Raw genomic sequence first — 161,780 nt, 5'->3', positions numbered from 1 at the left:
TACCCTTGTCCCAGACATCCGGTGCGATCCAGGTCTGCGCGCCTTCGGTCCACAAGTTCAGGTGGAAGCGGCGAAAGTTCGGCATCTTCCCCGCAATTGCCAGCGCGGATCGCAGCGTGGACTGCATGGCCTCGATCTTCTTACTCACGCCAAGGTTCGGGTTGCCCATCGCCCAGGCAACCGGGTCAGAAGGGTCGCAATCCGGGGCTGGCTCCGCCACATACCCGAAAAAACTGTCGTCGGTGACCTTGCCGCGCAGGACGCTTTCCGCATACCCCCGGATCTCGCCGCAGAGCGAATTGCGATCTTGGCCCGCAGTGGTAATCACCCAGTCAATCGGCTGATCCCGCGCAATCATACTCTCGACGATGGTGTCGGCCAGCTCGCGATCCGTCCAGCGATGCATTTCGTCCCGCGCCAGGAAGGACGGGTTGATCCCGTCCGAACTGTCGCCGTCACGGCTCAAACACGCAATAGAGCCATCCGTGCGCGGCGTTTCAATCGACGTGCGCCAAACCTTCATGAACTGGCCGAGGAAAGGTGAGCGCTTGATCATGCGCTTCATTTCCTTGAACAGCAGCCCTGCCTGATCCTTTGTCGTCGCCGCGCAATACCCCTGCGGCGCGGCCTCCCCGTCAAAGAGTTGCGTGTATAGCATCGGCACGCCGGTGTCGGTGGTCTTGCCGTTCTTCTTGCCCACCTGATGATAGGTGGACCGGAACCGCCGCAACCCGGTCTCGCGATGTTTCCAGCCGAACACCGACCCATGCCGAAACTCTTGCCACGGCTCCAGAACCAAGGGCTTGCCCCCCATCGGGCCGGTAGTGTGCTGCAGCATTCCGGCCCAGCGGATGATCCGGCTTGCGGCCTCGCAATCAAAGTACAGCCCGCGATCCGCGCCGGTTTCCAGATCCAGAAGGTGACGCTCGCACGCCATGCGGACCATATCACCGGCGACGATGTCCCCCTCTACAACCCGGACAGCATAGCGCGAGACCGGGTGGTCAATCGGTTCCATTGAGCTGCTTCATAACCTCATCGAAGAGATCGCCCTGCGATCCGGCGCCGAGGCGTGCCTCATCAACAGGAGAAAGGCCAAACAATGCCGCATCCCGCCGCATCGTGGCAGCCGACGCTTCCTGAAGTTTCAGCGCCGGATGGTGCCGTTTCTGGTTGCCGTTGCGCCCTTTACCCGTGTCATAGAACTGACCTTCCATCGCCACGGTGTTGGTCGAGGTGATGAAGTTCGCCACCGCCACGCAGTAGCTGGAGAACTGATATTTGAAGAGCAGCTCCATCCGCTCTTTCTTGACCAGTTCCGGCACCAGCTCATCCCAGACATCGCGGGCGATTTCGTCCATCCAATCCGGTGCAGCCGGAACCTCTTTCGGCATATCCCCCTTCATGGGAATGACATTTTCAAGATTTGGCTTGCGCCCCTTCATGTACCCCCCTTTCAAAGTGGGTTTTTTTCCTCAATTTCCCGCGCACGAAAACAAAGGTATCCCCGCCGGTTTCGGCATTACCGCGCTTGATTTTCAGACACCCCCCGGTCACCCTTGGAAGACCTCGCGCGCAGTCTTGCGACTGTGGCACCGGTGGCAGAGGGCCTGCCAGTTGGAGCGAACCCAGAACAGTTTCGGATCACCCTTGTGCGGGATGATGTGATCGACGTCGGTAGCGGCCTCGATCACGCCCAATTCGCCGCAGTCAACGCACAGCGGATGCTGCCGCAGGTAAGCGATACGCGCCGCCTTCCACTTGGGATCGGCATAGAGAACACGCGCGGCAATCGCCGCCTCAGAGGTCTGTGCCTTCGCACGTCGTACCTTCAGCTTTTCCTGACGATCCGCCTCATGTTGTTCGCAATGCGACAGCCCAGGCAAAGCGAACTCCTCGCAACCTGACGCCGCGCAGATCTTCAACCGCGCCACGGGATAAGCCCCTCGATTTCTGGAATGTACAACAAAAGAGCGCCCGTCGGTTTCCCGCGAGCGCTCATAGCCTAGAGGAGAAGCATGCTTTGAAACGACCTACTCTCTATGGCTTGCTTCGAGATGCCAATAGAAGCCGTCTACACTCACCTGCCTTTTTGGAGTCTACGATTCCAACGAAAACAGGGTCTCCCCAGTTTTCTTCGTCGCCAATTTCCGCCCCAACCGCTGTAATAAACGAAGACGCTCGCTTGAGATTATCATGAGTTACATCACCTTCGAAGAAACTCTTCAAACCAGATAGATAACTCGGGTCCTTTAAGCCGAAAATATTCACCTCAATGCTAGCGTTACTAGTTTGATTTTTGAAATCTACTGCGTTTGCAACACCATCCAAGGAGAGTGAAATACCCGCTTCCGCGAACCTACTTTTCACTGTGACCGTTGCCCCGATCCCGTAGATTAGATAACCCGATGAAATGTCGTCCGATGAACAAGGCATATGAATGCTTCGCATCGCTTGATAATTGAGTGTGTACTCACCTGTACTGGTACGAACACCGCCAATATTTCTCAACAACCCAAAGTTCATAGCCTGGTCACTAATCACGACTTCAGAGTGAAGATGGCTCAGCAAAGACTGCTTCCTGTCGCTGGACAGCTGGTTCCATGCTACTCTTTTCACCTCACCATCCGTAACCTCGTTCACGGCAAGCAATGCTGTGCCATTACCCTTAGTGAAAAAGTCTGGCTTCATCTCAAGCTGTTGTTGGGTCGCTGGATCAGGTCTCGGGCGGGGTTTGGGTTTAAACCAATTGAATATCCCCTTCCTCCTACGCTCTTCACTCATCAATTGAAGTTCCGGCGTATCAAGCCCCATTGATGTGTCGATATTTGAAGAATATTGCGGCGCGCTTTGTTCAACAAATTTGTAGAACCCAGATGGGACAACAAGCTGGTACGAAGGCTCGGCGAGCACTTGGGCCGGTGACAGAAACACTAACAAAGTGGAATAAAAAAAGGCCTTAAGCTTCATGTAACCTCCAACGGATTGACTAATCTCCACAATGAGTGGCGTGTGTCTTGGAATTTTGATCGAAGAATCTTTCCAATTTTAGGTTGGCACAACCACCATCACAAACCAAGTTTCGAATCATCCAGTTTACGTTTGACTGATCGCAACATGCAGTAAGTCCAAACGAAACGCGCCCGAAGCAGGATCTCTGCTTCGGGCGCACGTTGGGTGACTGCAATATGTCAATTGGGCTAGGATTTCGTCAAGCGGTTTTCTTCCATGGAGCGCTTGAAGGCATAGCGTTCGTCACCACATGAGAGGTTAAGTGGCTGATTTGAAGCGCTGATTTGATTTCCAACAAGGCCGACCACCATTGCAAATATCCTCGCCGCATCGCTGCGATCTCGCGCGCAGTTGGGCGAATGTCGATTGGACAATAAAGCACCGGCTCCATTGCGATACTCCCGTTCCGCTTGCGCCGGGCCTGATGTGGCCAGCCCATTGCCCCGAGTTGCGCGGCATCTGATGTGCGCGCCCGCGTTCCGTGCCGATTGGTCGTGGTGGCAACGGGACTCACTCTCAGTTCAGCCCGCCATTCAGGCACCCGGCCAGCGCGCGCAAGTTCTGCAATCCAGATCGCCATGCGCCGACCACCGCAGCTCTCGGGCAGGACTGCCAAGGTCGAGGCCACAATATCAGCGTCATGATGGGATGGTGATGTGCCACCACCCTGAACCCGACAGCCGAGCCGTGCCTGCTCCATTAGTATGTATTCCATACCGACACCAGGCTTTGCTCCAGTCTCGCGCTCGATCTCGTCGAAGTCTATGCCAACCTTCTCACGCTGGAACGCCCACTCGATAAGCTGACGCACCGAAACAGCGCGCTTGGTCGCGGCTTCATGGGCACTGTTGCGAATTGCGACCGTCAACGCTCACCTACCTCTGCGACCAGAGCCGCAATCCGCTGGCATTTGTCCTGCGCTTGTCGCCGTGCCTTTCGGAAATTCCATTCCGCCTCCGTCAAGGTGCCGCCACGGGCGACATGTTCATCTTGGCGGACGATCTGGCGGCGGGCATCTTCGGCCCGGGAGCGGATTTGCTTCAGATCATATTCGCGCGGCCAAATGCGGGATTTGCGCAAATGCCCCAGAAGCTCCGGGGCCCAGCCTTCCGCGAGCGCGGACTGCCCCAGGCCATCAGAGAACACGGCTCGAAACAGTGGTGATGCATCATCCGGTGGCGGCTGGATCGCAGCGGCCCACTGCAGGATTTTCGCCGCGATGGGAAACTGATCCTGATTTTTCCCGGCTGGCATGCTCGCGGCCTGTTCTGCCAACGCCTGCAAGTTGAGATCGCTCATATAGGCAAGCTTGCTGCACAGATCCGCGATCATCGCCTCAAACTGCGCGACCGTTAGCTTGGTCGGCTTGGCCAGCCCCAACCGCACCAATGGTTCGACCAGCAACCGCCTTACCCGCGCCTCACCGGCGGCCTGTTCCTTTGCATCCATTTCTGCACCTCATTTCTCAGCTAATCCGAGTTATCCACAGCCATCGACGCCAATGTGTCCGGCGACTGTCCTTCTGTTTTGTTATGTCTCTGTCTCTATCCCTGTCGTGCAGGACAGTCCGAGACTGTCCGAGACTGTCTTGAACTGTCCGCCGGACAGTCTTGGACAGTGTCAGGACAATGTTCGGTGAGTTCCGGAGCGCGCCTGCCCGAGGTCAAACATATGCGTTGACCAGGACTGCATCGCGCGTTCGATCCAGGTGGCGTTGCGGTATTCGCAGCCCTCCTGGACAAGCCATTCATCCATCCAGCGGATGGCGGCGTCATTCTTGGCGAGCTCCGCGTGGTAGCCCGCCACGGTGGAGCGCAAGCGCTGCAAGCGTTTAGCGGCATTGGCCGCCTCATGCTTGGCGCGGTTGTCCTCCTTGCGTGACAGCGCCTCGGTGAGGGTGCGCAGCACCATCGGGTGCATCAACCGCACCTCGCCTCCCTCGCAGATACAGGGTGTCCATTTGTGCAGCGGGCCATAGTCCAGCTTACACAGCGCCCGAAAGTGTCCCGGATCGACCAGCAGCAACTTGGCCAGCGTCTCCAGATCCTGCGGCACCGTGCCGACTGGCGTCTGATCGTAAGAGATATTGATCAGATCAAAATAGAGCGCCCGGCACTCCGGCGTACCCTTGAGCCGCATGTCTGAATTGAGCCAGCGCCGCCGTTCCCAGGCCATGAAGTAATGGCTGTCGAGCCGATCCTCGGACCCCAGCGGATATTCCGGCAGATCATCGGTCGAGACCACACGAATAGATCGCTCTTCCATCATGGCGTCCGCCTCCGGGCGCTCAAACCCCACGGGGCAGTATCAACGCGAGGGATCATCGTGACACCTCCTGCGGCAGATCCTCAGGATCGCAAGCAATATTGTTCAAAGGAGATTTTGATGACCGAAGAACAGATTGCAGCGCTTGAACTGCGCCTGGAACTACTCGAAGCGCAGAGTGACGAATACAAGACTGCCCTGAGCGCCCTGCGTCCAATCGTGTCCAAATGCCTCGCTCCGCAAGATCGTCAAAAACTTCTGCAGGCAGTGACGCAGTCAAAATCGCCGCCTCAAGTGCAGATTTGGCGCTTTGTTCTGGGGGAGGTAGAGTCCCTGCATCAGGGTCATCTGGATCTGCGCAAATAGTAGCCAACAGATGAGCGCCGACCCCTTGTTCGGCTTGGTATTCATGATGAAAGCGCACGCAAATTTCCGCGATCCATTCGAAGATCGGCGCGAGCTCGGCGGGTCGAGGTGGTGCACTCCTGTTCATGCCGCCACCCCGAACAGGCTGGTTAGCTCGTCATCCAGTGCTTCGATCATTTGGGGGCCGTTATCCGGTGCATCGCTACACGCGACTTTACGATAGCGCCCGCTCCAGCCGCGATACCGGCACACCTGAGAACAGGTCTGCATCGAGGCGCCAGTGAATTTGGCCATCTCCCGCAGGGTGCATTCCCCGGCGGTATCCTCAATCAGCCACCAGATCTGAAACGCAATCCGCTCGATCCGAGGCGAGAAACCCTGAGCCATCAGAACTTCTCCTTCGCACTGGTATTGTGACGAGCAGAGAAGTCCCTCAGAATTTCAGCCAATTCGGCATATGCTTTTCGAAGGATTTCATTTTGGACACGAATACTTTCAGTGATGCTATTGAGCTCGCAGGCGCGGGCCTCAAAGCAACGGACACCCTCGTCACCATCGCGGGACGGATCAAAGGACTTTTCCAATCGTCGCAACCGGGTAGCGATGAAGAGATGAAAACGCTCTTGGCCGAACTGACGCTGCAGGTAGCTGACGCGAAGCTGGCGAATGCGGAGTTGAAGATCAAACTCACGCAGATGCTGGAGGCGCACTGCATCGAGCAACAATCCCGTGCCCAGCTTGACAACTACCGTATGAAGAAAACTGGAATTGGCGGCATTGCTTACGCGCCGAAGAACCTTCCAGATGATGATCCGGAGTTTCACTTCATTTGTCCGAACTGCTACGAAGACGGGAAGAAGGCATTTCTTCAAGTCAAAAGCCGGCATCTTTTTTGCGCGCGCTGTACGACCGAAGTCCCGTACGAACCCCATCGCGGCATTTCCATCGTTTAAGGTTGCCATCACGCAGCCCTCGCCAATTGATCCTGAAAGAACGTCGCCGCGCCGGGATCGGTCAAGATCATCAGCAAGGCGGTATGGCTGGCGGGCGCAGTGACCGCGCCCCACCAGTTGAGCGCGGTCTGAAACGACACATCGCAGAACAGCGCCACCTCGCGCGGGCTGTGGAACCGCGCGTGGAAATAGGCCGACCAAAGGTCAGGCGCGCTGACCTTCAGCGCATAAGGGTCCAACTGATTTGACCAAGACGCTTGGTCAGCTGACGTGCCAGGCTGGTCGCATGGCAGATCATTGTTCACGATCAGGGTTAGACGCGGGCGGCTCATGCGGCTGCGTCCTTACCCGTATCGGGCAAACTGTTTCGCACCCAGTTTTGAGCCTTCACAGAGCCATTGGTTGCATTCTCAATCCGAACGGCCAACGCAAGTCCGGGAAGAGAGTGACCACTGGAAAGTCTCGAAATCACCCCTTGAGTGACACCGACCCTCGCGGCGAACTCTGATTGGGTAACCCCGGCTTTAGATAGGTATTCAGAGAGGTTCATCATGCGGACAATATTCCGGAGCGGAATATTCTCGTCAAGAATAATTATTCCTGAGGGTGTTTTGCCTCATCGGCTCTCTAGTGGGATATTCGCAGCATGAGTGCGACCAAAAGACTTCGACAGCTGAAGGGCTGGAACCAAAGCACCCTCGCAAAGGCTGCAGGGTTAGAGCAATCGACTATTTCCAAGATTGAAAGAGGCTGGGATGGTGCGACCATACGCAGCATGAAACTCATCGCTCAGGCGCTTGAAGTCCCGCTCTACCAACTATTCTCAGAAGAGCAGGACAGCTCAGAGCTCAAACTTATTGAGGTGTTTCGCGATCTTCCTGAGGATCGGCAACAGGGCTGGCTGGACATGGCGCAATCGGTACTAGACCGGAATCAAACAAAGCCTGAATAAACTCGCTCAATTGATCTGGGGTCATGCTACCTAGCGCGAGCCTGAATTTCTCTTCTTTCATAGTACTACCTCGACCCTCCCACCTGGGCGGCATGACTCCTCGTGTTCGATTTGCATTGTCAAACTCGCACCGTTCACAGTGTCGAGATCACACTCCAGCGCTTGCTCGCAATGCCATTTAGTCCTGTCAGGACTATTTATTCTTGACAGACATATTCTCTACAGGAATATTATCCTACATCAACCGATGGAGGATTGAATGCAAGACAAACTGGAAACCGTACTGCGGGACGCGCAGAAGATCGCAGGCTCACCCGAAGACCACCTCGACAGCCCGCATCTCTTCACAACAGCCTGGGCAACTCTGAAGGCCGCGCGCGGCCAGGGCTTTGACCCGGCGCGCCTGCGGGCAGCACATCTGGTCGAGCGCCCGGCGCCGACGCCAGAGCCGACCGAGCAGGTTCTCGACCGCGTCGGCCAGAAGGTCCGCCGTGTTATGGCAGATCGCCAGATCACCCCGCACGGCCCCCATGCGGCGTAAGGCAAGGCGCACCCGCAATGACAAACCCTATCTCGCACGCTTCCGCACCCATGGCGGACGCACCCCGAGGGCCCCGCCCCTCCGAGACCACTGAACACATGCGGCGCGTTGGAGGATTGCGCGCCGTCGACTGTCCCGAGGTTTCGCACCGCCCCTGCGGTGCGGATCAGGCGCGGGCGGATCAATCCTCCAAGTTGCCCACCGCCCGCGCATCATTCACTGAGATCAATACGCTCGCGCTCTATGCCGCGACGGAGACGCTCAAGGCGACCCCGATGCATCAGAGGTCTGAACAATTCTCAGACCTCGGCGGTCGCGTTGCTGCGCCCATGTCAGAAGCGTGGACCCACGATGAAGCGCTCTGGCTGGTCGATCTGATGGGCATTCAATGCGACGGCACATCCCGCCAAAGCGCCCTGAGCAACTGGATCAAGACCGCCACCGCGCGCTTGCCTCGCCGCGCCAGCGATAGCCGCCCGGATTGCCCCTACAATGGGCAATTGCCTGCACCGACTTTGGTGCAAGGTGGCCTCAATGGCTAAAGCACTGCGCCGCGCGGTTGCCGCATAGAGCGGCGCCTAGATCGCCGCCCAATGCAAGACACTGAAGCGAGAGAGATTTTATGCCCTTTCAGCAGCTATTCGTAAAGGAAGCTGACATAGCCAAAATGCTGGGCCATGACGTCAAATGGCTGCGCTCGAACAGTGAAACACTCGAACGTCAGTACGGCTTTCCCAAGATTGATCCCGCGATAGGCATGCGCCACCGCGAGGCCGTTGAGGAATGGGCGCGAGAACGCAACGCTAGATCTGCAAAAGCGCGCTCCGGGCGGTTGACGGAAACCAACCACACGGAGAACCACGATGCGTTTTAGAAACTCGCTCTGGGACGACAGCGAACCGGATTATGCCCCGTTCCTGAAGTACCTGAAAGACCGGGACAGCTACCTATGGCGTCCCAGCAAGAAGTATCTCGAAGCTGGATACAGCATCAAAACATATAAACTCGGCGGATCAAAAGGCGACGGGCTTGACCTGGAGCGCGCCGCTCACTGCCGCGCCCTCACTCGCGAGATGCTTGAATGGTTTGACGGCGAAGCGAAAGGCCGCAAGGCAGGCACATGGGGGTGGCTGATTGGCCGTTACCTGTCAGACGAGTTCAGTTCCTTCCATGACGTCTTGCCCCAAACACAGGACAAGTATCGGCAGATGCTGGGATATATCGAGCAGGCAATTGGCAATGTGCTGATCGAGGAGACTGACTATGAGCGGATCATGCGGTGGAAGAAAGCCATGCATGACAAGGGGCGCTCCACCCACTACGTCAAGAAATGGTTCACTCACTGGCGCTTGATCGTCTCCCACGGGATCAAGATCGGTGTAGATCACTGCGCCAAGGTGAAAGCGATCCGCGAGGAGGTGCGCATCCAGAACCCCGCCCGCCGATCACGTTACGCCACCCGCGAGCAGATCGAGGCCATTGTGGCCGAGGCCGACCGCATGGGCCGCCCCCATCTCGCGCTTGCCATTTTGATGCGGTTCGAGTTCATCCTGCGCGGTGTCGACGTGCACGGGCAATGGGTCAAGGCCGACAACAGGCAGGGCGGCATTCGCGACGGCGGGCAGATTTGGGTCGACGGCGTGACGTGGGATATGTTCGATCAGGACGTCACGTCGTTCACCAAGGTGATCAGCAAGACCCGCAAGAGCTTGACCGAACCGTACACCTTCAGCCTGAAGCACACCCCCGAGATCCGGAAGCGCCTGCTTTTGATCCCGCAGGATCAGCGTACCGGCCCGGTAATCACCATGCCAAACGGCAAGCCACCCAAGAATGGCGTCCTATCCCGCGGATTCAAGGAGGCCCTGCGCGCGGTAAATAAGGCACGTGTCGAAGCTGACCTAGATCCCTTCCCTGACGACCTGCAGATCCGTGACACCCGGTCTGGCGGCATCACCGAAGCGAAGTCTCTGGTGGACCCCACGACCCTGCAGCACGCGGCCCAGCACACTCAAGGCACCACCACCGCAATCTACACCCGTGACCGGTCTGGAGCCGCAAACAACGTGATTCAGGTACGCTCCAAAAGGGGGTGAAAACAGAACGAGTAACAACTCGAGTAACAGACGAGTAACGACCGTTTTTCGAGGCAGATCTTTAAGTGGAAAAAATCTATTATCTTCAGATTGGTACGGGCGGCGGGACTCGAACCCGCACGGCTAAAGCCTGGGGATTTTAAGTCCCCTGTGTCTACCATTCCACCACGCCCGCGCGGCTGGACCTTCGGCGTCAAGCTCTACCGTTGCGTGCGGGCGGGTTCAATCGGAATTTCAGGGGTTTGCGATCCAGTCGCAGTCCAGTCCCAGCGCTAAAGCTCGACCGCATCGTCCTCCAGCGGCCCCCCCGGGCCCAGAAGATGTCGTTCGGGAAGCCACGGGTTGAGGTCCAGCGCCTTTTGCAGCGCAACTCTGGCCTCGTCGACACGGGACAATCCCAGAAGCGACAGCGCCCGACCGCTCAGCGCCGCAACATGCTGTGGCGACAACGCCAGGGCACGGTTCAGATCCTTCAGGGCGGCGGCAAAATCGCGGCGCAGATAATGTACAAAGGCGCGTTGATTGTAGCCCTCAGCATAATCCGGACAGTACGCGATCAAGCGATCAAAATCCGACAACGCCCCGAGTAAGTCATAGGCGGAGCGCCGAGTCATGCCGCGATCCAGGATCTCTTGCGCGCGGGCGTCCGGCGCATCCGCCCAGTATTCCCACAGTTGATTGCCGATCCGTTGCGCCTCACCTTCACTCTCGGCCGCCTGCACATCCGCCAGCAACGCCGAAATCGCGGCCGCATGATCCGGTGCCTCGGGACAGCCCTGCGCGGCCACACCAGACGGAACGGCAAGACCAACAGCAGCGGAGAACACGAAACGCAAAAACATAACTATCATGGTGGCACATATTCCGCCGCGGACAAGTTCACATTTGCGCGTGCTACATCGGCCCGAGGCCCGCGTCGTCCTTCACCGCCTGCATCGACATATAGGTCGAGGTGGAGGAAACATGCGGCAAGGAGGAGATCTTTTCGCCCAGCACCGCGCGGAAATCCGACATCGAACGGCAGCGGACTTTCAGCAGATAGTCAAAATGCGAGGCCAGCATATGCACTTCTTCGATCTCTGCCACCTGCACCACCGCGGTGTTGAAAGACGCCAGCGCCGCCTCTCGCGTATCGGTCAGTTTCACCTCGACAAAGGCGACGTGGTCGAGCCCGAGGCGGATCGGATCGATCATCGCGCGATAGCCCTGGATGATGCCTTCGGCCTCCAGCCGTTTCAGCCGCGCCTGGGTGGGCGACTTCGACAGGCCGATGGCCCGGGCAAGATCGGACACGGAACTGCGGCCATTGTGGCTCAGCTCACGCAGAATCGCCTGGTCGAAGCGATCCAGACCGGGGAAGCGCGATTGCATCAAAAACCCTCCGCAAATAAGCGCATTTGTCCTGTACTATCGCGACAATCGGGACAAATGACCAGTAAGAACGCGATACAAGGGTCAAAATCTCTGACGAGGGGGATCAGACATGACACGTGACACTCTTTTGCGCGACCGGATCGATGCCGGCACCTATGCGGATCAGGCTCAGATGCGCGATGCGCTGGTGGCGCAGGCCGCGCTTTCGGAGGCGGATCGCACGGCCATCTGTGCCTCCGCCACCCAGCTGGTGACGGACATCCGCGGCCATTCCTCGCCCGGGCTGATGGAGGTCTTCCTGGCCGAATACGGCCTGTCGACTGACGAAGGCATTGCGCTGATGTGTCTGGCCGAGGCGCTGCTGCGGGTGCCGGATGCGGACACCATCGACGCTCTTATCGAAGACAAGATCGCGCCCTCCGACTGGGGCAAGCACATGGGCAAATCGACCTCCTCGCTGGTCAATGCCTCCACCTGGGCCCTGATGCTGACCGGCAAGGTATTGGACGAGGAAAAAAGCCCCGTCGGTGCCCTGCGCGGTGCCATCAAACGTCTGGGTGAGCCGGTGATCCGCACCGCCGTGGGCCGCGCAATGCGGGAAATGGGCCGCCAGTTCGTGCTGGGTGAGACCATCGAGAGCGCCATGAAACGCGCCTCCAACATGGAAGCCAAGGGCTACACCTATTCCTATGACATGCTGGGAGAGGCCGCGCGCACCGAGGCGGATGCCTCGCGCTATCACCTTGCCTATTCCCGCGCGATCTCGGCGATTGCCAGCGCCTGCACCAGCAGCGACATCCGCGAAAACCCCGGCATCTCAGTCAAGCTTTCGGCGCTGCACCCGCGCTACGAGATCGCCAAGGAAGCCTCGGTCAAGCAGCAACTGGTGCCGCGCCTCAAGGCCCTGGCATTGCTGGCCAAGGCCGCAAAAATGGGCCTCAACATCGACGCCGAAGAGGCCGACCGCCTGTCGATCTCGCTCGAGGTGATCGAGGAGGTGATCTCCGATCCCGCGCTCCATGGCTGGGACGGCTTTGGCGTGGTGGTGCAGGCCTATGGCCCGCGCACCGGGCTGGCGATCGATGCGCTCTACGAGATGGCGGAGAAATACGACCGCCGCTTTATGGTGCGTCTGGTGAAGGGTGCCTATTGGGACACCGAGATCAAGCGCGCGCAGGTCGAGGGGATGGACGGCTTTCCGGTCTTCACCTCCAAGGCGCTCACGGATGTGTCCTACATCGCCAACGCGCGCAAACTCCTGTCGCGCACGGACCGGATCTATCCACAGTTTGCCACTCACAACGCCCACACCGTCAGCGCCATTCTGCACATGGCAGAGGACGGTCAGGCCTATGAGTTCCAGCGTCTGCATGGCATGGGTGAGACCCTGCACCAGATGGTGATGGACAAGAACAACACCCGCTGCCGCATCTATGCGCCGGTTGGGGCGCACCGCGATCTGCTGGCCTATCTGGTCCGGCGTCTGCTGGAGAACGGCGCCAACTCCTCCTTCGTGAACCAGATCGTCGACGAAGACGTGCCGCCAAGCGATGTCGCCGCAGACCCTTTCCTGCAAGTGGATGATCTGTCGACCGATATTCCCACCGGCCCCAACCTGTTCCAGCCGGAGCGTATCAACTCCAAAGGGTTCGACCTGCGCCACGCGCCAACCCTTGCGGCCATCGACGCGGCGCGCGCGCCCTTCCGCGATGCCACATGGGACGCGGTGCCGCTGATCGCGGGCGAGGCGATGCCGGAAACCCGTGTGGCCGTCACCAATCCCAGCGATCTGAGCGAGATCGGCTCCGTTGCGCAATCGAGCGCCGAGGATGTGGAACTGGCCCTGGCCTCCGCCTCCACCTGGGACGCCCCGGCAGAGGTGCGCGCCGCTGCGCTCAACAAGGCCGCTGACCTCTATGAGGCCAACTATGGCGAGCTGTTTGCCCTGCTCGCGCGCGAGGCTGGCAAAACCCAGATGGACGCGGTGGCAGAGCTGCGCGAGGCGGTGGATTTCCTGCGCTACTATGCCGCCCGCATCCCCGATGCGGCCCCGGCCGGGATCTTCACCTGCATTTCGCCGTGGAACTTCCCGTTGGCGATCTTCACCGGTCAGGTCTCGGCGGCGCTGGCGACCGGCAATGCGGTCCTGGCCAAACCCGCCGATCAGACCCCGCTGGTTGCCTTCCGCGCGGTTGAACTGATGCTTGAAGCCGGCGTGCCGCGCGAGGTGCTGCAATTCCTGCCCGGACGCGGCTCCAAGGTCGGCGCCGCCATCACCGGCGATGCGCGTGTGGGGGGCGTCGCCTTCACCGGCTCCACCGCCACCGCCCTGCGCATCCGCGCCGCCATGGCCGAACACTGCGCCCCCGGCACGCCGCTGATTGCGGAAACCGGTGGCCTCAACGCGATGATCGTGGACTCGACTGCCCTGCCCGAACAGGCCGTTCAGGCGGTGATCGAAAGCGCGTTTCAGTCCGCGGGCCAGCGCTGCTCCGCCCTGCGTTGCCTCTACCTGCAGGAAGACGTGGCCGAGGATGTGCTGACCATGCTCAAAGGTGCGATGGAGGTGCTGGATCTTGGCGATCCCTGGGATCTGTCCATCGACAGCGGCCCGGTGATTGACGAAGGCTCGCGCGCCAAGATCCTGGCCCATATCGACCAGGCCCGCAGCGAAGGTCGGGTGCTGAAGGAGATGCAGGCGCCGCAGGGCGGCACCTTCGTCGGCCCGACGCTGATCCAGATCGACGGCATCAGCGACCTGCAGGAGGAAATCTTTGGCCCGGTGTTGCATGTGGCGACCTTCAAGTCGCGCCAGCTGGACGATGTGATCGACGCCATCAACGCCACCGGCTACGGGCTGACCTTCGGGTTGCAGACGCGCATCGATGACCGGGTGCAGCATGTGTGCGACCGTATCCACGCGGGCAACATCTATGTGAACCGCAACCAGATCGGCGCCATCGTTGGCAGCCAGCCCTTTGGCGGCGAGGGGCTTTCCGGCACCGGCCCCAAGGCGGGTGGTCCCCACTACCTGGCGCGGTTCTGCGCAGCGGATCGCCGCCAGAGCGATCAGAGCTGGGAGCAAACCATGGCCGAGATCCCCGATGAGAGGGGCGAAGCCCGGCATCCGGAGACCACTTCCCTGCCCGGACCCACCGGTGAATCGAACCGGCTGACGGTATCGGCGCGCCCGCCACTGTTGTGCATGGGCCCAGGCAAGGACGCGGTGGCGGAACAGGCCAAACTGGTCGCGGATCTGGGCGGGACCGCGATCAAGGCAAGCGGCCTTGTGGACCTGCACCGCCTGCAACACATTGGCGGCATCTCCGGCGTGGTGTGGTGGGGCGATGACGCCACGGGACGCGAGATCGAGCAAACCCTTGCCAAGCGTGACGGTCCCATCGTGCCGTTGATCCCCGGCGCACCGGATCGCGCCCGCGTGCTGGCAGAGCGTCATGTCTGCGTCGACACGACGGCTGCGGGGGGCAACGCTGCCCTGCTGGGCGGCAACGCCTGAACTGCCCCCTTGCCCGCCGCCCCCAACGAGTGACTGAGCAGAGGTTTTGCGCTGCGCTTTGCGCATCGCGGAGGGGCGGCGGCCGCGCCTGCGGCGCGGCCGCCGCCCGGCCCAACGCATCCGGAGGTGGCTTTGCCGCATCCGGATGGGGCGGGAGCGCCCCCGTCCTGAGTGTTTCAGTCACCCGACAGCTCCGTTTCGGCGCGTCGCGGTCACCTATCGCTTGACCTTCCCCGGCGCAAAGCCCAGCTTCGGCTCATGTTTCCCCTGCGCGACCACAATCCCTCCGGCCGAACCCCTTATGTCGTCTATCTTCTGATGGCCGCCAATATTCTCGGCTATCTCTGGTATTCCACCAGCTTTCCCGGTGATCGTGGGCTGGCGATGTTCTACGGGGCCTTTGCCGCCGTCCCGCGCGAGATCATGTCCGGCGAGGCGCCGCTGACCCTGCTGACCTCCATGTTCATCCACGGCGGAGTGATGCATCTGGCGGGCAACATGCTGTTCCTGTGGATCTTTGGCGACAATATGGAAGACGAGATGGGCCATCTGCCATTCCTGCTCTTCTACCTCGTCTCCGGCGTGGGGGCGACGCTGGCCCATGTCGTTTCGGCCCCCATGTCCCCGGTGCCACTGGTGGGCGCATCCGGCGCGATTGCCGGTGTCATGGGCGGGTATCTGCTGCTGTTCCCAAAGGCGCGGGTGGACATCCTGATCATCCTGATCGTGTTCTTCCGCATCATCCCGGTGCCCGCCTTCGTCATGCTGGGCCTCTGGCTCGGGATGCAGTTCCTTGGCGGCCTCAACGCGGATCCAAATCTCGGCGGTGTGGCCTACTGGGCCCATGCGGGTGGCTTCCTGATCGGCCTCGCGCTCACCCTGCCCCTGTGGCTCAAGCGGGGCGGTCCCCGGTTCTGGACCCGAACCGCCGGCCATCCGCCCCACCCGGAGACCCGCTACAGCGTGACCCGCGTCCCGCGCGTGCCGCGGCACCCTCCGGCGCGCAGACCCGGCCCCTGGGGCAAATGAGCGCCGCGGTTGCCGCGCCATACGACCTCCGTAGGATCCAAGATCACGGTGCGCACACAGGTCTGGCGCCTGCCCTTCCGCAAGAGGCCTCCGCCCGGCGTTGACGGGCACGCCTTTGTACCAGGCCGGTGCAGGACGCAAGACCATCCGCGCAATCTGTGCTATGCTGCCTGAACGACACCGACAAAGCCGAGGCAGCCACAGGCCGGGGACCCCACGCAACGGAGGGAGACCCAGCCTATGATTATGCGTATTTTCCAGGTCGTCACACATCCCGGCAAAGAAGCCGAATTTGCCGAGTTCTTTCACCACACCGCGATCCCGATGATGAAAGCCACCCGCGGGGTCGTCTCCGTCTTTCCCGGCACGGCGCGCCATGACAGCCCGCGGGACTTCAGCCTGGTGATGGTCTGGGAAAGCCTCGACGCGCTCAAGGCGTTTGTCGGCGAGGAGTATGACAGCCCTCACATCGACCCCGCAGAAGCCGACCTGGTGCAGTTTCGCACCATCAAACACTATGAATTTGTCGCCACGTGACAGGATCCCACCGGCGGGTGGCCACAATAGAAAACACCCCGGACCGCAGAGGCAGGCCGGGGCGTATCATGTTTTCGGATCGACCAGGGACGACAGACACCCGGGGCGGATCATCCCGCCCGTCGCGGATCTCAGCCGCGGATCACCTTGGTGAAATTCTCAAAGATCGGCTCGTTCGAACAAATCACCTCACCGCTGTCGAGGATCGTGTTCTCGGGGTCAAGCGCTTCGCAGAGGCCGCCGGCCTCCTTGACGATGATGATGCCCGCAGCCAGATCCCAGCTGTTCAAACGGCGTTCCCAGAACCCCTCGTAGCGCCCGGCAGCCACATAGGCCATGTCGAGCGCCGCCGCGCCCCAGCGCCGCACACCGGCACAGGCGGGCATCAGGCGCGCCAGATCCTGAAGCGTCTCGGGCAGGTCGGCGCGACCGGCAAACGGCAGGCCGGTGGCAAAGATCGACTCGATCATCCGGTGACGTGCAGACACCCGGATGCGGGTCTCGTTCATCCAGGCGCCGGCGCCTTTTTCGGCAAAGAACATCTCGTCCTTGGCGGCATCATAGACCACGCCCGCGACGATCTTGCCCTTGTGTTCAAGCGCGATCGAAATCGCCCAATGCGGCAGGCCGTGCAGAAAGTTGGTGGTGCCATCCAGCGGATCGACAATCCAGCGCCGGGTCGGATCTTCACCGGGGATCTCACCGCCCTCTTCGGCCAGCCAGCCATAGGTCGGACGCGCGCCCATCAGCTCGTCTTTGAGGATCTTCTCGGCGGCGATATCGGCGCGGCTCACAAAATCTCCGGCCCCTTTGGTCGAGACTTGCAGGTTCTCAACCTCGCGGAAATCCTTCACCAGGGAGCGGCCAGCCTTACGGGCGGCCTTGATCATGACGTTGAGATTTGCGCTACCAATCATTGTACGAGGTGTCCTTGCGGGGGGAGATGTCGGTCAAAGGCTGCCCATACACGTCCCGCGCCCAAATGCCAAGGGCGAAACCGGCCTGCGCGGGTGTTCGGGTAAACTGTGGGGATGCAGGCGGGCGCAGGGCCAACGACGCGGCGCACTTATTCGGGCGGTGGATTGGTCACATACGATGTGACACGCCATGTGACCTGCCCGCGCGCTGCCCCGTCCCGCCCAGCGTGCCGCGCCGAGTGACACTGAACGGTTTCCGATCCTGACGGATCGGACCAACGCGGGCCGAGCCTTGCGGCCCGGCCCGCGAGGACACCGCAGACACACGAGACCGCCCCAGACTCAAACGTCGATAAAGGCGCCCGCGCCGCGCCAGCGGCGCGCGGCCCAAGGGGGTAAGGGGTCTGACAAAGCCAGGGCCTGCGACCCGCGCGGGAGCCCGCCGCCCGCTGCAAGCGCATGATCGGGTCGATGCAAAACCTTGCCGCCCCGACAGAACGCCCCCTTGCCAGCTATCATCTTGCCAGCACACCACAAAGTCCCGTTACCGCTGTTGCAGCTTGCGCGCCTCCACGCGCGCCAGGCGGATCAGGTCCTGCATATAGGGCTTGCCCTCATCCTCGCTGCGGATCGCCGCATAGAGCCTGCGGGTGATCCCCTGTGACGTCAGCGGCCGGGTCACATAATCGGAGGAGTATTTCACCTCCCGCACCACCCAGTCGGGCAGCACGGATACACCGCGATTCGACGCCACCAGCAGCAGGATCACGGCGGTCAGCTCCACCTTGCGGATGCTGGCCGGCTCCACCCCCGCGGGGATCAGCAGCTGGCTGAACACATCCAGACGGGTGCGCTCCACCGGATAGGTGATCAGCACCTGGCCCCGGAAATCCTCCGCCTCGATATGGGATTTCGCCGCCAGCGGATGCTGCGCCGAGGCGACGAAGACGGGGTTGTAATCAAACAGTTCGATAAAGGTGATCCCCGTCATTTCCTCCGGATCGGAGGACACCACCAGATCCACCTCTTCGCGCATCAGCGCGGGCATCGCCTCGAACGCAAGCCCCGGGCGGATGTCCACATCCACATCGCCCCAGCTCTTGCGGAACCCTTCCAGCACCGGAAACAGCCACTCGAAACAGGCGTGACACTCGATCGCGATATGCAGCCGCCCCGCCTCTCCATCGCGAAGCGCGGTGAACTCTGCCTGGGCCGCCTCCACCTGCGGCAGGATCTGCTCTGCCAGACGCAGCAGACGCATGCCCGCCGCCGACAGCTTCATCGGCTTGGATCGGCGCTGGAACAACTCCACCCCCGCCTGCTCTTCCAACCCCTTGATCTGGTGACTGAGCGCACTCTGAGTGATGTTGAGCTGATCGGCAGCCCGCGCCAGACCGCCTGCCTCGTGGATCGCCTTGATGGTGCGAAGATGCCGGAACTCGATGTGCATCCTACGATGGGCCTCATGTTGTTCTTGAGAAATATGAATTTGATTCATTGATAGCCCTCATGTGACAAGGGGTCAAATACGGTGCGACCGTTTCGGCAACGAATGCGACACCTGACACCACATATGGGGCACATCGCGGCCCAAACGCCCTGCGCACAGCGCTCCGAGGAGACCAAGACAGTGACACAATCCAACACCACCCCCGAGATTTCCTTCGAGTTCTTTCCGCCCAAGAATCTGGAAGCCTCCTTTCGCCTTTGGGATACGGTTCAATCCCTGGCGCCGCTGGCGCCGCGCTTTGTCTCCGTCACCTACGGGGCCGGTGGCACCACCCGCGAATTGACCCGCGACGCGGTGACCACGCTGCACAAGAATTCCGGCCTCAAGGTCGCGGCGCATCTGACCTGCGTCTCGGCGACCCGGGCCGAGACCCTGGCCATCGCGGATCAATATGCCGAAGCCGGGATCACCGACATCGTGGCGCTGCGGGGCGACCCGCCCAAGGATCAGGGCCGGTTTGCCCCGACGCCGGAGGGCTTTGCCTCCTCCGTGGAGCTGATCGAGGCGCTGGCCGCCAAGGGCAGCTTTAACCTGCGGGTGGGCGCCTATCCCGAAAGCCACCCGGAGGCCGCCAGTCAGCAGGCCAATGTCGACTGGCTGAAACGCAAGCTGGACGCGGGTGCCGATGAGGCGCTGACCCAGTTCTTCTTCGAGGCGGAGAGCTTCTTCCGTTTTCGCGACACCTGCGCCAAGGCGGGGATCGACACGGATCGCATCACCCCCGGCATTCTGCCGATCGAGAACTGGTCCGGTGTGCGCCGCTTTGCCGAGGCCTGCGGCACCCATGTGCCGGACTGGCTGGATGCGGCCTTTGAAAAGGCCCAGCGCGATGATCGCTGCGATCTGCTGGCGACCGCCCTGTGCACCGAACTCTGCACGGAGTTGCTGGACGGCGGCGTGAAGAAGCTGCATTTCTATACACTCAACCGGCCGGAACTGACCCGCGATGTCTGTCATGCGCTGGGGGTGACATCGAAAGTCCGCCTCCAGAACGTCGCCTAACCCCGGCTGCGAAACGCAGACAGTATCCACGAGGCCCGGACATGGCCCCACCAGAACAGGCGTCCCGCGCCATCGTGATCGAGGCGGGGCTGCGGCCCGAGCACCGGGCCCTCGCCGCCGAGGACTATTGGCAGGCCTTTGCGCGCAAGCTGCGCTATCCGCTGGGGCCGAAGCACAAGGCCATCGCCTTTTTCGACCGGGTGATCCAGCCGGACCATGCGATCAGTGCGCTGTCGCCCAATGGTGACTTTCTCGGCGCGGCCGGTTTCAAATCCCCCGCCGGCAGTTTCATCGGCGGCAGCTTCCGGGATCTGGCGGGGGTCTACGGGACGCTCGGTGCAGCCTGGCGCGGCGGGCTTGTCAGCTGCCTGGAACGCGACTGCGAGGCAGGCACCCTGCTGATGGACGGGATTTTTGTCGCGCCGGAGGCCCGGGGCTGCGGGGTTGGTACTGCCTTGCTGCACGCGATCCTGCGCCACGCGGAGGCGACCGGACTGACGCGGGTCCGGCTGGATGTGATCGACACCAACCCGCGTGCCCGGGCGCTGTATGAACGCGAGGGGTTTATTGCGCAGCGAGAACAGGCGCTTGACCTTCTTGCGCCGGTCTTTGGCTTTTCCAGCGCCACCGAAATGGTCAGGGCGCTGCCCCGATAGCATGACGCCCCGGGCACAACCGCCTGTCCCGCAGCGCTAATGCGGGCGGTGGCGCATGAACAGGCTCAGCAGGTTGGCAGAGCGGCGCCCCCGGTCCGCGCCATGCACGCTGGGATGGATCCTCTCGCTCGGGTCCTGCCCCACCTTGCGGCGGCTGCGCATGAGAAAGATCTTGCCCCAGCCCGACCAGGTGCCCACCGAGGGCGCATCCGGATCCACCGGAAAGCGCATGCGCCAGTCGCGCGGCAGCGGCAGACCGCACATCTCCGCCCGTTCCAGCATCCAGACCAGAGATATATTGGCCAGCGGGCGGGCCTCTTCGAACCCTCCCAGCTGGCCACCAACATCGCCATGCGCGCCCCGGAACCAGACCTGTTCCAGCTGCCCGGTATAGTCCGGTGTGCTCTCCCACAGGACCGGCGTGTAGACCTCTCGGGTCTCATCCAGGGCCAGAGCCTGGAACCCCGCCTTCACATGCGAGCCCAGACGGTGGTCATGAAACGCATGGCGCACCTCGGCCCAGCGCCACAGGATCGGCAACCGCAGGCCCAGCGCCTTGACCGTATCCCAGACGCCGACCATCTCCACATCGACCGCGTCGTGGCAATGCGCCCGCATGAAGGCGGAGCGCACCTCGCTGCCGCTGCCCAGCTGGTAATGACGATAGGCGGTGCGAATGTGGCGCACGGTGGCGTGTTCGGTCTTCAGCAGGCCGACCGCCCCCAGCATGCCCGCCAGCGAGCGCACCGCATAGGCGCCGCGGGAATAGCCGATCAGAAAGATCTTGTCCCCGGGGCGATAGCGCGAGGCCAGATAGCCATAGGCGCGGCGGATCTTGCGGTTGATGCCGCGCCCCACCATGACATCGGCGGTCTTGTTCCAGCCGGTCCATTGCACCCCGGCCTCGTAGTAGACCGACACCTGCGGTCCCATTTCCTTGCACAGACGGTAGGCGGTGCCGGCGTGGGTTTCCTGTCCGGGCTCCAGCGTCGACATGGTGCCGTCGAGGATGATGACATGACACAGCGGGCCGCGGGTCGCGGTTTCCGAGGATTGTGCGGACAGCAGGCGCGGCCGCCCGAACAATCCCAGAACTGATTTACTCAGCCGCTTGAGGAACATCCCTGATCAACTCCCATAGTTTGACCGGCGTGAACGGCATGTCCACCTGCCGGATGCCCTGATCCCAGAGCGCATCCTGAACCGCATTGGCCACCGCTGCCAGCGCGCCGACGGTGCCGGCCTCGCCACAGCCCTTCATGCCCATCGGGTTCTGGGTCGAGGGCACGGGTTCGGACGTAAAGCCGACCCAAGGCATATCCTCGGCCCGGGGCATGGCGTAGTCCATGAACGTTGCCGTGAGCAATTGGCCATCGGCGTCATAGACCACATGTTCGAGCATCGCCTGCCCGAGCCCCTGCGCGACCCCGCCATGAACCTGACCTTCGGCAAGCATCGGGTTGATCAGATTACCAAAGTCATCGACCACCGTATAGCGGTCCACCCGCGATTGTCCGGTCGCTGTGTCAATCACGACCTCCGCGAGGTGGGCCCCATTGGGGAAAGACCGCCCCGGCAAAGACGCCTCCGCCTGATGGCGCAGCAGATCCGTGCGGCCCCTGTCGCGCGCAAGATCCGCCGCCTCCAGCACAGTCGGCGTGAGGTTCGACCCCGGTGCGCGGAAGGTCTCACCGTCAAAGTCGACAGCACCCTCGTCGACGCCCATTTCTTCGGCCAGGAAGGGGGTGAAGGCCGCGACCATCTTGTCGACCGTGGCCAGGGTTGCATTGGCCTGCGTGGTGACGGAGCGAGAGCCGCCGGTGCCGCCGCCCTTGGCAATGCGGTCACTGTCGCCCTGGATGACCTTGATCGCGCTGACGGGGATGCCGGTCTGGTCCGCAAGGAACGAGGCAAAGACAGTCTCGTGCCCTTGTCCGTTGCTTTGCGTGCCCACGTAGATGTTCACCCGGCCGTCCTCCAGAAATTCGACGTCTGCGGTTTCTGAAGGATCGCCCAAAATACTTTCGATATAGTAACACAGGCCCGCGCCCCGGTAACGTCCCTCTGCCGAATCCGCCGCGCGACGCGCCTCGAACCCGGCCAGATCGGCCTGCTGCACCAGCCGGTCCAGCACCAGATTGAAGTCGCCCACGTCATAGGTTTCATCGGTGACGGTCTTGTAAGGGAACTTTTGCGGGGCGATGAAATTCCTGCGCCGCAGCTCCAGCGGATCAACACCAAGATCCCGCGCCGCCCGGTCCATCACCCGCTCCAGCACATAGATCGCCTCGGGCCGCCCGGCGCCGCGATAGGCATCCACCTGCGTGGTGTTGGTATAGATGCCGTCGACCTCCAGCCAGGCGGTCTGAATGTCGTAAACCCCGGCCAGAACACGGGAAAACAGCTGCGTCTGGATCGGCTGACCAAAGTGGGAATTGTAGGCGCCAAGGTTGCACCGCGTGTGCACACGATAGGCGGTGATCTTGAGATCTTCGTCAAAGGCCAACTCCGCCAGCGAGGTCAGGTCCCGGCCGCCATTGTCGCTCAGCATCGCCTCGGTGCGGTCCGACATCCAGCCGACCGGACGCTCCAGCACCCGCGCCGCATGGGCGACGGCAAAATACTCCGGATAGGGCATCGCCTTCATGCCAAAGCCGCCGCCGACATCCGGCGTCACCACTTGGACGTCAGCCTCAGAGAGGTGCAGCTTCTTTGCAAGCTGCTCCTTCATGCCCCAGACCCCCTGACCGCCAAAGTGGAACTGCAACCGGCCCTCCGCCCAGGTTGCATGACAGCCACGTGGCTCCATCGCGTTCACGATGATCCGGTTGTCTGCCACCTGCAGGCGGACGGTATGAGCGGCCGCGTCAAACGCCGCCGCCGTCGCCGCCTTGTCGCCCAGCCCCCAGTTGAAGGCCCGGTTGTCCGGCGCCTCGGGATGGATCTGCGGCCCTCCCACGGCGAGGTCCAGCTTCACGTCAAGATCGTCATAGTCCAACGCGATCATCTCGGCGGCATCGCGCGCTTGATCCAGGGTGTCGGCGATGACAACCGCCACAGGCTCGCCCACATAGCGCAGGCGGGTGCCGGCCAGCACCGGACGTTCGGGCGCGGCCCCCTTGCTGCCGTCGATGTTCTTGATCACGGTTCCGTCAAGACGGGCCTCGATCCCGGCCTCCACCAGATCCGCCTGGGTCAGAACCAGATGCACCCCGTCGGCCGCGCGGGCGTCCTCGACGTCGAGCGTGGTGATCTCGCCATGCGCCACCGGGCTGCGAAACACATAGGCCCGCAGCGCCCCTTGCGGCATTGTATCCTCGATATAACGCCCCTGCCCGGTCAACAGACGCTGATCCTCGACCCGCGCAAGGGGTTGGCTCTTCCCGAATTTCTCGACGCGTTGGTTCATCAGATGGTTTCCTCTGCCTGCGCTTAGCTCAGGCGGAGCCTAATGCGCCCGACAGGCTTGTCCAGTGATCCCGGACCATGGCGCGGAGAAAATTCTCACCGCCCCCGTGAACCGCCCCTGTGACACGCCCGGGCCGCGCGCCGCGCCCTGCCCCTGTGATCGGCCCCTGTGATCGGCCCCTGTGATCGGCCCCTGTCAGAGGGATTGCGCTGCGCGATGCGCATCGCGGTGGCGCGGGCGCCGTGCCCACAGGGCACGGCGCCCGCTCGGCCCAACGCTTTGCGAGGTCCCGCAGGGGCATCGCCAAAGGGGCGGGAGCTCCCCCTTCCCCGGCGCGCCCGGCCTTGCGCACCGTCAGGGGCTTTGACAGAGGCCACGACAGGCTCCGGGGCCCATCACCTCGCCGTTCCGGCTTTGCCGCTGGGCGCGCCCTATCGCCCTCGCTCCCGCCGCTAAATCCAGCGTTTTTCCACAAAAAAATCCCGGACCTCGTGTACCCGGTCAGGTTCGCGGGGTGCGCGTCAGACCTGACCGGGCACGGAAGCCGGGACTTGAAAGAAGGGGGACGCGGTGGGGTGGTGGGTGAGGTGGGGTGCGTCCCTTGCAGACCTTTATTTCAAATAAGACTTAATAGCGGGTTATCATCCCCGGCCCGCTCCGCACGATCCGCGAATTTTCCACGCCGGTTCGGCACTTCCCCTTTGTGGCCGCATTCGGTATTGGAGGAGCAAATGCGGGTCTCAACCCGCCACCTGAGATCAAGAGACGCGACGGACGGGGCATCTGACATGGCACTGGAAAAGACCTTCAACGCAGCCGAGGCGGAGAGCCGCCTGTTTGACGCCTGGGAAAAGGCAGGCTGCTTCACCGCGGGCGCAAATGCCAAGCCCGGCGCCTCCACCTACTGCGTCATGATCCCGCCCCCGAACGTCACCGGCGTCCTGCACATGGGCCATGCCTTCAACAACACGTTGCAGGACATCCTGATCCGCTGGAAGCGCATGCAGGGGTTCGACACCCTCTGGCAGCCCGGCACCGACCACGCCGGCATCGCCACCCAGATGGTGGTGGAGCGCAAGCTGGCGGAAACCCAGCAGCCCTCGCGCACCGAGCTTGGCCGCGAGAAGTTCTTGGAGAAAGTCTGGGAATGGAAAGAACAGTCCGGCGGCACCATCATCAACCAGCTCAAACGCCTCGGTGCGTCCTGTGACTATGGTCGCACCGCCTTCACCATGGCGGGTGCGGCAGGCGACACCCGCACCGGGCATGAGAACTCGCCGAACTTCCACGATGCCGTCATCAAGGTCTTTGTGGAGATGTACAACAAGGGCCTGATCTACCGCGGCAAGCGGCTGGTCAACTGGGACCCGCATTTCGAGACCGCGATTTCCGACCTTGAGGTCGAGAATATCGAGGTCGCCGGCCACATGTGGCATTTTAAGTACCCGCTGGCGGGCGGGGAGACCTACACCTACGTCGAGAAGGACGAGGACGGCAACGTCACGCTTGAGGAAGAGCGTGATTACATTTCCATCGCCACCACCCGGCCCGAAACCATGCTGGGCGACGGCGCGGTTGCGGTGCATCCTTCGGACGAGCGTTACGCGCCCATTGTGGGCAAGCTGGTGGAAATCCCAGTCGGCCCCAAGGAACACCGCCGCCTGATCCCGATCATCACCGATGAGTATCCGGACAAGGACTTTGGCTCGGGCGCGGTGAAGATCACCGGCGCGCATGACTTCAACGACTATCAGGTCGCCAAGCGCGGCGGTATTCCCATGTATCGCCTGATGGACATGAAGGGCGCGATGCGCGCCGATGGTGCCCCCTATGCCGAGGACGCCGCCAAGGCGCAGGCCTATGCCAAGGGCGCTGCCTTCACCGAGAATGAGGTGGATGCCATCAACCTGGTGCCCGATCACCTGCGCGGACTGGATCGGTTCGAGGCGCGCAAGCTGGTGGTACAGGAAATCACCGACGAGGGCCTCGCCGTCATGCAGACCATGACCTCAAAGGTGAAGGATGAGGACGGTAACGAGACCGAGGTCACGCAAACTGTCCCTCTGGTCGAGAACAAGCCGATCATGCAGCCCTTTGGCGACCGCTCCAAGGTGGTGATCGAGCCGATGCTGACGGACCAGTGGTTCGTCGACGCCGAAAAGGTCGTCGGCCCGGCGCTGGATGCCGTGCGCAATGGCGATGTGAAGATCCTGCCGGAGTCGGGCGAGAAGACCTATTTCCACTGGCTGGAAAACATCGAACCCTGGTGCATCTCGCGTCAGCTCTGGTGGGGTCACCAGATCCCGGTCTGGTACGTCCCGGGTGAGGACGACTGGTATCCGATCTGTGCCGCCACCGAAGCCGAAGCGCTTGAAAAAGCCCGCCTGCAATCCGCCGAGGGCACCGAGTTCCGCATTGTTGCAGATCAGCAGGAAGCGGTCGAAATCCTCGCCGAGCAGCGCAAGCTGATGGATGTGCGCACCGAAGGCACCATCCGGAGCTTTGAGGGACCGATGCAGGTGCCGATGTTCCGCGACCCCGACGTGCTGGACACCTGGTTCTCCTCAGGCCTTTGGCCGATCGGCACGCTGGGCTGGCCGGAATGGACCGAGGAGACGTCCAAGTATTTCCCGACCTCGACGCTGGTCACCGGTCAGGACATCCTGTTCTTCTGGGTTGCCCGGATGATGATGATGCAGCTGGCGGTTCTGGACGAAGACCTGCCCGTGCAGGAACGCATCCCGTTTGACACCGTCTACCTGCATGGCCTCGTGCGCGACGCCAAGGGCAAGAAGATGTCGAAATCCACCGGCAATGTGGTCGACCCGCTGGAGATCATCGAAGAATACGGCGCCGACGCGCTGCGCTTTACCAATGCCGCGATGGCGAGCCTTGGCGGCGTGCTGAAACTGGATATGCAGCGCATCGCGGGCTATCGTAACTTCGGCACCAAGCTGTGGAACGCCGTGCGCTTTGCCGAGATGAACGAGGTCTTTGCCGACACCGTGCCGCAGCTGACCGTCGACCAGCTCGCCCCCAAGGCCGCCGTCAACGCCTGGATCATCGGCGAAACCGCCTGCGTCCGCGAGACGGTGGACGAGGCCATGGAGGGCTTCCGCTTCAACGACGCGGCACAGGCGCTTTACGGCTTTGTCTGGGGCAAGGTCTGCGACTGGTATGTGGAGCTGTCAAAGCCGCTGCTGCAAGGCGATGATGCCGAGGCACAGGCCGAAACCCGCGCCACCATGCGCTGGGTGATGGATCAATGCATGATCCTGCTGCACCCGATCATGCCCTTCATCACCGAGGAACTCTGGGGCGCCACCGGCAGCCGCGACACCATGCTGGTGCATGCAGACTGGCCGACCTACACCGCCACCGATCTGGTGAAGCCCGCAGCGGATGCCGAGATGAACTGGGTGATCTCGGTCATTGAGAACACCCGCTCTGCCCGCGCCCAGATGCATGTGCCCGCCGGGCTTTATGTGGATATGCTGGTCACCGATATCGACGCCGCCGGTCAGGCCGCCTGGGACGCCAACGAGACGCTGATCAAACGCCTTGCGCGGATCGAAAGCCTGAGCAAGGTCGAAACCGCGCCCAAGGGCTGCGTGTCGATCTCTGCCCCCGGGGCGTCCTTCCTGCTGCCGCTGGCCGACATCATCGACATCGACGGCGAAAAGGCGCGGCTGGAAAAGTCCCTCGGCAAGCTCGCAAAGGAGCTGGGCGGATTGCGCGGGCGCCTGAACAATCCCAAGTTCGTCGCCTCCGCCCCCGAAGAGGTGGTCGAGGAGGCCCGCGAGAATCTCGCCGCCCGCGAGGAAGAGGAAACCAAGCTCAAGGAAGCCCTCTCCCGCCTGTCGGAAATCGGCTGACCCATCGCAAAATATGCATATCTCACGCCCGGGCCTTTGTCCCGGGCGTTTTTTCTTGTGTCAGAGCGGCTTGAAGGATGTGCATGCGGGCGCTTTCCCCGTGAAATTATCGACAATCACCACTAGGTGGTGATTGCCAAAGCCCGTGTTCTGGTACAGCTTGGAACGCGAAACGACAGAGGCCGGTCACCGGCCCGAAGACAGGTGGGGGAAACATGGCCAAAGGATACTGGGTCGCACATGTCGATATTGACGACATGGAGCGCTACAAGGCGTATATTGAAGCCAACGCAGCCCCCTTTGCCGAATACGGCGCACGGTTTCTGGTCCGGGGTGGCCCCAAGGAAGTCCGCGAAGGTCAGATGCGCAGCCGCACCGTCGTGATCGAATTCAAGGATTTCGCCACCGCCAAGGCCTGCTATGACAGCGTGGCCTATCAGCAGGCAAAGGCGCTGCGCGATCCGGTGTCGACCGGCGACATGGAAATCATCGAAGGCTACGACGGCTGAGCCCGCGCAGAAGGAGTTTGTGATGCTGAAGAAGCTGTTTCAGGCCTTTCGCCCGACCCAGGGCCAATCCCTGCCCGACCCGGATGCGGAGCTGGCGCTGGGGGCGCTTCTGGTGCGGATCGCCCAATCCGACCGCGCCTATCTGCTGGAGGAGATCAGCCTGATCGATCGCATCCTGGCGCGCCTTTACGGCCACAACGCGCTTGAGGCTGCCAAGGTGCGCGCCACCTGTGAAAAGCTGCACGCCGCCGCGCCCGAGACCGACACCTTTGCCCGGCTCATCCGCGAGACCACCGGCCTCGAAGAGCGCCTGGCGGCACTGGATGCGCTGTGGGAAGTGGTGCTGGCGGACAATCGCGAACATGAAGGCGAGATCGAAATTGTCAATGACGCCTGCAAGGCGATGGGCCTGTCGGTGATCGACAACAAACGCGCACGCGACCGGGCGCGCGCCAAATTGGCGACCAGCCCCACACAGCAGGGAGACGCATGATGTTCAAGGAGTTTCTGGACCGGCTGCTGGCCCCTGCCCCGGCGATCCTGCCCGACGAGGATGCCCGGCTGGCGCTGACCGCGCTGCTGGTGCGGCTGGCACGATCCGACAACGCCTATGCGGATGTGGAACGTGACCGGATTGATCGCATCCTGCGCACCCGTTTTGATCTGGACAGCGGTGCCGCCCAGATCCTGCGCGAACAGGGCGAAGGGCTGGAGGCCGCGGCCCCCGACACCGTCCGCTTCACCCGCGCGATCAAGGATGCGGTGCCCTACGAGGATCGCACCGGCGTCATCGAGGCGCTCTGGCAGGTGGCCCTTGCCGATGGCAAGCGTGACGACGACGAGGATGCGCTGATCCGGCTGGCCTCCAATCTGCTGGGGGTGAACGACGTCGACAGCGCCATGGCGCGCCAGCGGGCGGAGGCGCGCACATGATCGCCCTGCTGCCGATGTACGACCGCCCCGAACTGCAACCCGCCAACGATGCCTTCTGGCAGGCGATCCGCGCAGAACTGGGGCGTGGCCCGGAGCATCTGAGCCGTGACCTGGACCTGTGGCAGGCCTGGCGCGCGCCGGATCTGCTGCTGGCGCAGACCTGCGGCCTGCCTTATCGCGCGCGCCTTTATGGCGACGTGGAGCTGGTGGGCACCCCCGACTACGGCCTGCCGGGCTGTCCCGAAGGCCATTACAACAGCGTTGTTGTTGCGCCTGCCGCCCGCAAGGGCGCCCGGCTCGCCGAATTCGCCGGCAGCCGCTTTGCCTATAACGACCCGGTGTCGCAATCGGGCTGGGCAGCGGCGATGATGCGTATGCGCAGCGAGGACATCCTGCCCGGAGAGCTGGTGGAAACCGGCAGTCATCAGGCCTCGGCCGTTGCGGTGGCCGAGGGGCGCGCGGATTTTGCCACCCTGGATGCGCTGACCTATCAGATGCTGTGTGACTACGAACCGGACCTGATGGCGCAGCTGTGCGAACTGGAACGGACCGAACCGACCCCGGCCCTGCCCTTCATCACCGCGCTTGGCGAGGACGCCGCCGCAATCCTCGCCGCCATGCAGCAGGCGCTGGAGACGCTGCCCGAAGAGCACCGCACCCGGCTGCACCTGCGCAAGATCGTGCCGCTGACCCCCAGCGACTACCTCGCGATCCCGACGCCCCCCGGGCCGACGCTGGTGATGGACCGGCTCGCACGGGGGCGCTAACGGCATGGGACCGGCACGGGCTGAGAGCGGGACCGGGCGCCCGCGCCCGGCCATTGCGCTATCTGGCGGTTTCGGGTGCGAAATTGGCATATTGCGGTGGTTTGTCCCCCCTTTGCGCATTGCAATCGCCCGGAAAGTTGGTCCAATAGGGGCCACTTTGCACAATAGCCGGGCGACAACACCTTGACCGACGACACCCCTGTACTCGAAATCCGCGGATTGCATAAATCCTACGGCGACTTGGAAGTGATCAAAGGGGTGGATATCACCGCCAAGCGGGGCGATGTGGTCTCCCTGATCGGCTCGTCCGGGTCCGGCAAGTCCACGCTGCTGCGGTGCTGCAATCTGCTGGAAGACAGCCAGCAGGGGGAGATTCTGTTCAAGGGCGAACCGATCACCTGGCGCGGCACCGGCCTGATGCGCCAGCCCGGCGATTCCAAACAGGTGCTGCGCATCCGCACCAACCTGTCGATGGTGTTCCAGCAGTTCAACCTGTGGTCCCATATGACCATCCTGCAAAACGTGATGGAGGCGCCGCTGACGGTGCTGAAACGCGACCGCGCCGAGGTGGAGAAATCCGCCCGCAAATACCTCGACCAGGTCGGCATCGGCGACAAATGCGACGTCTACCCGGCGCAGCTTTCGGGCGGCCAGCAGCAACGCGCCGCGATCGCCCGCGCGCTGTGCATGGAGCCCGAGGCGCTGCTGTTCGACGAACCCACCTCGGCCCTTGATCCCGAACTGGAACAAGAGGTCGTCAAGGTCATCAAGGATCTCGCCAGCGAGGGTCGCACCATGCTCATCGTCACCCACGACATGCGCATGGCCGCCGATGTCTCCGACCACATCGTGTTCCTGCACAAGGGGCTGATCGAGGAAGAAGGCTGCCCCGACGAGATTTTCGGAAACACCCGCAGCGAACGACTGCGGGCGTTCCTGTCGTCCACGCGACAGGCTCAATAACCATAAACCAGACCAACACCAATAAACGGGAGTAACACTATGAAATCTCTGCTTCTTGGCTCTGCTGCACTGGCACTGTCCGCAAGCTTTGCGATGGCTGACACCATTCGCCTCGGCACCGAGGGCGCCTACCCTCCCTACAACTTCATCAACGACGCCGGTGAAGTGGACGGGTTCGAGCGCGAACTGGGCGACGAGCTGTGCAAGCGCGCCGAGCTGACCTGCGAGTGGGTGACCAACGACTGGGATTCGATCATTCCGAACCTGCTGTCCGGCAACTACGACGCCATCATCGCCGGCATGTCGATCACCGACGAGCGCAAGGAAGTTGTCGCCTTCACCCAGGGCTACACCCTGCCGTCGCCCTCCGCCTATGCCGCCATGGCCGAAGGCGTTGACGTCGAAGGCGGCGTCGTGGCCGCGCAGGCTGCCACCATCCAGGCCGCCCATGTCGCCGAAACCGGCGCCACGCTGGTCGAATTCCCCACCCCCGACGAAACCGTCGCCGCGGTGAAATCCGGCGAAGTGGATGCGGTTCTGTCGGACAAGGACTTCCTGGCGCCGATCGTGGAAGAATCCGAGCTGATCTTCCTCGGTGATGTCTACCTCGGTGGTGGCATCGGCATGGCCTTCCGCCAGTCTGATGACGAGCTGCGCGGCAAGTTCGACGCGGCCATCGCCTCCATGAAGGAAGACGGCACCCTGAACGACATGCTCGACAAATGGGAGATCGAGGGCAAGTTCTGATCGCCCCGATCCTGCACTAAGACAGGGAAAGGGGGCCATGGCCCCCTTTCTCCCTTTCCCCGCACCGCATCCCCGCCCTGCTCTGGCACGGGATGTCGTGTCCGCCCCCGACCCAGAGAAAGAGGCCCGCCATTTTTTCCTATTGCTCTGATCCGGCCAGCCTGGAGGGCTTCCAATGGCTGAGCTGCTATCTGACCACCGGCAAGCACATGGCCTTTTACGTGTCCTTTGGCACAGTGCTGCTGCTGTTGGCGATCACCGCGCCGCTGGCGCTTGCCTTCGGCTTTTTCGGGGCCAGCGCCGCGCGGTCCCGCGTGTTGCCGCTGTCGCTCTTTGGCAAGGGGTATATCGCCATCGTGCGCGGTGTGCCGGACATCGCCTTTTTCCTGTTCTTCGTGATCGCGCTCGATCAGGGCATCGAATGGCTGCGCCACAAGGTCAAATGTCCCGGCTGGGATGAACCGATCCGGCAGGGCAATGACTTTCTGGTCTGCCAGATCGCCAAGATGCCGCTGAACGATTCCCCGCAATGGGTGCATGAGGTCTATGGCTTCAGCCTCGCGGTGCTGACCTTTGCCATCGTTTTTGGCGCCTTTGCCGCCAATGTGCTGTTTGGTGCCATGCGCGCCGTGCCGCGCGCCCAGATGGAAACCGCCGAGGCCTATGGCATGACCCCGCGCCAGTCCTTCTGGCGGGTGCTAGTGCCGCAGATGTGGGTCTACGCGCTGCCGGGGCTGTCCAACCTTTGGATGGTGCTGATCAAGGCAACGCCGCTGTTGTTCCTGCTCGGCGTCGAGGACATCGTCTACTGGGCGCGGGAACTGGGCGGATCAAAGACCGCACGTTTCACCGATTATCCGCATGGCGACTGGCGCATGTGGTATTTCCTTGCCTTGCTGCTGTTCTACCTCGCCTTCACGAAACTGTCGGAGATCGTGCTGGAGCGGATCACCCGCCGCCTGTCCCACGGGCAGGCCACCGTCGCCGGTGAGGCGCAACGCAAGGGTCAGGCAAAAGGAGCCGCGGCATGAGCTGTATCGAAACGCTTCAGGCCTATGCCTTCCGGTCGCTGGGATTTGGCGAGCGCCTGCTGCCGCGCAGTGACTTCACCCTGTGCGATCAATTTGTGCTGATCGGCTCCGGGCTGATCTGGAACGTCTATTTCGGCCTGCTGGCGATCTTGACCGGGTTCTTCTTTGCCAATGCGCTGGCGGTGGCCAAGAATTCCCCGCGGCGCTGGCTTCGCGCCCCGGCCAACGGGTTCATCTTCGTGTTCCGCGGCTCGCCGCTATTCATCCAGTTTTTCTTTGCCTATTTCCTGTTTCTGTCGCTCAAGAGCGTGTCGCCGATCTTCGATCCGCTGTCGGCGGCCTGGCTGGGGGCGCTGATCGTTCTGTTCCTGAACACCTCCGCCTATTCGGCAGAGATCTTCTATGGCGCGCTTCGCTCGATTCCCAAGGGCGACATCGAAGCGGCAGATGCCTATGGGCTGGCAGGATGGAGCCGCTTTCGCCGGGTGATCTGGCCCACCATGATGCGGCTGGCCTGGCCCGCCTATACCAACGAGGCGATCTTCCTGTTCCATGCCACCACGCTGGTGTTCTTCTCGGGCTTTCCCGCCTGGCGCCAGCAGGGGGATGCGCTCTATTACGCGAACTATTTCGCCGACAAGACCTTCAACCCGTTCATCCCCTACCCGATCCTGGCCTTCTACTTCATCCTGCTGACGCTGGTCATCATTACCACCTTCGGGGCGATCAACACCCGCCTGAACCGGCACCTGCCGCAAGACAGACGCGCAAAGATCCGGTTCAAGCCCCAGGTCATTCGCTGACACCACAGGCGGGCTGCGCTAACTCTGGCGCCGCCCGCCTGGCCTAATGTCCCTCACCGCCCTTTTACAACTCTCGCACAAGGGCTCCTGACGGAGCCCTTGCTGTATTCGGGGGCCCTCCCGCCCGCCCGGGAACTCCCCTTCGGGGCCTCCCCCGGGCCGTTGGGCCCGGCGGCGCGGCGCGGCCCCCCGGGCCCCGCGCCGCGCCGGTCGCTTCGGGCAGAGCCCGAAGCGAAACACCTCAGTACGCAAAACAGGCGTCTTGCGCTGAGGTTTCATTTTTTGATCAAATTCTCTTGCCAGGTTGCGATTGCCACGCCAAACTGCGGGCAACACAACAAGGAGCACGCGCATGGACCTCTCTGCGCTCAGAACAATCCGCATCGCCGCCTGTGACCTGAACGGACAGATGCGCGGCAAGCGCCTGCCCGCAGGCATGGCCGACAAACTCGGCGAAGGCTCCGCCCGGATGCCCTACTCTGTCCTCAACGTCGACATCTGGGGCCGCGATATCGACGACAGCCCGTTGGTGTTTGAAACCGGCGATGCCGATGGCATCCTGTTGCCCACCAAACGCGGCGCGGTGCCGATGCCCTGGCTTGCGACCCCTTCGGCGCTGGTGCCGATGAAGATGGTGCATGAGGATGGCCGCCCCTTCCTGGGCGATCCGCGTCAGGTGCTGGCGCATGTGCTCGACCGCTACGCCGAAAAAGGCTGGCAGGTGGCCGCCGCGACCGAGCTCGAATTCATCCTGATCGACGACGCGGGCACCGAACCGCTGCCGCCGATCGATCCCCTCACGGGGCGGGCGCTCGATCAGCAATCGGTGCTCTCGATTGCGGAACTGGACGCCTATGACGACTTCTTTACCGATCTCTATGACGGCGCTGAGGCGATGGGCATCCCGGCACAGGATGCGATTTCCGAGGCCGGTCTGGGCCAGTTCGAAATCAACCTGACCCATCAGGACGCCATGCGCGCCGCCGATGACACCTGGCTCTTTAAGGCGCTGGTCAAAGGCGTTGCGCGCAAACATGGCTTTGCCGCAACCTTCATGGCCAAACCCTATGCGCAGGAATCCGGCAACGGCATGCATGTGCATTTCTCGGTTGTGGATCGCGACGGCAACAACATCTTTGACAATGGCGGCCCCGAGGGCACGCCTGCGCTACATGCCGCCGTGGCGGGCTGCATCAACGCCATGCGCGACAGCACGCTGGTCTTTGCCCCGCATGGCAATTCCTACGACCGTCTGGTGCCCGGCGCCCATGCCCCGACCTCTGCCGCCTGGGCCTATGAGAACCGCACCGCTGCCATTCGTATTCCCGGCGGCAGCCCCAAGGCGCGGCGCATCGAGCACCGGGTCTCGGGTGGCGACATCAACCCCTATCTGATGCTGGCAACCGTCCTTGGCGCGGCCCTCATCGGCATGGAAGATGGCGCGACGCCCCCGCCCCCCTCCGAGGGCAATATCTACGACATCGAAGGTCTGCCGCAGCTGGCGGGCAGCTGGGCCGAGGCGATTGACCTCTTTGAAAACAGCCCCCTCATCGCGCGCATCCTGCCGCCAATGGCGATCCGCAATCTGGTGATGACCAAACGCCAGGAGCTCAAGGGCTTTGCCGCACGTCCGGCAGAGAGTCATTGGCTCTCGTGGCTGGAGGCCGTATGAGGCAGGGAGAGACCTCTGTGTCCTGCCCTTGTATTTTGATCATATTTGGTGACCTATGAAGATCGGCATCCTGCAAACCGGCCACGCCCCGGAAGAGCTGAAACCCACCTCCGGAAACTACGACGCGATGTTCCGCACGCTCCTTGATGGGCATGGGTTCAGCTTTGACACCTATCCGGTGCTGGATGGCGTGTTCCCCGATGGCGCGGAGGCGGCGGAGGGCTGGCTTATCACCGGATCAAAACACGGCGCCTACGAGGATCACGACTGGATTCCCCCGCTCGAAGATCTGATCCGCGAGATCCACGCGCGCAAGATGCCCCTCGTTGGCATCTGCTTTGGCCATCAGATCATCGCGCAGGCCCTTGGCGGCAAAGTGGTGAAATATGATGGCGGCTGGAGCGTCGGCCATACCGAATATCGCCTGCATGGCGCGCCGGTGCAGCTGAATGCCTGGCATCAGGATCAGGTGGTGGAGCTCCCCACCGAGGCCCGCGTGATCGGCCAGAGCGATTTCTGCGCCAATGCCTTTCTGGCCTATGGCGACCACATCTGGACCTCGCAGCCGCACCCGGAGTTCGAAAACGCCTTTGTCGACGGGCTGCTGCGCACCCGTGGCAAGGGCGTGGTGCCGGATGAACAACTCAACGCGGCCGGGGCCTCCCTCGACCGCCCGACCGATTCCAACCTAATAGCCAACGAGATTGCCGACTTCTTCAAGAAAGTGAGGACCCGATGACGAGCCCGACGCGCTGGCAGGAGAAACTGCCCGAAGCAGCCAAGACCTATCTGGAGGGCCGTCGTCTCGACGAGGTTGAATGCGTTATCTCGGACCTGCCGGGCATCGCCCGGGGCAAGGCGGTGCCAGCGTCAAAATTTGCCAAGCAGGACTATTTCCACCTGCCCGACAGCATCTTTTACCAGACCATCACCGGCGATTGGGCCGATGCGGCGGATGAGGACGGCTGGATCGAAAAGGACATGACGCTGAAGCCGGACATGTCCACCGCCACCGCCGCCCCCTGGACCGGCGACTGGACCCTGCAGGTGATCCATGACGCCTATGACCGCGACGACAATCCGGTGCCCTTCAGCCCGCGCAACGTGCTGAAACGTGTCGTCGACCTCTATCATGCGCAGGGCTGGAAACCTGTGGTGGCGCCGGAGATGGAGTTCTTTCTGGTGGCGCGCAACGTCGACCCCGCCCGCGACATCGAACCGATGATGGGCCGCTCCGGTCGCCCGGCCGCAGCGCGTCAGGCCTATTCCATGACCGCGGTGGACGAATTCGGCCCGGTGATCGACGACATCTATGACTTTGCCGAGGCGCAAGGGTTCGAGATCGACGGCATCACCCAGGAGGGCGGCGCCGGCCAGCTGGAAATCAACCTGCGCCATGGTTCGCCGGTGAAACTGGCCGACGAAGTGTTCTACTTCAAACGGCTGATCCGCGAGGCCGCTCTGCGCCACGATTGCTTTGCCACCTTCATGGCCAAACCGATCGAGGACGAACCGGGCTCTGCCATGCATATCCATCACTCCATCATCGATATGGAGAGTGGCGAGAACATCTTTTCCGGCCCGCAGGGCGGTGAAACGGATGCCTTCTATCACTTTATCGCGGGGTTGCAGACCTATATGCCCGCCGGCCTCGCGGTGATGGCGCCCTATGTGAACTCCTATCGCCGCTACGTGAAGGACCACGCCGCCCCGATCAACCTGGAGTGGGCGCGGGACAACCGCACCACTGGCATCCGCATTCCGCTGTCGGGACCGGCCGCGCGGCGGGTGGAGAACCGCATCGCGGGCATGGATTGCAACCCCTACCTCGGTATCGCGGTGTCGCTGGCCTGCGGTTATCTCGGCCTGATGGAAGAACGCCGCCCCACGCGCCAGTTCAAGGGCGATGCCTATGAGGGCGAAGGCGACATTCCGCAGGTGATGGGCCAGGCGCTGGATCTCTTTGACGAGGCCACGGCCCTGCATGAAGTGCTCGGCCCCGATTTCGCCCGCGTCTACAGCTGCGTGAAACGGGCCGAATACGAGGAGTTCCTGCAAGTGATCTCGCCGTGGGAGCGCGAGCATCTGCTGCTGAACGTCTGATCCACTGGTGCTGCGTCCAGTCTCGGGCGCGGCGCATTGGATATTTATGAGAAGCTGAAAGACCAGCCCCCTGCGATCAAACTCCGGGGGTGGCAGACCCATGAGGCCGACCCGATGGCGCTGAACCTTCTGCACGCAAACGACCGCCCTGGCAAATACCCCCAAAGCTGGTATGCCGCCACCGCGACGCCGGGGGTGCACTATCCCTCGCTGTCGGGCGGGGTGCGGGCGGATGTCTGCATTGTGGGCGCGGGTTACACGGGGCTTTCCGCAGCGCTGCATCTGGCCGAGACGGGGCGCTCGGTGGTGCTGCTGGATGCGCAGCGGGTGGGCTTTGGCGCCTCCGGGCGCAACGGTGGCCAGCTTGGCTCCGGCCAGCGTCAGGACCAGGAAGCGCTGGAAAAAATGGTGGGGCAACAGGATGCCACCCACCTCTGGGCCTTAGGCGAAGAGGCCAAGGATCTGGTGAAATCCCTGATCGCCAGGCATCAGATCGACTGCCACCTGAAACCGGGCGTCGCCTGGACCGCCGAGAGCGCGCGGGACGTGCGACATCTGCATGACTATGGCTACCATCTGCAAGACCGCTATGGCTATGATCAGATTGAGATTCTGGATCAAGACGCCTGTCATGCCATGTGCCCCTCACCCGCCTATAAGGGTGGCATTCTGGACCATGGTGCCGGGCATCTGCATCCGCTGAATTTTGCCCTCGGTCTGGCCCGAGCAACAACCGCCGCAGGCGCGCAGATTTATGAGCGTAGCGAAGTCTTTGCCATCGAGGACGGCCCACAGGTCGAGGTGCGCACCGGCGAGGGCACCGTGCGCGCCGATCATTTGATCCTCGCCTGTAATGGCTATCTTGGCGGCCTGAACGAACAGGTCGCCGCACGGGTGATGCCGATCAACAATTTTGTCGCCGCAACCGAGCCTCTGGGCGATGCCGCCGCGCAGGTTCTGGCCCGTGATGTGGCGGTGGCGGACAGCAAATTTGTGGTGAATTACTTCCGCCTCAGCCATGACAAGCGGCTGTTGTTTGGCGGCGGCGAGAGCTACGGCTACCGCTTTCCCAGCGATATTGCCGCCAAGGTGCGCGGCCCCATGAGCGAGATCTTCCCGCATCTTCGCGATGTAAAGATCGACTACGCATGGGGCGGCACTCTTGGCATTACCATGAAACGGCTGCCCTATCTGGCACGGGTCTCGCCGCGCATCCTGTCGGCCTCTGGCTATTCCGGGCATGGGGTCGGCACCGCCACCCACGCGGGCCGTCTGATGGCCGAGGCCGTTGCAGGTCAAAGCGACGGGTTCAACACCATGGCCCGCATTCCCACCACGCCGTTTCCGGGCGGCGCCCGTATGCGCTCGCCGCTGCTGGTGCTGGCAATGACGTGGTTTTCGCTGCGCGACCGGCTTGGGATCTGATCCGGCCTGTCGCGGAGCCTTACCCGCAGTTTTAGATACTCGGGGCTCCGCCCACTGTTTTAAATGTCCGGGGGCTCTGCCCACAGTTTTGTATGCTCGGGGGCTCTGCCCCCGGGGACCCCCGAGGTATTTCTGAAAAGATGAAGCAGACCTGAAATCAGCGAATCCGCTTTTTTGCTCTGCGGGCTGTCTGCCGCTCTCTGAGGGCAAAAAGCCCTGCCTGAAGGCAACAGTTTCGTGAAATTCCTGCCAACGCCCCCCTGATAACCCTCTGAGGACAGGGGAATCCTTGGCTTCTGTGCGCCGTTGTTTTATAATTTTGAAAAGGTAAATTCAGGATTTTGAAATATGAAGCAGGCATCCTCTCCCCAAGTCCCGAACACCGAGGTTCCAAATGTGCATCAGGGCGAGCCAATCCCTGAGGCGGCGCGTGACGCGATCGAGGCTTTGATGCAATCAGGCGATCTGTTTCGCTATACCGCGCCGCAGGATGCGCCGGTGTCGCTGCTTGAGACCGAGTTTGCCGAGCTTTTGGGCTCCAAATACGCGCTGGCGGTGTCGTCCTGCTCGGCGGCGCTGTTTTTGTCGCTCAAGGCGCTGGACCTGCCCCGGGATGCGCGGGTCTTGATCCCCGGCTTTACCTTTGCGGCGGTGCCATCGTCGGTGGTGCATGCAGACTGCGTGCCGGTGCTCTGTGAGGTGGGCGAAAACTACCGCATCAATATGGCCGACTTTGAGGCCAAGCTTGATCAGGACATCGCGGCGGTGATCATCTCACACATGCGCGGACATACCTCGGATATGGATGCGATCATGGCGCTCTGTGAGGCGCGTGACATCCCCGTGGTCGAGGACGCGGCCCATTCGCTCGGCACCACATGGCATGAGCGCAATATCGGCACGCTTGGCAAGGTCGGGTGTTTCTCGTTCCAATCCTACAAGATGCTGAACGCCGGCGAAGGCGGTATTCTGGTCACCAATGACGCCGATGTGGTGGCGCGTGCGGTGATCATGTCCGGCGCTTATGAGCACAACTGGCAGAAACACAAACCCGCCCGCGGCGACAATGGCACCGCGCTGGCAGAGGCTTTTGGCCGCTGGCAGAACCTGTTGCCGCTTTATAACCTGCGAATGAGCAACCTCTCGGCCGCGGTCATTCGCCCCCAGATCCCGGAGCTCGCGCGCCGGGTCGCGGATGGTCTGAAGAACCACGACTATGTCGCCGCGAAACTGAATGCGCATGCCAATTTCCACGTCCCCGCCCCCCTGGCGCCAGAACGGCGCGCCCCGGATTCAATCCAGTTCAATCTGGTCGGCATGGAGGATGCGCAGATCGAAGCCTTTGCGCAGGCCACCGCAGACAAAGGTGTGAAGGTCCAGATCTTTGGCCGCTCCACCGACAATGCTCGTGCGTTCTGGAACTGGCAGTTCCTGAAGGATCTGCCAGAGCTGCCCGAAACCCGCGCCATGCTGATGCGCGCCTGCGATGTGCGCCTGCCGGTGCGGCTGACGCAGGAGGAGCTGGATGTGATTGCACAGATCCTTTTGTCCTCGGTCGAGGAAACCATGGCCCGCGCTGCGGCGGCCTGACCGATCGGTCAGCCTTTCAAATTCCTCAGAGTCGCGTGAAGATGCGGCCCTTTCTTTTTGGACATGCCAGTGCCGCCTGCCCCCGCCGCGCGTCAGCGCGGCGCTCGGCCCAACTGGCGGCGCCACATCTTGATGTGGCGCCGCTGGGCGGGAGCGCTCCCGCGCACCAGTTAGGCATCAAAGATGCCCAACTGGCCCTTGGGCCGGGCAGCGCGCCTGCGGCGCGCTGCCCTCCTCCCGGATTTCACCGAGCCACTAAAAAAGCCCCGGATGATCCGGGGCCTTCTGATCGCAGGTCGCAATCTATCGCTTAGCTGAGTTTGGAGAGCTTTTCCTGCAACTCCGCCAACTGGCGTTTGATGGCGTCTAGATCTTCTTCGCCCTCTGCTCCACTGCCTTCTTCGCCGCCGCCGGTCCAGCCGCCGCCAAAGCCGCCGGTCATCGCTTTCAGGAACGCTTCTTGCTGGGCTTTCATCGCCTCGAACCCGGGGATCTGCGCCATCGGGTTCATGGCGTTCATATTCTCCATCATCTTCGACTGGCTGTCGCGCAGCATGTCGAATGACGCCTGCAAGAACTGCGGCATCACCCCGCCACCGGGGACCATATAGCTGCGCACCAGATCGTTTAGCACATTGACCGGCAGCACGTTTTCGCCCCGGCTCTCGTGTTCCGCAATGATCTGCAGCAGGTACTGGCGGGTCAGGTCATCGCCGGTCTTCAGGTCGAGGATCTGCACCTCGCGCCCGTCGCGGATAAAGCCCGCGATATCTTCCAGCGTCACATAATCGCTGGTCTCGGTGTTGTAGAGCCTGCGGCTGGCATAGCGTTTGATGAGCAGAGGCTTATCCTGTTCCGCCATTCTCTTCTCCCCGGGAAATCTGCGCGTTGCAGAAAATCCTAGGCGAGCCGCTGACAAAAAGAAAGTGCTGAAAGCAAAAGGAGATGCCGCAGGGTCCGCGCGGCAGGACCGATGCGGCTTCTGCAGATGCAAAATTGCGCCGCCGCCGCACCCGCCAGCCCCCTCCGTTCCGCTCCCGCCGGGGCCCTGGGCCTGCAGGCAGGCCCGACACACAAGCAGGCCCAGCACATAAGCAGACCCGACACACAAAAGGGCAGGCGCGCGGCCTGCCCTTTTCTTCGGGGTCCCGTTGGTTGGGAGGAGAGCTGAACAGGCCCCCGGACGTTCCGTGCGGCGTTTACTTGGCAGCAGCGGCTTTCTTGGCAGCGGTGGAGACCTCTTCGGTGGCCTTCTTCACGGCTGCGCTTGCTTCTTCGGACATGTCCTTGCCAGCCGCCATCAGCAGCTCGACGGTGTCCATCTGAACCTTTTTCGCCACTTCGGCAAAGGCCGCCATGTTCTCGGCTGCAACCTCGGCAGAAGCGGACGCGAAATCGGTCGCGGCTTTTGCGTAGTCGGCAGGCTCTGCCTTCGCCTTGGAGATTTCACCCATCTTGGTCAGGGTGTCCTTGGTCCACTTGGAGGAGATCTCGGCGTTCTTTTCAGCCGCGTCCAGCGCCACGGAGGACAGCTTTTCGTTCAGCGCGGCGGTGTTCTTGAAGAAATCTTCCATCGCGGAGGTGTCAACCGGGAAGGACGCCATCATGTCTTTCATCATCGCGGAAAAATCTTGGGTCTTGGCCATGGTACTCATTCCTTAGATTACGTGTCCCCGGCCACGGGGCCGGTGGGGTTCCGAGCGGGCCACTCCCGCCGTTGCCAACAATATGCATGCCGCAGCGCAGCATTTCAAGTGAAATTTGCTGCGTTGCAGAAATTTTATCTTTCGTTCACGGAACGCCCTGCCCCGCCGCGACACGACGTCAGAGCTTCGCCTTGGCGCGCACGTATTGACCCGGGGCGGCCTCCAGCGCGGGATAGCCTGCCTCGCTGCCGGGGGTGCGCGCGGGCACCTGCTTGCCGGAGCGTTTCTTCAACCAGCCTTCCCAGCGGGGCCACCAGGACCCCTCGGTAAAGGTTGCCCCCGCCCGCCAGGCCTCCGCGTCGCCCTTGAGGTCGCTGTTGACGTAATGGCCGTATTTGTTGCGGTTGACCGGGTTGACGATGCCGGCGATGTGGCCGGACTGGCTGACGATGAAGCTCTTGGAGCGCGATCCCATCTGCTGCACGCCGCGATAGCATTGCTTCCAGGCGGCGATGTGATCGGTCTCGCAGGTGATCGCCATCAGCGGCACATCCACGTCGCGCACATGCAGCGTGTGCCCCAGCAGCTCGAACCCCTCGCCGACAAAGCGGTTGTCCTGACACAGGCCCCGCAGATACTGGATCGCCATCTTGCCCGGCAGGTTGGCGCCATCGCCGTTCCAGTAGAGCAAATCAAACGCGGGCGGGGTCTCGCCCATCATGTAGCTGCGGATCGCTGGACCATAGACCAGGTCATTGGCCCGCAGATAGGAAAAGGTGCGCGCCATGATGTAATGCGGCATGACCCCATCGGTGCCGACCTCTTCCTCGATCGCATCGACAAAGTCATTTTGCAGGAAGGGCGTGAAATCCCCCTGATCGGAGAAATCCGTCAACGCGGTGAAGAAGGTCGCCGACTTGACCGATTTGTCGCCGCGCTGCTTCATCAGCGACAGCGTCAGGCTCAGCGTGGTGCCCGCAATGCAATAACCCACCGCATTGACCTGCTTCACCCCGCAGATGTCCTTGACCACCTCGATGGCCTTCAGAAAGCCCTCTTCGACATAGTCTTCCATCCCCACATCGGCATAATCATGGGTCGGGTTGACCCAGGACACCACAAACAGGCTGTAGCCCTGGTCGGTGATCCATTTGATCAGGCTGTTCTTTTCCTTCAGGTCGAGGATGTAGAACTTGTTGATCCAGGGCGGGAACAGGACGATCGGGGTCTCGTGCACGGTCTCGGTGGTGGGCCGGTACTGGATCAGCTCCATCATCCGGTTGCGGAACACCACGTCGCCCGGCGTGGTGGCAATGTTGCGGCCGATCTCAAAGGCGCTTTCATCCGCCAGCCGCACGATCAATTCGCCATCGTTGGCCTCCAGATCCGCCACCAGGTTTTCCAGCCCGTCGATCAACGACTGCCCGTCGGTCTCCAGCGCCTTTTCCAGCGCATCCGGATTGGTGGCGAGGAAATTGGTCGGCGCCATCATGTTGATGATCTGATCGGCGAAATAGCTCAGCCGCCGCCGGTCCACCGCATCCAGATCCTCGACCTCCTCCACCGCAGTGCGGATGGCCTCGGCATTGGTCAGATACTGGTCGCGGACATATTTGAAATAGGGGTTGGTCTCCCACATCGGATTGCCAAAGCGGCGATCCGCCGGGCGCGCCTGCGCCTCCTCCTCGGGGGGGGTCGCCTCGGCGCTCAGGGCCTGCGCCATCATCTGCTGCGCCTCGGCGAAATTCATCACCGATTTGCCCCAGTATTGCACCTGCTGCTCCAGCAATTTGGACGGGTTCTGCGCCATCGCCGCCCAGTAGGACGATGCTGCACGCGCAAAGAGCTCTTGATTCGGAGCGTCCAATCCGGGGTTGTGGGTCTTCTTCTGCGCCAGCACCTCCACCAGGCGCTTGGACAGCTGCTCCACGCGCTCCAGATTTTCCTTAAGCCGGTCAATCTGTTCCGCGGAGGTTGCTTCAATAGCCTTGTCGGTTGTTGTCATCTTAAGGAAACCCTCTTAATCTTTCTGCTGTGCAGAATACTTGCCCTGCCATTCTACGGCAAAGCGACCAAAGGTCCGAATCCGCCGGGATGATCCGGCAAAATCGGGCTCAAACCGCGGCACGAAAAGCACCGCCAAGGAGACGCGCATGCGCTACATGATGTCCTACGATCTGATGGAGACGGTTCGCAACGCGAACCAGTGGTTCGGCGCGACGGCGCTGTCCATGGCCTCCTACCCCGCCTTCGCCGCCCTGCCCAATCCCATGCTGAGCTGGATGGCGGCCTGGGGCCAGGTCACCGAACGCAGCTTTGAACGCATGGTGGCCAAACCGGACTGGGGCATTCACGCCACCACCCTGGCCGATGGCAAGGACCATCTGGTCGAGGTCGACACCGTGGTCGAGAAACCCTTTGGCGACCTGATCCATTTCCGCGTCACCGACCGCGACGAACAGCCCCGCAAGGTTCTGGTTGTTGCGCCGATGTCCGGCCATTACGCCACCCTCCTGCGGTCCACCGTCAAGAGCCTGATCGAGAACTGCGAAGTCTATGTAACAGACTGGCACAATGCCCGCGACATTCCGGTCTCTGCCGGTAAATTCGATGTCGAGGATTATACCCTCTACCTCGTTGATTTCATGCGCGAGCTTGGCCCCGACACCCATGTGGTCGCGGTCTGCCAGCCGGCGCCGCTGACGCTGGCGGCCACCGCCTATCTGGCCGAGATCGACCCCAAGGCGCAGCCCTCCTCGCTGACGCTGATCGGCGGCCCGGTGGATCCGGATGCGACGCCCACCGATGTCACCGACTTTGGCCACCGCGTCACCATGGGCCAGCTGGAGCAGACCATGATCCAGCGCGTCGGTTTCAAGTACAAGGGGGTCGGCCGCGCGGTCTATCCGGGCCTGTTGCAACTGGCGTCCTTCATGTCGATGAACATGGACCGCCACTCCAAGGCGTTTTCCGAGCAGATCCTGCGCGTCAGCCGGGGCGAGGCCACCGACCACGACGCCCACAACCGCTTTTACGATGAATATCTCGCGGTGATGGACATGCCGGCCGAATTCTATCTCTCCACCGTGGAGCGGGTCTTCAAGAACCGGGAAATCGCCAAGAACGCCTTCACCGTCGAGGGCCACAAGATCGACATCGGCAAGATCACCGACGTCGCGGTCAAGACCGTCGAAGGGGCCAAGGATGACATTTCCGCGCCCGGTCAATGTATTGCAGCGCTTGATCTCTGCACCGGCCTGCCCGATTCGAAAAAGGCCAGCCATGTGGAACCCGGCGCCGGGCACTACGGCATCTTTGCCGGCCGGTCCTGGCGCAACAACATCCGGCCGCTGGTGATCGACTTCATGGATGCCAACAGCCGCAAACCCGCGCGCAAGGCGACTGCAAAATCCGCCAAGGCGGCCGCGGAGTAGGCATGCAACAGTCCGGCGCCGACACGCTCCCTTTCGCCTGTTCCTGTGGCAGCCTCAGCGGGCATGTCACCGGGGCGGCGGTCAAACAGGGCTTCCGTATCCTGTGTCACTGTGCGGATTGCCGCGCGGTGGAACTCTACCACGGCTGCCCCGATCCCAAGGGCACCGGCGTCGATCTGCTGCAACTCGCGCCGGATATGGTCAGGATCGATCAGGGTGCGGAGCATCTGCGCCTCCTGCAATTGTCGCCCCGGGGGCTCTACCGCTGGTATGCGGGCTGTTGCGGCACACCGCTGTTCAACGGCCTGCGCAAGCCAAAGCTGCCCTTCATCGCCGTGCGCAGCGCGCTGTTCTCAGACCCGGATCGTCTGGGCAAAGTGGTGGCGCAGGCCTTTGTGCCGCAGCCCGGAAAGCCACCGCGGCATGAGGGCGCGGGACGTATGACAATGAAACTCGCCAGCCGGATGATCTCCGCCTGGGTGTCCGGGCGCTGGCGGCAGACACCGTTGTTCGATCTCGACAGCGGCGCGCCCGTCGCCAAGCCGCAGGTGCTGTCAAAGGCGGAGCGTCAGGATCTGACCACACGCCCCTGACCCGCAGCAGACCCCAGACGGCCGAAACCCGGTACCCGTGATCAGGCGCTGGCGCGATAGTCCGACGTCAGGTGCAAGACGTCCTCCTCGGAGGTGAAAACCTCTGCACAAGGATCCGGCGCGGGCGTCGGAGTCGCCGGGCGCCGTCGGGATCGCCGACTGACCCAGACCGGCTCCGGCACGGGATCAAGGAGGTCTTCAGACACGGGGTGCTGCGCATGGTCGCCCACGATCCAGTTGTGCAGGATCGCCGACACCCGATCCGGCTGCTCCATCAACGGCAGGTGACCCGCGTCCTCGATCATTTCGATGCGGGCGTTTCTCATCAGTTCGGCTGTAAACAACTGCCGCTTCACCGGAATGATCTGGTCATGCACACCGCAGACCACCAGCCCCGGCTGCTCCGCCCGCATCAATGTGGCCTGCTGGTCGGCCCGGCGCTGCAACATCCGGCTTTGCGACACAAAAACATCCGGGCCCAGATCCTCTGCCATATCGGCAAGCTGTCCCATCACCTGATGCCGCAACGGCCCCGGCGCCAATGCCGCGGCCGGTATCACCTCCTCCATCACGCCGCGCAACCGCCCGGCGCGGGCCCGAATGATCCAGGGTTCACGCTCCGCCGCCTTGGCCGGGGTTTCCGGCAGCGGCGTCGATCCGATCAATCCGATCCCGGCGATACGCTCGGGCGCGGTTTCCAGCATCGCCATCGCGATGGACCCGCCGAGCCCAGCCCCGATCACCGTGAATTTTTCCGGCATATGCACCAGCAGCGAGGCGGCCACATCCTCGACCCGGTCGGCATTGAGAACCGGCGCAACCGTCACCGGAACATGGCGGGACAGGAATCGGATCTGGGGTTCCCAGACCCGTCCGTCACTCATGAATCCCGGCACAACCACCAAAGGATGCGCCAACAACTGCGCTGGTTCATTCATATATATCTGCCCGTATTTCATGCGCCTATCTGTGACGCTTGGGTTCACTACACGTCCCAAAGTGCAGGGCAGCAAGGACTTTTTTACTTTGCCTAAAATTGGTTAAGGATGTGTGACTTCCTCAATACCCGCTCCAGCGAAAGGCGCCATTCTCGGCCAGCGGCGCATAGGGGTTGTGCGCAATCTCCCAGATATGCCCGTCCGGCGCCCGGAAATATCCGATAGTGCCGCCCCAGAACACCGGCCCGGCCTCTCGCAAAACTTCCGCACCAGCGGCCCGCGCGCGCTCCATCAGCGGCGCCACCTCGTCCGCCGCCCGCACGTTATGGCTCAGCGTCATCGCGCCGGTCCCCAGCGCGTCGACGGGCAGGTTCATATCCTCCGCCAGTTTCTCCAGCGGATAAAGCCCGATCGTTTGAGAAATCAGATCAAACGCGATGATGCCTTCTTCGCTCTCAACACGCGTCCAGCCCAGGCTTTCGTAAAATCGCGCCGACGCCTGCACATCCGGCACACCCAGCGTAATCAGACTGACTCGTTGCTCCATCTTTCAATCCTCTCAAATACAAAAGACGCGCCTCCAACGGCGCGCCCTCTCCTTACCCTGAACTGGAACATAATGCGAACATTTATTCCATGTCACCGCAGACATCCGCAACCGCCGCTGCGATCAGCTCCAGACAGGCGGGGTCGGAAAACCGGTGGTCGGCGTCCTTGACCAGTGTCAGGCGCATATCCGCACAGCTTGCGTGATCCAGCAGCCGCAGCGCCGTCTCGGTCGATACAGCCGAGTCGTCGGTGCCTTGCAGGCAGCGCACCGGGAACGGCAGATCCAGATCGCTGCGCAGCACCAGGTTCTGGCGCCCGTTTTCCACCATCCGCTTGGTCACCACATAGGGCTCCATATAGTCGCTGGGCAACTCCACCCGGCCCCGGGTGTCCAGTTCCGCCTTCTGCGCGTCGGTGAAATTGGCCCAATAGCCATCCTCGGTGAAATCGGGGGCGGCGGCGATGGTCACCATCCCCCTGATCCGTGCCTCCCGCGCCTTGGCCAGCAACAGCGCCTGCCAGCCCCCCATGGAGGACCCCACCGGCACGATCTCGCCCTCGGTCAAGGCATCCACCGCCGCCAGCGTGTCTTCGTGCCAGTCACCGATGCAGCCCTCCTCGAACTGGCCGGAGCTTTCGCCATGCCCGGAGTAATCAAACCGCAGGAACGCCTGCCCACGCGCCTTGGCCCAGTCCTCCAGGAACAGCGCCTTGGTGCCCTCCATGTCGGATTTCAATCCGCCCAGAAACACCACGCAGGGCCCCTGCCCCTCTGTCTTGTGATACGCAATGCGTCGTCCTTCAGCGGTGTCCAGATACTGCGGCGCCATCGGCTGTCTCCCAAATTCCTTTACGCCTCTTCCCATGCCACGGGATGTCGGATTCGCCAAATCCGCCCCCTTCATCTTCTCCGAAAATATCCCGGGGAGCGCGAGGGGCAGCGCCCCTCGCCCACAGCCCCCGCCTTTTTGCACCCGCCACCTTGACCTCATCGCCCCCCTCGGCCAAACAGCTCTCACACATATCACCCGCAACCGGGCGTTCAGTGGGCGCCAAACCGACGAGGAGAGCCAAGATAATGGCCCAAGTCTCCCTTACATTCCCCGATGGCAACGCGCGTTCCTATGACGCAGGCATCACCCCTGCTGAGGTCGCCGCCGACATCTCCACCTCGCTTGCGAAAAAGGCCATTTCCGCCACCGTGGACGGTCAGCACTGGGACCTGCAATGGCCCGTGACCAAGGATGCCGCCATCGCCATCCACACCATGAAGGACGAGGCGCAGGCCAATGAGCTCATCCGCCACGACCTCGCCCATATCATGGCGCGCGCGGTGCAGGAGATCTGGCCCGACACCAAGGTCACCATCGGCCCGGTCATTGAGAACGGCTGGTACTACGATTTCGACCGCGCCGAACCGTTCACGCCCGAAGATCTCGGCACCATCGAAAAGAAGATGAAAGAGATCATCAACAAGCGCGAGCCGGTGACCACCGAGGTCTGGGACCGTGCCAAGGCGGTGCAATATTACACCGACAACAACGAGCCCTATAAGGTCGAGCTGATCGACGCCATTCCCGGCGACGAGCCCTTGCGCATGTATTGGCACGGCGACTGGCAGGATCTCTGCCGCGGCCCGCACCTGCAGCACACCGGCCAGGTGCCCGGCGACGCGTTCAAACTGATGTCGATCGCAGGTGCCTATTGGCGCGGCGACAGCGATCGCGCCATGCTGCAGCGCATCTACGGCGTCGCCTTCACCGGCAAGGAAAAGCTCAAGGCGCATCTGACCATGCTGGAAGAGGCCGCCAAGCGCGACCACCGCAAGCTGGGCCGCGAGATGAACCTGTTCCACATGCAGGAAGAGGCCCCCGGTCAGGTGTTCTGGCACCCCAACGGCTGGCGGGTCTACACCACCTTGCAGGACTATATGCGTCGCCAGCAGGACAAAGGCGGCTATGTGGAGGTCAACACCCCGCAGGTGGTGGACCGCAAGCTTTGGGAGGCCTCGGGTCACTGGGACAAATACCAGGAGAACATGTTCATCGTCGAGGTCGACGAAGAACACGCCCGCGAAAAGGCCGTGAACGCGCTGAAACCGATGAACTGCCCCTGCCACGTGCAGGTGTTCAACCAGGGTCTCAAATCCTATCGCGACCTGCCGCTGCGCATGGCGGAATTCGGCTCCTGCGCGCGCTACGAACCCTCGGGGGCGCTGCATGGCATCATGCGCGTACGCGGGTTCACCCAGGACGATGGTCACATCTTCTGCACCGAAGACCAGATCGAGTCGGAAACCGCCCGGTTCATCGAGTTCTTGTCCAGGATCTATGCCGACCTCGGCTTCCACGACTGGACGATCAAACTCTCCACGCGGCCGGAAAAACGCATCGGCAGTGACGAGAGCTGGGATTTTGTGGAAAAGGCCCTGGGCGATGCCTGCAAGGCCGCGGGCTATGACTACGAACTCCTCGAAGGCGAAGGCGCATTCTACGGCCCTAAACTGGAATTCACCCTGACCGATGCGATCGGGCGGAACTGGCAATGCGGCACCCTTCAGGTGGACCCGAACCTGCCGGAACGGCTGGATGCGACCTATATCGGCCAGGACGGCGCCAAGCATCGCCCCTTCATGCTGCACCGCGCCACCCTGGGCAGTTTCGAGCGGTTCATCGGCATCCTGATCGAGGAACACGCCGGCAAGCTGCCGTTCTGGCTGGCGCCGCGTCAGGTGGTTGTCGCCTCGATCACTTCGGAGGCCGATGACTATGTGAACGAGGTGGTCGAAACCCTGCGCGCCGCCGGTGTGCGGGCCGAGGCCGACATCCGCAACGAGAAGATCAACTACAAGGTCCGCGAACACTCCGTGGGCAAGGTGCCGGTCATTCTCGCCGTCGGCCACCGCGAGGTCGAGGAGCGCACGGTTTCGGTGCGCCGCCTCGGCGAGAAACAGACCAAGGTCGAAAGCCTGGCAAATGTTACAGCGGAGCTGGCGACCGCCGCGACCCCGCCGGACCTGCTGTAACATTTCCCCGCAGTCCTGAAACGAACGGCCCCCGATCGGGGGCCGTTTTGTTACAAAAGGCCAAAATACCGTAAAGACAGCGACTTGCTGGCAACGCTTTGCTGACATTGACTGACGCAGGCGTGAGGCACGCCCTCGTGAGTTTCTTTTCGCCATCCTCCCCGGTTAGGGTGTCCGTGTCATCAAAGACGACGCTCATCACTTCAGGAGGACACGCGTATGTCGACCACCAAGAACACCCTCGCCGTTGCTGGCGCCGTTGCCGCAGCACTGACCGCCCTCTCCACCTCCCAGGCCGCCGCACAGGCCAAGGAGAAATGCTATGGCGTCTCGCTCGCCGGGCAGAATGACTGCGCCGCAGGTCCCGGCACCACCTGTGCCGGCACCTCCACCGTGGATTATCAGGGCAACGCCTGGACCCTGGTGGACAAGGGCACCTGCACCGAAATGGACCTGCCCGCAATGGCGGATGGCTCCGAACGTCAGGGCTCGCTGGAGCCGCTGGAGCGCGACCTGCCGGCCTAAGCACCGGCCTCCGACATCATCGACGGGCGCATCGGCGATGTTGCGCCCGTCCCGACCCGACAGGATTCCAGACCGACCAGAGAAAGCTCTGCCATGTTTGACCGCCCTGACCGCTCTCCCCGTTCGAACCGCCTGCCCGACGCAGCCGGTGTTGGCTACAAGCCACAGCATTTCCAGGCCATCCTGGACGCGCCGGGGACGGTCGAATGGCTGGAAATCCATGCAGAGAACTACATGGGCGACGGCGGCAGACCGCTGGCACAGCTGCGCCACCTGTCGCAACACTTCCCGATTTCCGTACATGGCGTCGGCCTCTCCATCGGCGGCGAGGCCCCGCTTGATCCCGCGCATCTGGCGCGGCTCAAGCATCTTGTCGACTGGCTGAACCCGGCCAGTTTTTCCGAACATCTCGCCTGGTCCACCCACGACAGCCATTTCTACAACGACCTGCTGCCGCTGCCCTATACCGACGACACGCTCGCCCGGGTCTGCGCACATATCGACCAGGTGCAGGACACCCTGGGTCGCCAGATGCTGCTGGAGAACCCCTCCAGCTACCTCGCCTTTGCCGAAAGCACCTGGGCAGAACCCGCTTTCCTGCACGAGATCGCCCGGCGCACCGGCTGCGGCTTGCTGCTGGACGTCAACAACGTCTTTGTCTCTGCGACCAACCTCGGCTATCGCCCGCAGGACTACATCGATGCCTACCCGCTTGACCTGGTGGGCGAAATCCATCTGGGCGGCCATGACGAGGACGCCGATGACCACGGTCGCCCGCTGTTGATCGACAGCCACGGCGCCGAGGTGGTCGATCCGGTCTGGGCGCTGCTGGACTATACGCTGGCCCGCTCCGGCCCGCGGCCCACCCTGGTGGAATGGGACACCGACGTCCCCGACTGGGTGGTTCTGGAGGCCGAGGCCGCCCGCGCCGCCGCCGCCTTGAACGCCGTGAAGGTCGCCGCGTGATGTCACGGGCGGAGCAGTTCACCCGCGCCATACTCGATGCGCGCCTGCCGGTGCCCGACGGTCTTCTGGATGGGGCGCAGCAGCCCGCCGGGCGGCGCTTCAGCGTCTATCGCAACAATGTGGCCGTCTCCCTGACGGAGGCGCTGCACCAGGGATTTCCCGTCATTGCCAAGCTGCTGGGCCAGGAAAACATGGACGGTCTCGCCGCGCTCTATCTGCGCGCGCATCCGCCGACGTCGCCGCTGATGATGCACTATGGCGACAGCTTTCCCGATTTCCTGGAAGGTCTCGAACAGCTCTCTCACCTCGGCTATCTCGGCGATGTGGCGCGGCTGGAACTGGCCCTGCGCCGCAGCTACCACGCCGCCGACGCGACGCCGCTTGACGCGCAGCACCTCGGCACGCTGCCGCCTGACACGCTGCTGTCCAGCCGTCTCGGCTTTGCCCCTGCGATGACGGTCGTGCGCTCTGCCTGGCCGATCCACGCGATCTGGGCCTACAACACCCGCGCAGACGCGCCCAAGCCACAGCCGGGTGCGCAGGATGTGCTGATCACCCGACCCGAATTCGACCCCCTCCCGCAGCCCCTGCCCCCCGGCGGGGCCGCGTGGATTGCCCTACTTCAGGCAGGCGAGACCCTCGGCACCGCGACCGAGGCCGTCACAAGTGATTTTCCCGATTTCGACCTCAGCGCCCCGCTGGCGCTTCTGATCGAGGGCTTGGCCCTCACCGACCTCTCGCAATAGGACTTCTCATGAACGCCCTGATTTCTCTGCATAACGCCGTCTTCGACCTGATCGAGCGCGCGGGCGACTGGCTGATGCCGCTGCTTGCCCGCTTCACCTTTGCCGCTGTTCTGCTGATCTACTACTGGAATTCCGGCCTCACCAAGCTGGGCGATGGCATTCTGGGGCTGTTTTCCCCATCCATCGGCGCCTACAGCCAAATTTTCCCCAAACAGCTGGAGGCCGCGGGCTATGACGTCTCGCAACTCGGGCTGTTTCACTGGCTGGTGGTGATGGCGGGAACCTACGCCGAATTCCTGCTGCCGCTGCTGATCGTGCTGGGCCTGGCCACCCGGCTGGCCGCCCTGGGCATGATCGGCTTTGTGGTGGTGCAGTCGCTGACCGATGTCTATGGCCACGGCGCCACCGATGCCAAGACGCTGGGCGCCTGGTTCGACCGCGCGTCCGACAGTGTCATCATGGACCAGCGGCTGCTGTGGGTCTTTGTCCTGTTGGTCCTGGTGGTCAAGGGCGCGGGCGCCCTGTCGCTGGATGCGCTGCTGCGCCGCCGGCACGGAGATGTCGCCCCCTGACCGACCACCGCACCCCCTACATGACGGCGCGCGCGGATCTCCCTGCGCGCGCCGTTTTTGTGCCATCCGTGGCGCGTGTTCAGGCCACCCCAAGCGCCGTTTTTACATCGGCCGTCCAGCCAAGATAGAGGTTGTCGCCCTGCTCGATCAGCGGCCGTTTCATCAGACTCGGATGCTCCGCCAGCAGCGCCAACGGCGGTTTTGCCCGGTCCTCCTCGCTCAGATTTCGCCATGTGGTTGAACGTGTATTGAGCAACTTATCCGGGAATTGAGCAAATGCCCGCTCAATAATCGCTTGTGGAACGCCGCTGACACGGACATCGACAAACTCCGCATCTGGCAGTGATTTCATCGCCTTACGGCACGTATCGCAGGTCTTCAGACCATAGAGCTTCATTCCCGTTCTCCGCTCGATAGGAAAGTTTCACACAATTTACGGTAGAGTCTCACCGATTTCCTTTGATTTTTCAAAACCGCGTGCCACACTGAATATGGCCCTTTTTAACCAAGGGTCATGGTCTCCGCAGCCCGGGCACCGCCCATCGGGTCCGGTGCCTGTGGACGAAAGGTACTTTGAGCATGCTCAAAGTGAAGTGCAAGTGAGAAGGAGACACGGGACATGCCAAGTGGCACCGTGAAATGGTTCAACACCACCAAGGGCTATGGTTTTATTGAACCCGATGAGGGCGGCAAGGACGTGTTCGTCCATATTTCCGCCGTCGAACGCTCGGGCCTGACAGGCCTGGCTGACAATCAGAAAGTGGGATATGAGCTGACCGAAGGCCGCGACGGCCGTCAAATGGCCGGCGACATTCGCCCGCTCTAACGCCCTTCCCCCAAAACATCTCTGCGCCCGATCCGCGGCTTCGGGGCTTGGGCGCAGTTTCGGGATGTCCTGTCAAACGCGCGAACCGCCGGGCCCGCGCCCCCCGTTCACCCCGTGGCGCGCAGGTATTCCCGCAGCACGCAGGCCGGCGCGTCCTCGCGCAGCGGCAGGCTTGCTGCCTGCCGCCAATGCGCCTGATCGAAGTCCGGGAAGAAGGCATCCGCCTCTTCGATGTCCAGATCGACCTCGGTGATCATCAGCCGGTCCGCCATGGGCAGCATGCCGCGATAGATCCCGGACCCGCCGATACCATAGATCCGCGCATAGCCCGCAGCGCGCGCCAGCGCCACCGCCTCCGCAATCGACGGCACCACCGTCTCCGCCACCGTGGGGTCGGAGGACACCACGATATTGAACCGGTTCTTCAATGGTTTGACCGGCAGGCTGTCCCAGGTGTTGCGCCCCATGATGATGGCGCCGCCCAGGGTCTCGCGCTGAAACGCCTTCAGATCCTCCGGCGCGCGCCAGGGAATATCGTTGTCCTTGCCGATGGCCCCGTTGCGGGCGCGGGCGACGATGAGTGTAATCATGACATGCCTGTGAGTTGGCCGATGCGGTCAGACCGCGACCGGCGCCTTGATGGTGGGATCGGGCGCATAGCCGACGACCTCGAAATCCTCGTATTTGAAATCGAAGATCGAGGAGACCTCCCGCGTGATGCGCAGCTTCGGCAGGGCCTTGGGGCGGCGCGACAGTTGCAGCGCCACCTGATCCATGTGGTTGGAATAGATATGGGCGTCGCCCATCGTGTGCACAAAGGTGCCGACCTCATAGCCGGTCACATGCGCCAGCATCTGCAGCAGCAGCGCATAGGAGGCGATGTTGAACGGCACGCCCAGGAACATGTCGGCCGAGCGCTGATAGAGTTGCAGATGCAGCTTGCCCCCCAACACGCGCACCTGCCACAGGGTATGACAGGGCGGCAGCGCCATATCGGGCACATCACCCGGGTTCCAGGCGGTCACGATCAGGCGGCGGCTGTCGGGGCTGGTGCGGATCATCTCCACCAGATCGGCGATCTGGTCCACGGTGCCCGCACGATAGAGCGGCTCATCCCCCAGCGTGCCCTCAGCCAGCTCCAGCCGGGGAAACTTGCGCCACTGATGCCCGTAGACCGGCCCGAGGTCGCCGTTTTCATCCGCCCATTCATCCCAGATCGAAACACCGTTATCTTTCAGATAGGTGATATTGGTGTCCCCGGACAGGAACCACAGCAGTTCGTGGATGATGGAGCGCAGGTGCAGCTTTTTCGTGGTGACCAGCGGAAACCCCTCGGCCAGATCATAGCGCTGCTGCATGCCAAAACAGGACAGGGTGCCGGTGCCGGTGCGATCTGTCGTCTCCACCCCGTGGTCAAGGATATGCTGCAAGGCGTCGTGATACTGCTGCATGGCGCGGGCCTCCTGTTTGCCCTCCGGTGATAGCCTGCCGCAGAAAGAGATCCAAGCAGTTTACCCGCGCGCCCTCGACATTCGCGCTTCAGCGCTTAGGTTGAGCGGCAACGCCGGAGTGCTCCGGCACAGGACAGAAGGACATCCCCATGCCGCTCAAGTATCTGCACACCATGGTCCGCGTGAAGGACCTGGAGAAATCCATGGCGTTCTATGCGCTTCTGGGGCTCAAGGAGACCCGCCGCCACGACAGCGAAGGCGGGCGGTTCTCGCTGATCTTCATGGCGCCTCCCGGTCAGGAAGAGGCCCCGATCGAACTGACCTGGAACTGGGATGGCGACGACGCATTGCCCTCCGACAGCCGTCACTTCGGCCACCTCGCCTATGAGGTCGATAACATCTACGAGATGTGCCAGCATCTGATGGACAATGGCGTCACCATCAATCGCCCGCCGCGCGACGGGCGCATGGCGTTTGTGCGCTCTCCGGACAATATCTCCATCGAGTTGCTCCAGGCGGGTGAGGCGCTGGCCCCCGCCGAGCCCTGGGCCAGCATGGAAAACACCGGCCACTGGTAAGCCATCGACGGCTGCGCGCGTGCAACCGCTCCCGACGCTCGGGGGCGGTTTTTTCGTTACTGCTCCGCTGCACGCCAAAGGGACTGCATCACAGGCCACGCATCACAAGCCACTCATCACAGGCCACTCAACACAGGCCACTCAACACAGGCCACTCATCACAGGTTGCCCAACGCAGAGTGCCAAACCCAAGGCGCCCGGCGCAGGACGGGCCTGCACCGGGGGAGCCTGAAAGGCCATACCACATCTGCGCCAACCGCCCTGCGATGGTGCCCGCCGTCGGAGCCTATGCGCACCCGGGCTCCGGGGGCTTGCCCCCATTCCCGGACACATCCGCACAGGTATCGGTCCCGGCGCGATGCGGGATGATCGATCCGCAACAGCAGCCCCCTGGCGGCAACGTCTGCTCGGGTGGCCCAAAGGTCACCGTCGCAGCGATCCCGACCTCATGGGATGCAACGTGATACGTGTCTAATCTAACAGAGTGCCGAGTTCTCCGGCATCGGCAGTGCCTCGGTTGCTTCTGCAACCGCCCCCGTCTCGTCCTTCTCACCGCTGGCTGCGGCTGGCTGGACAGGGTTGACAGTCTTGCGAGGTCGTCCGGTCTAGATGGCTATCTCCGGCGGTGCCGGCTGTGGCGATAGGGGGCGACGATGCATATCCTGTCTTGTGCTTCCCGGACCTCATAGCCCGAAAAACGGCGCTTAATAGATGTAGCGAATCTGGTCAGACCAGTACCGCTCCATGCGTTTGAGGGAGCCGGTGATGTCCTCGATCCCCTCGGCGCTGATCACGCCTTTGGTCTCCAGGCCCTCCGCATGGCGAGAGAACAGCGACGCAACGATGTCGCGGATTTCCCGGCCGCGGGGGGTCAGGCGCACACGAACCGACCGGCGGTCGATCTCGCAGCGCTGATGGTGCATATAGCCCATCTCCACCAGCTTCTTCAGGTTGTAGCTGACGTTGCTGCCCTGATAGTAGCCACGGGTTTTCAACTCGCCCGCGGTCACTTCATTGTCGCCAATGTTGAACAGCAACAGAGCCTGCACCGCGTTGATGTCAAGGACACCCACGCGTTCAAACTCATCCTTGATCACGTCAAGCAACAGGCGGTGAAGTCTCTCCACCAGCGCCAGTGCGTCAAGGTAACCAGTCATGAACCCTTTGCGGTCCAGCTGGTTGATCGGTCGTTCCATACTCATTCAGCATCTCCGAATCGAAATTGCTTCATGACAAATGTGACCGGTATTTCCTGAAAATGCGTTAAACCGGATTTCTCTTTTATTTTTGGTATGTTCGAGAGATCTCGTCGACCAGCGCGTGAAATTGATCCGGCGCGGGGGCCTGACCGGTTACCCATTGGTAAAGATCCTGGTCATTTTCCCGCAGGAGCAGGTCATAGAGATCCAGTTTTTCGTCGCTCATCGCGGCCAGATTCGCTGCCGCATAGCCCGACAGCAGGATGTCCATTTCCTTGATCCCCCGGCGCATGGAGCGCATGGAGAGCCGCTTGATGCGGATCTCCCTGTTTTCCGGGCCGGCGTCGGCCTCGATCATTGCGCCGGCTCCTGCGCGGCCGCCAGACGCCGCAGGGTCTTTTCCAGACGCCCGGCGCGTTCGGCCTGCATCCGCAGATCCTCGCGCAGGCTGCGCAATTCGCGCGCGATCGCCGCCATGTCTTCGCCCAGCGTGTCCTCTGTCGGCACCGACAGATCGTCGCCCTCGCCGGTCAGCAGCCAGCTCATGGAGACATTCAAAAGGCCCGAAAGCATCGACAGCTTGTTTGCACGCGGCTCCGACAGGTCCTGCTCCCAGCCCACCAGGGTGGTTTTCTTCACGCCCATGCGGCGCGCGAGCTGGCCCTGGGACATGCCCGCGCTTTCCCGCGCCGCCGCCACGCGGTCGCCGAATGTTGCTGCATCGGGGCCGTACCAATCCGTCGTGGTGTCGGTCATGTGGTCTCTCCTTCGTGGATGACTTGATTGCCGTTTGAGCACACCCTAAGAGGTTTGCACATGACATTCAAACCGAGGTCCGACATGTCCTTTCTTTCTGCGACACTTTCCCGCGTCAAACCTTCGCCGACCATCGCGGTCACCAACAAGGCGCGCGAGTTGAAAGCCGCGGGACGCGACGTGATCGGCCTGGGAGCCGGCGAGCCCGATTTCGACACGCCGCAGTCCATCAAGGACGCCGCGGTGCGCGCCATCGCCGAGGGCAAGACCAAATACACCGCCGTCGACGGCATTCCCGAGCTGAAGCAGGCGATTTGTGAGAAGTTCAAACGCGACAACGGCTTGGATTACACGCCGGCGCAGGTCACGGTGAATTCCGGGGGCAAGCAGACGCTGTACAATGCGCTGATGGCGACGCTCAATCCCGGCGACGAGGTGATCATCCCGGCACCCTATTGGGTCAGCTATCCCGACATGGTGCTGCTGGCCGGTGGCACGCCGGTGGCGGTGGAGGCGAGTCTCGAGACCAGCTTCAAGCTGACGCCGGAGCAGCTGGAGGCGGCGATCACGCCAAAGACCAAATGGTTCATCTTCAACTCGCCCTCCAACCCCACCGGCGCGGGCTATTCGCGCAGTGAACTCAAGGCGCTGACGGATGTGCTGCTGCGCCACCCGCATGTCTGGGTGATGACCGACGACATGTACGAACATCTCGCCTATGATGATTTCGAATTCTGCACCCCGGCGCAGGTGGAACCCGGCCTTTATGACCGCACGCTGACCTGCAATGGCGTCTCCAAGGCCTATGCGATGACCGGCTGGCGCATCGGCTATGCCGCCGGCCCCGAGCCGCTGATCGCCGCCATGCGCAAGGTGCAGTCGCAGTCCACGTCGAACCCCTGTTCGGTCAGCCAATATGCCGCGCTCGAGGCGCTGACCGGCCCGCAGGATTTCCTCGCCGCCAACAACGAGATCTTCGTACGCCGCCGCAACCTGGTGGTGTCGATGCTGTCCGAGATCGAGGGGCTGACCTGCCCGGTGCCGGAGGGGGCCTTTTACGTCTACCCGTCGATCGCCGGGCTGATCGGCAAGACCACGCCCGCCGGCACCAGGATCACCGATGACGAGGCCTTTGCCACCGCGCTTCTGGAAGAGGCCGATGTGGCGGTGGTCTTTGGCGCGGCCTTTGGCCTGTCACCGAATTTCCGCGTCAGCTACGCCACTTCGGATGCGGCCCTCAAGGAAGCCTGCAGCCGCATCCAGCGCTTCTGCGCCGCGCTGCGCTGACCCTCCCGGCTCCGGAGCGCCTGTCGCAGTTGGCGCAGCGCCCCGGTCATGACCCGAAGACATGATCGAACGCCCGCGTAGCGGGGGCGATCAGGGCTGGGCGGCGAGGATCAGGCGCGCTGGCTTCTGCCGCTGGGCTGGGCTGATCACCGCGAGGGGAGGACCAACCGGACCTGGACAGACCAGCTCCGCCGCCAAAAGGAGACCTGCCATGACCGTCAGAACCGGCGGCTGCCTGTGCGGGCGCGTGCGTTTCACCGTGACCGGCGCGCCAGATCGTGTCGGCCTGTGCCACTGCCTCGACTGCCGCAAACACCACGGCGCGCCCTTCTATGCGGCCGCTGTCTTTGCGCCCGAACAGCTGAGTGTGACCGGCGATGTACGGTGCTACCAGGGGCGCTGCTTCTGCCCGACCTGCGGGTCTTCGGTCTATGCCACCAGCGGGGGAGAGGTTGAAATCCACCTTGGCGCGCTGGATGACGCCGATCAATTCGAACCCAGCTATGAGCTGTGGACCCGGCGTCGCGAAACCTGGCTACGCCCCCTGCCCGGGACGCGCCAATACGCTGGCAATCGCTGCGAGCCGGACGAAGATGGTCAGGACGACGCGTGACAGGACGCCGACTGGCAGGAGGGACCTGCCCCTTCTCGCACACACCTCACGGTTTTAAAGGGAAATCCCTTCTCTGAACCGCTCAGAGGTGTTGCGCTGCGCGTTGCGCATCGCGGTGGGGCGGCGGCCGCGCCTGCGGCGCGGCCGCCGCCGGGCCCAACCAGGCCAAGGACACGTGCCGACAGGCAGGGGTCCTGCATGGGCGGGAGCGCCCCCGCCCGTCTGTGCGGCGCACCTGGCGCATGCCCCGGCGGTGGGAAGGGCTTGCTCTGGTGTTCCAGACTGCTACCCTGCGCCAAACACCGGATCTCGCTCAGGAAACCAGATGACCACCACCCTGCCCGACTACTATTTCCGCATCCGAGAAAACGGCGCCCAGGTGTTTCGCGTCGACGCAGAGAGCCGCAACCGCCGCATCGAGATGGATCAGATCGCGGTGGTGAACCTGCGCAAGCGGGACATCAAACCGCATGGCGACCGGGTGCTGAGCGCCGAGGATCGCAGCGCCATCGAGGCCTGGATGCAGGATCGCAGCGCCCTCCTGGCCACGCGCGAGGTGGATGACATCCTGCGCACGGTGGACCACCTGAACCTCACCGCCCAATGGGCACAATCGCGCGCCTCGGAGGCCCAGCTCGATCAGATCACCGATGCCCTGCTGCTGGCCATGCACGACCTGCGCAACGTGCTGGTGCGCAAGAAGGCCGACCGGCTTGGTCAGAACAGCCCGGACACGTCGGCATAGCGCCGCGATGCGCTTAACGCGCAGCACAAGACCGCACAGCCTGCTCAATCACGACACCGGAGCACCTGTCGCACCCGCCGCGCCTCAGGCTGGACCCGCCATCGCATCCGTCGGCGGCACATCGCCGGGGGGCGGCGTGTCGATCCGTTTCAGCGCATGCAGCCAGAACCGCACCAGCAGCAACACACCTGCCGTACTCAGGCCTAGGATCAGCCCGATCCAGACGCCGACGCCGCCCATCTCGGCCCGGAAGCCCAGGATATAGGAGGTCGGCACCCCGACCGCCCAATAGCTGAGCGCCGCCATCACCATCGGCACGCCGGTATCCAACAGCCCCCGCAGCAGCCCCAGCGCGATCGCCTGCATGCCATCCATCAGCTGGAACAGCCCCGCCATCGCCAGCAGCGAAATGCCGATCGCCAGGATCTCGGGCCTCTGCGGATCGTCGGGGTCGAGGAACAGCAGGATCAGCGGCTCCGGCGCCAGGAAGAACACCAGCGCCGTGGCCACCGCGATCAGCAGCGAGGCCAGCGTGACCACCACCGCGCCGCGCACCATATGCGCCTTGTCACCGCGCCCCAGCGCGTTGCCCACCCGGATGGTGGCGGCATTGGACAGGCCCAGATGCGCCATGAAGGTCAGCCCCGCCACCGACACCGCAATCCCATGCGCGGCCAGGGGCACCGTGCCCAGCCAGCCCATCATCAGGGCGGAGGCGGAGAACAGGCTGACCTCGCACAGGGTGGTCAGACCGATCGGCAGACCATGGCGCACGATCTCGCGCATCATTTCCCAGTCCGGGCGCTGCAGGTTGCGCAGCAGGTCATGCTCCGGCAAGCGCCACAGCGCATAGGCCACCACCGCCAGCAAGGACACCGTCTGCGTCGCCAGCGAGGCCAGCGCCGCGCCCTGCAACCCCAGTTCCGGAAACCCGAAATGGCCGAAGATCAGCACGTAGTTCACCATCGCGTTGACCACCGCCGCCAGCACCGTGATCCACAGCACCGCCTGGGTGCGCTCCAGCCCGGCGAGGTAGGACTTCAGCACCATCACCAGCAGCGCCGGAAAGATGCCCCAGCCCGCGATCCGCAGATACGTACCAGCATCCGCAGCGACCTGCGGCTCCTGACCCGCCGCCAGCAGGATCGCCTCGGAATACCACATCAAGGGCATCGACAGCGCGCCATACACCACCGACAGCCACAGCCCCATGCGGGTGGCGCGGCGGATGCGGCGGTGATCGTCGGTCGCTGCCGCCGAGGCCACCATCGGCATCACCGCAAAGGCAAACCCGGCCCCGAGAATGAACCACACAAAAAAGAAACTCTGCGCCAGCGTCACCGCCGCCAGCTCGGCAACACCGTACCAGCCCAGCATCACCGTATCCGTGAGACCGATGGCAAATTGCGCCAGATGCCCGCCGATCAGCGGCAGGCCGAGGATCGACAGCGCGCGGACATGGCCGCCATAACTCATCTGAACCGGCGACGTCGGCGCGGTCAGAGACCCTTGGGGCGGGGGAGCGGATGTATTGCTTGCCATGTGCACGGCCTCCTTCTGACACTGGCATTAGGCCGGGTCCGCGGTGGCGGCAAGACGGCGTCGCGTACCGATACAATTGCACAACAATGAGGCACCGAAAAGACGCGAAACCCCGCCTATAGCGTCTTCTCGCGCAGTGCGGGGGCGCGGGCGAGGCAATCCAGGCCGCGCTCCAACGGTGCGATCTCGCGCCGCCGGTGGGCACGCGCGCAAGGTCGGCATCACCGGTGTGGGCAGGGTTTGGAACCGGGGCGCAGGATGTCTCCGCCCGCCACAACACATGAAAAGGGGATCGCGGCCGCCCGAACCGAACCGGACCGGGCCGGTCAGGCTATAGCGTTTCCGCAAGCAGCGCGATCATGCGATGGGGGCACGGGCGCGCGGGGGCGCAGCCCTCAGAGGCTGCGCAGCAGCAGTTGCAGGCACAGGGCCGTCACCAGCAGACCGGCGCAGACCTCAAGCGCCGCCGCCAGCCGGATGCTCCCGGTCCCGCCCTGCCCCAGCACCCGCGCCAGCAGGCCACCGCGCACCCCGGCTGCCAACAGCGCCACGCTCAGCGTTACGCTGGCAGTGCCCAGCCCCATGGCAAAGGTGCCCGCGACCCCGGCCGCCAGCACGTCCAGCCGCCAGGTCAGCAGCAACAGGAACACCGCGCCGGTACAGGGCCGCGCCGCAATGCTGAGGACAATCGCCAACGCCTCGCGCCAGGAGGTCAGCCGCGCCGCCTCCTCCAGCGTGGGGCCGTGGCGATGGCCGCAGCTTGCACAGACCTCTCCCGGCCCGTGGTCATGGCTGTGGTCATGGTGGTCGTGATGATGACTGTGATCGTGTCCATGGTGATGGTGCGTATCGCCCTGCGGATCACCCCCACCAACCGGGGCGGCTTCGGAGCGCAGACGCAGCGCCCGGCGCAGGCCGCGCAGCATCAGATAGAGGCCCAGCACCGCCATCAGCCCGTAGGACACCGGCGCCAGCAGATCTTCGGCGGTGGCGGTCAGACGTTCGCGGCCCCAGTCGAACAGCCAGACGCCGCTCAGCACCAGCAGCACCGCACTGGCGGCCTGCGCCAGGGACGAGGCCACCGCCAGCCCCGACAGCCGCCATAGGGTCACCGCACGGCCCAATCCATAGCCACCGATCACCAGCTTGCCATGGCCGGGTCCGGCGGCGTGAAAGAACCCATAGGCAAAGCAGACCCCCATCAGGCTCCACCAGGCGCCGGGTGCGCCGGCCTTCAGCGCCCGCAGCCCCTGCGCCATGGCGTTCTGCGCCTCGCGCTGCGCCTCGGCGGCGGCCCGCAGCAGCGGATCTGCACCGCCAAAGCCCCAAAGCCAGAGCGCCAGCCCCAGCACCCCAAGCAGCGTCACCGCCCCCAGCGCGGTCAGGATCGGTCGTGCCATCTCAGCCCTCGCAGGCCAGCGACACGGTGGCGGCAAAGGCCGCGCCCACCTCCGGATAGGACTCCTCGGCCTGGTCCGTCGGCATCGCATAGAGCAGTTCTTCGACCATCGTATAGGCCTGATCCAGATTGGGGGGCGTGATCGACGCGGTACAGGGGCCGGTGACCTCGACCCCGCGGCTCAGGTCATAGGCGGTGTAATAGGTCGGATCATAGGGTTTGACCGTGACCCCCGCCGCCTGCACCGGGTTTGTTTCGGCCAGCACGCGCCGGTGGCGGGTGGTGATGATCCCCTGCTCGACCTCCGTGCTCAGATGTTCGGGCGCGCCCAGCGCCAGCGCCTCTCCGCCCGCCGACAGGTACAGGTCACCCTTGAACCCCGGCGACCAGTTGAGGTCGAACCCCCGCAGCTGCTCCAGCTCCGCCACGGTCAGGCGGCCGTCAAAATCACTGTCGAGCCGCAGATCCTCAAAGATCAGCAGCGAGTAGAAATCATCATAGGCCCAGGTGACCTCCACCGCCGTCAACTCCCCGTCCGGAGTGACCTCCAGCGTCAGCCCCGTGTCCACAAAGATATGCGGATGGGCGCGCAGCGGCGCCGGGACAAGCAGCAGCAGGCAGAGGGAGAGGGAGAGGGAGAGCGGTCGTATCATGTTATAACATCTATGCGTTGTCTCCGCCCGGCTCAAGCGGCGCGAGGCCGGGGCGCGGCCGCATGGGCCGGTTTTTGCCCGCAAGGCGGCCATGTCAGCGATGCCCCCAGTCCTGCGGGTCCTCGCTGTTGCCCGGGCTGAGGCCCAGCACATCGCCCTCGGTCGAGCAGCCCAGCCCCAGCACCGTGCGGTTGGCATAGGCGAAATAGGCCACGACCTGGTTGATCTCCAGGATCTCGCCATCGCTCAGCCCGGCATCCTTCAGCGCCCAGACGTCGTTGATCTCCATCGCGGCGGGGCGTTCGGTCAGCTTGCGGGCATAGACCATCGCCGCCCGTTCGGCCTCGCGCACCGGCAGCGCCTCCACGTCGCGCGCCTCGATCGCCGCCCGGATCGCCGCGGCGCGGTCGTCATCCTGCATCAGCCGCGTCAGCCCGGCAAAGTGATGCTCGACGCAATAGGCGCAACCGTTCAGCGCCGAGACCCAGACCCCCAGCATTTCCAGCACCCATTTGGGCAGCGTGTTGCCGGTGTGATGCAGCACATTCTTGTAAAGAGCCATATGCCCTTCCATCGAATGGGGCCGCAACCCATGCACCATCATGATGTTGTCGACGTTCCCCTCCGGCCCGGCCACCCGGTCATACAGCTTGCGCAACTTGCCGGTTGCCTCTTCAAAGGGAACGGTTTCAATCCACGGCATCGGCACCTCCAGACATACACCTGCGTCAAAGCTACCCCGCCCGGCATCGAATGCAAGACCGGGCGCCCCGCTGACGTCAGTCGGCGCGTCGCAATTGCGTGATCGCCGCCAATGCCGCGGCAATATCCGCGCTTCGGGTGCGGTGGTTGGTGATCGCGGCGCGCAGGGCGGTGAGGCCGCCGATCCGCGTCGTTGAAAACACCGCCACACCGGCCAGTTGCAGCGCCGTGGCGATCTGCGCATTGATCTGCGACTGCCGTTCGGGCGGGGCCTCCGGGGCGGCGGTGAACACACAGACGTTGGACACCACCGGGTGCATCAATGCCAGCCCTTCTGTCGCGTCGATCTGCGCGCCCATCTCTGCCGCCAGCCGGCAGTTGTCGGTGATCGCCGCGGCAAAGGCTGCCTCGCCGAACATCTCCAGCGCGCACCAGACCTTGATCGCGCGGTTGCCCCGGCTGAGGTCGATGCCATAGTCGCAGAACCACGGTTCGCCCCCCGCCAGCCCCTCCGGCGCGCCATCCAGATAGGCCGGCCGCGCCGCAAAGGCCGCGCGATGGGCGCTTTCGTCCCGCATCAGCACCAGCCCGCAGTCATAGCCCACATACATCCACTTGTGGAAATCCAGCGCAATGCTGTCGGCCCGCTCGATGCCCTCGCTGAGCGCGCGCCAGGGCGGCTCCGCCAGCCGGGTCCAGGCGCCAAAGGCCCCGTCCACATGCAGCCACAGCCCCTCTTGCGCCGCCACATCCGCCAGCACTTCGAGATCGTCAAACAGCCCCAGATCCACCGATCCCGCGGTGCCGACGATCAGGAAGGGCCGCGCCCCTGCGGCGCGGTCCTCCTCCAGCATGTCCCGCAGCGCATCCGGGTCCATGCGGCCCTCGCGCAAGGGCACCTGACGCAGGTTGTCCGCCCCGATGCCCAGCAGCTCCAGCGCCTTTACCGTGGCATTGTGCACGCCCGCCCCCGCATAGGCGGTAAGCCGCAGATCGCCCTGCCCCGCCTGTCGCAGATCCGGGATCACCCGCAGCCGCGCCGCCTGAAAGGCCAGCACCGTGGCCTGCGAGGTGCCGGTGGTCAGGACACCGCTGGCCGCCTCGGGAAAGCCCATGATCCGGCGCGCCCAGTCGATCACCGCACGCTCCATCCGGTTGGCGCCATGGTCGCGGCCACCGCAATTGGCGTTCACCGCCGCCGCTGCCATGCCCGCGATCAGATCGGAGGTCAGACCGCTGCCCTGCACCCAGCCCCAGAACCGCGGATGGATATTGCCGCCGTGATGCGGCAGCACATCCTCGACCAGCCGCGCCACCAGATCGCCCTGATCCGCCTGCCCGATGGCATAGCGCGCCTCCAGATCCTCCGGCACCGGCTGCCAGGGCCGGTTGCGCGCCACCTGCATCTGGCTGATCGCCGCATCCAGCATCCGCCGCGCCTCGGCCCGAAACGCACTCCAGTCGTCGGGCTCCAGCATGCCGTTCTTGCCCATGGACCTGTGTCCCCCGTTTGCTAAGCTGCGCCTGTTTGAACAGCACATTGAGCAGCCCACCCCCAAAGGGTCAACTCGGGCTGCACCAAAAACAGACAAACGGAGGTTCCATCGTGGCCATTGGACGCGTTGAGCGCATCACAGCCCTGGTTGCGGCGCTCCTGGGCATTGCAACCGGCATCGGCTACTTCTGGGATCGGCTGCGCCCAACGCCGACATTGGCCTATTTCGACGGCACCGCCAGCACCGATGCCAGCCAGCTGCACGACGGCGACAATGCGGCGCTGCACGCGTTCCTGACCCAGCAGGCCAACACCCCGGTCTTTCTGGACCTCTCCGTCTACGTCAACGAGCTGTCGCCGCGCCGCACACCGGCCTGTGACGGCGATCCGCCCGCTGGCATGAGCGCCGCCCCGGACGCGAGCTCCTATGTGTTCTGGTCCCTCGATCCGAACAGCACCTGCATCACCGAGGGGGGCGTTCAACAGCCCTCCGCGTCGCTGTTCGCCGTGGATTTCGCGCTTGATCACAGCATTCCGGGGGCGGACGTCCAGATCCCCCCATCCTCCAGCGGCGGCGTGGGGCGTTGGGTTCAGCGGATCTCGGGCTTCTTTCTGGTTGCGCCCGGACCCTCAGGTGGCCAGCAGGCTTTCACCCTCACGCCGACGCCCGTCCCCCAGGATCTGCGTCAGGCCACCCGTGCGGCCGCCGCCGAAGGCTGACCCTCCGGGCCGTCCCTCCCCCCGGGGCGCCCTTATCCACAGGCCGCGCTGGCCCCTTCCCCCGCCCGATCACATGCGCCATAATGGCTGCCAACCAAACCAAACGAATGAGCAGCGATCCGCACATGGCCGACGATCTCCTGAGCCCGTCCTCGTCTGAAACCTATGACGCCTCCTCCATCGAAGTCCTCGAGGGCCTCGAACCCGTGCGTCAGCGCCCCGGCATGTATATCGGCGGCACCGACGAGCGCGCGCTGCACCACATGGTGGCCGAGATCCTCGACAACTCCATGGACGAGGCCGTCGCCGGCCACGCCAACCGCATCGAGGTGGAGCTGCACGCCGACTACTCGCTGACGGTGCGCGACAACGGCCGCGGCATCCCGATCGACCCGCATCCGAAGTTTCCTGACAAATCGGCGCTGGAGGTGATCCTCTGCACCCTGCACGCGGGCGGCAAGTTCTCCGGCAAGGCCTATCAGACCTCGGGCGGCCTGCACGGGGTCGGCTCTTCGGTTGTGAACGCGCTCTCGGATTCGCTGGTGGTGCAGGTGGCCAAGAACAAGGAGTTGTTCGAACAGCGGTTCTCGCGCGGCAAGCCCCTGGGCGGGGTGGAAAAGATCGGCGCCGCCCCCAACCGGCGCGGCACCACGGTGACCTTCCACGCCGACGAGGAGATCTTCGGCTCGCATCGCTTCAAGCCCGCGCGCCTGTTCAAACTGGTGCGCTCCAAGGCCTATCTGTTCTCCGGCGTCGAGATCCGCTGGAAATCCGCCATCGACGACACTGAAACCCCGACCGAGGCCACCTTCCACTTCCCCGGCGGCCTCAAGGACTACCTGACCGAGGTGCTGGGCAAATCCTCCGTCTATGCGGATGCGCCCTTCGCCGGCAAGGTGGAGTTCCGCGAGAAATTCGGCGAGCCGGGCTATGTGGAATGGGCGATCAACTGGACGCCCTCGCGCGACGGCTTCACCCAGAGCTACTGTAACACCGTGCCCACGCCCGAGGGCGGCACCCATGTCGCCGGGTTCTGGGCCGCGATCCTCAAGGGCATCAAGGCCTATGGCGAGCTGGTCGGCAACAAGAAGGCCGCCCAGATCACCCGCGACGACCTGATGGCGGGCGGCTGCGCGCTGGTCTCCTGCTTCATCGCCGACCCGGCCTTTGTCGGCCAGACCAAGGATCGCCTCTCCACCGAGGGCGCGGCCAAGATGGTCGAAAACTCGGTCCGCGACCACTTCGACAACTGGCTTGCCGCCGATACCAAATCCGCCGGTGCCATCCTCGATTTCCTGATCCTGCGCGCCGAGGAACGCCTGCGCCGCAAGCAGGAGAAAGAGACCCAGCGCAAATCGGCCACCAAGAAGCTGCGCCTGCCCGGCAAGCTCACCGACTGTACCTCCAAGGACCGCAGCGGCACCGAATTGTTCATCGTCGAGGGCGACTCTGCGGGCGGCTCCGGCAAGGGCGCGCGCTCGCGCGAATACCAGGCGCTCTTGCCGCTCAAGGGCAAGATCCTCAACGTGCTGGGCGCCGCCTCCAACAAGCTCAGTTCAAACGCCGAGATCCGCGATTTGTGCGAAGCCCTCGGCGTCGGGCTTGGCACCAAGTTCAACCTCGACGATCTGCGCTATGACAAGATCATCATCATGACCGACGCGGATGTCGACGGCGCCCATATCGCCTCTCTCCTGATGACCTTCTTCTTCACCCAGATGCGCCCGTTGATTGACGGCGGCCACCTCTATCTGGCCTGCCCGCCCCTGTTCCGCCTGACGCAAGGCGCAAAACGCGTCTATTGCCTCGACGAGGCCGAGCGCGACATGTGGTTGGAGAAGGGTTTGGGCGGCAAAGGCAAGATCGACGTGAGCCGCTTCAAGGGTCTGGGCGAGATGGACGCCAAGGACCTGAAAGAGACCACCATGGACCCCAAGACTCGCAAGCTGATCCGGGTCACCATCGACGAGGACGAACCCGGCGAGACGGGCGACCTGGTGGAGCGTCTGATGGGCAAGAAACCCGAACTGCGCTTCCAGTATATTCAAGAGAACGCGAAGTTCGTGGAGGAGCTGGATGTCTAAGACAGAAAATGCATTCTTCGAAAATTTCGGCTTTCCACGTAAATACAAAAAAATACACCCCCAGCTTGAAAAACTGCAAAAAAACGCTCATAGCATTGTAGAGGATGTTCTGCGCGATGAAGGCATCCCCGTCCTACAAGTGCAGTCGAGAATCAAATCTCCTGAAAGCGCGCTCGAAAAGTTTCTCCAAAAAAATTACGAAGACCCCTTCGCGCAAATAACTGACTTCGTCGGCCTCAGGACGATTGTGTACCTTGAATCTGATGTGGATAGAGCGGCTGATGCTTTACGCCAAACATTTTCGATTGACGAAGACAACAGCGTGGACAAGCGGTTTCCTGATGCCCCAAACGTCGTTGGCTACCGCTCACTGCACTTGATTTGCCACTTGGGAGTTAAGAGAGCGGCACACAAAGAGTACAGCGGCATCTGTAACATGCCATTTGAGGTGCAGATTCGAACTGCCCTTACGCATACTTGGGCCGAAATTGAGCACAAACAAAACTACAAATCCAGTCAGGCTTTGCCAAAGCGGCTACAGCGCAAATTGAACTTGATCGCAGCGACCCTTGAATCTGTTGATTTACAATTGGACAGCCTCAACAAAGACGCCAAAAACTACAGAGACGACCTGAAGAACGAGGCCAATGAGGAAATCACGAAGGACGAACTATCCGATACATCCTTGGAAGTTGTCTCTAAAAAATTCGCCGAACGCCACGGCATAAAACTTTCGCCTCCTGATAACGTAGACTACCAGAACATTCTCCAAGATCTCTCGGAGTACAATATAAAGACGGTAGGTGAACTAAGAGATTTTCTTCGTGATTTTCCCGGCGAAAAACTCAAAAAAGACCAAAAGACCGACACTGTTTCAGGTTACCTTTCACTGGCCATGGCAGCTAACGACTTCGACAAGTACCTGAAAATTCTACAAAGCAATAAACGCGCAGTACTTAAACGCCGGCTACCAAAATACATGTCCGTTACTGGCATTGAACAACTCGAAGAAAAACTAATTTCTGCAGGAGTTGAAATACGAGAAAACCAAAACATCCTTAGAACTTTGCTAAAATTTAAGGTATCCGACACACTACTGCCACACTTCGATGACGATGACGATGACGATGACGATGACGATGAAAACACCTAAAGGTGACTAGGCAGACCGGGGTCAAGGCGCGCTTTCCTGCACACGGTATGCACCACAAGGCCCGCGCCTGACCTTGGGGAGGTGCGAATGCGCCTTCCCGGGGGGAAGGTCAGGCGCGGGCCGTGCCGCTGCGCCCCACGTCCCAAGGGGAATTCCTGCAGGCGGTGCATTTTGGGGCAGGTGTTGCAGCGCGGGGCTCCGCCCGTTCTTACCCCAAACAGTGCCCCGCACTGTTTGCCGCTGCGCGGTCCGGGACGAACTCCCGGACGTAAGGTCAGGCGCGGGCCGTGCCGCTGCGCGCCACGCCCCAAGGCAACTCCTGCAAACGCTGCACTTCGGCGTCCACTTTGGGCTGCGCCCGGGGACCGGCGCTCCGCCCACACTTCATCTTCTCGCAAATATCCCGGGGGTGAATTGCCCGGCACGGGCAAGAGGGGGCAGCGCCCCCACCTCGATCGCGAAGAAATCCGCCGCCGCCCCCGAATAATCCCCGGCCCCCCGGTGTTTCCTCAGCATCAACCCAAATCAATTGCTCAGAGGACACCCCCATGGCCGAGACCATCAAGATCGCAGGCAAAGCCTTTCCCGCCGACATCCCCGGCATGCTCAAGCACAACAGCATGCGCAACACCTTCGGCAACTGGATCGCACGCGAAAAGAAAGTGCTGCTGCCCCATATCAAATGCACCATTGCGATGATGAACAAACAGGACGGCCCCGGCCTCTTCCGCGCCTATTTCGACGAGGCCCTGCCGGACGCGCAGCGCGTCGACCTGCCGATCAACATCTATTCCCTGCTCAAGCAGGAAGCCGAGAGCGACACCCCGCGCGATGCCGCCTTCAAGGTGATCCTCAAGAAGGCGCAGAAATTCATCACCGGCCCGCTCGACCATTACCGGAGCGAGTTCTTCGACTCCAAGACCTTCCGCGATTTCGTCATCAAGCAGCTCGGCCAGACCGACGCCAAGAAGGAAGCCAAGGCCCAGGGGATCAAGGACGACAAGACCCTGTTCGAGATCTTCATCCTCACCAACAGCGACCGCAAGGACGAGGCCGTGAAGCTGGTCAAGACGCTGGCCAAGAAGGAAAAACTCGGCAAGGAGAAGGAAGAGAGCCTGATCCGCCAGGTCACCAAGGGCCGCATGTAAGCGCCCCGCCAACACAGCCCGTTGCGCCCCCGGCGCGCGCCCGCCTCACGCGGTCTCAACCCGCACCTGCCATACTCGCCTGCGTTGCAACACCCACAGGGCACGGCCTGACACCCCGTGCCCGACAGGAGAACAGGGCCCCAGAGACCACCCTCACCCGGGTGCAGGGGATCCGGCCAGACGCGGGGAAACCCGCGCCATCTCTCCGCCTCCCGCGGGACCTCAAACCCCGTGGCGGCGCCGCCATTTGTCCCACGCCCGCCCACTTCTTTGTGAGGGCCGCCGACAACAGATTGATCGCAGGCGGCGCAACCGCCTAACCTCTGCGCACCGCCACGCGCAGGGAGGGGCAGCGGCACGCCATGAATTTCATCGCCGACAACCAGCTGCTGTTGCTGATCCTGTGCTTTGCCACCGGGAGCCTCGGCACCGCCTTGCTGTTTCGCAAACCCGCCGGCCACCGCGCCTGGCGGCTGGCCGATCTGGTCTGGGTCATCCTCGGCGGCATCGGCGCCCTGGTGGCGGTGGTCGCCGGGATCTATTCCGCCGATACCTCGCGCCTCGACAGGCAGGTGGATGTGGCCTATGCCGCCACCCAGGCCTTTGACCGCGACGCCGCCCGCTTTCGCCTGCGCTTTTGCGAGCCCGCCTATGACAGCGACATCGCCGCGCTCTGCGACAAGGTCGAGTTCCTCTCCGCCTCCACCGCCGACACCCGCGGCCTGCCCTTTTTCACCGCCGTCACCGACAGCGTCGCCCCGCTGCGCGCGCTCTCGGTCTTTGGCGACGACATGAAGGCCATGGCGCGTTCGGTCGACAGCTTTGATCCGGCCAGTTTTGTGGTCTTTGCCGCCCTTGATCCCGACACCGAGGCCGCCGTGACCAGCCTGCGCCGCAAGGTGCCCGCCATCGCCGGGGATTTCCTGATCCTCGCCCGCGCCTACGAGGATCTGGTCACGCTGCTTGCCCGCCTCAAGGACGAATGGCAAACCCTTGAAGAGAATGCCTATATCCTCGCGCTCCAGGTTCTGGCGCTGTGCCTGGTCAGTTTTGCGGCCCCGTTTCGGCTCGGCAAATCCGTCGTGGAGCTGCGCCCCCGCCCGCGCTAAGGTCGCGGCAAGAGGGCGGCAAGGAGGCAACAGGGAGACAGACCATGACCAAGGACGATCTGCAACAGATCCTGGCCGATGCCTTTGCCCCCTGGGTGCAGGCGCTGGAACTGACGGTGGTCGAGACCGCCCCCGACAGCACCGTGCTGCGGATGCCGGTCACGCCGGCGCTTGCCCGGGTTGGGGGCATCGTCTCCGGTCAGGCGCTGATGGCGCTGGCGGATACCGCCATGGTGCTGGGGGCGATGTCGCATGCAGGGCGGATGCTGCCCCTGGCCACCACCGATCTGCACTGCCAGTTCCTGCGCCCCGGCAACGGAGCCGCGATCCTGTGCCGCGCGCAGCTGGTGAAACCGGGCCGCGCCCTCAGCGTCTGGCGCGCCGAGATGACCGACGAGGCCAGCGGCAAACTGGTTGCCACCGCAACCGCCACCTTCTACCTGCCCGCCTGAGGAGCCGCGCCGCATGCGCCATTTCGACGAAATCTTCGCCATCGCCGCCGACCGCCACGGCGGCCCCGCCGCGCTGGACGGCAAGCTGACAAAGCCCGACCCGCAGATCACCGCCCTGCCCGAGGATCGCTGGCTGTCGGTGATGACCCGCTGCGTCTTCAACGCCGGTTTCAACTGGAAGGTCATCGCGGCCAAATGGGACGGGTTCGAACGCGCCTTTGACGGCTTTGACGTCGGCCGCAACGCCTTCATGGATGACGCACAGCTCGACGCCCATCTGCGCAACACCGAGATCGTGCGCAACGGTGCCAAGATCCAGTCGGTACGCGACAATGCCGCCTTCCTGATGGAGCTGCGCGACGCGGGCGGCGCGGGCAAGGTGCTCGGCGGCTGGCCGTCGCAGGACTACATCGGCCTGCTGGAGATGCTGAAGACCCGCGGCAGCCGTCTTGGTGCCGCCACGGGGCAATATGCCATGCGCTTTGCCGGGCGGGATGCGTTCATCCTCTCGACCGACGTGACCGCACGGCTGGTCGCCGAAGGGGTGATCGACAAGCCCGCCACCTCGAAACGGGCGCTGCGGGCCGTGCAGGAGGCCTTCAACCACTGGGCCGCGCAGTCGGGCCGGTCCCTCAGCGAAATCAGCCAGGTGCTGGCCTACAGTGTCTAGGGTTCTGCTCCTCCTGCTGGCCCTGCTCGCCGCCTGCGGCCGCAGCCCGACCGAGCGCGAACGCATGTTCCTCGGCACGCTGCATGGCGACAGTCTGGATTATGCCCGCCTGCGTCTGGTCGAGGGCGCACCATTGCGGGCCGTCACCTTCCGCCGCCTGCAGCGCCCCCGCACCACCTGCCGCGAGCGCATCCTGCCGCCGCGTCCCGCCGGCGAGGTGGTCACCGCCTCTCCGGCCGCGGTGGCGATCTTCAACCGCATCTTCTTCACCCGCGAATGGTATCTGCCCGATTACACCCCGGACTATCCCGACACCCTGCCGCTGGTCGAAGCGATGCTGCTGGCGCATGAGGCCACCCATGTCTGGCAATGGCAGAACCGCGACCGCACCGGCTATACGCCGCTGAAGGCGCTGCTCGAACACGGCACCTCGCCCGATCCCTATCTGTTCGACCCGGATCGAGAGGCGGATTTCCTCTCTTTCGGCTACGAACAACAAGGCACCATCGTCGAGGAATACGTCTGCTGCCGGGCCCTGGCCCCGCGCGCCGAGCGCACCCATCGCCTGCATCGCATGCTCGCGGCGGAGATGCCGGTCTCCGACCTGCCGCAGAGCCGCGAGAGCGATGTGCTGCTGCCCTGGAAGGACGTGCGCATCGACGGGATTTGCGACTGATCCCCGCCGTATAGTTACGTCCTGGGTAACGTTGCGTAGAAATACGCGGGCACACGGATAGCGCTTGCCCCCTTCTGGCCTGCGCCGCATTCTGCTCCGGCACGCAATCGGCAGGGGGAGCGGTCATGGGGAGGACAAGCGAAATGACCCAATTTGCACTGATCATGCTGGCAGCCGGGATCGGGATCCCCGTTCTCGCCGCCCTCAACGCGCGGCTGGGGCAGGTCCTCGGCGCGCCGGGGGCCGCCTGCGTGGTGTTGTTTGCGGTGGCCTTTGTCGCCGCGCTCGGGTTCTATGCGCTTGTCGGGCCCAAGACCCTGTCGCAGGTGATGATCGCGCCCCGGCATCTCTTGCTCGGCGGGGTGCTGGTGGCCTTCTATGTCCTGTCGATCACCCATGTGGCCCCCCATTTCGGGGTCGGCAACGCGGTGTTCTTCGTGCTTCTGGGCCAGCTCCTCTCGGCTGCGGCGATCGACCATTTCGGCCTCTTTGGCGCCCAGATCAGCCCGTTGACCTGGACCCGCGCACTGGGGATCTCGGTCATGGCCGCCGGGGTCTGGATCACCCAGATCGCCGCCTGAGCCCAACCTGAGTGCCACCCCGACCGCTGCGGCTTGCACGCCGGGGTCAGCCTGCGCGCAGCACCCCGTCCTCCAGATGCAGTACCCGGTCCATCCGCGATGCAAGCTCCAGATTATGGGTCGCGATCAGCGCCGACAGGCCGGTTTCCGACACCAGCCGCATCAACACCTCAAACACCTGATCCGAGGTCGCCGGATCGAGGTTCCCGGTCGGCTCATCCGCCAGCAGGATACGCGGGCTGTTGGCCAGCGCCCGGCAAAACGCCACCCGTTGTTGCTCGCCCCCGGACAGCGCTGCCGGTCGATGCGCGGCGCGGTCCTTCAGCCCCACAAGCGCCAAGAGTTCGACGCCGCGCGCCTCTGCCGCGCGTTGGGATACCCCATTGGCAAGCTGCGGCAGAACGATGTTTTCCAGCGCCGTGAACTCCGGCAGCAGGTGATGGAACTGGTAGACAAAGCCCACATCCTGCCGCCGCACCCGTGTGCGCTTGCGCTCGCCCGCTCCGGTCATGTCCTGCCCGCCGATCTGCACCGTGCCCGCATCGGCCACATCCAGCAGCCCCGCGATCTGCAACAGCGTTGATTTGCCCGCGCCGGAGGGCGCCACCAGCGCCACAACTTCGCCCGCGCGCAGGGTCAGGTCTGCTCCGCGCAGGACCGAGACCTCCCCCGGCGTGCCCGCCAGATAGGTCTTGCTCAGCCCTTCGATCTGCAAGGTGATCTCACTCATAGCGCAGCGCCTCCACAGGGTTCAGCCGCGCCGCGCGGCGGGCCGGGAAAATGGTGACAACAAACGACAGACCCAGCGACAGGCCCACGGCCTTGATCACATCGCCCGCCCGCAGTTCAGCCGGTAGCGCGTAGATGCCCCGGATCGACGGATCCCAGACCCCGCCGCCCATGACGTAATTCACAAACGAGAAGATCGGGTCGATATAGATCGCAAACAGACAGCCAAGGATCACCCCAAGCAGGGTGCCGATCACCCCGGTAATCGACCCGCAAATGAAAAACACCCGCATCACCGAGCCTTCGCTGAGGCCAATGGTGCGCAGGATGCCGATGTCGCGCCCCTTGTTCTTTACCAGCATGATCAGGCCGGAGACGATGTTCATCGTCGCAATCAGCACCAGGATCGACAGGATCACGAACATCACGTTGTCCTCGACCTCCAGCGCGCGCAGGAAACCGCCCGAACTGTCGCGCCAGCTCCAGACGCCATAGCTTTGCCCCGCTGCCTGCACCAGCGGCAGGATGTATTGATCCACCCGCTCGGGGTCATCAACCATCACCTCGATCTCATCTGCCGCACCTTCGCGATTGAAATAGCTCTGCGCCTCGGCGAAGGGCAGATAGGCGCGGGTGTTGTCGATGTCATAACGCCCGGCGGTAAAGACATAGACCACCTCATAGGCGTTCACGCGTGGGCTGGTGCCAAAGGCGGTCTTGACGCCGTTGGGCGAGATCAGCTTGACCTTGTCCCCGATGCTCAGGCCCAGGGCGCGCGCGACACCCGATCCGATCGCAATTCCTTCGTCAAAACGGCCGAGATCGCCATAGGCCGCGTCGCTTTGAGCAACACCCGGAATCTCGGCCAGATCCGCGGCGTGGATACCATAGACCTGCACACCGGCGTTACGGTCGCCCCGGCTGGCCATCACCTGACCTTTGATCAGCGGGGCCGCCTGCAACACGCCGGGCACTTGCCCTACCGCTTCCGCCAATGCGGCATAATCGGTGATGCGTCGATCAAGCGTGCCGGCTTCGGTGACTTCGCCGTGGGCATAGACCGTGGCATGGGCGTTGGCGCCCAAAATGGTGCCCACAAATTCCGACCGAAAGCCTGAGCGCACCGCCAGTGTCGCGATCAGCGCAAAGACCGCCAGCGTGATGCCGATGAGGGAAATCCAGGTCATCACCGACACGCCGCCTTCGCTGCGGCGGGCGCGCAAATAGCGCCAGGCAATCATCCATTCGAAACGGGAAAAAGGCGCAGGTGCAGCCATTTAGGCGGTCTTCCTCTTGCGATGAAAATGCGGCTCCGCCAAGGCAGAGCGCCTGTCGCGCAGACCCTAGGGGCGCGGGGATGTGCGGTCAAGCAAGCCTGTCGCGGCGGCGCGCACTGCGGGCAAAGAGACGCCGCCCCCCCGCCATCAGCCCCCAGATAAGACCACTGCCCGCCAGCACCCCCACCGCCGCCAGCATCATCGCATCAAGCGAGACCGGCACCGCAGGCTCAAACGCCTGAAGCGTGGCAGAGGCGATCTCGCTTTCGGCAAAGCGCCCCAGATGCAGCGCGCGCTCCACCGGGGCCATGGCGCTCAACTCACGCAAGTCAGACGACAGGCGACCATAGCGGTCGATGGTGGCCGCCATGGTTTCGGCGCGCGCGGCCCCCATCTCGCCCCCCTGGGCCAGTTGCACCAGCGCCGCATGCCGCTCCAGCCCAAGCGCCGCCGCATCGGCATCAAACTCCGCCACCGTGCGGCGCAGCGCGTCCACGTGACCACCCAGCCGTTGCAGATAGGCCTGCGCATAGGCGGGAAACTGTGACAGGCCCACACCTGCGCCCGCCCCACCCAGAAGTGACACCATCCGCGTGATCATGATCGTTGTCCTTCTCTCAGCCCATTGCCCCAAATGGTGACCCGATGCGCCTGTCAGGCGCAACCCTCAGCATGAGCGCCCCATCAGACCCCCGCACACCTCCCCTGTGAAGGGGAAAACGGGGGCGCTCCCGCCCCCTTTTGGTGTTTTGCATGCGCAAAACGCCGAAAAGGCGTTGGGGGTGGCGCCGGGCCTTTGGCCCGGCGCCACCCCCAACCCGCAGGGCCCAACCGGATCAGGGCATGTTTCATGCCCGCAAGACGGGCGGGAGCGCTGCCCGCGCGCACCGATACGGCGCGATCTGCAAAAAGCAGCGCAAAAACGAGAGGTGCTTCGCATACACGGCAAGAACGCAACCCTTTGGAAATCTATTGAAGGGCATTCTCCCATAGGTAGTTTCAAACTTTTGCCACATGGATCAGCACCATGAGGAGATTGATATCATGACAGCCATTTTGCCGGGCCAAGACCCCCGGATCGCAGAGATTTTTCAGGACATGGCCAGCAACCAACGCGCCCTGAAGGATGCCGATGAGGTCGAACAGGCAGGCAAACGCGGCCAGGCGGCCATGCACACCGAATATCAGATGCGGGCAGAGGACGGTCTCACCGTCAAGGAAGGCATGGGCGTCGGTGACATCAACCTCACCGCCCAGCGCTATCGCCAGCAGGCCGCGGATATGCGCGTTGCCATCGCCAAACTGCGCGATGAGGATCCCGACCACGCGGATTATGCCACCACTGTCGCCATGCAGATCCTCGGGCAGGTCAGCACCGGCGACACGATGGCGGACACGATCCTGATGTCGATCGTGGGCGGTGACGCGACGGATGACACGTTCCTCAGCGCCAAATTCGCCATGCCGGATGCGGTGGGCACCGCGGGCGCGGATGAGGTCTCGGTCGACACCGACGGCATGATCTTTGGCGTCAAGACCGGCGACGGGGCCGATGTGGTCTCGCTCAGCGGTGCGCAGGTCTTTGACGTCAGCACCGATGCCACACCCACCATTGCCGTCACGGTTGCCGACAAAAACGGCTCCAAAACCTGGATGAGCACGCAAACCTTTGCCAACAATGACAGGCTGACCATTCAGGCCGGAACCGCGGGGTCCATCAGCACCGGTGGCGGCGATGACAGCCTCCGCATTGATGCGGACAACCTCTACAGTGTCTCCGCTGGCGATGGGAACGACAGGCTGCGGATCTCAGCCGATTATGCGCAGGGCATCAACGCCGGTGCAGGCAATGATATCATCAGCTTGCAGGCGACAATTGCCGAACGCATCAGCGGCGGCGACGGGGCCGACGCGATTGACGTGACGGCGGCGCGAGGCTCTGTGGATGGCGGTGAGGGCGACGATCTGATCCGCATTTCCGCAACCGAAGCCGTGACCGTAAGCGGGGGGCGCGGCAATGACCTGATCGAGCTGCGAAATGGCGGCGGCACCGTCACCCTGTCGCGCAAGACCGGGGACGGCGATGATATTGCCATGCTGGCACCGGGGGCAAATCTGACCATCGCCTCTGCCGTGCCCACCAGCATCACCCGCGAGGGCGACAAACTGCTCCTGCGCTATGCCGATGGCGGCAGCCTCACCCTGAGCGGGATTGATCAGGCGGGAGAGATTTCCCTCGCCAATGCCCGCGGCGGTGATCCGGTACCGCTGCAAATCCCGCCGGCAGACGCCAATGGTGTCGATCTGAGGGTGTGACATTCGGATCTGTCAGAGGCCACGACTGCCGCGCCTTTAGATTCCCTCAAAGACATGGACCTTGGTCTGCACGCGGTGGACGCAGTCGCTCCCCGGCGTGCGCGCCGTTCACCGGCGCTGCGCGCTCACTCGAACAAAGACATCTGATCTGGATGCGGCTGCGTGGGTGTCGCGGGGCTGTCCGCACGGACTGCATCAACCAACGCGCGGAGATCTCTGGCCAAGTCCGGGCACAGCTCTTGCAGACGCGCGGCCTCCTGCGATGCAAAACTGATTTCGCGCGCGCTCATGTGAAACGGCACGTCCTCGTCTACTTCCAAGGTTTCGAGCATCTCTTCGATTGACCAGCCATCAGACAGAAACCCGAGTGCCCGCTCAAAACTCTCGTGCTCGGGATGCACCCAAGTGGTAATTCCGCGCAAGTAGTGGGCAGCCTGCGCGCGATCTGCGCCCTCGATCAACGTGTTCAACGCGCGACAAACCTGCACGGCCCATGGTTCTACCCAAACCACCAGCGCCTCAAACAGCGCATCCGCAGGCGGGATCATCGCGGGTGGTGTCGAAAGATGCCAATGATCCAGATCCGCCCCCGAGAGCGGCAATCCTTCGTAGGCGCAGTAGCTTGCAGGCGCGCGTTTGGCCACGGCGAGAAGATGGGCGAAAAAATCAAAGAGCGGTACCACCGCATCCGCATGGCGACCTGCGATCTGCCAGAGCCACGGCAATGCCGTCCAAGTGGCCGGGTAGAGCGATTCCTGATGATAAAGGCGATCCCACAGCAACGTGTTGCACAGCTCCGGGTCCCATTGCTCCAGGAGGCTGGAAAGAGGTCCCCGCACATCCTCCACGCCGTAGGCGCCGGGCAAATGGTCCCAAAGCGGATCATCAAGTGAAAGTTGCATCGTGGTAATATCCGAACTGTAATCTGCCCGGACTGTTACACAACATTTGGCATATAAAAACCCCGCCCGACGGGCCTGTCGGACGGGGCTCTCAATTCTGTGGCGCCGGTGGCTTTAGAAGCCGCGAGGCGTGGGGTGGTTGGCGTAGATCGCGGCGATTTTCTTTACTGCATCTTCCGGGCTCATCTCTTCGCTTTCGCCGGTGCGGCGGCTGGTCACCTCGACGACGCCGTTCTTCAGCCCGCGCGGGCCGACGGTAATGCGCCATGGCAGACCGATGAGGTCCATGCTGGCGAATTTGCCGCCCGCACGTTCCTTGCGATCATCATAAAGCGGCTCCAGACCAATGGCGGTCAGCGCCGCATAGAGCTGCTCGCAGGCGGCATCCGCTTCATCGTCGCCCTGCTTGAGGTTCACGATCCCGCAGTGGAAGGGGGTCACACCCTCGGGCCAGATGATGCCCTTGTCGTCGTGGCTGGCCTCGATGATGGCGCCGAGAAGACGCGAGACACCAATCCCGTGCGAGCCCATGTGGACCGGCACGCTGTCGCCCTCGGCGGTCTGCACGGTGGCGCCCAGCGCCTCTGAGTATTTGGTGCCGAAGTAGAAGATCTGGCCAACCTCGATACCGCGGGCGACGCGACGGCGGTCTTCGGGGATCTGATTGAAGAGCGCCTCGTCATGGGTCTCGTCGGTGCGGGCGTAGCGGGAGGTGAACTCTTCGAGCACGGCCTGACATTGTTCGACACTGTCATAGTCGATCTCGCGCGCGCCAAAGGTCAGATCGGTGATCTCGCTGTCATAGAAGACCTCCGACTCGCCGGTTTCGGCCAGCACGAGGAATTCGTGGGTGTAATCGCCACCAATCGGGCCACCATCAGCGCGCATCGGGATCGCCTGCAGCCCCATGCGCTCGTAGGTGCGCAGGTAGCTGACCAGATGGCGGTTGTAGGCGTGCAGCGCGTCCTCTTTGGTGAGGTCGAAGTTATAGCCATCCTTCATGTAGAATTCGCGCCCCCGCATCACGCCAAAGCGCGGGCGGATCTCGTCGCGGAATTTCCACTGGATCTGATACATCGTCAGCGGCAGGTCTTTGTAGCTGGAGACATTGGCGCGGAAGATGTCGGTGATCAGCTCTTCGGCGGTCGGCGTGAACAGCATGTCGCGGTCATGGCGGTCGCGGATGCGCAGCATCTCCTCGCCATAGGCGTCATAGCGCCCGGACTCGCGCCACAGGTCGGCCGACTGGATGGTGGGCATCAGCATCGGGATGTGGCCCGCGCGCATCTGCTCTTCGTGCACGATGCCTTCGATCTTTTTCAGCACCCGGTAGCCCAGCGGCAGCCAGGAGTAGATCCCGGCGGCGGACTGTTTGATCATGCCGGCGCGCAGCATGTAACGGTGGCTGACGACCTGCGCCTCCGAGGGGGTCTCCTTGAGGACAGGCAGGAAATAGCGAGACAGGCGCATAATGGCTCCATGCGGTGAACGAGTGTTCTGCCCGGTTTAGTAGCTGGCAGGGAGACGGACAAGGGTGCAGTTGCACCGGACGGGCATCGCGCCCCGGGATCAGGGCAGCCAAGGGGCGGCCCATGGCGAAAGTCGCGGTTCCGTCCGGCAATACTCCCCTCTGGATTGCAATGCTTCGCCCGCGCAATTGGCGTTTCCGGAGAGGCGGCGCCGTGATGGTGATTTTGCGATAGAGACAGAGCCCGCATTTCCGCATCGGAGATTTGAAACAATGCCCGCGGTGCGATATGTCCTCAGGGGAACCGCTGCGTGGGAGGACCCGACCCCCGGACCCAAAAATCACCCGGATCAGCCGCAAAACCCACGGTCATACCCCCTGCCGCCCCGTGTCACGACCTTTCGGTCCTCTGACCTCCCGCGGGCCGTGTGGGCGCGCGGAATCGACTCGTCAGCTGCGGGAGGTGCTGCGCCCGCCCGACCAAACCCAAGTTTCACGAATTACGTGATAACCCCCTGTCACCACAGCCGTTTTTAAAGTCATAAAAATAATTCCAATTAAATATAGTTTTTTGATACATTCTCGCAGAATGTGAGTATTCAAGTATCGGAATTTTGGCACAATAGTCGTGCCCAAGCTGTAATGCGGCCCCTGCCCGCGTGATGTTAAAAGATGTTTTGTTCATGACCCATGCCTTGCCACTGACGCCCGATGCCTATGACGTGCAGCTGCGCGAACTGGGCCTGGTCGAACACCACAGCGAAGACGCGCTGGACAATCTCACATCGCTGGCCGCCCGCGTGCTGAACACGCCCACCGCGATGATTTCGGTGGTGCAGCCCAGCCAGGACCGGCAGTTCTTCAAGAGCTGCATCGGCCTGCCCGACATGGTGAGCGAGTTGCGCCAGACGCCGCTGTCGCATTCCTTCTGCCAGTATGTGCAGGCCACCGGGCAGCCGCTGATGGTCGACGACAGCCGCGACAACGGCCAGCTGCGCGACAATGAGGCGGTGCGCGATCTGCATATGATCGCCTATCTCGGGGTGCCCATCCACCTGCCCGACGGCACTGCCATCGGCGCGCTCTGCGTGGTGGATCGCAAGCCCCGACCGTGGCAGCACGGCGATCTGGAGACCTTGCAGCAGCTGGCGCTGACCGTCGATCACCTGATCGCGCTGAAACAGGCCCGCGACAGCGCCGAGGCGTCGGAGGCCACCGCCCGGCGCGAGGCCGAGGCCCGCAAGACCTTCCTGGCCCATATGAGCCACGAGATCCGCACGCCGCTGAATGGCATCATCGGCTCGACCGATCTGCTGATGCGCAATGTGACAGGGATCGCCAGCTCGCCCCGGCAGCAGGGTGAATTGCTGCGCACCGTCAACCGATCCGCACAGAGCCTGGAGCGGCTGCTGAATGATGCGCTCGACATTGCAAAGATCGACGCCGGCAAGATGGAACTGGCCCCGACCCCCTTTGACCTGCGCGAAACCATTCAGGACGTCGTGCAGCTGTTTTCCGCCAATGCCGCGCGCAAGGGCATCGAGATCACCCACAATTTCACCGACATCGCCGTGGGCGAGCTGCGCCAGGGCGACGGGTTCCGGCTTGGTCAGGTGCTGGGCAACCTGCTGAGCAACGCGGTGAAATTCACCGATCACGGCCGGGTCTGCCTCTGTCTGCGCGGCACCCCGCAGGCGGTGCATATCACCCTGCGGGACAGCGGCTGCGGCATCGCGCCCGAGCAGATCGACGCCCTGTTCAAACCCTTTGTCCAGGCCGAGCCCACCACGGCGCACAGCAAGGGCGGCACCGGGCTGGGCATGGCGATCGTGCAGCAGATGGTGCAGCTGATGGGCGGCCGCATCCGCGCCGAGAGCCTCCCGGGCGAGGGCACCACGTTCTTTCTGTCGCTGCCGATGCCGGTGGTCGCGCCTGCGCTTGCGGATCCCGATCGCGGGGATGACCAGCCCCCGGTGGAGGCCGACGCGCAGATCCTGCGCGGCAAGCGGGTGCTGGTGGCGGATGACAGCCCGGCCAACCGGCTGGTGCTGCAAAAACTGCTGGAGAGCCTCGGCGCCGAGGTCGACAAGGCCTATGACGGCGGTGACGCCTTCGGGCGCGCGGTGACCACCCGCTATGACATTCTGTTCCTCGACATCCAGATGCCGGGCTACAGCGGGCTCGAGGTGCTGGAGAAGCTGCGCGCCTCGCCGCGCCATGTCGCCCATGACGCGCTCTGCATCGCGGTCACCGGCAATACGCTGCCCAGCCAGGTGCAGCAATACCGCGACAGCGGCTTTGACGCCTGGCTCAGCAAACCGCTGCGCCACAGCGACCTGATCCGCGCCCTCTCGCCGCTGCTCGCGCCCGCCGGCCCGGCAGAGGCCTGATTGCCCAGTGATCGCCCGGTTGATCGCACAGTGATCGCCCGGTCGCCGCCGGCGGCGGTCATGCGCCCCTATGCACCAGCAGCAGCCAACCGTCGCGCCAGCGCCAGGCTCAGCGCCATCGCCGCCAGCAGGAACACACCCCCGACGCTCCAGGCCACAGGGGGTGCATAGACATCGGCAAGGGCCCCGGCCAGAACCAGCCCGATCGCCGCGCCACACTGCTGGATCAGGGAGCGCAGCGACAGCATGGTGGACCTCTGGCGATCCTCCACGCAGCGATGCAGCAGGCTGCTCGCAGGGGTCTCGCTGGCGCCGAGGAGGATGGAGTACAGCGCAAAGATAACGACAAAGCCGACGATGCCGCCCTGTATCGCCAGCGCGACCTGAACACCCGCGAGACAGGCAAAGATCGCCGCAAGCGTGCGCGCATGGCGCCGCCTGAAGATCCGGCTGATCTGCGGCGACAGGGAGGCGCCGATGGCGATCGCAAGGAAGTAGCCCGCCGTCAACGCCCCGATGACGGTATTGGCATAGGCCGCCTCGAGCATCGGCTTGGCATGGGTCGGCCAGATCACCTCGACCGGGTTTGTCGCCATCAGGAACAGCGCCAGAGCCGCCAGAAGCATGGCAAGCGTCCGGTGTCGCAGCGCCAGGCGGAAGGACTCGGCCACCACCGACGGGACCCGCGCAAAACCCTGTGCAAGCGCGTGGGGCGTCAGCGGCCGGGGGTCTTCGGCGATGGCGCAGAGGGTATAGATCAACACGCCGACCATCACCACAAAGCTGGCCGCATAGGACACATCATAGATGCTGATGCCATGGCGCAGACCAAGCGCCCCAAATGCGTCGGGTAGCAGCCCGCCCAGGACAGCCCCCACCGCGAGGCCCAGAGCGTTGGCCCCTTGCGCCCTGGCCAGCGCGGGCTGGACATCCACATTCGGCGCCGCCGCCCTAAAGGTCTCGACAAACCATGCATCCAGCGTGCCAGAGCGCAGGGCGCGTCCGAACCCGATGAAGGCGAAGGACAGTGCAAGCACGCCAAAGTCGCGCGACATGAGAAAAAGCGCCAGCGACACCAGACTGGCCAGGGTCGCTGCCAGAAAGACCGGCTTACGCCCGATCGTGTCCGCCAGCCCGCCGAAGGGCAGTTCCATCGCCATGGTGGTCAGGGAGTAGATCCCAAACAGCAGCGAGATCTGAAACAGATCCATGCCGCGATCAGTCAACGCCAGCGCAACGACGGCAACCGTGAGCCCCATGGCAAAACGGTCAAGGAACTGATGTATCTGAAACACCCGGATGTGCCGCCGCGCGCCGTCGGTCAATGCCGTGAAAGAGAAATCGAGTTCCGTCGTCATGGCGGCAGCATCCGCCTTTCCGTCGCCCTGCGCAATGGCGGATCAGCTCCCGGGATGACAGGCTCCGACCCCGCTGCACCAACCCTTGGCAAACGGCAGATCCGAGCCCAAACCAATCTACTGGGACGAGTTCTCCTATTGGCCGCTATAGTGTAGCCTAGTGCCAATTTAGATCATGCTGGGAAAACGCCGTGCACTCGCAAAAATTCAAACATGCGTCAGCGTCGAAAGGAGACGACTATGAAATGGTGGCCTTCGGCGATGCAAGTGACGGCTCATCAGACTATGTGCTTTTGCAGTTGGCATACGAATTTGACGATCAAGACCGCGCGACTGGGATGGACGGAATATATTTAGAAATCAACGATCAAGCACATGGCGCTTACAAGATTGTGCATCGAATTGAAGTTTTTCTCAACGCTGTGATCATTCATTTCTCATCTCAACAGCTAAAGCTGCCAGACACGCTCAACCCGTTTTGCATTCCGCTTGACGACGTTGCCCGCCTGAGCCCTGATGTTTGTGCGACGTTGGCCGGGATGGCTTGCCGTGCTGGAATAGACCTTGAGAACAAGCCTACCGAGTATTGATGCACTGCTACGGCAGCTTTGTCCGCACGGCAGACACGCCCGCAAGAGGACACGCGAGATCGCTGCGCCGTTGGCACACACCGCGGAGGCAACGCGTCCCACAAACCGGGCACTCACTCCGGTGCGGTGTCATGTGTCAGAACGCATTGATGCCACGGCGGGCGCAAGTCTGACTTGAAACGCTGCGCCCCATCGGCGATCACAGGGGCATCCGCGATCCACCCGTCCGCGACCCACCAAAGCGAGGATGCCTGACCATGGCCCTGCCCGCCCGCAAACAACTGAAATACTGGGGAATTGCCGCCGTCCTCTTTGCCATCGTCATGTGGGCGCTTGGCAATGTGCTGATGCCCTTCATCCTGGGCGGTGCCATCGCCTATATGATCGACCCGCTGGCGGACCGGCTGGAACGCGCGGGCCTCAGCCGCGAGGGGGCGACGGCGGTCATCACGGTGGGGGCGGTGCTGATCTTTCTGGTGCTGCTGCTGCTGATCGTCCCCGCGCTGATCAACCAGATGATCGATCTGGTGCAGACGCTGCCGCAGGCGCTGTCGAACCTGCGCGACTTTGCCCAGGAGCGGTTCCCGGCGCTGTTCGAGGACAACAGCCAGGTGCGCGAGGCCCTGGCCGGCCTGTGGAAGATGGTGCAGGACAAGAGCATCAGCCTGCTCCAGACCTTTGTCGGCTCGGCGATGTCGCTGCTGAACATCGTGGTGCTGCTGGTGATCGTGCCGGTGGTTGCGGTCTACCTGCTGGTGGACTGGGACCGGATGGTGGCCCGCATCGACGAGCTGCTGCCGCGCGATCACGCGCCGGTGGTGCGCAAGCTGGCCGGCGAGATCGATGCCGTGCTGTCGTCCTTCATTCGCGGCATGGGCACGGTCTGCGTGATCCTGGGCACCTATTACGCGGTGGCGCTGATGCTGGTGGGGCTGAACTTTGGTCTGGCGGTCGGGTTTGTCGCCGGTCTGGTGACCTTCATCCCCTATCTCGGGGCGATCTTTGGCGGCGTGCTGGCGATCGGTCTGGCACTGTTTCAGTTCTGGGGCGCGGCAGAGGGCGCCGACGGCGAAATGATCCGCCAGAGCACCGACTGGCTGCGCATCGCGCTGGTGGCGGGGATCTTTGTGATCGGCCAGATGGTCGAGGGCAACTTCCTGACCCCCAAGCTCGTCGGCAACTCTGTCGGGCTGCACCCGGTGTGGCTGCTGCTGGCGCTGTCGGTCTTTGGCGCGCTGTTTGGATTTGTCGGCATGCTGATCGCGGTGCCGGTGGCTGCGGCGATCGGGGTGGTTGCACGATTTGCCGTGGACCAGTATCTGCACAGTCGCCTCTATCAGGGGCTGAGCCACCGGGACGTCGCGTCCCTTTCCGCCGAGGCGCCGCAGGACGGTGCAGAGTAAGAAGACCCGATGTCCGAACAGCTGAGCTTTGATCTCCCGGCGAAACCTGCGCTGGGGCGGGATGATTTCTTTGTTGCGCCGTCGAATGCCATGGCCGTGGCGCTGATCGACCCGAGTTTTGCCTGGCCTTCGGGCAAGCTGGTGCTGACCGGGCCCAAGGGATCGGGCAAGACCCACCTCGCCCACGTCTGGGCCAAGGAAAGCGGCGCCCGCGTGGTGCCTGCACAGCAGCTGACCGAGGCCGACGTGCCGGAACTGGCCAGCGGCCCGGTGGCGATCGAGGACGTGCCGGAAATCGCCGAAGACGCGCTGGCGCAAAAGGCGCTGTTTCACCTGCACAACATGGTGCTGACCCATGGCCACCGGCTGATGCTGACCGGTCGTCCGGCGCCCAACCTCTGGGGGCTGGGGCTGGCGGACCTGCAAAGCCGGGTGCAGGCGGCCACCCATGCCGCGCTTGAGGCCCCCGATGATGCGCTGCTGGCGGTGGTGCTGGCGAAACTGTTCAACGACCGCCAGATCACCCCGAAACCGGACGTGATCCCCTACCTGGTGGGGCGCATGGACCGCAGCTTTGCCGCGGCGGCGGCGGTGGTCGATCAGCTCGACCGGCTGGCGCTGGCCGAGCAGCGCACCCTGAGCCGCGCGCTGGCGATTCGCATGATGGCCGCCGACCGCGAAAGCGAAGACAGATGACCCCGCGCCTCTGCCGCCCAAGGACCACCCTGTCACCGCGGGCGGAATTGACCTCCGCGACCCGATACATCATTCTTTCCAAAGCCCAAACATCCGGTCCCCAGGGCCGGACCATCCCGGAGCCCGCATGACGATCCTGCCAGACGCCCCGCACCTCGCCTCCGAGACCACGCCCTCCGACGGCACAGAGTCCGATCTGGAACCGCCCACGGGCAGCAGCGAGGACTGGGGCCCGTTTGGCCGCCCGTTGTTCGATGATCCGGATGCCCGCGCCCTGAAACGGGTCGGCGTGGTCGATGTGGGGTCGAACTCGGTGCGACTGGTGGTGTTTGACGGCGCTGCCCGCAGCCCGGCCTATTTCTACAACGAAAAGATCATGTGTGGCCTTGGCGCCGGCCTGTCGGAAACCGGCAAGCTCAATCCGAAGGGGCGCGTGCGCGCGCTGGAGGCGCTGAAACGCTTTCAGATCCTGGCGCAGGGCCTCCTGCCCTATTCGCTGATCGTGGTGGCCACCGCCGCCGTGCGCGATGCCAGTGACGGGCCGGAATTCTGCGCCGAGGTGGAGGCCGCCACCGGCCTGCGCATCCGTGTCATCACCGGCGAGGAAGAGGCGCGGCTGTCGGCGCAGGGGGTGCTTCTGGGCTGGCCCGGTGCCTATGGTCTGATCTGCGACATCGGCGGCTCCTCGATGGAGCTGGCGGAAATCCACGACGGCGAGGTCGGCAAATGCGTGACCTCGAACCTCGGCCCGCTGAAGCTGAAGGACATCAAGGGCGGGCGCCGGGGCCGCAAGAAACACATCGACGAGGTCATGGTCGCGCTGCGCGACCAGCTTGGCGATCAGCGCGACCGGCTGTTTCTGGTCGGCGGCAGCTGGCGGGCCATCGCCCGTGTCGACATGCTGCGGCGCAACTACCCGTTGACGGTGCAGCACGAATACCGCATGACCGCCAAGGACGTGCGCGAAACCGCCAAATACCTGGAAAAGAACGATCTCGACAAGATCCGCAGCGAGTGCGGCATTTCCTCGGCCCGGATGGCGCTGGTGCCCTATGCGGCGGATGTGCTGTCGCGCCTGATCAAGACCTTTCGCCCCAAGGACATCGCCATTTCCAGCTATGGTATCCGCGAGGGTCTCTTGTATGAACAGATGCCCGAGCGGCTGCGCGAACGCGACCCGCTGATCGAGGCGGCCCGCTTTGCCGAGGCCAAGGACGCGCGGGTGCCGGGCTTTGGCAAGACGCTCTATACCTTTGTAAAACCGCTGTTTTCCGGCGAACCCTATGCCAAGATGCGGCTGGTCAAGGCCGCCTGCGTGCTGCATGACGTGAGCTGGCGCGCGCATCCCGATTACCGCGCCGAGGTCTGTTTCGACAATGCCACCCGCGCCAATCTCGGCGGGCTGAAACACGCGGAACGGATCTTCCTCGGGCTGGCGCTGCTGCATCGCTACCGCAACAAGCGGCAGGGCACCCATTTCGAACATCTCTATGATCTGCTGGCCCCGGCACAGCAGGTAGAGGCCGAAATCCTCGGCAAGGCCATGCGCTTTGGCGCCATGCTGATGGTGGGCGAGGATCAGGACATCGGCCGCCTGCGCTGGCAGCCGCGCAAACGCATCCTGCATGTGGAGCTGCCCGCCGCCAGCGCGGCGCTGTTTGGCGAGGTGGCGCAATCGCGGCTGATGTCGCTGGTCAATGCGCTGGAGGCCGAGGTGCGGGTTACCATCGCCGGCAAGCGCGGCGCGTTGTTGGAAAAGGACGCGCGGGGCTAGCGTCCCAAGATCACCGCGGGGCGAACGCCCCAAGATCACGACCGCGCGCGGCTCAGAGCTCGATACTGCCGTCCTCTTGCGCCTCTGGCGAGGTCTCGGGCTGTGGGTCCTTGCGGCGGATGATGATGTCGCCGTTGGGCAGGATTTCCGGCATCTCATAGACGCTCCAGTCCTCCACCTGATTGGCGATATCCGCCAGCGCAGGCCCCATCTCCATGAGGAAGCTGCGCATGGAAGGGCCGATTTCCGCAAAAAGGCGCGCGGCCTCGTCCAGCGTCGGCTCCATCTCGCGGCGCAGCCCCTCAAAGAACAGCTCCGCTCCGCGCTCCATCAGCGTCGGCCCCTCCTCGTCCGTCGGGGCGTCTTCTGCGGCGAGCGGCAGGGCCAACAGGGCCGCAACCCCGGCCCCAAGGGCAAGGCGGCGAAACATGCGGGGGCGAATATCCTGTGTCATGGCTCTGACTATAGCGCGCTTCTGTAACAGGCATAGGGGGACAAATCCGCGCCGCTTACCCCCGCCACATCGGCTTGGCGATCTCTTGCCGAAGGGCGGCGCGGGTCCAACCTGCGTCCTGCAAGGCGCTGTCGGGCGCGCCGAGCAACTCGCGTGCCAGCATCAGGCGCAGGCGACGACGGGCAAACCACAGCGCCAGCCCCCGCTGATCCGGGGCACAACAGGTCGGGCGCAAGGGGCGCGCGTGCGGCAGGGTCAGAATATCGGCAGACATAAGAGGCTCCTTTGTTCCTATATCGCCAAATTAGACCTATAGTGACCGCAGAAAAATTGAGTTCTTCTCCTGCCCTTTGGTCTTTTTAGGAACATATGCGACATCTGCCACCCCTCTCCGCCCTACCCGCCTTCGAGGCCACCGCCCGGCTTGGGTCGGTGACCGCTGCGGCCGCCGAACTGGGCCGGACCCATAGCGCCATCAGCAAACAACTGCGTCATCTGGGTGAGGATCTGGGCGGCGCGCTGTTTGAAAAAGACGGCACCGGATTGCGGCTGACCCAGCGTGGTGCACAGTTGCAGGCGGAGCTGCGGCCCATGCTGGACCGGCTCGATCATGTGGCGCAGCAGTTGCGACAGCAGCAGGACCAGCGCCGGGTGCGACTGGCGGTGAGCGCCACCTTTGCCACCCGCTGGCTGACCCCGCGCCTGCCCCGGTTTTATGCGCAGCACCCGGATGTGGAGGTGGATCTGCTGATGTCCGGTCCCCACCGCGACATGCGCGACACCTATGATCTGATCCTGAGCTATGACCGCCTGCGCGGCCCTCTGCGGGACACGCGCAAGCCCGAGATCCTTGGCGACACCTCTTATGGTCCGGTCTGCGCGCTGGGCTATCCGCTGGTGCAATCGACCGAGGGCTGGCGTGCGGAGCTGCGGCTGGTGCACGCAGGTGCGCCGCAATCCTGGGACGCGTGGTGCCGTCTGAGCGGCGTGGCCCTGATTGCTGCGCGTGAGAGCGCCTATCCGCACCACATCCTCGCACTGGAGGCGGCGGCAGCGGGGCTTGGCGTGGCGGTGGCGGAGCGGCGGCTGGTGGCGGATGATCTGGCCTCGGGGCGGCTGATTGCGCCGCTGGGGTTTGTGCGTGTGTCCAATGGCTTGCAGGCGATCGTCACCCCGGCGGGTGAGACCAGCGGCCAGCACAAACATGCGGTGCGCGCGGTGCTGGACTGGCTGCGCGCCAGCGTCGCCGAAGAAAACGCACAGGATTAGCCGGGTGCTAACGCCAGATCCAGCGTGACCGGGAAATGGTCCGATGCCGTCAGGAGCGCCTGACAGAGCGTGGGCGTGCCATAGCAGGCGGCGTCCTCAAACGGGTGCCAGATGCGCCATTTCGGCTGATGCGCCCGCAACGGCGGCGAGATCATGATGTAATCCAGCAGTGCCTGAAAATACCGCCCTTCCAGATGGTTATAGAACCGTGCCGAGGTCGGCAGCCCCTGTTGATTGGGCCGAAGCAAATGGCGCGCGTGGGGGTCAAACAGCTCTGCCCCCATGATGATTTCCACCGAAGAGCGGCCAAAGAGCGCCTCGTAAACATCAAGGCCGGGGCCGTCGTTCAAATCCCCCATCACCACCAGCGGATCGCCCGCCTCCAGATGGTCCTCCACCCGCCCCCTGAGCCAGACCGCCTGCGCCAGTTGCTTGCGGCGGTTGGCAATGGAGATCGCGCGGGCTTCTTCCGGGGTGCGGGCGCCATGGGGGGCCTTGGATTTCAGATGCGCGCCGATCAGGCGAAAGGGCTTACCTTCCGCCGGGGTCACCATAAGCTCCATCGGGGGTTTGGAAAACCGCACCATATCGGCCTTGGCATCCACGTCGAGGTCGATTTCAAACGTCGCATCAAACCGGGGCGCGCGGGGCGATGAGATGGGCGCATGTTCCGCCTGCATCACATTGGAATCAAATAGAAATGCGATTTCCTGACGGGTATCATTGGCAAAGCCCATCACCACGTCCCTTGTGCGCAGTTCAGCCCATTCGGCAAACCGCGTGAGCGCGCGCACGGTGCTTTGACGTTTGCCGGTGTTGGGGCCCTCAATGATGGTGATGCCATCGGCGTCAATGGCGCGCAGCACATCGGCAATGGCCTCGGCCTGCGCGCGGCGGCTGACCTCGTGTCGGGCGGAGGGGGAGTCATCCAGACGCAAGTGATCGCTCTCGTCAAAGAGCGCCTCGAACCATTCGATATTATACGTGCTCAGGCGCATGATCGCGGGCTTGCGCCTTGCCACTGAGGTCTTCCCACGCGCGGTTGATGTCGACCATGCGCTTTTCGGCCAGCCGGATCGCCTCTTGCGGGACGCCGCGCGCGATCATCGCGTCGGGGTGATTGTCGCGCACCAGCCGACGCCAGATGCGGCGGATGTCTTCCATCGGGGTGCCGGGGGCCACGCCCAGCACCTCATGCGGGTCCTTGGGGGCATCCTCGACAAACCGCGCCCGAAGCGAGCGGAACTGTGCCTCGGACTGGCCAAAGATGCGGCTCACCTCCTCAAGGAACACGTCCTCATTGGGGTGGTAGAACCCATCGGCAATGGCGATGTGAAACAGCCCCTCCATCAGGTCGCAGAGCGTTTCGGGGTCATCCGAGAACATCGCCCGGATGCGGCGGGCATAATCGTCGTAGCCTGCGATATCCTGCCGGGCGAGGTTGAAGACCCGCGCCGCCTGCGCCTCATCCTCGGCGGCGATCTGGAACACCTCGCGAAAGGCGGCGACCTCATCGCGGGTCACCTGCCCGTCGGCCTTGGCCATTTTGGCCCCCAGCGCGATCACCGCAATGGTGAAGCCCACGGAGCGTTCCGGCGGCGTGCGCAGGCGGTCGAACACTTCGGCCAGGCTTTCGCCCTGCGTCAGCGCCGCAAGCGCCTCGGTTATGCGGGTCCAGAGTGACATAAGGCCAGTTTAGCCGGGATTGACCGCGCTGTCAGGCGGGGCAGTGCCGTCCTCACGCAGAATTTTCTGCATCAGCACAAGATCAAGCCATTGATCCCATTTGCGCCCCACCTGCGGCAAGCGTCCGACCTCTGCGTAGCCACAGGCGGCGTGGAACTGTTGGGCTGCAGGATTGGCGCTGCTGATGGCGGCGACCATGACGTGGATGCCGCCGTCAATGGCTCGGTTTTCTAGTTCTGTCAGGAGCTTACGCCCTGCCCCTCGTCCACGGGCGGCCTCTGAGAGGTAGATCGACAGCTCTGCCGTGTGGCGATAGCCCTCACTGCTGCGAAAGCCCGTATAGGTGGCGTAGCCAAGGAAGTCCCCACCCGTATCTTCGGCCACCAGAATGGGCGGATCACCATAGAGGATATCATCCTGCCAGTCGCTGAGCGCGCGCGCCTCGGTGGCGAAGGTCATAAGCGTGGTGTCAACGATGTGGCGCTGCAGATGCGTGATCGCCTCGGTATCGCTGTCGCGGGCGAGCCTGATCCGCGTCGTCTGTGCGGCGGTCATGACAGATGGCGCAGCCCGTGCGGCGTGTCGATTTCCGCCCGCAACGCAGCGGGGCCGGGTTCAAACACCACCCGCGCATCATCAAGCGGCAGCAGCTCTGCCAGAGCCTGCGCCTCCGGGTGGGAGACCACCAGACGACGCAGGCTACAGCCCTGTTGCGTCAGGCGCGGTGCAGGGTGCGGCCCCTGCCACTGGATCAGCGCGGGAAAGATGTTGTCATAGGGCAGGATACCGCTTTTGGGCACCGCCATTTGCCAGCTGAGATCCCCACGGGTGAGCGAGACCGGCGCACCCGCATCCACCGACAGCGCGGCCAACGTGCTGTCCAGATCGCTGCTGCGGCAGATCCAGTTGGTGATCCGGGCCGCACCTGCAAACCGGTCCAGATCAAACCAGCGCGGCTGGCGTTGCGGCGTGGCCTCTGGGTCGATGGCGATGGCCTCCAGATAAAGCCCGTCTGCCAGCCCCAGAAGACGGTTGTGGGTGCCAAAGACCGCATGTTCCCCGCCCGGCTGCATGGGCACGCCAAGCGCCTCCTCGACATGGGCGGTGGCCTCGGCCAACGTGTTGGCGGCAATGGCGAAATGGTCGAGTTCCATGGTGAGGCCCCTTGGCTGGATCGGTGTGGTCCTGAGCGGCAGCCTAGCAAATCCGGGGGGGAAGGAAACCCGCATTGCGCGCGGATCGCAGAGGCATCGCGGTCTTGATGTGCGGTCTTGATGTTTTGTGCTTGATCTAAAGTGAGCTTGAGGAATTACCGTCTGAGTCGCCGCCCCGGTTGTGCTGCTCTGCATCCCAAGGGGCGCACCGACGATGACTGGAGTTCACATATGCACGACCCTATGACGCCCGAAGACTGGGCCGTAAACCACATCCTTGGCATCTATGAGACGCATCTGCCGGTGCGGGATCTGGACCGTTCTCTGGCGTTCTATACCGGCCAGCTGGGATTAAAGCTGGCGCATCGTTTGCCCGCGCGCAATGTCGCCTTTGTCTGGGCCGGCCCCAAGGAGGTGGGCATGCTGGGCCTCTGGGGGGCGGGCAGCGCGCCGTTGAGCATGACGATGCATTTCGCGTTTCGCGTAACAAAATCAGCCGTGTTGAGCGCCTGCGAGGTATTGCCGCGCCGGGGCATCACGCCGCTTGGCTTTGGTGGGACACCGGTCACAGAGCCGGTGGTGTTTGGCTGGATGCCTGCGATGTCGATCTATTTCAAGGACCCGGACGGCCACTCCATCGAGATGCTGCATATGCTGGAAGATGAGCCAGATACGGATTTTGGCGTACAGGGCTATTCCGACTGGCTCAACCGAGCGTAACCGGAGTGATAACCGGGGCCGCTCCCGCCCGTCCCGGTGGCATGGAACATGCCACCACGCCCGTTGGGCGTGGCGCGTCGCACCCATAGGGTGCGACGCGCGCAGCCGACCCTCTCGTCGAGGGTCGGCTGCCACCGCCAGGATGAGACCCAGCGCCCAGGATCAGGACCCTAATCTTCGGTGATTTCATACGCGCGACGTATGCCCTGCGTTTTTTGCCCCCAGAGGGAGGCCCCTGCCCGCAGTTGATGCGCGTCGAACGCCGCGCGATCCGTGAAACATTCCTCCACCCGCCAGACGGATGGATCATCGGTTTGTGTCACCTCAAAGGACAGGCACCCCGGCTCCGCCCGCGTGAGGCGGATATGCTCCGGCAGATACTGCGCCACCAAGGCCCGCTCCTGCGCCGAAGCGCAGAAGAGATGCCCCGAGAGGTGCAAGCGGCCCTTGGGGGTTGCATCGCTCATATCGCACCCCTTGCGTCAGCTGCGGGCATCGCGGATCAGCTCCAGAATGTCCTGCGCGGCGGTGGGGATATTGGTGCCGGGGCCAAAAATGGCCTTCACCCCTGCCTTATACAGGAACTCATAGTCCTGCTGCGGGATCACCCCGCCACAGATCACGATGATATCCTCGGCCCCTTGTGCCTTCAGCTCGGCGATCAATTGCGGTGCCAGCGTCTTGTGCCCCGCCGCCTGAGAGGAGATGCCGATCACATGCACGTCATTGTCGATGGCGTCTTGCGCGGCCTCGGCCGGGGTCTGGAACAGCGGCCCCACGTCCACGTCAAAGCCGATGTCGGCAAAGGCGGTGGCGATCACCTTGGCGCCCCGATCATGGCCGTCCTGCCCCATCTTGACCACCAGAAGACGCGGGCGGCGGCCCTCTTCTTCGGCAAAGGACTCGATGGATTTCTGGATCGCGGCAAAGCCCTCGTCGCCCTCATAGGCCGCGCCATAGACACCGGCGAGGGTTTTCACCTCGGCGCGGTGGCGGCCGAACTCTTTTTCCATTGCCATACTGATTTCTCCGACTGAGGCCCGGGCACGGGCAGCCTCGACCGCCGCTTCGAGCAGGTTGCCGCCCTCGGACGCGCGGCGGGTCAGCTCGGCCAGTGCTGCCTCGCAGGCCGCCGTATCACGGCTGGCGCGGATCTGTTTGAGCCGGGCGATCTGGCTGTCGCGCACCTTGACGTTGTCCACATCAAGAATGTCGATCGGGTCTTCCTTGTCCTTGCGGTATTTGTTGACGCCGACGATCACTTCTTCGCCGCGGTCGATCATCGCCTGACGGCGGGCGGCGGTTTCCTCGATGCGCAGCTTGGGCATGCCGGAGGCGACGGCCTTGGTCATGCCGCCCATCTCTTCCACTTCCTGCATCATCGCCCAGGCCTTTTCGACCAGCTCGGCGGTGAGGCTTTCGACATAATAGCTGCCCGCCAGAGGGTCGACCACATTGGTGACACCGGTTTCTTCCTGCAAAATCAACTGCGTATTGCGCGCAATTCGTGCAGAGAAATCGGTGGGCAGCGCGATCGCCTCATCGAGCGCATTGGTGTGCAGACTTTGCGTGCCGCCCAGAACCGCGCTCATCGCCTCGTAGGCGGTGCGGATGACGTTATTGTAGGGGTCCTGCTCCTGCAGGCTCACGCCCGAGGTCTGGCAATGGGTGCGCAGCATCTTGGAGCGATCGGATTTGGCGCCGAATTCGGTCATCACCCGATGCCAGAGCGTACGCGCGGCGCGCAGCTTGGCGGCCTCCATGAAGAAGTTCATGCCAATCGCAAAGAAGAACGAGAGGCGGCCTGCGAATTTGTCCACGTCCATGCCCGCCTCGATGGCGGCTTTGACGTATTCGCGCCCGTCCGCCAGCGTATAGGCGAGTTCTTGAACGAGGTTCGCGCCCGCCTCCTGCATGTGGTAGCCGGAGATCGAGATGGAGTTGAATTTCGGCATCTCGTTTGCGGTGTATTCAATGATATCCGCAATGATCCGCATCGAGGGTTCGGGCGGATAGATATAGGTGTTGCGGACCATGAACTCCTTGAGGATGTCGTTCTGAATGGTCCCGGAGAGGAGCGCCTTGTCGTGGCCCTGCTCCTCGCCTGCGACGATGAAGGAGGCCAGGATCGGGATCACGGCACCATTCATGGTCATGGAGACCGAAACCTGATCGAGCGGGATGCCGTCAAAGAGGATTTTCATATCTTCAACGCTGTCGATGGCGACGCCCGCCTTGCCGACATCGCCCATCACCCGTTCGTGGTCGCTGTCATAGCCGCGGTGGGTGGCGAGATCGAAGGCGACGGAGACGCCCTGCTGACCGGCGGCAAGGTTGCGGCGGTAAAAGGCGTTGGATTCCTCGGCCGTGGAAAAACCCGCATATTGGCGGATGGTCCAGGGGCGGCCGGCGTACATGGTGGCCTTCACCCCTCGGGTGAAAGGGCCAAAGCCCGGCAGCGTGCCCATATGGCCAAGGTTTGCGGTATCCTCAGCCGTATAGATCGGCTTTACGTCGATGCCTTCGAGGGTCTGCCAGGTGAGATCCTCGAGCGGGCGGCCACGGAGCTCCTTTTCAGCCAGTGCCCGCCAGTCTTCCGGTGTCTGGGTCATGCATTTGTCCTCTTGTCAGGTCATCCTGCGGCACGCGGTCCGCCGCAGCAGGGGGAGTGGCTGTGATGTCCGATTTGTTCGGATCTTCAACCAGTTCGGCGAGGCCGTCGGCACCGCCGACCAGCCACATCATATCGTCATAGTAGCTTTCCCGCAGGCTTGCGGTCTCGGCCTCGGAAAACGGCATCCAGCGGCCGTCGCCCTCAGGCAGGGCCCGGGCGAAACGCTCCGGCAGGTCGCTGCGCAGTTCCGGCAGGCGGGCGCAGGCATTGAGACGGAAGCTGCCGCGCGCGGGCGGACAATCGACGCCGGTCATGGCCGAGAGCTGTGCTTCGGGCTGGGAGGCAAAGACCTCATGCGCAAAGACCCGGATGCGGGCGCCGGGCATGGCGCAGTAGATGTCCTGAATCACATCGCGCCAGCTGCGCGGGGACGCTGCGATACGCGCCAGCGTGCGGGCGTTGGGCAGACGCAGGGACTGTTCCAGCCGCAGCGACAGTGCGGAGGCCCAGAAGCTCTCGGGACTGCGGATGTTGAGCATGACGTCGGTCACCGCCCCGTCAAAGGCATGATCCAGGCGCGACAGCTGCTCTCCGGCGCCGGGGTACAGCGCCCCGAGCGACAGGCTCTGCTCCAGCGCGCCCAGCATCCTGGCATCCGAGATCACCAGCGCCGCCGTTCCGGCCTCCTGCATTGCCACCAGTTGCAAGGCGATGCGCCCCTTGGCCCGTTCGACCGGATCCCGGCCCGTCACCGACACCGCGCCCGGCTGGACCCCGTGAAGCAGCCCCTTGCGGGTGCGCTCCGGCCCCCAGGACACGATCCCGTATTGCGACAGGTGATCGCCCTTGCGGGTGAGGTAGTTCTGGAAGCTGCGCGTCGCGCAGCGGTGGGCACCGATATGCAGAATGACTTTCATTGCAGGTTCTCCTTGCGCTGGCCCGGGCCCCGGAGTGGGCTCCGGCGGCAAGCTTGGCGCAAAAGGGGTTCTGTCCTGCTTAACGAAAGGTGATTTTTTTGTGTCCACAGCGGTTTCTGCGGTCGCTTTTACGGTCGGAGCACATATATTTCTGGTCAGAGGAGAGCGTATGAACAGAATGCACAGCCTGGCCCTGACCGCCGCCCTAGCCGCCCTGCCCCTGTCTTCGGTGGCCGTTGCCGCGCAAGAGACACAGGCCGCCGAAACCCTGTCGGAGGCCGCGATCAGCGAAGATGCGGCACCCGAAGACCTGTCGGCGGAGGCGGCCGAGCCCGCGTTCGAGATCCGCGACGGGTATGACGTGGAGATTGGCGAATACCGCTGGACCCACCGCCCGGTGGTGGTCTTTGCCGACAGCCCCGCCGATCCGCGATACCAGGAACAGATCGACGAGTTCCTGCAGGACATCCCGGCCCTGATGACCCGCGACGTGCTGGTCTTTGTGGACACCGATCCGGCGGCCAAATCGGCACTGCGCAAGAAACTGCGCCCGCGCGGGTTCATGCTGGTGCTGATCGGCAAGGATGGCGGCGTCAAGCTGCGCAAACCGCTGCCGTGGAGCGTGCGGGAGCTGAGTCGCACCATCGACAAGATGCCCATGCGCCAGCGCGAGATCGAGGACCGGCGCGGCGGCTGACCCGCCCGGATAGACCGGATAGACCGGGTGGCGTCCCGCGCCGCCCGATCCTGCCCCTGCGGCGCGCCTAAGAACTGCGCCCGCGCGAGAAGAACAGCCGCCTGTTGCGACGGTCGAAGACGGCCATGAACTTTTCTTCCGGTTCGAAGATCAGCACCGAGGTCGGGTCCAGCAAGGCGTTGAAATAGGCCTCTTCCATCTCGATCGCCATGCAATCCTTGCCGCCGGTGCCCGACGACAGCACCCCAAGCCCCTGCGGCAGATCGCGGGTCATGATCTTTTCGGTCACGACGGTGGGCGACATCCCCGGGATTTCGAAGGCCACCGCCTCGCCCTCGGTGATCGCACGCATGCCCGCATCGACGTTGCGCACCTTTTTCACCATCGAGCTGATGCGGCTCGCCTTCACCTCGAACAGGGCGGCGGTGCAATTGACCCGGGAAAAGAAATAATAGGTCTCGCCCAGCTTGACCCAGTCCTGCACCTGCGCGCGCACTTCCTCCTCCTGATCGAGGCTGCATCCCAGGAGCACAGCGGCCAGCGCGGGAACCGCTGCGGCCCGGAACATCAGGCGCCGCAAGGAGGATGGGGAAAAGGGCACGACCACGGACAAGATCTCCAGCATCATCAGCGCGCGAGGCAACAGCGCCAGGCAGACGCCTCGGCGAGGTGTTTTGCCCGACCCTAGGAACAGCGCCTTCAGAAAGCCTTAACAAACCCGCTGCAAGCGCCGGATTTTGCGGAGATTTTGACCCGCACAGCTGATCCGCCCCGGCGCCAGACGGCCCCGGGATCGGATCAGGGGATATGCGGGTCGCGGCAGTCACCGGATCACTCGAACTCGATGATCACATCATCCACCGCGAGGCTGTCCCCGGCGCCGGCGTTGATCTGCGTGACCACGGATTTCTTCTCGGCGCGCAGGATGTTTTCCATCTTCATCGCCTCGATGGTGCAGAGCGGCTGGCCCTCCTGCACCTCTTGTCCAACCTCGACGTGGATCTTCACCACCAGACCGGGCATCGGGCACAGGAGCATCTTGGAGGTATCCGGCGGCAGTTTCTCCGGCATCAAAGCGGCCAGTTCGGCCTGACGCGGACGGCGCACATGCACCTTGAGGTCGGCCCCGCGGCTGCGCACCCGGAAGCCTTGGGTGATCTTGTCGACCTTCAGTACCAGGGGCGCACCATCGGTCAGCACATGCGCAAGGCTATTCCCCGGCGTCCAGTCGGAGCTGACGCGGATTTCGCTCTTGTCCTCAAACCGCACGGTGGCGCCTTCGGGATCTGCGGAGATGCGCAGCGCATAAGAGTGATCGCCAATGGCCACCACCCAGTTGTTGCCGACACGGCGTTCGTGGTTGTCCATGCGGCCCGAGACCTGCGTGCGGCGGATTTCGGCAACACGGTGCATCGCCGCACAGGACGCCGCAATCCGGCGCAGGTCGCTTTCGGGCAGGTTCACGCCTTCGAACCCCTCGGGGTATTCCTCGGCAATAAAGGCGGTGGTCATATCGCCCGAGACGAATTTCGGATGATCCATCACCGCCGACAGGAACGGCAGGTTGTGACCGATGCCTTCGACCTCGAAACTGTCCAGCGCCACGCGCATCGCCTCGATCGCCGCCTCACGGGTCGGCGCCCAGGTGCAGAGCTTGGCGATCATCGGGTCGTAATACATTGAAATCTCACCGCCTTCATAGACGCCGGTGTCATTGCGCACGACCACATCGCCCGCATCCCCCGGTGCCACGCCGGGCGTATAGGCCGCCGTTTCCGCCGGGGGGCGATAGCGGGTGAGACGCCCGATCGAGGGCAGGAAGTTGCGGTAGGGATCTTCGGCATAAAGGCGGTTTTCAATCGCCCAGCCGGTGAGCTTGACGTCGTCCTGGGTGATCGAAAGCTCCTTGCCGGCCGCCACGCGGATCATCTGCTCCACAAGATCAACACCGGTGATGAGTTCGGTCACCGGGTGTTCCACCTGCAAACGGGTGTTCATCTCGAGGAAGTAGAAGTTCTTGTCGCCATCAACGATGAATTCCACCGTGCCTGCAGAGGCATAGCCCACGGCCTTGGCCAGCGCGACGGATTGCTCGCCCATGGCGCGGCGGGTCTCTTCATCAAGGAAGGGGCTGGGCGCTTCTTCGACAACCTTCTGGTTGCGGCGCTGGATCGAGCATTCCCGCTCGCCCAGGTAAACGCCGTTGCCATGGGTATCACAGAGCACCTGAATTTCGATGTGGCGCGGTTGGGTCACGAATTTCTCAATGAAAATCCGATCATCGCCAAAGGAGTTCGCGGCCTCGTTTTTGGACGACTGGAAGCCTTCGCGCGCCTCTTCGTCGTTCCATGCAATCCGCATGCCCTTGCCGCCGCCGCCCGCAGAGGCCTTGATCATCACCGGATAGCCGATGTCGTTTGAGATCTTCACCGCCTCATCGGCATCCGCGATCAGGCCCATGTAGCCGGGCACGGTGGACACGCCTGCTTCCTGGGCGATTTTCTTCGAGGTGATCTTGTCCCCCATCGCCTCGATCGCGCCTTTGGGCGGGCCGACAAAGGCGACGCCTGCGGCCTCCAGCGCCTCGGCGAATTTGGCGTTTTCCGACAGGAAGCCATAGCCCGGATGCACCGCCTGCGCGCCCGAGGATTTGATCGCCGCCATGACGTTGTCGATGACGATATAGGATTGGTTGGCGGGGGCTGGCCCCACATGCACCGCCTCATCCGCCATTTGCACATGCAGCGCCTGACGGTCGGCATCAGAGTAGATGGCGACGGTCTCAATGCCCATCTTGCGCGCGGTCTTGATGACGCGACAGGCGATTTCCCCCCGGTTGGCGATCAGGATCTTATCAAACATGGGCTGTCCCTTGTGGTCCGTGTTGATGGGTCTGGCGCGCACACAAAAAACCGCCGCGCACGGGGATGTCCCGTGGCGGCGGTGCGTCCGCGCCAAAGCGAAATGTCAGTGCCGCGCGACCCGGTCGCACGCCCGAGGCCAGCTTAGCAGCGGCCCGGGTTTTCCTGACAGTAGATGAGGTTACCGGCTGCGCCCACGGCTGCGCCGGTGACAAGGCTGCCGTTGAGCAGCGCCGCACCTGCGGCACCGGCGCCAGCGCCATAAAGCGCCTGCTCGCCGGTGGTGTCGCCACAGGCAGCAAGCACCGCGGTGCCTGCAAGGAAAGCGGCCAGAATGGATTTGCGCATCGGAAGACTCCTTTTCGCCGAGCTGCGAGATTTGGTCTCACTTTGCTCAGACAACGCGAAGCGTCCAGATATGTTCCACGCAGATTGTTGCGATGGGCGATGGATCGCCCGTTAATCCAGCGCAAGCGGCGACGTTTCGCCCATGGCGACACGGCCGCATGCCGCGCCCCTCCGGCGGTCTCGCCATGCAGGCGGCGCTTGGGCTGTTCGGCCTGGTGGCAACAAGATACGGAAGCGGTCGCAAACCCAAAAGCGGGCAGCTGGCACGGGGCTGTGCACAGCTGCCCAGTCAGGTTTTGGGGCCAGAACAACAGCCAGAAGGGACGAAACGGCTGTGTAGGCTCTGTCAGCCTGTCAGCCTCTGCGCGCCCTGCAAACCCGCCTGTCAACGCGGCGCTCATTTGGGCGCACGCCCGCGCAAATCGCCGCTGCGCCAGCGGGAAGACGCCGAGGCACCCGGCTCGAACGCGCCCCTGCGCGGCTTTCCGCTGCACAGGACGGCCCGTTCGGGTGATATGACGCCGATCCCGCATGCGATCAGCCCTCAAACGCCTCGGGGAACGAGCGGCGCGCGACCTCGACGTCGATCACCAGGAGCGACTCGTAGCTTTCAGGATCAAAGGGATCGTCCACCGCCAGCACCTCACGCCCGAACAGCCAGCTGAGCCGCCCTGCGTCGAGATTGCCGCGTTCGAACGGCTGGTCGCCAAAGTTTTCCCACAGCGCGCGCATGAAGCCCGCATCGGCCCGCTTGTCCGCAGGTTTGCGGTCGCGAAACCGTTCGCGCCGGGTGATCGGCGTCACCCCCTTGGGATTGGGGCGGCGGATGACAAATTGATAATCGGTGCCCGGAAGACGGCCGGGGAAGCCGCGATGTTTCAACATGGAAGTGCCTCCGGTCCGGCACCCCGCAGGTCGGAAAGGTCCGGCCACAGGGCCGGACCCCTGAAGTGTTTACTTGTATTTGCCGGTGTAGACCGGCTCTTGCGAGATCGGCTCGGGCTCGACCACGACGAATTCTTCTTCCTGCTGGCCGGCACAGGCGGTGACGGCGGCCAGGAGGCCTGCGAGGGTGAAAAGCTTGATGCTCTTGGACATGTCAGTCTCCTAAGATCATAGATGAAACCTGCACGGGCGTGCGCCCGCACCTCTGTCAGCCCGGCGGATCGAAATCCCCCCGGCCGAGGCGCATATTTGCGTCCTGCGCGCAGCATAGCGGCATTGGTTTGAAGGTTATATGCAAATTCCGCCGCCCGCGCCTGTTGTGGCGCGAAAACCGCAGAAAAATGCCGATCCGCAGGGCATGGGCGCATCAGAACCCCTCCCAGATGCAGGCATCGCCTTCGATGCGATAGGTTTCAAAGAACTGCGTCGCCTCCGGGGCCGACTGGCCAAAGGGCAGCGCGCGGTCCGACAGCGAGATCACCACCCGCTCCGGATGCAGGTCGTGATGGGCCAGATAGGGCAGCGCCAGCGTGGCGCAGAGATGGTCGATGTCGGTGGCGCTGGCGCCTTGGCTGGTCTGGCTGGCGATCTCCGGCGCGACAAACCGGAACCGCGCCCAAAGCGCGCCCGGGGCCTTGTCCAGAAGCACCTCGGACAGCGACACAGGCTGGCCGGAGGGCACGCGGATCCGCGCGCGCTCCTGTCCGTCACCCGATGCGCCCGCCAGGTCCGGCTGGTCGGAGGCCGCGCTGGCGGCAGACGGCAGGCCCAGACCGGTCAGCCCCAGCGCCATGGCCAGCCCCAGCGCCATGGCCAGCCCCAGGCCCACGGCCAATACAAAAGCCCGGCACAGATTGCGCCCCTGCTCTACCAGAGCGTGCATATCCAGTGTTGCGGTGTGACACCCGAAATTGCCGCAGCCCCGACCCCAATCAGATTGGGCTCCTCCTGCCGAGGCTGCGGGCGCTGCGCCGATGGCGCGCGCTGATCCTGAAGATCTGATTTCGGCTGGGACGGAGCATGCAACCGATTCGGCCTTCGTGTCAAACCCTGTTACAAATTTGTGCAACACCCGCCCGTCGTGCTGAAGCGCGTGGCACCCTGTGGACTCATCGGCACAGCCCGCCCCCGCAAGCGGCGATTTGTGACCTGATCGCCCGAAAATTACGCCGTTTTTACGTTGACTTAAGGTCATCTTAACACGCGCCCCGACCGCCCTGCCTGAGCCACCCAACGGGCGCGATGCGCCGGGCACGCCAGCAGATCGGCAATCTGTGCGCTCAGACCCGGCGCCACCGGTCCGGCAACGCGTCCGCCGGCGGTGAGGCGAATCACATCGCCCTCACGGCTGAGATGCACCACCGGAGAGAACCCCCGCACCCGCTGCAGCGCCCGCCACATGTCCTGCCGGATCTGATGCGCCAGCCGCACCGGATCCCCCATAGGGAGAGTGGTGCTGGCCGCCACATCAAAGCGCGGGGGCAGCTGACGGCAGAGCGTCAGAGCGCCGTCAGTGCGCAGGATATGCCAACGGGGTGCCATGGATTGCGATCAAAGCGGGATGTTGTCGTGTTTCTTCCACGGGTTCTGCAGCTTCTTGTTGCGCAGGCTGGCAAAGGCGCGCGCCACCCGGCGGCGGGTGGATCTGGGCTGGATCACCTCGTCGATAAAACCGCGCTCCGCCGCCACAAAGGGATTGGCAAAGCGGTCCTCGTATTCCGCGGTCTTGGCGGCGATCTTTTCCGCATCGCTGAGGTCGGCGCGGTGGATGATCTCGGTGGCGCCCTTGGCGCCCATCACCGCGATCTCCGCCGTTGGCCAGGCGTAGTTGAAATCGCCGCGCAGGTGCTTGGACGCCATCACGTCATAAGCACCGCCATAGGCCTTGCGGGTGATCACGGTGACCTTGGGCACCGTCGCCTCCCCATAGGCAAACAGCAGCTTGGCGCCATGCTTGATGACACCGCCGTATTCCTGACTGGTCCCCGGCAGGAATCCCGGCACGTCGACAAAGGTAAGGATCGGGATTTCAAAGGCATCGCAGAACCGCACGAAGCGCGCGGCCTTGCGAGAGCTGTCGATATCGAGACAGCCCGCCAGCACCATCGGCTGGTTCGCCACCACGCCCACGGTCTGCCCTTCAAGGCGGACAAAGCCGGTGAGGATGTTCTTGGCAAAATCCTCCTGAATCTCGTAGAAATCGCCCTCATCCGCCACTTTTGTGATGAGTTCCTTCATATCATACGGCGTGTTGGCGTTTTCCGGGATCAGCGTGTCGAGGCTGTCCTCGATCCGCGCCGGATCGTCAAAGAACGGGCGCACCGGGGGTTTTTCCCGGTTGTTCAGCGGCAGGAAATCCACCAGACGGCGCACTTCGGCCAGCGCTTCGACGTCGTTCTCAAACGCACCATCGGCCACGGAGGATTTCTTGGTATGGGTGGAGGCCCCGCCCAACTCCTCGGCGGTGACCTGTTCGTTGGTCACGGTTTTTACAACATCCGGGCCGGTCACGAACATATAGGATGTGTCCTTCACCATAAAGATGAAGTCGGTCATCGCGGGGCTGTAGACCGCGCCACCGGCGCACGGCCCCATGATGACGGAGATCTGCGGGATCACGCCAGAGGCCATAATGTTGCGCTGGAAGATTTCCGCATAGCCCGCGAGTGCGTCGACGCCTTCCTGGATGCGGGCACCGCCAGAATCGTTGAGGCCAATAATGGGCGCGCCGTTCTGGATCGCCATATCCTGAATCTTGCAGATCTTTTGCGCGTGGGTTGCGGACACCGAACCGCCCAGCACGGTGAAATCCTGCGAGAACACATAGACCTGACGGCCATTGATGGTGCCCCATCCGGTGATCACACCGTCGCCCGCGGGCTTGTTGTTCTCCATGCCAAAATCGGTGCAGCGATGGCTGATGAACATGTCGAACTCTTCAAAACTGCCTTCGTCCAGCAGGAGTTCGATGCGTTCGCGGGCGGTCAGCTTGCCGCGCGCGTGCTGTGCATCAATGCGTTTCTGCCCACCGCCGAGCCGCGCGTTTTCGCGGCGCTCTTCGAGTTCGGCAAGGATATCCTTCATGGCAAATGCCCCCTGATCAGTTTGGGCCCAATGTTTCGAACGTGTTTGAACCGGGTTCGTTGCGGCCGACCCTAACGTGACGCCGGATCGACCCCAAGGCAAATATGGCAAATTTGCAAATACAATGCATAGCCCGCTCGCTAATCAGCAAATCAGCAAATTCCTCCCATCGCCCCCCGCCCCGGCCGTAGGATCGGACCGCCGCGTGCCGCCTGGTGACCTGCTTCACAGACAGGCGCCGCGATGTCGGGCAAAATTGTACCCTAGGGACGGGTTCATTGGACAAGCACCGCGCCGCGCCCTAGACCCTGAACAGGTAAACTAAACCGAGACGTACAGTGACCCGCACCACCCCACCGACCATTTGGACCCTGATCCTGCTCTCCGGCCTTTCCGCCCTGGGGATGAACATCTTTCAGCCCTCGCTGCCCGGCATGGCCGCCTATTTCGGGGTCGAGTATCGCCTGATCGCCCTGTCGGTGCCGCTTTATCTGGCCGCAAGCACGGTGATCCAGATCGTTGTCGGGCCGATTTCGGACAAGATGGGGCGGCGTCCGGTGATGATGGCGTCATTGGTGCTGTTCCTGCTGGCCACATTGGGCTGTATCTTTGCAACAACCGCCGAGGGGTTCCTGGCCTTTCGCATGGCGCAGGCGGTGGTCGCCACCTGTATGGTGCTGAGCCGCGCCGCTGTGCGCGACATGTATGAGGGACCAAAGGCCGCGAGCATGATCGGCTATGTCACCATGGGGATGACGGTGGTGCCAATGGTGGGGCCGGCGCTTGGCGGGATCTTGGATCAGGCCTTTGGCTGGCACGCGAATTTCTGGCTGCTGTTTGCCGCCGCTGCGGTGACGCTGATGATTTTCTACGCCGATTTTGGCGAGACCGCGACCGCAAGCGGCAAGCCGTTGATCGCGCAGTTTCGCGAATACCCGGCGCTGCTGCGCTCGCCGCGCTTCTGGGGCTACTCGTTGGCGGCGGGCCTGTCGTCGGGCAGCTTCTTTGCCTATCTCGGCGGCAGCCCCTTTGTGGGCACCAATGTCTACGGGCTGAACAGCGCCCAACTGGGGATCTATTTCTCGGCCCCGGCGCTGGGGTATTTCCTCGGCAACTTCCTGTCCGGGCGCTACTCGGAGCGGTTCGGGATCAATGCGATGGTGTTCTGGGGCGCGATCATCAACATCTTTGGCGTCGGGCTGTCGCTGACCATCACCCTGGTCGGGATGGACTCGGTCTGGACCTTCTTCGGGCTGATGTGTTTTGTCGGGCTCGGCAATGGTATGGCGATCCCAAACGGCACCACCGGCGCGATCAGCGTGCGCCCGCATCTGGCAGGGACCGCTGCGGGGCTGTCATCGGCGATCATGATCGGCGCGGGTGCGGCGCTCTCGGCCACGGCGAGCTGGCTACTGGTGCCGGGCTCTAACGCTTCGCCGCTTCTGGAGATCATGTTTGGCAGCGGTGTCTGCGGGTTGATCGCCATCCTCTATGTGATGCGCCGCGAGCGGCAGTTGGGCCTTGCGGCCTGATCCTTCTGACATTTCTGCCTGACATCTCTGCCTGACCAGAGGTGTTTCGCTTCGGGCTTTGCCCGAAGCGACCGACGCGGCGCGCGCCCCTGCCGGGGCGCGCGCCGCGCTCGGCCCAACTGCGGGCCTTGCTTTTTCAAAGCAGGGGCCGTGGGCGGGAGGTCTCCCCTCGCCCTTTCAGGTTGCTCCCAACGGCCACTGCTCGGATCACCGCGGCTTGCCAGCTTGAATTTGCAGTTATACAAATAGACCAGCTCAATTTGCAAAGGCACGCCACATGGCCACCCAAAAGCTCTATGCCGGGGCGAAGCTGCGCGAGATGCGCAACCGGATCGGCCTCACCCAGAAGGACTTTGCCGCCAAGCTCGGCCTCTCCCTGCCCTATCTGAACCAGATGGAGAACAACAACCGGCCCGTGTCCACCACCGTGGTTCTGGCGCTGGCACAGGAGTTCGGGCTGGATGTAACGGAGCTGTCGTCTGGGGATAGCGAGCGGCTGATTTCCGACATGCGCGAGGCGATGGCCGATCCGGTCTTTGCCGATGATGTGCCGCCGCTTGCGGATCTGCGTCTCACCGCCTCAAACGCGCCAGCGCTCGCGCGCGCTTTCCTCAGCCTGCACCGCGCCTACCGGCAAACCCATGAACGGCTTGCCTCGCTGGATGAGGCGCTGGGGCGTGCGGATGCGCGCATTCAGGCCAGCCCCTGGGAAGAGGTCCGCGACTTCTTTCACTACTGCGACAACTATATCGACGCCGTGGACCGCGCGGCCGAGCGGTTTTCAGGCAGCGGCGACACACGTATGAACGCCGAGGCCGCGCTGCAACAGATCGGCGTCACCCTCACCCTGCGCGACATGGAAGGCCTGCGCGCCTATGATCCGGAGACCAAGGTGCTGGCGCTTTCGCATCGCTCCGCGCCGCAAACGCGGCTGTTCCAGATGCTCTTGCAACTGGCGCTGCTGCGCTACGGGGATTTGCTGGAAGCAACACTGGACTTTGCAAAGTTTCAGACCGAGGAAGCGCGCTCCATCGCAAAGATCGGCCTTGCCAACTATTTCGCAGGCGCGGCCCTGATGCCCTACACAAGGTTTCTGGAGGCCGCACAATCCTGCCGTCACGATCTGGAGCTGCTGGCGATCCGCTTTGGCGCCTCGATCGAGCAGGTGGCGCATCGGCTGTCGACCCTGCAGCGCCCGGGTGCAAAGGGCATTCCGTTCTTCTTTGTACGCGTCGATCAGGCCGGCACCATCACCAAGCGCCACTCTGCCACGCGGCTGCAATTTGCCCGTTTTGGCGGTGCCTGCCCCTTGTGGAACGTCCACCGGGCGTTTGAAACACCGGGGCGTTTTTTGCGCCAGCTGGCCGAGACCCCCGACGGGGTGCGCTATATCTCGCTGGCGCGCGATGTGTCGAAACCGGGCGGATCGTTCGGGGCACCGGTGCGGCGCTATGCGATCTCGCTGGGCTGCGAAGTCAGCCACGCGGATGCGCTGGTCTTTGCGGATGGGCTCGATGTGACGCAGGCCTCGGCCTTTGAACCCATCGGCATTTCCTGCCGGATCTGCGAGCGCCAGCACTGCCACCAGCGCTCGGTGCCGCCGTTGGAGCGACGCCTGTCGGTCGATACCAATGAGCGCAGCGTGCTGCCCTACCGGGTCAACTAGTCACGCAAAAAGGCCGCCCAAATTTGGGCGACCCTTGGCGTTCATCAGGAAGGCTCAGGCCTTGGACAGAATGCCCCAGATCTCATCCTTGAGGGCAGCACGTGTCTTGCGCAGCTCGCTTTCGGCCTGCTCGGACACCGGCTCCACATTGGTTTCAGCGCGGTGCACGGCGCGGTTTACCTCGTGATACTCCTCCGAGAGCTTTGCAAAATGCGCATCCGACTGTTTGAGATCGCTCATCAGAGCGGCTTTTTCAGGAAATTCCTCGGCCAGTTCATGCGGGGTATGAGACATCTGTTCGCTCCTTCAATGCGTTGTTTGACAAGAGCTTAGAAGATGACTCGCAGCCACACTTTGACCGGGATCAAGTTTTGGCGGAATTCCAAACCCCGAATGACGTGCGGCGGGCATCGCTGCGATACCCGGGCCTCAAGTCAAGCTGCCGCACCAGCGCCCGATTTCAAGCGCCGCTACATGTTATTCCCTGTGGTGGCAGAGGTTTCGAACCGTGTGAAAGGCCGTGCACCTGCTCCACCCCACTCCGATACGGAGCGGTTATCTGATCGAGCACAGGGAGAGGAATGAGGACAGACTTCAAATCAGGCTGGTCTGCTCTGAGCCCTCGTTGCCTTGCATTGCAAACGAAAGCTGAAGTCATCATTGGCATTCGATTTCCATCCAGTGATTTACAGAAAAGGCTCGTCCTCCGCCAAGACTTTGAAGCTGAACTGTGGCTCCACCATCACCTTTGTCGAAGCGCGCATCTATCGTCGATATGTCTCCAATGCCAGAACTAAGGCTCAGGATCTGAATATCGGGTTTGCCAAATTTAAGCTGCATCGAAAAAACGAGTGTCACGAACTCTTCAAAGTCGCCTTCCAACTTTTCATGGACTGAAGAGACTACCCCGTTGCAAACAAACAGGGATAGGTTCGTGCCTTCGACAACCCATTGTCCCGGCAAGTTTTCCGAAGTAGGCACGAGTTCCCATCCCTGTCCGAGCGCATGCTGTTGTGCTGCTTCAAATGAGCTTCCCAGTTTGAAGCCCCCGGCTTCCTTTGGATCGGCAGCGTATGCCACAGAGGTGACAAACACGCCGAATGCGGTTGTTAAATAGATCCTTTTTGAAAAGTTCATTCGAGTTCCCATTGGTTGTTAAGTCGGTCTTCGCAGAAACCGGCAGGAAATCAATGACATCTTCGTCCGCTTGTCGACCAACAGGACTCTCAGGCATGTCGATAAAAAAACCGCCCCACTGCGGATGCAGGGGGCGGCCAGTCGTGACCGACAGTGCAGGGTTCAGCGCTGTGCGGTCTGCCAGTTCGGATTAAACCAGGGTTCGGCATTCGACGATGGCAGCCGTCGGCCGAGGATATGATCGGAGGCTTTCTCGCCCGTCATGATCGAGGGCCCGTTGAGGTTGCCATTGGTGATGCGCGGGAAGATGGAGCTATCTGCCACCCGCAGCCCCTCGACGCCGATCACCCGGCATTCGGGGTCAACCACCGCCATCGGGTCATCCACCGCGCCCATCTTGCAGGTGCCGCAGGGGTGATAGGCGCTTTCGACGTGTTCGCGCAGGAACCCGTCGATCTCCTCATCGGTCTGCAGGTCGGTGCCGGGCTGGATCTCGTGCTTCAGGTACGGTTTCATCGCGTCCTGAGCAAAGATCTCGCGGGTCAGGCGCACGCATTTGCGGAAATCGATCCAGTCCTGCTCGGTCGACATGTAGTTGAACAGGATCTTCGGCGCGGCATTGGGATCGGCGCTGGCCAGTGTGACCTCGCCGCGCGAGGCGGAGCGCATCGGGCCGACATGGGCCTGAAAGCCGTGGCCCTCGGCAGCGACCTTGCCGTCATAGCGCACCGCCAGCGGCAGGAAGTGATACTGGATGTCCGGGTAGTCGATCCCCTTGTCCGACCGGATGAAGGCCGCGCTCTCGAACTGGTTCGACGCCCCCAACCCGGTCTTGGTAAAGAGCCACTGCGCCCCCACCAAAGCCTTGCCGAAGAGGTTCCAGTATTTATAGAGCGTGATCGGCTGTTTGGAGGCGAACTGGAAATAGAACTCCAGGTGGTCCTGCAGGTTCTGGCCGACGCCGGGGCGGTCTGCGACCACCTCGATGCCATGTTCGGCCAGATGCGCGGCGGGGCCAATGCCCGACAGCATCAGCATCTTTGGCGAATTCAGAGAGGAGGCTGCGAGGATCACCTCCGCACCCGCACGGATCACCTCGATCTGGCCACCGCGCTCGACCTCGACACCAACGGCGCGGCCGTCTTCGATCACCACCTTGCGGGCCAGCGCGCGGATCATGGTGCAGTTGTCGCGCTTCAGGGCAGGCTTGAGATAGGCGTTGGCGGCGGACCAGCGGCGGCCCTTGTGGACCGTCATCTCCATCGGGCCAAAGCCCTCCTGCTGCTCGCCATTGTAGTCCTTGGTGACCGGATAGCCCGCCTGCTGCCCGGCCTTCACAAAGGCATCATGCAGCGGGTTGTCGCGGGGGCCGCGGGTGACATGCAGCGGGCCATCTTTGCCGCGCCAGTCGGGATCGCCGCCGTGGCCACGGTCGTCCCAGGTCTCCATGCGTTTGAAATACGGGAGAACATCGGCGTAGGACCAGCCCGTGGCACCGCTCTCGGCCCAGTGGTTGTAGTCGCCGGCGTGGCCGCGCACATAGACCATCCCGTTGATCGAGGACGAGCCGCCGACCACCTTGCCGCGCGGGGTGACCAGCTCGCGCCCGCCCAGATGCGGCTCGGGCTGGGATTTGTAGCCCCAGTCATACATCGACATATTCATCGGGTAGCTGAGCGCGCCCGGCATCTGGATGAACGGGCCTGCATCGGTGCCGCCATGTTCGATCACCAGCACCGATTTCCCCGCCTCGCTCAGACGGTAGGCCATGGCGCAGCCTGCGCTGCCGGCCCCAACAATCACGTAATCCGCGTTCATCGCGTCCATTCTCCTGTCACAGGGCCGCACCCGCCGGGGCTGACCACAAGGCATAGCTTCTCAGTTCGCCCGCGTCCTTTTGGGCGACGGGGCGGGTGGGTGGGCGTCGCCCAAAAGGACGCGCCCTATCGTTTAGGTGCAGACCTCAGAAGGCTGCTTCGCAATCGCCCATGCGCACATAGACCGACTTCACCTGGCTGAAGTGCTTGATCGCCTCCTTGGAGTTTTCACGCCCCACGCCAGAGGCTTTGACACCGCCAAAGGGCGCCTCGACCGGTGCGTCATTGTAGGAATTGATAAAGCAGCTGCCGGCCTCAAGTTGACCGATCACCCGGTGGGCGCGGGTAAAATCCTTGGTGAAGACCCCGGCGGAGAGGCCAAACTCAGTGTCATTGGCGCGCGCCACAACTTCCTCTTCGGTGTCGAAATCCAGCACGCACATGACCGGGCCAAAGATCTCTTCGCGGGCGATGGTCATATCGTCGGTGACATCGGCAAAGACGGTGGGCTGCACGTAGTAGCCATCCATATCGGCGCGTCCGCCGCCGCAGATCAGCCGGGCGCCCTCTGCCTTGCCCTTCTCGATATAGCCAAGGACGATCTCCATCTGACGCTCGCTGACCATCGGGCCGAAGCTGACGCTCTCATCCATCGGGTCGCCCAGTTTGGCGGTGGCTGTGCGCTCGGCCAGACGGGCGAGGAATTTCTCCTTGATGTCCTTGTGCACAAAGACGCGGGTGCCGTTCGAACACACCTGACCGGAGGAATAGAAGTTTCCGTTGATGGCGCCGGAAATCGCGTTCTCGATGTCGGCATCCTCAAAGACGATCATCGGGGACTTGCCACCCAGCTCCATGGTCACGTGTTTCATGCCCTCGGCGGCGGCAGCGTAGACCTTCTTGCCGGTGGGCACTGAGCCGGTCAGCGAGACCTTGTCGACGCGCGGGTCGGTGACCAGCTGACTGCCGACCTCGCCCATGCCCTGCACCACGTTGAACAGGCCCGCGGGCGCGCCCGCCTCGATCAGGATCTCGGCCACCTTGAGCGCGCAGAGCGGCGTGGTCTCGGAGGGTTTGAACACCATCGAGTTGCCACAGGCCAATGCGGGCGCACCCTTCCAGCAGGCGATCTGGGTGGGGTAGTTCCAGGCGCCGATGCCGACGCAGAGGCCCAGCGGTTCGCGGATGGTATAGACCCAATCCTCGCCCAGCGGGATGTGCTCGCCCGTCAGGCTTGCCGCCAGACCACCGAAATATTCCAGCGCATCGGCGCCGGAGGTGGCATCCGCGACCAGCGTTTCCTGCAAGGGCTTGCCGGTGTCATAGGTTTCCAGCACCGACAGGTCATGGTTGCGTTCGCGCATGATGTCGGCCGCCCGGCGCAGCACCCGGCCGCGCTCTGTCGGGGCGGTCTTGGCCCAGATCTTCTGCGCCGCCTGCGCCGAGGTCAGCGCCTGTTCGACGATCGCCGGGGTGGCGGCATAGACGGTGGCGATCTCTTCGCCGGTGGCGGCATAGATCACCGGGATCGGGGTGCCGGAGGTATCTTCGACATAGGCGCCATTGATGAAATGGCTGGCTTGGGGCTGGGCCGGATGTGTCATGTCTCTCGCCTCTTTCCTTCTCAGGTCAGCGTGGGTCCCGCGCATCTGCGGGACGGTGTGATGATCCTCCGTGCCCGCAGATGCGGCACACGAAGCTGTGCGGTTTTTCGGGGACCGGCACATGCAGGAAGGGCGCGGGCAGCGTCACTCTTGCATGGGTCGGTAGCGGACCCTGGATGGTGTCGCCCCGCCTGCGGGCACAGGCCGGGCGACACCGGAGGTGCGTCTTAGTGCACCGCTTCGATCTTGGAGAAGTCCAGATCGTTTTCTTCCGGGCTGGCCTCGATCGCCATGACCTCGTCGCGTTTGCTGACGAAGATGTAGATCAGGCAGGCCACGTAGAGACCGATCACCACGGCACCGATCCACTGGATCTGCAGCCACTGGCTCTGGAAGGCGACGGTCAGCGCAAAGAGCACAATCGCGTTGCCCAGGATATAGGGCAGCTTGCCAAAGCGTTTGCTGGTGAGGTTCAGGTTGTCGGTATAGAGGCGGATCAGCGAGTCAAACGAGTTGATCACAAAGACCACGCCCACAACCATCATCGAGACATTGATGAACAGCGTCGTCGGGATCTCGTTCAGGTGGTAGTAGTAGAGCACCGAGAACCACACGCCGAGCGGGATCGACGGGAAGATCAGCAGCGCGGCCAGCACCTGCCAGGTCTTCAGACCGCCGACAAAGCGCGAGGTGAACTGACCGATCATGATCGACCAGGCAAACCACCAGAACAGGTAGAACTCATGGTAGTCGGTGAGCGGCAGCACGAACTTGTGGATGTTGGCAAAGTAGCCGCCGATGTTGCCGGCGGTGCCTGCAAACTCGCCCAGCCCCATGCCGGAATAGGCCCACATGCCCAGGATCAGCGCCGCAAACAGGCCGGTGGAGCCCAGCGACAGGATGCGCACGTATTTGATGTCGGTCGAGGAGAAGGCCGCAAACAGGATCACCAGGAAGGTGATGACGTAGAAGGCCGGGATCACCGTCTCGCCGTCGCCCATGAAGGTGGCGTAATAGGGCAGATAGATCAGGAACAGCGCGCCGGTGAAGGCACAGGTGCCGATGATGACGATGTTGTTGATCCATTTGACCACCGGGATCTCGAAGAACTTCACCCGCGGTTCGATGACGCAGAAGTAGAAGGTGGTCAGGAAGTAGAAGCCCCAGATCAGGAAGCCCCAGAAGCCGAACTCCAGCGCCAGCGGGTTGGTGAACCCATAGGCGGGATTGTTTTCCACATCCGCATAGAGCGGGAAGTCCCAGGCCAGCGGGAACATGATGAGGCCGACGTCGAGGCCGGATGTGAACAGGATCGCGATGAATGTGAACAGCGGCACGGGTGTGACGCCGACCACCTCCAGGTTCCACCACTTGATGACGCAGAATGCCACCAGCGCAAAGGCCAGCAGAATGCCTGCGGAAATCAGGTATGTCATATATTTCACCTCCCAGTGAATAAGTCGCAGAGGCGCGGGCTGGCGCCTCCTCGGGTCGATGTTATTGTTGTTGGTGACCGGGATCACGCGATCCCGGCCTGACTAAGCTAACCAAATTTTGAATGGCCATTCAAGTTTTGGTTTTTTGAAGTGAAATATTGAATCTGAAACCAAGCTGACGCACTCTCATTTTATGGCACGCAAACGCATCCGCGACATCCGCAACGAAGAACTGATCGAAGCCACCATCGTCACCGTGCACAAGCGGGGCTATGGGACTGTAACCATGGCGGAAATCGCGCGTGAAGCCGGCGCCTCCGCGGCCTCGATCAGCTATTATTTCGGCTCCAAGGAAGGGCTGATGGAGGCCACGATGCGCCACCTTCTGCGCAAGCTGCGCGCCGCCATGGTAGCGGGTTATGCACGGGCCGAAACACCGCTCGAACGGCTCTATGCGGTGATGGATGCGAACTTTGCAGATTCGCTTTACACCGTGCCGCAGTGCAGCATCTGGATGCAATTCTGGGCCAATGCGCCCTATTCCACCAGTCTGGCGCGGCTGCACCGAATCAACCGGGCCCGGGTCCGAAGCCATTTTGTCGCCGAGTTGAGCCAACTGGTCCCGCCCGAACAGGTCGAGACCGCGCGTCAGGCGCTGCAAAGCTACATGGACGGGGTCTGGCTTCAGGCGGCACAGTCCGAGGGGCCGCTGGACACCGCCGCCGCCCGTCGCGCCGCCCATCGGGTGGTGGATCTGGTGACCTCGCGCGAATTGGTCGCCTGAGCAGATGCGGGATCTCTGCCGCGCGATGCGTGTGTCGGGCGGGACCTGCGGGCGTTGGCAGGCGGCTCAGCCGTCGCGGTGATACCGGAGCGTGGTGCCCTGCGGCAGATAGACCAGTGACAGGTCCTGCCCGGAGACATGCTCCAGCCGGTAACACAGATGCGTCCCGGCGGTATTGGCCCAGGTAAAGAGATACGGCCCCTGCCCGCTATGCGCGCCGCAGTGGTCCTGTATGGAGAGATACTCCACCGACGTTTCCGCCCCCGCATAGGTGTTCACCCGTTCGGCGCCACTGACGCGGAAGCTGTCGTCCGGGTCGGTCATGCGCCGCCAGGTCCCCTGCAACCGCGCCAACAGCCGGTCGGCGGCGTTGACGGGTTGCAACACCGCCTGACGCAGCACCAGTTCGGAGGTGGTGTCGAAGAGATCGGCGCGCTGACCGGAAATCGCCACCCGCCGCCCCTGCGGCAACTCCGCAAGCTGCTGCCAGAGCGCCGGATCGATACGACTGTCGTCATAGACCAGAAACCGCCGCCCGGCCCCGATGAAGGTGCAGAAGCTCACATAGGGGGCCGTGTCCAGCTGGCAGTCCTGAAACACCGCAACGCCGCTGAATTCGGGCGCGGTGATCGCCCGGGGCGCCCCGGCGCCACGTCCGGGGATCAGATTGGCACTGAGCCGGTGGCTGTGCTGAACGGCCGCGATGCCGGTATCGATGCGGGCAAAGTTTTCCTGCCGATGGCCCCGGAGGGCGCAGTTGGTGTCACCGGTGATGCGAAAATCGCTATCGTCGACACAGAAAGACAGCTTGTCGTCCTGAAACTCCCAGCCCTCGGTTTCCACCCGCAGATAATAGAACCGATGCCGCAACGCGCCCGCGACCACATCGCTGCACTCTTGCGGCGCGAGGTCCCACCAGCCCGTCGAGCTCCAGTCCGCGGTCGCCTTGTAGCCGATGGCCACCCGTTGCCGGGCGCTGGTGTCGTTGCAGATCTCCAGCCCGGCCTGCGCAGAGGTCGACAGGCCCAGCGCCAGCGCCAGCCACAACAGCCCTCTGATCTGATGCAAGGCCATGGCATCCTTACGTAAGATGGTCGTTCCGCAGCCGTATCTATGACAGAAATGTAACCGCTTGACGACAGACCGGACGGTAAGCCGTTCAAGTTTTTGTTAATTTCTGCCACACGGCGGAGCGCGCAGGCCACTGCGTTCAGGATTTCATCGCATGCGGGGCCGGCGTGATGGCACGCCGTTTCAGCATCGCTTCACGCCAGGTGATAAAGGTCACGGCGCCCAGGATCATGGTGCCGCCGAGGACGACCCAGACATCGACGCTCTCGCCAAAGGCCAGCGCCCCGAGGAGCGTCGCCCAGATCAGCTGCAGGAAGGTGACGGGCTGCGTCACCGTCAACGGCGCCGAGGCAAAGGCCAGCGTCATGGTATAGTGGCCCGCGGTGGCAAAACAGGCCACGCCGAACAGCACCGCCAGTTCATAAAGCGTCGGCGTGACCCAGTTCGCCAGCGCAAAGGGGGCCAAACCGATCGTCACCCAGAGCGACAGCATCGCCACCACCACCGTGGGATTTGTCCGCCCCACCATGGTCTTGGCCACAAGATAAGAGATCCCGAAGGCAAACCCCGTGACCAGCATCGCCAGATGCCCCGGAGAGACTGCGCGAAACCCGGGCCGCAGGATCACCACCACGCCCAACAGCGCGACCGCAACCGCGGCGATGCGGCGAAAGGCCAGCTTTTCACCCATGAAAATCGCAGCACCCAGCGTCACATAGACCGGCGAGAGGTAGTTCATCGCCGTGACCTCGGCCAGCGGAATGCGGGTCATGGCAAAGAACCACATGATGACCCCCAGCGCATGCACCGCGCCGCGCAGGGCAAAAAGACCGTGCAGGTTCGGGGTCCAGGTCACCGCCCTGAGCGAGCCGATCATCGGGATCAGGAACACCAGCCCCAGCAGATAGCGCAAAAACGCGCTCTCGGCGGGAGGGATGCGCGGTCCCATGTATTTCACCAGCGCCGTCACCGCCACGAAGTTAAGCCCCGTCACCAGCATCCAGAAGACACCGCGCATGGGATTGGACGTTGGCTGGGCTGGCTGCCTTGCCATCTCTTTGGTCAGGGTTGCATCGCTCATGGGCGCAAGCAGACACCCATTGCGGGGGCAAGACAACCCTTCACTTGTGAAATATTGTACCCCTTATTGCGCTGTCATGATGGGTACAAGCGGCCACCAGCTGAGCGAAGTCCTGCCTGACGTGTCGTTCCTGTCGAGACCTCTTGCCTTTCGCGTTTTGGCGCATATGTTTCTTGGCAGGAGCAACAGAGGAAGACCCTATCCATGATCCAGACCCTTGCCGCACTCGCCCTGTTTGTGTCGCTGCACGTGGTTCTTTATCATGCCCTCTCCCACCGCCTCCGTCCGTCTCGACAGCCTGCATTGGTCCGCCGCTGACGCGCGACCTGTTCTCTCGGACATCACCCTCAGTTTTCACCCCGGTCGCACCGGGATTGTGGGCCGCAATGGCACCGGCAAGACGACGCTGCTGCGTCTGATTGCGGGGGATCTGCCGCCTGCATCGGGTCGTATCGTGACCACCGGCACGGTCGGTTGGATGCGACAGGACGTGGCCGCGCAGGATCACCTGACGGTGGCGGAGCTGTTTGGCGCGGCCTCCGGTCTGGCGCGGCTGACGCGTGCCGAGGCCGGCTGCGCGAGTGCCGCCGATCTCGCCGAAGCCGATTGGACCCTGCCCGCCCGGATGGAGGCCGCCATGCAGCGCTGCGGCCTGTCGTTGCGCCCGGAGGCCACGCTGGCGCAGCTGTCGGGCGGGCAACGCACCCGGCTTGCGCTGGCGGCGCTGCTGTTTCAGGAGCCGGATATCCTGCTGCTGGACGAGCCGACCAACACCCTCGACACCGAAGGGCGCGCCACGGTGCGGCAGGTTCTGCGCGACTGGCGGGGCACCGCGCTGGTGGTGAGCCATGATCGCGAACTGCTCGACGACATGGATGCCATCGTGGAGCTGAGCCCGCTTGGGGCCAGCCGCTTTAATGGGCCCTACAGCCAGTTTCGGGCGGAAAAGGACGCAGCCTTGGCGGCGGCGCATCATGATCTGAACGAGGCCGACAAAGCCCGCAAGGACACCGCCCGCCGCGCGCAGGAGGCCGCCGAGCGCAAGGCGCGGCGCGACAGCGCGGGCAAGGCGGCGCGTGCCTCAGGAAGCCAGCCCAAAGTCCTGATGGACAAGGCAAAAGAGCGCGCCGAGGTTTCCAAAGGCGCAGGCGTGCGATTGCGCGAGGCGCGGCAGGCGGCGGCGGATGAGGCGCTGGCGGAGGCCCGCGCCCGTATCGAAATACTTGAGCCGATCCGCATGGACATCCCCGCAACCGGGGTGCAGCCCAGCACGCGCATCCTGACCCTGCACGGGATCACCGCTGGCTACGGCACCCGCGACGTGCTGCAGGATCTGTCGCTGGAGGTCACCGGGCCGGAACGGATTGCGCTGCACGGCCCCAATGGCTGCGGCAAGACCACGCTTCTGTCGGTGATCCTCGGGCAGCTGACGCCCCGCGCCGGATCTGTGGAACGCCACGCAAGTGCCGCGCTGTTGGATCAGCATGTGAGCCTGCTGGAGGCCTCCGAGACACTGGTGGAGAACTTCCAGCGTCTCAGCCCCGCAGCCACCCTGAATGAGGCCCGCGCAGCACTGGCGCGGTTTCGGTTTCGCGCCGAGGATGGTTTGCAGTTGGCGGGGGCACTCAGCAGCGGGCAGCGGTTGCGGGCGGGGCTGGCCTGCACCCTTGGCCGCCCGGTGCCGCCGCAGCTATTGGTGCTGGACGAGCCGACCAACCACCTCGACCTAGACGCGGTTGAGGCCTTGGAAGCTGCGCTGCGGGACTATGACGGCGCGCTCATCGTGGTGAGCCACGACAGCGCCTTTCTCGACCGGATCACCCTGACCCGGCACATCAGCTTGGGGCCTTAACGCGTTGGCAGCGGGATAAATTCCGCGTCATCGCCGGGCGGCAGGTGAAAGCGCGGGTTATTGGCAAAATCGCCGCGTGCCCAGGCCTGTTTGGCCTGTTCGATCTTTTCCCTGGAGGAGGCGACGAAGTTCCACCAGATGTGGCGCGGCCCGCCCATGGTCTCGCCGCCCAGCGCCATAAGGCGTGCGCCCTCCGGCCCCGCCGTGACGGTGATCGCATCGCCGGGGCGAAACACCATCATCTGCCCCGCCTCAAAGGTCTGGCCTGCAATCTCGACCGCGCCGCGGGTGATATAAAGCCCGCGATCCTCGTGGTCATCCGGCATTGGCAGCTTGGCCCCGGCGTCCAGAATGACATCGGCATAGAAGGTCTCTGACAGCATGGTCACAGGCGCGCGCTCGCCCCAGGCGGAGCCGAGGATCAGCCGCACGTCCTTGCCCTCGCCCAAAAGATGCGGCAGCGCCTCTTTGCCGTGGTGTTCAAACACCGGTGTCATGTCTTCCTTGTCTTCGGGCAGCGCGATCCACGTCTGGATGCCAAAGAGGTTGCTGTGCCCCTTGCGGGTCGCCTCCGAGGTGCGTTCGGAATGGGTGACGCCATTGCCAGCCACCATCCAGTTGACCTCGCCGGGGTATATCATCTGATGGGTGCCGAGGCTGTCGCGGTGTTCAAACTCACCCTGATAAAGATAGGTCACGGTGCCAAGGCCGATGTGCGGATGCGGGCGCACGTCGATGCCGCCGCCGGTGATGAACTCTGCCGGGCCCATCTGATCGAAAAAGATGAACGGCCCCACCATCTGACGTCGGGGCGCGGGCAAGGCGCGGCGCACCTCAAACCCGCCGATGTCGCGGGCGCGGGGAATGATCAGCGTCTCGATACTGTCGAGACTGCCTGCATCGGGGCACTTGGGTTCCAGTGTCGGGTTCCAACTCATGAGCCTGTCCTTTCCTCGCCGCGTTCCCCCTAAACTAGGCCACGGGCGCTGCTCTGACAGCCTGCTGGTTTTGCACAGACGCTGCGCGCCCGCTCACATCAGGGCGAGTTTCAACGCCAGCGCCAGCATCACCACGCCGATCAGCGCGTCCAGCACCTGCCATGCCCGGGGCCGCGCAAACACAGGCGCCAAGAGCCGCGCGCCATAGCCCAGCGTGAAGAAGAACACGAAGGAGGCCGTGACCGCGCCAAGGCCAAAGATCCATGCCGGTGTGTATTGCGCCGAGATCGCCCCCAGCAGCACCACCGTATCGAGATAGACATGCGGGTTGAGCCAGGTAAACGCCAGACAGGTCAGCACCGCAGGCCAGAGCGCGGTCTGCACGCCCTGCCCTTCGGTCCTGAGTGCTGCGCCCCCCGTCCACGCCGCCCGGAGCGCGCGCAGCCCGTACCATGTCAGAAACAGGACGCCGCCAAGGCGCATCGCGGTTTCAAACCACGGCACCGCGGCAGTTAGCGTGCCAAACCCCGCCACCCCGGCGGTAATCAGCAACGCGTCCGAAAACGCGCAGGTCAACACGATGGGCAGCACATGCTGGCCCCGGATGCCCTGGCGCAGCACAAAGGCGTTCTGCGCCCCGATCGCCAGGATCAGGCTAAAGCCAAGGCCAAAGCCTGCCATCAGGGTCGGCAGCATGTCCGGGGTCATCGTCATGGGCTGCATGTGGCTTTGTCCTTTTGTGTCAATGCGCAACGCCCGGGGGCGGTTGCCTTTGACTAACCGCTGGTGTTGGCGTAATCCAATTAAAGATACTCACCTCAATTAAGCACAGCTAATGAACTTCGATCCCCCTCACCTCGCCGCTCTCTCGGCGGTGCTGCAACTCGGCAGCTTTGATGCGGCGGCGGCGGCGCTTGGCGTGACGCCCTCGGCGATCTCGCAGCGGATCAAGGCGCTGGAGGATCGGGTCGGCACGCCGCTGGTGAACCGCACCAGCCCCTGCACCGGCACCGAAACAGGGCTGCGCATCGCCAAACATGCCGAGGATGTCGCCCTGCTGGAGCGCCACCTGGGCCGGGATCTGTCCTTGGAGACCACCGACAAACCGGCACGGCTGAAGGTTGCGGTCAACGCCGACAGCCTCGCCACATGGTTTGTGCAGGCAATGGTCGCCGCCGAAGGGGTGCTGTTTGATCTGGTGATCGACGATCAGGACCACAGCACCGACTGGCTGCGGCGCGGCGCGGTGTCGGCGGCGGTCACGGCAGAGGCGCAGCCGGTGAGCGGCTGCGATGTGCATGCCCTGGGGCGGCTGTCGTATGTGGCCACCGCCAGCCCCGCCTATGTGGCACGCTGGTTCCCGGACGGGCTGACGGCAGAGGCGGCCCGCCATGCGCCCTGCATGATCTTCAACGCCAAGGACCGCTTGCAGCATCGCTGGCTGGAGACGCATGTGGCGGCGGCGATCATACCGCCCGCGCATTACCTGTCGTCCACGCAGGCGTTTCTGGATGCGGCCGCCGCCGGGCTGGGCTGGGGGATGAACCCGGAAGTGCTGGCACGCCCCTATCTGGCGCGCGGTGATCTGGTGGAGCTGGTGCCCGGCAGCCGGCTGGATACGCTGCTGTATTGGCAGGTGAGCCGGATCATGGCCCCGGCCCTGCGCGAGATCACCCTTGCGGTGCGCCGGGCGGCGGGGGCTGCATTGGGACAAGACGGCTGAGGCGGGCGCGGCTGAGGTCCCGCGCCCCGATCTGCGCCGCAGGACCCACAGCTTTGCCCCTTGCCGCCGCCCGCCACTGCGCCTATTCCGGGGGGCATGCGAATTCTGTTTCTTGGCGATGTCATGGGCCGCGCGGGACGTGCGGCGATTACCGAAACCCTGCCGCGTCTGCGCGCGGACTGGCGGCTCGATTTTGTCGTGGTGAACGGCGAAAACGCCTCCAACGGCATGGGGCTGTCGGGCGATCATGCCAAGATCCTGTTTGATGCCGGGGCCGATTGCGTGACCCTGGGCGATCATGCTTTCGATCAGAAAGACATGCTGCAATACATCGAACAGGACAGCCGCATCGTGCGGCCACTGAACTTTGCCAAGGGCGCGCCCGGACGCGGGCACCGGCTGTTCACCGCCCGTGGCGGCCAGAAGGTGCTGGTGACGCAGGTGCTGGGACAGGTGTTCATGAAACGCGCCTTTGACGACCCGTTTGGCGCTGTCGAAAGCGTGCTGAAATCGCACCCGCGCGGTGGTCTGGCGCAGGCGATCATTGTCGACATACATTGCGAAGCCACGTCGGAGAAGATGGCGATGGGTCATTTCTGCAATGGCAGGGCCTCGCTGGTGGTGGGCACCCATACCCATGTGCCGACGGGAGATGCCCAGATCCTCGAGGGCGGCACCGCCTATCTGAGTGATGCCGGCATGTGCGGCGACTACAATTCGGTGATCGGCATGGACAAGGCCGAGCCGATGCGCCGGTTCCTGACCGGCATGCCCAAGGGGCGGTTTACCCCAGCCTCCGGGGCAGCGACGCTGTCCGGCGTCTATGTCGAAACCGATGATCGCACCGGGGCCGCCAAACGCATCGAGATGGTGCGCCAGGGCGGCCTCCTGCAACAGGCCGCCCCCTGACCCCCGCACCCGCACCGTTTGCCCTCAGGCTCGAACGCCGCCCAGCCGGGAGCAAACCCGGCCTGTGCCGCATTGAACGACAGGCGTAGCATCGCTTCGTTCCCGGTTGGCTCTCCGCGCGCGGCTCCCGCAAGCGGGAGAGCTCCTGCCTCACACAGGCCTTCGGCGCGTCGACGTCAGCACTGACAGCGCCCGAGCATCGGGACCAAACGCCTCTCGCGGCTCTCGACCCTGCCAGCTCCGCGCGATCTCATTCCCATTTCCCCGCCGACGCTAAAACCTCTCCACCCTCTTGGTTCCCGACACACGCGCAGGCTGACCGCCGGATGATCGGTAGGCATGGAGCGCCGGTCACGAAGCACGGGCGTTTTCCCGGTGGCGACGGTCCTGGTGCACAGCCGCAGAGATACGACCTAACGGTCGGTCGCACCACAAGACGGGGGCGCTCCCGCCCACGGCACGCTGCTCTGGCCTGCGCCAGAGAAACGGCCGCGGTTGGGCCGGGCACCGCACGCAAGCGTGCGGTGCCCGGCCCAACGGGAGGAGGGCTTTTGTCAAAAAGCATGACGACGGGCGGGAGCGCCCCCGGCCTGTGTTCCGGTCTGTCATCACGCGACATCGGACGCCCGACGACCGCAGCATTGGGCGGCGGGCGACCGCCGCGGTACCGGCGGCGTCCGGATGTCGTCCCCGCAGCGGTGGCAGAGGCGCAGATCCTGCCGCAGTCACTGATTTTTTGCTGCGACAATCGCTTGCTGCGCGCCACAGGATCGGTGAAACTGCCCGTCGGCTGAAGCCCCGCCCCGGAGTGCGGCGGGCGCAACCCTGGCATACTGGATCTCTATGTTTCTCTTTCAATCGGGTGACACCTCAAGCGCAATTCTGGCGCTGCTGATCGTCCTTGGCATGTTCGTGGCCTTTCTGCGCGAAACCTACCCGACCGAAGTGGTGGCCCTCTGCGGCGTCTCCCTGATGCTGGTGACCGGCGTGCTGCCCTATGACCAGGCGCTGCCGGTGCTGGCAAACCCCGCGCCCTGGACCATCGCGGCGATGTTCCTGATCATGGGGGCCTTGGTGCGCACCGGCGCGCTGGATGCCTTCACCTCGGTCGCACGCAAGAAGGCCGAGGTCAGCCCGAAGATGGCGATCGCGCTCCTGATGGGCTTTGTGGTGATCGCCTCGGCGTTTGTGTCCAACACGCCGGTGGTGGTGGTGATGATCCCGGTCTTTATCCAGATCGCGCGCACGCTCAATGTCTCGCCCTCCAAGATGCTGATTCCGCTGTCTTATGCGGCGGTGCTGGGCGGCACGCTCACCCTGATCGGCACCTCAACCAACCTGCTCGTCGATGGTGTGGCCCGCGCGCAGGGCCTGAAGCCCTTCTCGATCTTCGAGGTCACACCCCTGGGCATCGTGGTGGTCGCATGGGGCCTGATCTACTTGCGTTTCATCGCCCCGCGTCTGCTGCCGGAACGCGACAGCATGGCCTCGATGCTCTCCGACCGCTCCAGGATGAAATTTTTCACCGAGGCCGTGATCCCCCCCGACAGCAACCTGATCGGGCGCGAAGTCACCGGCGTGCAGCTGTTCAAACGCCCCGGCGTGCGGCTGATCGATGTGATCCGGGGCGATGACTCCCTGCGCCGCAACCTCGAAGGGGTGGAGCTTCAGGTGGGCGACCGCGTGGTTCTGCGCACCAAGATGACCGAGCTTCTGAGCCTGCAACGCAACAAGGAACTGAAGCGCGTCGATCAGGTCTCCGCCGTGGAGACCAAAACGGTCGAGGTGCTGATCACGCCGGGCTGCCGCATGGTGGGCCGCAGCCTCGGCGCCATGCGTCTGCGCCGCCGCTACGGCGTCTATGTGCTGGCGGTGCACCGGCGCAATCAGAACATCGGCGTGCAGCTCGACGATCTGGTGGTGCGTGTGGGCGACACCTTGCTTCTGGAGGGCGCGCCCGGCGACATCCAGCGCCTTGCCGCCGAGATGGACATGGCCGATGTCTCCCAGCCCACGCAGCGCGCCTATCGGCGCAGCCATGCGCCGGTGGCGGTGGCCGCAATGGTCGGGATCGTCATCGGCGCGGCCTTTGGCCTGGCACCGATCCTGATGCTGTCGATCCTTGCGGTGGCGCTGGTGCTGGCAACCCGCTGTATCGACGCGGATGAGGCGTTTTCCTTTATCGACGGGCGTTTGCTGGCGCTGATCTTCTCCATGCTGGCCATCGGGGCCGCACTTGAAAGCTCCGGCGCGGTCAAACTCATCGTCAGTGGCATTTCGCCGGTGCTCGCAGACCTGCCGCCGTTCTTCCTTGTCTGGGCGGTCTATCTGCTGACCTCGGTGCTGACGGAACTCGTCTCAAACAACGCGGTGGCCGTGGTGGTCACGCCGATTGCGGTGGGGCTGGCTCAGGCGATGGGGCTTGATCCGCGCCCGCTGGTGATTGCGGTGATGGTGGCGGCCTCGGCCTCCTTTGCCACGCCCATTGGCTACCAGACCAATATGCTGGTCTATGGCCCCGGCGGCTACAAGTTCTCGGACTTCCTGCGGGTGGGCATTCCGCTCAATCTCTCGATGGGAGTGCTGGCCTCGGCGGTCATTCCGCTGCTGTGGCCGCTCTAGGCACCTGACCACCGGGATGCGCGTCTTTTCGCGCATCCTGACCGCATGTTGTGCAGGTCCCCTTGCGACGGCCCCTGCCGCTTCCCACGTTTGTCTTTCGAGACAGACACGATTGGGAATGGGACCCATGCAAACAACCCGAAGAGCATTTATCGCCGCCGTATTGGTCGCCGCCTCCGCCATCGTGATGAGCGCGCAGACCCGTGCCACGGAGCCTGCAAAACCACCCTTGGCCGAGACCGAGTGGACCCTGAGCCAGATCGAGGGCGAGACCCCGCTGGAGGGGCGTGGCCTTGACCTGAGCTTTGACGAAAACGGCCGCTTTGGCACCAGCGCCGGATGTAACCGTTTTATGGGTGACGTCGAGATCGAGGGCGAAGAGATCACCTTCCCCGACAAGATCGCCGGCACCATGATGGCCTGCCCCGAGGGACTGGCGGAGCAGGAGGAAAAGGTGCTGTCGCTCCTTGCACAGGTGACGCGCTACCAAATGGAGCCCGACGCCCTGATCCTGCTGGACAGCGACGGCAGCGAGCTGTTGCGCTATAGCCGCGAGGTCGAAGACGACAGCCTTGTGGAAACCAGCGGCTAAGACATGTGGTCAGGAGGGGTGCTTCCTGACCCGCTCTGCGCTTCGGTCAGGAGTTGCCGACGCCCGCGTTGCCTGACAGCTCGCGTCGAACCGTCATCAGGATCTGACCCAGCTTGTTGAGGCCGCGCCCATCCGGGCCGCAGCCCCAGTAGGCATCCATCGGCGCATTCTCGACCAGTTGTGCCTCCCCGGTGCTCAGAAGGAGCTGCCGGAGTGCCGCGTGGGTCTGGAATTTGCACCTGACAGCGGTAAGCATGATGTCGTCCTTGACCTCTTCCCAATCCGTCCGCAGCGGTATGGCGCGTGTCATGCCAAGGGCTTTGGCCGCCTTTGGCTTATGGCAGCGCCGAATGCGTTCGCGGTGGTCGGCGTCATGAAACTTCATCGCCTGAAAGCAATGCTCCACCGTGCGCCACCATGTGCCGTCAAACGCCACACCATAGGGAGCAAAGTTTGAAAACTCCGCGTAAGGGTCTGTTTGGGCGTAAAAATAGATGGGTTCCGGGTGTAGGGACATCGGAATTGATGAATCGCATCACAGGGGCATGGCGCCAGCCAAAGATGCGCTCAACGGGTGTGCCATCATCTCTGGCATCGGTCAGGCGATCTGATCCGAGCGTCCGGCTTGCCGGCCGGAAAACAGGCAGCCGCCCAGAAATGTGCCCTCCAGCGCGTTGTAGCCGTGATAGCCGCCGCCCCCAAACCCCGCCGCTTCGCCCACCGCAAACAGGCCGGGCAGTGGTGCGCCGTCTGCGCCGATCATCTGGCTGTCCAGCGTGGTGTGCAAACCGCCCAATGTTTTGCGGGTGAGGATACTGAGCCGCACCGCAATCAGCGGCCCGTTGGTGCGGTCCAGCAGACGGTGCGGCTTGGCCGTGCGAATGAGCCGGTCGCCGCGATAGTTGCGCGCCGCATGGATCGCCTGAATTTGACGGTCCTTGGCAAAGGGATTGTCGACCTGCGCATCCCGCGCCTCGATCTGTGCTCGGATATGCGCCTCATCCAGAGCCACATCGCCGATCTCATTCATGCCCCGCACCAGATCCGAGAGGGTCTCTGCCACCACAAAATCGGCGCTGTGTTTCTTGAAGGCTTCCACCGGGGCCGGGGCCTTGCCGCCGGACAACAGCCGCGCGCGCAGCACCTCGGCCCATTTGCCAGAGGTGAGGTCCGGGTTCTGCTCCGAGCCGGAGAGGGCGAATTCCTTCTGGATGATCTTCTGGCTCAGGATGAACCAGCTGTAATCCTGGCCGCTGGCAAGGATCGCCTTCAGCGTGCCCAGCGTGTCAAACCCCGGCAGCGCTGGGTCGGGGAGCCGGGTGCCATGGGCATCAAACCAAAGAGATGAGGGGCCGGGCAGGATGCGAATGCCATGGTTGGGCCAGATCGGGTCCCAGTTCCTCAGCCCCTCGCAGTAGTGCCACATGCGATCACCATTGATGATATGGCCGCCTGCGGATTGCGCCACCTTCAGCATGCGCCCGTCCACATGTGCAGGTACGCCCGAGACCATGCGGCTGGGCGCGGGGCCAAGGCGTTCGGTGGGCCAGTTGGCGCGCACCATCTCCAGATTGCCGCCGATGCCGCCTGAGGCCACGATGAGCGAGGGGGCGTATACCTCGAATTCGCCCACCTCCTGCCGGTTGGTTTGTGCGCCGATGGGGCTGGTGTCCTCGGCCAGCACCTCACCCGAAACGCCCTTGATCTGGCCGCCCTGCTGGATGATGTGGCTGACCTGATGGCGAAAGCGCGCATCTATGCGACCAGCGGTCATATGCGCCTCAATGCGCCGGGCAAAGGGGGCCACGACGCCCGGTCCGGTGCCCCATGTGATGTGAAAACGCGGCACCGAGTTGCCATGCCCCTCGGCGCGACCATCGCCGCGCTCGGCCCAGCCCACCACGGGAAACCAGCGCAGGCCCAGACCGTGCAGCCACGGGCGCATGTCGCTGGCGGCAAACTCCAGATAAGCTTTGGCCCATTGCCGGGGGTAGTCGTCCTCGGGGCGATCATACTGCGCGCTGCCCGCCCAATCCCGCCGCGCCAGATCAAGGCTGTCGCGAATGCCCATGCGGCGCTGCTCGGGCGTGTCAATCATGAAGAGCCCGCCCAGGCTCCAATGCGCCTGACCACCGAGAAAATGGGCAGGCTCCTGCTCCAGCAGGATCACCTGCTTGCCCCGGTCTGCCAGCTCATTTGCAGCCACCAGCCCCGCCAGCCCGGTTCCGATCACGATGACATCGGCGCTGTTGTCTCTCTGCGCGGCGGCCATGGCGCTCCTCCCCGATTGGCAATGCCCTTGGGTCTGAGCCTAGGCGCAAGGGGGCGCGCCGCGCAATCCTTGCGTGTAGAGCTGCCGTGAGGGCACATCAGTCCGGGCGCAGTGAGCGAAAGCGGACAAGCGGGGTTTTGCGCGGCGGGGGCTTGAGGTGTTGCGCCGCACCTTCGTGCGTCGCGGGGGGGCGGGGGCCCCCCCCCTCCCTTATATAACTTCCTTGTGTGGCTTTGATCAGAGCGGCCAGAAAAACAGGATTGCGGGGATCGACACGGCGATCACGAGGATCTCGAGCGGCAGCCCCATGCGCCAATAGTCGCCAAACCGGTACCCCCCCGGCCCCAACACAAGCGTGTTGTTCTTATGCCCGATGGGGGTCAGAAACGCCGCCGAGGCCGCCACGGCCACGGCCATCAGAAACGGATCGGGCGAGACATCCAGCGCATTGGCCATGGAAATCCCCACCGGGGCCGCCACGATCGCCGTGGCCGTATTGTTGAGCACATCCGACAGCGTCATCGTCACCACCATCAGCACCGTCAGGATCGCCCATGCGGGCATCCCCGCCGTCAGATCCACCAGCCCATTGGCCAAGAGTTCGGTGCCGCCGGATTTCTCCAGCGCCTGTCCCAGCGGGATCATCGACCCCAAGAGAACCACCACCGGCCATTCCACGTGGTCATAGATCTCTGCCACCGGCAGGATTTTCAACAACACATAGCCGATCGCCACCAGCCCCAGTGCAATCGGCAAATAGAGGAAGCCCACCGAGGCCGCCAGAACCGCCGCCGCAAAGAGACCAATGGCCCACCATGTCTTGTCATTTGCCGTCACCGAAAGGCCGCGCGCCGCGAGCGGCAGACAGCCCAGCCAGTCTGCCACCTCTGCGCCGCGATCACGTGGGCACAGGATCAGCAGAATGTCACCGGCGGCCACTTCGGTCTGGCGCAGGTGCTTTTTCAGTCGCTCACCTTGCCGGGCAATCCCCAACAGAACCGCGCTTTGCCGCCACGCCAGCCCCACGGCCTGAGCACTGCGGCCGGCAATGCGGGAATGTTCCGGCACCACCACCTCAATCAACTCCAGCCCATCGCCTGCAGCCTTGAGCTTTTCTTCGCGCGCCGCATCCGAGAAATCGAGTTTCAGGGTGGTGCGGAACTCATCCAGCGCCTCGGGCGTGGCCTCCAGCACGATGGTATCGCCGGCCTGCAATAGCGCGCCCGAGGCGCGACCATAGCGGCGCTGGCCGCTTCGGATCAGTCCAAGAATGGCCACATCGGCTTTCTCGGCCTCGGTATCCAGACTGCCGAGCCGCTGGCCGATCAGCTCAGATTCTTCGGGCACTGTCAGTTCCGCCACATAGGGGGCGAGCTGGCTCTCGGTTGCGCCTGCCGCGCCAGAGCGGTCCGGGATCAGCCGCCAGCCCACCAGTGCCACAAAGGCCAGACCCGCCGCCGCCGCCGCAAGGCCGACGGGGGCAAAGTCAAACATCTTGAACGGCTCGCCCAATGTATCATGGCGGATCGTGGCGATGATGATGTTGGGCGGCGTGCCGATCAGCGTGGCCATACCGCCAAGGATGGTGGCAAAGGACAAGGGCATCAGGCTTTGCCCCGGCGCACGTCCCGCTTTGCGCGCGGTCTGAATATCCACCGGCATCAACAGCGCCAGCGCCGCCACATTATTCATAAACGCCGAAAGCACTGCACCCACGCTGCCCATCAGGGCAATATGCGCCCCAAGCGCCCGGCTTTGGTCCACCAGCGTGCGCGTGATCAGATGCACCGCACCGGATTTCACCAGCCCTGCTGAGACCACAAGCACCAGTGCCACCACCAATGTGGCCGGATGACCAAAGCCGGCAAAGGCGTCCTTGCTCTCCACCAACCCCAACACCACCGCCACCATCAGCGCGGCAAACGCCACCAGATCATAGCGAAACCTGCCCCAGAGCAGGAGGCCAAAAACGGCGGCGAAGAGGCTGAAAAGCAGGGTCTGGTCCAATGTCATTCGGGGCTCCGATCTTTGATCTTGCGCGCGTGAGTCAGGCTGAGCTATCTGCCTACAGGAGTGACCGCTATTTTGAGGAAAATCAATTGTCTAAGCAGGTTCCCTATTTCGAGAACGTACTCTTGGACCGGATCGGCCATTATGTGTACGCGCTGATCGACCCGTGCACCGACAAGATATTCTACATCGGAGAAGGCAAGGGAAATCGACTCTACAGTCATGTGATCGAGGAGCAGGTCCAGAAGGATGCGCAAAGTGAAAAGCTCGATATGATCGGCCAGATCAAGCGTGCGGGCAAGGACGTCGAATACCTGATCCTGCGCCACGGCCTGAACAAAGATGAAGCCCGGCTGATCGAGAGCGTGCTGATTGATGTGCTGCGCCACCGCAACCAGGATTTTGCAGCGGCTGGGCTCACCAATATTCAATCCGGGCACGGGGCGCGAAGCCGTGGGTTGATGACGGCGGATGAAATCCAGCGCCGCTATGTCAGCGAAGAGCTCAAATCACTTCCGGAACAGGCGGTGCTGATCAATATCAACCGGGAGTACACCCGCTTTGATGACTCCAAAGGGGTTCTCGAAGCAGTCAAAGGCAATTGGGTCATGGCCAAATGGCGCACCGAGCAGATCAAATATGTGCTGGCGGAGTTTCAGGGCTTTGTGATCGAGGTCTTTGAAGTGAAAGCCTGGCATCACCATCCAGAGATTGGGCGATACGGGCGGTATTCCTTCTCAGGACAGCCTGCGCCGGATGATGTGCGGAATAGGTACCTCAATCGCCGCGTGCCCAAGAAACGGGGGCAGGCCAACCCGATAAGATATACGCTCTGAGCAGCCTTGAACGGTTTATGGGGCGGAGAATGGGGCATGCAGCCAAAGCCCCGCCTTGAAAGCCTGTGCGCTCCGGGGCTATATGAGCGCCAGTTTCTGAAATCAAAACACAGGATGCACCATGGCAGGCCATTCCAAATGGGCAAACATCCAGCACCGTAAAGGTCGCCAGGATGCTGCGCGGTCCAAGCTCTTCTCCAAACTTTCTAAAGAAATCACCGTCGCCGCCAAGATGGGCGACCCGGACCCCGAGAAAAACCCGCGCCTGCGTCTTGCTGTCAAGGAAGCCAAGTCGAACTCGGTGCCCAAGGACGTGATTGATCGCGCCATCAAGAAGGCCACCGGCGGTGACGCGGAGAATTACGACGAGATCCGCTATGAGGGCTACGGCCCCAACGGTGTTGCGGTGATCGTCGAAACCATGACCGACAACAAGAACCGCACCGCCTCCACCGTGCGCTCGACGTTTTCCAAAAACGGCGGCAACCTTGGCGAGACGGGCTCCGTGGGGTTCATGTTCGAGCGCAAGGGCGAGGTCACCTACCCGGCTGAGGTGGGCGATGCCGACACCGTGATGATGGCCGCGATCGAGGCTGGTGCCGAAGATGTCGAAAGCTCCGAGGACGGTCATGTGATCTACTGCGCCGACACGGATCTGAACGAGGTCTCCACCGCGCTGGAGGGGGAGCTTGGCGAATCCGAGAGCACCAAGCTGATCTGGAAGCCAACCACCACCACCGAGCTGGACCTTGAAGGCATGCAGAAGCTGATGAAGCTGGTCGACGCGCTTGAAGATGACGATGACGTGCAACGCGTCACCACCAACTTTGAGGCCTCCGACGAGGTGATGGCGCAGCTCTGAGCCAGAGCGGTCTTAGGCTTGCAACGACGGCTCCGACCGGTTTGGTCGGGGCCGTTTTGCGTTCCGACACCGGCCTGCGAGAGCGGGGAACCTGATTTGCAAGCGCGGCATGAGGTGTTGCGCTGCGCCCTGCGCATCGCGCGGCCGCCGCCGGGCCCAACGCTTTCGGGGGTGGCTCCGCCACACCTGCAAAGGGGCGGGAGCCCCCCGCTCCGCGGTCGACCGACCCTATGGGCGCAATACCCCCGCCGCCCGCAAGTCCGCCGGGTCAGGATACCACATCCGGTCCGGCGGCATGTCAAAGATCCGCGCTGCAAACTCCGGCCGCATACCCTGTGCGATGAAATAGGCGCGATCCTTGTCCTGAGCGCCGAGGATGTCGTACCAGGGCAGATGCACGGCTTCGCCCAGACCATAACCGTGAAACCCCAATCGCGCGCCCGCCGGCAGGTCTCGTCTGACCCCCGCCATAAAGAGGAGGGTGCAGGCCGAGCTGCACTCCCCCACCGCCCGGGTCGCCAAGCCCGCCTCGGCAATCACCTGCGCGGCCCCGCGCGCCTCGTAGACGTGCCCCCCCGGACTGCTCAGGCGGATCTCACGCACATCCGGGGCCTGGGCCAGCGTCTGCGCCAGGCGCGCCTTGAGGCCAAAGGTTATTTCGCCCTCGAAGATGACGGTGCGACCATCCGGGTCCAGCGTGAGCAGGTACAGCGCCTCGCGAGCGCGGCGCATCTTTTCGTCGTAGCGCTCTTCTGCAGGCGGACGGTGGGCGATCAGTATCATGTCCCACCACAGCGTCGCGCTCGCCAGCAGCGCCAGCAGGCAGATCAGATAGCCGGCCCAGCTTGCGGCCATGGCGCCGGTATCGCGGATATGCGCCTCTGCCGCGCCATGGTAGCGCGCGATCTGCAACAGCAACAGGGCGGCATCGCCGGTGACCAGCAGATAGGCAAGCCAGCCAGGCAGATGCAGTGTCTGGTTCATCCCCCAGATCGCCAGCAGCACCGCCCCCCGCGGCAGCACCAGCTGCCAGATGCTCTCAGCGAAGGAACCGCGTGGGGGAACTGCAAACACCGACATGCTACCGCCCTCAGACAAGCGCAGGGGCGCATCGCGGCCGTGCTCCCCCAGACCACAGGAGCAGCGCCCGATGCGGCACGGGCCAGGCACGCCCGGTCGGGCCCGGCTCTGCGACCGGCAGGTAATCCGCCCGGCGTCGGGGGAATGGACCAGCACCTGCACTCACGATCTGCATGTGTTCTCCCTCCTGCGGGATTTGCGGTGGCCCTGCCTGAGGCGATCACGCGCCCCGGCCAGCCCCACCACCAGCGCCTCGCGCGCCCTGCCCCGTGATCGCAACATCGGGCACGGGTCTCGGTCAGGCTAGCACAGCCGCCTGCCCGGCGCATAGGCCGCACCAGCGCCAACCAGTGTCGCCCAGTGCCACTCGGGGCCACCCGGGGCCACCCGGATCAGCGGCGACGACCGGACCATTTGCGTGGAGCGCAAGAAAGAGTGACACGGGCCGGATTGTCGCCGCGCCGGAAACACCAAACCTGTCTATTTCGGCTATTTCGCCCTGCAACGCCGATGCCCCCTGCACAAACCACCAAAGTTTAATAAAATGTCATTCAGCTCGTCCTGCGGCGCATGTTGCCTGTCAACAGCCTGCCCCATGCCCCACGCAGGTCTCGCCCAGTCCTGTCGCCGTTATTTTCCAGAGAGTTACCATGACCACACCCGTTCTGAACCTCGACCCCGACACATTGCTGATGTCCAGCAAGGACGCCCGCGCGGCGGCCACGGCGCTGGCGCCGCAGTATCAGTCGCGCGCGCCGTTCCACTATGGCGGCTATGACAATTTCCTCAACCCGGAGATCCTGGAGCGCGTGCGCGAGGAGCTGAAACAGCTGCCCGAGGCGGAGAACAGCTATGACCGCCCGCAGGAGAGGCTGAAGACCTCCTATGTGCCGGAACGCCTGCCGATGTACACCCGGCAGCTGTTCTATGCGCTGAACTCGCGCCCGGTGCTGGCCTTCGTCGAGGAACTGACCGGCATCAAGGGTCTGATCCCCGACCCCTATTTCGCCGGCGGCGGCGTGCATGTGGTGGCAAATGGCGGCCATCTCGACATCCATGCGGATTTCAACCACCACGCCGGGCTGAACCTGGAGCGCCGGGTCAATATGCTGATCTACCTCAACAAGGACTGGCGCGAGGAATACGGTGGCTCCTTTGAGGTCTGGGACGAGAATATGTCCGGCAAACTTGCGAGTTACGTGCCGGAGTTCAACCGGATGTGCATGTTCTCCACCTCCTCCGAGAGCTGGCATGGCAACCCCGAGCCGGTGAACCATCCCGATGGCGAGCCGCGCATGTCGATCGCGCTTTATTACTACACCGCCACCTGGGACAGCACCCGCAAGAGCCACACCACGCTGTTCAAACCGCGCCCCGGCACCAAGGACCAGCGCGACCGTCAGGTGGCCCGCCGCGAGCTGCTGCAAGACCTGCTGCCGCCCGCGCTCCACCGCAAGCTGGCCTGGCGGCTGGAAAAGCTGGGGTTCTGAGCCACCAGAACAACGACGGGACAGCGGGGACACCGCCGGGCGCGCGCCCGGCGACGTGCCATGACGTCCCGCGGCTATCCGCGTTTGAAATCCAGCACCCGGCTTTCGGTCACGATCATGTCGAGCGGCTGGTCGGTGGGCTCCAGCGGCAGGCCTTCGGCCTCTTGCGCATCAAAGGCAAAGCCGATCGCCAGCGTGGCGCGGCGGCTGCGCAAACGTTCCAGCGTGCGGTCGTAAAAACCGCCGCCATAGCCCAGACGGTTGCCCGTCGCATCAAAGGCCACCAGCGGCACGATCAGGATTTCGGGGTCGAAATAATCGTCCACTTCCGGGACTTTGGCGCCAAAAGGTCCATCGCGCAGCGCACCCTCTGGTTGCCAGCGGCTGAACTCCAGCGGCAGGCCCGCGCCCTGAATGACCGGCACGCCCACGGGGCCATGCGCCGCGGCCTCGGCCATGACGGCCACCGGGTCGATCTCGGTGCGGATCGCCATGTATCCCGCCAGCGGCACGCCGCGATAGCCCGCAAGCACCTCGGCCAGATGGCCCGCCGCGCCGGGGCGTTGCGCCTCAAACGCGCCCTTGCGACGCACAAAAGCCGCCTTGCGCGCCGCGGCCTTGATCGCCGCCAACTCCTCTGCGTCGTGATCCGTCTCGCTCATGTCCTGCTCCTGCCGACCTGTTACAGCAGTATCGCACCCGCAAGGCCCAGGAAGGCGAAAAAGCCCACAACATCCGTCACCGTGGTCACAAATGCACCCGAGGCCAGCGCCGGGTCGACACCGATGCGGTCGAGAATAACCGGGATCACCGTGCCCGCGAGCCCCGCGACGACAAGGTTGATCACCATTGCGGCAGCGATCACCACGCCAAGCATCGGCGTGCCGAACCAGACCACCCCGATGACGCCCATCACCAGTGCAAAGATGGCGCCGTTGATCAGCCCCACCAGCACCTCGCGCCGGATCACCCGCCAGACGTTTGATCCGGTCAGGTCGCGGGTCGCCAGCGCGCGCACGGCCACCGTCAACGATTGCGTCCCGGCATTGCCGCCCATGGAGGCGACGATGGGCATGAGCACCGCCAGCGCCACAAACTGCGCGATCGTTGCCTCGAACTGCGCAATCACCAGTGAGGCAAAGATCGCGGTGACCAGATTGACCGCAAGCCAGGGAAAGCGTTGCTTGGTGGTCTCGGACACATTGTCCGAGAGGCTGCCCTCGCCGACACCGGCCAGACGCAGGATGTCTTCCTCGTGTTCCTCGTCCAGCACCGCCATCGCATCGTCGATGGTGATAGCGCCGACCAGCCGCCCGTCCTCGTCCACCACCGGCGCGGAGATCAGGTGATACTGGTTGAAGGCATAGGCCACGTCTTCTTCGTCCTGCGCCGCCGGGATGACCTGAAAGGTCTCCTCCAGGATCTCGATCAGGGGTTTGGTGCGGCGCGAACTCATCAGCCGGCCCAGGGTCACCTGCCCGACAGGATGCATGCGCGGGTCCACGATCACCACGTGATAGAACTGCTCGGGCAGTTCTTCTGCCTCGCGCATATGGTCGATGGCCTGCCCCACGGTCCAGTGTTCGGGCGCGGTCACCACCTCGCGCTGCATCAATCGCCCGGCAGAGTTTTCCGGATAGGCCAGCGATTGTTCGATCGCCACCCGGTCGCTGTCTTCGAGCGCGCCGAGGATGGCCACCTGCTGCGGCTCTTCCAGATCTTCGAGCAGGTCGACCACATCGTCGCTGTCGAGGTCGCGCACCGCATCGGCCAGAACCTGCGGGTTCAGGGCGGCAATGACCTCCTCGCGGATGGATTCATCCAATTCCGACAGGATGTCGCCGTCGAACTCCTGGTCGTAGAGCCGGATCAGCCGGCCCCGGTCAAAGGCGTTGATCTGTTCCAGAAGGTCGGCGATGTCGGCCGGGTGCAGCGGCTCCATCAGCTCGACCAGCGCCTCCCGGTCATCCCGATCCAGGGCAAAGAGGATCTGCGCGACCCGCTTGCGATCCAGCTCGTAGGCGTCTTCGCCCGTGACCTCTGCGTCGGGGGTGATCTCGCCAGTCGTCATCCGCAGCCCTCCGGTTTTTCCGACTTCCTGTCTAAAGGATTCCCGCGGGGGAAAACAACGGTGCGTCAGCAATTTACCCCTGCGCCACCGCGGCCTATCCTGTGTCTGCGTGATTTGACAACAGGTGTGATGCGGCGATGGAACAAGATCTGATAGTGCTGGGCCGGGTGCTCTCTTTTTCGGCGTCGCCCTTTGATGCGGCCGGGCCGGAGGCGGCGATCGACCAATACGAGGCCATCGCCCTGCGCGGCGGCAAGATCGTGGCGCTCGGCACCAAGGCGGCATTGGTCAAGGCGCTGCCGGAGGCGCAGATCATCGACCATGGCGACAAGCTGATCGTGCCGGGGTTTGTCGATGCCCATGTGCATTATCCGCAGACCGCGATCATCGCCAGCTGGGGCAAGCGGCTGATCGACTGGCTCAATACCTACACCTTCCCCGAGGAAATGCGGTTTGGCGATGCGGGCTATGCGGCAGAGATCGCGGCGCGCTATCTGGATCTGACCACCGCCTGCGGCACCACAACGGTGGCGAGCTACTGCACCATCCATCCCGAAAGCGTCGATGCGCTGTTTCAGGCGGCGCAGGCGCGCGGGCAGCGGGTGGTTGCGGGCAAGACCTGCATGGACCGCAACGCCCCCGAGGGCCTGCGGGATACACCGCAGAGCGCCCATGACGACAGCGCCGCGCTGATCCAGCGCTGGCACGGTGTCGACCGGATCACCTACGCCATCACGCCGCGGTTTTCGCCCACCTCGACGCCGGAACAGCTCGACGCGCTCGGCGCGCTTTGGGCCGCGCACCCCACCTGCCTGATGCAAACCCATCTGAGCGAGCAACTCGACGAGATTGAATGGGTGCGCAGCCTGTACCCCGAGGCGCGCGACTATCTCGACACTTACGAACAATTTGGCCTACTCGGCGAAGGCGCTCTCTTTGGCCACGCCATCCATCTGGAACCGCGCGAACGCGACCGCCTGCGCGAGGCGCGTGCAAGCCTCATTCATTGCCCCACCTCCAACACCTTCATCGGCTCCGGCCTTTTTGACATGCAGGGGCTGATACAGGAGGGGCAACGCATTGGCCTCGCGACCGACACCGGCGGCGGATCGAGCTTTTCGATGCTGCGCACCATGGCCGCCGCCTATGAGGTCGCCCAGCTGCGCGGCACGCCTTTGCATGCGGCGCAACTGCTGTGGCTGGCGACCCAGGGCTCTGCCACGGCGCTCGGACTTCAGGACAAGGTTGGTAATCTCGCGGTGGGTATGGAGGCCGATCTGGTGGTGCTCGATCTTGCCTCAACCCCAGCCATTGCCCAGCGCGCCAATCGCGCGAATGACATCTGGGAAGCGCTGTTCCCGACGCTGATGATGGGCGATGATCGCGCCATATCCGAGGTGCGCATCAACGGTCGCAAGGCGCACTGACAGCATCCGGGCGCGGCGCCCGCCAGCGCCGCCCCCTTCACGGGTTGCGACCGGATCGCCTAGTCGCCGTTCGCCAGAGCGCGGGTCATCGCGCCATGCCGTTGGATCACCGCCGACATGTCGAGCGTGGTAACCTGGCCCTGCGCCACCACCCGACGCCCCTCGACGAACAGGTCGCGCACTTGGCGCGGTCCCGCCAGAACCAACGCCGCCGGATCCCAGCTGCCGCTGGAGGCAAGGCCGGAGACGTCCCAGACCGCCAAATCTGCGCGTTTGCCGACCGCAATACGACCGCAATCGGGCCGACCCAACACATCCGCACCACCGCGGGTGGCGATCTCCAGTGCCTCATAGGCGGACATGGCATCCGCGCCATTGGCGACCCGCTGCAGCAACATCGCCTGTCGCGCCTCGTCCCAAAGGTTGGCCATGTCGTTGCTGGCAGAGCCATCGACCCCCAGCCCCACCTTGACGCCCGCATCCCGCATCTGACGCACCGGCGCGATACCGCTGCCAAGGCGGCAGTTGGAACACGGACAATGAGCCACGCCGGTGCGGGTTTTGGCAAAGAGATCAATCTCCTGCCCGTCCAGTTTCACGCAATGCGCGTGCCAGACATCATCGCCGGTCCAGCCCAGTTCCTCGGCGTATTGACCGGGGCGGCAGCCAAATTTCGCCTCGCTATAGGCGATGTCCTCGTCATTCTCCGCCAGATGGGTGTGCAGCATCACGCCCTTTTCGCGCGCCAACACCGCCGCGTCGCGCATCAACTCCCGGCTGACCGAGAATGGCGAACAGGGCGCCAGCCCCACCCGGCACATGGAGCCTTCGCCGGGATCGTGGAACGCATCCACCACCCGGATCATATCCTCAAGGATGTCGGCTTCGCGCTCCACAAGGGCATCGGGCGGCAGGCCGCCGTCGCTTTCGCCGATGCTCATTGCGCCCCGGGTGGGATGAAACCGCAGCCCCACCTCGGCCGCGGCATGAATGGTGTCGTCCAGCCGTCCACCGTTGGGAAAGAGATAGAGATGATCAGAGGTCAGGCTGCATCCCGACAGCGCCAGCTCCGCCAGACCAAGCTGGGTGGAGATCTGCAAATGCTCCGGCCTCATGCGCGACCAGATCGGATAGAGGGTCTGCAACCACCCAAACAGCAGCGCATCCTGCCCGCCCGGCACGGCGCGGGTGAGGTTCTGATAGAGGTGGTGATGGGTGTTGACGAGCCCCGGCGTCACCACGGTGCCGCTGGCGTCCACGGTTGTCTCCGCCCCTTGCAGGTCGTGCCCGATCTCGACGATCACGCCGTCCCGCACCCGGATGTCGGCCGATTTCAACACCCGCCGGTCATCATCCATGGTCAGCAGGGTTTCGGCGTTCTTGAGTAGAAAATCAGTCATGGCTTCACGCTCCAAAATCTGCCCGTTTCATAAGGTGGAGGTGAAGAGACGCCGACGGAATACGGGCAAAGGACTCGGCGCGGGTCCATTGCTATCCCAGCGCCCGCATCCGGGGCAAGCCGGACAATCGGAAAAACTGTTTATCCGCTTGCCATCAAGTGTCCCGGGCGGGCGCGGCTGCGATCAGGATTCCTGCAGGTGTGCCAGTGCCGCCGCGTGAATCTCCGGGTTTGCGGCGGCAAGCGCGCGGCCGCCGTCATGGGCCGGGCCGCCCTCCCAATTGGTGACGATGCCACCTGCGGCCTCGATCACGGCGATGGGGGCTTGGATGTCATAGGCGTTCAATCCGGCCTCGATCACCAGATCCACCGTCCCCGCCGCCAGCAGCGCATAGGCGTAGCAATCCATCCCGTAGCGGGTCAGCTTGACGTGGCGCGCGACACGTTCGAACCCGGCGCGATCCGCGGCGGTGCCGACCTCCGGAAAGGTGGTGAACAGGATTGCCTCATCCAGGGTCTCTGTCCTGCGGGTCGCCAGCGGCCGCTTGCCATGGGGGCCGACCACCTGAGCATGCCCCCGGCAGCCCTCGAACCGCTCACCGATATAGGGCTGATCCATGACGCCGAGCATCGGACCATTTGCATCCGACAGCGCGATCAGCACCCCCCATGTGGGCGTGCCGCTGATGAAACCGCGCGTGCCGTCGATCGGGTCGAGCACCCAGGTCCGCCCGCTTGTCCCAGCGGTGGGCGCAAGTTCCTCGCCCAGAATACTGTCTTCGGGGCGCATCTCCGCCAGCACGGCGCGCATCGCCTCTTCGGCGGCGCGGTCGGCGACCGTCACCGGATCAAAGCCTGCTTCGAGCTTGTTGTCCGCCGTGGTGGCCGTATTGCGGAAATGCGGCAGGATCGCCGCGCGTGCCGCATCGGCGAGGCGGCGCGCAACGTCCAGATCGGACAAGGTCGCGGAAGTGGTCATGCAAACGGGCTCCGGTCATTGCAGGGGCTGGTTTCAATCGCGTGCCATGGCAGGTCAGGGCAATCAAGCCCAAAGCCGCCGTCAACGCATCGCCCTGCACATCCCACATGACAAAAGGCCGCCCAGAGAGCGGCCTTTCAGATTACATCGACGTCAGCCTGGCTCTCAGGCGACGTCACTCAGCACGCGCGCCAGTTCGAACAGGCGGCGGCGCTGGTTCTCCGGAATGGCGTAGTAGGACCGCACCAGATCGAGGGCTTCCTTGTCGCCCATCAGATCCGCGGGCACGCGCGCCTTTTCGGCCACGGCCTTGTCCTCGTCCTGCAACCCTTCGAAGAAAAAGCTGACATTCACGTCGAGGGCATCGGAAATATCCCACAGCCGCGAAGCACTGACGCGGTTTGCACCGGTTTCGTACTTCTGGATCTGCTGAAACTTGATGCCAACCTTTTCCGCCAATTGCTGTTGCGTCATTCCGATCAACCAGCGGCGATGACGAATGCGTTTCCCCACATGTGTATCGACGGGATGTGCCATTTTGTTATTCTCCCAGTTACGGCATTCCAGAAGCCTGCCACGTTACATTACGACCATTTCCGGAACCACGTACCGATGGCGCATCAATTCGTCATCGGAGTTCATTTGTTTCGGGTCAGAAGTTCAGTATTGTGGAAAGTGTACGCCCTTCTTGGTTGAATTCAAGTAAAGCAGCACGCGCGCAACGGGCTCGCCCCTCAAACATATGATTTAATGCATCAAAAATTAGCGCGAAATACGGTAAGACGACGGCGAATGGCGTCTCCCCATAAATGGTGAGCCGTTTTTTGCCGGTTTACGAAGCAGCGTTTTGACCGAATCAATCAAGAGCGAATCAGTAAGGAAAAGAGGCATGCTATCCTTTCGTATAGGAAAACACGAGACCCCCGGCCAGCTGCAACAGGTCGAAATACCGGATCCTGAACAGGGGGAAATTCAGATTGAAATTCACGCCTGCGCCCTGAACTTTGCTGATCTCCTGATGACCGAGGGACGCTATCAGGACACGCCGCCGCTGCCCTTTACGCCGGGGCTGGAATGCGCCGGAATCATTACAAAACTCGGATCTGATATTTCGAATTTCGAAATCGGGGATCGCGTGGCGGTGTTTTGTGGCCAGGACGGGCTGGCCGAATACGGGGTCTTTGACGCGGCCCAGGCGGTTCACCTTCCGGATGCGGTCAGCTTTGACGATGCCGCCGCATCGCTGATCGCCTACGGCACCAGCCTGCTGGCGCTTCAGCACCAGGCGCGTCTGAAGGCCGGGGAAACCCTGCTGGTTACCGGGGCGGCTGGCGGCGTGGGGCTGACCGCGGTCGAGATCGGCAAGCGCCTTGGCGCGACCGTGATTGCTCAGGCCCGGGGCGCGGACAAACTGGCGGTGGCCAAGGCTGCCGGCGCAGATCACCTGATCGACGCCACAGACGACCTGCGGCAACGGGTCAAGGACCTGGGCGGGGCGGATGTGGTCTATGACGCGGTGGGCGGCGACACCTGGACGGCGGCGTTTCGGGCCACCAATCCGGGCGGGCGTCTGATTCCGATCGGGTTTGCCGGCGGCGAGGTGCCACAGATCCCGGCCAATCATCTGCTGGTCAAGAACCTGACCGTGATCGGCTTTTACCTCGGCGGACTGGTGAAGCTGCGCCCCGAGGTGGGGCAGGATACGTTCAGCACACTGATGACCTGGCTGGCGGAGGGGCAGATCACCCCGCACATCAGCCATCGGCTGCCGTTGAGCGAAACCGCGCGGGGGCTGGAGTTGATCCGAACCCGCGCGGCCACCGGCAAGGTGGTCATACAACCCCGAGCTGCGCACCCGGGCTAACCATATCGGTGCCAACGGCACGCAGGCCCGGCTGCGACAGGCCGGAGAACCCCTGACGGATCAGACCGGCCAGGTGCTCGACATATTGGGCGCGCGCCCGGTCCGATCCATAGAGGTTGATGTGCTGGACCGGCAATGTGGGCAGGCTGCCGCCGTGGTCGATCACCTGCTGGTGCGCGGGCTGGGTGCCCTCCAGCAGCACGCCCACCGCCAGATCCGCACTGACGGTGGCCTCGACCGTGCGGTCGGACTCGCTGTCCACCGCCATTTCCCACGGGATGCCCGCATCATCGAGCGCCGCCGTCGCCAGGCTGCGGAAGATACAATTGCGGCAGAAGCCGATGCGCAGCGGTCGCTGACGCCAGGTTTGACCGCTCAATGCCCCGATCCAGCGCAACGGCATCTGGTGGATGGTCTCCCCCCCCGCGCCCGCAGAACTCTCGGTGGTGACAATCAGGTCAAACCGCCCCTGATCGAAGTCCATCTTCAGATCGCGCGTGTTGGAGGTGCAGAGATTCACCTTCACCCGCGGGAACTGCACATTAAAGCGCTGCATCACCATCGGGATCACCGGATGCACCACATCGTGCGGCACCCCCAGCGTCACCTCACCCTCAAAGGCCTGATCGGTCAGGCGGGTGATGATCTCGTCATTGAGGCTCAGCATCTTGCGCGCAAACCCCAAGAGCTGCTCGCCGGCCGCGGTCAGGCCGATATTGCGCCCCGTGCGATCCAGCAGCTCCACGCCCAGCATCTCTTCGAGACGCTTGAGCTGCATCGACACCGCCGATTGCGTCAGATGCAGGAAAGATGCCGCGCGCGTGACACCGCCGGTGTCGGCGACCGCCACGAACGAGCGCAGCGTGGTGACGTCCAGATTTCTCATTATCACACTCCTTGATGGACACCTTCAAAATCATTCGTTTTGAGAATGGCACATTCTTCCCATATAGATCAATACCAGTGATGCAACAACGACAACTCATCACAAAACAATCTATGGAGATCCGTCATGGCAAATAGTCTGTCCCAACACACCTGCCTGCCCCAGCGCCGGGCGTCCGTATTCTCGAGGCTGGGCGCGGCCCTGGCCCTGCGCCGGCAACGTCACAACCTGGCGCAACTCAGCGATGCGCAGCTCAAGGATATCGGCATTGATCGCACGCAGGCCGATGCCGAAGCCCGGCGCAGCATGTGGGATGCCCCGGAACACTGGATGCGCTGAGCCCACCCACATGACCCAATACACACGTACAACAGCCGCCGGAACCGGCCCAACCGACACCCCCTGACCGGTTCCGGCAAAAAATATATAATTGTGGCTTCGCTTTTGCCCTGATCCTGCCCGGAAACCCTTGAACCGGCGGGCACAAATGCCAATATTCAGGGCAACAGGCAGATCCGCGTCGCGGGTGTGCTCTGAGGGAGAATCTAGACGGAGACCATGATACATGGCACAGTTTGACAGCATTCGATCTGCTGCCGGTGCGCGCAGCGCCGAGATCGACGCCGGGCTTCGCGCCCATATGAACAAGGTCTACGGCACCATGTCCGTGGGCACACTCATCACATTCCTCGCCGCCTGGGCGATCGCGGGCCTCTCGGTCACCTCCGATCCGTCTGCGGCCGTCGCGCAGCTGAGCAGCGATACCTACCTGACCAACTTCGGCTACGCGATCTATGGTTCACCGCTGAGGTGGGTGATCATGTTCGCCCCGCTGGCCTTTGTCTTCTTCGGCTTTGGCGCTGCGGTGAAGCGCCTCTCCGCCGCTGGCGTGCAGCTGGTGTTCTACGCTTTTGCCGCGCTGATGGGCCTGTCGATCTCTTCGATCTTCGTGGTGTTCACCGGCGAGAGCATCGCGCAGGTGTTCCTGATCACCTCCATCGCCTTTGCGGGTCTGTCGCTGGTGGGCTACACCACCAAGAAAGACCTGTCCGGCATGGGTTCGTTCCTGATCATGGGCGTGATCGGCCTGATCGTGGCCTCGGTGGTGAACATTTTCCTGGCCTCCTCCGCGATGGCCTTTGCGATTTCCGTACTGGGCGTGCTGATCTTTGCAGGTCTGACCGCCTATGACACCCAGCGCATCAAGAACGACTACCTTGAGATGGTCCACGCTGGCGATCAGGACTGGCTGGCGAAATCGGCGATCATGGGCGCGTTGAGCCTCTATCTGGACTTCATCAACATGTTCATGTTCTTGCTCCAGCTGCTTGGGAACCGCGAATAACCGCACACTCCCAACTGACAGACAGCCGGGGCGGATCAGATCGATCCGCCCCTTTTCTTTTTCAGATCCGTGATTTGATTTCGACACGAGCCAAGGATTGACCGATGAAGATTGAACCCATTGGCCCCGACCGGGCCGCATCTCTGGTGCCCCTGTTGCAGGATCTGCACGCGCTGCATGTCGCGCATCAGCCTGAACGCCACACCGCGCAGCCCTCAACCGACCATCTGTGCACCTGGCTTGAGGACTGGCTGGCACAGCCCGGCATACACGCCCTTGCGGCGGTCAGCCCGCAGGACGCCATCATGGGCTATCTGATCTATGAATTGGAGGATCGCCCTGCCCTGCCCGTGCGCCCGGCAGAGCGGCGCGCAATGGTGCACCACATCACGGTCGCACCGGCCTTGCGCCGGATCGGTGTTGGCAAGGCCTTGATGACGCGCATGAAGCATGACGCTCTTGAGAAAGGGGCCGATGTGATCGGTGTCACCTATGCGCCCTTCAACGTGGCCTCAGCGGCCCTGATGCGCCATTTCGGGCTGGAGCCGGTGATCACCATGGCCGAGTGGCGGGCGGAGCCCCACACCCGCGGCTGAGCCGGGCGGGCCTGCAGCTCCGAAGGTCGCGCCTGGCCACCCTGGTAGCGCCCCCTCGGATGCGCAGGATCTCAGAGCGGCACGACCGTGATCCGGGCCGGAGCCTCCAGATACATCACCGTATCCCGCTCTCCCGTGACCGCCGCCGCAGCCGGCAACAACACCACCAGTAGCGATAATCCAAACAGCTTGCGCATGACACTTACCCCTAAACGTCTCTCACACCACAGCCCCGGTTTGATGTTGAAATATGGCAAGACTGTGCACTGCGGGGGACCGCGTGACGCCATTCCCGGCGGATTTTAGAAAACTCCACGGGATCGCCAGCATCCGTCAGAAAGCGTCTGATGCATCACCACCACCGGAAAACCAAGCCCCGGCGCCAGCTCCATCTCGGTGCGGCCCTGTTCCACGAACCCAAGAGCCCGGTAGAATGGCACCGCCGGCAGAGTCGCATGACAGACCACATCCCGGACCGCAGCCGCGCGGGCAGAGGCAAGCGCGTGCGCCAGTACCGCCCGCCCCACGCCGCGACGCACGCTGTCATGGGCTGTCGCCACGTGACGGATATGGCCATGACCTGGCCGGGACGGATCCGCAGTCCACCCACCGGCACCCAGGATACGGTCATCACGTTTGCAAATCGCCAGAAAATACGTCCCGCTTTGCAACAGTTCTGGCTTGGCCCGGATCAGCTTGGGCAGCGCAGCCGCTAGCACCGGCGACGGATAAGCCCCCTGCAGGAGCCTTGGGTAACTGTCCGCCAACAGGCGCTCCACCGCGGCGTGATCATCCGGTGTGGCCGCTCTGATCCGAAACATGGCTTGCCCCATTTTCTGCGGAGGCGCGAAACCATTGGCCGATGGTGCGCGAGGCGGCCAGATAGCTGCCCCCTTCAAAGCAAAAGGGCCGCTGCAGATGCGCGACCCTTTTCAAATCAAGAGATCCTGATGGGACCCCGAAAGGCTTACTTGATTTTGCCTTCTTTGTACTCGACGTGCTTGCGCGCGACCGGGTCGTATTTACGAATGGTCATTTTCTCGGTCATGGTGCGCGCGTTTTTCTTGGTCACGTAGAAGTGGCCCGTGCCCGCGGTCGAGTTCAGGCGGATTTTGATGGTCGTCGGCTTCGCCATTGTGCTTCTCCTGCGTCCGAAAAGGCAGGGGGCCTCTCGGGTCTAATTCCTATATGAGCGTGCGCTTTTACCTTTGTGGTGGCGAGTGTCAATAGGATTCGCCCGGCTAAATTGCAGCTCTCGCTAAAATCGCGCCTCCGAAGGGACTTGCGATGATCCCGCCTGCCCGGCGAGGGTGTTTTGCGCAGAGAGCCTGTAAGCCGGATCTTGTTCCCCCTGCCCCGAGAGGCAGGGTTTGATGACCATTCTTCTGGGACGCCCGTTGCCGGACGCCTCTAGCTGCCAACCCGGCCTCTCTCGGGTGAAACATCCCTAGCGGCGGTCTCGGTTGCCCGACCCGGCCCGCGCGGAGGCCCTATTTGGCATTGCTCCCGGTGGGGCTTGCCGTGCCACCCCTGTTGCCAGCGGTGCGGTGGGCTCTTACCCCACCGTTTCATCCTTACCCCGTCGCATCCTTTGGCGAACCTCCAGAGCGGCGAGGCGGTCTCATTTCTGTGGCGCTTTCCGTCAGGTTGCCCTGCCCGGGCGTTACCCGGCACCGTTGTTTCAGGGAGTCCGGACTTTCCTCGCGGGGGCGTGTGCCCCAACGCGGCCATCCGGCTCTCTGCGCGCGGCCTGCCTACGCCGGCGGGGGCGTTGCGTCAAGGTGGCACGGGTGGGAGGGGCGTTGCCCCTCTGCGCGGATGCGCATTCACCCCAGGATATTTGTGAGAAGGTGAAAATCAGTCCAGAAGCGGGATGAGGTCGTCGCGGCACAGCGCCCCCTCCCCCCAGGGCCGATAGCGCAGACGCACGGCCTCCAGAAGCGTGGCATCGTCAACCTCGGCGGTGAACCCGCAGGCCTGAGCCGCCTTGCGCAAGGTGTGCGGTGTGGCGGCGGTGGCGGCATGTGACCGGCTGGCGGGCCGCGCACATCCGAGGGTCGCAAGCCGCTGCCAGTCGAAGCGCGGCCCCGGGTCCCATTTGCGCCCCGGGGCAAGGTCTGAATGGCCAATCACCCCTTCGGGCGCGATCTCCCAGCGCGTCATGATCTGCGGCAGCAGCGCCTCCAGCGTCCGCATTTGCGGTTCGGAAAACGGGTGATCGCCGCGATTGTCCAGCTCAACCCCGATCGAGCGCGAATTGATGTCCTGCTGGCCCGCCCATTCGCCTGCGCCCGCGTGCCAGGCGCGCTGGTCTTCCGCGACCAGCTGCCAGAGCCTGCCATCGCCACCGATCAGGTAATGGGCGGAGACCTCATATGCCGGATCACATAGCCGCGTGAGCGCCGCATCGGCGCTCTGCATGGCAGTGTAATGCAGCACGATCAGATGCGGTCGCAGACCATCGCGCCGGGGCCCGAAATTTGGGCTCGGATGCCAGATTGGGGCCAGCGCAGCCATGTCGGGGGATCAGTTGCCCTGTGCACGCACAGCCGCGCGGAAGGGCGCCGGATCCCAGCCGCAGGCGTAGCCATCCCCATCCGGGTCCAGCGCCTTGCGGTCGCGTTTTGGCCCGCCCATCTCCAGGAAAGCTGCCTGTGCCAGATCGGCGGAGGCATATTGCGCGCAATTGCGCTGCGAGCGCGCCTGCATGTTGATGCCGGTGCGGCTGTAGATCCGCTGGCCGCGCGGGTTCGAGGTGGACAATGCGTAGCGCACGATATTTGGCGACAGATCGCGCGGACGCTCCGGCACCGCGGTGGGGGCCACCACCTCGTATTGGGCGCGCTGGCGGGCGATGCGCTCCGCATCGCTTTCGATGGTTTGCCGGGCCGCCACCGCCTCAAAACTGTTCTCGTCCGAAATCCCGGGATTGCCGACAAGCGACGGCGCCGGATTGGAGGGGCTCGCGTCCAGCGGAGCCTGGCCGGAGTTCTGCCCCGCAGCGGAAATCGCGGCCGCCGCCTCGCGGGCGATGTCATCGTTGGAGGCCGCCGCGCCCGATGGGCGCGGCTGTTGCCAATTGGCGTTATTGGCTGATGTTTCGTCGGACAGGCGTGCCGGTGGCACCAGCGGATCACCATTCAGCGTGCGCCCCGCCTCCACTTCGGGCGGCGCGTTAAAGGGGCTGGTCTCGTCCCCGACCCCGGCGGCGCTGTCGGGTACCTGCGGGCTACAGGCCGCGAGTGCAATCGCACTCACCGCCGCTAGGGTTGCCAGTACTCGCATGGGTGTCACCTGTCTGCTCTGTCTGTCGTTGCCGCCTGTCTTACCACCACTGCGCGGGCTTGGCCACAAAGCCAGCGGATTGCTCCAGCGCATAGGCGGTATTCAGAAGGTCCCCTTCTTCCCACGGCCGTCCGATCAGTTGCAGCCCCAGCGGCAGACCTTGGGTGTCAACACCGGTTGGTACCGAAATCCCCGGCAGCCCGGCAAGGTTCACGGTGACGGTGAAGACGTCGTTCAGGTACATCTTAACCGGATCTTCGTCATTCATCTCGCCAAGACCAAAGGCCGCGGAGGGCGTCGCCGGGGTCAGGATTGCGTCCACACCTGCGGCAAAAGCGTCCTCGAAGTCCTTCTTGATAAGGGTGCGGACCTTGCGGGCGCGGTTGTAATAGGCGTCATAGAACCCCGCCGACAGCACATAGGTTCCGACCATCACGCGGCGTTGCACCTCGTGGCCAAAGCCTTCGGCGCGGGTTTTCTCGTACATCTCGGTGATGCCGTCCCCCTGCGCGAGCGTCGCGCGGTGGCCGTAGCGCACGCCGTCGTAACGCGCGAGGTTCGAAGAGGCCTCGGCCGGGGCAATCACGTAATATGCGGGCAGCGCGTATTTTGTGTGCGGCAGCGAGATGTCTACGATCTCGGCGCCCGCAGCCTTGAGCATCGCCGCGCCCTCATCCCAGAGCTTGGCAATCTCGGCGGGCATGCCGTCCATGCGGTATTCGCGCGGGATGCCGATTTTCTTGCCTTTGATGTCGCCGGTCAGCATCGCCTCAAAATTGGGGACCGCGAGGTCCGCAGAGGTCGAATCCTTGGCGTCATGGCCGCACATGGCCTCCAGCATGATGGCGGCATCGCGTACGTTTTTGGTCATCGGCCCGGCCTGATCCAGCGAGGAAGCAAAGGCCACGATGCCCCAGCGCGAGCAGCGCCCATAGGTGGGTTTGATGCCGACGGTGCCAGTAAAGGCCGCAGGCTGGCGGATCGACCCACCGGTGTCGGTGCCGGTTGCCGCAAGGCACAAGTCTGCCGCCACAGCCGCTGCAGAGCCACCCGAAGACCCACCGGGGGTCAGCGGGGTCTCGTCCGCGCCGCGCCGCCATGGGCTGATGGCATTGCCATAGGCAGAGGTCTCGTTCGAGGAGCCCATGGCAAATTCGTCCATGTTCAGCTTGCCGAGCATGACCGCGCCTGCGTCCTGCAGTTTCTGCGAGACGGTGGATTCATATTCAGGCTTGAACCCCTTGAGGATGTTCGACGCCGCCTGGCTGTCGATACCCTTGGTGCAGAACAGATCCTTCATGCCGATGGGCAGGCCGCACATGGCGGGCGCATCGCCCTCGGCAAGACGCGCGTCCGCCGCCTTGGCACGTTCCAGCGCGATCTCGGGGGTTTTATGCACAAACGCGTTGAGCGCCTCTGCGCCGTCGATGGCCTTGAGGCAGGCCTCGGTGAGTTCCACAGAGGTGGTGTCACCCTTGCGCAGCAGATCGCGGGCCTCTGCAAGGCCCAGTTTGTTCAGGTCAGACATGTCTTACTCCACAACCTTGGGCACAGCAAAGAAGCCTTCGCGAGCATCCGGGGCATTGGCCAGCACCTTTTCCTGCTGGTTGCCGTCGGTGACCATATCCTCGCGGCGCTTGAGGCGCTGCGGGGTGACGGAGGTCATCGGCTCGACGCCCTCGACATCCACTTCATTCAGTTGCTCGATGAACCCGAGGATCGTGTTGAACTCCTCTGCCAGCGCAGGCAGAGCGTCCTCTTCGACCTTGATCCGGGCCAGTTTGGCCACTTTCGCGGCTGTGCTTTGGTCAATCGACATCAATAACCCTCATCTCGTCTTGTCCACGCGTTTACCGCTCGCGCTTGCGCGCCGCAAGCCTGCCTTGGGAATTCTCCGCCCGCGCGGTCCAAATCCCAGCGCCGACTGAGGTGTTTCGCATCGGGCTGTGCCCGATGCGACCCGCGCGCGGACAGCTATGCTGTCCGCGCGCGCTCGGCCCAACGGATCGCAAGGCCCCACAGGGGCATGAGAGCGGGCGGGAGCGCTGCCCCTGCGTCTGTGCTCAGGCCTGTGCGCGCTGGTGGCGGAGATAGACCTCGATCATCCAGCCGAGCATCGCCGCATTCAGCAGATGCCAGAAGAAATGTGTGCCGGACGGGAAAGCGCCGCAGACCGGCAGATCCGTCGTTCGAAACACCAGGGACAAGATCAACAGTCCAGCTCCGACAAGGAACCCGCGTGATACCGCAGGCAAGCGCCGGCGCAGCGCGATGCCGTAAATCAGGATCAGCAGCGGCACCGGCGCGTAGCCTGCGGATCCTCCGATCCAGCTTACCTGCGCAAAGACGCTGCCCGTCATGGCCGCATAGGGAAGAAACATCGCCGTCGCGCCGAACGCCCAGACAGGCCGCAAGCGCAGCACATCCCGGTGCACGGCAAACAGATAGGTCAGTATGAACAGGGCGATCGGCAGCACATCCGCAAGCGCGGCCCACGCCTGCGCAACGGTGTGAAACAGTCCGCTGCCGATCCCGATCGCCGCCATCAGCAGGCAGAGCACCCGCGCCATGACCCGCCCTTGTCCTGCACCTCCGGCGCGCTGCCACATGATCCCCGCAACGATCACAAAGGCCAGGTTGGTCACCGCATTCAGCGGCTCCGCCCAGAGGCCGGGGCCAAGGCGCTCACAATAGGCGTCAATCTCTTGCGTCAGATCCATGGATTTTTCCTGATCCCCTGATAGGGTCGCGATAAAGACACTCCAAACACCTCATATATAGACTGCGGGGAAACGCTCATGAAACTGATCTGGCTTGGTCATGGCGGCTTTCGTCTGGAAACGGGCGAGACCACCCTCCTCATCGACCCCTGGCTCACCGGCAATCCGATGCTGGAAGAAAGCCAGCACACCGCCGCCACCGAAGGGGCCACCCATATCCTGCTGACCCATGCGCATTTCGACCATGTGGCGGATGTACTCGGCCTTGCCAAGCACCTATCGATTCCGATCATCGGCCAATATGACCTGATGGGCTATTGGGGTGAAACCGAGGGCGTGGAAACCGTGGGCTTCAACAAGGGCGGCACGGTTGATGTGGGCGAGACCCGCGTGTCGATGGTGCCCGCGTCGCATTCCAACACGTTTTCCACCCGCGACGGGCTGCGCACCGCCGGCAGCGAAGTGGGCTATATGATCCAAGCCGAGGGACAGACGATCTATGTCTCGGGGGACACCGACATCATGGCTGACATGGACTGGATGGGCGACTACTACAGGCCCGACATCGGCATCCTGTCGGCTGGTGGTCATTTCACCATGGACATGAAGGCCGCCGCCTATGCCGCAAAGCGCTATTTTGCCTTCAAAACGGTCATTCCCTGCCACTATCGCACATTTCCATTGCTGGAACAGAGCGCACAGGACTTGATTGACGGGCTTCCCGGCGTCAACGTCATCGAGCCACAGGTAATGAAAGACATCGAGTTCTAATGCCCGCCAACGATTTTACCACCACCGAATACGCCCGCAGACTGGAAAAGACCCGCCGCGCCATGGCAGCAAAGGGCCTTAAAACACTGGTGATCTGCGATCCCTCCAACATGGCATGGCTCACCGGCTACGACGGCTGGAGCTTTTATGTCCCGCAGGCGGTGATTCTGCATGAGAACGGCATGCCGATGTGGTGGGGCCGCACCCAGGACAAGCCCGGCGCCGCGCTGACCACCTGGCTGGAGGCCGATCATCTCTTTGACTGGCCCGAAGAACACGTCCAGCATCCCGATCATCACCCGTTTGACTCGCTGGTGGATCTGCTGCGCGAATATGGCTGGACCGAAGCCATCGGCGTTGAAATGGACAACTACTATTACTCCGCCCGCAGCCATGAGATTCTGGAGACCGCCTTTGGCCGCGATGCCTTTGCGGATGCCACCGGCCTTGTGAACTGGCAACGCGCGGTCAAAAGCGAACAGGAACTGCAGTTGATGCAGGCGGCAGGCAAGCTCTCGGCGCATATGCACGGGGTGCTGCGGGCCGAGTTCAACGAAGGCATTGCCAAGAACGCGCTGGTGGCTCGGGTGCAGGCCGCCGGCATCGAGGGTCTGCCGCTTCTGGCCGGGGATTATCCGGCAATCTCCCCCATCGCACCCTCGGGCATTGAGGCCTCCGCCTCGCATATCACCTGGAATGACCGCCCGCTGGCCCCCGGCGAGGCAACCTATTTCGAGATCTCGGGCTGCGTGCGCCGCTATCATTGCCCGATCAGCCGCACGCTGTTCCTCGGCAGCCCGCCCGAGGACATCCGCCGCGGAGAAAAGGCAATCCTGCAAGCGATCGAAGACACGTTTGCGGTCGCCAAGCCCGGCGTCACCTGCGAAGAGGTCGCCGCCTGCGTCTATGAGAGCTTTGGCCGCGCGGGCTACATCAAGGGCAACCGCACCGGCTATCCGGTCGGCCTCAGCTACCCTCCGGATTGGGGCGAGCGCACGATGTCGCTGCGTCCAGGCGATACCACCAAGCTCGAAGAAAACATGACGTTCCACCTGATGCCGGGTCTGTGGACCCCGGACTGGGGCATGGCGATCACCGAGACATTTGTGGTGACCCCGAACGGCGGCGAAGCTCTGGTCGATGTGCCGCGCGAAATCGTGGTGAAGTAACCCTGCCCCTCAACCGGTCGGCTTCACTGGCAGGCGGGTGACCTCCCGCCCGTCAGCGCGGTTTATAAAAAACCACGCTTCCCGTTGGGCCAAGCGCCGCGCGCCCGAAGGGCGCGCGGCGCGGGTCGCTTTGGGCTTTGCCCAAAGCGAAATCCCTCAAACCCGGCAGTCGCATGGTACCCCCTCTTTTTTGCGGGGGCTGTCGTAAATTTGCGCGGCCATCTGCAGTTTCAGGCCAATGGTCACAGGCCAATCGTCAGAGGGGAACCGAAAACGCCTGGCGCGCCTCAGCCGCCAGCGGGCGACAGTAGCAGCCCTCGGCGTGATCGTTGACCAGCCCCATCGCCTGCATAAAGGCAAAACAGGTGGTTGGTCCGACGAATTTCCAGCCCCGTTTTTTCAAGTCCTTCGACAGCGCGACTGACTCTGGGCAGGTGGAAACGGTCTGCGGCTCCGGGGGTGTCTTGACCTCGTAACGCCAGAAAAATGCGGCCAGAGATCCCGCGCTGGCTTCCAGTTCGACCGCGCGCGCGACATTGTTAATGACCGCCTCGATCTTGCCGCGATGACGGATGATGCCCGCGTCCTGCAACAATGCGGCGACTTTCTCCTGGCCATACCCCGCCATCCTGTGATAGTCGAAGCCGTCGAAGGCGGCGCGAAAGTTCTCGCGTTTTGACAGGATGGTGCGCCAACTGAGGCCGGACTGGAAACTCTCCAGACAAATCTTCTCAAACAGCCGCCGGTCGTCCCCCACCGGAAAGCCCCACTCCGCATCGTGGTAGGCATCAAACTCCGGTGCCGTGGCCGACCATGCACAGCGCTGCCGGCCATCCGTGCTCGTGACAACGCGGCTCATCCGGCCACCTTCAGGAACCCCAGCCGCGCATCGGTGCGCGTGGGCGTAAATCCGGTAATCTCAGCCGTTACAATGCCCTCTCGCACAAAAGGGTCTGCCGCCACCCGCGCCTCCAAGGCGTCGCGATCTTCGCCGAAAGCAAGGATCGCGCCCCCTGCGCCATCGTCCAGAGAGCCTGCCGCAAGAAAAATCCCATCGGAAAACCCCTGCGCCAGCCATGCTTTATGCGCCTCCATAGCTTCTCCGGCGCGGGTCTTCTCTTTGGTGAATTTTAAAAAGATCACAAACAAGGCGACCCTCCCTCGTGTTATGAATACTCTGTGGGTTGCGCCGCGATTTGCTGTGCCACCCAATCCGTCATCTGCGCGACCTCCGCCTCGATCAGCGCCTCATCGCCAAAGGCCTGAGCCAGCGCTGCGACGCCCTGACTGCGGCCCATCAGATGCGTGGCAAGCGCCCTGGCGTCGCGCTCTACACCGGCGCTGCGAAATTGCACCGCGAGCCAGTCGATAAAGAGTGTGAACAGCTCCGCCGCGCGTGCTTGGGCGATGTGTTCGAGCTTTGAAAGTTCGCTCACCAATGTGCCCACCGGGCAGCCCCATGACATGATCTTGGCGCGGTTGCGGATCAGGATGCGAATGAAACAGGTGATGCGCGCCAGCGGCGTGTCGCCCTCGGCCTCCCACGCGGTCAGCATCGCGGCTGTGCGCGACAGGCGCAGGTCGATCACCGCATCCAGGATCTCGTCCTTTGTCTTGAAATGATAGTAGAAATTGCCGCGCGACAGCCCCAGGGGCGCAGCAATATCGGCCAGCGAGGTGGCCTCATACCCACGCTCATAAAACAGCACATCGGCCTGTTCGACGATCCGCTCTCTCGTGCTGGGCATCGCCACTTCATCCTCGACTAAGACATAATACAGGCGCGAATATGACGATTAGGTCAGTTGTCCTAATGCCTAGTTAGGACAAGTGACCTAATCTGGCAAGCCCTTTTCAGCCACCCTCAGCATTTGGCGCAACAAGGCACGCTCTTCCGTGGCCTCCTGCCCGGACCAGAGCATTGAAAGCAACAGCTTGGCGATGGCCCATCTGAGCTGCTCCTGCGCGCCACATCCCGCCACACGCGCCCACGTGATCGCGCGGTGCCGGATCACCTGCGCATCCGCCGCAAAAGCGTGACACCCGCGCGGATGGCGGAACGCATTGGACAGTTCATACGCCCGCGGCCCCGCCAATCCCTTGGCATCAAAAGCCCGCAACCCCTGCGCAGTGTGAATGATATTATCGTGATGCAGATCACCGTGCAGGGCGACACTCTCAACCGCGCCGCGCTGCATCTGATCCAAACAGGCCCACGCTATGTCCTGCGCCTCACGCGCCTCAGACGCGGTAAAACAGGCATCCCGCAACGGCGCCATGATTTCGGCCACCGGCAGCAGCCCATCTGCGGAAACCTCTGCCGCAAACAACCGTGCGGCCACCTCGGTCAACCCGCGATCCGCGGCCTCCGGGTCCTGTGTACGCGCCAGTTCCCCAAGCGATGGCCCCTGAAGCCACTCCATCACCACTGCATCTGTTGACCGCGCAAACACCCGCACGGCCCCGGCGCCCTCGACACGCTCCAGATAGGCCAAGCCACTGGTTTCATTTCCCATATGCCCGGCGGGATAGTGTTTCAGCGCTGCCTGCGTGCCAGTTTTCTGCCGCACCCGCCAGACTATGGCGCGCGCGGTTTCAGCGACCAGTTCCGGCGCACTCAGTCCAAAGCGCCGCAACAGGTCTGTGTGTGGAGGGGGGGAGGCAGGCTCATCCGCGCCGTTTCGCAAAAAAGGCCCTCAACAACGCTTCTGACTGTGGTGCGGAAAATCCGTCATAAACCTCTGGCACATGGTGCGCTTGCGGATGGTCGAACACGCAGGCCCCGTGGGCCACGCCACCGGATTTCGGATCAGACGCGCCGTAGTACACCCGCGCGACGCGGGCGGCGGCGATGGCAGCGGCACACATGGCGCAGGGCTCCAGCGTCACATAGAGATCATGCCCCGTCAGCCGCTCACTGCCCAGTGCCGCGCAGCCCGCGCGGATCACCAGCACCTCGGCATGGGCGGTGGGATCGTTGAGTTCACGGGTTCGATTGCCTGCCCGCGCCACCACCTCGCCCGAGGGGCTGACCAGCACCGCACCCACCGGCACCTCACCACGCGCGGCGGCGGCCTGCGCCTCTTCCAGCGCCTCTGCCATGAAGGATCGAAACTCCATGTGTGCCTTGCCCCTTTCTGTCGCCAAACCGCCCGCACTACCGGCCGCGCACCCCTGCAATGGATGCTTTCGCCGCTCTCGCGAATAGGCTATGGCAGCGCCATGAGCAAGAAAACCCCATCCTCCCCCTCCGCGCATCGCGCAGCCAAAGGCGCCAGGCCACAGGCGAAACCCTCAGCGACGCCGCGCGGTCCCAAAGCCCCGCAGGCAAGCGCAGCAGGGGACGCGCGGCCCTCTGCAGAGGGCGACCGCATTGCCAAGGTGCTCTCGCGCGCCGGTGTGGCCTCGCGCCGTGAGGCGGAGCGGATGATTGCCGAGGGCCGCGTTGCGGTCAACGGCGCAGTGATCGACAGCCCGGCGCTTAATGTGACCGGCAGTGATCGCATCGTGGTGGATGGCAATCCCCTGCCCGAGGCCGAGGCCCCGCGCCTGTGGCTCTACTACAAACCCACCGGTCTGGTGACGACCAATTCGGACGAAAAAGGCCGCAGGACGATCTTTGACGAATTGCCCGAGGATCTGCCGCGGGTGATGACGGTCGGGCGTCTCGACCTCAATTCCGAAGGTCTGTTGCTGTTGACCAACGACGGCGGCGTCAAGCGCCAGTTGGAGCTGCCCTCCACCGGCTGGCTGCGCCGCTACCGGGTGCGCATCAATGGCCGACCGCAGGACCATGAATTCGATGTGCTGCGCAAAGGCGTGGTGATCGACGGCGAACGTTTCCAGCCGATGACCGTCAGCCTTGATCGTCAGCAGGGTGCCAATGCCTGGCTCACCATCGGGCTGCGCGAAGGCAAGAACCGCGAAATTCGCCGCGCCATGGAAGAGGTCGGATACCCGGTGAACCGGCTGCTGCGGATCTCTTACGGGCCTTTCCAGCTTGGCACGCTGAAGGAAGGCGAGGTCGAAGAACTGCGCCCGCGCGTGGTGCGCGACCAGCTGGGTCTGGCCGCCCCCGAGGGCGACGGTGAAGCCAAGAAAAAACCCACCCGCCCCGGACGTGGCCCGCGCAATCCCGGCGGAACCCCCGGCGCACAACCGGCAGGCAAAGGCGGCAGCGCCCCAAAGGGTCGCCCCACCGGCAAAGCGGCTGGCAAGGGCGCGGGCAAGGCATTTGCTGGCAAGACCTTCTCTGGCAAACCGTCCGGAGGCAAACCCGCAGGCGGCGCAGGTGCGGGCAAAGCCGGTGGCGCATCCGGCGGCAAATCAGCCCCCGGCCCGCGGCGATTTGGCAAAAAACCGCAGGGCTGAGCCCCCCGAAGCGGACTTCCCCCTAGCAGGCGCGCCTGCAATCCCCTAGGTTTCAACATGTTGGGGAAATCTTGGGGGCCAAAACGGTGCAAACCATCGCCTATGTCGCGTTGCTGATCCTGATGCTGGGCATCGGGACCGGTTGGATCGTCGGGGTCTGACGGATGGCACAGCGGTTTGGCGGCAAATTCAGCCCTTCAGCTCAGCACTCCACCCGCCCCGACGGGCGCTCCACAGGCAATTCCCGCATGATGGCCAGCGCACGGGTCAATCCCGTGGGGCTGCGTGCGAACCTGATGTTCGTGCCTGCGGCGATACTCATGCTGTTTTCACTGGGCGCTGGCGCCTCTGGTTTGGTCCTCGGACTGATCGGGGCTGGCCTCTGGGCCGCAGCCGCTGTGATGCTGCGCGAAGGGCTTAAGGCGCAAGCCGCCTATGAGGCGCGCAAAGTGGCGCGCCGCCCCGCCCTGCCCCGCAAGATCCTTGCCGGTCTGTTATGCGGCCTCGGCGGCGCAGTGGGCGCATGGTCCAGCGAGCCGGGCGTGATCACCGCCGCACTTTATGGTGTGGCTTGCCTCGGGCTGCATCTGGCCGCCTTCGGCATCGATCCCCTCAGCGACAAGGGCGTCGAGGGCGTCGACGAATTTCAAAGCTCCCGCGTGGCGCGTGTGGTGGATGAGGCCGAAACCCATCTGGCGGCGATGAAAGACGCGGTGCTGCGCGCCAAGGATCGTCAGGTGGAGCTGCGCGTAGACCAGTTTCAGGCGGTGGCACGCGATCTTTGCCGCACCGTCGAAGAAGACCCGCGCGATCTGACCGCCGCGCGCAAATATCTGACCGTCTATCTGCTTGGTGCGCGGGACGCGACGATCAAGTTCGCCGACATCTTTGCCCGCAGCGGCAATGTTGAGGCACGCGCGGACTACCTCGCGCTGCTCGACGATCTGGAACAGAACTTCGCCGCCCGGAATGAAAAACTCCTGCTGGAGGACCGGGGCGATCTGAATATTGAAATTGATGTATTGCGCGCCCGGCTGGAGCGCGAAGGCGTCCAGCTGGACCGCCCCTCTTAACCTGACAGAAAGGCCTGGCCCATGTCCGAGACCATTCAGAAGAAAGCTGTGGAAGCCGAAACGCTGGTGAAGGAGGTGACGGATGTTGCCCTGCCCGAGCCCAAAGGCGAGCTTGCCACGCTGGAAGCTGCAGACCCGGAGACCTCCACCGCGATCCGCAAGCGCATTGACGAGATCGACATGGGCGACACCAATTCGATCATCTCCTTCGGCTCTGCCGCACAGGGCGAATTGCAGCAGATCAGCCAGGCGATGCTCACGGATGTGCGCAACAAGGATGTGGGCCCTGCCGGTGATTCCTTACGCGATATCGTCACCACCATCCGCGGCTTTTCGGTGTCGGAACTGGACGTGCGCCGCAAGCCGACCTTCTGGGAGCGTCTCCTGGGCCGCGCCGCGCCCTTTGCCAAGTTCACCGCCAAATATGAGACCGTGCAGGGCCAGATTGACAAGATCACCGACAGCCTCCTGGCGCATGAGCACACGCTGCTGAAAGACATCAAATCGCTTGATGTTCTCTATGAGAAGACGCTGGATTTCTACGACGAACTGGCGCTTTACATCGCGGCCGGTGAAGCCAAGCTGGCCGAGTTGGACGCCACCGAGATCCCCGCGCTGGAGGCCGCAGTTCAGGCTGCACCAGAGGATGATCAGGTCATCAAAGCGCAAGAGCTGCGCGATCTGCGCGCCGCCCGTGACGATCTGGAACGCCGCGTGCATGACCTGAAGCTCACCCGTCAGGTCACCATGCAGTCCCTGCCCTCCATTCGCCTCGTGCAGGAAAACGACAAATCGCTGGTCACCAAGATCAACTCGACATTGGTGAACACCGTGCCGCTCTGGGAAACCCAGCTGGCGCAGGCGGTGACCATCCAACGCTCTGCCGAAGCCGCAAATGCGGTGCGCGATGCCAACAACCTCACCAATGAGTTGCTGACCGCCAATGCCGCCAACCTGCGCGAGAGCAACAAGGTCATCCGCGAGGAAATGGAGCGCGGCGTCTTTGATATCGAGGCGGTCAAACAGGCCAATGCCGACCTGATCGGCACCATCGAGGAAAGCCTGCAAATCGCCGACGAGGGCAAACGCAAGCGCGCCGAAGCCGAGACAGAGCTGAAAAAGATGGAAACCGAGCTGCGCGACACATTGGCGGCGGCCAAGTCCCGCAAGGACGGGGTCGGCGACAATGCTGGCACCGCCGTGCCCAAGTGAGCCTGACCGCGTGAACCCTCGCGACAATACCAGAACCGGAGCGCGGCCACTGGGCGCGCTCCTTGCCTTGAGTGCCGCTCTGGCGCTTGGCGGCTGTCTGGCGCTTGCGCCCGGCCCCAAGGACACGCCGCGCCCGACCCCGCGCCCGGTTACGCCGGTCTATACCCCATCGGTGGAGGCGCAGACGCTCACCAAATACTATGCCGATCTGGAACAGGACCTGCTCACGCGCGGGCTCTTGCGGACGGATGGCGGCGGG

Annotated in this window: 166 protein-coding genes, 1 tRNA gene and 1 other RNA gene (1 of these 168 only partly in view); 78 read left to right on the top strand and 90 right to left on the bottom strand. The window is 63.3% G+C overall.

Annotated features, from left to right (window positions below):
- From MHM97_RS07430 to MHM97_RS07400, 7 genes are all read right to left on the bottom strand, one after another.
- Window positions 1–1,018 (bottom strand): terminase large subunit (locus MHM97_RS07430; protein ID WP_239321397.1); only part of this gene is annotated, 1,018 nt, incomplete at its 3' end.
- The gene (locus MHM97_RS07425; RefSeq protein ID WP_239321395.1) at window positions 1,005–1,445 is read right to left on the bottom strand and encodes a phage terminase small subunit P27 family; all 441 of its coding nucleotides are present in this window, start codon (window positions 1,443–1,445) and stop codon (window positions 1,005–1,007) included. The genes MHM97_RS07425 and MHM97_RS07430, both read right to left, overlap by 14 nt.
- 108 nt (window positions 1,446–1,553) lie before the next feature.
- Window positions 1,554–1,934, bottom strand: coding sequence for an HNH endonuclease (locus MHM97_RS07420; protein ID WP_239321391.1), 381 nt, complete (start codon window positions 1,932–1,934; stop codon window positions 1,554–1,556).
- Window positions 1,935–2,040: 106 nt separating this feature from the next.
- Window positions 2,041–2,970, bottom strand: a complete 930-nt coding sequence (locus tag MHM97_RS07415) for a hypothetical protein (RefSeq protein WP_239321388.1) — start codon at window positions 2,968–2,970, stop codon at window positions 2,041–2,043.
- Window positions 2,971–3,211: 241 nt separating this feature from the next.
- Window positions 3,212–3,880: a hypothetical protein gene (locus tag MHM97_RS07410; protein WP_239321385.1), complete on the bottom strand. Its 669-nt coding sequence runs from the start codon at window positions 3,878–3,880 to the stop codon at window positions 3,212–3,214.
- A complete protein-coding gene (locus MHM97_RS07405) occupies window positions 3,877–4,416 on the bottom strand; it encodes a hypothetical protein (RefSeq protein ID WP_239321382.1) in 540 nt (179 codons plus the stop codon). Before MHM97_RS07405 ends, MHM97_RS07410 begins: the two co-directional genes overlap by 4 nt.
- A 216-nt stretch (window positions 4,417–4,632) precedes the next feature.
- Window positions 4,633–5,280, bottom strand: coding sequence for a hypothetical protein (locus MHM97_RS07400; protein WP_239321380.1), 648 nt, complete (start codon window positions 5,278–5,280; stop codon window positions 4,633–4,635).
- Between the two features lie 117 nt (window positions 5,281–5,397).
- On the opposite strand from MHM97_RS07400, the gene MHM97_RS07395 reads away from it, so the two are divergent.
- Window positions 5,398–5,643 carry a hypothetical protein gene (locus MHM97_RS07395; RefSeq protein WP_239321377.1) on the top strand — a complete coding sequence of 82 codons (246 nt, stop codon included), beginning with the start codon at window positions 5,398–5,400 and terminating at the stop codon, window positions 5,641–5,643.
- A 123-nt stretch (window positions 5,644–5,766) separates the two neighbouring features.
- Here MHM97_RS07395 and MHM97_RS07390 read toward each other — a convergent pair whose 3' ends face one another.
- Window positions 5,767–6,030, bottom strand: a complete 264-nt coding sequence (locus MHM97_RS07390) for a hypothetical protein (RefSeq protein ID WP_239321374.1) — start codon at window positions 6,028–6,030, stop codon at window positions 5,767–5,769.
- 92 nt (window positions 6,031–6,122) lie between these two features.
- On the opposite strand from MHM97_RS07390, the gene MHM97_RS07385 reads away from it, so the two are divergent.
- Window positions 6,123–6,596 (top strand): hypothetical protein, encoded by a 474-nt coding sequence (locus tag MHM97_RS07385; RefSeq protein ID WP_239321371.1) that lies wholly within the window; start codon window positions 6,123–6,125, stop codon window positions 6,594–6,596.
- 8 nt (window positions 6,597–6,604) lie between these two features.
- Here the strand turns inward: MHM97_RS07385 and MHM97_RS07380 are convergent, their stop codons facing one another.
- Window positions 6,605–6,928 carry a hypothetical protein gene (locus MHM97_RS07380; RefSeq protein WP_239321369.1) on the bottom strand — a complete coding sequence of 108 codons (324 nt, stop codon included), beginning with the start codon at window positions 6,926–6,928 and terminating at the stop codon, window positions 6,605–6,607.
- Window positions 6,925–7,146, bottom strand: coding sequence for a helix-turn-helix domain-containing protein (locus tag MHM97_RS22855; RefSeq protein ID WP_370645689.1), 222 nt, complete (start codon window positions 7,144–7,146; stop codon window positions 6,925–6,927). Before MHM97_RS22855 ends, MHM97_RS07380 begins: the two co-directional genes overlap by 4 nt.
- A 96-nt stretch (window positions 7,147–7,242) precedes the next feature.
- Here MHM97_RS22855 and MHM97_RS07375 point away from each other — a divergent pair, with 96 nt between their 5' ends.
- From MHM97_RS07375 to MHM97_RS07355, 5 genes are all read left to right on the top strand, one after another.
- Entirely contained in the window at window positions 7,243–7,548 is a 306-nt protein-coding gene (locus MHM97_RS07375) for a helix-turn-helix domain-containing protein (RefSeq protein WP_239321366.1), read from the top strand.
- A gap of 259 nt (window positions 7,549–7,807) precedes the next feature.
- On the top strand, window positions 7,808–8,089 hold the full coding sequence (locus tag MHM97_RS07370) for a hypothetical protein (RefSeq protein WP_239321363.1): 282 nt from the start codon (window positions 7,808–7,810) through the stop codon (window positions 8,087–8,089).
- A 98-nt stretch (window positions 8,090–8,187) separates the two neighbouring features.
- A complete protein-coding gene (locus MHM97_RS07365; protein ID WP_239321360.1) occupies window positions 8,188–8,631 on the top strand; it encodes a hypothetical protein in 444 nt (147 codons plus the stop codon).
- Between the two features lie 80 nt (window positions 8,632–8,711).
- Window positions 8,712–8,963, top strand: a complete 252-nt coding sequence (locus tag MHM97_RS07360; RefSeq protein WP_239321358.1) for a hypothetical protein — start codon at window positions 8,712–8,714, stop codon at window positions 8,961–8,963.
- Window positions 8,953–10,185, top strand: coding sequence for a hypothetical protein (locus MHM97_RS07355; protein ID WP_239321355.1), 1,233 nt, complete (start codon window positions 8,953–8,955; stop codon window positions 10,183–10,185). The genes MHM97_RS07360 and MHM97_RS07355 overlap by 11 nt, the downstream gene beginning before the upstream one ends.
- Window positions 10,186–10,276: 91 nt before the next feature.
- Here the strand turns inward: MHM97_RS07355 and MHM97_RS07350 are convergent.
- From MHM97_RS07350 to MHM97_RS07340, 3 genes are all read right to left on the bottom strand, one after another.
- Window positions 10,277–10,360: transfer RNA gene (locus MHM97_RS07350), tRNA-Leu, on the bottom strand.
- A 97-nt stretch (window positions 10,361–10,457) separates the two neighbouring features.
- A complete protein-coding gene (locus MHM97_RS07345) occupies window positions 10,458–11,027 on the bottom strand; it encodes a tetratricopeptide repeat protein (RefSeq protein WP_239321352.1) in 570 nt (189 codons plus the stop codon).
- Window positions 11,028–11,079: 52 nt separating this feature from the next.
- On the bottom strand, window positions 11,080–11,556 hold the full coding sequence (locus MHM97_RS07340; protein WP_239321349.1) for an Lrp/AsnC family transcriptional regulator: 477 nt from the start codon (window positions 11,554–11,556) through the stop codon (window positions 11,080–11,082).
- Window positions 11,557–11,668: 112 nt separating this feature from the next.
- On the opposite strand from MHM97_RS07340, the gene putA reads away from it, so the two are divergent.
- From putA to MHM97_RS07325, 3 genes are all read left to right on the top strand, one after another.
- Window positions 11,669–15,076, top strand: coding sequence for a bifunctional proline dehydrogenase/L-glutamate gamma-semialdehyde dehydrogenase PutA (gene putA / locus MHM97_RS07335; RefSeq protein WP_239321347.1), 3,408 nt, complete (start codon window positions 11,669–11,671; stop codon window positions 15,074–15,076).
- 258 nt (window positions 15,077–15,334) lie between these two features.
- Window positions 15,335–16,105, top strand: a complete 771-nt coding sequence (locus MHM97_RS07330) for a rhomboid family intramembrane serine protease (RefSeq protein ID WP_239321344.1) — start codon at window positions 15,335–15,337, stop codon at window positions 16,103–16,105.
- A 240-nt stretch (window positions 16,106–16,345) separates the two neighbouring features.
- Window positions 16,346–16,642, top strand: coding sequence for an antibiotic biosynthesis monooxygenase family protein (locus MHM97_RS07325; RefSeq protein WP_239321341.1), 297 nt, complete (start codon window positions 16,346–16,348; stop codon window positions 16,640–16,642).
- Between the two features lie 131 nt (window positions 16,643–16,773).
- Here MHM97_RS07325 and MHM97_RS07320 read toward each other — a convergent pair whose 3' ends face one another.
- Together MHM97_RS07320 and MHM97_RS07315 are read right to left on the bottom strand one after the other, a co-directional pair.
- The gene (locus tag MHM97_RS07320; protein WP_239321339.1) at window positions 16,774–17,559 is read right to left on the bottom strand and encodes an inositol monophosphatase family protein; all 786 of its coding nucleotides are present in this window, start codon (window positions 17,557–17,559) and stop codon (window positions 16,774–16,776) included.
- A gap of 544 nt (window positions 17,560–18,103) precedes the next feature.
- Window positions 18,104–19,009 carry a LysR family transcriptional regulator gene (locus MHM97_RS07315; RefSeq protein ID WP_239321336.1) on the bottom strand — a complete coding sequence of 302 codons (906 nt, stop codon included), beginning with the start codon at window positions 19,007–19,009 and terminating at the stop codon, window positions 18,104–18,106.
- Window positions 19,010–19,189: 180 nt separating this feature from the next.
- Here MHM97_RS07315 and metF point away from each other — a divergent pair, with 180 nt between their 5' ends.
- Together metF and MHM97_RS07305 are read left to right on the top strand one after the other, a co-directional pair.
- A complete protein-coding gene (gene metF / locus MHM97_RS07310; protein ID WP_239321334.1) occupies window positions 19,190–20,071 on the top strand; it encodes a methylenetetrahydrofolate reductase [NAD(P)H] in 882 nt (293 codons plus the stop codon).
- A 41-nt stretch (window positions 20,072–20,112) separates the two neighbouring features.
- Window positions 20,113–20,727, top strand: coding sequence for a GNAT family N-acetyltransferase (locus MHM97_RS07305; protein ID WP_239321331.1), 615 nt, complete (start codon window positions 20,113–20,115; stop codon window positions 20,725–20,727).
- A gap of 36 nt (window positions 20,728–20,763) precedes the next feature.
- On the opposite strand, the gene MHM97_RS07300 is transcribed toward MHM97_RS07305, so the two are convergent.
- Both MHM97_RS07300 and MHM97_RS07295 read right to left on the bottom strand, forming a co-directional pair.
- Entirely contained in the window at window positions 20,764–21,849 is a 1,086-nt protein-coding gene (locus MHM97_RS07300) for a DUF2235 domain-containing protein (RefSeq protein ID WP_239321328.1), read from the bottom strand.
- Window positions 21,827–24,136 carry a xanthine dehydrogenase family protein molybdopterin-binding subunit gene (locus tag MHM97_RS07295; protein WP_239321325.1) on the bottom strand — a complete coding sequence of 770 codons (2,310 nt, stop codon included), beginning with the start codon at window positions 24,134–24,136 and terminating at the stop codon, window positions 21,827–21,829. Before MHM97_RS07295 ends, MHM97_RS07300 begins: the two co-directional genes overlap by 23 nt.
- Before the next feature lie 788 nt (window positions 24,137–24,924).
- Here MHM97_RS07295 and MHM97_RS07290 point away from each other — a divergent pair.
- The 14 genes from MHM97_RS07290 to MHM97_RS07225 all read left to right on the top strand — a co-directional run bounded on the left by MHM97_RS07290 (window position 24,925) and on the right by MHM97_RS07225 (window position 40,554).
- Window positions 24,925–28,011 carry a valine--tRNA ligase gene (locus MHM97_RS07290; RefSeq protein ID WP_239321322.1) on the top strand — a complete coding sequence of 1,029 codons (3,087 nt, stop codon included), beginning with the start codon at window positions 24,925–24,927 and terminating at the stop codon, window positions 28,009–28,011.
- A gap of 215 nt (window positions 28,012–28,226) precedes the next feature.
- Window positions 28,227–28,520 (top strand): DUF1330 domain-containing protein, encoded by a 294-nt coding sequence (locus MHM97_RS07285; RefSeq protein WP_239321319.1) that lies wholly within the window; start codon window positions 28,227–28,229, stop codon window positions 28,518–28,520.
- Window positions 28,521–28,542: 22 nt separating this feature from the next.
- On the top strand, window positions 28,543–29,013 hold the full coding sequence (locus MHM97_RS07280; protein ID WP_239321318.1) for a TerB family tellurite resistance protein: 471 nt from the start codon (window positions 28,543–28,545) through the stop codon (window positions 29,011–29,013).
- On the top strand, window positions 29,013–29,453 hold the full coding sequence (locus MHM97_RS07275) for a TerB family tellurite resistance protein (RefSeq protein WP_239321424.1): 441 nt from the start codon (window positions 29,013–29,015) through the stop codon (window positions 29,451–29,453). Before MHM97_RS07280 ends, MHM97_RS07275 begins: the two co-directional genes overlap by 1 nt.
- On the top strand, window positions 29,450–30,220 hold the full coding sequence (locus MHM97_RS07270; protein WP_239321315.1) for a phosphate/phosphite/phosphonate ABC transporter substrate-binding protein: 771 nt from the start codon (window positions 29,450–29,452) through the stop codon (window positions 30,218–30,220). The genes MHM97_RS07275 and MHM97_RS07270 overlap by 4 nt, the downstream gene beginning before the upstream one ends.
- Window positions 30,221–30,403: 183 nt before the next feature.
- A complete protein-coding gene (locus tag MHM97_RS07265; RefSeq protein WP_239321312.1) occupies window positions 30,404–31,183 on the top strand; it encodes an ABC transporter ATP-binding protein in 780 nt (259 codons plus the stop codon).
- A gap of 39 nt (window positions 31,184–31,222) precedes the next feature.
- The gene (locus tag MHM97_RS07260; protein WP_239321310.1) at window positions 31,223–31,930 is read left to right on the top strand and encodes a transporter substrate-binding domain-containing protein; all 708 of its coding nucleotides are present in this window, start codon (window positions 31,223–31,225) and stop codon (window positions 31,928–31,930) included.
- A 131-nt stretch (window positions 31,931–32,061) separates the two neighbouring features.
- Window positions 32,062–32,961: an ABC transporter permease gene (locus MHM97_RS07255; RefSeq protein ID WP_239321422.1), complete on the top strand. Its 900-nt coding sequence runs from the start codon at window positions 32,062–32,064 to the stop codon at window positions 32,959–32,961.
- Window positions 32,958–33,764 carry an ABC transporter permease gene (locus tag MHM97_RS07250; protein ID WP_239321307.1) on the top strand — a complete coding sequence of 269 codons (807 nt, stop codon included), beginning with the start codon at window positions 32,958–32,960 and terminating at the stop codon, window positions 33,762–33,764. Before MHM97_RS07255 ends, MHM97_RS07250 begins: the two co-directional genes overlap by 4 nt.
- Before the next feature lie 352 nt (window positions 33,765–34,116).
- A complete protein-coding gene (locus MHM97_RS07245) occupies window positions 34,117–35,436 on the top strand; it encodes a glutamine synthetase family protein (RefSeq protein ID WP_239321305.1) in 1,320 nt (439 codons plus the stop codon).
- Between the two features lie 55 nt (window positions 35,437–35,491).
- Window positions 35,492–36,175 (top strand): type 1 glutamine amidotransferase, encoded by a 684-nt coding sequence (locus MHM97_RS07240; RefSeq protein ID WP_239321302.1) that lies wholly within the window; start codon window positions 35,492–35,494, stop codon window positions 36,173–36,175.
- On the top strand, window positions 36,172–37,539 hold the full coding sequence (locus MHM97_RS07235) for a glutamine synthetase family protein (protein ID WP_239321299.1): 1,368 nt from the start codon (window positions 36,172–36,174) through the stop codon (window positions 37,537–37,539). Before MHM97_RS07240 ends, MHM97_RS07235 begins: the two co-directional genes overlap by 4 nt.
- A gap of 114 nt (window positions 37,540–37,653) precedes the next feature.
- Window positions 37,654–38,964: an NAD(P)/FAD-dependent oxidoreductase gene (locus MHM97_RS07230; protein WP_239321420.1), complete on the top strand. Its 1,311-nt coding sequence runs from the start codon at window positions 37,654–37,656 to the stop codon at window positions 38,962–38,964.
- 348 nt (window positions 38,965–39,312) lie between these two features.
- Window positions 39,313–40,554, top strand: coding sequence for a DegT/DnrJ/EryC1/StrS family aminotransferase (locus tag MHM97_RS07225; RefSeq protein ID WP_239321297.1), 1,242 nt, complete (start codon window positions 39,313–39,315; stop codon window positions 40,552–40,554).
- A 310-nt stretch (window positions 40,555–40,864) separates the two neighbouring features.
- On the opposite strand, the gene phaR is transcribed toward MHM97_RS07225, so the two are convergent.
- From phaR to MHM97_RS07210, 3 genes are all read right to left on the bottom strand, one after another.
- On the bottom strand, window positions 40,865–41,416 hold the full coding sequence (phaR, locus tag MHM97_RS07220) for a polyhydroxyalkanoate synthesis repressor PhaR (protein ID WP_239321294.1): 552 nt from the start codon (window positions 41,414–41,416) through the stop codon (window positions 40,865–40,867).
- 337 nt (window positions 41,417–41,753) lie between these two features.
- The gene (locus MHM97_RS07215; protein ID WP_239321291.1) at window positions 41,754–42,200 is read right to left on the bottom strand and encodes a phasin family protein; all 447 of its coding nucleotides are present in this window, start codon (window positions 42,198–42,200) and stop codon (window positions 41,754–41,756) included.
- A 178-nt stretch (window positions 42,201–42,378) separates the two neighbouring features.
- Entirely contained in the window at window positions 42,379–44,205 is a 1,827-nt protein-coding gene (locus tag MHM97_RS07210; protein WP_239321289.1) for a PHA/PHB synthase family protein, read from the bottom strand.
- 148 nt (window positions 44,206–44,353) lie between these two features.
- Between MHM97_RS07210 and phaZ the strand changes: the two genes are divergently transcribed.
- Window positions 44,354–45,634 (top strand): polyhydroxyalkanoate depolymerase, encoded by a 1,281-nt coding sequence (phaZ, locus tag MHM97_RS07205; RefSeq protein ID WP_239321286.1) that lies wholly within the window; start codon window positions 44,354–44,356, stop codon window positions 45,632–45,634.
- Window positions 45,635–45,636: 2 nt separating this feature from the next.
- Complete coding sequence (locus MHM97_RS07200) at window positions 45,637–46,227, top strand: DUF6151 family protein (protein WP_239321283.1); 591 nt, start codon at window positions 45,637–45,639, stop codon at window positions 46,225–46,227.
- A gap of 41 nt (window positions 46,228–46,268) precedes the next feature.
- Here MHM97_RS07200 and MHM97_RS07195 read toward each other — a convergent pair whose 3' ends face one another.
- The 3 genes from MHM97_RS07195 to MHM97_RS07185 form a co-directional block, all read right to left on the bottom strand.
- Window positions 46,269–47,165: an alpha/beta fold hydrolase gene (locus MHM97_RS07195; protein WP_239321280.1), complete on the bottom strand. Its 897-nt coding sequence runs from the start codon at window positions 47,163–47,165 to the stop codon at window positions 46,269–46,271.
- 121 nt (window positions 47,166–47,286) lie between these two features.
- Window positions 47,287–47,712, bottom strand: coding sequence for a VOC family protein (locus tag MHM97_RS07190; protein WP_239321278.1), 426 nt, complete (start codon window positions 47,710–47,712; stop codon window positions 47,287–47,289).
- Window positions 47,713–47,794: 82 nt separating this feature from the next.
- Window positions 47,795–48,544 carry an alpha/beta hydrolase gene (locus MHM97_RS07185; RefSeq protein WP_239321275.1) on the bottom strand — a complete coding sequence of 250 codons (750 nt, stop codon included), beginning with the start codon at window positions 48,542–48,544 and terminating at the stop codon, window positions 47,795–47,797.
- A gap of 248 nt (window positions 48,545–48,792) precedes the next feature.
- Here MHM97_RS07185 and thrS point away from each other — a divergent pair, with 248 nt between their 5' ends.
- The 5 genes from thrS (at window position 48,793) to MHM97_RS07160 (ending at window position 53,548) form a co-directional block, all read left to right on the top strand.
- Window positions 48,793–50,739, top strand: coding sequence for a threonine--tRNA ligase (gene thrS / locus MHM97_RS07180; RefSeq protein ID WP_239321272.1), 1,947 nt, complete (start codon window positions 48,793–48,795; stop codon window positions 50,737–50,739).
- A gap of 219 nt (window positions 50,740–50,958) precedes the next feature.
- On the top strand, window positions 50,959–51,264 hold the full coding sequence (locus tag MHM97_RS07175) for a BufA1 family periplasmic bufferin-type metallophore (RefSeq protein WP_239321269.1): 306 nt from the start codon (window positions 50,959–50,961) through the stop codon (window positions 51,262–51,264).
- A 93-nt stretch (window positions 51,265–51,357) separates the two neighbouring features.
- Window positions 51,358–52,230: an MNIO family bufferin maturase gene (bufB, locus tag MHM97_RS07170; protein ID WP_239321266.1), complete on the top strand. Its 873-nt coding sequence runs from the start codon at window positions 51,358–51,360 to the stop codon at window positions 52,228–52,230.
- A complete protein-coding gene (locus MHM97_RS07165; protein ID WP_239321263.1) occupies window positions 52,230–52,976 on the top strand; it encodes an HvfC/BufC N-terminal domain-containing protein in 747 nt (248 codons plus the stop codon). The genes bufB and MHM97_RS07165 overlap by 1 nt, the downstream gene beginning before the upstream one ends.
- Window positions 52,977–52,984: 8 nt before the next feature.
- Window positions 52,985–53,548 (top strand): DoxX family membrane protein, encoded by a 564-nt coding sequence (locus MHM97_RS07160; RefSeq protein WP_239321260.1) that lies wholly within the window; start codon window positions 52,985–52,987, stop codon window positions 53,546–53,548.
- A 79-nt stretch (window positions 53,549–53,627) separates the two neighbouring features.
- On the opposite strand, the gene MHM97_RS07155 is transcribed toward MHM97_RS07160, so the two are convergent.
- The gene (locus MHM97_RS07155) at window positions 53,628–53,945 is read right to left on the bottom strand and encodes an ArsC/Spx/MgsR family protein (protein WP_239321258.1); all 318 of its coding nucleotides are present in this window, start codon (window positions 53,943–53,945) and stop codon (window positions 53,628–53,630) included.
- Between the two features lie 222 nt (window positions 53,946–54,167).
- Here MHM97_RS07155 and MHM97_RS07150 point away from each other — a divergent pair, with 222 nt between their 5' ends.
- Window positions 54,168–54,374, top strand: a complete 207-nt coding sequence (locus MHM97_RS07150) for a cold-shock protein (protein ID WP_239321255.1) — start codon at window positions 54,168–54,170, stop codon at window positions 54,372–54,374.
- A gap of 107 nt (window positions 54,375–54,481) precedes the next feature.
- Here MHM97_RS07150 and MHM97_RS07145 read toward each other — a convergent pair whose 3' ends face one another.
- Window positions 54,482–54,964, bottom strand: coding sequence for a dihydrofolate reductase (locus tag MHM97_RS07145; RefSeq protein WP_239321252.1), 483 nt, complete (start codon window positions 54,962–54,964; stop codon window positions 54,482–54,484).
- Window positions 54,965–54,991: 27 nt separating this feature from the next.
- On the bottom strand, window positions 54,992–55,825 hold the full coding sequence (locus tag MHM97_RS07140) for a thymidylate synthase (RefSeq protein ID WP_239321250.1): 834 nt from the start codon (window positions 55,823–55,825) through the stop codon (window positions 54,992–54,994).
- Between the two features lie 149 nt (window positions 55,826–55,974).
- On the opposite strand from MHM97_RS07140, the gene MHM97_RS07135 reads away from it, so the two are divergent.
- Window positions 55,975–56,403, top strand: a complete 429-nt coding sequence (locus MHM97_RS07135; RefSeq protein WP_239321247.1) for a VOC family protein — start codon at window positions 55,975–55,977, stop codon at window positions 56,401–56,403.
- A gap of 704 nt (window positions 56,404–57,107) precedes the next feature.
- Here MHM97_RS07135 and MHM97_RS07130 read toward each other — a convergent pair.
- From MHM97_RS07130 to MHM97_RS07120, 3 genes are all read right to left on the bottom strand, one after another.
- Window positions 57,108–57,605, bottom strand: coding sequence for a MarR family winged helix-turn-helix transcriptional regulator (locus MHM97_RS07130; protein WP_239321245.1), 498 nt, complete (start codon window positions 57,603–57,605; stop codon window positions 57,108–57,110).
- A gap of 79 nt (window positions 57,606–57,684) precedes the next feature.
- On the bottom strand, window positions 57,685–57,960 hold the full coding sequence (locus MHM97_RS07125; RefSeq protein ID WP_239321242.1) for a succinate dehydrogenase assembly factor 2: 276 nt from the start codon (window positions 57,958–57,960) through the stop codon (window positions 57,685–57,687).
- On the bottom strand, window positions 57,957–58,358 hold the full coding sequence (locus MHM97_RS07120) for a helix-turn-helix domain-containing protein (RefSeq protein WP_239321240.1): 402 nt from the start codon (window positions 58,356–58,358) through the stop codon (window positions 57,957–57,959). The genes MHM97_RS07125 and MHM97_RS07120 overlap by 4 nt, the downstream gene beginning before the upstream one ends.
- Window positions 58,359–58,442: 84 nt before the next feature.
- Between MHM97_RS07120 and MHM97_RS07115 the strand changes: the two genes are divergently transcribed.
- From MHM97_RS07115 to MHM97_RS07105, 3 genes are all read left to right on the top strand, one after another.
- Window positions 58,443–59,645 (top strand): pyridoxal phosphate-dependent aminotransferase, encoded by a 1,203-nt coding sequence (locus MHM97_RS07115; RefSeq protein ID WP_239321419.1) that lies wholly within the window; start codon window positions 58,443–58,445, stop codon window positions 59,643–59,645.
- 211 nt (window positions 59,646–59,856) lie between these two features.
- Entirely contained in the window at window positions 59,857–60,258 is a 402-nt protein-coding gene (locus MHM97_RS07110; protein ID WP_239321237.1) for a GFA family protein, read from the top strand.
- Window positions 60,259–60,583: 325 nt separating this feature from the next.
- Window positions 60,584–61,003 carry a hypothetical protein gene (locus tag MHM97_RS07105; RefSeq protein ID WP_239321235.1) on the top strand — a complete coding sequence of 140 codons (420 nt, stop codon included), beginning with the start codon at window positions 60,584–60,586 and terminating at the stop codon, window positions 61,001–61,003.
- An 84-nt stretch (window positions 61,004–61,087) separates the two neighbouring features.
- Here MHM97_RS07105 and MHM97_RS07100 read toward each other — a convergent pair whose 3' ends face one another.
- The 5 genes from MHM97_RS07100 to MHM97_RS07080 form a co-directional block, all read right to left on the bottom strand.
- Window positions 61,088–62,479 carry an MATE family efflux transporter gene (locus MHM97_RS07100; RefSeq protein ID WP_239321418.1) on the bottom strand — a complete coding sequence of 464 codons (1,392 nt, stop codon included), beginning with the start codon at window positions 62,477–62,479 and terminating at the stop codon, window positions 61,088–61,090.
- Window positions 62,480–62,940: 461 nt separating this feature from the next.
- A complete protein-coding gene (locus MHM97_RS07095) occupies window positions 62,941–63,945 on the bottom strand; it encodes a nickel/cobalt transporter (RefSeq protein WP_239321232.1) in 1,005 nt (334 codons plus the stop codon).
- A gap of 1 nt (window position 63,946) precedes the next feature.
- Window positions 63,947–64,597, bottom strand: a complete 651-nt coding sequence (locus tag MHM97_RS07090) for a DUF1007 family protein (protein ID WP_239321230.1) — start codon at window positions 64,595–64,597, stop codon at window positions 63,947–63,949.
- Window positions 64,598–64,691: 94 nt separating this feature from the next.
- Window positions 64,692–65,300, bottom strand: coding sequence for a peroxidase-related enzyme (locus MHM97_RS07085; RefSeq protein WP_239321227.1), 609 nt, complete (start codon window positions 65,298–65,300; stop codon window positions 64,692–64,694).
- 76 nt (window positions 65,301–65,376) lie between these two features.
- Window positions 65,377–66,792: a pyridoxal phosphate-dependent decarboxylase family protein gene (locus tag MHM97_RS07080; protein WP_239321224.1), complete on the bottom strand. Its 1,416-nt coding sequence runs from the start codon at window positions 66,790–66,792 to the stop codon at window positions 65,377–65,379.
- Between the two features lie 113 nt (window positions 66,793–66,905).
- On the opposite strand from MHM97_RS07080, the gene MHM97_RS07075 reads away from it, so the two are divergent.
- From MHM97_RS07075 to MHM97_RS07035, 9 genes are all read left to right on the top strand, one after another.
- Window positions 66,906–67,514: a hypothetical protein gene (locus MHM97_RS07075; protein ID WP_239321221.1), complete on the top strand. Its 609-nt coding sequence runs from the start codon at window positions 66,906–66,908 to the stop codon at window positions 67,512–67,514.
- A 125-nt stretch (window positions 67,515–67,639) separates the two neighbouring features.
- Window positions 67,640–69,598: a DNA topoisomerase IV subunit B gene (gene parE / locus MHM97_RS07070; protein WP_239321219.1), complete on the top strand. Its 1,959-nt coding sequence runs from the start codon at window positions 67,640–67,642 to the stop codon at window positions 69,596–69,598.
- A complete protein-coding gene (locus MHM97_RS07065) occupies window positions 69,591–70,751 on the top strand; it encodes a GTP pyrophosphokinase (RefSeq protein WP_239321216.1) in 1,161 nt (386 codons plus the stop codon). Before parE ends, MHM97_RS07065 begins: the two co-directional genes overlap by 8 nt.
- A 548-nt stretch (window positions 70,752–71,299) precedes the next feature.
- The gene (locus tag MHM97_RS07060; RefSeq protein ID WP_239321213.1) at window positions 71,300–71,899 is read left to right on the top strand and encodes a hypothetical protein; all 600 of its coding nucleotides are present in this window, start codon (window positions 71,300–71,302) and stop codon (window positions 71,897–71,899) included.
- Between the two features lie 362 nt (window positions 71,900–72,261).
- A complete protein-coding gene (locus MHM97_RS07055) occupies window positions 72,262–73,008 on the top strand; it encodes a hypothetical protein (protein ID WP_239321210.1) in 747 nt (248 codons plus the stop codon).
- A 44-nt stretch (window positions 73,009–73,052) separates the two neighbouring features.
- Window positions 73,053–73,460, top strand: coding sequence for a PaaI family thioesterase (locus MHM97_RS07050; RefSeq protein WP_239321207.1), 408 nt, complete (start codon window positions 73,053–73,055; stop codon window positions 73,458–73,460).
- Window positions 73,461–73,473: 13 nt separating this feature from the next.
- On the top strand, window positions 73,474–74,130 hold the full coding sequence (locus MHM97_RS07045; RefSeq protein ID WP_239321206.1) for a DNA-3-methyladenine glycosylase I: 657 nt from the start codon (window positions 73,474–73,476) through the stop codon (window positions 74,128–74,130).
- Entirely contained in the window at window positions 74,123–74,806 is a 684-nt protein-coding gene (locus tag MHM97_RS07040; protein ID WP_239321205.1) for a hypothetical protein, read from the top strand. The genes MHM97_RS07045 and MHM97_RS07040 overlap by 8 nt, the downstream gene beginning before the upstream one ends.
- A gap of 143 nt (window positions 74,807–74,949) precedes the next feature.
- Window positions 74,950–75,387 (top strand): DMT family transporter, encoded by a 438-nt coding sequence (locus MHM97_RS07035; RefSeq protein WP_239321202.1) that lies wholly within the window; start codon window positions 74,950–74,952, stop codon window positions 75,385–75,387.
- Between the two features lie 46 nt (window positions 75,388–75,433).
- Here the strand turns inward: MHM97_RS07035 and MHM97_RS07030 are convergent, their stop codons facing one another.
- The 3 genes from MHM97_RS07030 to MHM97_RS07020 all read right to left on the bottom strand — a co-directional run bounded on the left by MHM97_RS07030 (window position 75,434) and on the right by MHM97_RS07020 (window position 77,994).
- The gene (locus MHM97_RS07030; RefSeq protein WP_239321199.1) at window positions 75,434–76,117 is read right to left on the bottom strand and encodes an ABC transporter ATP-binding protein; all 684 of its coding nucleotides are present in this window, start codon (window positions 76,115–76,117) and stop codon (window positions 75,434–75,436) included.
- Window positions 76,110–77,393, bottom strand: a complete 1,284-nt coding sequence (locus MHM97_RS07025) for a lipoprotein-releasing ABC transporter permease subunit (protein ID WP_239321196.1) — start codon at window positions 77,391–77,393, stop codon at window positions 76,110–76,112. The genes MHM97_RS07030 and MHM97_RS07025 overlap by 8 nt, the downstream gene beginning before the upstream one ends.
- A gap of 88 nt (window positions 77,394–77,481) precedes the next feature.
- Window positions 77,482–77,994 (bottom strand): DUF2937 family protein, encoded by a 513-nt coding sequence (locus MHM97_RS07020; RefSeq protein ID WP_239321193.1) that lies wholly within the window; start codon window positions 77,992–77,994, stop codon window positions 77,482–77,484.
- Window positions 77,995–78,437: 443 nt separating this feature from the next.
- Here MHM97_RS07020 and MHM97_RS07015 point away from each other — a divergent pair, with 443 nt between their 5' ends.
- Complete coding sequence (locus MHM97_RS07015) at window positions 78,438–79,709, top strand: calcium-binding protein (RefSeq protein WP_239321190.1); 1,272 nt, start codon at window positions 78,438–78,440, stop codon at window positions 79,707–79,709.
- A 125-nt stretch (window positions 79,710–79,834) separates the two neighbouring features.
- On the opposite strand, the gene MHM97_RS07010 is transcribed toward MHM97_RS07015, so the two are convergent.
- On the bottom strand, window positions 79,835–80,611 hold the full coding sequence (locus MHM97_RS07010) for a hypothetical protein (RefSeq protein ID WP_239321188.1): 777 nt from the start codon (window positions 80,609–80,611) through the stop codon (window positions 79,835–79,837).
- A 114-nt stretch (window positions 80,612–80,725) separates the two neighbouring features.
- Window positions 80,726–82,081, bottom strand: coding sequence for a proline--tRNA ligase (gene proS, locus MHM97_RS07005; RefSeq protein WP_239321185.1), 1,356 nt, complete (start codon window positions 82,079–82,081; stop codon window positions 80,726–80,728).
- Window positions 82,082–82,762: 681 nt separating this feature from the next.
- Here proS and MHM97_RS07000 point away from each other — a divergent pair.
- Window positions 82,763–84,469, top strand: a complete 1,707-nt coding sequence (locus tag MHM97_RS07000; protein WP_239321182.1) for a GAF domain-containing hybrid sensor histidine kinase/response regulator — start codon at window positions 82,763–82,765, stop codon at window positions 84,467–84,469.
- A 68-nt stretch (window positions 84,470–84,537) separates the two neighbouring features.
- On the opposite strand, the gene MHM97_RS06995 is transcribed toward MHM97_RS07000, so the two are convergent.
- Window positions 84,538–85,827 (bottom strand): MFS transporter, encoded by a 1,290-nt coding sequence (locus MHM97_RS06995; protein ID WP_239321179.1) that lies wholly within the window; start codon window positions 85,825–85,827, stop codon window positions 84,538–84,540.
- 191 nt (window positions 85,828–86,018) lie between these two features.
- On the opposite strand from MHM97_RS06995, the gene MHM97_RS06990 reads away from it, so the two are divergent.
- The 4 genes from MHM97_RS06990 to MHM97_RS06975 all read left to right on the top strand — a co-directional run bounded on the left by MHM97_RS06990 (window position 86,019) and on the right by MHM97_RS06975 (window position 90,290).
- Window positions 86,019–86,417, top strand: coding sequence for an Imm10 family immunity protein (locus MHM97_RS06990; RefSeq protein ID WP_239321177.1), 399 nt, complete (start codon window positions 86,019–86,021; stop codon window positions 86,415–86,417).
- A gap of 257 nt (window positions 86,418–86,674) precedes the next feature.
- Window positions 86,675–87,820, top strand: a complete 1,146-nt coding sequence (locus MHM97_RS06985) for an AI-2E family transporter (protein ID WP_239321174.1) — start codon at window positions 86,675–86,677, stop codon at window positions 87,818–87,820.
- A 9-nt stretch (window positions 87,821–87,829) separates the two neighbouring features.
- Entirely contained in the window at window positions 87,830–88,516 is a 687-nt protein-coding gene (locus MHM97_RS06980; RefSeq protein WP_239321171.1) for a DnaA ATPase domain-containing protein, read from the top strand.
- 127 nt (window positions 88,517–88,643) lie between these two features.
- Entirely contained in the window at window positions 88,644–90,290 is a 1,647-nt protein-coding gene (locus MHM97_RS06975; protein WP_239321168.1) for a Ppx/GppA family phosphatase, read from the top strand.
- A 52-nt stretch (window positions 90,291–90,342) separates the two neighbouring features.
- Here the strand turns inward: MHM97_RS06975 and MHM97_RS06970 are convergent, their stop codons facing one another.
- The gene (locus MHM97_RS06970; RefSeq protein WP_370645687.1) at window positions 90,343–90,744 is read right to left on the bottom strand and encodes a hypothetical protein; all 402 of its coding nucleotides are present in this window, start codon (window positions 90,742–90,744) and stop codon (window positions 90,343–90,345) included.
- Between the two features lie 55 nt (window positions 90,745–90,799).
- Window positions 90,800–91,018 (bottom strand): hypothetical protein, encoded by a 219-nt coding sequence (locus MHM97_RS06965; protein ID WP_239321166.1) that lies wholly within the window; start codon window positions 91,016–91,018, stop codon window positions 90,800–90,802.
- Window positions 91,019–91,113: 95 nt separating this feature from the next.
- On the opposite strand from MHM97_RS06965, the gene MHM97_RS06960 reads away from it, so the two are divergent.
- Window positions 91,114–92,013 carry a LysR family transcriptional regulator gene (locus MHM97_RS06960; protein ID WP_239321163.1) on the top strand — a complete coding sequence of 300 codons (900 nt, stop codon included), beginning with the start codon at window positions 91,114–91,116 and terminating at the stop codon, window positions 92,011–92,013.
- Here the strand turns inward: MHM97_RS06960 and MHM97_RS06955 are convergent.
- The 4 genes from MHM97_RS06955 to MHM97_RS06940 are packed head-to-tail and all read right to left on the bottom strand — an operon-like array spanning window position 92,010 to window position 94,853.
- A complete protein-coding gene (locus MHM97_RS06955; protein WP_239321160.1) occupies window positions 92,010–93,011 on the bottom strand; it encodes an endonuclease/exonuclease/phosphatase family protein in 1,002 nt (333 codons plus the stop codon). The genes MHM97_RS06960 and MHM97_RS06955 overlap by 4 nt on opposite strands.
- Entirely contained in the window at window positions 92,992–93,699 is a 708-nt protein-coding gene (locus MHM97_RS06950; RefSeq protein ID WP_239321158.1) for a molecular chaperone DjiA, read from the bottom strand. Before MHM97_RS06950 ends, MHM97_RS06955 begins: the two co-directional genes overlap by 20 nt.
- 9 nt (window positions 93,700–93,708) lie before the next feature.
- Complete coding sequence (locus MHM97_RS06945; RefSeq protein ID WP_239321156.1) at window positions 93,709–94,254, bottom strand: GNAT family N-acetyltransferase; 546 nt, start codon at window positions 94,252–94,254, stop codon at window positions 93,709–93,711.
- Entirely contained in the window at window positions 94,251–94,853 is a 603-nt protein-coding gene (locus MHM97_RS06940) for a VOC family protein (protein ID WP_239321153.1), read from the bottom strand. The genes MHM97_RS06945 and MHM97_RS06940 overlap by 4 nt, the downstream gene beginning before the upstream one ends.
- Before the next feature lie 231 nt (window positions 94,854–95,084).
- Here MHM97_RS06940 and MHM97_RS06935 point away from each other — a divergent pair, with 231 nt between their 5' ends.
- Window positions 95,085–95,573, top strand: a complete 489-nt coding sequence (locus tag MHM97_RS06935; RefSeq protein ID WP_239321150.1) for a VOC family protein — start codon at window positions 95,085–95,087, stop codon at window positions 95,571–95,573.
- A 170-nt stretch (window positions 95,574–95,743) separates the two neighbouring features.
- On the opposite strand, the gene MHM97_RS06930 is transcribed toward MHM97_RS06935, so the two are convergent.
- The 3 genes from MHM97_RS06930 to MHM97_RS06920 are packed head-to-tail and all read right to left on the bottom strand — an operon-like array spanning window position 95,744 to window position 99,104.
- Window positions 95,744–96,040: a putative quinol monooxygenase gene (locus MHM97_RS06930; protein ID WP_239321148.1), complete on the bottom strand. Its 297-nt coding sequence runs from the start codon at window positions 96,038–96,040 to the stop codon at window positions 95,744–95,746.
- Between the two features lie 15 nt (window positions 96,041–96,055).
- Entirely contained in the window at window positions 96,056–98,185 is a 2,130-nt protein-coding gene (gene scpA, locus MHM97_RS06925; RefSeq protein ID WP_239321145.1) for a methylmalonyl-CoA mutase, read from the bottom strand.
- A complete protein-coding gene (locus tag MHM97_RS06920) occupies window positions 98,148–99,104 on the bottom strand; it encodes a hypothetical protein (protein WP_239321142.1) in 957 nt (318 codons plus the stop codon). The genes scpA and MHM97_RS06920 overlap by 38 nt, the downstream gene beginning before the upstream one ends.
- A 169-nt stretch (window positions 99,105–99,273) precedes the next feature.
- Between MHM97_RS06920 and MHM97_RS06915 the strand changes: the two genes are divergently transcribed.
- Window positions 99,274–99,801, top strand: coding sequence for a DUF4174 domain-containing protein (locus MHM97_RS06915; RefSeq protein WP_239321139.1), 528 nt, complete (start codon window positions 99,274–99,276; stop codon window positions 99,799–99,801).
- Between the two features lie 67 nt (window positions 99,802–99,868).
- On the opposite strand, the gene MHM97_RS06910 is transcribed toward MHM97_RS06915, so the two are convergent.
- From MHM97_RS06910 to MHM97_RS06875, 8 genes are all read right to left on the bottom strand, one after another.
- Window positions 99,869–100,444, bottom strand: a complete 576-nt coding sequence (locus MHM97_RS06910; protein WP_239321136.1) for a hypothetical protein — start codon at window positions 100,442–100,444, stop codon at window positions 99,869–99,871.
- 188 nt (window positions 100,445–100,632) lie between these two features.
- On the bottom strand, window positions 100,633–102,663 hold the full coding sequence (locus MHM97_RS06905; RefSeq protein WP_239321133.1) for an acetyl-CoA carboxylase biotin carboxylase subunit: 2,031 nt from the start codon (window positions 102,661–102,663) through the stop codon (window positions 100,633–100,635).
- Between the two features lie 143 nt (window positions 102,664–102,806).
- Window positions 102,807–103,010, bottom strand: coding sequence for a hypothetical protein (locus MHM97_RS06900; protein ID WP_239321130.1), 204 nt, complete (start codon window positions 103,008–103,010; stop codon window positions 102,807–102,809).
- A gap of 537 nt (window positions 103,011–103,547) precedes the next feature.
- Complete coding sequence (locus MHM97_RS06895; protein ID WP_239321128.1) at window positions 103,548–103,895, bottom strand: hypothetical protein; 348 nt, start codon at window positions 103,893–103,895, stop codon at window positions 103,548–103,550.
- 69 nt (window positions 103,896–103,964) lie between these two features.
- Complete coding sequence (locus tag MHM97_RS06890; protein ID WP_239321125.1) at window positions 103,965–104,108, bottom strand: hypothetical protein; 144 nt, start codon at window positions 104,106–104,108, stop codon at window positions 103,965–103,967.
- A gap of 214 nt (window positions 104,109–104,322) precedes the next feature.
- The gene (locus tag MHM97_RS06885; protein ID WP_239321122.1) at window positions 104,323–104,838 is read right to left on the bottom strand and encodes a DUF6497 family protein; all 516 of its coding nucleotides are present in this window, start codon (window positions 104,836–104,838) and stop codon (window positions 104,323–104,325) included.
- A 308-nt stretch (window positions 104,839–105,146) separates the two neighbouring features.
- A complete protein-coding gene (locus MHM97_RS06880; RefSeq protein WP_239321119.1) occupies window positions 105,147–105,497 on the bottom strand; it encodes a hypothetical protein in 351 nt (116 codons plus the stop codon).
- 9 nt (window positions 105,498–105,506) lie between these two features.
- Window positions 105,507–107,039: an acyl-CoA carboxylase subunit beta gene (locus MHM97_RS06875; RefSeq protein ID WP_239321116.1), complete on the bottom strand. Its 1,533-nt coding sequence runs from the start codon at window positions 107,037–107,039 to the stop codon at window positions 105,507–105,509.
- Between the two features lie 338 nt (window positions 107,040–107,377).
- Between MHM97_RS06875 and MHM97_RS06870 the strand changes: the two genes are divergently transcribed.
- Window positions 107,378–108,571 carry a multidrug effflux MFS transporter gene (locus tag MHM97_RS06870; protein ID WP_239321113.1) on the top strand — a complete coding sequence of 398 codons (1,194 nt, stop codon included), beginning with the start codon at window positions 107,378–107,380 and terminating at the stop codon, window positions 108,569–108,571.
- 277 nt (window positions 108,572–108,848) lie between these two features.
- The gene (locus MHM97_RS06865; protein ID WP_239321111.1) at window positions 108,849–110,237 is read left to right on the top strand and encodes a helix-turn-helix domain-containing protein; all 1,389 of its coding nucleotides are present in this window, start codon (window positions 108,849–108,851) and stop codon (window positions 110,235–110,237) included.
- 54 nt (window positions 110,238–110,291) lie between these two features.
- Here MHM97_RS06865 and MHM97_RS06860 read toward each other — a convergent pair whose 3' ends face one another.
- The 5 genes from MHM97_RS06860 to MHM97_RS06840 form a co-directional block, all read right to left on the bottom strand.
- Window positions 110,292–110,531, bottom strand: a complete 240-nt coding sequence (locus MHM97_RS06860; RefSeq protein WP_065322120.1) for a YdcH family protein — start codon at window positions 110,529–110,531, stop codon at window positions 110,292–110,294.
- A 363-nt stretch (window positions 110,532–110,894) separates the two neighbouring features.
- Window positions 110,895–111,374, bottom strand: coding sequence for a hypothetical protein (locus MHM97_RS06855; RefSeq protein ID WP_239321108.1), 480 nt, complete (start codon window positions 111,372–111,374; stop codon window positions 110,895–110,897).
- 162 nt (window positions 111,375–111,536) lie between these two features.
- Complete coding sequence (betA, locus tag MHM97_RS06850) at window positions 111,537–113,192, bottom strand: choline dehydrogenase (protein ID WP_239321414.1); 1,656 nt, start codon at window positions 113,190–113,192, stop codon at window positions 111,537–111,539.
- Window positions 113,193–113,337: 145 nt separating this feature from the next.
- A complete protein-coding gene (gene betB, locus MHM97_RS06845) occupies window positions 113,338–114,795 on the bottom strand; it encodes a betaine-aldehyde dehydrogenase (RefSeq protein ID WP_239321105.1) in 1,458 nt (485 codons plus the stop codon).
- Between the two features lie 227 nt (window positions 114,796–115,022).
- Complete coding sequence (locus MHM97_RS06840) at window positions 115,023–116,231, bottom strand: BCCT family transporter (protein WP_239321102.1); 1,209 nt, start codon at window positions 116,229–116,231, stop codon at window positions 115,023–115,025.
- Window positions 116,232–116,424: 193 nt separating this feature from the next.
- Between MHM97_RS06840 and betI the strand changes: the two genes are divergently transcribed.
- Window positions 116,425–117,015, top strand: a complete 591-nt coding sequence (gene betI, locus MHM97_RS06835) for a choline-binding transcriptional repressor BetI (protein ID WP_239321100.1) — start codon at window positions 116,425–116,427, stop codon at window positions 117,013–117,015.
- A 66-nt stretch (window positions 117,016–117,081) separates the two neighbouring features.
- Here the strand turns inward: betI and MHM97_RS06830 are convergent, their stop codons facing one another.
- Together MHM97_RS06830 and MHM97_RS06825 are read right to left on the bottom strand one after the other, a co-directional pair.
- Entirely contained in the window at window positions 117,082–118,089 is a 1,008-nt protein-coding gene (locus tag MHM97_RS06830; RefSeq protein ID WP_239321097.1) for a DUF1036 domain-containing protein, read from the bottom strand.
- A 136-nt stretch (window positions 118,090–118,225) separates the two neighbouring features.
- Window positions 118,226–119,167: a DMT family transporter gene (locus MHM97_RS06825; protein ID WP_239321095.1), complete on the bottom strand. Its 942-nt coding sequence runs from the start codon at window positions 119,165–119,167 to the stop codon at window positions 118,226–118,228.
- Between the two features lie 262 nt (window positions 119,168–119,429).
- Between MHM97_RS06825 and MHM97_RS06820 the strand changes: the two genes are divergently transcribed.
- Entirely contained in the window at window positions 119,430–121,019 is a 1,590-nt protein-coding gene (locus MHM97_RS06820) for an ABC-F family ATP-binding cassette domain-containing protein (RefSeq protein WP_239321092.1), read from the top strand.
- Here the strand turns inward: MHM97_RS06820 and MHM97_RS06815 are convergent.
- Together MHM97_RS06815 and MHM97_RS06810 are read right to left on the bottom strand one after the other, a co-directional pair.
- Window positions 121,016–121,957 carry a pirin family protein gene (locus tag MHM97_RS06815; protein ID WP_239321089.1) on the bottom strand — a complete coding sequence of 314 codons (942 nt, stop codon included), beginning with the start codon at window positions 121,955–121,957 and terminating at the stop codon, window positions 121,016–121,018. The two genes, MHM97_RS06820 and MHM97_RS06815, sit on opposite strands and share 4 nt — an antisense overlap.
- 93 nt (window positions 121,958–122,050) lie before the next feature.
- The gene (locus tag MHM97_RS06810; protein ID WP_239321086.1) at window positions 122,051–122,680 is read right to left on the bottom strand and encodes a LysE/ArgO family amino acid transporter; all 630 of its coding nucleotides are present in this window, start codon (window positions 122,678–122,680) and stop codon (window positions 122,051–122,053) included.
- A 112-nt stretch (window positions 122,681–122,792) separates the two neighbouring features.
- Between MHM97_RS06810 and MHM97_RS06805 the strand changes: the two genes are divergently transcribed.
- From MHM97_RS06805 to MHM97_RS06790, 4 genes are all read left to right on the top strand, one after another.
- Complete coding sequence (locus tag MHM97_RS06805; RefSeq protein ID WP_239321083.1) at window positions 122,793–123,680, top strand: LysR family transcriptional regulator ArgP; 888 nt, start codon at window positions 122,793–122,795, stop codon at window positions 123,678–123,680.
- Window positions 123,681–123,776: 96 nt separating this feature from the next.
- A complete protein-coding gene (locus MHM97_RS06800; protein WP_239321080.1) occupies window positions 123,777–124,589 on the top strand; it encodes a TIGR00282 family metallophosphoesterase in 813 nt (270 codons plus the stop codon).
- Window positions 124,590–125,432: 843 nt separating this feature from the next.
- Window positions 125,433–127,211: an SLC13 family permease gene (locus MHM97_RS06795; RefSeq protein ID WP_239321078.1), complete on the top strand. Its 1,779-nt coding sequence runs from the start codon at window positions 125,433–125,435 to the stop codon at window positions 127,209–127,211.
- A gap of 127 nt (window positions 127,212–127,338) precedes the next feature.
- Window positions 127,339–127,803: an META domain-containing protein gene (locus tag MHM97_RS06790; protein ID WP_239321075.1), complete on the top strand. Its 465-nt coding sequence runs from the start codon at window positions 127,339–127,341 to the stop codon at window positions 127,801–127,803.
- Between the two features lie 46 nt (window positions 127,804–127,849).
- Here the strand turns inward: MHM97_RS06790 and MHM97_RS06785 are convergent, their stop codons facing one another.
- The 3 genes from MHM97_RS06785 to MHM97_RS06775 form a co-directional block, all read right to left on the bottom strand.
- Window positions 127,850–128,320, bottom strand: a complete 471-nt coding sequence (locus tag MHM97_RS06785) for an NADAR family protein (protein ID WP_239321072.1) — start codon at window positions 128,318–128,320, stop codon at window positions 127,850–127,852.
- Window positions 128,321–128,401: 81 nt separating this feature from the next.
- Complete coding sequence (locus MHM97_RS06780; protein WP_239321070.1) at window positions 128,402–130,075, bottom strand: FAD-binding dehydrogenase; 1,674 nt, start codon at window positions 130,073–130,075, stop codon at window positions 128,402–128,404.
- A 237-nt stretch (window positions 130,076–130,312) separates the two neighbouring features.
- Entirely contained in the window at window positions 130,313–132,088 is a 1,776-nt protein-coding gene (locus MHM97_RS06775) for an SLC13 family permease (protein WP_239321067.1), read from the bottom strand.
- On the opposite strand from MHM97_RS06775, the gene MHM97_RS06770 reads away from it, so the two are divergent.
- A complete protein-coding gene (locus MHM97_RS06770; protein WP_239321064.1) occupies window positions 132,082–132,921 on the top strand; it encodes an LEM-3-like GIY-YIG domain-containing protein in 840 nt (279 codons plus the stop codon). The two genes, MHM97_RS06775 and MHM97_RS06770, sit on opposite strands and share 7 nt — an antisense overlap.
- 121 nt (window positions 132,922–133,042) lie before the next feature.
- Window positions 133,043–133,783: a YebC/PmpR family DNA-binding transcriptional regulator gene (locus MHM97_RS06765; protein WP_239321061.1), complete on the top strand. Its 741-nt coding sequence runs from the start codon at window positions 133,043–133,045 to the stop codon at window positions 133,781–133,783.
- A 228-nt stretch (window positions 133,784–134,011) separates the two neighbouring features.
- Here the strand turns inward: MHM97_RS06765 and MHM97_RS06760 are convergent, their stop codons facing one another.
- Window positions 134,012–134,863, bottom strand: coding sequence for a hypothetical protein (locus tag MHM97_RS06760; RefSeq protein WP_239321058.1), 852 nt, complete (start codon window positions 134,861–134,863; stop codon window positions 134,012–134,014).
- A gap of 650 nt (window positions 134,864–135,513) precedes the next feature.
- Between MHM97_RS06760 and MHM97_RS06755 the strand changes: the two genes are divergently transcribed.
- Window positions 135,514–136,353 carry a 2OG-Fe(II) oxygenase gene (locus tag MHM97_RS06755; RefSeq protein ID WP_239321055.1) on the top strand — a complete coding sequence of 280 codons (840 nt, stop codon included), beginning with the start codon at window positions 135,514–135,516 and terminating at the stop codon, window positions 136,351–136,353.
- 74 nt (window positions 136,354–136,427) lie between these two features.
- On the opposite strand, the gene MHM97_RS06750 is transcribed toward MHM97_RS06755, so the two are convergent.
- Together MHM97_RS06750 and mgtE are read right to left on the bottom strand one after the other, a co-directional pair.
- The gene (locus MHM97_RS06750) at window positions 136,428–137,015 is read right to left on the bottom strand and encodes a 5-formyltetrahydrofolate cyclo-ligase (RefSeq protein ID WP_239321052.1); all 588 of its coding nucleotides are present in this window, start codon (window positions 137,013–137,015) and stop codon (window positions 136,428–136,430) included.
- Between the two features lie 20 nt (window positions 137,016–137,035).
- The gene (gene mgtE, locus MHM97_RS06745; RefSeq protein WP_239321049.1) at window positions 137,036–138,424 is read right to left on the bottom strand and encodes a magnesium transporter; all 1,389 of its coding nucleotides are present in this window, start codon (window positions 138,422–138,424) and stop codon (window positions 137,036–137,038) included.
- 137 nt (window positions 138,425–138,561) lie between these two features.
- On the opposite strand from mgtE, the gene guaD reads away from it, so the two are divergent.
- Window positions 138,562–139,851 carry a guanine deaminase gene (gene guaD / locus MHM97_RS06740; RefSeq protein WP_239321046.1) on the top strand — a complete coding sequence of 430 codons (1,290 nt, stop codon included), beginning with the start codon at window positions 138,562–138,564 and terminating at the stop codon, window positions 139,849–139,851.
- A gap of 59 nt (window positions 139,852–139,910) precedes the next feature.
- Here the strand turns inward: guaD and MHM97_RS06735 are convergent, their stop codons facing one another.
- The 3 genes from MHM97_RS06735 to MHM97_RS06725 form a co-directional block, all read right to left on the bottom strand.
- Entirely contained in the window at window positions 139,911–141,251 is a 1,341-nt protein-coding gene (locus MHM97_RS06735) for an 8-oxoguanine deaminase (RefSeq protein WP_239321043.1), read from the bottom strand.
- Window positions 141,252–141,434: 183 nt separating this feature from the next.
- Entirely contained in the window at window positions 141,435–142,229 is a 795-nt protein-coding gene (gene hisN / locus MHM97_RS06730; protein ID WP_239321041.1) for a histidinol-phosphatase, read from the bottom strand.
- 165 nt (window positions 142,230–142,394) lie between these two features.
- Complete coding sequence (locus tag MHM97_RS06725; protein ID WP_239321038.1) at window positions 142,395–142,766, bottom strand: helix-turn-helix domain-containing protein; 372 nt, start codon at window positions 142,764–142,766, stop codon at window positions 142,395–142,397.
- Window positions 142,767–143,118: 352 nt separating this feature from the next.
- Here MHM97_RS06725 and MHM97_RS06720 point away from each other — a divergent pair, with 352 nt between their 5' ends.
- Complete coding sequence (locus MHM97_RS06720) at window positions 143,119–144,093, top strand: NADPH:quinone oxidoreductase family protein (RefSeq protein ID WP_239321035.1); 975 nt, start codon at window positions 143,119–143,121, stop codon at window positions 144,091–144,093.
- Here the strand turns inward: MHM97_RS06720 and MHM97_RS06715 are convergent.
- Window positions 144,062–144,979 carry a LysR family transcriptional regulator gene (locus MHM97_RS06715; protein ID WP_239321032.1) on the bottom strand — a complete coding sequence of 306 codons (918 nt, stop codon included), beginning with the start codon at window positions 144,977–144,979 and terminating at the stop codon, window positions 144,062–144,064. The genes MHM97_RS06720 and MHM97_RS06715 overlap by 32 nt on opposite strands.
- Window positions 144,980–145,105: 126 nt before the next feature.
- Here MHM97_RS06715 and MHM97_RS06710 point away from each other — a divergent pair, with 126 nt between their 5' ends.
- The 3 genes from MHM97_RS06710 (at window position 145,106) to MHM97_RS06700 (ending at window position 146,920) form a co-directional block, all read left to right on the top strand.
- Window positions 145,106–145,318 (top strand): DUF1127 domain-containing protein, encoded by a 213-nt coding sequence (locus tag MHM97_RS06710; RefSeq protein WP_239321029.1) that lies wholly within the window; start codon window positions 145,106–145,108, stop codon window positions 145,316–145,318.
- A 226-nt stretch (window positions 145,319–145,544) separates the two neighbouring features.
- Window positions 145,545–146,324, top strand: coding sequence for a Bax inhibitor-1/YccA family protein (locus MHM97_RS06705; RefSeq protein WP_239321026.1), 780 nt, complete (start codon window positions 145,545–145,547; stop codon window positions 146,322–146,324).
- 104 nt (window positions 146,325–146,428) lie between these two features.
- On the top strand, window positions 146,429–146,920 hold the full coding sequence (locus MHM97_RS06700; protein ID WP_239321023.1) for a GNAT family N-acetyltransferase: 492 nt from the start codon (window positions 146,429–146,431) through the stop codon (window positions 146,918–146,920).
- Window positions 146,921–146,991: 71 nt separating this feature from the next.
- On the opposite strand, the gene MHM97_RS22730 is transcribed toward MHM97_RS06700, so the two are convergent.
- The 9 genes from MHM97_RS22730 to MHM97_RS06660 all read right to left on the bottom strand — a co-directional run bounded on the left by MHM97_RS22730 (window position 146,992) and on the right by MHM97_RS06660 (window position 152,925).
- Window positions 146,992–147,117, bottom strand: coding sequence for a hypothetical protein (locus MHM97_RS22730; protein ID WP_255729524.1), 126 nt, complete (start codon window positions 147,115–147,117; stop codon window positions 146,992–146,994).
- Window positions 147,118–147,222: 105 nt separating this feature from the next.
- Window positions 147,223–147,741 carry a GNAT family N-acetyltransferase gene (locus MHM97_RS06695; protein ID WP_239321020.1) on the bottom strand — a complete coding sequence of 173 codons (519 nt, stop codon included), beginning with the start codon at window positions 147,739–147,741 and terminating at the stop codon, window positions 147,223–147,225.
- A 146-nt stretch (window positions 147,742–147,887) separates the two neighbouring features.
- On the bottom strand, window positions 147,888–148,055 hold the full coding sequence (gene rpmG, locus MHM97_RS06690; protein ID WP_010441901.1) for a 50S ribosomal protein L33: 168 nt from the start codon (window positions 148,053–148,055) through the stop codon (window positions 147,888–147,890).
- A gap of 180 nt (window positions 148,056–148,235) precedes the next feature.
- An RNA gene (gene rnpB / locus MHM97_RS06685) (RNase P RNA component class A) lies at window positions 148,236–148,663 on the bottom strand.
- A gap of 114 nt (window positions 148,664–148,777) precedes the next feature.
- A complete protein-coding gene (locus MHM97_RS06680; RefSeq protein WP_239321018.1) occupies window positions 148,778–149,437 on the bottom strand; it encodes an N-acetylmuramoyl-L-alanine amidase in 660 nt (219 codons plus the stop codon).
- Window positions 149,438–149,446: 9 nt separating this feature from the next.
- On the bottom strand, window positions 149,447–150,205 hold the full coding sequence (locus MHM97_RS06675) for a hypothetical protein (RefSeq protein WP_239321015.1): 759 nt from the start codon (window positions 150,203–150,205) through the stop codon (window positions 149,447–149,449).
- Window positions 150,206–150,245: 40 nt separating this feature from the next.
- The gene (gene gatA / locus MHM97_RS06670; protein WP_239321012.1) at window positions 150,246–151,733 is read right to left on the bottom strand and encodes an Asp-tRNA(Asn)/Glu-tRNA(Gln) amidotransferase subunit GatA; all 1,488 of its coding nucleotides are present in this window, start codon (window positions 151,731–151,733) and stop codon (window positions 150,246–150,248) included.
- Window positions 151,734–151,736: 3 nt separating this feature from the next.
- Window positions 151,737–152,024 (bottom strand): Asp-tRNA(Asn)/Glu-tRNA(Gln) amidotransferase subunit GatC, encoded by a 288-nt coding sequence (gatC, locus tag MHM97_RS06665; RefSeq protein WP_239321009.1) that lies wholly within the window; start codon window positions 152,022–152,024, stop codon window positions 151,737–151,739.
- Window positions 152,025–152,268: 244 nt separating this feature from the next.
- Entirely contained in the window at window positions 152,269–152,925 is a 657-nt protein-coding gene (locus MHM97_RS06660) for a ceramidase domain-containing protein (protein ID WP_239321006.1), read from the bottom strand.
- Window positions 152,926–153,003: 78 nt separating this feature from the next.
- On the opposite strand from MHM97_RS06660, the gene MHM97_RS06655 reads away from it, so the two are divergent.
- Window positions 153,004–153,696, top strand: coding sequence for a metal-dependent hydrolase (locus MHM97_RS06655; RefSeq protein WP_239321003.1), 693 nt, complete (start codon window positions 153,004–153,006; stop codon window positions 153,694–153,696).
- The gene (locus MHM97_RS06650; protein ID WP_239321000.1) at window positions 153,696–154,865 is read left to right on the top strand and encodes a M24 family metallopeptidase; all 1,170 of its coding nucleotides are present in this window, start codon (window positions 153,696–153,698) and stop codon (window positions 154,863–154,865) included. The genes MHM97_RS06655 and MHM97_RS06650 overlap by 1 nt, the downstream gene beginning before the upstream one ends.
- Window positions 154,866–155,121: 256 nt before the next feature.
- On the opposite strand, the gene MHM97_RS06645 is transcribed toward MHM97_RS06650, so the two are convergent.
- From MHM97_RS06645 to MHM97_RS06625, 5 genes are all read right to left on the bottom strand, one after another.
- Window positions 155,122–155,724 (bottom strand): DNA-3-methyladenine glycosylase I, encoded by a 603-nt coding sequence (locus tag MHM97_RS06645; protein ID WP_239320998.1) that lies wholly within the window; start codon window positions 155,722–155,724, stop codon window positions 155,122–155,124.
- Window positions 155,721–156,008, bottom strand: coding sequence for a YciI family protein (locus MHM97_RS06640; protein WP_239321412.1), 288 nt, complete (start codon window positions 156,006–156,008; stop codon window positions 155,721–155,723). Before MHM97_RS06640 ends, MHM97_RS06645 begins: the two co-directional genes overlap by 4 nt.
- 23 nt (window positions 156,009–156,031) lie before the next feature.
- Window positions 156,032–156,613, bottom strand: coding sequence for a TetR/AcrR family transcriptional regulator (locus tag MHM97_RS06635; RefSeq protein ID WP_239320996.1), 582 nt, complete (start codon window positions 156,611–156,613; stop codon window positions 156,032–156,034).
- Window positions 156,614–156,700: 87 nt separating this feature from the next.
- Window positions 156,701–157,501: an aminoglycoside phosphotransferase family protein gene (locus tag MHM97_RS06630; protein WP_239320993.1), complete on the bottom strand. Its 801-nt coding sequence runs from the start codon at window positions 157,499–157,501 to the stop codon at window positions 156,701–156,703.
- A gap of 31 nt (window positions 157,502–157,532) precedes the next feature.
- The gene (locus tag MHM97_RS06625) at window positions 157,533–157,985 is read right to left on the bottom strand and encodes a nucleoside deaminase (RefSeq protein ID WP_239320990.1); all 453 of its coding nucleotides are present in this window, start codon (window positions 157,983–157,985) and stop codon (window positions 157,533–157,535) included.
- A 102-nt stretch (window positions 157,986–158,087) separates the two neighbouring features.
- On the opposite strand from MHM97_RS06625, the gene MHM97_RS06620 reads away from it, so the two are divergent.
- From MHM97_RS06620 to MHM97_RS06605, 4 genes are all read left to right on the top strand, one after another.
- Window positions 158,088–159,236: a pseudouridine synthase gene (locus MHM97_RS06620; RefSeq protein WP_370645683.1), complete on the top strand. Its 1,149-nt coding sequence runs from the start codon at window positions 158,088–158,090 to the stop codon at window positions 159,234–159,236.
- Window positions 159,237–159,400: 164 nt separating this feature from the next.
- Window positions 159,401–160,309 (top strand): 5-bromo-4-chloroindolyl phosphate hydrolysis family protein, encoded by a 909-nt coding sequence (locus MHM97_RS06615; protein ID WP_239320984.1) that lies wholly within the window; start codon window positions 159,401–159,403, stop codon window positions 160,307–160,309.
- Between the two features lie 21 nt (window positions 160,310–160,330).
- Complete coding sequence (locus MHM97_RS06610) at window positions 160,331–161,521, top strand: toxic anion resistance protein (RefSeq protein ID WP_239320982.1); 1,191 nt, start codon at window positions 160,331–160,333, stop codon at window positions 161,519–161,521.
- 10 nt (window positions 161,522–161,531) lie between these two features.
- Window positions 161,532–161,780 carry the beginning of a DUF2927 domain-containing protein gene (locus tag MHM97_RS06605; RefSeq protein WP_239320980.1) on the top strand. It continues 705 nt past the right edge of the window, so the window shows 249 of its 954 coding nt (coding positions 1–249); it begins with the start codon at window positions 161,532–161,534; its stop codon lies beyond the right edge, outside the window.

The sequence above is a fragment of the Epibacterium sp. Ofav1-8 genome (assembly GCF_022348185.1).
In the GTDB taxonomy this organism is placed as follows: Bacteria; Pseudomonadota; Alphaproteobacteria; order Rhodobacterales; family Rhodobacteraceae; genus Epibacterium.
This window is presented reverse-complemented; position numbering and strand designations above follow the sequence as displayed.

Excerpts from the sequence above, each read along its gene's own strand:
- MHM97_RS06900 (WP_239321130.1), bottom strand. The coding sequence starts at position 103,010 with ATGCGCAAATCCATTCTGGCCGCTTTCCTTGCAGGCACCGCGGTGCTT.
- MHM97_RS06935 (WP_239321150.1), top strand. The coding sequence starts at position 95,085 with ATGCACGACCCTATGACGCCCGAAGACTGGGCCGTAAACCACATCCTT.
- MHM97_RS06965 (WP_239321166.1), bottom strand. The coding sequence starts at position 91,018 with ATGTCTGCCGATATTCTGACCCTGCCGCACGCGCGCCCCTTGCGCCCG.
- MHM97_RS07355 (WP_239321355.1), top strand. The coding sequence starts at position 8,953 with ATGCGTTTTAGAAACTCGCTCTGGGACGACAGCGAACCGGATTATGCC.
- MHM97_RS07295 (WP_239321325.1), bottom strand. The coding sequence starts at position 24,136 with ATGAACCAACGCGTCGAGAAATTCGGGAAGAGCCAACCCCTTGCGCGG.
- betB (WP_239321105.1), bottom strand. The coding sequence starts at position 114,795 with ATGACACATCCGGCCCAGCCCCAAGCCAGCCATTTCATCAATGGCGCC.
- MHM97_RS07120 (WP_239321240.1), bottom strand. The coding sequence starts at position 58,358 with ATGACCGACACCACGACGGATTGGTACGGCCCCGATGCAGCAACATTC.
- MHM97_RS06650 (WP_239321000.1), top strand. The coding sequence starts at position 153,696 with ATGCCCGCCAACGATTTTACCACCACCGAATACGCCCGCAGACTGGAA.
- MHM97_RS07240 (WP_239321302.1), top strand. The coding sequence starts at position 35,492 with ATGAAGATCGGCATCCTGCAAACCGGCCACGCCCCGGAAGAGCTGAAA.
- MHM97_RS07055 (WP_239321210.1), top strand. The coding sequence starts at position 72,262 with ATGAATTTCATCGCCGACAACCAGCTGCTGTTGCTGATCCTGTGCTTT.
- phaZ (WP_239321286.1), top strand. The coding sequence starts at position 44,354 with ATGCGCTACATGATGTCCTACGATCTGATGGAGACGGTTCGCAACGCG.
- MHM97_RS06920 (WP_239321142.1), bottom strand. The coding sequence starts at position 99,104 with ATGAAAGTCATTCTGCATATCGGTGCCCACCGCTGCGCGACGCGCAGC.
- MHM97_RS07380 (WP_239321369.1), bottom strand. The coding sequence starts at position 6,928 with ATGAGCCGCCCGCGTCTAACCCTGATCGTGAACAATGATCTGCCATGC.
- MHM97_RS07235 (WP_239321299.1), top strand. The coding sequence starts at position 36,172 with ATGACGAGCCCGACGCGCTGGCAGGAGAAACTGCCCGAAGCAGCCAAG.
- MHM97_RS07110 (WP_239321237.1), top strand. The coding sequence starts at position 59,857 with ATGACCGTCAGAACCGGCGGCTGCCTGTGCGGGCGCGTGCGTTTCACC.
- MHM97_RS06760 (WP_239321058.1), bottom strand. The coding sequence starts at position 134,863 with ATGTCGGTGTTTGCAGTTCCCCCACGCGGTTCCTTCGCTGAGAGCATC.
- MHM97_RS07210 (WP_239321289.1), bottom strand. The coding sequence starts at position 44,205 with ATGACAACAACCGACAAGGCTATTGAAGCAACCTCCGCGGAACAGATT.
- MHM97_RS07100 (WP_239321418.1), bottom strand. The coding sequence starts at position 62,479 with ATGAGTTATGGCGGCCATGTCCGCGCGCTGTCGATCCTCGGCCTGCCG.
- MHM97_RS06810 (WP_239321086.1), bottom strand. The coding sequence starts at position 122,680 with ATGCAGCCCATGACGATGACCCCGGACATGCTGCCGACCCTGATGGCA.
- MHM97_RS07125 (WP_239321242.1), bottom strand. The coding sequence starts at position 57,960 with ATGATCGAGGCCGACGCCGGCCCGGAAAACAGGGAGATCCGCATCAAG.
- MHM97_RS07165 (WP_239321263.1), top strand. The coding sequence starts at position 52,230 with ATGTCACGGGCGGAGCAGTTCACCCGCGCCATACTCGATGCGCGCCTG.
- MHM97_RS07010 (WP_239321188.1), bottom strand. The coding sequence starts at position 80,611 with ATGCAACTTTCACTTGATGATCCGCTTTGGGACCATTTGCCCGGCGCC.
- scpA (WP_239321145.1), bottom strand. The coding sequence starts at position 98,185 with ATGACCCAGACACCGGAAGACTGGCGGGCACTGGCTGAAAAGGAGCTC.
- MHM97_RS07025 (WP_239321196.1), bottom strand. The coding sequence starts at position 77,393 with ATGGCTGCACCTGCGCCTTTTTCCCGTTTCGAATGGATGATTGCCTGG.
- parE (WP_239321219.1), top strand. The coding sequence starts at position 67,640 with ATGGCCGACGATCTCCTGAGCCCGTCCTCGTCTGAAACCTATGACGCC.
- MHM97_RS06940 (WP_239321153.1), bottom strand. The coding sequence starts at position 94,853 with ATGGAACTCGACCATTTCGCCATTGCCGCCAACACGTTGGCCGAGGCC.
- MHM97_RS07285 (WP_239321319.1), top strand. The coding sequence starts at position 28,227 with ATGGCCAAAGGATACTGGGTCGCACATGTCGATATTGACGACATGGAG.
- MHM97_RS06805 (WP_239321083.1), top strand. The coding sequence starts at position 122,793 with ATGAACTTCGATCCCCCTCACCTCGCCGCTCTCTCGGCGGTGCTGCAA.
- MHM97_RS06960 (WP_239321163.1), top strand. The coding sequence starts at position 91,114 with ATGCGACATCTGCCACCCCTCTCCGCCCTACCCGCCTTCGAGGCCACC.
- MHM97_RS07360 (WP_239321358.1), top strand. The coding sequence starts at position 8,712 with ATGCCCTTTCAGCAGCTATTCGTAAAGGAAGCTGACATAGCCAAAATG.
- MHM97_RS07140 (WP_239321250.1), bottom strand. The coding sequence starts at position 55,825 with ATGCAGCAGTATCACGACGCCTTGCAGCATATCCTTGACCACGGGGTG.
- MHM97_RS06905 (WP_239321133.1), bottom strand. The coding sequence starts at position 102,663 with ATGTTTGATAAGATCCTGATCGCCAACCGGGGGGAAATCGCCTGTCGC.
- MHM97_RS06775 (WP_239321067.1), bottom strand. The coding sequence starts at position 132,088 with ATGACATTGGACCAGACCCTGCTTTTCAGCCTCTTCGCCGCCGTTTTT.
- MHM97_RS06755 (WP_239321055.1), top strand. The coding sequence starts at position 135,514 with ATGACCACACCCGTTCTGAACCTCGACCCCGACACATTGCTGATGTCC.
- MHM97_RS06825 (WP_239321095.1), bottom strand. The coding sequence starts at position 119,167 with ATGAGCGATGCAACCCTGACCAAAGAGATGGCAAGGCAGCCAGCCCAG.
- MHM97_RS22730 (WP_255729524.1), bottom strand. The coding sequence starts at position 147,117 with ATGCGCAAGCTGTTTGGATTATCGCTACTGGTGGTGTTGTTGCCGGCT.
- MHM97_RS07275 (WP_239321424.1), top strand. The coding sequence starts at position 29,013 with ATGTTCAAGGAGTTTCTGGACCGGCTGCTGGCCCCTGCCCCGGCGATC.
- MHM97_RS06975 (WP_239321168.1), top strand. The coding sequence starts at position 88,644 with ATGACGATCCTGCCAGACGCCCCGCACCTCGCCTCCGAGACCACGCCC.
- MHM97_RS07315 (WP_239321336.1), bottom strand. The coding sequence starts at position 19,009 with ATGCACATCGAGTTCCGGCATCTTCGCACCATCAAGGCGATCCACGAG.
- MHM97_RS06680 (WP_239321018.1), bottom strand. The coding sequence starts at position 149,437 with ATGGCTGCGCTGGCCCCAATCTGGCATCCGAGCCCAAATTTCGGGCCC.
- MHM97_RS07320 (WP_239321339.1), bottom strand. The coding sequence starts at position 17,559 with ATGATTGGTAGCGCAAATCTCAACGTCATGATCAAGGCCGCCCGTAAG.
- MHM97_RS06705 (WP_239321026.1), top strand. The coding sequence starts at position 145,545 with ATGGCACAGTTTGACAGCATTCGATCTGCTGCCGGTGCGCGCAGCGCC.
- MHM97_RS07160 (WP_239321260.1), top strand. The coding sequence starts at position 52,985 with ATGAACGCCCTGATTTCTCTGCATAACGCCGTCTTCGACCTGATCGAG.
- MHM97_RS07090 (WP_239321230.1), bottom strand. The coding sequence starts at position 64,597 with ATGATACGACCGCTCTCCCTCTCCCTCTCCCTCTGCCTGCTGCTGCTT.
- bufB (WP_239321266.1), top strand. The coding sequence starts at position 51,358 with ATGTTTGACCGCCCTGACCGCTCTCCCCGTTCGAACCGCCTGCCCGAC.
- MHM97_RS07375 (WP_239321366.1), top strand. The coding sequence starts at position 7,243 with ATGAGTGCGACCAAAAGACTTCGACAGCTGAAGGGCTGGAACCAAAGC.
- MHM97_RS07130 (WP_239321245.1), bottom strand. The coding sequence starts at position 57,605 with ATGAGTATGGAACGACCGATCAACCAGCTGGACCGCAAAGGGTTCATG.
- betA (WP_239321414.1), bottom strand. The coding sequence starts at position 113,192 with ATGAACGCGGATTACGTGATTGTTGGGGCCGGCAGCGCAGGCTGCGCC.
- MHM97_RS06950 (WP_239321158.1), bottom strand. The coding sequence starts at position 93,699 with ATGTCACTCTGGACCCGCATAACCGAGGCGCTTGCGGCGCTGACGCAG.
- MHM97_RS07270 (WP_239321315.1), top strand. The coding sequence starts at position 29,450 with ATGATCGCCCTGCTGCCGATGTACGACCGCCCCGAACTGCAACCCGCC.
- MHM97_RS07190 (WP_239321278.1), bottom strand. The coding sequence starts at position 47,712 with ATGGAGCAACGAGTCAGTCTGATTACGCTGGGTGTGCCGGATGTGCAG.
- MHM97_RS07250 (WP_239321307.1), top strand. The coding sequence starts at position 32,958 with ATGAGCTGTATCGAAACGCTTCAGGCCTATGCCTTCCGGTCGCTGGGA.
- MHM97_RS06930 (WP_239321148.1), bottom strand. The coding sequence starts at position 96,040 with ATGAGCGATGCAACCCCCAAGGGCCGCTTGCACCTCTCGGGGCATCTC.
- MHM97_RS07085 (WP_239321227.1), bottom strand. The coding sequence starts at position 65,300 with ATGCCGTGGATTGAAACCGTTCCCTTTGAAGAGGCAACCGGCAAGTTG.
- MHM97_RS06800 (WP_239321080.1), top strand. The coding sequence starts at position 123,777 with ATGCGAATTCTGTTTCTTGGCGATGTCATGGGCCGCGCGGGACGTGCG.
- gatC (WP_239321009.1), bottom strand. The coding sequence starts at position 152,024 with ATGTCGATTGACCAAAGCACAGCCGCGAAAGTGGCCAAACTGGCCCGG.
- MHM97_RS07330 (WP_239321344.1), top strand. The coding sequence starts at position 15,335 with ATGTTTCCCCTGCGCGACCACAATCCCTCCGGCCGAACCCCTTATGTC.
- MHM97_RS06615 (WP_239320984.1), top strand. The coding sequence starts at position 159,401 with ATGGCACAGCGGTTTGGCGGCAAATTCAGCCCTTCAGCTCAGCACTCC.
- MHM97_RS07260 (WP_239321310.1), top strand. The coding sequence starts at position 31,223 with ATGAAATCTCTGCTTCTTGGCTCTGCTGCACTGGCACTGTCCGCAAGC.
- MHM97_RS06815 (WP_239321089.1), bottom strand. The coding sequence starts at position 121,957 with ATGAGTTGGAACCCGACACTGGAACCCAAGTGCCCCGATGCAGGCAGT.
- proS (WP_239321185.1), bottom strand. The coding sequence starts at position 82,081 with ATGCGCCTGTCTCGCTATTTCCTGCCTGTCCTCAAGGAGACCCCCTCG.
- MHM97_RS07015 (WP_239321190.1), top strand. The coding sequence starts at position 78,438 with ATGACAGCCATTTTGCCGGGCCAAGACCCCCGGATCGCAGAGATTTTT.
- MHM97_RS06985 (WP_239321174.1), top strand. The coding sequence starts at position 86,675 with ATGGCCCTGCCCGCCCGCAAACAACTGAAATACTGGGGAATTGCCGCC.
- MHM97_RS07325 (WP_239321341.1), top strand. The coding sequence starts at position 16,346 with ATGATTATGCGTATTTTCCAGGTCGTCACACATCCCGGCAAAGAAGCC.
- MHM97_RS06645 (WP_239320998.1), bottom strand. The coding sequence starts at position 155,724 with ATGAGCCGCGTTGTCACGAGCACGGATGGCCGGCAGCGCTGTGCATGG.
- MHM97_RS06860 (WP_065322120.1), bottom strand. The coding sequence starts at position 110,531 with ATGTCTCATACCCCGCATGAACTGGCCGAGGAATTTCCTGAAAAAGCC.
- mgtE (WP_239321049.1), bottom strand. The coding sequence starts at position 138,424 with ATGACGACTGGCGAGATCACCCCCGACGCAGAGGTCACGGGCGAAGAC.
- MHM97_RS07280 (WP_239321318.1), top strand. The coding sequence starts at position 28,543 with ATGCTGAAGAAGCTGTTTCAGGCCTTTCGCCCGACCCAGGGCCAATCC.
- MHM97_RS07105 (WP_239321235.1), top strand. The coding sequence starts at position 60,584 with ATGACCACCACCCTGCCCGACTACTATTTCCGCATCCGAGAAAACGGC.
- MHM97_RS06625 (WP_239320990.1), bottom strand. The coding sequence starts at position 157,985 with ATGGAGTTTCGATCCTTCATGGCAGAGGCGCTGGAAGAGGCGCAGGCC.
- MHM97_RS06970 (WP_370645687.1), bottom strand. The coding sequence starts at position 90,744 with ATGACACAGGATATTCGCCCCCGCATGTTTCGCCGCCTTGCCCTTGGG.
- MHM97_RS07215 (WP_239321291.1), bottom strand. The coding sequence starts at position 42,200 with ATGGCCAAGACCCAAGATTTTTCCGCGATGATGAAAGACATGATGGCG.
- MHM97_RS07230 (WP_239321420.1), top strand. The coding sequence starts at position 37,654 with ATGGCGCTGAACCTTCTGCACGCAAACGACCGCCCTGGCAAATACCCC.
- MHM97_RS06945 (WP_239321156.1), bottom strand. The coding sequence starts at position 94,254 with ATGACCGCCGCACAGACGACGCGGATCAGGCTCGCCCGCGACAGCGAT.
- rpmG (WP_010441901.1), bottom strand. The coding sequence starts at position 148,055 with ATGGCGAAGCCGACGACCATCAAAATCCGCCTGAACTCGACCGCGGGC.
- hisN (WP_239321041.1), bottom strand. The coding sequence starts at position 142,229 with ATGACCACTTCCGCGACCTTGTCCGATCTGGACGTTGCGCGCCGCCTC.
- MHM97_RS06855 (WP_239321108.1), bottom strand. The coding sequence starts at position 111,374 with ATGAACTTTTCAAAAAGGATCTATTTAACAACCGCATTCGGCGTGTTT.
- MHM97_RS06655 (WP_239321003.1), top strand. The coding sequence starts at position 153,004 with ATGAAACTGATCTGGCTTGGTCATGGCGGCTTTCGTCTGGAAACGGGC.
- MHM97_RS06750 (WP_239321052.1), bottom strand. The coding sequence starts at position 137,015 with ATGAGCGAGACGGATCACGACGCAGAGGAGTTGGCGGCGATCAAGGCC.
- MHM97_RS07290 (WP_239321322.1), top strand. The coding sequence starts at position 24,925 with ATGGCACTGGAAAAGACCTTCAACGCAGCCGAGGCGGAGAGCCGCCTG.
- MHM97_RS06610 (WP_239320982.1), top strand. The coding sequence starts at position 160,331 with ATGTCCGAGACCATTCAGAAGAAAGCTGTGGAAGCCGAAACGCTGGTG.
- MHM97_RS07050 (WP_239321207.1), top strand. The coding sequence starts at position 73,053 with ATGACCAAGGACGATCTGCAACAGATCCTGGCCGATGCCTTTGCCCCC.
- MHM97_RS07060 (WP_239321213.1), top strand. The coding sequence starts at position 71,300 with ATGGCCGAGACCATCAAGATCGCAGGCAAAGCCTTTCCCGCCGACATC.
- thrS (WP_239321272.1), top strand. The coding sequence starts at position 48,793 with ATGGCCCAAGTCTCCCTTACATTCCCCGATGGCAACGCGCGTTCCTAT.
- MHM97_RS07035 (WP_239321202.1), top strand. The coding sequence starts at position 74,950 with ATGACCCAATTTGCACTGATCATGCTGGCAGCCGGGATCGGGATCCCC.
- MHM97_RS06795 (WP_239321078.1), top strand. The coding sequence starts at position 125,433 with ATGTTTCTCTTTCAATCGGGTGACACCTCAAGCGCAATTCTGGCGCTG.
- MHM97_RS07370 (WP_239321363.1), top strand. The coding sequence starts at position 7,808 with ATGCAAGACAAACTGGAAACCGTACTGCGGGACGCGCAGAAGATCGCA.
- MHM97_RS07225 (WP_239321297.1), top strand. The coding sequence starts at position 39,313 with ATGAAGCAGGCATCCTCTCCCCAAGTCCCGAACACCGAGGTTCCAAAT.
- MHM97_RS07340 (WP_239321349.1), bottom strand. The coding sequence starts at position 11,556 with ATGCAATCGCGCTTCCCCGGTCTGGATCGCTTCGACCAGGCGATTCTG.
- MHM97_RS07415 (WP_239321388.1), bottom strand. The coding sequence starts at position 2,970 with ATGAAGCTTAAGGCCTTTTTTTATTCCACTTTGTTAGTGTTTCTGTCA.
- MHM97_RS06890 (WP_239321125.1), bottom strand. The coding sequence starts at position 104,108 with ATGTCCAAGAGCATCAAGCTTTTCACCCTCGCAGGCCTCCTGGCCGCC.
- MHM97_RS06635 (WP_239320996.1), bottom strand. The coding sequence starts at position 156,613 with ATGCCCAGCACGAGAGAGCGGATCGTCGAACAGGCCGATGTGCTGTTT.
- MHM97_RS07345 (WP_239321352.1), bottom strand. The coding sequence starts at position 11,027 with ATGTTTTTGCGTTTCGTGTTCTCCGCTGCTGTTGGTCTTGCCGTTCCG.
- MHM97_RS06995 (WP_239321179.1), bottom strand. The coding sequence starts at position 85,827 with ATGACGACGGAACTCGATTTCTCTTTCACGGCATTGACCGACGGCGCG.
- MHM97_RS06820 (WP_239321092.1), top strand. The coding sequence starts at position 119,430 with ATGCCCTCTCCCACCGCCTCCGTCCGTCTCGACAGCCTGCATTGGTCC.
- MHM97_RS06980 (WP_239321171.1), top strand. The coding sequence starts at position 87,830 with ATGTCCGAACAGCTGAGCTTTGATCTCCCGGCGAAACCTGCGCTGGGG.
- MHM97_RS06700 (WP_239321023.1), top strand. The coding sequence starts at position 146,429 with ATGAAGATTGAACCCATTGGCCCCGACCGGGCCGCATCTCTGGTGCCC.
- MHM97_RS07195 (WP_239321280.1), bottom strand. The coding sequence starts at position 47,165 with ATGAATGAACCAGCGCAGTTGTTGGCGCATCCTTTGGTGGTTGTGCCG.
- MHM97_RS07245 (WP_239321305.1), top strand. The coding sequence starts at position 34,117 with ATGGACCTCTCTGCGCTCAGAACAATCCGCATCGCCGCCTGTGACCTG.
- MHM97_RS06660 (WP_239321006.1), bottom strand. The coding sequence starts at position 152,925 with ATGGATCTGACGCAAGAGATTGACGCCTATTGTGAGCGCCTTGGCCCC.
- MHM97_RS07155 (WP_239321258.1), bottom strand. The coding sequence starts at position 53,945 with ATGAAGCTCTATGGTCTGAAGACCTGCGATACGTGCCGTAAGGCGATG.
- MHM97_RS07150 (WP_239321255.1), top strand. The coding sequence starts at position 54,168 with ATGCCAAGTGGCACCGTGAAATGGTTCAACACCACCAAGGGCTATGGT.
- MHM97_RS06895 (WP_239321128.1), bottom strand. The coding sequence starts at position 103,895 with ATGTTGAAACATCGCGGCTTCCCCGGCCGTCTTCCGGGCACCGATTAT.
- MHM97_RS06720 (WP_239321035.1), top strand. The coding sequence starts at position 143,119 with ATGCTATCCTTTCGTATAGGAAAACACGAGACCCCCGGCCAGCTGCAA.
- MHM97_RS06725 (WP_239321038.1), bottom strand. The coding sequence starts at position 142,766 with ATGGCACATCCCGTCGATACACATGTGGGGAAACGCATTCGTCATCGC.
- MHM97_RS07135 (WP_239321247.1), top strand. The coding sequence starts at position 55,975 with ATGCCGCTCAAGTATCTGCACACCATGGTCCGCGTGAAGGACCTGGAG.
- MHM97_RS07030 (WP_239321199.1), bottom strand. The coding sequence starts at position 76,117 with ATGAGTGAGATCACCTTGCAGATCGAAGGGCTGAGCAAGACCTATCTG.
- MHM97_RS07365 (WP_239321360.1), top strand. The coding sequence starts at position 8,188 with ATGCGGCGCGTTGGAGGATTGCGCGCCGTCGACTGTCCCGAGGTTTCG.
- MHM97_RS06865 (WP_239321111.1), top strand. The coding sequence starts at position 108,849 with ATGGCCACCCAAAAGCTCTATGCCGGGGCGAAGCTGCGCGAGATGCGC.
- MHM97_RS06830 (WP_239321097.1), bottom strand. The coding sequence starts at position 118,089 with ATGGCCTTGCATCAGATCAGAGGGCTGTTGTGGCTGGCGCTGGCGCTG.
- MHM97_RS06780 (WP_239321070.1), bottom strand. The coding sequence starts at position 130,075 with ATGGCCGCCGCGCAGAGAGACAACAGCGCCGATGTCATCGTGATCGGA.
- MHM97_RS07400 (WP_239321380.1), bottom strand. The coding sequence starts at position 5,280 with ATGATGGAAGAGCGATCTATTCGTGTGGTCTCGACCGATGATCTGCCG.
- MHM97_RS06710 (WP_239321029.1), top strand. The coding sequence starts at position 145,106 with ATGGCAAATAGTCTGTCCCAACACACCTGCCTGCCCCAGCGCCGGGCG.
- MHM97_RS07300 (WP_239321328.1), bottom strand. The coding sequence starts at position 21,849 with ATGTTCCTCAAGCGGCTGAGTAAATCAGTTCTGGGATTGTTCGGGCGG.
- MHM97_RS06955 (WP_239321160.1), bottom strand. The coding sequence starts at position 93,011 with ATGCGCCTGAGCACGTATAATATCGAATGGTTCGAGGCGCTCTTTGAC.
- MHM97_RS07425 (WP_239321395.1), bottom strand. The coding sequence starts at position 1,445 with ATGAAGGGGCGCAAGCCAAATCTTGAAAATGTCATTCCCATGAAGGGG.
- MHM97_RS06695 (WP_239321020.1), bottom strand. The coding sequence starts at position 147,741 with ATGTTTCGGATCAGAGCGGCCACACCGGATGATCACGCCGCGGTGGAG.
- MHM97_RS06840 (WP_239321102.1), bottom strand. The coding sequence starts at position 116,231 with ATGACATACCTGATTTCCGCAGGCATTCTGCTGGCCTTTGCGCTGGTG.
- MHM97_RS07395 (WP_239321377.1), top strand. The coding sequence starts at position 5,398 with ATGACCGAAGAACAGATTGCAGCGCTTGAACTGCGCCTGGAACTACTC.
- MHM97_RS07390 (WP_239321374.1), bottom strand. The coding sequence starts at position 6,030 with ATGGCTCAGGGTTTCTCGCCTCGGATCGAGCGGATTGCGTTTCAGATC.
- MHM97_RS07185 (WP_239321275.1), bottom strand. The coding sequence starts at position 48,544 with ATGGCGCCGCAGTATCTGGACACCGCTGAAGGACGACGCATTGCGTAT.
- MHM97_RS07145 (WP_239321252.1), bottom strand. The coding sequence starts at position 54,964 with ATGATTACACTCATCGTCGCCCGCGCCCGCAACGGGGCCATCGGCAAG.
- MHM97_RS07305 (WP_239321331.1), top strand. The coding sequence starts at position 20,113 with ATGGCCCCACCAGAACAGGCGTCCCGCGCCATCGTGATCGAGGCGGGG.
- phaR (WP_239321294.1), bottom strand. The coding sequence starts at position 41,416 with ATGGCGGAACAGGATAAGCCTCTGCTCATCAAACGCTATGCCAGCCGC.
- MHM97_RS06770 (WP_239321064.1), top strand. The coding sequence starts at position 132,082 with ATGTCATTCGGGGCTCCGATCTTTGATCTTGCGCGCGTGAGTCAGGCT.
- MHM97_RS06880 (WP_239321119.1), bottom strand. The coding sequence starts at position 105,497 with ATGGCACCCCGTTGGCATATCCTGCGCACTGACGGCGCTCTGACGCTC.
- gatA (WP_239321012.1), bottom strand. The coding sequence starts at position 151,733 with ATGTCTGACCTGAACAAACTGGGCCTTGCAGAGGCCCGCGATCTGCTG.
- MHM97_RS07095 (WP_239321232.1), bottom strand. The coding sequence starts at position 63,945 with ATGGCACGACCGATCCTGACCGCGCTGGGGGCGGTGACGCTGCTTGGG.
- MHM97_RS06735 (WP_239321043.1), bottom strand. The coding sequence starts at position 141,251 with ATGACTGATTTTCTACTCAAGAACGCCGAAACCCTGCTGACCATGGAT.
- MHM97_RS07080 (WP_239321224.1), bottom strand. The coding sequence starts at position 66,792 with ATGGGCAAGAACGGCATGCTGGAGCCCGACGACTGGAGTGCGTTTCGG.
- putA (WP_239321347.1), top strand. The coding sequence starts at position 11,669 with ATGACACGTGACACTCTTTTGCGCGACCGGATCGATGCCGGCACCTAT.
- MHM97_RS06765 (WP_239321061.1), top strand. The coding sequence starts at position 133,043 with ATGGCAGGCCATTCCAAATGGGCAAACATCCAGCACCGTAAAGGTCGC.
- MHM97_RS06785 (WP_239321072.1), bottom strand. The coding sequence starts at position 128,320 with ATGTCCCTACACCCGGAACCCATCTATTTTTACGCCCAAACAGACCCT.
- MHM97_RS07045 (WP_239321206.1), top strand. The coding sequence starts at position 73,474 with ATGCGCCATTTCGACGAAATCTTCGCCATCGCCGCCGACCGCCACGGC.
- MHM97_RS06790 (WP_239321075.1), top strand. The coding sequence starts at position 127,339 with ATGCAAACAACCCGAAGAGCATTTATCGCCGCCGTATTGGTCGCCGCC.
- MHM97_RS06915 (WP_239321139.1), top strand. The coding sequence starts at position 99,274 with ATGAACAGAATGCACAGCCTGGCCCTGACCGCCGCCCTAGCCGCCCTG.
- MHM97_RS06875 (WP_239321116.1), bottom strand. The coding sequence starts at position 107,039 with ATGAAGGATATCCTTGCCGAACTCGAAGAGCGCCGCGAAAACGCGCGG.
- MHM97_RS07115 (WP_239321419.1), top strand. The coding sequence starts at position 58,443 with ATGTCCTTTCTTTCTGCGACACTTTCCCGCGTCAAACCTTCGCCGACC.
- MHM97_RS22855 (WP_370645689.1), bottom strand. The coding sequence starts at position 7,146 with ATGAACCTCTCTGAATACCTATCTAAAGCCGGGGTTACCCAATCAGAG.
- guaD (WP_239321046.1), top strand. The coding sequence starts at position 138,562 with ATGGAACAAGATCTGATAGTGCTGGGCCGGGTGCTCTCTTTTTCGGCG.
- MHM97_RS07175 (WP_239321269.1), top strand. The coding sequence starts at position 50,959 with ATGTCGACCACCAAGAACACCCTCGCCGTTGCTGGCGCCGTTGCCGCA.
- MHM97_RS06675 (WP_239321015.1), bottom strand. The coding sequence starts at position 150,205 with ATGCGAGTACTGGCAACCCTAGCGGCGGTGAGTGCGATTGCACTCGCG.
- MHM97_RS07020 (WP_239321193.1), bottom strand. The coding sequence starts at position 77,994 with ATGATCACGCGGATGGTGTCACTTCTGGGTGGGGCGGGCGCAGGTGTG.
- MHM97_RS07200 (WP_239321283.1), top strand. The coding sequence starts at position 45,637 with ATGCAACAGTCCGGCGCCGACACGCTCCCTTTCGCCTGTTCCTGTGGC.
- MHM97_RS07065 (WP_239321216.1), top strand. The coding sequence starts at position 69,591 with ATGTCTAAGACAGAAAATGCATTCTTCGAAAATTTCGGCTTTCCACGT.
- MHM97_RS06620 (WP_370645683.1), top strand. The coding sequence starts at position 158,088 with ATGAGCAAGAAAACCCCATCCTCCCCCTCCGCGCATCGCGCAGCCAAA.
- MHM97_RS06715 (WP_239321032.1), bottom strand. The coding sequence starts at position 144,979 with ATGAGAAATCTGGACGTCACCACGCTGCGCTCGTTCGTGGCGGTCGCC.
- betI (WP_239321100.1), top strand. The coding sequence starts at position 116,425 with ATGGCACGCAAACGCATCCGCGACATCCGCAACGAAGAACTGATCGAA.
- MHM97_RS07000 (WP_239321182.1), top strand. The coding sequence starts at position 82,763 with ATGACCCATGCCTTGCCACTGACGCCCGATGCCTATGACGTGCAGCTG.
- MHM97_RS06885 (WP_239321122.1), bottom strand. The coding sequence starts at position 104,838 with ATGCACGCTCTGGTAGAGCAGGGGCGCAATCTGTGCCGGGCTTTTGTA.